Origin of the sequence: Gordonia caeni (assembly GCF_039537105.1) — a bacterium.
Taxonomy (GTDB): domain Bacteria; phylum Actinomycetota; class Actinomycetes; order Mycobacteriales; family Mycobacteriaceae; genus Gordonia; species Gordonia caeni.
Genome location: NZ_BAAAZW010000003.1, coordinates 1 through 230686 on the forward strand (window position 1 = coordinate 1; position 230686 = coordinate 230686).

The window sequence follows — 230686 nt, forward strand, 5'->3', positions numbered from 1 at the left end:
TGGTCGCCCGCGCTCGTCCCGAACCTCACCTACGCACTCTCAGAACCGAAGAGCCGCGTATCGACGTCGCCACCCGAACCCAGGCCGTTCTCTGGGGAGTCGAACACGGGTTCCTGCCCGACCGCTCACGACAGTCCGGCGACGACGTCTGACCCCGTACTCACCGGCGCGCAGGTCGTTATCGTGCCGTCCCGCCCCGATTCCGTGACCGATCCGAACACGATCAGGGCGACCACGACCGACATACGGTGGATCGAATCTATGATTTGCTGGCCCGAGCCAGTCGGCGTGAAGTCCAGGAGGACCTGCGATGGCCAACACCCCGCCCATTCCAGGCCGTGATCGCGAGCAGCAGTTGGAACAGCTGTCGCCGTTCGAGTTGCGCGAATCGCTGATCGCGCTCGGGACCGAGGAGCAGCGCCGCGCGGCGCGCCCCCTGCTGGACGCCGGACGGGGAAACCCCAACTTTCTCACCGCCGCACCGCGCGAAGCGTTCTTCCAGCTCGGACTCTTCGCGGTCGAGGATTCGCGAGCCGCGGGATCGTGGAGCACCGATCTGGTCGCGCAGCCGTCGCCGAGTGGCATCGCGGCGCGGCTGCAATCGTGGCTCGACGCCCGCCCGGAGGCGCCCGGAGTGCAGATGCTCGGCGCCACACTGGTCTGGGCGAAGGACCAGGGCTGGGATCTCGACGCCTTCGTCTACGAGTTCGTGGACGGCATCCTCGGTGCGCACTATGCGGTGCCACCGGCGATGCTCGAGTACTGCTCCAAGATCGCCGCCCGCTACCTAGGGTCGATCATGGGCGACGGATTCCCCGGTCCGGACGAGGTCGACGTCTTCGCCACCGAGGGCGGCACCGCGGCCATGTGTTACATCTTTGACACGCTCTTCACCAATGAACTGCTGTCGCCCGGCGACAGCGTCGCGATCATGGCCCCGGTGTTCACTCCGTACCTCGACATCGCCGCCTTGCCCGAATACGCACTGAACCAGGTGCTGATCCACGCGGACGCGACGTTCCCGGATGGGAAGCATTCGTGGCAGTTCTCGCCGGAGCAGGTGGACAAGCTCCGCGATCCTGCGGTGAAGCTGCTGGTGTGCATCAACCCGACCAACCCGCCGTCGGTGCGTATCGCTGACGACACCATCGCGAAGATCGCGGAGATCGTGCGCGAGGACAACCCCGGGCTCATCATCATCACCGACGACGTGTACGCCACCTTCATCGACGGTTTCCGCTCGCTGTCGGCCGTGGTCCCCGACAACACGATCCTCGTCTATTCGCTGTCGAAGTACTTCGGAGCCACCGGCTGGCGGCTCGGTCTGGTCGCCACCTCGCGCACCACCGTGCTCGACCAGGCTCTGGCGAAGCTGCCGGAGCAGACCAAACATCTTCTGGCGCAGCGCTACTCGTCGTTGACCGACGACGCCGAGGCGCTCACCTTCGCGCAACGCCTCGTCGCCGACTCACGCGATGTGGCACTGAACCACACCGCCGGCATCTCGCAGCCGCAGCAGGTGCAGCTCGCGTTGTTCGCGCTGTTCGACATGCTCGACACCGAACGCGTCTACCGCAGCGCGGCGATGAAGCTGATCGCCGACCGCCTCGCAGCCCTACTCGAGGGACTGGACATCACCCTGCATCCGGACCCGCTGCGCACCGGCTACTACATCGAGCTCGACTTCATGGCGTATGTGCACAAGCATTATCCGCCGGAGTTCGCGACGTTCCTGGACAAGACCTACGAGCCGGCCGACATCCTGTTCCGCTTGGCGGCTCAGTCGGAGATCGTCGCGCTGAACGGTTCCGGTTTCGACGGCCCGCCCTGGTCGATCCGGCTGTCGCTGGCCAACCTCGACGAGGACGACTACCGCACGATCGGTCAGGCCATCCGCCGGGTCGGCGACGACTACGCCGCCGAGTGGCGTGCCGCGTCGGGTACCGCGACGCAATAGCGAGTGTGCTGCCCCGCGTGTCGGGGAACCCGTCGGTGGTCGTGAGCGTCCAAATGCCGGACGTATTCACTTCTCACGACGGGGGATTCTGATGGGGCACAGGGACTTGGGGACACGGCTGCTCGACCGTGCCGGGGCGGAGATCAGCAGGCTCGCGGCCGACGACAGCGCCATGTCGACGGCCGAGTACGCGATCGGGACCGTCGCGGCGGCGGCCTTCGGTGCGATCCTCTACACAGTGGTCACCGGTGACAACATCGTGAGTGCGCTGACCGGGATCATCGGTCGGGCGCTGTCGACCGCGGTGGGATGAGCCGGTCGTGGTGGCGACGGCTTGCGGCGGACGAGACCGGGATGGTGACCGTCGAGGCCGCTTATGCGCTCGCGGCGCTCGCGGCGTTCATCGTGCTGGGACTGGCGGCGATCGGCGGAGTCGCGGCGCACCTGCGGTGCACCGATGCCGCCCGTGAGGTGGCACGTCTCGCTGCCGCCGGCGATCCCGGGGCCGCCGCGATCGGTACCCGGATCGCGCCGGCGGGGGCGCGGATCGAGGTGGCCGAGCGCGGAGACGAGGTGGTGGCCACCGTTGCGGCGAAGGTCCCGCTCATTCCGTTGCTCGATGTCTCCGCGCGCAGCGTCGCCGCCGTCGAGCCCGGGCGAGAGGATTCGTCGACTGTGGACCGATGACTCCGGTTTCGCCACCATCGCATCCGCCCTGGTGATCGCGGGCCTGGCGGTGTTGCTGGTGGCGGTGCTCTATCTGGGGGCGGCGGTGCTGGCTCGTCATCGGGCCCAGCATGCGGCCGACCTGGGGGCGCTCGCGGCGGCCGTCGAATCGGTGAGCGGGGCCGACGATCCGTGCGCGCGGGCCCGCGAGTTGACCGCCAGGCAGGACGGCGCGCCACGGGTGACGCGATGTGTGCTTGACGGTCAGGACGTGCTGGTGGCCGTGGTGGTACAGGTCCGGCTCGGCGGCTGGGGCGTGCGGGAGGCCTCCGCGCAGGCCCGGGCCGGACCGGTGGAGTAGCCGAGGCTTTCGAGCCAGAGGGGAGGACTCGTCGGCTGCGAACCGACGACGTTCGTTCTGCCATTCTCGCGGCGGCCCTGGTGATCGTGGGCGTGCGAGCTGATCGCCGCGCAGGGACGGTGCTCGCGGGTGACGCGGTGCGGGGTCGACGGTCGGGAGGTGCTGCTGGCTGGAGCTGTGTGGGAGGGCGCTGTTGCGGCGCGAGCTCGTCCGTTCGGACAATCCGCAGGTCACAGCGAGTGTATCGTTGACGAACCTGGACGAAGTGAGGTGCGTCATGACTGGTGGCGGCAAACCCAAGACCCACTCGGACGGGACGGAGTCCAAGGACCCTCCAGAGCCTGCACCGGTCACCCATTTCGGTGTACTTGCTGTGCAAGCGGAGAAGGTGGCCAAACGCAATGCGGAGCAGGCCGACAAGCTGAGGGCGCGGGCGGGAGCCTGGGGCAAGGCGCTGTCAGTCGCGATGACGACTGCCCTCGGCTGGGTCACTCTTTCGCAGGCCACTGATATTTTCCCAGGCACCGCCGGCGATAGCCGCGAATGGGCGATCGTGTTCCTGGTTCTCGTCGTCATCTCGATCGGTGGAACGTGGTGGTGGTTCAACCGCCAGACTCGTCCGCTCGCGATGGGTCTCGATATCCCGAGAATGACGACGAAGGGGCCGGGGGCGGAGCTGAGTTCACGGGAGGCCGACGATGTCGCTCGACTGTATGGCGAGCTCGGAGAGCTGAACACTCGGATTCAGTCCGGACCTACCGAAGACGAGATCCGGCGGGTGGTTGCCCATGCGCTCGTGAGCCGCCGGACATATAGCCACAAATCTGCTTCTAAGCTGATCAAGGGATATGCGGCGGAAGCCATCGCGAAAGAGGCTCTGGCCGAGCAGAGTGCGATCGGGGAGAACGGCGAGATCGACCACAATCTGATCGAGCGGGCCGCGCAGATCCGTGCGGAGATCTATGCGACGCAACAGCGCGCGATGGTCACGGTGATACGGCGTCGAACCGGCGGCCTGGTGTCGGGCTTCGGAAGCGCACTATGTCTCGGAGTATTCATCGTGGGTCTGGTCGGGCTGTCGTACTCGTTGGATGAGATCGAGGCGACGCGTACCGAATCGGACCGTCGACTCGCGTTGTTCAATGAATGCGCCACGACAGTGGAGAACCTTAAGAAGCAGGGCATCGTCATTGGCGGATCTGGGGCGAATCGAGCCGTACTGCCGCGAGACTGCGAACGCTGGAGTCTTGACTACACGTCCGGTCGAGCGACAATCGCTGACGTGCAGAGTCTGTCTGATGCCCTGGATAAGTGCCGTTCCAGGGACCCGGCATTCGCGGACCGGCCGGAGTGCACAGCGATCGCGGTGAAGCTCGAGTCTATGGCGAATGAGCTCACGCCGAGTTGAGTGTGATGACGCCAGTGGGGGCGGTGTGGGCTGAGCCCGGATCAGGACGGGGCGGGGGTGGCCGAAGTGCTGCCGGGCGCCTGCTCCACGGCCTCGCCGCGGGCGACCAGACCGGCCTGCGTCGACAGCGTCTTGTTGCGCAGGAACAGGGTCAGGACGAAGCCGATCGCCGCGATCGGCACCAGGTACCAGAAGGTCGGTGCCATCGCGTTCACGTAGGCGTCCACCACCTGTGTGTGCAGCGGCTCGGGCAGATTCCGGACCACATCGGGGGTCAGGTCGCCGTCGCCGAGTCCCTTCGGCAGTTCCTGCGGCGGCACCTTGGCGATGATGTCGTGCAGGTTGGTCGACAGCTTGCTGGTGAACAGGGTGCCGAAGACCGAGGTGCCCACGGCGGCACCGATCTCGCGCAAGAAGTTGTTGGTCGACGTCGCCGTGCCCACCTCTTCCGGGGAGACGGCGTTCTGGACGGCGATCACGATCGTCTGGATCACCAGGCCCATGCCGAAACCGAGGACGAAGATCATCCCGCCGAACAGGATCATCGACATCTGGCCGGTGATCATCGTGAGCCACGCGATCCCGCCGGTGGTGACGGCCATGCCGACGATCGGGAAGATCCGGTACTTGCCGGTCTTGGTGATCAGCAGGCCCGAGCCGATGGCGGTCAGCATCACGCCGGCGGTCATCGGCAGCATCAGCAGCCCCGAATCGGTGGGGCCGACGCCGCGCGCCATCTGCAGGAACGTGGGCAGGTAGCTCAGCGCCGCGAACATCGTGATACCCAGAACCAGCGCGACAGACACCGAGACGCTGAACACCGGATCGCGGAACAGCCGCAGCGGGACCAGCGGCTCGTCGACGCGGGTCTCCACCCAGATGAAGAGGAAGAACGACACGACGGTGGCCGCCAGCAGACAGCTCAGGACCGGGTTGGACCAGTCGTACTCCCCACTGGGGGCGATACTCGGCCAACTCGTCATGAACACGATGCCGCTGGTGGCCAGGGTGAGGAACAGGGTGCCGAACCAGTCGAACGGCCGCTCGGAGCGCTGCATCGGAAGTTTGAGGGTGAAGAAGGCGACCACCAGCGCCGCGATGCCGATCGGCACGTTCAGCCAGAAGCACCAGCGCCATCCGGGCCCTTCGGTGAACCAGCCGCCCAGCAGGGGACCGGCCACCGAGGCGATTCCGAAGATGGCGCCCATCGGGCCCATGTACTTGCCGCGCTCGCGGGCCGAGACGATGTCGGCGATGATCGCCTGCGACAGGATCACCAGACCGCCGGCGCCGAGCCCCTGAAAGGTGCGGGCGGCCACCAGCATCCAGAACGAGTCGGCCAGCGCCGACCCCAGCGAACCCAGCACGAAGACGGTGATGGCGAACAGGAACGGCCAGCGCCGCCCGTACAGGTCGCCGATCTTGCCGTAGATCGGCATGACGATGGCGATCGCCAGCAGATACGACGTGATGATCCAGCCCTCGTGGGAAACCGCGCCGAGGTCACCCACGATCGTCGGCAGGGCGGTGCTGACCACCGACTGGTCCAGCGAGGACAGGAACATCGCGGCCAGCAGCGCCGCGTAGATCACGTAGACCATGCGCCGCTGGAGGTGGACCGGTGCCTGCTCGTCGTCGCCGGTCGCAGCGGTGGCCGAGGATGCGGAATCACTCACAGCCGACAGATTATCCGCCCCGATACGGCCGCGAGAGCAGAGCCGATCAAATGGCACAGATCGTCCCGGGGGACGTCAGAACAGGGTGGCCGGCCGCACCAGGTTCGCCAGATCCACCAGCAGGAAGCGGTAGGCCCGATTGTCGCGGGTACGGCGGGCCAGCTCGCGCAGCGAGCGTTCGGTGCCCGCCCGCAGACCGTGTTCGGTGAACGGAAAGCCGAGGAACTGCTCGGCGTCCTCGCCGTCGGCCACCTCGGCTTCGTTCTCCTCACGGTGCATGTCGATCCAGCCGAGCGCGGTGCCCAGCACGATCAGCTGAAGCCGCCCGAGCCGCCCATCCTCGTCACGGAGCCGGTCCAGGCGTTCGGCCGCCTCGAACAGTTCGTCGCGCTGCACCTCGTCCGGTGGGCGGCCGTGCACCAGGCACAGGATGGCGCTCTCCTGCGCCACCCCGTAGTGGCGGCTGGTGGTGGGCACCTCGTCGAGCGGTTCGATGGCGTCGAGGTGGCGGCCGTCGGCGATCAGCATGCGCGCCAGCCCGAATGCGGCGGTGACGATGGAATGATCGGTCAGCCACAGATCGTGATAGTGGTGGCGGGCGATGTCGTACCAGTGCTCGATCTGGGCCACCTGCTCGTTGGAGACCTCCTCCTGCGCCGACAGCCAGTAGCCGATCAACTCGGCGGTGCCGGCCACTGCAAGCTTCGGCGCCACCTCCCCGGGCAGGGCCTCGAGCACCGCCTGGAACCGTTCGTAGGCCAGTTCGGCGTCGCTGTCCTGCAGGGCGCAGATCCCCTGGTACCACTGCACGCGCCAGGAGTCGCCATGGTTCTCGGCCACCTCCTGCAGCAGCCGCAGCGCCACCTCGAGGTTGCCCAGTTCCAGGTGGGCGCGGGCTTCGGCCAGGTCGATCTCCAGCGACGGATGACGTGGGTCGTAGGTCTCGTCGTCGCTGGGCGTCATGCCCGGGAACTCCTCGAGGCGAGCGACCTTGATGCTGTCGAGGACCTGCCTCGGGTAGCTGAGCGCCGCCGAGCTGAGCAGGCCGGCGGCCGGGTCCTCGGGGTCGACCAGGGGGACCGGCAGCGCGCGGGCGATGTCGGCGGGGTCGGCCTCGGCGGCCTGCGCCGGATCGAAGAAGCCGTCGATCGGGGCCAGGATCAGGTTGGTGCCGAACGTGGACCGCTGCGGGGTGAACACCTTCGACATGGCCGGACGCGGCACACCGGTGTGCAGGGCGACGGTCTCGCGGAGCACCGCGAACACCTGGGTCGTCATCTCCTCGGTGGAGGCGAAACGCTCGGCCGGATCGGTCGCGGTGGCTCGCTGCAACAGGTAGTAGTACGACGGGTTCTCGGCGAACAGGTCGGTGGTCTCGGGATCGGGGAGGCCGTCGACGTAGCGGCCCTGCTCGGTCGGCAGGTCCAGCGTCAGGGCCGCCAGGGTGCGGCCGATGCTGTAGATGTCGGTGACCACCTGCGGGCCGGTCTCCACGATCTCGGGCGCCTGGAAGCCGGGCGTGCCGTACAGGTGCCCGTAGCCGTTGATCGCCGACACCGCGCCGAGGTCGATCATCTTGACCTCGTCGCTGGTGATCATGATGTTGTCGGGTTTGACGTCGTTGTAGACCAGGCCCAGCGAGTGCAGATGTCCGACGGCCGAGAGCACCTCGAGGATGTAGGCCATCGCCTGCTCGATCGGCAGGTTGATCTTCTCGCCGCCGGGACCGGTGGTGAGCTGCTTGAGGGTGTGGCCGCCGACGTACTCCATCACGATGTAGCCGAGCTGGCGGTCTTCGGTGTCGGTGTACTCGACGAAGTTGTAGATCTTGACGATGCCGGGATCGTTCACCGAGGCGAGGAACTGCCGTTCGGCGATCGCGACGGCGCGGGCCGCCGAGTCCGACGAATTCAGCAGGCCCTTGAGCACCACGGGCCGATCGGAGACGTTGTGGTCCACGGCCAGATAGATCCAGCCGATGCCGCCGTGCGCGATGGCGCCGGCGATCTCGTACTGGTCGGCGACCATGGTGCCGCGAGCGAGGCCCGGGACGAACGAATAGCGGGACCCGCAGTGCGGACAGAAACCGCTCAGCGGGCCCTTGTCCTCGCCCGAGCTGCGGGCCACGGGCCGGCCGCAGTTCCAGCAGAACCGCTTGTTCTCCACGATGATCGGGTTCGACAGCACCGCGTCGGCGGGGTCGATGTCGCGCATCGCGGGCAGTTGCACCAGGTCGCTGCCGAGCCGGCGGTCGTGCACCACGGTGGCGCCGCGGCGGGCCCGGCGGCGCGTGGTCGGCGTGGACAGCTGATCGTCCAACAGTCCGGTGCCCGGGGTGGCCTGCGTACCGGCCAGCACGTCGTCGTCGGCGGTCGGGTCGGCCGCCTGCGTCTCCGGGTAATCGTCGTGCAGCGGCGGCGCCGCGGCCTGGGTGCGGACGGTGCCCACGTCGTCGGCGTGGCCGTCGGCACCGGGCTGCTGGTCGGAGTCGGTCATGTCGATCAATCCCGGTAGACGGTGGGGGGCGGATAACCGGGGCCGAGCTGGGCCAGCCACTGATCGTAGGAGCGCTGCCAGCTGCCGTCGGCGCGGCGTTCGGCCAGTACGCCGTTGACGAAGCGCACCATGTCGGTCTCGTTCATCGGGATCCCGACACCGTACGACTCGGTGCCGATCGGGTCGCCGACGATCCGCACCCACGGATCCTGCTCGGCGATCCCGGACAGGATGGGCTCGTCACCGGCGATCGCGTCGACCTGTCCCTGCTGCATCAGCACCAGGCAGTCGGCCCAGTTGTTGGTGGTCACCACTTCGGCGCTCGGCACGCGCCGCTGGATCCGGGTGATCGTCGTCGAATTGCGGGTGGCGCACACCGATTTGCGCGCCAGCCCCGCGGTGCTGTCGATCCCGGAGTTGCGGTACACCAGGATCCGTTGCGCCGCCGTGTAGTACGGGGCCGAGAAGTCGACGGACTCGCGGCGGTCGCAGGTGATGCTCATCGACTTGACCACCACGTCCACGTCGCCGTTCAGCAGGGCGTCGATCCGTTCGCCGGTGGACAGGATCCGGTACTCGACGCGGATGTCGCCGAAGATGGCCTCCGAGATCCAGTGCGCCACATCGATGTCGAAGCCCTCGATGTCACCGGAGATGGGATCGCGGAAGCTGAGGGGATTGCTGCCGATGTCGGTGCCGACCACCAGGCGCCCGCGCTCGGCGATCCGGGCCATCGTCGAGCCGGCCGGCATCTCCCGCGGTTCGGGCATCGGCGACATCGGGCGCAGGCTGGTGGTGGCATCGCAGGACTCCGCGTCGACGCCCTCGGGCGCCTGCGCGCCGAACGACGCCCCCGGCGGGGTCGGCACGGCCGCGCTGGTGGTGGGCGGTTCGTTGCTGGTGAGCGTTTCGACGGTGCAGCCGGTCAGCAGCAGCCCGGCGGCCGCGGCCAGGACGGCCGCCCGGAGCGCACGCGGCTTCATCGGTACTCCCGGATGCGCGGGATCAGGCCACCGGCGGCGGCGACACCGGCCACCACGCACAGCCAGGCGATGCCGGTGCCGGTGTAGCCCAGCAACTGCTGCGCGGTGTGGATGTTGTCGCGGAAGGTGCCGCGCGTCTGATCGATGGCGGTCAGCAGGGAACTGTTCACCTGGTCGTATCCGGTGGCCGTGCTGATGTCCCCGGTGCCGATGGTGAGCGCGCGGGCGGCGACGAAGTCACCGGCGGCCAGCCGCTGACCCACCTCCTGGTGGGCGCGCTCCCACCGGCCGATCGAGTCCTGGACCTCCCGCAGCGGCTCGGCCATGCCGGCGTCGTCGCCGTGCTCGGCCAGCAGCGCCGCGGTCTTGGTGCGGATCTGGTCGATGGCGGCGTTGAAATCACGGTCGAGGAGGCCGGGATCGGTGCGGCGTACCAGGCTCAGCGTCTCCACCGACCGCGCTTGCTGGGTGATGATCCGCATGGTGGTGAGCTCGTGCAGGGGTTCGGCGCCGGAGCTCTTCGCGGTGTTGGCGGCCGCCACCGAGGTGAGTCCGGTGATCAGCAGCCAGAGTGTGCCCAGCCCCAATGCGGTGAGGGCGGCCACCAGGCCGAGGTTGAAGTGCCGCCGGGTCCGTCGCGCCAGATAGCGGCCGCTGGCGAGCAGGATGGCGATGGTGCCGAACAGGGCCACATAGACGCCCCACGGCGGCACCGTGAGGGTGCGTTGCGGCTCGGAGATGGCGGCCGAACGCTGGTCGTAGAGGCGTTGCGCGGCCGGCAGGATGTCGTCCTGCATCATCGTCGACGCCTGCACCAGGTAGGCCGAGCCGACCGGATTGCCCAGGCGGTTGTTGGTGCGGGCCGCTTCGATCACGCCGGTGTACGAGGGGATCCGCACGGCCATCGTGTCCAGGTCCTCGCGGATCGGGATACCCGTTCCGGCGTCGGCCGACGAGCCGCCGTCGGCCGAGGCCACCAGCGCGGTGCCCGAACTCGCGATGGCATCGGAGTACACGCGGCGCAGTTCGGGGGTCTCGCGGCCGCCGGAGATGAAGGCCGAGTTCGCCGCCGCATCGGCCACCGACAGCGAGCTGTAGAGCACCTCGGCGGACTCGGCCAGCGGCTCGCTCCGGTCGATCAGCGACTCCAGCGTCTGGCTGCGCTCGTTCAGGTTCGACGACGAGTACCAGCCGGTCAGCAGGCAGGCCAGCACCATCGCGGCCATCAGGACCACGAGCTTTCCGGGCGTGGTGAGCGCATAGAACTTGAAGGCGGTGATCGGCGAACTGACGCGGTCGCGGGTCATCGCCGCGATCTCGCGGCGGTCGGCGATCACTTGCCGCAGACGCGGATTGGCCTGGGTGGATTCGGGGAGGACGCTGCGACCGGCATGCGTCAGCGCGGTGCGTACCGACGTATCCTGCCCGCTCACGACTGCACCTTCCCTGTCGTGCCCCAACCCTAGTCGGCAATCGCTTGCGACACGTGAGCACCCGGTACCGTGGTGACCGAGAGTGTCGGGAGAGAGGTCGGCGAGTGCGCGGAGATGGCGACGGGTGGGTCTTCGACCCGGACGGCGCACGCTATTGGGGCCGGCACGGCGCGGCGGGGCTGCTGCTGTGCACCCGCATGGGCGACGACGGCATCGGCGTGCTGTTGCAGCATCGCGCGGTGTGGTCGCACCAGGGCGGAACCTGGGGTCTGCCCGGCGGCGCCCGCGACTCGCACGAGTCGGCGGTGGACGCGGCGGTGCGGGAGGCACACGAGGAGGCCGGCATCGGCGATGCGGACATCGAGGTCCTCGAGACCGAGGTGACGCACGAGGCCGTCAGCGGCTGGACCTACACCACCGTGATCGCGCGGGTCGCCGAGCCGGTCGCCACCACCGCCAACGGCGAGTCCGCCGAACTGCGATGGGTGCTCGCCGCCGACGTGGACGACCTGCCCTTGCATCCGGGATTCGGCAGCGCGTGGCCCATGCTGCGCAGACGGCTGCGCTGAGCAGTCGGGGCCGGCCGGGGCCGGTTCAGGCGGCCCGGCGGCCGGTCAGCTGGTTCGCGGCCGAGATCAGCGCCCGGACGGTGGCCTCGTCGCCGCCCGCGGCCCGGCCGTACGACCAGCACCGCTGTTCGCCGCGCGCGCACTGCAGGTAGGCGGCCACCTGACCGTCGTCGTCCTGCTGGTAGAGCGCGACGATCTCGACGCCTGCGTCTAAGCCGTACAGCAGTTCGCTGATGGCACCGATGGTGCCCAAGGCGCTGACCTCCAGGTCCACCGGCTGGTGGTCGACGGTCAGGCTGACCCGGCAGCGGACGGAGTCCCCGGCCTCGGGCTCCACGTGCAGCTGCCGCAGATCGATCGCTCCCCGCGGGGAGAAGGCGGCGTCGAAACGGTCGGTACTCATGCGGTGCGCCTCGGCGGGAAACCAGCGCGGCGGTCGTGGACGGAACGTCGCGATCGGCGTCGCGGAGCGATGGTGTTCACCCCTGCAGTCTCGGGGGTGAGTCAGAACGTCAGGCATCTCGTGGCTTCTCTCCGGTCGAAATTCTGGTGACCGACGAAAAAGAGGAAGAGCAGACGACGAACCCGCAGCGGGGGGTCGGTCGAATCAGACCCCGCTGCGGCGGGTTACGAGAAGCTGCTGCCACGTCATGATGAAGCCAGGCTACCCGGATCAGTCGCCGGCGTACACCGGATTGAGACCGGCGAGCAGTTCGCGGGCCGCGCCCCGCGGATCGGGGGCGGCGGTCACCGCGCGCACCACGACGATCCGGGAGGCCCCGGCCGCCGCCGCTTCGGGGACCCGCGCGGCGTCGATGCCGCCGATCGCGAACCACGGCTTCGCGGTACCGGTCGCCGCGGCCGCGGCGACCAGATCCAGCCCGGTCGCCGCCCGTCCTGGCTTGGTCGGGGTGGTCCAGCACGGGCCGGTGCAGAAGTAGTCGACGGCGTCGTCGCCGACGGCGTCGTGCAACTGCGCCTCGTCGTGGGTGGAGCGCCCCAGCAGCATGGTCTGGCCGACCACCGCCCGGGCCGCCTCCGACGGCAGATCGCCCTGGCCCAGGTGCAGCACGTCGGCGCCGGCGAGCGCGGCGATGTCGGCGCGGTCGTTGACCGCCAGCAGGGCCCCCGCCGCAGTGGTGACCTCCCGCAGCCGGGCCAGGATCTCCAGCTCCTCCCGGGCCTCCAGCGTGCCGAAGCGTTCGGCACCCGCCGAGCCCTTGTCCCGCAGCTGCACGATGTCGACGCCGCCGCCCAGTGCGGCGGTCACGAACTCGATCAGATCGCCCCGTTCGCGCCGTGCGTCGGTGCACAGGTACAGGCGGGCGTCGGTCAAGCGGCGGCGCAGATCCATGACGCCAACGGTAGGCTAGGACCACACACGAACGACACGGGTGTCCGGAGGATCGCCGGGCTGAGATCGCGGGGCCGCCGCCGCTGACCGTCGCACCTGATCCGGGTAATGCCGGCGAAGGAAGGTCCTCACCAGTGGCACGGGAATTGACAGTGATCGGCGGCGGCGCCGTCGGGCTGATCTGCGCGCTGTCGGCCGCCGACGGCGGCTGGCGGGTGCGCGTCTATGACGACGGCCCCGGGCGGCGCGCGGCCCAGGTGGCCGGCGGCATGCTCGGCTGTCTCGGCGAGGCCCATCCCGGCGAAGAGGCACTGCTGGCGGCCTCCGCCGCGTCGGTGGCCCGCTGGCCCGCTCTGCTGCAGCGCCTCGGCGACCCGGCCGTGACCGCCGCCGAGAACACGCTGCTGGTGGCCGGATCGGCCGCCGATCGCGCCTACTTCGACGAGTCGGTCGCCTTTCTGCGCGGTGTCCTGCCCGCGCCGGACGCCGCCGAGCAGACCGCCGGGCAGTTGCGCGCCGCCGAGCCCGGCCTGGCCCGCACCCCGGCCGGCGGCTATCTGCTGACCGGTGAGGGCGCCGTCGACAATCGCCGTCTGCTCGCCGCCCTGCGCGCCGCGCTGACCGCCGCCGGCGCCGAGCTGATCGACGAGCGGGTGACAGACCCGGCCGCGGTGCCCGGCGACCAGGTCCTCGTCGCCGCCGGACTGGATTCGGCCGGCCTGGTGCCCGGCGGACTGCCCGGGCTGCGCGGGGAGAAGGGCGAGATCCTGCGGCTGGCCCGCACCGCGTGGTCGGTGCCGCCGCCGCGGCACGTGATCCGGGCGCGCTGGCATTCCCGGAACGTGTACCTGGTGCCGCGTGAGGACGGCCTGGTGCTGGGGGCCACCCAGTACGAGGCCCTCGACCACACCGACCGCGCCCCGCAGGCCGGCGGCGTCGCCGATCTGCTGTCGGACGCGTGCGAGCTGTTCCCGGGCCTGCGCACCTACGAACTCACCGAGGTGGCCGCCGGGATCCGGCCGATGTCGGCCGACGGGCTGCCGATCGTCACGCGCATCGACCGTCGTGTGCTGGTGGCCGCCGGGCACGGCCGCAACGGCATCGCGCTCGCGCCGGGCACCGCCGCGCAGGTGATGGACCTGCTGTGCACCGCAACCGAATCGGAAGAGAGGAGCTCGGCATGACCGAGTCGAAACAGCTCGTGGAGCTGACCGTCAACGGATCCCCGGTGACCCTGGATGCCGCCGCGGGCGTCACGGGTCTGCTGGCGCAACTGGGTCTGCCGGACTGCGGTGTGGCCGTCGCGGTGGACGGGGTGGTCCGGCCGCAGGGCCGGTGGGACCTGCCGATCGCCGACGGTGCGGTGGTGGACGTCCTCACGGCGGTGCAGGGTGGCTGACGCCGCACCGGCCGGCGATCGCCTCGAGATCGCCGGGCGCAGCCTGTCGTCGCGGCTCATCATGGGCACCGGCGGTGCACCCAATCTCGCCGTGCTGGCCGATGCGCTCGCCGCCTCGGGCACCGAACTGACCACCGTCGCCATGCGCCGCGTCAGCCCCGAATCGGGCACCGGTCTGCTGGATCTGCTGCGGCGCTTGAACATCGAGCTCCTGCCCAACACCGCGGGCTGCCACACCGCCGCGGAGGCGCTGCTGGTGGCGCAGCTGGCCCGCGAGGCCACCGGCACCGAACTGGTGAAGCTCGAGGTGGTGGCCGACGACCGGACGCTGCTGCCCGACCCGCTGGAACTGGTCGACGCGGCCGCCGCTCTTGTGGCCGACGGTTTCGCGGTGCTGGCCTACACCAACGACGATCCGGTGCTGGCCCGGCGCCTCGAAGACACCGGTGTGGCCGCCGTGATGCCGCTGGGTTCGCCGATCGGTACCGGCCTGGGGATCAGCAACCCGCACAACATCGAGATGATCGTGGAGCGGGCCGGGGTGCCGGTGGTGCTCGACGCCGGTATCGGCACCGCCAGCGATGCCGCGCTGGCGATGGAACTGGGCTGCGACGCGGTGCTGCTGGCCACCGCCGTCACCCGGGCGCAGGATCCGGTCGCGATGGCCGCCGCCATGCGGCACGCCGTGCAGGCCGGACGTCTGGCCGCCGGAGCCGGGCGGATCCCCAAGCGCTTCTGGGCGCAGGCCTCCTCGCCCACGATCCCGTAGCCGCTCCCCGTTCTGTACTCGCCGCTCCCTGAGCCGGGCGAGGCGCCAGCCGAGCCCGAGTCGAAGGGTGCCGCCGCCCTCCCCGAACTAGCCCGAATCGGCGCGTCCGCGCCGCCAGCCGCCCAGCTCTTCCGGTGCTTCGCCGAAATGGTCGGGGTCGCCGCTGCCGTACCAGGCCACCAGGATGGCGCCGATCACCGAGCCGACGAAGCCGGCCACGGCGAGCCAGGCGAGCCCGGATTGGGCGTGGTCGCCGAGGAACATCACGCCGATGATGCTGGGACCGGCGGTCTCGCCGACCACCAGCACCGCGGTGACGCCGTTGACCGCTCCGACCTGCAGGGCCACCGTCTGCACGTAGAAGCCGCTGGCACCGGCGACGGCAATCGCCCAGGCGGCGGGATCGGTGATCAGCGCGACGGTGTCGAAGGGCTGCACGCCTTCCAGGACGCGGACCGCGATCGCGATGATGCCGAACTGCAGACCGCCGGCGAAACCGCCGACGAAGGCCGCGTAGTTCGCGTGCCGGTACACCCCGAACAAGCCGATGGCGCCGACGGCGAAAGCCGCGGCCAGCAGGCCCCAGTGGAAGGGCATGGCGGCGTGGTCCTGGGTGTGCGGCGACGACGAGATGCCCAGCAGACACAGCGACAGCACCACCAGCCAGATGGCCACCCAGTCGCGGGTGTGCAGGGTGATGTTGAGCATGAAGGTGCCCACCAGTGCGGTGACCACCAGATTCGCCGAGACGATCGACTGCGCCAGGAACAAGGGCAGGAAGCGTGCGGCGACGGCACCACCGGCGAAACCGACCACCACCATCACGGTGCCGAGGATGAACGCCGGATCGCCCAGGGTCGCCACGGTCGACGACATGGTCGGCGGAGCCGACGACTCGCCGAGCGGAGTCTGGTCGTCGTCGCCGGATTCGGCGCGCTCTGCCACTGCCACCCGCCGTGCACCCAGCGCCCGCAGCACGGTGGACATGCCGTAGGCGACGGCAGCCATCATCGCTGCGATGATTCCGAGTGCGTACACGTCCGGATCCTTCGAGTCGCAGGGGAGGGGTGTGGGGCGCCACGCAGGCGGCATCGGCCCGCGGAGCACGCTCCGAGAATCCGGTGCATGAGAACGCTATCAGGCCCTGCGGACAAGGGAGGCTACGCTGTGCGGTGTGGAGGCAGGCGAGCGTAAGCACATTCTGATCACCTTTGGCCGATCTTTCCTGACCCTGAACCTAGCGCGGCTGCTGGCTGCCGCTGGTCACCGGGTCAGCGTCGCCGACAGTCTGCCGATCGCAGTCAGTCGCTATTCGAAGGCGGTGACCGGGTTTCACCGGGTCAGTCCGCCGAAGTACCGGCCGCAGGAGTACTGCCGCGAGATCGCGGGCATCGTGGAGTCCGAGGGCATCGACATGGTGATCCCGATCCACGAGGAGACCGACATCCTGTCGATGATGGCGGGGCTGTTCCCCCCGACCTGTGATCTGTTCCTCTCGGATTTCGAGACCGAGGACATGCTGCACAACAAGCTGTCGTTCCAGGAAGCCCTGCAGAACATGGGGATTCCGACGCTCAAGTTCGCCTCCATCGCCGGCCCCGACGACATCGCCGGGCTCGATTTCGACACCCCGTTCGCCGTCAAGCAGGCGTATTCGCGTGGCTCCCAGCGGGTCTACAAGGCTTACCCGGGTGACACTCTGGACCAGTTGACCTTCGATCCCACCAATCCGTGGATCGCCCAGGAATGGATGGAGGGCGACCGCTACTGCACCTACTCCATCTGCCGCGACGGCGAGATGTTCGCGCACGCCGCCTATCCGGTGAGCTACGCCATCGACGGTTCGTCGTGCCTCACCTTCGAGCAGGTGGAGCATCCCGGCATCGAGGCGTGGGTGCGGGACGTGGTGAAGCGGACCAAGTTCACCGGGCACATCGGCTTCGACTTTATCGACCACCCCGAGCGGGGGCTCCACACGATTGAAGCCAACCCGCGTGCCACCAGCGGCATCATGATGTTCACCCCGGAGGACCGGATCGACCGCGCCTTCTTCGGTGAGAACGAGGAACTGATCACCCCGCCCACCGGGCGCGTCCGGATGATCGGCATCGGCATGGCTCTGTACGGCTGGCGCAAGGATTCACTGCCGGGCAACAGCTTCCGCCGGTTCCTGCGTGACTTCCGCGCCGCCGACGACGTGATCGCCGAGAAGGGCGACATGGGGCCGGCGATCATGCTGATCCCCGCCTACACCAACATCCTGCGCAACAGCATCAAGTACCGCGTCGGCCTGGCCGGCGGCTTCATGCACGACCACGAATGGGACGGTCACCAGATCTGACCGCGACGGCGAAATCGATGATGCGTGCGGTCGCGGTGCGATCCGGGTCCAGCATCAACCCGCCGTGCGAAAGTCCGTTGACCTGAACGAATTCGGAGTCCGGGATCATCTCGGCGGCCGCGTACGACGTGGCCGGCGGAAAGAACAGGTCGTTCTCGTAGGCGATCACCAGCGTCGGCACGTCGATGGCGGCCAGACGCTCGCGGGTCGGTTCCCCGGCCAGCATCCAGCTCTGCGAGGCGGCGAGCTGACCGTGCTGCCCGTCCGGTGACGTCCAGGAGCTGTCACCGTCGATCAGCATGTCCCGCCAGACGCGGACGGTCTCACCTTCCTGCAGCGACGACGGCGCCAGCGTGGTCATCAGCGTCTCGAAGGCCATCACCTCGGCGGGCACCTCACCGAGCCGCTCGAACAACCCCAGCTCCATCTCGTTGACCAGCTTGCCGATCTCCGAGGAGGCCAGTCCGGCGCACATCACGACACCCTGCGCGGTGCCCGGCCGTCGTTCCAGCAGCGCCTGCGTCACATAGCAACCCATCGAATAGCCGACGAGGATCGCCTCGTCGACGCCGAAGTGATCCAGCAGCAGGGCGGCGTCGTCGGCCATGACGGGGATGTCGTACGGGGGCGGTGGCGCATCGGATCCGGCGACGCCACGCGCCGAATACGAGATGACGCGGAATCCGGCCTCGACCAGCCCCTGCGTGACTCCGGCGAACTGCCACGTGGCCTTCGGCATGCCCATCCCCGGATTGAGCAGCACGGGTGGGCCGTCGCCCTCGACGGTCACCGAGAGGCCGACGCCGTTGGGCAGGACTACGCGCTCGCTGTCGGACACGGAACCGAGTTTAGGTCCGCGTTCGATTCACCGTGCCGTGATCCCCCGCCGACGGGCATGATGGCGGAGTGATCGTTGTGGACCGCCTCACCAAGAGGTACCGGAACCTGCTCGCGGTGGACGACGTCTCGTTCTCGTGCCATCCCGGACAGGTGGTGGGTTTCCTCGGGCCGAACGGTGCGGGCAAGTCGACCACCCTGCGGATCCTGACCGGTCTCACGCCGCCCAGCGCGGGCACCGCGACCATCGGCGGCTACCTCTACCGCGACATCCCCAACCCGGCCGTGCAGGTGGGCACCCTGCTGGATGCCTCCGCCTTCCACTCCGGACGCAGCGCCCGCGAGACCTTGCGGCTCAGCGGGCAGATCATGGGGCTGCCGCCGGAGCGCGCAGACCAGTTGCTCGACCTGGTCGGCCTGACTCCAGGCGAATCCCGCCGCCGGGTGGCGAACTATTCACTCGGCATGCGTCAGCGGCTCGGGGTGGCCAACGCCCTGCTGGGCGACCCGAGCGTGCTGATCCTGGACGAGCCGGTGAACGGCCTCGACCCGGCCGGCATCCACTGGATGCGCGGCGTGCTCCGCGGCTTCGCCGATGCGGGCGGCACCGTGCTGCTGAGTTCACACCTGCTGCACGAGATCGAATTGATCGCCGACTACATCGTGGTGATCGGCCAGGGCCGGGTGATGGCGCAGGGGCCCAAGGAATCGCTGGCCGGGGTGCCGGGCAGCCAGGTGCGGTCCACCGACGACGCGGCCCTGGTCTCGGCCCTGGCCGCCGCGGGCCTGCGCTGCCGTCCGTCCACCGAGGGCGGCGTGTACGTGGAGTCCTCCACCGAGGAGGTGGGCGCGGTGGCAGCCGCCTCGGCGATCGTGCTCACCGAACTCCGCTCGGCCGGCACCGGGAACCTGGAACGGATGTATCTGCAACTGACCGCCGGGGCGCAACGCGGGCCCGCGGCGGGACCGCCCGGAGTCCCGTATCCGGCGGGACCGAACCCGCCCGGGCCGGGAATGGGCCATCCGAGAGGTGTCGCATGAGTGCCCCGCCGGCCGCCCCGCGCGGCATCGATCCGCACCTCGGGTCCATCCCGTTCTGGCGCGAGATCGCCGTCGAGCTACGCAAGCTGGTCGGCACCCGCGGACCGTGGATCCTGCTGGGCCTGCTCGCCCTGGTGTGGATCGCCATCCTGGCGGTGCTGGTGTTCGGCGAAACCGTGACGTTCTCCGGCAGTGTGCAGGCCTTCGGCAATATGACGCGCATCTTCGTCGCCATCCTGACGATCCTGCTGGTGACCTCCGAGTGGGGGCAGCGCTCGGTGCTGACCGCCTTCACCCTGGAGCCCCGCCGTGAGCGGGTGATCGCGGCCAAGCTCGCCGCCGCGCTGATCGGCGCCGCGACGCTGTTCGGGCTCGCCGTCGCCCTCTCGGCGGTGATCACCGCGATCCGCGGCGGTTCCTTCGACGGAGCGGCGGAAGTCGTGCGGTACGGCGGCGTCCGGGCATTGTTCGACGTCCTCATGGCGTTCGCGATGGCCCTCGCGGTGCTCAACACCGCCGGGGCGATCGTCGCCTATCTGGCGCTCCCCGACGTCGTCGTCCCGGCGCTGCTGTTCCTGCTCTCGTTCTCCACCTCGGGTGCGCAGCCGGGCTTCGAGGGACACTCGACGCTGTTCAACACGCTGGCGCCGTGGATCTATCCGCAGGACGCGATGTCGTCGCTCAACAGCGCCGACATCGGTGCGCAGGATTGGGCGCACGTGCTGGTGTGCGCGGTCATCTGGATCGGTGTCCCGGGGCTGCTCGGCGTATATCGGGTGATGACGTCGGAAGTGAAATGACGGCACGGCGACAGCGGCGCTGACCGCCCGATATTCGGATCGGACGAGCGCGGCAGGGAAAGATTTTTGAGCGGCTCCGGGCGCCCGGTCCATCGGCTACCGTCCTGGGTGTGACTGCCCTGACCGAACTGTTGAGTCCAGACGCCATCGCGCTGGACGTCGAAGCCGATGACTGGCAGGCGGCCATCGGCGCCGCCGGGGCTCTGCTGACCAGTACCGGGGTCGCCACGGCCGAGTACACCACCGAGATGGTCGATGCGGTGCTCGAGAAGGGCCCGTACATCGTGATCGCACCGGGCTTCGCCTTCGCGCACGCGCGGCCGTCCCCGGCCGTGCTGCGCACGGGACTGTCGTGGGTGCGGCTGGCCCGCCCGGTGGCGTTCGGGCACACCGCCAACGATCCGGTCGATCTGGTGGTCGCCCTCGCCGCCACCGACGCCAAGGCGCACACCACGGCGATGGCCGAACTGGCCAAGGTGATCGGCGACGCCGACCGCCGCGCCGCCCTCGAAGGCGCGCAGAACTCCGCCGAAGTGATGGAGATCCTCGAAGGCGTCGGCGCCGCCGCGGCGCCGGTGGCCGCGGCGAGTGCCGCCGCCACCCCGGCCGACACCGCGTCGGCGGGATCGCGGCGCACCAACAACAAGATCCTCACCGTGTGTGGCAACGGCGTCGGCACCAGCCTGTTCCTCAAGAACACGCTGGAGAAGGTCCTCGCCGAATGGGGCTGGTCGCCCTACATCGAGGTGGAGGCCACCGACACCATCTCCGCCAAGGGCAAAGCCAAGGAGGCCGATCTGATCCTCACCTCCGGTGAGATCGCCAAAGCCCTCGGCGACCTCGGTGTGCCCACCACCGTGATCGAGAACTTCACCAGCACCGCGGAGATCGACGCCGCGCTTCGCGCCAATTACGACGTCTGAGAGGCAGCGGCATGAACTGGCTTGTCACGATCGCCGAATTCATCGTCAACGAGATCCTCGCGGTCCCGGCGTACCTGATCGGCATCATCACCGCGGTCGGCCTGGCCGCGCTCCGCAAGAGCGTCGGACAGATCATCGGCGGCGCGCTCAAGGCGACCCTGGGCTTCCTGCTGATCGGTGCCGGCGCCACCCTGGTGGTCGCTTCGCTCGACCCGCTGGGCACCATGCTCAGCGGCTCCACCACCTCGCACGGTGTGGTGCCCACCAACGAGGCGATCGTCGGCATCGCCCAGAACACCTACGGCGCGCAGGTCGCGTGGCTGATGATCCTCGGCTTCGTGATCAGCCTGGTGCTCGCGCGCTTCACCCCGCTGCGTTACGTCTTCCTCACCGGTCACCACACGCTGTTCATGGCGACGCTGCTGACCATCGTGCTCGCCACCAGCGGCCTCAACGCCGTCACGGTGGTGATCGTCGGCGGTGTGCTGCTCGGCGTGGTGATGGTGTCGCTGCCGGCCATCTCCCAGCCGTGGACCAAGCGGATCACCGGCGACAACACCATCGCGATCGGCCACTTCGGCACCCTCGGCTACGTGGTGGCCGGTGTGGTCGGCCGCTGGACCGGCGGTAAGCGCAGCCGCTCCACCGAAGACCTGAAACTGCCGGAGTCGTTGCGCTTCCTGCGTGACTCGATGGTGGCGACCGCGCTGTCGATGGTGCTGATGTACCTGATCGTCTCGCTGATCTACGTCGGCCGCGTCGGCAGCACCGAGGCGTACCTGGCGTACGCCGACGCCGACGGCATGGGCGGCTCCACCGGGATGGGCAACTTCCTGATGAGCGGCGTCACCATGGGGCTGAGCTTCGGCGTCGCCGTCGCGGTGATCCTGTTCGGCGTCCGCACCATCCTCGGCGAGCTGGTCCCGGCCTTCCAGGGCATCGCCGAGCGGATCGTGCCCGGTGCGGTGCCCGCGCTGGACGCGCCGATCGTCTTCCCGTACGCGCAGAACGCCGTGCTGATCGGCTTCCTGTCCAGCTTCGTCGCCGGACTGGTGGGCCTGGCGGTGCTGGCCTCGTGGCTGGGACCGGCGTACGGCTGGGCCCTGGTGTTGCCGGGCCTGGTCCCACACTTCTTCACCGGTGGTGCGGCGGGCGTCTACGGCAACGCCACCGGTGGCCGCGTCGGCGCCATCTGCGGCGCCTTTGCCAACGGTCTGCTGATCACCTTCCTGCCCGCCCTGCTGGTGGGCGTCCTCGGCGGCTTCGGCGAGGAGAACACCACCTTCGGCGACGCCGACTTCGGCTGGTACGGCCTGCTTCTGGGCAATGCGGCCAAGATCGGCGGGGTGCCCGGCGTGATCGTCATGATCGCGATCGGCGCCGTCATTCTGGCCATCGCGATCGTCGTGCAGAAGAAGCTGGTCGAAACCGACTGGGACCCCTCGCCCGGCCGTCCACTGCCGGGAGCCGGCGACCCCGCCGGCCCGGGTAACCCGGAGATGGCTCTCGCGAGCAAGACCTTCGCGAAGATTCCGCCGCCGGCAGGCGCCCCGAAGCCGCCGCCCCCGCCGGAGGCCTGAGCCCGACGAACCGGTATTCCGTACGCAAGAAATATTGGACATGCCGTCTTTAGGGTGAGGGCACGGCGCCGGTGACTTCCGGTGCCGAGTCTTACACCTCTATGGACGGAGTACCTCCATGAAGAAGTCAGCGATCATCGCGGGAGCCTTCTCGCTGATGCTGGTGGTCGGAGCCTGCGGCAGTACCGACTCGGACACCAGTACCACCCACAGCTCACATCCGGCGTCGCATTCGGAGTCCGCCCCGAGCGAGGTGACCACCACCGTCACCGACGAAGAGTCACCTGCGGCGACGCCGGCACCCGTGGAGCCGAAGGCACAGCCCCAGCCCGAGCAGGACGACGATCCGGGCGGGCATCCGTGCACCGACCAGAGCGGCGCCCCGGGCCATCTGATCGCCGGCAGCGGCGGCGGCTGGGTTTGCGAGATCACCGGCGACGCCCCGCAGGCCGACGCCCAGCGGCACGCCGATCACGACGACGATCCGGGCGGCCATCCCTGCTCGGACCAGAGTGGTGCGCCCGGCCATCTGATCGCCACCAGTGACGGTCAGTGGGTCTGCGAGATCACCGGGGACGCCCCGCAGAACTGACCGGACCGAACGGACAGCCGACGAATAGCGGGGACAGAGGGAATCTCCCTCTGTCCCCGCTATTTCGCTGCTCTTCAGCGCACCGGCTGGGTGCAGCTCGACGGAGCGGCCACCAGGGAGCAGAAGGTGGCGGGCCGGGTCGGCCGGTACGCCGGCCCCACCCCGTTGGCGGAGATGATCTTGCGGTAGGCAGCCACCGCGGGGGTCGGTTTGCGGCGCAGCGACGGATCGGTCTTGACATCCACCGTGTACAGGCCGAAACGCGGTGTGTAGCTGCCCCACTCGTAGTTGTCGGTCAGGCTCCAGTAGTTGAAGCCCATCACGTCGATGCCGTCGGCGCGGGCCCGCTGGGTCCAGTAGACGAGGTCGCGCACGTGGTCGGCGCGGCGATAGCCGTCGGGCCGCGGCCGGGCGTTCTCGGTGGGCATGCCCGTCTCGATCACGTACAGCGGCTTGCCCGGGTAGCGCCGCGAATAGTCGCGGAAGGCGTAGTACAGGCCGTCCGCGGACACCGGCGCCTCCCAGGAGCGGTCCGCGATGATGTTCGCGGCGCCGAGTTCGGTGGGGCTCACCGAGTAGTAGTAGTCGAAGCCGACGAAGTCGAGCTTGTCGCGCACCCGATCCAGGAACACCGTGTCCAGCGCCGGCTGCACGGTGGGGATGTACGCGGTGTTCGAGGAGACCATCGCGCCGGGGTCGCGGCGGTGGATGTGGTCGTAGATCTCGCGGTGCACGTGGACCAGGCGGTCGAGCATCACCGGTGCCAGCTGCGGTGCGAGGCCGCCGAACCGCACCTCCTGCATCAGGTACGCCGCCGGCTCGTTCACCGTGATCCACAGCGGATGATGGTGGGCGTAGCGGTCGACCACGCGGCGCTGGTGCCGCAGCCACGCCGCCGGGGTCCGCGCATCGGCCCAGCCGCCGCGGTCGGCGATCCAGCCCGGATAGACCCAGTGGTCGAGGGTCAGCATGGGGCGCATGCCCGCCGCGGTGATCTCGGCGATCACATCGTCGTAGTAGGCGAACTCGTCCTGGTCGATGCGGCCGGGCGACGGCTCCAACCGCGCCCACTCGATTCCCACGCGATAGACCTTCGCGCCCAGCGCCTTCGCCAGCGCGATGTCCTCGCGATAGCGGTGCCGGAAGTCCACGGACGTGCCGATGTCGTCGTGCGTGGCGGCCGAGCGCGCATAGCGCCGCCAGTTGCTGTCCGGGGACGAGCCCTCGGTCTGGAAGCCTGAGGAGGCCACACCCCACAGGAAGTCGTCGGGCAGCCCCGGGGCGGCATCCGCTCGGGCCGGCAGCATCGCCATGAGGGTCGCGACCAGGCACAGCACTGTCGCGAACGTCGTCGTCCGCAAAGAGGTTCGCATGCCGTGAGTCTGGCCTACCCGGGGCCGGGGGATGTCCGATATTCACAGATCGGGTGCGGGGAAGTTCAGTGCCAGAACGCCAGCATCGGCCAGGCGACGGCGAACGCGGTCGCCAGGCCCACCAGGGTGATCGGGACGCCGAATTTGACGAAGACCGTCGTCGTGTAGTTGCCGGGTTCCATCACCATCAGGTTCGACTGGTGGCTGTATGGGTTCAGGAAGGTGAACGAGATGCAGGTACCGATCAAGATCAGCAGCAGCACCGGATTGAGGTCCATGCTGTGCGCGATCGAGATCGCGACCGGGGTGAGGATGCTGGCGGCGGCGGCATTGGTGACGAAATTGGTCAGCAGCGTGGTGCCGATCGCGATCACCGCGACCATCAGCGGAAGGCTGCCCGAGGAGAGCTCGATGATGCCGCCGGAGATGTAGCCGCCGAGGCCGCTCTCGATCACCATCACACCGAGCCCGATGGACCCGGCGATGATCGCGAGAATGTTCCAGTCCAGGGCGCGCACCGCCGACCTCGGCGTCAGGACGCCGCTCACCACCATGGCGGCCGCGCCCGTCCCGGCGATCAGCTCCACCGGGGCCAGCCCGAAGGATGCGGCCACCACCACCGCGGTCAGGATGCCCAGGGCGATCCAGGTCTTGCCGGGCTGCGGGGCCTTACCGGCGGCGTCCTGCCAGAGACCGACGAACGGGTGATTGTTCAGCACCTCCCGCGACGATGTCGAGACGAACACCGTCGCGCCGGGGCGCAGCGGGGTGTCGCGGAAGCGCTTGGCGGTCTCGGCGGCCACCACCAGCAAGTCCTCGTCGTCTTGCAGGTCCCGGATGCTGCCCGCATCGTTGGAGCTCACCGTGACCGCGAACAGGTGGTGCGGCGCAAGCCCGAAGCGGGGGCTGGTCCACAGCATGCGGACGCCGGCCTCGGTGGCCTGGTACACCAGGATATCGCCCTCTTCGATGGGGCTGTCGAGCACGACGGACTCGCCCCAGCGGCGGACGTCGATCAACTCGTATTCAACGGTCTTGGCGATGCCGAGTTCGGCGGCGTTGCGCCCGACGCTGACGGCTTTGCCCGAGACCGGGATCTCGGTGCGCCAGCGCAGCTCCTTCTCCTTGATCCGGGCCTTGCCGCGCAACAGGTATCGGGAACTGACGAAGATGGCGATCCAGCCGGCCAGGGCGACCGGTGCGGCGACGGGCACGAACGAGAACATGCTGAGACGGACGCCTTCCTCCTGCGCCATGCCCGCGATGATCAGGTTGGAGCTGGTGCCGATCAGCGTCATCGAACCGGCCAGCGTGGTGGCGTGGGCCACCGGCAGCAGCACCGACCGGGCCGGGATCCCGGAGCGCTGCTGGAGTTCCTTGGTCGCCGGGATCAGCATCGCGACGATCGGCGTGGTGTTGATCAGCGAGCTGATCAGGCCGACCGGTGGGATCAGGCGGATCAGGGTCTGCGCCGAGGTCCGCACTCCGGACAGCAGGCGGAAGGTGACGCGGGAGATCACACCCGTGGCGAGCACACCCTTGGCGATCACCAGCATCGCGGCGATGGTGATGACGCCGCCGTTGCTGAGGCCGGAGAACAGTTCGGCGGGAGTGGCGATGCCGGCGATCCCGGCGACCAGCAGCGCGATGATCAGCGCCAGGATGGCCGGAACCCGGCCGCTGGTCATCGCGATCAGCGTCGCGACCACGATCACCGCTGTCAGTATCGCCATCAGTTCGCCCCCCGGCGGTCTTGCTCGCTCCGACCGGCTAGAGCAGGACGCCCGGATTGAACAGGCCCTGCGGATCCAGGGCGTTCTTGATGGTGGCGGTCAGCTCCATCACGTCGTCGCCGAGCTGCGCGGGCAGCCAGCCCTTCTTGAGCCGGCCGACGCCGTGCTCGCCGGTGATGGTGCCGCCCATCTGCACGGCCAGCCCCATCACCTCGTCGAAAGCCGACTGGGCGCGGCGGGCCTCGTCGTCGTCGGTGGGATCGAAGACGATCAGCGGATGCGTGTTGCCGTCGCCGGCGTGGGCGATCACCGCGATGGTGACGTCATGTGCGGCGGCGATCGCGGCCACCCCGTCCACCAGGTCCGGCAGGGCCGGCAGCGGCACCCCGACGTCTTCGAGGAGCAGCGAACCGTGCCGCTCCACGGCGGGGATGGCGGCGCGGCGGGCGGCCGTGAAGGCCTCGCCGTCGTCGGGGTCGTCGGTGGTGAAGACCTCGTCGGCGCGATTGTCGCGGAAGGCCTGCTCGATCAGGGCGATCTCGGCCATGCCTGCCGGTCCCGGTGCGTCGGACTGGGCGATCAGCATGGCGCCGGCAGTACGGTCCAGACCCATCGCCAGCATGTCCTCCACCGCGCCGATCGTGGTCTGGTCCATGAACTCGAGCATCGCCGGGCGGGTCTGGGAGGTCACCGCGAGCACCGCCTTGCTGGCGTCGTGGACGGTGGGGAAGATCCCGACCACGGTGCAGGCCGCGTTCTGCGCCGGCAGCAGGCGGACGGTCACCTCGGTGATGATGCCGAGCAGGCCTTCGCTGCCGACGAACAACCGCGTCAGGGAGAGTCCGGCGGTGTCTTTGAGCTGTTTGCCGCCGAGGCGGACGGCGCGGCCGTCGGCCAGGACCACCTCGAGGCCGAGGACGTAGTCGACCGTGACGCCGTACTTCACGCAGCACAGGCCGCCGGCGTTGGTGGCCGCGTTGCCGCCGATGGTGCAGATCTCGAACGACGACGGATCCGGCGGATACCAGAGGCCGTGCTCGGCGGCCGCCGCCTTCACCTCGGCGTTGAACATGCCGGGGGCGCACACCGCGGTGCGGGTGGCGGTGTCGATGGTGACGCCGCGCATCTTCTCGGTGGTGATCATCAGGGCGCCGTCGACGGCCGTCGCCCCGCCGGACAGGCTGGTGCCGGCGCCGCGGGTGATGATCGGGACGGCGTGCTCGGCGCACCAGCGGACGGCGGTCTGCACGTCGGCGGTGCTCTGCGCGCGGACCAGCGCGAGCGGGGTTCCGGCGGTGGGATCGGCGGCCCGGTCCTGCCGGTAGGCGGCCAGGATGTCCGGGTCGGTCACCACCGTCTTGTCCGGCAGAGCGGCGATCAGACTACTGACGTCAACCATCTGTCCAGGGTGTCAGAAATCGTGGTGGGCGGTCCGGGAGTCGATCGAAACCCGTCGAGGCGATCACGGACGTGAATCTCGGCGCTTGAACCGACCGTGGCGGTCTCTCCGAGCGCCAAAACCTGGAGGCCGCCCGATGTTCACCGGCATGTCGCCGGCCGGTCGGCCGGCGTCACCGTGCGGTCACCGCGAATCCAGCTCCCGCTGCGACGCTGGCCTGCGTGCCGAATCCGCTCTCTGCCAACTTCTCTCGCCGCACCTTCGTCGGCGCCGCCGGTGCCGGGATGGTGGGCGTGGGCCTGGCCGCCGCTCCCCGGGCGGTGGGCCGGCCGGGCAGCGCCGCGGTCTTCGCCCACGGAGTGGCCTCGGGGGACCCGCTGCCGGACCGCGTGATCGTGTGGACACGCGTCACCCCGACGCCGGAGGCGACGGCCGGTTCCGGCCGCGGCGCCCCGGTGAACCTGCGCTGGGAGCTCTCGCCGGCGGCGGACTTCTCGGCGATCGCGGCCACCGGCACCGTCGTCACCGACGCGGCCCGCGATCACACGGTGAAGGTGGATGCGGCGGGCCTGACGCCGAAGACGCGGTACTGGTACCGGTTCCGGGTGCTCGACGGCGCGGCCGCGGGGACGGTGTCGCCGGTCGGCCGGACCCGGACCGCGCCGGCAGACGGTGACGACGTCGCTCGGGTGAAGTTCGGGGTGGCGAGCTGCTCCAACTGGGAAGCAGGCTACTTCGGCGCGTACCGGGAACTCGCCGAGCGGTCCGACCTCGACGCCGTCGTGCACCTCGGCGACTACATCTACGAGTACGGGGCCGGGGAGTACGGCGGAAAGTCGGGTTCGGTGCGCACGCATCGGCCCGCGCACGACATCGTCTCGCTCGCCGACTACCGGATCCGGCACGCGCAGTACAAGACCGACCCGGATCTGCGGGCCGCGCACGCCGCGCACCCGTTCATCTGCACCTGGGACGATCACGAGTCCGCCGACAACGCCTGGCTTCGCGGCGCCGAGAACCACGACCCCGCACGCCAGGGCTCGTGGGCCGCGCGGAAGGCCGACTCTGAGAAGGCCTACTACGAGTGGATGCCGGTACGGCCGCAGATCAGCGGCACCGGGCGGCACCTGTACCGGCGACTGCGGTACGGGCGGCTGCTGGAACTGTCCATGCTCGATCTGCGCACCTACCGCGACAAGCAGGTGTCGATGACCTCGCCGAAGGCGGATTCGGCGTCGACCTCGATCACCGGCCGCGCCCAGATGCGGTGGCTCACCGGCGGCGTGGAGACCTCACAGACCACCTGGCAGATCATCGGCAATCCGGTGATGATCTCGCCGGTGCTGTTGCCGCCGCTGGATCCCGAACGCAGCCGGATCCTGACCGAGCTGCTCGGTCTGCCGTCGGACGGGGTGCCGCTGAACACCGACGCGTGGGACGGATACACCGCCGACCGGAAGACGCTGCTGTCGGCGATCGAGCGGAGCGGGCGCAAGAACGCCGTCTTCATCACCGGCGACATCCACATGTCGTGGGCGTGCGAGGTGCCGCGCGAGCCGGCGAACTATCCGGGCGCCGGCACGGTGGCGACCGAGTTCGTGGTCACCTCGGTGTCGTCGAACAATCTGGACGACATGGTCTCGGTGCCCGAGCAGACGCTGGGGACCCCGGCGGCGGCGGCGCTGATGGCGACCAACCGGAACACGCGCTGGGTGGAGACCGACGCCCACGGCTACTCGGTGCTGACGGTGACTCCGGCTGCGACCCAGATGGATTGGTACTTCGTCGCCGACCGCACGGTGCGCCGTTCGCCGTTCCGGCACGCGCAGTCGTGGCGGGTGGCCTCCGGTTCGCGGCGGCTGACCCGGGTGTCCCGGCCGGCCTAGGAACCGGCGCGCGGCGTCAGCCGATGACGATCGGCGGCAGGCCCGGGATCGGGTTCGGCAGCGTGCGCCGGGTGTCGGGACGCGTGGTGGGCCGCGGCCGCGGGCCGAGCGGGGCCTCGGTGGTCTGGGTGGGCGCCGACGTGGCCGTGGGGCTGGGCGGCGGCGTGTAGCGCTTCATCGTCGCGCGGGCGGCGCGCAGTTCACTGGGGGGCGCGGCGGCCGGAGTGTCGCCGTCGGCCACTTCCTCGGCCGTCTCGTCGGCGGTCGCCGTGGACAGGGTGGACGGGGTGGGGTGGTCGTCGCCCAGCAGGGTCGCCGCGGCCACGCCGACTCCGCCGACGGCGATGATCGACAGCGCCGCGACGGTGAGAATCACCTTGCTGCGCCGGGGGTTCCGGGTCCGGGCGGCCGGCACCTCGGCGGCCGGGGCAGCGGCCCACGCGAGCGACGACGGTTCCGGGGCGACGGCCTCGAAGGCGTGCGTGGTGTCGTCGTCGCCGGCGAAGGTCGGGGGGAACGGATCGCCGGGTAGCAGCATCGAGAAGCCCCGGTCGGTGAGGGACTCCCAGAGCCCGGGCCAGTCGTCGGTGCCCGGGCCCAGGAAGACCGCGGCCACCGGTTCGCGGCCGGCCAGCTCGGCGATCAGGCCGTGGGCGCGATTGACCTCCGGCACCGTCGCCGCCATCACGGTGTCCAGGGTGACCGGGACCAGCCGGAGCCGGCCGGTGCCCATCAGCAGGACGCTGTCGCGCTCGATCAGGGAGTCCCGTGCGCGCCGGCAGAGATCGAGGAGCTCGGTGAAGTTCTCCGGGTCCGCGGCTCCGGAGACCGCTTCGCTGTCGCGCAGGTAGCCGGCGATGCGCATGTCGAGCACCGTCGGGGTGATCCGCGGTTCGCTCACGGTCTGAGTGACGGTCAGGTCGGGATCCAGGCGCGCCGCCCAGAGACCGTCGTCGCCGAAGTTCAGAGCCAGCACCGCTCCCGCAGCGCCGGCCGGGATCGAGAAGTTCTCGAGCCAGGCGGGGCGGTCGGGAGTCGGAACGGTCATGTCGGCAGCGAAGTCATTTCTGGAAGTTCAGGTAGGCCTTCGACGGCGTCGGGCCGCGCTGCCCCTGGTACTTGGAGCCCATCGCGGCCGAGCCGTACGGATTCTCCGCCGGAGACGACAGGCGGAACAGGCACAGCTGGCCGATCTTCATCCCGGGCCAGAGCGTGATCGGCAGGTTGGCGACGTTCGACAACTCCAGCGTGATGTGCCCGGAGAAGCCGGGGTCGATGAAGCCGGCGGTGGAGTGGGTCAGCAGGCCGAGGCGACCGAGCGACGACTTGCCCTCCAGGCGGCCCGCGAGGTCGTCGGGCAGGCTGCACACCTCCAGGGTGGAACCCAGCACGAACTCGCCGGGGTGCAGCACGAAGGGCTCGCCCGCGGTCGGCTCCACCAGGGTGGTCAGCTCGTCCTGGCGCTGCGCCGGGTCGATGTGGGTGTACCGGGTGTTGTTGAAGACGCGGAACACGCTGTCGAGCCGCACGTCGACGCTCGAGGGCTGCACGAGGTCGGCCTCGTAGGGATCGATCCCCAGACGCCCGGAGTCGATTTCGGCGCGGATGTCGCGGTCGGAGAGCAGCACAGGGTCGAGGTTATCCGACGTGGGCCTTCCGCATCCTCCTGGCCGCATCCTCCCGGCCGGGGTTTGCTACTCTAGCGAGCGCAGCCAGGTCCCCGTCGACGGTGGTCGGGCCGCGAAACGCCGATGTAGTTTAGTGGTAGAACATCAGCTTCCCAAGCTGAGAGTGCGGGTTCGATTCCCGTCATCGGCTCCACCATCGCCGCAGGTGACGACGCGGCGTTCACGGACTCCGCAGGGCATCGACCACTTCGGTCTGGGTTCCGCTCAGGTACCAGACGAGCGCGAGGAACGCCCACACCAAGCACGACATCCCCGCCCAGACGATCAGGTTCGCGCGACGGTAGTGGACGAGGCAGGCGATGAACTCGCGCAGGAACGCCGCGGGCACGTAATACCGTGCGGTCGGTGCGCCCACGACGGTCGCATCGAGGCCGAGCCGGCGGGTCAGCGAGGCAGCGCGCAGGACGTGGAAGTCGCTGGACACGACGGTCAGGGTCGGCGCGGGGAGTCCGCGCTCGGCGAGCACGGTGCGCGTGTTGACCAGGTTCTCCTCGGTGGTCGTCGACGTGTCCTCGCGGACGATCCGATCCTCGTCGACGCCGGCGCTCAGCGCGTAGCGGGCCATCGCCTCGGCTTCGGAGATCACCTCGTCGTCGCCTTTGCCGCCTGACAGGACGAGCAGCGGCTCGCGTCCGGGTCCTGCAGCGGCGGAGAGCATCTCGATCCCGTGATCGATGCGGGAGGCGAGCAGGGGCGTCACCTTGTCACCGGACAGGCCCGACCCGAGAACGACGACGGCGTCCGATCGGACCGGTCTGCCGATGCGTCCGTAGAGGACCGCGTACGCGGCGTAGCCGACCAGAGCGATCACGATCATCGCGATCGGGATCACGACGAACGTCACGAGGAGTCCGATGGCCGTGTACGAGCCTGCCGACAGCAGGGCCGCGGCGGTGGCGATCGTCGCGACGAGCACGATCAAGAGGAACAGACCGAACACGGCAGGAACCAGGGTGGCGACCCGAAGCCCCTCGCGGCGCACCACTGTCACCGCGTTCACTAGCAAGTAGACGCCTGCCGCAAGAAGCGCGAGCAGCACCAGTGCGATCGGTCCGAAGACCGCCATGTCGGTGAGATCGGACTCGGGAGACGCTATGGACGCCACGAGGACGAGGAAGATCCAGGTGGCGACGACACAGCCGATGAGCGCCATGCCGTGACCGGTTCGCCGGGGTTCGCGCGCGATCCGTATGCCGGTGATCGCCCACGACACCAGTGCGAGAATTCCGAAGCAGATCGTCGCGATCGTCATTGCGGCAATTTCGTATCGGGTGAGCTGCCGTCAGTGACCTTACCGAGACGGTGTACCGGACCGTGACGTCAGCCCTCGATGAGCACCCGATTACGGCCCGGCGGTCCAGACCGAGCCGCCACACATTATGGCCCGACCGGACGGATCGACGGCCACTTGATCCTCCGGGGAGCTACACGGGTCGCCGATGTTGTGCACCTCGCCGGAGTTGGCGGCGTGCCTGACCCACGCGTAGCCGTCGCCACCCGCATAGATGCACACCAGGCTCTGCCCGTCGGCGGAGGTGCCGAAGCTGCGGACCTCCGATTCGAAGCACGGTCCACCCTGCACCACCGCCGAGCCGGTGGGCGCCGGCGGTACGTACGCCGGCTCGGTCTCGACCGGGGGCGGGGGTGGCGGCGCAACCGATTCGACGACGGTCTCGGTGACCGGCGGTGCGGCCGCCGGTTCGTCGTCGCCGGACATGACGATGAGCGTCACGGCCACACCGACGCCCGCCAGGAGCACGGCGGCGAGGATGCCGAGCATCGCGGTCAGTACCCCGGATCTGCCGTCGCGCGCCATGGTGCCCCCTTCGGAACGTCGTCCCGATCAGTCTGTCACCGACCTACGACCGAACCCGACGTACGACCGAACGCGGGCTGCGGCCTAACCGTCGCGGAGGCCGCGGATCTCGCCGCGCAGGCGCGCCATCCGGCTGTCGAGGTCGGCGGCGGTGTCGGCGGCTTCGGCGAGCTCGCCGAGTAGACTCGGCGGCACCGCGGCGTCGTATTTGTAGTAGATCTGGTGCTCGACGCTGGCCCAGAAGTCCATGGCGATGGTGCGGATCTGCAGTTCGACGGGAATGTGCTCCGTGCGGTCGGACAGGGCCACCGGGATCTGGACCATCAGGTGCAGGCTCCGGTAGCCGTTCGGCTTGGGTGCGGCGATGTAGTCCTCCACCTCGAGCACCGTGATGTCGGGCTGCTCGGTCAGGATCTTCTTGATCCAGTAGACGTCCGAGACGAACGGGCACACCACCCGGACCCCGGCGATGTCCTGGACGGCCTCGGCGACCTGTTCCAGCGAACCGTCCGCGCCGCGCTTGCGCGCCTTGTCGACGATGCTCTGCGGAGACTTGAGGCGCGAGCGCACGTGCTCGATCGGGCTGTGATCGTGGGTCTCGGCGAACTCCTCGCGCAGGATGTCGATCTTGGTCGTCAGCTCGTCGATGGCGAACTTGTAGCGGAGGCGGAACATACTGAGTTCCCGCCAGACCTCTTGCAGCTCGCCCCGGGACTCGACGAGGGTCTCCAGAGCGGACACCAGTTCCGACGACGTCTCGCGCCCGGCGCAGGCCCTGGGCGTCACCCGCGCGGCGGAATCGTCGCTCCAGGCCGGACCATCAGCTGAATCCATGCCATCGACAGTACTGACGGCACGCGTCGATCCTTGCGGGCGGCAACGTGCCCACGACGGCACGAAAAGCTCAACCTTGGTCGTCCGGGTGATGGCACGATTCAGCGATGTTGTGCACCTCGCCCGAGTCGGCGGCGTGACCTACCCACTTGTAGCCGCCGTTCGCGCCCATGTGGGTGCACACGGTCTCTCCCCGCAGGCCCACAGGCTTCAGGCGTCGACGCGCTCGCGTTTGGCGGCCTCCCGCGCCAGGAAGCGGTCGCGCTGTTCCTCGAACCGCGTTGCCTCTTTGTCGGTCTGCTCCAGCCAGGCGGCGAGTTCCTCGCGCGACTTCTCTCCGCGGGCGCCGAAGTCGGTGCGATCGAAGATGCCCCACTTGCGCATGACGGGCCACACGACGTCGTCGAGGTGCTGGCGAATGTCGTACACGCCGTACTTGGCCATGAGCAGACTCATGCGCCGGAAGTTGGGCATTCCGATACCCGGCATGGCGAAGTTGGTGAGCACCGAGGTGATCGCCTCCATCGCCTGGTCGGGGGCCAGGTCGAGCGCCGCCGCACAGATGTTGCGGTAGAAGATCATGTGCAGGTTCTCGTCAGCGGCGATGCGCTGGAGCATCTTGTCGGCGAGGGGATCGTTGCACGCCTTGCCGGTGTTGCGATGGCTGACGCGGGTGCCGAGTTCCTGGACGGTCACGTACGCCACGCCGCGGAGCAGTCCGTTGAGATCGTCGGAGTGCGCTCCCTTGGTCATGTTCGTCATCCGGTCGTTCTCGAGCGCGACCGGATCCACACCGCGCGTCACGACGAGATAGTCCCGCATCACGATGGCGTGGCGGTTCTCCTCGGCCGTCCAGCGGCCGACCCACGTACCCCACGCGCCGTCGGGTGAGAAGTACTCGGTGATCTCCCGGTGGTACGACGGCAGATTGTCCTCAGTCAGCAGATTGAGCGTCATCGCGGCCTTGGCCACCTCGCTCAGCTGTGACTGTTCCGGATCCCAGTCCTCGCCGCCCATCGCCGCGAAGTTGCGTCCCTTATCCCAGGGGACGTAGTCGTGCGGATGCCATTCGCGCGCGAGAGACAGGTGGCGATTCAGCTCTTTCTCGGCGGTGGGTTCCAGTTCGGTGAGCAATTGGAGTTGAGTCAGATCTGCCGGCACGGGCTGGTGCCTCCTGGTCCTGATCGTGAAATGTGATTGACCGCACACTAGGCCACGTGGTGGAGGCGTCGCAACCGCTGGACCAGGATCAACCTTTCGATGGATGGGGCGCCGGGGGATCGTGGATACTGTCGAGATCATGTCTGCCACAAGTGACTTGGGCGCTGCCGAGTCGGCCGCCACAGAACCGTCTGATCTGAGGCACAACCGCTGGGCGGCACTGGTGGTGCTGGCCGTCGGACTGGCCATGATCGTGATGGACGGCACCATCGTCGCGGTCTCGCTGCCCACGATGATCAACGAGCTGAAGCTGGACCTCACCGACGCCCAGTGGGTCAACTCGCTGTACTCGGTGGTGTTCGCGGCACTGCTGCTGACCGCGGGAAGCCTCGGCGACCGGGTGGGGCGACGGCGCCTGTTCATCCTCGGCATCGTCTTCTTCGTCGCCGGCAGCATCTGGGCCGCCAGTTCGAACGACGTGACCAACCTGATCAGTGCCCGCGTGATCCAGGCGATCGGCGGCGCGGCCATTCTGCCGTCGACGCTGTCGACGGTCAGCGACACCTTCCGCGGGAAGAGTCGGGCCGCCGCGTTCGGTGTCTGGGGTGCCGTGATCTCCGGCGCCGCCGCACTCGGACCACTGCTGGGCGGCTGGCTCACCAGCAGCTTCTCCTGGCGCTGGATCTTCTGGGTGAACGTGCCCGTCGGCATCGTCCTGGTGATCGCCGCGCTGATCGTCGTCCCGGAGACCCGTGCGGCCGACAAGGGCCGCGGCTTCGACGTCGACGGTCTGTTGCTCTCGGCGATCGGCTTCGGCGCGCTGGTCTTCGCCGTCATCGAAGGCTCCACCCTCGGCTGGTGGACTCCGCTGGCCGACCTGCACCTGTTCGGCCTGACCTGGAGCAAGGACATGCCGATCTCCATCGTGCCGATCCTGCTGGTGATCGCCCTGGCGGCACTGGTCCTGTTCGTCTTCTGGGAACGCCACCGGGCACGCGTCAAACGATCGGCGCTGCTGGACCTGCACCTGTTCCGGATCCCCACTTTCAGCTGGGGCAACGTCGCCGCGATGATGATCGCCATCGGCGAGTTCGGCCTGATCTTCGTGCTGCCGCTGTACCTGGTGAACGCCGTCGGTCTGGGCACCCTCAACACCGGTTTCGTGATGGCCGGCATGGCGGCCGGCGCCTTCGTCTCCGGTGCCATGGCCCGTCACCTCGCCGCGAAGATCGGCGCCACCGGCACGGTGCTGGTCGGTCTGGTCCTGGAGGTGATCGGCGTGCTGCTGCTGGCGATCACCGTGACGATCGAATCGTCGCCGTGGTCGATCGCCGGAATCCTGCTGATCTACGGCGTGGGCCTGGGCCTGGCGTCGGCGCAGCTGACCAGCACCGTCCTGCGCGACATTCCGCTGCACGCCTCCGGCCAGGGCTCGGCCACGCAGAGCACCGTCCGCCAGGTCGGCGCGGCCTTCGGTTCGGCGGTGGCCGGGGCGGTGCTGTCGGTCGCCCTCGGACACGCCCTCGGGCGGCTCACCGGGCCGGCCGCGGAGATGGCCGATGCGACCCGGCAGTCGGCCGGCGGCGTCATCGCCGAACTGCGCACGCACGACGGCACCGACGACATGGTCCGGGAACTGTCGAACGCCTTCTCCGATGCCACCAGCTGGACCCTGTACGCGACGGTCGGGGCGCTGCTGCTCGGGCTGCTCGCGTCGACGGTGGTGTGGTTCGTCAGCCGCCGGACCGAACCGGTCGGCGGCTGAGCGCGGTCAGGACGTGCGGCACTCGCTGACGGCCGGCTTGCCCTGCAGCCGGGCGTCGAGCCAGTCCATCGCCTCCGGGTAGGCGATCACCGCCGCCGACAGGTGCTCGCCGGGCACCTCCCGGTACACCGCGTCGGCGCCGAGCTTGCACTGCTCGGCGTACAGGTTGCGGGCCCCCTGCACGGGAATCCAGATCTCCTGGGTGCCGTGGTAGATGTACAGCGGCAGCGCGGACTTGGTGTCCGGCATCTGCGTGGCCCGGTAGACCTTCTCGGCCACCTCGGAGTTGAACGGGTCCTTGTCCTTGGACAGCACCTGCGCAGGCAACTGCAGCGGGCCGGCGATGCCGTAGTCGGAGCCGCAGGCGTCCTTGAACGACGACGTCGCCAGCCATTCGCCCAGATTGTTGGTCATCTCCAGGATCTCGGGCCGCTCCCGCGCGACGCCCAGCGTCCCGGCGAGCATGACGCCGGTAGCGATGTTGGCGTTCATGGCGCCGGCCAGGATCCGGAAGTCGGCGGGCACGCCGCCGAGCGCGGCGCCCACCATGCGGTCGACCAGGTCCGGGGCGTACTCGCCGAGCACCTTCGCGGTGCCGTTGGTGGCGATGGCCCCGCCGGAGTAGCCGGTCACCGCCACGCGGCTGTCGGCGTACTTCTTCGGCGCGTACTTGGCGGCGGCGCGTACCGAATCGAGGACGACGTGCCCGGCCAGCGTCGGCTCGGCGTACGCCTGCCGCGGTCCCTCGTGGTCGGGGACGATCACGGTGTAGCCGCGGGACAGGGCCAGCTGGGTGGTCGGCGGAAACAGGTCGGTCTGGTTGGTCTTGTCCGAGAAGCCGTTGGTGAGGGTGTAACCGGCGGTGCACTCGGTGCCCAGGCCGTTGATCGGCACGTTGTTCACCAGAATCGGCCGCGGACCGTCGCCCTTCCAGGCCTCCCGCGGTTCGATCACGGTCGCGGTCCCGAAGATCGGCTGTCCCTGGACGTCGGTGGACCGGAACTTCAGCATGCGTGCACTGCGGATCGGGACGGTCACCAGGAAGCCGGTGGTGCCGGTGACGTCCCGGGTGGCCAGGACGTCGCCGTTCTCCCGCTTGTCCAGGTCGGCGGGCCAGCGATCGAACATCGGATCGCCGATCGGGTCGGGCAGCGTCGCCTCCCGCAGCTCCAGCGTGGCGTGGGAATAGCCGGGCGCCTGGGCGCGCTGGGGGATCCTCTTCAGGCGCGGAACGTCGGCGGGCGGCACCACCTCGTCGATGCCGTCGATCACCTCGCCGGGCAGCGGGCGTAGGTTCGGCGGCGTCGGACGAGCGGGTTCCGCATGGCTGGGAGCCACGACCGGTGCGGCCGCCAAGGCGATGGCGGCGACGACCACGGCAGTGCGGATGGGGGAACGACGCATTGGACAACGGTAACGGCTGCACCGCCGCGCTCCGTGCCCGGACAGGTATCGATCCCGTGAATATTCTGCCCGCTCCGGCCTTGCGTCTAGCGGGACACCGGCTCGGCGGACGGGATAAACTGAATTGTGGTTCCTGCAAATCCGGCAACGGCGCCGGGAGCAGCGAAAGGGGTTCGACATGACCGACACCTGGCTCACCAGCCTCATCACCGCGGGTCCTCAGGAAGGATTCGAGCTCGCCATCACGCTGAGCCGCCGCGGCGTCAAGTACACACAGCCCGACGGCGAGGTGCTCCATCGACTGCGCCCGGACTACGCCGAGAACGCCGATTCGTTGATCGCCGGGTCGCAGGTGGTGGCCGTGAACTTCCAGACGGTGGCCGCCGCCAACGACTACTGGCGCTGACCTCGCGGCGACGGCGGGCCGCCGCGGCCCGCCGCGGTGTGTTCGACATGAGCCGTTCTGCCGAATCGTCCGCTTTCGGGTGCCGTCCCGTGTGAGAGTGACCGGGACGAAAGGAGCACTCGGTGCAAGACTCTGCCCTGATCACCACCGGATTGCCGATTGCGCTCGCGATCATCATGTTCGGTCTGGGGCTCTCGCTCACCACCGGAGACTTCGTCCGGGTGGCCCGCTCGCCCCGCGCCGTGGTCGGTGCGCTGATCCTGCAGATCGTCGTCCTGCCGGCGGTGGCCTTCGGTCTCGTGGTGGCCTTCGACCTGCCGCCGCTGCTGGCCGTGGGCGTGATGCTGCTGGCCGCCTCGCCCGGCGGCACCACCGCCAACCTGTTCAGTCACCTGTTCCGCGGCGACGTCGCCCTGAACATCACGTTGACCGCCATCAACTCGGTGCTCGCCGCCTTCACCATCCCGCTGATCACCAACCTGGCGATCAACTACTTCGACGCAGACGGCACCCTGGGGCTGCAGTTCGGCAAGGTGGCGCAGGTGATCGCGCTGGTGCTGGTGCCGGTGCTGGTCGGCATGATCGTGCGTTCGCGCTGGGCAGACTTCGCCAAGCGCGCGGACCGGCCGGTGCGGATCTTCTCCATCGTCGTCCTGGTCGCGGTCACCATCGGCGCGATCGTCGGCGAACGCGAGAACGTCCTCGACTACGCCCGGCAGGTGGGGCTGGTGACCGGCCTGTTCTGCCTGATCAGCCTGTCCAGCGGCTACGGCGTGGCGTTCCTCCTGCGGCTCAACCAGCGGCAGGCCATCGCCACCTCGATGGAGGTGGGGATCCACAACACCACCATCGCGCTGACCATCGCGCTGAGCGTGCTCGACAACGTCATGGTCGCGATCCCGGCAGCGGTCTACTCGATCCTGATGTACATCCTGGCGCCGGCCTTCGGTGCCATCGTGAGCCGCCGGCGGCACGGCAGCGTCGACGACGAACCCGTCGACGTCACCGCCTGACCGCGCCCGCACCCCTCGGCGGTCAGTGCTGGACGTCCAGGTCCAGATCGCGCGGGGTGAGCCGGTAGACGACGGCGGCGGCGAGAGCCAGCAGCACCGCGCCGACCAGCCCCACCTGGCTCAGTGCCTCGGTGAACGATGCCTGCGCCGTGGCGGCGAGCTCGGCCGATCCGGTGGCCTCGGCGATCTCCAGGGCGGCAGCCAGCGAGTCGTCGGCGCCCGGCACCCCGGTGCCGACCTTGGCGCTGAAGATGACCGCGGCGATGGTGCCGAGCACGGCGACACCGAAGACGTTGCCGAGGTCGTAGGCGGTCTCCTCGATCGCGGCGGCGTTGCCGGCCTTGTCCTGCGGGCTGCCGGACATGATCATCGCCGAGCCGATCGCCAGCGCACCCGCTCCCGCGCCCTGCAGGAGCATCGCGGCAGCGACCCACGGGTACGACAGCGGTTCGGGACTGACGTAGAACAGCAGGAACCCGATCGCCGGGAGCAGCAGCCCCAGCCCCATCACCGCGCGCGCACCCAGCAGGTCCACCAGGTATCGCGCGAGGACGGAGGTGACGATCGCGCCGAGCGCGAACGGCATCAGGCGATAGCCGGCCTGCAGCGGCGAGAAGCCTTCCACCAGCTGGAGCCATTGCGCCAGGAGCAGCAGGCCGCCGCCGAGGGCGACCATCGAGAACAGTGCGGCCAGCACACCGGCGGTCAGCTGTCGTCGCTGGAACAGCCGGACGTCCAGCAGCGGATCGGGGCGGCGCAGGCATCGGACGACGAAGAGCGCCAGCAGGGCGATGGCGCACAGCAGTGCGATCCAGGCGGCCGGGTTGGCCAGGCCGTCGGCGACGAAGTGCTTGCCGAACTCCTTGATCGACCACACCAGGGTGGCCACTCCGCCGATCGACAGCAGCGAGCCGACGGCGTCCCAGCGGGCGGTCACGGCCACCCGCGACTCAGGGAGCAGCAGTGCGGCGGCGACGAAGGCGATCGTCATCGGCGGCACGTTCACCAGGAACGCCGCGTGCCACGAGAAGTGTTCCAGCAGAAAGCCGCCGATGATGGGGCCCACTGCGGCGCCGGCCGCCGAGACCGCCGCCCACACGCCGAGCGCCAGGGTGCGCTCGCGCGGCTGCGTGAACACCACGCGCAGCATCGACAGTGTGGTCGGCATGATCATGGCGCCGCCGAGGCCGAGCAGCGCGCGCAGGGCGATCACCGCGGCCGACGAGTCGGCCCACAGGATCAGCAGCGAGCTGAGGCCGAAGACGGCGAAGCCGAGCATCAACAGGCGCCGGCGGCCCCAGCGGTCGGCGAGGCCGCTCATCGAGATCAGCAGGCCGGCCAGCACCAGTGAGTAGGCGTCGACCATCCACAACTGTTGGGTGGCAGAGGGTCTCAGTTCGGCGCTGATCGACGGCAGGGCGACGTTGAGGACCGTCAGGTCCATCACGACGGTGAGCAGGGCCAGCGACAGGACGGTGAGCGAGGCCCACCGGCGCCACGCGGGCATCTCGTCGACGAGGGTGCCGTCGGACTTGGCGGCGGGGGCGTAGAGGAGGTTCACGACTGCCTCGCTTCGCTGTGGTCGGACGTGGGGGGACGGTGCATCAGGGTGCGGATGAGGCCCTCGAGGACGGGCAGGTCGAGCGGGCGTTCCTGCAGGGCGGCGTGCATGCAGGCGCCGTCGACGAAGACGGCCATCAGTTGCGCGGTCTCGCGGTCGGTCAGGCGCGAGAGGATGTCGACCATGCCGTCGAACCAGCGGCGACTCAGGCCGGTGAGTTCCGGTCGGGCGACTGCGGCGAAGTAGAGCGCGGTCTCGGTGCGGACCCGGTCCTGGTCGGAGAGATACTCGTGGAAGATCGCGGCGATGGTCTCCGGTGTGCCGTCGCCGGCCTCGAGGCTCTCGGCGGTTTCGGCCAGGTCGGCGTCGACCTGCGCGGCGAGGTGTTCCAGCGCCGCTGCGGTGAGGTCGTCGAGGGAGGCGAAGTAGTACGTGGTGGAGCCGAGGGGGACGCGCGCGTGCTCGGCGACCCGACGGTGCGTCAGCGTGCCGTCCCCGTCCCGCAGCAACTCCGCCGCCGCCGCCGCGATCTCGTCTCGCCGACCCATCTGGACCACCTCGTTTCGTCTTGTACAAACGTACATGTACATTTGTACACCTTCGTGGGCGTCGAGGCATCCTTGGTGGTCGAGGTCGTTTCGACACGCGCTCGGCTAGCGCCTCGCCCGGCTCAACGGGCGGGCGGTGGAGACCGTTTCGACACGGACTCGGCTAACGCCTCGTCCGGCTCAACGGGCGGTGGCGGGTGGGCTCAGTCGCTGCGGTCGGAGTCGCGGCGGGCGCGGGCGATGGCGAGGTAGTCGTCCAGCTGGCGAGTGAGTTCGCGGTCGAGGGCGCGGTTGAGGGTGTTGTGGGCGGTCACCCGGCCGGTGTGGCGCAGCTGCCGGATGAACGACACCGCCCAGTCCGACTCCTCGTCGCTTTCGGGGATCCAGCCGTCGAACCGCCCCTCGGTGACCGCCGCCCGGCCGGCCGTGATCAGGGTGCGCGCCGCCGCCTCGAGGTCTTCGTCGAGCTGTTTCTGCAGCCCGAGGATGTACCGCAGCGGGACGCCGATCGCCATCATCGAGCGGTACGCGTCCAGGGTTTCGGTGTCCTTCACCAGATACTCGGCGGGCGGGTCGTCGTCGCCGATCGGCTCGATCAGGCCGAAACCCTGAAGTCGTTGCAGCAGTTCGGGTTCGGGATCGTCGAGCTGGTCGCGGAGCTGGTCCGACGACAGCCTCTCGGACGGCGTCCGCGCGATGGGTTCGCTGAGCAGGCCCTTCAGCCCCAGCACGTCGAGCATGTCGTCGCCGCGCTGCACCCCCGACAGGAACTCGCCGATGTGGGTCATGGTGAAGCCGCGCTTGAGTAGATCGTTGATCACCTGCAGGCGCACCAGGTGCGCGTCGGTGTAGATCGCGATCCGCCCGCGCCGGACCGGCTTCGGGATCAGCCCCCGGTCCTGGTATCCGCGCACATTGCGGACCGTCGTTCCGGCAGCGCGGGCCAGGTCGTCGATCCGGTACTCGGTCATGCCGACGATTGTCGCAGAGTCGACCGGGCGTTCGTGCGCTGATCAGGCGTCGACGGCCAGTTCACCGGAATCGCACCGCGAGACGCACGGCAGAAAGTAGCCGGCCGCGCGCTCGGGTTCGGTCAGCAGATTGTCGCGATGATCCACCGCTCCTGCGGTGGTGCGCATCTTGCAGGTGCCGCAGAACCCCTGCTGACACGAGTACGGGACGGCCGGCCGGACCTTGCGGATCGCGGTCAGCGTCGACTCGTCGTCGGCGACGGTGATCTTCTCGCCGGTCGAGTTCAGCACCACGTCGAAGGCGGTGCCGTCCAGGATCGGGGGCGGCGAGAAGCGCTCGAAGTGCAGTTCGACGTCGCCGCGGCCGACCAGGTGCGCCCGCAGTCCTTCCAGCATGGGCACCGGGCCGCAGCAGTACACGGCCAGTTCGGCGTCGGAGGCCGGGCACGGTCCCACCAGCTCGTCCATGGTCGGCAGGCCGTCGACGTCGTCGGTGCGCACGGTGATCTTGTCGCCGTAGCGGGCGAGCTCGTCGATGAAGGGGATCGACTCGGGACTGCGGCCCGAGTAGATCATCGACCACTCGACGCCGTACCGGTCGGCCATGGCGAGCATCGGCAGGATCGGCGTGATCCCGATACCCGCGGCGACGAACCGCAGCCGCCGCGCGGACGACCCGAATCCGGGGAGGGCGAGCGGAAAAGCGTTGCGCGGCCCCCGGATCGACACGGAGTCGCCGACGGCGAGGGTGTCGTGCACTTCGATGGACCCGCCGCCGCCGTCGGGGATCCGGCGCACCGCGATCCGGTAGGCGCGGCGATCGCCGGGATCCCCGCACAGCGAGTACGAGCGCATGCGCCCGGACTCCAGGTGCAGGTCCAGATGGGCGCCGGGGAACCATTCGGGCAGAACGGCGCGCGAGGGCGCCGCGAAGGTGAGCGCGATGACGTTCTCGTCCTGCGCGACCACCTCGCGGTCGACGATCTCCAAGGTCTGCAGACCGTCGTCCTCCGGCAGCGGGTGCAGCCGCGTGAAGGTGTTCCAGAACGGGAACCAGGCTTTGCGGATCCCGGTGGTGACCCGCATCAGCGGGTCGCGCTGCCAGCGCCCGTAGAGGTGCGGGGGCTCGGTGGTCATCTCCGTGGTGTGCGGATGAAGGATGTGGTTCATGGTCGGTCAGGCTGCTCGGCGCGCGCCCGGGGACGAAGCGAGGTAGGCCACGGCCTGGGCGGTGTCCCCGATGTCGTGCGGGTGGAAGCTCGGCTTGAAGTAGCTGAACGTGGCCGCCAGCAGTCGCCGGATCTTCGGCAGCACACCGATGTGGCTGCCCCGGAAGTACTCGGCGAACTTGCCGATCATGCCGATCTGGACCGAGTCGTCGGAGTTCATGATGAACCGGAAGCCGCGCACCAGCAGCACCGCGAGGAACGGCAGGGCGATCGCCATCGCGCGGGCCCGCTGCAGCATGCTGTCGGTGAAGTAGGCGGCGGCGTCGTGGGCGACGGCGCGGTGCTCCACCTCCTCGGCCCCGTGCCAGGTGAACAGGTCGGTCATGTTGGGGTCGGCGCCGTTCTCGGCCCACGTGCAGTTCAGGGCGAAGTCGCCGAGGATCGCCGTGTAGTGCTCCACCGCCGCGATCAGCCACAGGCGTTCGACCAGGTGTTTCTGCCGTTGCTCGGGCGTGCCGCCCTCGCGCGGACCCAGGACGCGGCGGAAGATCCACTCCATCTGCCTCTGGTACGCCGCGGTGTCGATGCCGTGGCGGTTCAGCCACTCGTCGACGGCTTTGTCGTGCGCTTCGGCGTGCATGGCCTCCTGGCCGATGAAGCCGCGCATGTCGGCGGCCAGCTCGTCGTCCTTGATCATCGGCAGCGCCTCGTTGAAGGTCTGCACAAACCACCGCTCCCCCTCGGGGAGAAGCAGATTCAAGACGGTGATGAAGTTGGAGGCCACCGGGTTGCCCGGGATCCAGTGCAACGGCGTCTGCGACAGGTCGAACTGCACATTGCGGGCGTGGAGTTCGACCTTGCCCGGATCGGTGTCCGGGGTGGAACGCGTGGGGTGGGTAGTCATCGTCGACTCCTTCACTCTTCCGGTCTGCTTACAGATCTACTTCGTCAGCTTCTGTCGCGCGGCGATTCGGGAGGCCCAGGGGAAGAACCGGTACGACCGGTATCCGAACTTGGCTTCCGGGGTCACCGGCACCACGGCCTTGTTCGACAGGATCGCCTTGACGATGTCGCGGGCCACCTTGTCGGGGGTGAAGCCGCGCTTGGCGTAGAAGTCGTCGAGCCGGCGGCGTTGGCCGGCCTCGTCCTCGGTGCCGGCGATCTCGGTGGTCGAGGTGATGTTGGTGTGCACGATGCCGGGGCAGATGGCGGTGACGCCGATCTTGTGCTCGGCCAGCTCGGCGCGCAGCGACTCGCAGAACATCAGGACGCCGGCCTTGCTCGCGGCATACAGGCCCAGATCGCGGGACGGGGTGAACGCCGCCGCGGAAGCCAGGTTGACGATGTGGCCGCCGGCGCCGCGTTCGACCATCTGCCGGCCGAAGGCGCGGCTGCCGGAGATCACGCCGCGCAGGTTGATGTCGAGCAGGCGGTCCACCTGCTCGTCGGAGGCGGCCAGCGCCGGGCCGGCGACGGCGATGCCGGCGTTGTTGATGACGATGTCGGGGACGCCGTGGTTCTTGCGGACCGTCTCGGCGAACTCGTTCACCGCCCGGGTGTCGGCGACGTCGAGCGGGTAGACGCTGGTGAGCACCCCCGACGCCTTGCATTCGGTGGCGGTCTCCTCTGCTCCGGCCGTGTTGATGTCGGCGAGGACCACTTCGCAGCCCAATTGCGCCAGGGCGTAGGCGGTTTCGCGGCCGATGCCGCTGCCGGCGCCGGTGATGACGGCGAGCTTGCCGCCCAGCTTCTGCGGCGGTCCCAGGCGGCGGGCGCGGTCGATGGTGTTGGGGGCGCTCGACGCACCGCTCTCGATCATCGTGATGAACTCGCGCGCGGTCTCGGCCAGGTAGCGCGGATTGGTGTACGGCAGCCAGTGGCCGGTGCGGGTGTTCTTGCGCCACAGTTTGTTCGCGTGTGTGTGGGTGAGCTCGTAGATCGCCGGACGCAGCGCGATGTCCCGCTCGTTCACCACCTCGAGCACGGGCACCGCGGTGGGGCGCGGGTTGGGGCGGGCCAGCTTCTCGCGGATGTTCGCGCTGTAGAAGCGCAGCCCGGAGACCATGTCCTCGCGCAGGGTGGGGGAGAACGACACGTTCTCGCGCGGGGTGCCCTCGATGGCGTGCAGGAACTCGGTCCAGTTCTTCTCCGAGCCGAAGGTGGAGAAGAAGGCCTGCGGCAGCACCGGCAGCTGGAAGAACGCGGTGTACGCCGACGACGCGACCTGCGAGAGGGCGCGGCCGAGGTTGCCGGGGGTGGGCCGGGACAGGTTGGTGCGCGCCCACTCGCCGAGGTAGTCCAGGTTGGGGCCGGACACCGAGGTGAACGAGCCGATGCGGTCGTGCGCGCCCTCGGTGGTGACGGCCTCCCAGGTCTGCACCGAGCCCCAGTCGTGGGCGACGATGTGCACCGGCGCGTCCGGGCTCACCGCGTCGAGCACGGCGAACAGGTCCTGTGCCAGGAGGTCGAGCGTGTAGGCCTGCACCTGCTCGGGGCTGGTGCTTTCGCCGTAGCCGCGGGTGTCGTAGGAGATCACGCGCAGGTCGTCGCCGAGCAGCGGCGCCACCTGGTCCCAGAGATGATGGGTGTCCGGCCAGCCGTGGACCAGCACGACGGTCGGCCGCTTCTCAGCTGCCCCCGGCGTATCGAGTTCGAAGACGGCGAGTTCGACGTCGCCGCTGGTCACCGTCGAGCGATTCCACGACACCATGTCTGTGCACCCTTCTCGGAGAGGTTGGTGCGGTGTACGTTACCACCCGTAACAGTGAACTGCTAGCTTCTGTTAGCACCCGGTTCGGGGTGCTGCCGGGGTGTCTCCGGTGCCGGCATCACTGCCGGTACGACGAGAGGAAATTGCCGATGCGGTCGATCGCCTCGGTGAGGTCCTGCGCCCACGGCAGCGTGACGATCCGGAAGTGCGCGGTGTCCGGGAGATTGAACCCGCTGCCCTGCACCACCAGGATCTTCTCCTGCAGCAGCAGGTCCTGGACGAACTTCTCGTCGTCGTGGATCTCGTACATCTCCGGGTCGAGCTTGGGGAAGGCGTACAGAGCGCCCATCGGCTTGACGCAGCTGACGCCGGGGATCTCGTTCAGCTTGTCCCAGGTGACCGTCCGCTGCTCGTGCAGGCGCCCGCCGGGGGCGCACAGGGCGTCGATGCTCTGGTAGCCGCCGAGTGCCACCTGGATGGCGTGCTGGCCGGGGACGTTGCTGCACAAGCGGGTCGAGGCCAGCGTGTGCAGGCCCTCGATGAAGCCCGTCGCGTGCTCCTTCGGGCCGGTGATCACCACCCAGCCGGCGCGGTAGCCGCACACCCGGTAGGCCTTCGACAGGCCGTTGAAGGTGAGCACCAGCATGTCCGGGGCCAGCGACGCGATGGAGGTGTGGACGGCGTCGTCGTAGAGGATCTTGTCGTAGATCTCGTCGGCCAGAATCAGCAGCGAGTGCTTGCGGGCGATGTCGGTGATGCCCTCGAGGACCTCGCGGGAGTACACGGCGCCGGTCGGGTTGTTCGGGTTGATCACCACGATCGCCTTGGTGCGGTCGGTGATCTTGGCCTCGATGTCTTCGAGGTTGGGGTTCCAGTCGTTCTCCTCGTCGCACCGGTAGTGCACGGGAGTGCCGCCGGACAGGGTGGTCATGGCCGTCCACAGCGGGTAGTCCGGCGACGGGATGAGCACCTCGTCGCCGTCGTTCAGCAGCGCCTGCATGGTCATGGTGATGAGCTCGGAGACACCATTTCCCAGTAGGACGTCGTCGACGTCGAAGTACGGGAAGTCGATCAGCTCGTACCGGGTCACCACGGCGCGGCGGGCGGGCAGGACGCCGAGCGAATCGGAGTAGCCCTGGGAGAACGGCAGCGCGTGGATCATGTCGCGCATGATCACGTCGGGAGCCTCGAAGCCGAACAGCGCCGGGTTGCCGATGTTCAGCTTCAGGATGCGATGGCCCTCGGCCTCCATCCGCGCTGCGTGCTCGTGCACCGGTCCTCGGATCTCGTAGCAGACGTTCTTGAGCTTGTCGGACTGCTCAAGCGTGCGCAGGTTGAGGTTCTGGTGCGATACATGCGGTCGGCTCATGGGTTCGATTCTGTCAGCCCGGGGCAAATGGATTACCCGAGACCGGTACGGCAGGGTGAGGGGCATGACGCAGCTCACGACGCCGGAGGTCTCCGGCGCCTTCGACGTCGCCAGTTTCAACGTCAACGGGATCCGTGCCGCGCGGCGCCGCGGCTTCGATGCCTGGCTGGCCCGGCGCCGGCCCGAGGTGGTCGCCGTCCAGGAACTGCGCTGCGGCATCGGCGACGTCGGCGAGTTCGACGGCTATCACGCCGCCGTCGACGTGGGATCGATCCCCGGGCGCAACGGTGTCGCCGTGCTGACCAGAGCCGAACCGCTCGCGGTGCGGACTTGGAGCACCACCGGGCCCACGGCGCGCGGACTGGGCGAGTTCGCCGCCGAGGGCCGGTACGTGGAGGTGGATCTGGCCGACCGGCCCCTCACCGTCGCCAGTCTGTACCTGCCCAAGGGTGGTCTCCCGGCGGACCTGCAGCGGCCCGGGTCGATGCGGGAGAAGCCCGACGGCGGCGCCAAGCACGCCCGCAAGATGCGCTTCCTGGACAGCTTCCGGCGCGAGCTGCACCGCAACCGGCTGGCCGCGCTGCGCGCCGGGCGCGAGTTCCTGCTGGTGGGCGATCTGAACGTGGCTCACCTGGAGCACGACGTCACCAACTGGCGGCCGGCCCGCAAGATGGAGGGCTTTCTGCCCGAAGAACGCGAATGGTTCGGCACGGTGACCGGGCCGCGGACGCTGGTGGACGTGGTGCGCCGCCTGCATGGCGACCGCCCCGGCCCGCTGACGTGGTGGAGCTGGGCGGGGGAGAGCTTCACCAAGGACGTCGGCTGGCGGATCGACCACCAGCTGGCCACCCCCGGCCTCGCCCGCCGCGCCGAGTCGGTGACCGTCGACAAGGAGCCCGCCCCGGACCAGCGCCTGTCCGACCACGCCCCGCTGATCGTCCGCTACCGCTCCCTCGCCGCCGGTTGAGCGGAGTCGCCGGTTGAGCGGAGTCGCCGGTTGAGCGGAGTCGCCGGTTGAGCTCCGTCGAAACCCCACCCCAGCGCCGGTTGAGCGGAGTCGCCGGTTGAGCTCCGTCGAAACCCCCCGTCACGACCGCCGCGAAGCCTGGCCCACCGCCTCGTAGCCCCACATCGTCAGGTACGCCAGGGCGAGGAAGGCGGCCACGGCCAGCCCGACTCCCGTCGACTCCACGTACGAGAACGGGTTGCGCACCCAGTCGAGCGTCCCGGCGACGACGGCCTCGGGACGGTTCACCAGGTCCCACGAGTTCCAGCGCTGGAAGCGCCCGATCACCACGCCGATCGCGCAGAGCGCGACGGTGGCGGCAATCGCCGCCCAGCCCACGGCGCGACCGAACTCGGCAGTCAACCGCCGGTGCACCATCCGCATGGACACCACCGCGAGGATGATCCCGGTCCAGGCGGCGAAGCCGTACTGCAGCACGTGCCGCCAGAGGTCGTATCCGTGGCGCAGGTGCACCAGGTCGGTCACCAGATACGGCGCGTTGGGCAGAAAGGCCAGCCACGCGATCCCGACCGGGATCAGCCAGATCCGGCGGCGCACCTCGGCGAAGACCACCGCCAGCACCAGCGGGATCCACGCGAGGAAGAGGTTCCAGACCATGAACAGGCTCGGATAGCTCAGGGGCGCAGCGGGATCGGTGACGCCGAGGACCACGGTGAGAGCCGTGGTGCCGGCGAGTGCGGCCAACAGAACCAGGATCCGGAGGTCGGGTGAAGGGGCCGGCATGCCGCCGGGCACCGGAGCGCCAGGAGATGTCATGCCGACCACCGTACGGCCGATGCGCTGCCGCGCAGCCGATCACACCGCGGAGACGACGACGGCCCCGTCCTCGCGGACGGGGCCGTCACCGGTGCTTCGTACCGGGGCGTTACTTGCCGGGCCGCTTTTTGCCGGCCGCCATGCCGAAGCCCTTGGCCTTGCCTTCGGTGGCCTCGGTGGCCGCGGCGGCGGGTGCCTCGGTCGCCGGTGCTTCGGCTTCCGCGGGGGCTTCAGCCTCTGCCTCGACCTCGGCGGGTGCCTCGGCTTCGGCCGGTGCCTCGGCGGCGGGCTCAGCGGCCGGTGCCGGTGTGGCAGCGGCCTTGGGTGCTCCGGGCTTCTTGACGCCCGGCTTCTTCAATCCGCCGGCCATGCCGAAGCCCTTGGCCTTGCCCTCGGTCGCTTCGGTGGTGACGGCCTCCGTGGTCGCCTCCGCCGCAGGGACCTCAGCCGGAGCCTCGGCAGCCGGTGCTTCGGCCTCGGTGGCGGAAGCATCGTCGGCCGGTGCCTCCTCGGCGGCCGGTGCCGGTGCGGCGGCGGCCTTGGGAGCACCCGGCTTCTTGGCGCCGGGCTTCTTCAGTCCGCCGGCCATGCCGAAGCCCTTGGCCTTGCCTTCGGTGGCCGCGGTGGTCACCTCGGCCGGGGCCGTTTCGGTGGTCTCGGGAGCCGGGGCTTTCTCCGAAGCAGCTTCTGCCGGAGCAGATTCCGCCTTCGCGGCTGCCGGCTTCGGGGCGCCCGGCTTCTTGACGCCCGGCTTCTTCAGGCCGCCGGCCATGCCGAAGCCCTTGGCCTTGCCCTCGGTGGACGCGGTGGTGGTCTCGCCCGCCTCGGCCGGTGCGGCCTCGGTCGCCGGAGTCGCCTCAGCAGCGGGGGCGGTCTCGGCCGCGGGTGCCGCCGGTGCGGCGCCGCCGGGCTTCTTGATCCCGCCCGGCTTCTTGAGGCCACCGGGCTTCTTCAGTCCGCCCTTGACGGCCATGCCGCCTTCGGCCGGTGCCGCGGTCTCGGCCGGGGCCGCCGCAGCGGCGGGTGCGGCGCCGCCGGGCTTCTTCAGACCGCCCGGCTTCTTCAGGCCGCCCTTGGGGGCCAGACCACCGGCGGCGGGCTTCGCCGCAGCAGGGGCCGCGGCCGCCGACTTGGCGGGCTCGGCCTTCGGGGCCGGAGCGGCCTTGACCGGCTCGGGCTCGGGTTCGGGCTTGGCCTTCGGGATCGGGCCGTGGAAGTTCTCGCCACGGGTGATGCCCTCGTGCTGGCTGCGCTTGACGCCTTCCAGAATCATCTGGGCGACGTCGACCACCTCCACCTTGTCTTCCTGGTCGGTGCCCGAGGTCTGCGCGGTGACGCCGTCGGTCAGCATCACGCGGCAGAACGGGCAGCCGGTGGCGATCAGTTTGGTGTCGCCGTCCTCCGGGACCGAGCCGAGCGTGTCGAGCGCTTCGTCGACGCGGTCGACGTTGATGCGCTTACCGATCTGCTCTTCCATCCACATGCGGGCACCGCCGGCGCCACAGCACATCGAGCGGGTGCCGTGTCGCGGCATCTCGGTGAGCGTGGAACCCGAGGCCTCCATCAACTCGCGCGGGGCGTCGTAGATGTTGTTGTGCCGGCCCAGGTAGCAGGGGTCGTGGTAGGTCACTTCGCGGCCGCCGACCGGCGCCACCGGCACCAGGCGCTTCTCGCGCACCAGCCGGTTCAGCAGCTGCGTGTGGTGGACCACCTCGTACTCGCCGGCGCTGGCCTGGCCGCCGTCGAGGGAGGCGACCTGCGGGTACTCGTTGTAGATGGCGTTGAAGCAGTGCGCACAGGTCACGACGATCTTCTTGCGCTGCTGCGGCGCGGTGCCGAACAACTCGTTGAAGGTCTCGATGTTCTGCTGTGCCAGCATCTGGAACAGGAACTCGTTGCCCGCGCGGCGAGCGGAGTCACCGGTGCAGGTCTCGCCCTGACCCAGGACCATGAAGTCGACGGCGGCGATGTTGAGCAGCTCGGCGACGGCCTTGGTGGTCTTCTTGGCGCGGTCCTCGTAGGCGCCGGCGCAGCCGACCCAGAACAGGTACTCGTAGCCTTCGAACGACTCGACGTCCTGGCCGTAGACGGGGACGTGGAAGTCCAGCTCGTCGATCCAGGCGGTGCGCTGGGCCTGGTTCTGGCCCCACGGGTTGCCCTTGTTCTCCAGGTTCTTGAACAGGCCGGCCAGCTCGGACGGGAAGTCCGACTCGATCAGCACCTGGTAGCGGCGCATGTCGACGAAGTGGTCGATGTGCTCGATGTCGACGGGGCACTGCTCCACGCAGGCGCCGCAGGTGGTGCAGCTCCACAGGGCTTCGGCGTCGATGACGGCGCCGGTGAGGCCCTCGGACTCGCCGACCAGCTTGCGCTCGGCGGCCTCGCGCGCGGCCTCGGGGATGGCGGCCAGCTTGTCGTCGAGGACGTTGCCCTCGGCGTCGACCAGGCCGACCTCGTTGCCTTCCATGTCCTTGCGGCCACCGGCGATCAGGTACGGGGCGGTGTTCAGCGCTTGCTCGCGCAGCGCCATGATCATCAGCTTGGGCGAGAGGGGCTTACCGGTGTTCCAGGCCGGACACTGGCTCTGGCAGCGGCCGCACTCGGTGCAGGTGGTGAAGTCGAGCAGGCCCTTCCAGCTGAACTCCTCGATCTTGCCGGCGCCGAACGAGTCGTTGTCCGGGTCGGCGTTCTCCATGTCGAGAACCTTGCCGTTGCTCATCATCGGCTTCAGGGCGCCGAGGGCGACGGTGCCGTTGGAGTTGCGCTTGAAGAAGATGTTCGGGAACGACGAGAAGCGGTGCCAGGCGACGCCCCAGTTCAGGTTCAGTCCCACCAGCAGCAGGAAGAGGCTGCCCGACAGCAGCTTGATGATCGCGAAGACGGCCACCATCGTCGGGCTGGCCGGCAGGATCTTGGCCACCTGCATGGTGAAGAAGTCCGAGCCGACGTTGGCGTGGCCGTAGGTAGCGATCTTGCCGGCCTTGACGAAGATCATGCCCAGGCCCTCGACCAGGACGATGCCCTCGATGGTGTAGGCGGGCAGGAACTGGGAGCCGGTGAAGCGGGACAGGCGCTGCGGGACCCGCGGGTGGTTCAGCTGACGGATCACGATCAGCACCATGATGCCGATGACGGTGCCGATGCCCAGGAGTTCGTCCCACAGGTGCCAGCCGAAGGTGTCGCCGAACAGCGGCCAGTGGAACTCGGGGTTGATCGACTGCCCGTACGCCTCGAAGAAGAGGAGGAAGCCGCCGAGGAAGCCGATCATGACCAGCCAGTGCGCCCAGCCGACGGTGCGGAACTTCACCATGCGCGTATGCGCGAGGAATTCCTTGAGCATCGTCATGAGTCGCGAGACCGGGTGGGCGAAGCGTGTCTTCTCCACCTTCTCGCCCTGTGCGATGGCGCGGATGAGCCCGAAGACGCCGCGGCCGAAGATCGCCCAGCAGAAGATGCTGATGATTACGGCGATTGATCCGATCACAACCGTTGTGGTCGTCACTGGAAGTACCGGCCTTTCTCGAGGTCGTCACCACGGCCGCGCACCGATGGGGTCCTCATCGCCGCGAAGCCGGACATCTATTCCTGGTAACCGTAAAGGTTCCGTACCGGCTGGCGCTGCCAAGGTTTACCTAACTAGGCAGGTGAGACCGGTCCTACCGGATGTTACTCATCGGTAATAAGCGAGGCCAGTCCCGGCGGGACGGTGTGGCCGACGTCATCGTCGTCGTACGACGCTGCCGGACCGCGCGCGAGGCTCCTGTGGTCCCGGGCCGTCACTGGGCGAGGTGGATCGGCTCGATCTCTTCGAGTTCGGTGAGCGCGGTCTCCAGGTGGTCGAGGATCCGCTGCAGGCGCGGCAACTGGGCGCGGGCGCCGGTGATGCCGAAGTTGGCCTTGCCGCCGACGGTGGTGATGGTGATGTTCATCGCCAGCCCCTCCATCGGGATCGAGACGGGGTAGCAGCCGTCGAGTTGGGCGCCGTTCCAGTACTGCACCTCTTCGGGCCCCGGGACGCTGGAGATCATCAGGTTGAATCCGCGCGGGGTGAAGTCCACGAAACCGGGAACCGGCGCGAAGGCCAGCGGCCAGACGTTCGCCGCGCCCAGGGCCAGCGACTGCAGCGGTTTGAGGCCGCGGACGACGATCTTGGCGCTGGTGGTGGACGCGGTGATCTCGCGGAGTCGGTCTGCCGGGTCGGCGATGTCGGTCGCCATGCGCACCAGGATCGCGGTGATCGAGTTGCCGTCCCCGCTGCCCTCGCTGTGCAGGGACACCGGCAGGCAGGCGGTCAGCGAGTCGTCGGGCAGGCCGTCGTTGTCGTCCAGGTACCGGCGCAGTGCTCCCGAGCACATCGCGATCAGGACGTCGTTGAAGGTGATGTGGTGGCGGCGGGCCGCGTCGCGGAGGCGGTCGGTGGGCCAGTCCTGCGCGGCGAACCGGCGGGCCGAGCCGATCGGCACGTTCAGCAGGGTGTTTGGGGCCTGCTGCAGCGGTGCGACGAAGTCGCGGTCGAGGACTCCGGTGACGGCGACCTTGGCGGCGGCCGGTGCGATGCCGACTAGATCGTCGGCGATCCCGACGGCCGAGCCGACGGCGCCGGTCACCTTCGACAACAGGCTCTTCTGCGGCTTGGGGGCACGCGGCTTCTTCTTCCGTCGGCGCAGGATCTCGTTGTCCCAGAAGGCCGTTCCGGTGCGGTCGTCCGGGTCGGTGGTCAGGGTGCGCTGCAGCATGCGCAGCGCGGTGACGCCGTCGACCAGCGAGTGGTGGACCTTGGTGTAGAGGGCGACGCGGCCGTCGGCCAGGCCCTCGATGATGTGGACCTCCCACATCGGGCGCGAGCGGTCGAGCAGGGCGCCGTGGTTCAGGGAGACGTACTGCAGCAGGTTCTTGATCTCGCCCGGGCGGGGCAGAATGGCCCGGCGCACGTGGTAGTCGAAGTCGATGTCGTGCGCGAGCTGCCAGGCGGTGTAACCGGCCAGGTTGGCCGGGCTGGCCGGCCGTTTGAGGAAGGTCTCCTGGATGTCGGTGGCGGCGACGAAGCTTTCGTGGAGCTCTTCGGCCAGTTCCTCGGCGGTCTGCCCCTCGCGCGGGATGAACAACTGCAGGCCGCCGACGTGCATCGGCTGATCGCGGGTCTCCGCGATGAGGAACATCGACTGAGTCACCGGCATGTACTGCACAGATCCCCCTCCGTCCGTGAGGTCGCCCTACCCGTGGGTACGGCGACGCGAATGCTGACCGCCATTGTGGCACGGGACACATCTTCCCGACGCCCGGCCCGCCTTCACCGTTCGCTCGTTGAGCGGAGTCCCTCGATCGTTGATCGAAGTCGAAACGCCCCTGCCCGTTGAGCCGGGCGAGCCGATAGGCGGGTCCGTGTCGAAACGCCTCACCTGGTGAGCCAAGCCCCTTGCCTGTCGAGCGGAGTCGAAACGCCCCTGCCTGTTGAGCCAAAACCCCTCGCTCTTTGGGCGGAGTCGAACCACCTTGGCCGTTGAGCCGGGCGAGCCGATAGGCGAGTCCGTGTCGAAACGCCTCTGCCCGTTGAGCCGGGTGAGCCGATAGGCGAGTCCGTGTCGAAACGTGCCGCCTCACAGATCACCCGAACGCCACTCCGACTGTCATCCGTTCGTATGAACCGAACTCGGGGCAGATGCATATTGTCCGAATATGTGTGACCTGAGACATGCTCAGGGTACTCTCAGCCTCGGCGGGGGATGACCTGACATGTAAAGGACCACATCATGGCCACCTCAGTAACTCGCCGAAACCGACATCGCCGCCGTAAGGCGGGCGCGCTCGTAGCCACCGGTGCGGCTGCGGCACTCCTGGCGGGAAGCCTCACGGCCCCGCCGGCGAATGCCGCGCTGTTCCCGTTGAGTCTGGGAAGCATCGGTGAATTACCGCTCGCTAACGTCGCGATCGCGACGTGCGATGCCGGCGACCCTGAGGTGGATGAAGCCCTCTTAGATTCTGCCATTGCCGACTGCACCAACTCCAGCCCATGGTTGCTGACTCCGGTCGCGGACTTTGTCCTTGGGCTTGTCGCGCCGGACATCGCAGAGCTCATCTCGGTCGGAGGCTTGAACGGCGCTTTGGCGACCTGGGGGCCCGAGGCGGGCCTGAACGTATTCAATCCGAGCCTGGGGATCCCCGGGAATTCCACGATCTCCGGCAATGGATATTCGACGGCGATCACGCTGCTCGGTGGTGAGGCGACGGCGAATGCCAACTACATACTCGCTGGAGCCATTGCATTGGCGGCCACTGGCGGTATCGCCAACGCGGATTCGCTCTTCGGAGTCGCGGTGGCAAGTGCAATCGGTCGGCCTGCGACGGAGATCGGGCTCGGTCCCATCATCGAAATTGGTAGTGAACGGGTTGAGAATTCAGCTAAGGCTCGGGCGTTGCCTTTTGGGATCGCCATCGCGAACTCGAGCCTGACTCCGGCAGAACTAATTGCGGGGTTGGGGGTTCAGGTTCCAGAATATCGCGCATCGTCGGTGGCCCTCGGTGGCATCGCCGCTGCATACCGGGCGATCGACGGCTCAAAGGGGGCGGTGTGCACCGCGGTCTACGCGGAGGCGCGGGTCAGTGAGGACGGTGAGCGTCTCGAGTCGTGCACCGGCGTGCTCTTCATCTTCCAGAAGCAGCAGACCAGCGAGGGCCCCAACGCTGGGTTCGTGACCTACGCGATAAAGAATCCCTTCGACCCGGGCCTCATCTCGCCCTACGGCGATGGCCTTGCTTCGCTAATCTCGACGATCACTTCGGGGGCGGCTGATCTCGGGCCGGTGAACGATCTTCTCGCCGGGAAGTTTGTCCCGATGTTCAAGAGCGACATCATTCGCATCGTCATGACGGACGATGGACCGAAGTTCGAGACCGATTTGCCGCAGTGGATCGAGGGCCTGCTCGACTCGAACAGCACGAGCGGGATCCTGGCGACCGGTGCGTCGGAAGCTCAGACGCTCGGTGCGGACGCCCCGGACGCTGTTGCCGCGAGTGTCGAAGAATCAGTGGAGGCGGCGCCGCTGCAGGTGAACGATCCCGCCCCGATCCCCGAGGCCGTGGTTCAGGAAACGGCACCGTTGCCGGAGATGAGCTACAACCCGCCGCCGGCCGAAGAGCCGGTGGTGGAAGCTCCGGTGGTCGAAGCGCCGCAGGCAGAGGAGCAGTCGGCTCCCGAGCCTGAGGCCGATACGTCCGTTCAAGAAGCTCCGGTTGGCGGCGGAGCCGGGGCCGACAGTGCGGAGGGCGCGGACTCGGACGCTGACCTCGTGCTCAACTGACGCGCACGCGTTCCGCGGAACGCTCGGCCCGCTTCCCTGTCGGGGGAGCGGGCCGAGTGCATCCATCGAGAGACTGTTCCGCGAAAATCTGTGCCGGAATTGATGAATATGCGCGGTTCGGACGCACCTGAGAGCAGCCTGTGCATAGTCTGAGACAACTTCGTTCCACATACCTGATGGAGTCCTGCCCCATGATCTCTCGATCTCGCGTTCGGAAGTCCACTGCCGCAGCGACAGCGGTGGCGGCCAGCGCCGCTCTCCTCGCCGGCGCCACCCTCGGCCCCACTGCCGTGCAGTCCGCTCAGTCGGAGCGCACTGTCGTCGCTGACCCGACGTTGACGGCTGCGATACCGATCGCCGGCGGCACCGCCATGCTCATCCCCCTATTCGAGCAGGGCGCCACGGCGATCGCCGTACTCCCTGGTGTAGCGGTGGCAGGTGCCAGCTCTGGCAACAGTGCGATGGCGTTCTCCTTCCTTGGTCTGGCGATTGCCACGACGGACCTGAAGATTCTCGGCGTCAATATCCCCACCGGTCAGGCTTCATGCATCGGCGTCCTCGCGTTCGCGAATTCATCGACCGATGGCATGTGTGTGAATGCCCTGGGCACATTCGACGCTGACTACAACAAGAGCACCGGTGAAGTTTCTGCCGCGCTGACGAACCCGCTTGCTCTCGTGTCTCTTCTCACAGGTGACATGAATACCGGAGATCTCATCGACGACATCATCGCCGGCAAGTCAATCTCGCGGATCCTCACTGAGGACTTCGTCCGCCTCACCCTCGGCGGCCCCGGGTTCGTGAAGCTCACCTCCGACTACGCCTTCCAGGCGTACAAGAACTCCGGTGGTGGTGTCGTGATCGGATGGCTCGGTGGAAACCTTGTCCTGTTCCCGGTAGTCACCGGCGGCGGAGTCGAAGGCTCCGTCAACTACATCGGACTGCCGAAGTTGGAATTTGCTGACTTCCCGAACATCAGCAATATCATTCCGTCGCTCAGCTTCGGCGAGTTCAAGACTCCGATCTTCAACATTCCGGAATGGTCGACTAACGACTTCCTGGGCTCGAACCTGTCGGCCTCGACTCTCGCGGCGGCGACCGAGGCTGAGTCGGCTCCGCTGGCGAAGTCTTCTGCTGTGCCTACTCCGGAGACGCAGGACGAGCCAGTCGTCACCGCGCCGGCTCCGGTCGAGACCACCCCGGTTGCCCCGGAGGTGCAGCCCGAGCCTGAGGTGGAGCCCACCGTGACGCCGGAGCCGGTCGAGCCGCCGGCTGCGGTCGAGTCGACTCCGGAAGTGGAGTCGACACCTGAGGTGGAGACCCCGAGCGAGACGGAATCGGCAGGGGAGACGTCCAGCCTCGATGGAGTCGACGACGCCGCCTGACGTTCTGGACTCAGATCAGACCCCGAGCCTGTGCTCGGGGTCTGATTTCGTTTCGACTCCGCTCAACGGCCGAGGGAGCTTCGCTCAACGAGCGAGAGGGCTTACTCAACGAGCGAGGGGCTTAGCTCAACGAGCGAGGAGGCTTCGCTCAACGGCCGAGGGGCAGTCTCGCTCAATGGGTGAGGCGTTTCGATCCCGGCTCGGCTGGCGCCTCGCCGGGCTCAACGGGCATCAGTGGTTCTCGCCGGCACGGACGGCCTCGGGCATGCCCTGCCGCAGGAGAGCGTCCAGTTCCGCGTACGTCAGAGTCAGCAGTCGACCCTCCGGTTGGACGCCGCCCGCCCGCACGATCATGTGGCGGTCCGGATCGTCCACCAGCTCGTAGCGGGTCACGTGGCGCTCGAGGGGAACCGCCGCGACACGAGGGTCGAGGCCGGCCGCCCTCCAGGACGGAGTCAAGGGGACCAGACCGCACTTGATGCGCAGTCCCTCTCCCACGAGGAACAGTATGTACGTGCCGGCGTCGTCGACCGCCGCGAATGAAGCAAGCGGCACCTCCCGGGGTTCTGCTTGCCGTTCGGTGATCACCTTGAACAGGTCCACGCCGTCTTCGCGCGGTGCGATGACATACCCCGTCCAGCCTGGCTGGGGATACCCGTACCGCAACCAGAGACGTCCATCCACTGCGATCGGCTCATCCCAGACGGGTTGTCGTGCAGCCAGATAGCGACGTCGCCACAGCTGGAACTGGCGGACGAAGTCGTCGAGATCGCCGCCGTCGTCCAAGTTCGAGGACATGTGCCGCCTCTCCGTGGGCCACTGCACGGGGTAACGAGATCGGGATCCGCTACGCAGCCGTTTCGAGTGCGAGTTTACGACGCCAGGGATCAGGATCGAGGGGGTGCTGAGTGTCGTTTCGGCTTCGCTCAGAGATTGAGGGTGACGTTTCGACACCGTCTCGGCTGGCGCCTCGTCGGGCTCAACGGGCGGCGGAGCGTTTCGACTTCGCTCAACGACCGATGGCTCGATGGGGGAGGCGTTTCGACACCGGCTCGGCTGGCGCCTCGCCGGGCTCAACGGGCGGTGGGGCTTCGCTCAACGGGCGAGGGGCGGTCTTCACTCAACGATCTGGGGGCGGTTTACGGTGGGGCCGTGCGGAGACGACGGCTGGGACTGCTTGCGCTGTGGGCGATCGTCGCCGTCGAGGTGGTGGTGATCGTGAGTTCGGCGTGGTCGCTGATCGCCGCGCGGGGGCGCGTGGTCGACGCCACCGACGTCCCCTCCGGAGCCCCGACCACGCTGATCGTGCTCGGCGCCAAGGCCGCCGACGACGAGCCCGGCGTCTATCTGCGCAACCGGCTAGACGTCGCCGCCGACCTCTACCGGGACGGTCGGGTGGACCGGATCCTCAACTCCGGCAACGACCACGATGACGCCGGCAACGAGGTCCGCGTGATGCGCGCCTACCTCGAGGCCCGCGGAGTGCCCGAGTCGGCGATCATCGATGATCCGATCGGCATGAACACCGCCGCCACCTGCCGCCGCGCCGCTACCGAGTACGGCGTCGACCGCGCGCTGATCGTCACCCAGAACTTCCACATCGGCCGCGCCGTCGGCCTGTGCGACGCGGAGGGGATCGACGCGGTCGGCGTGATCGCCCCCTGCGACGACTGCTCAGCCTTGTCGCTGGTGCGGAACTATCTGCGGGAGGCGCTCGCTTCACGACCCCGGGCGATGCTGGGGGCGTTTCGACTCGGTCTCGCCTAGCGGCTCGACCGGCTCAACGGGCGGGGGGAGTGGTTTCGACTTCGCTCAACCGGCGAGAGGACGCTCGCCCGGCTCAACGGGCGGCGGAGGGGCCGACTTCGCTCAACCGGCGGGGGCGGGGAGGGTGTGGTCTAGCCAGTCGAGGACTCGCTCGTTGAGCAGACTGCGGTTGTTCATCTCGCAGTGCTCGCCCGCGCCCTCGGCGGCGGTGAAGTCGAGTCGGGTCACCTTGTCGCCCAGCGTCTCGGCGAAGGCCCCAACCCCCTTGGCCAGCATGTCGTTCTCGGCGGCCGTCACCAGCACCGGGCAGCTGATGTTCTTCCCGACCGCCTCGAGCGTGTACTCGTTGGAGGCGGCGAAGAAGGCGCGCAGATCCGACACCCCGTTCACCCAGAACCCGCGCTGCATCACCCGCCATTTCAGTTGCGGGACCGATTCGATCGCCGCGGCCATCTGGTCCACCGCCGACTGCGGGATGGTGCTCGGGTCGGCCAGCGCCTCGGGGGCCACCCCGAACGCGCCGGCCAGCCGCTGCATGCCCGCCGCGACGCTCCACAACCCGGGATCGGCGACCACCGCGGCCAGCCGGTGCTCGCCGGACGCCCCGCGCGGCGCCAGATAGCCGCCCAGACTCCAGCCGCTGAGTGCGATCGCCTTCGGGTCCACCAGCGGCGAGGTGAGGGCGAAGTCGACCACCGCGCGGATCACCACCTCCCAGTCGGGACGCATCGGCACACCCTGCTTGTAGAGGAGTTCGCCCTGCCCGGGGCCGTCGAACAGCAGGCAGTGGTAACCGCGCCGCAGGGCGGCCACCGCCGAGGCGAAGTACATGTCGGTGACGGTGGCGTCGTAGCCGTTGGTGAAGATGATCAGCGGCCGCACCTGCCCCTCGCGCCCGAACGCCGGGATCAGATAGCCGGGCAGCTCCAGCTCGCCGAACGGGATGCGCGTCGGCGTCACCGGGGACGCCCCCAAAGCCAGCCCGGCATCGAGGGCCGCCACCTGCTTGTCGAAGGCGGCGACCAGCCGCGGGTCGACGGGCGCGCCGTACAACGGGTGGTAGGCGGTGGCGTAGAGGGCGCTGGCCCGCAGGTGTTCGGCGCGCGCGGTGGCCTTGTGGCCGGCGTCCAGGGCCGCTTGCGCGGCCGCCGTCCGGGCGTCCCCGGCGGCCACCCATTGGGTGTAGAAGGCGCCGTCGTCGCCGTCGCCGACCGCCTTCGCCACCGCGGCGATCACCCCGAACTCGGGCCCGCCGGAACTGATGTAGCCCAGCGGCCACGACCCGAACTCGTCGTGCAGATCGTTCTGAAACAGCAGACCCATCGCGCACTCCTCCGGCCGGCCCGCGGCCGACGGCGTCGTGGTTCGGCGAGCTCCCGGCGCGCGGGGTGCTCACTGCATTGTCGCAGGACCGCCGCGCGCCCGGTAGATCAAATCTGCCAGCGGAAGGGAAGACGCGGCCGACCGGTCAGGTACGACGACCCGGGCAGGCGGCGGAGGATCTCCACCACTGTCAGCGAGATCGCGATGGTCAGCAGATAGGTGATGAGGGTGCCCCACGGCTGGCCCAGCGCGTGCACCAGCGTGGGCTGGCCGTCGGTCTTGGGCAGCAGCAGGAAGAACAGCACCAGCACGTGCACCAGGAACACCGGGAAGCTGCGGTTGGACGCGTACGCCACCACCTTGGCGAAACGCGGCGAGGTGGGCCGGATGTTCGCCGACCAGTGCCGGCCCATCGAGTAGATCGACAGCACCGCGAACACCAGGAACGGCAGCAGCGACAGCGAGAACGCACTGTTGAAGCTGTGCACGGTGCCGCCGATGAACGCGCCGTACAGGTAGACGCCGACGGCGAAGACGCCCGTGCCCACCAGGCCGGTGGCCAGCCAGCCGCCCCGGCCGGTGATCCACCGGTCCACCTGTTCGCGGTGCGCCGCGGCGACGGCGCCGGCGATGATGAAGAACTGGTACGGCACGAAGGTCACGTAGTGGTGCCACCACCACGACGCCCACGACTCCGGCGGAGTCCAGTAGGTGATGATCGCGAAGGCAGCGATCTGCAGCGCGAAGCTCACCGCCAGCAGCGCACCGTGGTGCCCGCGGGTCTTCTGCACCAGCCACCGGATCGCCGGGAACAGCAGGTACACCTGCAGCATCACGACCAGGAAGTACAGGTGGAACGCGGCGGTACCCCAGCGCAGCTCCGTCCAGAACTCGCCCAGGCTGGTGGGGATCTCGTGCCCGCGGCCCACCGACCACATGCCGATCACCATCCAGTACACCGCCGACCACAGGATGTACGGCAGGATCACCAGCTTCATCCGGCGGCGCCAGAACGAGACGGCGCGGAAGTCGTCGCGCCCCTGGTACTGGTACATCAGCACGAAGCCGGTGAGCGCGAAGAAGATGTTGCGCGTGGCGTGGAACAGCAGGGCCGTCGCATTGGTGCCGATGTTGTTCCACTCGTCGGTGGTCTGCGTCAGCGTGTGCGCGAAGATCACCAGCGCGAAGGTGGTCGCCCGGATCAGGTCGACCTGGAACAGATACGGGCGCTTGGCCGACCGCGTCGACGGCGGCGTCTTCTCGGGGGTAGCGCTGCTCGCCGCCCGGGTCCCCGTGGGTTCCGGCGCGGCTGCGGTGTACTGATCGGCTGTCGTCATAAATGCTGTGGAGAATGGGTACTCGTCCGGCAAACGCTAACAGGAGAACCTGGTAACAACCTGTGCCCTGTCTCCGCCAGTGGCTGGGATCACCACCAGCCGGTGGCCTCCTGAATGTCGCGTTCCAGGTAGGGGATCAGGCTCCGGACGAAGGCGGTGGTCAGGTGGTGCCTGTCGTGCCAGACCAGGATGTTTCCGACGACGGCCGGGCAGTAGTTGTCGTCGCACAACGCGTCCGAGTAGTCGATGAACGTGATGTTCGGGAACTCCTCCTCGAGCGCGTCCGTGGGGCTGACCTCCGACAACATGGCCGCACGCCGGACGCCGCACTGGTCCGGCTTGCGTCCGGAGGCGATGCAGTCCGGCGGTGACAGCGGTGCGCCGAACGCCCACGGGGTGTCGCGGACGGCGATCACCTTCTGCCCGGTCTCCCGGAACTCCTCGAAGATGTCCAGGTAGCCCGGGGGCACGTAGTCGCCGGGGCCGTCGGACACCGGTCGCGTGCTGGTGGTGAAGACCACGTCGGGCTTGTCCACGGCCAGCCGGTCCATCACGTCGCGAACCCAGTCCTGGCATTCGGTCAGGATCTCGCCCTGGAACTCCACCATGGCCTCGGTGCTCAGTGCGCAACCGGCCTTCATGTAGGTGGTCACCTTGAAGCCGCGCTGCTTGCCGAGCGCATCGATGGCGGTCATCCAGTGCTCGGAGTGCGAGCCGCCGACCACGGCGATGGTGCGGTCGGCGCTGGTGTCGCCGAACTCGCCGACCCGGATCGACATGTCGCCGAAGTTGCTGAAGTAGCCGATGTGGTTGAGCGGCCAGTCCTCCTTGGCTGCTTCCGGTGACGGCACCGGCGGCAGCTTGGGCGTCGGGAAGTCGTCCATGAAGGCCCGTGCGCCGGGGTACAGGCGCGTATCCAGGTCGGTGGTGTCGACGTTCATCGAGGCGGCGCGCTGCTGCGCGTAGACGGCGCCGGTGCCGCCGAAGACGGTGAGGACCACCAGCGCGCCCACCAGGACCTGCCGGTAGCGGCGGGAGAAGCCCTTGCTCCGGCCGGCGCGCAGCGGCGTCTCCACGTACTTGGTGCACAGCCAGGCGATCAGCACCGACAGCAGCAGGATGCCCGCGCCCTCGAAGAAGTTCACGCGGTCCTTGAACCGCCACGCCAGATAGAAGATCAGCAGCGGCCAGTGCCACAGGTACAGCGAGTAGGCGATCGATCCCAGCCAGACGATCCACGGGTGCGCCAGGATCTTGCCGCCCAGCGACAGATCGGCGCCCGGCACCGGCTGGGGTGCGGTCCGCGACGAACCGACCCAGATCAACAGCACTGTGGCGCCCACCGGCACCAGCGCCAGCACGCCGGGGTACTCCTGCACGCCCTCGATCCAGATGCCCGACGTCGCGATCAGCGCGACGCCGACCACCGTCAGGGCCGTGCGCAGCCACTGAGCCAGCGCCAGACGCGGCATCCAGATCGCCATCAGGCCGCCGATCAGCGGCTCCCACAGGCGGGCGACGGTGTCGTAGTAGTTGAACGGCTGGTTGATCCCGTGCCGGTAGTTGGCCCACGCGAACGACACCACGGTCACCGCGGCCACCGACAGCCCGACGATCCACATGATGGTGACCGGCCGGCCCACCACCGGGAAGCGCCGCGCGGCGAGCTTGATCAGACCGCCCAGCGCCAGCGCGACCAGCAGGGTGAGGAGGAAGAACTGTCCCTGCATGGACATCGACCACAGGTGCTGCAGCGGGCTCACCGCGGAGTCGGCGGCACCGTAGTCCTGGGACGAGAACGCGAGGAAGTAGTTCTGGTAGTAGAGGGCGGAGGCGACCACCTCTTCGCCGAGCGGGCCCCACCGGGTCGTGGGCATCACCCACCAGACCATCGCCACCACGAAGGCCAGGACCAGGAACAGTGCCGGCACCAGTCGCAGCAGCAGGCGCTTGAGACGCGGCCACGGGTTGACCGCCTTGTTCCACGACACCTCGCCCGGCACCGAAACGGTGACGTGCTTGAGCAGGGAGGCGACGAAGAAGTAACCCGACAGGGTCAGGAAGACGTCCACGCCGCCGGACACCCGGCCGAACCAGACGTGGAAGACGGCGACCAGAAAGATCGCGATGCCCCGCAGACCGTCCAGGTCGAGGCGATAACCGGAGGTGTTGCCGGTGGCGGCATCTTCGTTCGGAGTCGGCGGAACCGCCGATCTCCGGGCCCGGTGTTGTGCTGCCACGGTTCCCAAATGTAGCGACATTGACGCCCGGGGCGTTAACCCCACCGCGGGGCGGCCCCGCTGGTTCGGTCAAAACCGCTCGCCGAAGCCACCCCGGGGCCAGGATCGACAGTGAGCACAATCCGCCGCGAATCGAATCGACAAGGGAGTGTCATGAGGACCAAAGCAGCCGTTCTGAACGGGGTCAACGAGGAATGGGAGATCGAGGAGGTCGATCTCGGCGATCCGGTGGCCGGTGAAGTTCAGGTCAAGCTGGTCGCGTCCGGGCTGTGCCACTCCGACCATCACCTGCGCACCGGGCAGAGTCCGGCGCCGCTGCCCGTCGTCGGCGGTCACGAGGGGGCGGGCATCGTCACCAAGGTCGGCGAGGGCGTCACCCGCTTCGCCGAGGGCGACCACGTGGTCACCGCCTTCATCCCCGCCTGCGGCGTCTGCGGGCCCTGCTCGCGCGGACAGCAGAACATCTGTGACGAGGGCGCCGGACTGCTGACCGGTCTGTCGATCTCCGACAAGACCCACCGCGTCACCACTCCCGACGGCCAGGGCCTGACGCAGATGTGTCTGCTGGGCACCTTCTCGCCGTACATCACCGTCAACCAGGCCTCGCTGGTGAAGATCGAGGACGACATCCCGCTCAAGGAGGCCGCGCTGCTCGGCTGCGGCATCGCCACCGGCTGGGGATCGGCCACCGAGATCGGCGGCACCTCCGTCGGCGACACCGTGGTGGTGGTCGGCATCGGCGGCGTCGGCATCAACTCGGTGCAGGGCGCCAAGGCCGCCGGTGCGCGCCACGTCGTCGCCGTCGACCCGGTGAAGTTCAAGCGCGACATGGCCGAGAAGCTGGGTGCCACCCACACCTTCGAGAGCATGGAGGATGCGCTGCCCGCGGTCGGGGAGATGACCTGGGGCACCATGGCCAACACGGTGATCATCACCGTCGGCGAGATCAAGGGCGAGTACATCGCTCCCGCCCTCGCGCTGACCGGCAAGGGTGGTCAGGTGGTGGTGGTCGGCATGGGCGACTACGCCGCCATGGACGTGAAGCTGAACCTGTTCGAGCTGACCCTGCTGCAGAAGCGCGTGCAGGGCGCCATCTTCGGCGGCGCCGGCCCCCGCACCCAGGTCCCCAAGCTGCTCAACGAGTACCGCGCCGGCCAGCTGAACCTGTCCGACCTGGTCACTCAGACGTACCGGCTGGAGGAGATCAACCAGGCCTACGACGACATGCTCGAAGGCAACAACATTCGCGGCATGATCGTTTACGACGAGGCCGACTGGTAGGTCCGGACTCTTCCCGCCTGACTCCGGGCGCCCCCGTTCGTCGTTCGTCGAGCCGGGGCGCCCGCGTCGTCCGTGAAGCGGAGAGTCGGGGTGCGCCTCCGGTACTGATAAACACCGTCGATCAATAAGTGCAAATTAGGTATTTCACATCTATCTATTTGCCGCATACGGTCAGTGATACCAGTCACAAGCACCTGATTCCGGTGCTGATGTCACTCCCGGAGGTATCGATGAAGATCACCGCGATCGAGGCGATTCCCTTCGCCATTCCGTATCGCAAGCCGCTGCTGTTCGCCTCCGGTGAGGTGCGCGTCGCCAAGCACGTCCTGGTGCGCGTGCACACCTCCGACGGCACGGTCGGGGTCGCCGAGGCGCCGCCGCGGCCGTTCACCTACGGCGAGACCCAGACCGGGATCCGCGCGGTGATCGACGAGATCTTCGCCCCCGAGCTGGTCGGGCTGACCCTGCTCGACCGCGAACAGGTCCGGGGCCGACTCGACCGCACCATCGGCAACCCCACCGCCAAGGCTGCGATCGACATGGCGATCTGGGATGCCCTCGGCAAGACCCTCGACGTCTCGGTCAGCGAACTACTCGGCGGCTACACCGACCGCCTCCGCGTCTCGCACATGCTCGGCTTCGACACCCCCGCCGCGATGGTCGACGAGGCGCAGCGCATGCGCGACGAGTACGGCATCAGCACCTTCAAGGTGAAGGTCGGCCGCCGGCCCGTCACCCTCGACACCGCCGTCGTCCGTGCGCTGCGCGAGCACTTCGGCGGCGCCGTCGAACTCTACGTCGACGGCAACCGCGGCTGGAGCGCCACCGAATCGGCGAGCGCCATGGCCGAGATGGCCGATCTCGGCCTGCTGTTCGCCGAAGAGCTCTGCCCCGCCGACGACGTCCTCGGCCGCCGATGGCTGGTTCAGCAACTCGGCATCCCGTTCATCGCCGACGAGTCGGCGCCCACCCCGGCCGATGTGACCCGCGAGATCCTCGGCGGCTCGGCCACCGCGATCAACATCAAGACCGCGCGCACCGGCTTCACCGTCTCCCAGCGTGTCCTGGCCCTGGCCGAGGGTCTCGGCCTGGACATGGTGATGGGCAATCAGATCGACGGTCAGCTCGGCACCGCCTGCACGCTCGCCTTCGGCACCGCGTTCGAGCGGACGACGCGGCACGCCGGCGAGCTCTCCAACTTCCTGGACATGAGCGACGACCTGCTCACCGAGCCGCTCCAGATCGTCGACGGCTATCTGCACCGCCGCCCAGGAGCGGGAATCGGCGTCGACGTCGACCCGGACAAACTCGCCGCCTACCGCACGGACACGTGACCGGCAGAAAGTGAGCGACCCGATCAGCTATCAGCCCCACCAGCCCAGTTCTCACCGGCCCAGCCCAGAAACGGAGACGACATGCTCTTCCACGTTCGCATGGATGTCCTGATCCCCGACAGTCTCGACCCGGAGGTGCGCGCCGAGACCGTCGCCCGGGAGAAGGCGTACTCGCAGGATCTGCAGCGCTCCGGCAAGTGGCCGCACATCTGGCGGATCGTCGGCGAGTACTCCAACTACTCGATCTTCGACGTCGCCGACAACGACGAGCTGCACCAGATCCTGTCGGGGCTCCCGTTGTTCCCGTACATGGACATCGCAGTGACGCCGCTCGCCACGCACCCGTCCGACATCAACGCCTGACCACCGACCACACCTGAATCACCCGGGCGCAGCCCGCTTGGGGGAGAAGAACACAAGGAGAAGTCCCATGTCCGACACCAGCTTCCAGACCGAGGTCAGCGCCAAAGCCGCCGAATCCGGTGCCAACGCTTCGGCGCAGTTCGCCGAGCGCATGGCCGCCGCCGGCGGACGCCGGGGTGCCGTCGACACCGCCCGTGCCGACTACCTGGCCAGCAAGGCGATCAAGGCGCTCAACGACATCGTCATCGAAGACAAGGTCAGCTACGAGGAGTACAACGCCCTCAAAGCGTGGCTGATCAAGGTCGGCAACGACGGCGAGTGGCCGCTGTTCCTGGACGTGTGGCTCGAGCACTCCGTCGAAGAGGTCGCCAACGCTCACCACGAGGGCAGCAAGGGCACCATCGAGGGCCCGTACTACATTCCCGACTCACCGGAACTGCCGTGGAACGGCACCATCCCGATGCGCGACGGCGAGCCGGGCACCCCGCTGGTGTTCAAGGGCCAGGTCCGCGCCGTCGACGGCCGCCCGCTGTCGGGCGCCAAGGTCGAGCTGTGGCACGCCGACAACCTCGGCTTCTACTCGCAGTTCGCGCCGGGGCTGCCCGAGTGGAATCTGCGCGGCACGTTCATCGCCAACGAGGACGGCGAGTACGAGTTCACCACCATCCGTCCGGCGCCGTACATGATCCCGACCGACGGTGCCTGCGGGCAGCTGATCGAGGTGGCCGGCTGGCATGCGTGGCGTCCGGCGCACCTGCACTTCAAGATCAGCGCCCCCGGCTACGACCTGATCACCAGCCAGCTCTACTTCCCGGGCGACCCACACAACGAGGACGACATCGCCTCGGCGGTGAAGCCCGAGCTGATGCTCGACCCGCACGACAACCCGAACGGTGAGGGCGAGATCGTCGAGTACGACTTCGTCCTCGACCCGGAGAGCTGAGCGGACTCCTTCCGACGATCTCGTACCCCGCCGACCACTGGTCGGCGGGGTACGAGGCGCTGCGACACATGCTCTGTCGCCTTCCCGGAAGCGCCGCCCGAGTCGGGCGGCCCGGGTCAGCGAGCGGCGGGCGGCAGGTAGTGGATCCCGCGGAAGGCGGCGGAGCCGGCGAACACGTCGGCGGAGAGCTCCACGCCGCGATGCGCCGCCATCCGCAGCGCCAGGCGCAGCAGCATCTTGATGTCGCGGGGCGTGATCTCAGGGAAGCCGCCGACCAGGTCGTCGAGCAAGTCGTCGGCGAGCACCACGTCGTTGCCGGCGGCGAGGATGGTCCACACTTCGCGGGCGGCATCCGGACCGGGCGGGTTGTATTCGATCACCGCGGCACAGCGCGCGAGGATCGCCTCATCCACCCCGTCGATCCGGTTGGTGGTGAGGAACAGCAAGCCATCGAAGTATTCGAGGGTGCGCAGGAACTCGGCGACGATCGCGTTCTGACTCAGGTCGAAGCCGCGCTCCATGACGAAGACGTCGGCCTCGTCGAGCAGGAGCACCGCGTCCCAGCGCTTGGCGCGGTCGAAGATCACCTCGAGGTTCTTGCGGACCAGTTCCGGGGTGACGCCCAGCGATCCGGAGTGGATCGAATACAGCGGCCGGCCGGTCACCTCCGCATACACCTCGGCGGTCAGGGTCTTGCCGACGCCGGGTCGGCCTTTGGCCAGGATGACGTTGCCGGCGGACTTGCCGTCGATGATGTCTCCGGTGAAGACGCTGATGTCGGTGGTGAGGATGGACAGCAACTCGCGCTGATCGTCGGGCAGCACCAGCTTGTCCTGCAGATGCGGCTGGTAGGCGTAGTCGGTGAGGTCGCCGGTGTTGACGTCCAGGAAGTCCTGGGCGCCCAGGTCGAAGACGCGGACGGCGGTGATCACCGGCACGGGGCCGAACTCGCCGTCGGCCAGCGCCGAGGGGGCCACCATGCGCAGGGCGGCGATCTCGTCCGGCGCGACGTCGTTCACCACTTTGCGGTTCTCGCGACGATTGGGTGCACGGTAGTCGTCGGTGCCCAGGGCACTGCCGGAGAAGGTGTACTGCTTGCCGAAACCGGTGTCGATCACGTGCTGGAAGCGGTCGCGGCGCGCCTGGTACTCGGCGCGCAGCTCGGCGTTCTCCTTGTAGGCGCCGCCGGCCAGCAGTGCCTGCGCCGGGGTCTTGCCGACCGTTTCGGTCTCCTCGAAGTACAGGATCTTCGGTGCCCGCGACGGGCGCTTGACCGTCGGATTGTCGGCCTCCAGCGTGAACTTGACCCGCGGCCCGTGAGTGCGGTCGCCGTGCTCGGTCTCGATCCGCATCAGCAGATAGGGGTGCAGGCAACCGTCGGCCTCGCGGACGTACAGCCAGCCGTCGATCAGCTCGTGCTGCAGGAAGGCCTTGAAGATCTGCGCGGCGCCGTCGATGTGCGGGATCGGCGGGAAGTTCCCGGCGCGGGCCGAGCGGATGGCCGACACGGCGCGGGCGAAGGAGTCGTCGGCCACCCTCTCGGCGGTGAGCGCGAGATCGGCGAGCGCGGCATCGGTCAGCGTCTGCTCGGGCAGCCCGATCTCCGGGGATCGCCACGACGTGGCCTGCGCTCGCGCGTCGGCCAGATCGTCCGACGAAGTGGCGGCGACGAGCTCGGTGGGGGCGACCAGCACGAGGAATCCTCTCTAGAGTGCGCCGGTGGAGACGGCGGCGGGGTCGGTGAAGTCGAGGGCGGCGACGCGCTGCCGGACCGCGTCCACCAGGGGGTGCCGGTTGCCGGCATGCCAGGCCAGGGCCAACTCCACCTCGCCCGCGTCGGGCAGGTCACGGATGACGACGCCGTCGACCGGCAGCGAGCGCACCGACGCCGGCACCACGCCGACGCCCAGGCCTGCCGCGACGAGCGCCAGCAGCACCGCCGTGCCCGGAGCCTCGTGCTCGCGGTGCGGGGTGAAACCGGCGGCGTGGCAGGAGCGCAGCAGGGTGGCGGTGACCGCCGAATCGCGGTTCGAGTACATGATGAACGGCTCGGTCCGCAGGTCGCCGAGCGAGACGACGGGTTCGGTCGCCAGCCGGTGCTCGACGGGCACCGCCAGCACCAACGGCTCGGCGCCGATCGAGAGGACCTCGATGTGGTCGCCGACCACCGGGGGCCGCAGGATCCCCAGATCCAGGGCGCCGTCGCGCAGGGCGGCGCACTGCTCGGGGGTGAGCATGTCGGTGCGGATCTCCAGGGCCGCACCGGGGAGCTCGCGGCCGAGCATCCGGGCGATCGCCGGCAGGTGGGAGAAGGCGGCGGTGCCGGTCAGCCCCAGGCGGATCAGGCCGCTGCGGCCGTCGGCCAGCCGCCGGACGCCGTGGACGGCGTTGTCCACCGAGACCAGGATCCGCTCGGCCTCATCGCGCAGGTACTCACCGGCCGGGGTCAGGGAGACCTGCCGGGTGGTGCGGGTGAACAGGGTGACGTCGAGTTCGGTCTCGAGCTGCCGGATCGCGTACGACAACGCCGGCTGCGCGATGTGCAGCCGCGCGGCGGCCTGACCGAAGTGGCAGGTGTCGGCGACGGCCGCGAAGTACCGGAGATGACGCAATTCCACCGCGAACCTCCTCGTCCGGGGCCTGTGACGGGCCCCACAGCCTGAACAGTACCAACGGCTTCGATACAGCAGAAGGATCGACTGTCGGCCAATTGATAAACAGCCACGATCAATAAGTGCCTAGGTCGACCCTAGGGTTTTACCTAGTGTGAGTGAGCACACATCCGGCAACACTCACAGGGACAGCCCACTCGTATCGCCTTCCCTGGAGGTTCCCATGACTGCGACCGTTCCGAACTCGGCCACTCCGCTGCCGAGCCACCTCGAGCACCTGTCCGCGGTGCTCGCCGATGCGGTGGTCGACGACGCCGAGGCAGGCGTCTACCGGGCCAACCGCCGGATCTTCACCGACGACCAGATCTTCGACCTGGAGATGAAGCACATCTTCGAGGGCAACTGGCTCTACCTCGCGCACGAGAGCCAGGTGGCCGAACCGGGGGACTACTTCACCACCTACATGGGCCGCCAGCCCGTCGTGATCACCCGCGACAAGGACGGCGAGCTGCACCTGTTGATCAACGCCTGCGCCCACCGCGGGGCGATGCTGTGCCGCCGCAAGACCGACAACCGCCCGACGCTCACCTGCCCGTTCCACGGCTGGACCTTCCGCAACGACGGCACCCTGCTCAAGGTGAAGGACCCGGACGGCGCCGGCTACCCCGACACCTTCGACACCGACGGCAGCCACAACCTGACCCGGGTGGCGCGCTTCGGCAACTACCGCGGCTTCCTGTTCGGCAGCCTCAACCCCGACGTCGTCGATCTCGAGGAACACCTCGGAGACACGACCAAGGTGATCGACATGCTGGTCGACCAGTCGCCGGACGGGCTGGAAGTGCTGCGCGGCTCCTCCACGTACACCTACGACGGCAACTGGAAGGTGCAGGCCGAGAACGGGGCCGACGGCTACCACGTGACCGCCACCCACTGGAACTACGCGGCCACCACCTCGCGCCGCAACACCGGCGAGTCGGCCAACGAGACCAAGACCCTGGACGCCGGCAGCTGGGGCAAGTCCGGCGGCGGCTACTGGAGCTACCCGTACGGCCACCTGTGCCTGTGGACCTGGGCCGGCAATCCGCAGGACCGCCCGCTCTGGGACCGGATGGAAGAACTGAAGGCGAAGTTCGGGGATGCCAAGGGCGAGTTCATGGTTCGCGGATCACGCAACCTGTGCCTGTACCCGAACGTCTACCTGATGGACCAGTTCTCGACGCAGATCCGGCACTTCCGTCCGATCGCGCCGGACCAGACCGAGGTCACCATCTACTGCATCGCGCCCAAGGGTGAGTCGCCGGAGGCGCGCGCCTGGCGGATCCGGCAGTACGAGGACTTCTTCAACGCCTCGGGCATGGCCACCCCCGACGACCTGGAGGAGTTCCGGAGCTGCCAGCTGACCTTCCGCGCCGAGGCCGCCCCGTGGAACGACATGAGCCGCGGCGCCGAGCACTGGCTGAGCGGTCCGGACGAGGTCGCCACCTCGCTGGGCATGGACGGCGTCATCTCGGCCGGCGCCAAGAACGAGGACGAGGGCCTGTACCCGGTCCAGCACGGCTACTGGCTCGACGTGATGCAAGCCGCGCTCGGTGCCGAAGAAGCGGCCACCGCCGCGGCCCCGGCCACCGGCCGCCCGTCGACCCCCTGCTCTTGAGAGGACCGAACACCATGACCAGCCCAGCCCCCACCCGCACCGACGCCCCGACCGCCGGCGGCACGCTCATCACCCAGAACATGATCGAGCAGTTCCTCTACCGGGAGGCGCGCTACCTCGACGACCGGCAGTTCGAGAAGTGGCTCGAGTGCTACGCCGACGACGTCGTCTACTGGATGCCGTCCTGGGACGACAACGACGAGCTGGTGGAGAACCCCGAGACCGACATCTCGCTGATCTACTACCCGAACAAGGGCGGCCTGGTGGACCGGGTCTTCCGGATCCGCACCGAGCGGTCGTCGGCGACGTCGCTTCCGGAACCGCGGACCAGCCACAACATCTCCAACGTCGAGGTGATCAGCCGCGACGGCGATCTGGTGGACGTCCGGTTCAACTGGCACACCATGTACTTCCGGTACAAGACCATCGACCCGTATTACGGGACGTCGTTCTACACCATCGACTTCTCCGGCGAGCAGCCGCTGATCCGCCGCAAGACGGTGGTGCTCAAGAACGACTACATCCACCACGTCGTCGACGTGTACCACTTCTGACGCCCCTCCGCCCCCCACTGCTGCTGATCTGAAGAACCGGAGTTCCCCATGACTGCCACCACCGACCGGCCGGCCGCCGGCGCCGCTGCGGCCGGCCCCGCGGGCGCCGCCGCGGCCACCCATCAGGTGGCGCTTGCCTTCGAGGACGGCGTCACACGATTCATCAGCTGTCGTCCCGACCAGACTGTCGCCGACGCCTCGTACCGCCAGCGCATCAACATCCCGCTCGACTGCCGGGACGGCGCCTGCGGCACCTGCAAGGCGTTCTGCGAATCGGGCGACTACGACGGCGGCACCTACATCGATGACGCCCTCACCGAGGGGGAGGCCCGCGACGGCTACGCGCTGCCGTGCTGCATGAAGCCCAAGAGTGATCTGGTGCTGCAGATCGCGGCGACATCGGACGTCGCCAAGACACAGGCCGCCACCTACACCGGCACCATCGCCGACCTGGAACACCTGTCGGCGACGACGGTGAAACTCTCGGTGGAGATCCCCAACCGCGGCGAGCTGGCCTTCCTGCCCGGGCAGTACGTGAACATCGCGGTGCCCGGCAGCGACGACCCGGAAACCGGGGAACCGTCGAGCCGCTCGTACTCCTTCGCCAACGGTCCGCACGAGGAACGGCTGGTCTTCCTGATCAAGCTGACCCCCGGCGGCCTCATGTCCACCTTCCTCACCGACCGCGCATCCGTCGGGCAGGAGATCAGCTTCACCGGACCCAACGGGTCGTTCTTCCTGCGCGAATCGCACCGCCCGGTACTGCTGCTGGCCGGCGGCACCGGTCTGGCGCCGGTGCTGTCCATGCTGCGCACCCTCCGCGCCGACGGCTCCACCCGCAAATCGCACCTGATCTACGGCGTCAGCAGCGACGAGGACCTGGTGGCGATCGACGAGATCGAGCATCTGGCGCGCGAGCTGCCCGGCTTCACCTGGGACCACTGCGTGTCCTCGCCGGACAGCACCGCGGTGCACAAGGGCTACGTGACCGGCTTGATGCAGCCGCAGCACCTGTACGACGGCGACGTCGCGGTCTACCTGTGCGGTCCGCCGCCGATGGTGGAGGCGGTGCGCACGCACGTCACCGGTGCGGGCGTCGAACCGGCCGGCTTCTACTACGAGAAGTTCGCGCTGGCCGGAACCCCGCGCCCCGAACCGGCCGCCGAGACCCCGGCCGACGCCGGGGCGGCGCCCGCCGCAGTGGATCCGGTGCTCGTCGACGACCTTCTCCTCGACCCCGATGCACGGTCGATCGGCGCACAGCCGGTCCTGCACGCGGCCGCTCTCGCACCGTGGACGGGCCCCTTTCCGGAGGTGCAGCAGACCACGCGCAGCTGTATCGCCGGACAGCAGATCTGGGCGCCGCGAGGCACCCCGTCGCCGGTGAGCGATCCCGACGACGGCCGGCTGATCGCCCACGCCGACCGCACTCTCGGCGGGCAGGAGATGTTCCCGTCCGCGCCGGTCGAGCCCCTGCACCGGGCACCCGCCGTCGAACCGGCCGCAGCCGAGGCCGCCGGGACTCCGGCCGACTCGAGCCGCGTGGTGGCCAGCGTGGTCGGCGCCGACGGCTACCAGATCGGGCAGGAGCACCCGGGAGTCCACGAGTCCGATGCGCTCTTCGAAGCGCGGGCGGCACTGGAACTCGGTGCACTGGAGCTCGTCTTCGGCCGCCTCAGCACCCAGCAGCTCGCCGGCTACCGGCTCCTGGCCGACGCCACCCTCCCGTACGTGGACCCGGAGAGCTCGACGTTCATCGACGCCGCCCAATACACCGAGACCAACGCGGCCTTCCACGACTATCTGTTCACGCTGACCGGCAACGAGCACCTGCTCCAGGCCTACTCGGCGCTCGGGGTCAAGGGGCGCATGAGCGAGGTGCTGGCCAATGCCACCTGGTGCCACCGGCTGTGCGCACGCGACCACGTCGACATCGTCGACGCCCTCGAATCCGGCGACAAGTCGTCGGCGATCGCGCTGATCACCGCGCATGCCGAACGCGCCAAGCAGACCATGCGGCGCGCGATGGAGGACGAACTGACCGCACGCCGGCCGCGGTTCGTCACCCCGGGACGATTCACCGGAAAGGTGGTGGTGGTCACCGGTGCGGCGCAGGGCATCGGGGAGACCGCGGCCCGGCGGATCGCCGCCGAGGGCGGCGCCGTGGTGCTGGCCGACCGCTCCGAACTGGTGCGGGACGTCGCCACGCAGCTGTCGGCGGACGGTGCCGCGACCGCGGTCACCGCCGACCTGGAGACCTACGAGGGCGCGCAAGCGGTGGTGCAGCGCGCCGTCGCCGAGTACGGGCGGATCGACGTCCTGATCAACAACGTCGGCGGCGCGATCAACTTCAAGCCGTTCGTGGAATTCACCGACGACGAGATCCGCGCCGAACTCGACCGCTCCCTGCTCACCACCCTCTTCATGTCCCGGGCGGTGCTGCCGGGAATGGTGGACCGGCAGTCCGGCGTGATCGTCAACGTCTCCTCGGCGGCCACCCGCGGTATCCACCGGATCCCGTACTCGGCGGCCAAGGGCGGAATCAACGCGATCACCGCGTCGCTCGCGGTCGAGTACGCCGGTGACGGCATCCGTGTCGTGGCCACCGCCCCCGGTGGGACGCAGGCGCCGCCGCGCAAGATCTCGCGCGGCACCCCCGAGCCCGGCAGCGACCGGGAACAGGCGTGGTTCCAGGCGCACATCGACCAGACTCTGGACTCGTCGCTGCTACACCGCTACGGCACGCTCGACGAGCAGGCCGCGGCGATCTGCTTCCTCGCGTCCGACGAGGCCTCCTACATCACCGGCAGCGTGTTGCCGGTGGCCGGCGGAGATCTGGGCTGAGGCGGCGCGCCGGGCTGCCCGTGCCCTCTAGGCTGAGGCCGTGACCGGCTCGGGCGTGCCCACTCCGCAGGCGGCGATCCTCGCCGACCTGGCGGCGCAGTCGGCCTCGGCGCCTGACGCCGGAGCGGTGGTGGTGACCGTGGTGGGCGAGTCCGGCAGCGGCAAGAGCCACCTGCTGCGGGCCGCGTACCAGCAGCACCGGGACGCCTACGGCGCCGACCGCGCCTTCTGGGCGCAAGCGCTGCGGTGGGAGTCGCCGCAGCCCGGGGCGGTGATAGCGCAACTGCTGCAACGGGAGTCGGCCACCGACGCCGAACTGCTCGCCGCCCTCGCCGGCCCCGCGCCGACCCTGGTGGTGATCGACGACGCACACGACGGCGACGCTGATTCGCAGCAGCGACTGATCAGCCTGCTGACCCATCGCCGCGGGCTTCCCGTGGTGCTGCTGCGGGCGGTGGTATCGGCCCGGGACACACTCGGCCTGGCGGTCGAACAGGTGGTGACCCCGGCCGGGCTCACCGCGGCCGAGGCCGGTCAGCTGGCGGTGCGGCGCGGGGTCGTCATGCACCCGCTCGCCGCCGAACGCCTGGTGGAGCACACCGCCGGCAATCCGCGGGCCGTTCTCCACTTGCTCGCCGAGACCCCGGCCGGTCGCTGGTCGCGACCGGACCCGCCGCTCAGTGCCCCGCAGTCGGTGATCGACGAGGTCGCCGGGCGAATCGCCGCATGCCCTCCCGCCGGAAGGTCGCTCACGCAGGCGATCGCGGTCCTGCGGGCCGTGGGGCCGGCCACCCCGGACGAACCCGGAGTGGCCGCCCGACTGGCCGGGGTGCAGGACCTGCTGGCCGCGGTGGACGAAGCCGTGGCCGCCGGGCTGATCCGGGTGGAGCCGGGGGTGCGTCCGGACCAGGTGATGCCCGCGCTGCCGAGCCCCATGCACCGGGCGGCGGTGCTCGCCGGGGTGGGACTGGCCGAGGCGGGTGCCGCTCACCGGCGTGCGGCCGAGCTGGTGGCCGATCCGCTGCGGCGACTGCAACATCTGGTGGCGGCGACGCCGATGGCCGACGCGTTCCTGGCCGACCGGCTCGATGCCCTCGCCGCCGCGCACGCGGCGCGCGGTGAGTGGAGCGAGGCGGCCGAGTTGTTCGCCCAGTCGAGCCGGCTGACCGTCGACGGCCTGGACCGGGACAGGCGGCTGACCCGGTCGGTGGACGCGCTGCTGGCCGCCGGGGATGCGGCGGCCGCGACCGCGCTGGTGCCGACGGTGGAATCGCTGAGGGAGACGCCGCTGCGCGATGCGACGCTGGCCTACCTGGCGGTGCTGCGAGGACGGGCGGTGGAGGCCGACATGCGTCTGGACCGGGCCTGGGAGATCGTCAACGTCCACCGCGAGGCGGAGACGGCCGGCATGATCGCGCAGCGCCGGGTGCTCGACTCGTTGGTGCGCTGTCAGGGCGATGAACTGGTGACGTGGGCCGACACCGCGATCTCGCTGGCGGGTGAGGGTGCGCCGGCCGCCACCGAGGCCGCCGTGATCAAGGGGCTCGGGCTCGCCTGGTCCGGGCAGACCCAGCCGGCGCGCACGCTCTACGCCGAGCTGACCGCCGGTATCCGGCACGGCGCGAACGCGCAGCGGGTCGCGATGGGCCGGGGCTGGCTGGAGCTGGCGCTCGACGACGTCGACTCGGCCCGCAGCAGCCTGGAGACGGCGGTGTCCATGGCGCAGCTGGGCGGATCCAGCCGGATCACGCAGTGGGCGCTCGCCTGGCTGGCCCGGGTCCAGTTCGCCACCGGCGAGTGGGACTCGGCGCTGGTGAGTGTGGCGCGGGGGCGGGAGCTGGCGGCCGACTCGGGGATCGCCCTGGTGGTACCGCTCATGGAATGGACCGCGGCACAGATCTATTCACTGCGCGGCGACTGGACGTCGGCCGATCGCGCGGTGGGGCGTGCCCAGGTGTCGGAGGGCAGCTATCCGATGATGCAGGTGCCGGCGATGCTGGCGCGCGCGGCGCGCGCGGAGGCCTCGGCGGACTACGGCAAGGTGACCGAGGTCCTCACCTCAATGGTCGCGCTCGCCGAGTCGGCGCCGGGACTGGCCGAACCGGGGTTCTGGCCGTGGGTGGATCCACTGGCCAACGCGCTGGTGCTGGAGGGCCGGCTGGAGGCGGCCGATCAACTGCTGACCGGATACGAGGGCGTCGCGCGTGCCCGCGGCCACCGATCGGTGCGCGCCCGTCTGGGGTATGCCCGCGGCCGCCTGCTCGGTGCGCAGGGCGACCTGCCGGCGGCTCGCCGGGCGTTCGACGAGGCGCTGGATCTGCTCGACGGCCTGCCCCTGCGTTACGACCGCGCCCGCGTGACCTTCGCCTACGGCCAGACGCTCCGGCGGGCCGGGAAGCGCCGCGCCGCCGATTCGATGATCACCCGGTCCCGGGAACTCCACGAGTCCCTGGGGGCGACCACCTACGTCGCGCGGTGCGACCGTGAATTGCGGGCCGGCGGTGTCGCCGGGGTGCGCGGGTCGAGTGTGGGGGTCGACCTCACCCCGCAAGAAGAGGCCGTCTCCACCCTTGTCGCGCAAGGGATGTCGAACCGGGAGGTGGCGGCCGAGCTCTACATCTCGGCCAAGACCGTGCAGTATCACCTGACGCGGATCTTCGCCAAGCTCGGCCTCCGGTCCCGCACCGAGCTGGCCGCCCTGCTCAACGCCCGGTCCGGGGAAGGCGACGCCGCGCCGGACTGACGAAGCGCCGGACTGGCGGGGTCAGCGGCGGACCGGGGCGGCGGTCTTGGCGGCCACCTCGTCGAGGGTGACGCCGGGCGCCAGTTCGACGACGATGAAATGGTGACCGGCACAGTCGAAGACGCCCAGATCGGAGATGACGCGGCTGACCACGGACAGGCCGGTCAGTGGCAGCGAGCAGTCGGCGACCAGTTTGGCCGCGCCCTTCTTGGTGACGTGCTCCATCAGGGTGATCACCCGGCCGGCGCCGTTCACCAGATCCATCGCGCCGCCGATGCCCTTGACCATCGCGCCCGGGACCATCCAGTTCGCGAGGTCGCCAGCCGGGGACACCTGCATGGCGCCGAGGACGGCGACGTCGACGTGGCCGCCGCGGATCATCGAGAAGCTGGTGGCCGAATCGAAGTACGAGGCGCCCGGCAGCACCGACACGGTCTGCTTGCCCGCGTTGATCAGGTCGGGGTCCACTTCGTCGTCGTACGGGTACGGGCCCACACCCAGGATCCCGTTCTCGGCGTGCAGGACCACCGTCGAGGAATCGGGCATGTAGTCCGGGATCAGGGTCGGCAGACCGATCCCGAGGTTGACGTAGTCGCCGTCGGACAGTTCCTGTGCGGCCCGGGCGGCCATCTCAGCGCGCGACCAGCTCATGAGTTCCTCTTTCGGGTGGTGCGCTGCTCGATCGACTTACGGGCAGCCTGCTCCGGGGTCAGTTCGACGATGCGCTTGACGAAGATGCCGGGCAGATGGATGTCGTCGGGGCCCAGTTCACCCACCTCGACCACTTTCTCGGCCTCGACGACGGTGGTCCGGCCGGCCATCGCGGCCGGCGGATTGAAATTGCGTGCGGCAGCGTGGAACCGGCAGTTGCCGGCCTTGTCGGCGACGGCGGCGCGCACCAGGGCGTAGTCGGTGACGATGGATTCCTCGAGCACCATGTCGGTGCCGCCGAAGTTGCGCACCTCCTTCGGTGGGGAGGCCTCGGCGACGGTGCCGTCCGGGTTGTAGCGCCACGGCAGGCCGCCTTCGGCCACCAGGGTGCCGACCCCGGTCGGGGTGAAGAAGGCGCCGATACCGCTTCCGCCCGAACGCATCCGCTCGGCGAGGGTGCCTTGCGGAGTCAGCTCGACGGTCACCTCGCCGGCCAGGAACTGGCGGCCGAACTCCTTGTTCTCGCCGATGTACGAGGCGATCACCTTGCGGATCCGGCCGGCCTCCAGCAGGAGGCCGAGTCCGGCGCCGTCGACGCCGCAATTGTTGGACACGATCTCCAGCTCGCCGGCGCCCTGCTCCAGCAGCGCCTCGATCAGAAACCAGGGGATCCCGGCCAGGCCGAAACCGCCGACCGCGAGACTCGCGCCGTCGGGGATGTCGGCGACCGCTTCGGCGGCCGAGCCGACGACTTTATCGATACTCATGAACTCTCCAGATGTTCCAGGAGCGCCGCGGTGACGGCCTCCGGCTGTTCGACGTTGGCGAGGTGACAGGCGCCGGGGACCACGAGCAACCTGCTGTCCGGGACCGCGTCGGCGATCTCGGCCAGGCGCTTCGGTGGGGTGGCGACGTCGTCGGCGCCGGCGATGACGAGGGTCGGTGCGCTGATCCGGGGCAGGTCGGCGTCCAGATTCAGCGTCGAGAGGGCGTCGCAGCAGCCCGCGTACCCCTCCGCGGGGGTGCCGGCCACCATCGTCTCGAAGGCGGCGGTGCGCTCGGGGTGTGCGGACCGGAAGCCGTCGGTGAACCAGCGGCTCACCACGCCCTCGGCGACGCCCGCGGTGGTTCCGGCGGCACGGATGGCGGCGGCGCGCTCGGTGTAGACGCCGGCGTCGAACGACGGGGCGGTGCACAGGACGGCCAGACTGGTCACCCGGTCGGGGTGGCGAGCGGCGACGCGCATCATGGTGGTGCCGCCGAGGGACAGGCCGACGAGCGCGGCCCGGTCGACTCCGAAGCGGTCGATCAGCGCCACGACGTCGCCGGCCAGATCGTCGATCGTGTACGGGCCGGAGGGCACCGGCGAAGAGCCGTGCCCGCGGGTGTCGAAACCGATCACGCGGAACCGTTCGGCGAGTGCGGCGACCTGCGGATCCCACATCGACAGGTCGGCGCCCAGCGAGTTCGCCAGCACCACGACGGGAGCGTCCTGCGGGCCGGCGGCGACGGCGTGGACCTGCACCGCGGGGCTCATCGGAGGGCCTCGAAGATCGCGGCGAGACCCTGACCGCCACCGATGCACATGGTCTCCAGGACGTAGCGGGCATCGCGGCGGCGAGCCTCGTAGGCGGCGGTCGCGAGGATCCGCGCGCCGGTGGCGCCGACCGGATGGCCGAGGGAGATGCCCGAGCCGAGCGGATTCAGCCGCTCGTCGTCGGCGCCGATGCCCCACTCGGCGAGGACCGCCAGCACCTGTGCGGCGAAGGCCTCGTTCAGTTCGATCAGGTCGATGTCGCCCAGCGTCAGACCGGCGCGCTCCAGGGCGGCGCGGGTCGCCGGCACCGGGCCCAAGCCCATGGTCTCCGGTTCGCAGCCGGCCACCGCCCACGACCGCAGCGCCAGCAGCGGCGCCAGGCCGAGTTCGGCGGCGCGCGCGGCGGTGGTCACCACCATCATCGCGGCTCCGTCGTTCTGTCCGGACGCGTTCCCGGCGGTGACGGTGGACTCGGGATCGATCCGACCGCGCACCGCGCGCAGTGCGCCCAGCGACTCCGGGGTCACGTCGGAGCGCGGGTGCTCGTCGCGGTCGACGATCACGTCGGGCTTGCCGCGCCGTCCCGGGATGGTCACCGGGACCAGTTCGTCGGCGAACCGACCCGCCTCGTGCGCGGCGACCGCCCGCCGGTGGGAGGCGGCGGCGAGGGCGTCCTGGGCTTCGCGGGTGAGGCCGTAGCGGGCGCGCAGGTTCTCGGCGGTCTCGATCATGCCGCCGCCGACCGGATGCGAGGTGCCCCCGGCGGTCGCCCGGGCCCGGTCCAGCCGGTCCGACAGTTCCACGCCGCCCTGCTTGACGCCCGTGCGCAGGCCCAGCGCATAGTGCTCGACGTTCGACATGGACTCCACGCCGCCGGCGATCACCAGGCGCGCGCCGCCGGTCGCGACCGCCGCGGCGCCGGTGAGTACGGCCTGCAGGCCCGAGCCGCAGCGGCGGTCGACCTGCATGCCCGGGACGCCGATCCCGAGGCCGGCGTCCAGCGCGGCGTAGCGGCCGATGGCGGGTGCCTCGCCGTTGGGGGAGCCCTGGCCGAGGATCACGTCGTCCACGTCACCCTCGGTGAGGCCGGTGCGCGCCACCAGTTCCCGCAGGGTGGTCGTGGCCAGCCGGCCGGCGTCGAGGGCGGCCAGGGCGCCGCCCATGCGGCCGACCGGAGTGCGCAGCGGGGCGCAGATCACGACGTCCGACGGGTTAGGGGTGTTCTGGCTGGTCATGTCTTCACGATAGGCAGCAGGAGATATATTGAGAAGTACATAAATGACGCTGATTGAGACTTTGGAGGTTTCAATGGAGCTGCGCCATCTGCGGTACTTCCGGGCGGTCGCCGAGGAACTGCACTTCGGGCGTGCCGCGGAGCGCCTGCACATCGCGCAGCCGCCGCTGTCTCAGCAGATCCGCCGGCTCGAGGCCGAGCTCGGGGTCGAACTGCTGGTGCGCTCCACGCGCCGCGTCGAGCTCACGCCCGCGGGCGAGGACTATCTGCGCCGGGTGGTGGAGATCCTCGACGACGTGGATGCGGCCGGCCGCCACGCCCGGCGGATCGCCGAGGGCGGTGGCGGGCACCTGACCATCGGCTGCGTCGGCTCGGCCACCTACTCCCTGCTGCCACGGCTGGTGCGGGACCTGCGGGAGGAACTGCCGCACGTCGAGGTGGATCTGCGCGGCGAGATGCTGGTGCCGGCGCTGGTCGAGGGGCTGCACTCGGGGGAGCTGGACTTCGCGGTGCTGCGCCCACCCGCCGACCCCGGGGAGCTCACCGTGACGGTGTTGCGCTCGGAGTCGCTGATCGTCGCCCTCCCCGACGGGCACCGGCTGGCCGGCCACGAGGCGATCGCCCTGTCCGAGCTGGCCGGCGACGACTTCGTGATGCACGCGGGCGGCGGTCAGTCGGTGATGAATCATCTCGCCGTCTCCCTGTGTGTGGCAGCCGGTTTCACGCCGCGCACCCGGCACGAGGTGGCGGAGACCTCGACCCTGGTCACCTTCGTGGCCGCGGGGCTGGGGGTGGCGCTGGTGCCCGAACCGACCGCCGCCCTCGACATCGCCGGGGTGCGCTACGTGCCGCTGCGGGAGCAGGGCGCCGCGCTGGACCTGGCCGCCGCTTATCTCAGCGCCTCCCGGTCTCCGCTCATCGACCGGGTGCAGGGGCTGCTGCGGGCTGCGGTGGCCGAATAGCCTTCCGGCACAGCACGAAACGGCCGGCCCTCCCGAGTGGGAGGACCGGCCGTTCACGACCCCTCAGCGGTGGCTTGAAGGTGCCACCGGAACCTGGTTCGGGACCGGCACCGGAATCGGGCCGGTGGGCGGATCGTGGTCGGGCGAGTCTGCCGAGCTGAGGCTCTGTGCGTAGGCGACGCCCAGGCCGAGCAGCACCAGTCCGACCACGATGAAGGCGATGACGCGGAAGACCCCTGCCAGCGCGGACAGGTCGAACAGGAACAGCTTGGCCACCGCGACCCCGAGCACCACCAGGCCGGCGGCCAGCGTCACGGCGCGGGCCGAGCCCTGCAGCTGCCGGGCCCACATCAGCGCCGCGGCGCCGGCGGCGACGAAGCCGATGGTGGCGCACATGTGTCCGGCCCGGAAACCGGTCACCCCGCCGTCGGTGGCCAGCGCACCGGCGGCCACGCAGAGCACGTTGAACAGCGCCAGTCCGAGCACACCGGCGGCCACGACCAGCCCGTGGGCCGCGAGGTCCTGTTCGGACCGCAGCCACGCCCAGGTGAGGGCGGCGACGGCACCGAGCGCCAGAAGCGACCCGGTCAACAGCACGAGGCGGCCGGACTGATCGAGGGTGTTCGAGTGGAGCAGGGCGAGCACGGCGGGACCGGCCAGTGCCAGCAGCCCCAGTCCCAGGCTGACGGTCCCGAGGATCACCAGGGCCTGGGCCAGCTCGCGACCGTAGTACGCGGCCAGACCCAGCAGCAGGGCCGCGCCCAGCAGCGCCAGCGTGAAGCCGTCGGCCCGGCCGGCGACACCGATCGCCGCGACCCCGGCGACCACAGTCCCGGTGAGCCACACGGTCTGCACCCCGACACCGGCGCCGGGCACCACGGCACCGGCCAGCGCCATCAGGCCCAGGATCACCGCGGCGGAGCCGAGCATGATCGCCGTCGTCGTCGCACCGAGGACCGAGGCGCCCCCCAGCAGCGGGATCAGCGACACCATCGCGAACAGCGCGATGACGATCGGCGCCGAACTGGTGCGCAGCAACAGCAGCGCCGAACCGGCGGACAGCGCGAAGGTCACCGACAGCACGGCCGCGAACTGCGACGCCGGGATCGTGGCCGCGCTGGCCGCGAGAAGGGCGAGCGGCAGCACGGTGGCGATCGTGTTGACGATGTACAGGGCCAGCCAATCCCGGCCGACCTGGACCGCCAGCGTCGCCGCGGCGTACACCAGCAGGAAGATCACGAGGGTGAGGCTGATTCCGTGAGACAGGAACGGGGAGAAGACGATCAGGCCGAGCCCCACGGTGACGCCCAGCGCCTGGTTCTCCCAGCGGGCGGCGATCAGGAAACCGGCCGCGGTGATCACGCCGGTGAGCACCAGCGCGGCGATCACCGAGAGCCAGTGATAGAAGTTGGCGGCCGCCAGGACCGAGAACAACCCGGCGGCGATACCGGTGGCGACGATGGCCGAGGCCCCCACCCGTTTGCCCGGATCGCGGCCCAGCCAGACGCCGACACCGGCCAGCGCGACCGCCAGGACCACGCCGCCCGCCACGCGGAACTCCGGCCGCAGCAACCCGGCCTGCGCGGCCAGCACCAGCAGCAGCACCACACCGATCAGGGTGATCGCGACGCCGGCGAAGGCGAGGATCTTGCCGATCAGCCCGCCCTCGCTCGCGGCGGCGAGGCGCTCGCGCGTCGACGGAGCCGGAGCGGGCCGCGACGGCACCGGAAATCGGGGCCCGGAGAACTGGGCGCCGGGAACCTGCGGAGCACCCGGGAACTGGGGCGCACCCGGGAACTGGGGAGGACCGGAGAACTGGGGAGAGGCAGGGGCCTGGGGCGCATGCGCGTACTGGGGGCCGGGGGCCGTCGTCGCGTACTGCAACTGCGGCTGGGGCTGGGGCTGGGACTGCGGGGCCGAGCGGGTGTCGGGTGCCGGGGGAGTCACCGGACGATTCTTCGGGGGGACCGGCCGCGGCGGCGATGCCTGCTCGGTCGGGAGATCCAGCTGAACCGGGGTCTCGACGGGCTTCGCGCGGTCCGGGGCCGGCGCGGCGGCCGGATTCTCGGCGCGATCGACCACCAGTGCCGAAGCGAGTTCGGCGACGTCGTCGGACACTTCGTTCAGGCGCGCACTCAGGTCGGCGAGGTCGTCGCTGATCCGTGCGACGGTGATGACCGGGTCCGGTGTTCCATTCATGCCTCGAGTCTCGGCCGAAAGGCCGCCGAACAGATGCGCAGAACTACCTAGACGGGCTAGGGGAAAGCGCCCCTATCTGCGCAGACTCGGTCAGGAGAGGCCGTGCTCCATCGCATACCGGGCCAGCTCCACCCGATTGCCCAGCTGCAGTTTGCGCAGCGTCGCACCGACGTGGTTCTCCACGGTGCGGGAACTCAGGTGCAGCCGCTCGGCGATCTGCCGCGAACTCAGACCCTTGGCGACGTGACGGAGCACCTCGGTCTCACGTTCGGTGAGCGCCGGGGCATCGTCGGCCGGTTCCTTGGCCAGCCGCCGGTACTCGCCCAGCACCAGTCCGGCCAGGCCCGGGGTGAAGACGGTCTGGCCGGCCGCCGTCGACTGCACGGCGGCGACCAGTTCGGCGCGCTGGGCGCTCTTCACCAGGTATCCGGTGGCGCCGGCCTTCACCGCGTCCAGCACGTCGTCCCGTTCTTCGGACGCCGACAGCACCAGGATCCGGGCTTTCGGGGCGACGGCCAGCACGCCCGCGGTGGCCTGGGCTCCGTTCCCGTCCGGCAACTGCATGTCCATCAGCACTACGTCGGGCTGGACGGCGCGCGCCACCTCGGTGGCGCGCTGCACCCCGTCGGCGGTGGCCACCACGTCGAAGCCTTCGTCGGTCAGATCGCGCGCGACACCGTCGCGCCACATCGGATGGTCGTCCACCACCATCACGCGGATCGCCGGGGTCTCGGTCATGGTGCCTGCCCTTTCACGTCGATTCGCCGTCGTCGGCCGGGATCGTCAGTTCCCATTCTGTGCCCGCACCGGGGGCCGACACCAGCGATACCGTGCCGCCGAGCGTTTCCACCCGGTCGATGATCGACCGGCTGATGCCCATGCGGCCCTCGGCCTTCGCCTGCGCCAGTCGCCCCGGGGCGATACCGCAGCCGTCGTCGCGCAGGCTCAGCATCACCTCGTCGTCGAGGTCCTCGAGCAGGACGAAACTCTGCGCCCCTGCCCCGGCGTGCCGTTCGGTGTTGTCGAGGATGTTGGCGACGGCGGCCATCAGTTCCTCGGCGACGGCGGTGTCGAGCAGCACCGGTTCGGCCGGGGTGCTCACCGATACCGACTCCGAGGCCAGCGACCGCAGGATCGGCCCGAGGTCGACTCGACCGGTCGGCGGCGCCGGCGCATCGGCGGGTGCCTCGGCGATCAACCGGCGCAGCCGGCGTTCCTGGGTGGCGGCCAGTTCGGCCAGTTCGGTGGTGGGACCGCCGATCTCGCGGCCGCGCCGGGCGATCAGGGTCAGTGCCTGCAGCACGCCGTCGTGCACGTGGCGTGCGAGCCGTTCGCGTTCGGCAGCCTGTGCGGCCACCCGGACGGCGGCGGTCAGCTTGGCGTGGGTCAGCCGGGCGCGCGAGGCGGCCAGCCCCACCGCCATGCCCGAGACCACCAGCAGCAGGAAGGTGGCGTTGCGGCCGAAGTTGAAGAACACTTCGCCCTTGACCAGGAAGTTGGTGAAACCGAGCACCACTCCCGCCGCGGCACCGGTCCAGGCGCCGCCCATCACTGCCGCCGAGAGCAGGGCGCTGGAGCACCACAGCGTGGTCGGCCACGTTTGGTTGTTGGCGATCCAGTCCGCGTCGGCGACGTAGAAGGTCGACAGCATGGCCGCCATGAACATCGCCAATTCCACACCGACGCACCACCATCGGCGGCCGGGACCGAGTAGATAGCCGGCCGCCAGAGCGATGTTCGCGGCGGTGACCACGCTGAACAGCGCCCAGGTGACACCGGGGCGCGCCAGGTCGGAGCTGATGGCGATGTTGAAGCCGAGTGCGTACAGGAAGCCGATCAGCCGGAAGATCTGCGCGCCCCGCCACAGCGGTCCGACCGGGTCGCCGTCGTGGCGGCTGCTGCTTGTCATGGGGCCGAGTACCTGTGCCGGACCGGTCAGCGCGCGGCGATCACGGTGTTGTGGCAGGCGCCGATCCCGTCGATGGCCGCGACGATCTTCTGCCCGGGATTCAGGTGGGCGTCCTCGCCGTGGTCGTGCGCGGGGGAGGACGGGCTGCCGGTGGCGATCACGTCGCCGGGCTCCAATGCCATGAAGCGGGAGACGCGCCGCACCACGTGCACCGGATCGAAGTGCAGGTCCGCGGTGTCGCCGGACTGCACGACGGTGCCGTCGATGGTGGTCGAGAGCGTGGTGCGCGGGGCGACGCCGCCGGGCAGCTCGTCCGGGGTCACCAGGTACGGGCCCATCGGCGTGGACCGGTCCCAGATGTTGCCCAGGCCCCACTCCTCGGCCTGGAACTCCAGGCTGCGGTCGGTGACGTCGTTCATCACGGTGAAGCCGGCGATCGCGGCGGCGGCCTCGTCGTCGTCGGCATGCCGGACGGACTTGCCGATGATGATGGTCAGCTCCACGGCGCAGTCGAGGGCGTGCGCGTCGGCCGGCTTGACGATCGGATCGTTCGGGCCGATCAGGGCGCTGGAGAACTTGGTCGACAGCCGCGGATGCTGCGGCAGGTTCAGGCCGAGGCGCTTGATGTGATCGCCGTAGTTGTGCGCGACGCAGACCACCTTGTCCGGGTCCAGGACCGGCGGGGCGAAGTCGGCGGTGTCGATTGCGTAGGTGGTGCCGGTCGTCGCGGCGGCCGCGGTGGCGAGTCCGTCGGGATCGGCCAGCAGCGCGCCCAGGTCCGGGTATTCGAGTGCGAGAAGCGCCTGCGTGCCGTCGTTGTCGATGCGCTTGACCGCGGTCGTGGTGGATCCGAGGCGGATCGTGGCCAGGTACATGGGTTCTCCCTCGTCAGCTCCCCGCGCGGCGATCCGCGCTCGATGCAGTGGCTCCATCCAACCATCGAGACCGGGTATGTCCGCCGGGCAGGTGAATGTGACCGGAATCACCGTAAAACTCAGTCTCTCTGACTCAACTCTGGGAACATATGCGCGGGGAGGGGAGTTGAACCCATCGAGAAACCTGAGTGAACGACACTCAAGATCGTTTGACCGAATGACGGTTAGTGCGGAAACTTGAGTCAGAGGCACTGAGGTCTCTGGAAGTAGACGAAAGACCGAAGGCCGCAAGAGGCCGATAAGACAAGCGGTTCACCGAACATCGGGCCGCAACGAGGAGGAACACACATGTCACGTGCTGTCGGAATCGACCTCGGCACCACCAACTCCGCTCTCGCGGTGCTGGAAGGTGGCGAGCCCGTCGTCATCACGAACGCCGAAGGTGCGCGGACCACGCCGTCCGTCGTCGCCTTCGCGCGCAACGGCGAAGTCCTGGTCGGCCAGCCCGCCAAGAACCAGGCCGTCACCAACGTCGATCGCACCATCCGCTCGGTCAAGCGCCACATCGGTGAGTCCGACTGGAACGCGGAGATCGACGACAAGAAGTACACCGCGCAGGAGATCAGCGCGCGCACGCTCATGAAGCTCAAGCGCGACGCCGAGGCCTACCTGGGCGAAGACGTCACTGAGGCCGTGATCACGGTGCCGGCCTACTTCAACGACTCGCAGCGTCAGGCCACCAAGGAAGCCGGCCAGATCGCGGGCCTGGAAGTGCTGCGCATCGTCAACGAGCCGACCGCTGCCGCCCTGGCCTACGGTCTGGACAAGGGCGGCAAGGAACAGACCATCCTGGTATTCGACCTCGGTGGCGGCACCTTCGACGTCTCGCTGCTCGAGATCGGCGACGGCGTCGTCGAGGTCCGCGCCACCTCCGGTGACAACGAACTGGGTGGCGACGACTGGGACGAGCGCATCGTCGAGTGGCTCGTCGACAAGTTCAAGGCCAGCACGGGCATCGACCTGACCAAGGACAAGATGGCCATGCAGCGTCTGCGGGAGGCCGCTGAGAAGGCCAAGATCGAACTGTCGGCCGGCTCGAGCACCACCATCAACCTGCCGTACATCACCGTCGACTCGGACAAGAACCCGCTGTTCCTGGACGAGACCCTGAGCCGCAGCGAGTTCCAGAAGATCACCCAGGATCTGCTGGACCGGTGCCGCAAGCCGTTCGAGGCCGTCGTCAAGGACGCCGGCATCAAGGTCGGCGACATCGACCAGGTGGTTCTGGTCGGCGGTTCCACCCGCATGCCCGCGGTCAGCGACCTGGTCAAGGAGCTGACCGGTGGCCAGGAGCCCAACAAGGGCGTGAACCCGGACGAGGTCGTCGCCGTCGGCGCCGCCCTGCAGGCCGGTGTCCTCAAGGGTGACGTCAAGGACGTGCTGCTGCTGGACGTGACCCCGCTGAGCCTCGGTATCGAGACCAAGGGCGGCGTCATGCACAAGCTGATCGAGCGCAACACCACCATCCCGACCAAGCGGTCGGAGACCTACACCACGGCCGAAGACAACCAGCCGTCGGTGCAGATCCAGGTGTACCAGGGCGAGCGCGACATCGCGGCGCACAACAAGCTGCTCGGCAGCTTCGAGCTCGGCGGTATCGCTCCTGCTCCGCAGGGTGTCCCGCAGATCGAGGTGACCTTCGACATCGACGCCAACGGCATCGTGCACGTCACCGCGAAGGACAAGGGCACCGGCAAGGAGAACAGCATCCGGATCCAGGACGGCTCGGGCCTCTCGAAGGACGAGATCGACCGCATGGTGAAGGACGCCGAACTCCACGCCGAGGAGGATCGTCAGCGTCGCGAGGAGGCCGAGACCCGCAACCAGGCGGAGTCGCTGGTCAACCAGACCGAGAAGGTGCTCAAGGACAACGAGGACAAGATCCCCGCCGACGTCGCCGCCGACGTCAAGGGTGCGGTGGACGAGGCCAACGAGGCGCTCAAGGGCACCGACACGGCCGCGATCCGCAGCGCGATCGAGAAGCTGTCCGAGCGTTCGCAGGCCATGGGCCAGGCGATCTACGCCAACGCTCAGTCCGAGTCCGCCGGTGCGGAGGCCGCAGGTGAGGCCACGGGCGGCAGCGACGACGATGACGTCGTCGACGCCGAGGTCGTGGACGACCCCGCGGACGACAAGTGACTCAGCCGGGCGCCGAGAACGAGGGCGCTGGCCAGGAAGCCACTGAGCCGACCGCCGACGCCGCCGCGGCGGGGACCGAGCAGGTCCCCGTCGACGGGGCGGGGCAGGCCGAGAAGTCGCAGATCGCCGAACTCACCGAGGCGCTGCAGCGCGAGCGCGCACAGTTCGTGAACTTCCGCCGGCGCAGCGCCGAGGAGTTCACGCAGGCCGCGGCCAACGGCAAGCAGCGGCTCGTCGAGAAGCTGCTGCCCCTGCTCGACGACTTCGACCGTGCCCGCGAGCACGGCGATCTCGCCGAAGGCCCGCTGAAGGCGTTCGCCGACAAGCTCGGCGACATCCTCACGGGTGAGCAGCTGGTGAAGTTCGGTGCCTCCGGTGACGTGTTCGATCCGGAGCTGCACGAGGCGATCCAGAACGACGGAAGCGGTGTGGAACCGGTGATCGGAGACGTTTTCCGGCCCGGGTACCGCTTGGGAGACAAGGTGATCCGTCACGCGATGGTCACCGTCACCGATCCCGCACCCTCGGCCGGCGACGCCGAGAACGCGGGGAACCCGCAGTGAGCCGGGCGGGACCGGGAGCGCCGTGCGCCCCGGTCCCGCTCCCCGCTCGCGCGACACAGACTTCCGCCCGAAATGGGCGATGACAAGACGTTCGACCAGTAAGACTTGAGAATCAGCAAGATTCGAGAAAAAGGAGGTGACGCCGGTATGGCAGTGCAACGCGAATGGCTCGACCGCGACTTCTACGCCGACCTGGGCGTCGCTTCAGACGCATCGGCCGCCGATATCAAGAAGGCCTACCGGAAGCTTGCGGCGCAGCTGCACCCGGACCGCAACCCCGGTGACACCGCGGCTGAGGATCGCTTCAAGAAGGTCTCCGAAGCCAACAGCGTGCTGTCCGATGCCGAGAAGCGCAAAGAATACGACGAGGCCCGGGCCCTGATGGCCAGCGGCCGGTTCCGTGCCGACGGCGGCGCAGGCGCCGGCGGTTTCGGAGGCGGTTTCGGCGGTGGTGGCGGTGGCTACACCACCACCGGCGGCATGGGCGGCTTCGACCTCGGCGACCTGTTCGGCGGGGGCGGCGGCGGGGGCGGTTTCGACCTCGGTGACCTGTTCGGCGGAGGAGGCCGCTCGCGCGGCGGGTACACCCAGACCCAGCCCCAGCGCCCACGGCGCGGCAACGACCTCGAGACCGACACCACGCTCGCCTTCCGCGATGCGGTCAAAGGCAACACGGTCAGCCTGCGGGTCACCAGCCCGTCGCCGTGTACCTCGTGCCACGGCAGCGGGGCCAAAGCCGGCACCAGCCCCAAGACGTGCACGTCGTGCAACGGCTCGGGGTTCATCCATCGCGATCAGGGACACTTCGGCTTCGCCGAGCCCGACCCGGAATGCCAGGGCACCGGCACCAAGATCGACGAACCGTGCCCCGACTGCTCGGGCACCGGTGTGCAGGTGCGGCCGCGAACCATCAACGTCAAGATCCCGGTGGGCGTCGAGGACGGTCAGCGCATCCGCCTGACCGGCCAGGGCGAAGCCGGGCGACGCGGAGCACCGTCGGGAGACCTTTACGTGACCGTCCACGTGACACCGGACAAACTGTTCACCCGCAGCGGGCACGACCTGAAACTGCAACTGCCGGTGAGCATCTCGGAGCTGGTCCTCGGGGCCACGGTCTCCGTGCCCACACTGGACGGATCGGTGGGAGTCAAGATCCCGCCGAACACCGCAGACGGACGCACCCTGCGGCTCAAGGGCCGCGGTGTACCCAAGCGTGCGGGGGGAGTCGGCGATCTACTGGTGACCGTCAAGGTCGCAGTGCCGCCGAAACTGGACGACGACGCCACCGAGGCCATGAAGGCGTACGCGGAGGCGGAGAAGGCCAGTGGCTTCGATCCTCGGGCGGGCTGGGGAAGGTGATCGAGCATGCGCAGCGGAGAAGGCGAACCCACGCCCCGGGCGCAGCGGCGAACCGGTCGGACTGAGGCCAGGCCGGCAGACGACGACGCCACCTACCTGATTTCGGTGGCGGCGGAGTTGGCGGGCATGCATGCGCAGACCCTGCGCACGTACGACCGGCTCGGTCTGGTCACGCCCCAGCGGACCAGCGGCGGCGGCCGCCGGTATTCGCGCAGCGACGTCGAACGGCTGCGGGAGATTCAGCGTCTCTCGCAGGACGAGGGCGTCAATCTGGCGGGGATCAAGCGGATCATCGCGATGAGCGACGAGCTCGACGCCCTGCACCGGGAGATCGACGACCTCGCCCGCCTGATCCGCGGCCGCGGACCCCAGGGCGAGCTGGTCCACGTGGAACATTCCAACTCCGTGGTCCTCTGGCAACCACGCCGCCGGCGCCCCTCCCGCTGAGTCGGGCTCTGGTCTCGACTGCGCTCGACCCTCGGGTCGCCACTCGGGTCGTCAGTGATGGACGGGGTCGTGGCGCATCCGGTCGCTGGGAACCCCCGCTAGACGCAGGCGGAGCTTGGTGGAGGAGATCATGTCCGCCGGGCCGGCGATGAGGACCTGGCGGTCGGACCAGTCTCCGTAGCGTGCGGCGATGTCGCCGACCTTGCCGCGCGCGATCTCGAACCCCCACTGTGCGGGGGCGGGTGCGCCGTCGATCCACCACGGATCGGCGGCCTCGTCCACCACCGCGGTCACCTTCAGCCACGGATTGGTGGTGGCGAGCTCGCGGAGGACGGCCAGGTCGTACAGCTCCCCGGGGAACCGTGCACCGTAGAACAGGTGGGTGGCCGGTGAGTCGGCACGCTGCGCCATGTCCAGCAGGAGTGCGCGCAGAGGGGCCAGCCCGGAGCCGCCGGCCACCATCAGCACCGGGCGATCGGGGTCGACGTGCAGGGTGCCGTGCGCCTGCGCGAAGGTCCACACGTCGCCGGGAGCGGTCTCCTTCACGATCGCCGTGCTCACGTGCCCGCCGGGGACGGCCCGCACATGGAACTCCAGTTCACCGGCCTCGTTCGGCGGGATCGCGGGGGACAGGTTCCGCCACTGGTACGGCCACTGCGGAATGCGTGTCTCCAGGTACTGCCCGGCGTGGAAAGCCGGAACCGGGTCGACGGCGGCCAGCCGCACGACGGCCCGCTCGCGGTTGATGATGAACTTCTGCACCACCCGCGCACGCCACGTGGCGGGTCCGGGAGCGCTCTGCGCGGCCCCGCGCATCACTCCGGTGGTGAGCAGCATCGCCTGGGCGACGGTCTCGGCGGTCTCCTGCGTCCACTCGGTGCCCATGAGCGCGGCCGATTCGGTCACCAGCGCCTGGGCCATCTGGTCGTAGTGCTTGTCGGTGACCCCGTACTTGCGGTGGTCCCGGCCGAGCTGGGCCAGCAGTTCGATCAGGTCGTCGTGGCCGTCGTCGGCGGGCAGTACCTCCAGCACGTGGTCGAGCACCTGCGTGAACGCCTCGCGCAGGTGACTCAGGTGTGCCGGGAACATGTCGCGCAGCGCGGGCGAGGCGCCGAAGAGTCGGGCGAAAACCTTGCGCGCGAAGCCGTCTGGGTCGGCCTCGATCAGCTCGCGCAACCGGTGCAGAACGGGCTGTCCGGTCTCGCTCATCTCGGTCTCCCTTCCCCCGACGGCGTTGGTCGCCGGATTGGATTCCGGCGATTCACCAGAGTAGTCCTGTGGCGCAGACCTCTGTCGACGGCCGGACGATCGGCGGGTGGATATGTCACGCTTGCAGGGTGTCGAAGTTGACGGGGCGAGTGCCGGGGATCGTCGATACCCATGTGCACTTCTTCAACCCGCGACGACCACCGTGGAGCCTGCAGCAACTGGGCCGAGTCTCCGGTCCGGCCCTGCGCGCGTTGCCCGGCCCGCTGCTGCGTGTCGCCTCCCGGTTCACCGACGAACACAGCATGAGCGGGGTGGCCGGGCACGGTCTGCTCACCAGTCGCTATCTGGTCCGCGAATACGGCAAGGATCTCGCCGGGCTCGCCTCGGTCGCCGGGGTTCCGGTGACCACGGTGATGCCGGTGGATTCGCTGTGGCGACGCCGGCTGTCCCCCGCCGACACCGCTGAAGCGGTGGCGCGGGATGTGGACACCCTGGCCGCGCTGCCGTACGGCGACGGCATGCCGGCGCTGGGCGGGATGATCGTGCCGGCCGACGAACGGCTGCCCGGCCTGGGGGTGCAGCAGGCGCTCGATCGCGACGATCAGGGCCTGATCCGGGGCGTCCGGCTGCGGTGGGGGCGGCACGGCGACCGGCTGGTGCACGACTGGTCCGGCGGCTCCGGCGCGCTCCGGTCGGCGAATCTCCGCGAGGCCATCGGCCCGCTGGCTGAACGCGGCCTGGTCCTCGAATCCCTGTGCTACTCACACGAACTGGGTGATCTGGTGGCATTCGCCTCGGAGTTCCCGGAGGTGACGATCATCGTCGAGCACTTCGGTTCGCCGGTCGGCGTCTTCGGCCCGGTCGGCAGTTCGACGGGGACGACGGCCGCGGCGCGCGCGGACATCCTCGGCCTGTGGCGCGAACGCATGGCGATGCTCGCGATGCGCGAGAACGTGCTGGTGAAGATCAGCGGAATCGCCTCACCTCTTCTGGGATACGGGCAGGAGAAGTCCGGCAACATCGGCGGCCAGCACATCCTCGCCGACATGATCGGCCCGCTGGTCCTGCACGTGGTCGACCGGTTCGGTCCGGACCGGGTGATCTTCGGTTCCAATGCGCCGCTGGACAGTCACAACGCCACCATCGGGGTCACCGTCGGCGCCCTCCTGGACGTCCTCGGCGACCGCGGCGATTACCTGTTGGCGCAGTTCTTCGCCGAGAACGCGCGTCGCGTGTACCGGATCGGCGAGCCCGGACCGAATGGATCGGCCGAGTCGAATGGGGCGTCCGGGCCGGATTGACCGGCCGGATCCGAGACGGTCAATACTGATGGATGTGCCGTTGGGCGACGTGCCGAACGCGCGAGATGAGAGGTGTCGGATGGGGACGTATGCGGTGACGGGGTCGGCCTCGGGGATGGGGGCGCAGGTCGCCGAGCGCCTGCGCGGTGAAGGGCACCGGGTGATCGGCGTCGACCGCGCCGACGCCGACGTGGTGGCCGACCTGTCGACGCCGGGTGGGCGGCAGCTGGCCGTCGACGAGGTGCTGTCCCGCTGCGACGGGGTGCTCGACGGCGCGGTGCTGGCCGCCGGGCTGGGGCCCAAGCGGGGTGCCGAGCGCACCATCGTCGAGGTGAACGTCCTGGGAGTCACCGACCTGCTGACCGGCTGGCGCCCGGCGCTGGCCGCCGCGGACAAGGCCAAGGTGGTGGTGTTCGGTTCCAACTCCACCACGTCGACACCGCTGGTGCCGCGCCGCGCCGTCCGGCAGTTGCTGCGCGGCGACACCGAGGGGGCCGCGAGGGTGATCCGGCGGCGTCGGCAGCTGGCGCCACCGGTCGCCTATGCCGCCTCCAAACTGGCGGTGAGCCAGTGGTGCCGGCGGCACGCCGTCGCGGCCGAGTGGGCCGGCGAGGGGATTCGGGTCAATCTGCTGGCGCCCGGCCCGGTGCTGACGCCGCTGCTGCGTTCGCAGCTGTCCAGTTCGACGGGCAAGCAGGTGCGGTCGTTCCCGGTGCCGGCCCGCGAATACGGCACCCCCGAACAGATCGCGGACTGGGTGGCGGTGATGCTGTCGCCGGCCGCGGACTTCATGGTCGGCTCGGTGATCACCGTCGACGGCGGCACCGAAGCCCTGCTGCGGCCGGGGGACTGGCCGTCGCGCTTGCCGCTGCGGGAATTGCCGCGGATGCTGTGGACCATGGCGCGGGCTCCCAAGCGCGGCCAGGTGGCCGACTACTCGGAAGTCTGACCGGCGGGGGTCTGACCGGCGGTGTCCGGCAGCCGGTTCAGGGCGTCCTGAATCGCCGGGTCGGTATCGAGGAAGTGCCGCATGCTCCATTCGAGCTGATCCAGCGAGGTGCCGGCCGCCTCGTGTCCGATCAGCAGCAGCATCGACGTGGCGGCGATGCGCTGCGCGTGCTCGTCGTCCACGCCCATCTCTCCGATGAACCGGGCCACCGCCGCACGGCGCACCGTGTCGATCTCGGTCAGCGCGCTGTGGACCAGCGCGTCGCCGGCCGCCCAGACCCGGATGGCGCCTTCGGCGTGGTGCGGCAGAGTGAGGGCCACTTCGATCAGCGCGTCCACGCGCTCCCGCGGTGACGGGTGAGTGTCCACCCAGGCGACCAGTCGATCGGTCGCCTCGCGGCGCCAGTACTCGATCAGCGCCCCCTCGAAGTCCTTCCAGTTGCGGAAGGAGTGATAGAAGGCGCCGGTGGTCAGACCCGTCTCGGCGCAGATCGCCGCCTGTTTGAAACCCCGGTAGCCGTCGCGGGCCAGGACCAGCATGCCGGCCTGCAGAAAGCGCGAGCGCAGCGGTGACGGTGTCGGATCGGTGGTCGGTGGGGTCATCGGCCCCGATTCTGCCACGGGTTCTGAGAAACCCGTTGAACTGGTCCATAAGTTGACTTATGCTGAGTTGACGACGACGAAAGGCCCCTCCATGTTTCGTTGGGATCGCAACCGCGGACTCGACCCGCACACCGACTTCGAGCAGATCTATCGCAACCTGTCCCTGTACGACTTCCCCTGGGACTTCAATCAATCGCTGAGCTTCGCGCTGTTCCGCACCTACGCGGTGCCGAGTGTCGGACGCCTGCTGTCGGAGTCGAAGGGGTTCGACGACACGCAGAAGCGCTACGACGACACCGGCCTGCTGCTGGAGCGGCCGCTGGTGTGCGGCTTCGACTCCGTCGAGGGCAAGGCCGCGATCCGGCGCATCAATCAGATGCATCGCGCCTACGACATCACCAACGACGACATGGTCTACGTCCTGGCCACCTTCGTCGTGGTCCCCAAGCGGTGGATCGATGACTACGGCTGGCGCAAGCTGACCTACGACGAAGTGGTCGCGTCGACCAACTACTACCGCAAGCTGGGCCGGCACATGAACATCAAGGACATGCCGGAGACCTACCAGGAGTTCTCGGACTTCCTTGATACCTACGAGGCCGAGCACTTCGCCTACGACGAGGGCGGCCGCCGGGTCGCAGACATGACGCTGGACCTGCTGACCACCTTCTACCCACGCCCGTTCCGGCCGGCCGTGGAGGTGTTCTCCCGGGCGCTGATGGACCGTCCGCTGCTGGAGGCCCTCGGGTACGACGAGCCGTCCGCGCCGGTGCGCGCGCTCTCGCTCGCCGCGATGCGGGCGCGCGCCGTCTTCCTCCGAATCCTGCCACCGCGCTTGCGCGCCAAGGGGTTCGAGGACAACGGGCGGATCAGGACCTATCGGCCGGGCGAGGCGGTGACCGAACAACTCGGCACCTTCCCCGCCGGATGCCCGGTCGCGCACCTGGACACGGAGTCGGCCGACGAACCGGTGGCGGTCCGATGACCGACCTCGCAGACCTGCAGGCCGGGATCGACGTCGACCGCGCCGAAGAACTGTTCGACTCCCTGGCGTCGGTGACGGTCGAGGAGATCCTGGGCCGCTGGCACGGCAGTGAGGTCCCCACCGGACATCCGATGGACGGCTTGCTGGAGGTATCCGGTTGGTACGGAAAGGAATTCGCCGACGCCGACCACGTGCACCCACTGCTGTTCGGGACGCCGGGATCGCTGTACGCGGTGAACCCGAAGCTGATGCCCCTCGGAACGCTCAACCGGCTCGGCCCCCGCTTCCCCCGATGGATGCCGCCCGGCGGTGCCGCGGGGTTCCGGCTGGCGCGCACCCGCAAGCACCGGGCACGACTGCGTGAAGTCCGGTTCCGCGGCACCGTGAGCGCGGCGATGGTCTACGACGATCTGCCGATCATCGACCACTTCCACCGGCTGGACGAGAACACGCTGCTGGGCGCCATGGATCTGCGCGGTTCACAGCGGCCGTACTTCTTCCTGCTAGAGCGCGACTGAGTTGCCGATCCACCGGCTGGGCTGGGACTCATCCGATGGCTGAGCCGGTGAGGCGTCAGCCGAGTCGTGTCGAAGCCTCGGTATGGTGTGGCGCTTCGACTCGTTCTCGCCCTGGCGGGCTCGTCCGGCTCAGCGGGCGGGCGGTGGAGAGTGTCGACCCGCGGGCTCGTCCGGCTCAGCGGGCGGCGGTCGAGCCTTAGAGTCGAAGGAGCGAGCGAATGAGGGAGCAAACGATGACGCAGGTGCTGATCGACGCCGACCGACTGGCCGAGGCCATGCTGTCCGATCGCCCGCCGGTGGTGCTGGACGTGCGCTGGCAGCTCGGCGACCCCGACGGCTACCGGCACTACCGCGACGGGCACGTGCCCGGCGCCGTCTTCGTCGATCTGGACGAGCACCTGGCGGCGCCGCCGATCTCGGAGGACGGGCGCCATCCGCTGCCGGACGTCGGGGATCTGCAGGTCGCCGCACGCAGTTGGGGCATCGACGACGGTGTGCCGGTGGTGGTCTACGACGACGCCGGCGGCACCGCCGCCGCACGGGCCTGGTGGCTGCTGCGCTGGGGTGGTCTCGACGACGTCATGATCCTCGACGGCGCGCTGGACGGCTGGCGCGCCGCCGGATTCCGCCTGTCGTCCGGGGACGCGACCCCGCGCGCCGGGACCGTGACGCTGACGCCCGGCGGCCTGCCGACGGTGACGATCGACGACGTCGCCCGCGGCGAGGTGCTGCTGCTGGATGCCCGCGCGGCCGAACGCTTCCGCGGAGAAGTGGAGCCCGTCGACCCTCGCCCGGGCCGGATCCCGGGGGCGGTCAGTGCACCGACCGGTGAGAACCTGACCGGCACAGGGACTTTCAAGACCCCCGACGAGCTGCGTGAACGGTTCGCCGGCCTCGGTGTGCAGGGGGACGGAGCGCCGGTGGTGGTCTACTGCGGGTCGGGTATCACCGCCGCGCACCAGATCGCCGCCCTGGCGATGGCCGGGATCCCGGCCGCTCTGTTCCCCGGCTCGTACTCCCAGTGGTCGTCCGATCCGGAGCGGCCGATCCAGACCGGCTGACGGCGCCGCGCCGCCGGGCGTCCGGCGTCAGCGTTCGGTGTGGCTCGGCAGAACGCAGGCGGTGTCGAGGCCGAGCACCCGGTTGAGGCGCCCGAACGCCAGCCAGGAGCCCAGGCACATCGACAGTTCGACGATCTCCCGGTCGGTGTAGTGCGCGCGCATCCGGTCGAAGAAGTCGTCGTCGAGACCGTGGTGGTCGAGGGCGAAGCGTTCGGCGTACTCGGCGGCGAGCCGGGTGCGGTCGTCGAAGACGTCAGTGGTGCGCCACTCGGTCACGGCGGCATCGAAGTCGGCCTCCACCTTCTGTCCGTCGCGTTCGGTGCGCCAGTCCTGGCAGAAGAGGCAGCCGTTGATCTGCGCGATCCGCAGCCGCGCCGCCTCGAACTCCCGCAGGCCGAGGGTGCTGTGCTCGTAGACGCTCGTCGCCAGTCCGGCGGCGGCGGGCCCGATACCGGGGACCATCTCACCCCACACGTAGGCGATGGGGTCGCTGCCGTCGGGGATCTCGATGAACATGCTCAGGTCCTTGTCGTGTCGGTGGCCAGGTAGCTGCTGGGTAGGAGGGGGACGTCCAGGCCGTCGTACAGCCCGGGCTCGGCGGCGCGGAGCCAACCGATGGCGTTGACCAGACGGCCCGCGGCGGTGGCGTTGCCGCCGGCGGCGCGGTTGCCGTTCTCGTCGGTGGCCTCCACGCTGATCTCGATGCGGGGCCTGCCGGCCACGATCAGGCGGTGGGCACCGGCCCCGCCGTCCGGCGGCGTCGGCCAGTCGGGCGCCACCTGCGCGGTGATCCGCGTGACGTGCTCGACGACGATCACGGGGCGGTCGCCGACGAGCCCCTGGACCTCGAACCGCAGCGCCCCCTGGGTGCCCGCGGCGAAGTCGCCGAGCGCGGTGGTGACCTGCTCGTCCAGGGGCCGACGGTCGACCACCTCGCGCAGATCGTCCAGCTCCACGCCGAGCGCCCGGGCGATCATCCGGACCTGACCGCCCCACACCATCGAGGGAATCCCGGGAGCCACCATCGGCGGCTCGTAGTCCATCGGCTGGCCCATCCCGACGATGTACCGCACGGAGTCCTCGGCGTCGTACGTCGAGTAGTCGAAGATCTCCTGACAGCGGATCTGCTCGATCTCCGAGCCCAGTCCGCTGATGAGCGCCGGCAGCACGTCGTTGCCCCAGCCGGGATCGATGCCGCTGAAGAACAGGGCGGTGCCGGCGTCGCGGCAGGCGGCTTCCAGCGGTGCGCGGAGCTCGGCCGGTGCGTTGCGATAGTCGTAGAGCGCGTACACCGAGGTGCTCACCACCACCGCACCGGCCGTCAGTGCCCGGGTGATGTCGGCCAGCGCCTCGTCGGGGCGGAGTTCTCCGGACGCCGCATAGACCACGGCGCCGCAGCCACGCAGCGTCGCCAGTGCACCATCGATCTCACGCGTGGCCGTGATGCCGAGGTGGCCTCCGGAGCCGGCCAGATCGCCGGCGTCCCGGCCTTCCTTCTCCTCGCTGGAGACGATGACCCCGGTCAACCGCAGACCCGGATGGGCGGTTACCGCCGCAATGGCAGCGCGTCCGACGTTTCCGGTACCCCACACGACGACGGGGATCTGCGAGCCGGTCTCGTTCGTCGTCGCCATGGCCTGAGCCTAGACGCCGGCAGGCCGGTACGGCCGGGCGATTGTGCGGATCAGTTCGCGGGAGTCGTCGTGGTGGACGCGGATGCGGCGGTGGCAGCCCGCTGGGCCCGCCCGACGACGGGAAGCAGGAACACCAGGCTCGCCCACGTCCACTGGCCGGCGGCCGGCCCGAAGGCCAGGGCGATCGGGATCGAGATGCCGAACACCAGCGGCGTCGTCGCGGCGCCCGCCAGTTCCAGAACGCGCGCACGACCGGTCAGCGAGACGCGTTCCAGGCCGCGTGCCCGCCCGATCCAGGCGACCGCGATCTGGGCCAGGGCGGCCAGCGTGATGTTCAGGGCGTACAGCGCGGTGGGAAGCGCATAGTCGCTGGAGGCCGGGTCGCTGATGCCCTGCGTGGTGAACGGGATCAGGATCACCAGGGCCGTGGCGACCAGGTTGGCGACGACGGTGGGGCCGTCGAGCCCGGTCATCCCGCGCACCAGCTGGACGTTGGCGCGCCAGAAGAGCACGATCACCGCGAAGCTCAGGGCGAAGCCGAACAGCTGGGAGCCGATTCCCGAGTCGAGAAGGCTCGACATGTCCCGCCAGGAATCCGGGGAGGGGGCGTCGAGGTTCGCGATCAGCAGGGTCGCCGAGAAGCCGTAGATCGCATCGAAGAACGAGACCCCGCGGTCGAACTCGTTGCTGTCGTCTGCGAAGTAGCCGTCGGAGTCCCGGCGGCGCGTCCGCCCGGTCAGCGCGTTCATGGGGACGAGGATGCCACCTTCGGTGCGCCCGTCGTCGAGATTTCTGCGGTATTCGGCGAGCAGCCGGGACGCCGGAGGATCAGTGTCCGGTGCCCGCCACGTCGTCGACGGCACGCAGCAGGGCGCGGGTGCGGGCGCGGACCTCGCGGTCGCTGTCGAAGACGATGCCGACGAATTCGTCGACGCCGGCATCGGCGATCTGTTCGATCCGGGCGGTGACGGCGGCCTCGTCACCGATGATCGCGGCATCGGTGGCGGTCTCGTAGCCCTCGCGGTCGAGCATCGCCCGGTACGACGGCAGGTTGTTGTACATCGCGAACCGTTCGGCGGCCGCCGCAGTCGCTCCGGCGACGTCGTCGGTGACGCTGATCGGCAGCATGGCGACCGTGCGGACCGAGCCGTCGGGCCTCCCGGCCGCGGTCGCCGCCGCCCGCAGGCTGGGAACGATGTGGTCGTGCAGGGTCTTGGGGCCGGTCATCCAGGTGACGGTGCCGGCGGTGCGGCGCCCCGCGAGGTCGAGCATCTTGGGGCCGAGGGCCGCCAGGTACACCGGCGGCGTCGGCACCTCGGGAAAGGTGAGGGCGCCGCGGGTGGTGATGAACTCGCCTGCGGCGGAGACCTTCTCGCCGTCGATCAGAGGGAGCAGCCCGTCCAGGAACTCGTTGGTCCGCTTGATCGGATGCCGGTACGAGACACCCCACATGCCTTCGGTGACCACCTTGTGGCTCAGGCCCAGTCCCAGGCTCAGCCGGCCGTCGACGATCGAGTTGGTGGTCAGGGCGCGCTGTGCCAGCGACATCGGATGCTGGTTCTGGATCGGCAGGACGCCGGTGCCGAACTCGATGCCGGGGATCTCCCGGCCGGCGACGGCGATCATGGTCAGCAGATCGGGCTCGTTGGGCATCTGCGTCGACCAGACGCGGCGGAAACCCTCGTTGTGCAGGGCACTCAGATTCTCGATCGCCCGGCCCACGGACACGGTCCTCGCATTGATCGTCCAGACGACGCTGACCTGCATGATTTCCTCCGTTACGGCTCCTGTGGATCCCCTCGCTCGACCCTACGTGATGGCCGCAGCCGACGGTTCCGGCTGAGAACATCGTCGCAATGAGACATACTGAGACATCTGTATCTAGCTGCTGTCCGGGCGGCATAGGCGGCAAAGGGAGAACTGTGGAACTCGTGGTCAGCCCCACGCACCAGCGTCTGCGCGATCGGGTGCAGCGCATCACCGGCTTCGACCTCCTGCCGCGGCCGACGGTGGCCGCGCAGTTCGGCGTCGGTCACACGGCGGGCGATCCGGTCGCCGAACGGTTCGTCGCGCAGACCTATCATGGCGAGATGGGAGCCGAGCGCGCCCGCGAACTGCTCGACGAGGCCCTGCGCGTCGGCGTCGACAACGTGCCCGAGGCGCCCGAGTCGATGCGGGAGTTGTTCGCCGAGTTCGAGACCGTGCCCGACTGGGTGGACCCGGAACTGGTGGAGCAGGGCGCGGCGGTGTGGCGGCGCTGGGGGTACAGCCTCGGAGCGGTCGGCAACGCCGGAACCATGGACACCTACACCGAGGGGTCGCTAGCCGTACCGCTCTCGCTGTCCGGCGGCTACGCCGGGGCGAGCGCGCTGCACCGCTACCTGGAGACCAGCCGCTGGTGGCTGGAGGTGTGCCGCCCGGGGGCGGTGCTGACGCCGGGGTCGCGGGCCCGGGAAGTGTCGCTGAAGGTGCGCGTGATGCACGTGTCGGTGCGCGCCCGGGTGGCGGCACATCCGGAGTGGGACAGCGAGGTTCACGGTCTGCCGATCAGCCAGAGCGAGATGATGCTGACGCTCCTTGGCGGCAGCGTGGCACCCGCACTGGGGCTGTACTCGCTCGGGTTCATCACCAGTCCGGCCGAGATGCGCGCCGTGCTGCACTTCAACCGCTACCTGGGGTATCTGGTCGGCTGCCGGGTGGACGAGATGTATCCGGAGACCGTCGCCGACGCGGTGCGGCTGCTCTACTACTTCGACGCCACCCGCCGGAACGACTCGGGAGCGCTGGGGCCGGAACTGGTGGAGGGCTTCGTCCCGTCGTTCGAGCCCGGCCCCGGAGTCCGCGGTCTGGCCCGGATGCGGGCGCGGTACCACCTGCACCTGCAGGCCGGGTACACGCGGTTGTTCATGCTGCCGTGGAATCGACGCGGGTACCGGCTGCCCAGCGGACTGCTCGGGCTGGTGATCCTGTTCGGGCGGGCACCGCTGATCGCCGCCGTCGAACTCGCCCGCCGGTTCTCGCCACACGTCGACCGCTGGTGGCAGCGATCGTCGATGCAGCGCTGGCAGCGCTGGCACGCTTGGCACATCGGACAGCGCGAAGAGCGGTTCGACGCTGGACGGCAGTTGCGGCGCTGACGGCGGACGAATCGGCTGATTGTGTGGTGCAGTGGGTGAATCCACGTGTCTACGCCGCCGGGGCGGGGGATCATGGAGTGTGATCACGTCCCGACCCAATGGAGGACCACCTTGACCGAATACGCAACCGCCCCGTTGGGACCGGTGGAACTGATGGTGGTGTCGCTGGCTCAGGCCGGCCCCTCCCCGGCGGTGATCGAGGCGCTCTCCGCGCAGGTGCAGGCGGGCACCGTGCGGGTGCTCGATTTCGTGGTCGTGGACAAGTCCGACTCCGGCGACGTCGAGGTGACCGAAGTCGAGTTGGACGCGCTCGGCGGCGCGGCACTCGACCTGGCCGTCCCCGGCCTGACCGGTGACGAGGACATCGCGATCCTGGCCGAGACGCTGCCACCCGGCGGCACGGCCGCCATCGTCGCGCTGGAACTGGTGTGGGCCCGCGACCTCGGCGCCCGCCTGGCCGCCGAGGGGAGCGAAGTGGTTGCGTCCGAACGGATCCCGTCGTCAGTGGTGAACGAGATCGCCGCAATGGACGACTGACCGCGCACGCGCCCGAGCAGCACCAACGGTAACGATCGAGGAGAAGAAGACATGCGACGAGCCGGACGACCGGGACTCATCGGACTCGCGGCCCGCACCGCCGTGGTGGCCGGAACCGCCAACGCGGTGGGCAACCGTTCCATGAACAGGCGGCAGCAACAGCAGGAGCAGGCGCAGGCGCAGCAGGCCTGGCAGCAACAGCAGGCGCAGCAGGCCTACGAGGCGCAGATGGCGCAGATGGCGCAGCAGCAGGCTGCCCAGGCTCAACAGCAGGCGGCTCAGGCCCCCGTCGCCGGCGGCACTGACCTGACCGCGGAGCTGATGAAGCTGGCGGACCTGCACACCAAGGGTCTGCTGACCGACGACGAGTTCGCGGCCGCCAAGGCCAAACTCCTCGGCTGACCGGGTTCGACTCAACGGGTGTTGGCCGGCCGGGGGTCAGCGCAGACCACTCGTTGGTCGAGCGCAGTCGAGACCCTCACGCGGGCCGTTTCGACACGTCCTCGGCTAACGCCTCGTTCGGCTCAACGGGCGATGACCAGCCAGACCACTCGTTGGTCGAGCGCAGTCGAGACCCTCACGCGGGCCGTTTTCGACACGTCCTCGGCTAACGCCTCGTTCGGCTCAACGGGCGTTGGCCAGCCAGACCACTCGTTGGTCGAGCGCAGTCGAGACCCTCACGCGGGCCGTTTCCGACACGTCCTCGGCTAACGCCTCGTTCGGCTCAACGGGCGATGACCAGCAGACCACTCGTTGGTCGAGCGCAGTCGAGGCCCTCGTTCGGCTCAACGGGCGATGACCAGTCGAGCGCAGTCGAGGCCCTCGTCCGGCTCAACGGGCGATGGCCGGCCGGAGGTCAGCGGGTGATCGCCTCGGCGATGGGGACGTCGCCGTCGGTGAACGGGACGTCCTTGCCGATGGTGCTGTCGTCGGCGAGGACCGCGGCGACCACCTGGGCGACATTGGCGCGCGAGGTGCCGGGATTGTCGGCGGCGCGCGTCGCGCCCGGATCGATGCGCCCGGTGGGCTCGTCGAGGGTCAGCCTGCCCGGCATGACGATGGTCCAGTCCAGATCGGTGGCGCGCAGCGCGGTGTCGGCGGCGGCCTTGGCCTCGGCGTAGGGGAAGAACGAATCGTCTTCGGGAACACCATGATCGGGGCCCGCGCCCAGGTACGACACCAACACGAATCGCCGGACACCGGCGGCCTGCGCCGCGTCCATGGCGCGCAGTGCGGCATCGCGGTCGACCGCGTAGGTGCGCGCCTGGTCACCGCCCCCGGCCCCGGCGGTGAAGACCACCGCATCGGCGCCGCGCAGCACCGCCGCCAGTTCGGCCGCCGAGGCGTTCTCGACGTCGAGGAGCAGCGGGCCGGCACCGGTGGCGGCAACGTCGACCGCGTGCTCGGCGTTGCGGACCACGGAGGTGACGGAGTCGCCGCGGGCAGTCAGAATCGGGGCCAGAAGGAGGGCGACTTTGCCGTGCCCTCCGATGATCACTGTGTTCGCCATGGCATCGACCGTACCGATCGTCGCCGCGTGCGGTCGACGTTCAGTTGCTCAGGTGCCGCTGGCCTACAGGCCGTGGCGGCGGAGGAAATCGACGATCGCCGCGGCGAAGACCTGGTTGTCGTCCCCGGCGACCATGTGCCCGGCACCGTTCACGCCGGCGGCCTCGGCGTGCGGGATCAGCCGCAGCATGCTTTCGACACCGGCCTCGCTCACCACGTCGGAGTTGCCGCCGCGCACCAGCAGGGTGGGCACGTCGACGCCGGCGGCGGCCTCGGACAAGACCTCCGGGTCGTTGATCCGCGGCGCCTCGTTGCCGCCGTCCAGGAAACGCGGATCCCAATGCCAGTACCAGCGCCCGTCTTCGCGGCGGCGCACATTCTTGGTGAGGCCGTCGAGGTTGCGGGTGCGCTTGCGGTCGGGGTTGTAGGCGGAGATCGCGTCGGCGACGTCGTCGAGGGTGTCGAAGCCGTCGACGTGGGCGGCCATGAACGCCTTGATCCGTTCGATGCCCTGCGGCTCCACATCGACGACGATGTCGACCAGGACCAGTCCCGCGGCGACCCCCGGGTTGCGGCCGACGGCGTTGAGTCCGGTGATTCCGCCCAGGGAGGCGCCGACCACCACCGGCGCGATCTGCAGGGCTTCGAGGGTGCCGACCAAGTCGGCGGTGAAGGCGTCCACGCCGTAGTCGGCGTCGTCGGACCACGAGCTGTCGCCGTGTCCGCGCAGGTCCATGGTGTAGACCTGGTGGCCGAGTCCGGCGATCCCGGCTGCGGCGCGGTTCCAGGAGTGCCGGGTCTGCCCGCCGCCGTGCAGCATCAGGATGGGCGTGCGGTCGGGATCGGGGGCACCCCAGCGATCACCGGCGAGGTCCAGGCCGTTCACCGAGACGGTGAAGGGATCGCCGGTCGGGGCGCTCATGCCGGGCTCCCCGTCGTCCCGGACGCCAGCCACGATCGCACGTCGGCCAGGAAGGTCTGCACCTCGGCGAGGTCGACGTTCGGGAAGCGGTCGGCCAGTCGGTCCAGATTCTCCGGGGAGAACGGGTCGTCGATCAGGTCGGTGATGGCGTCCCGCCGGATCACCAGGAACTGGTAGGTGTCCTCGAGATACTCCTCGATCCAGTCGGTGGCGGTGCGCTTCGCGGCGGCGTCGGTGGTCCAGTTCGCGGGGACCGCGGGGACATCGCCGGGGCCGGCCAACCGCGCGTGATCGTCGCCGTCGTCGAGGATCAGTGCGGTCCCGTCCAGGGTCACCACGTGGTCGTAGCCGGTGATCCGGGTGACCGCCCCGTAGGCGGCGAGGCGGCGCACGACGGCGGAGAACTCGCCGGTGCCGGGGTGGGGCGCTGGCGCCTGGTCCGATCGCATGACTTCGACACTAGCCTTCTCCCAGGGCTTGTCGAGGTCAGGGGCGGGCGGCTGCGTTCGCCTGGTCGAGCAACTGCTGGAGCGCCTCGCGCGGCAGCATGCCGCCGGAGAAGGCGACGAGCCGACCGATCGGGATCGACCCCATCATCGCCGCCAGGTCGACGCCCATGGCTTCGCCCGAGCTCTCCTCACCGGCACCCATACCGGAGGCCATCGCTTCGATGATCGGCGCGAAGGCCTCGGCGCCCTCGGGGGAGGCGAGCACCTCGGCGATCGTCGACTCTGCGGTGAGGTCCGGCCGGCGAGGGTCACCGTCGAGGTCCACCGTCGCGGTGAGCCGGAGATCGCGGCTCGACGCACCCACCGCGACGGTGTACGTCCCGGGCTCCACGACGAAATCGCCGAAGCGGGTGTCCCAGTAGGCGAGGTCGTCGGCGGCGATGTCGAGCGTCACCTCCGTCGATTCACCCTGGGGCACTTGGACGTTGGCGAACGCCTTGAGTTCGCGAGGTGGTCGTGCGACGGCGGACGAGTCGGTGCCGACGTACACCTGCACCACCTCGCGGCCGTCGCGGTGCCCGGTGTTGGCGACCGTCACGCGCACCGTGATCCCGTCTTCAGCGGCCGTCACCGCGAGGCCGGAGTACTGGAAGTCGGTGTACGACAAGCCGTGCCCGAACGGGAAGGTCACGTCGAGCTCGCGGGCGTCGTACCACCGGTAGCCGATGAACAGACCCTCGCCGTAGGTCACGTGCCCGTGCTCGCCGGGGAAGTTCAGGTAGGCCGGGGTGTCTTGTAGGCGGACCGGCACGGTCTCGGCGAGCCGGCCCGACGGGTTCACGTCGCCGTAGAGCACGTCGGTGATCGCGCTGCCGACGGCCTGTCCGAGCAGAGCGGCGTCGAGCAGTGCCGGGGCGTCGATTCCGCTCAGGTCCACCACGCCGCCGTGGCACAGCACTACGGCGGTGCGCGGATTGGCCTCGAGCACCCGGGCCGCCAGCGACAGCTGGTCCGCGGGCAGATCGAGAGAAGTGCGATCGAAGCCCTCCGACTCCTGTCGGGCGGCCAGACCGAGGAACAGCACCACCGTGCCCGTCGACCGGGCGGCCGCCACGGCGGCGTCGGCCAGCGCCGGATCGGGCTCGCCGGTCGTGTAGCCGGGGTGGTAGTCGACCCGGCCGTCCGAACGGCGGCGCAGCTCATCGAGCGGGACGTCGACGCGCGTCGCGTTCACGTGCGACGACCCGCCGCCCTGGTATCGCGGGGTCGCGGCCAGCTCGCCGATCACCACGAGGTCGTCGCCGGGGTCCAGGGGCAGGAGCGGCGAAGCGGCCGGGTCGCCGGGCCGGGCGACGGCCTGGTTGCGCAGCAAGACGATCGCCTGGCCGGCGGCCTCCCGGGCGAGCCGGTGGTGTTCGTCGGCATCGAACTCGGCCGCCGGGTCCGGGTCGCCGGCCCGCTCGGCCAGCGCGCGCACCCGGTCGGCACAGGTGCGCAGTGCGGCCGGGTCGAGCCTGTGCTCGCGCACCGCGGCGGCGAGGGCCGCGTCGTCGGCGTCGCCCGGAAAGGGCATGGTCAGATCGAGTCCGGCGGCCACCGCGGCCACGCGGTCGGCCACCGCGCCCCAGTCGCTCACCACCAGGCCGCCGAAGCCCCACCGCTCGCGCAGCAGCCCGGTCAGCAGCGTCCGATCGGCGAAGGCGTGGACCCCGTTGATGCGGTTGTACGAGCACATCACCGTCCACGGTTCGCTCCGGCGAACCACGGAGCGAAAAGCCCTCAGGTAGAGCTCGTGCAGGGTGCGCTGATCGATGTCGGCGCTGACCCGCATGCGGTCGGTCTCCTGATTGTTCGCGGCGAAGTGCTTGAGCGAGGCGCCCACCCCGCCGTCCTGCAGGCCCCGTACCCAGGCCGCCGCCAGCTGCGCCGTGAGCACCGGATCCTCGGAGAAGTACTCGAAGTTGCGGCCGCCGAGCGGCGAGCGCTTGAGATTGATGCCCGGCCCCAGAACCACCGCGACCTGGGCCGCCCGCGCCTCGGCGGCGATGGCGGCGCCGAGGCGGCCGGCGAGCGCGGCGTTCCACGTCTGCGCCAGTCCGACGGCAGGCGGGAAGCACGTCGCGGGGATCGATCCGGCCAGCCCCAGATTGTCGGTCGCACCGTCCTGCTTGCGCAGGCCGTGCGGCCCGTCGGTCAGCATGATCGAGCGGGCGCCGCCTTCGGCTTCGGTGGTCCAGAAATCCCGTCCGCTGGTGAGTCGGGCCTGTTGCTCGACGGTGAGTGCGGTGCTGTGGTCGGTGGCCACGGACGTCTCCTCGGTCGGTGGAGCAGGGTGTGTCCTCGAGGGTAGGTGGCCGTGCGGCGGAGAACCGTGACTCGTGACATCGCGGACAGCGCTGTCGGGGTTGATAGTATTGCCGGGTATCGCCAGATCGCCGATCCAGGAGCGCAGCCGAATCGTGGGGCCCGAGCATCGACGAGCGGTCCCGGCGAATACCGGGGCGTTGAGGCGGTGAAGCCCGCGTGTTCTCCGCGACTCTGACACTGATCGCCGGGATCGTGCTCATCGTCGGCATCATCGCGGTGGGCGGGTACTTCGTCGCCCAGGAGTTCGCGTACATGTCGGTGGACCGAGCCCGGCTCGCGGCGGGCGCGGCCGCCGGGGATCCGGCTGCCGAACGCGCACTCGCGGTGACCGGACGGACGTCGTTCATGCTGTCCGGTGCCCAACTGGGGATCACCGTGACCGGCCTGCTCGTCGGTTATGTCGCCGAACCGCTCGTAGGCGCCTCGCTCGGCGTTCTGCTGGGCGGGCTGTCGGTACCCGCAGCCGTCAGTGTCTCGGTGGGCACCGTCGGGGCGCTGGTGGTGGCGACAGTGGTGCAGATGATCTTCGGTGAGCTGTATCCGAAGAACCTCGCGATCGCGGCGCCCGAACCGCTGGCGCTGCGGTTGTCGCGGTCCACCTTGATCTACCTGGCGGTGTTCGGCTGGCTGATAGCGATCTTCGACTTCTCCGCGAACCTGCTGCTGAAGCTGCTGCGGGTGACCCCGGTGCACGACGTCGATTCCAGTGTTTCCCCCGAGGATCTGAAGCGTGCTGTCGCCGATTCGCGGGAGAGCGGCGATCTGCCCGACGACCTCTCCCTGCTGATCGACCGCGTCCTGGACTTTCCCGACGACGACGTGGAGCACGCGATGATGCCCCGCGCACAGGTCGCCACCGTGCGGCCGGACGCCACGCTGGCCGACCTGCGCGCTCGGATGGCGCACGCGCACAGCAGGTATCCGGTGGTCGACGCCGCGGGTGAGCCGGTCGGCGTGGTGGAACTGGTCGATCTGCTGCGCAGCAGTGATCCCGAGGACGCGCCGGTCGCGACCATCATGCGCCCGCCGGTGCTGGTGCCGGCGCTGATGCCGCTGCCGGACGCGCTGGCCGAGATGGGGCGCGCCCACGCGCAGATGGTCTGTGCCATCGACGAGTACGGCGGCTTCGCCGGAATCCTGACCACCGAGGACATCGCCGAGGAACTGATCGGCGAGATCACCGACGAGCACGACGCCGATACGGACGACGCGATGGTGGCCGACGGTGACCGCGCCTGGCGGGCCGACGGGGGAGTCCACCTCGACGAGGTCCGGCGCACCGTCGGCCACGACCTGCCCGACGGTGACTACGAGACGCTGGCCGGACTGACCATCGCCGTCGCGGGCGACTTCCCGGCCGTCGGGCAGACGGTCCGGGTGCGGCTGCCCGACGATCCCGCCGATCTGGTGAACGATCGCCCGGTGCGCCGGTTCCTCGACGTGGAGACCCTGACGATCGCCAGACACGTGCCGCACGCGGTACGCGTGGTTCTTCGGGAGTTCGACGACACCGGACCGTCGGGGGCGGGACGATGAGCGACTCGCCGGTGCTCCTGGTCACCGTGACCGTCGCGCTGATCGCCCTCAGTGCGTTCTTCGTGATCATCGAGTTCTCACTGCTCGCGGCACGGCCGCACCGTCTGGAACAGCAGGCGCGCACCAGGCGGTCGGCGCGCGCGGCGCTGCGCGGGGTCAACGAGCTGACGATCATGCTGGCCGTGGCCCAATTGGGCATCACCGCCTGCACCTTCGCCCTCGGCGCCGTCACGAAACCCGCGGTCGACGCCTGGCTCGGGCCGCTGCTGGCCGGCTGGGGGCTGCCCGCGTGGCTCACCGATGCCGCCGCTTTCGGGCTGGCGCTGCTGGTGGTCACCTTTCTGCATCTGGTGGTCGGGGAGATGGCCCCGAAGTCGTGGGCCATCGCCCACCCGGAGCTCGCCGCGAACATCATCGGCGTTCCCGCACGCGCGCTGGCCTGGCTGCTGCGGCCCCTGCTGTCGTGGATCAACCGCATCGCGAATCGTCTCGTCTCGGCGAGCGGCTACGTCCCCGCCGACCGCCGAGCGCTCGGCGGGCAGGACATCGACACCATCGTTCAGCTGGTAGAGCACTCCGCCGCCGTCGGCACTCTCGACGACCGGTTCCGGAGTCAACTGGCGCACGTCCTCGAGCTGGAACGGATTCGTGTCGCCGACCTGCTGCCGGCCGATCGGTCGGCCCCGACGGCGGTTCCGGAGAGTGCGGTGGTGGGCGATGTGCGCGCCGCCGCCGCGACCTCGGGACATCTGCGCGTCCTGGTCGAGCGGGCCGGCCGGACCCCCGGCGTGGTGCACGTGCGCGACGTTCTGCTCGAGCCCGACATGCGTGCGGTCGCCGAACTGGTACGCGAGCCTCTCGCCGTGGACGCCGGGACCCCGGTGTACGAGGTGCTCACCCGCATGCGCGCCGACGGGGAGCCGTTCGCGATCGCCACCCGTCACGGGGATTTCGCCGGGGTGATCACCATCGCCGACGTGCTGGCGCGGATCCTTCCGAACGGGGCGGAACTGCGGCTGTAGCCACACCCGTCCCCGGCCCGTAGAGGAACCGGTCAGAACACCGCGACCATGGTCTGCGCCAGCAGCACCTTGACGATCATGCTGACCGGGAACAGCACCGCGTAGCCGAGGGCCAGCCGCTGGTCGGGGACCTTGCCCATCGCGAACGCGTACGGAGCGGGGTTCAGCTGCGAACCGGTGAGGCCGCCGAGTGCCCGTGCGGTGCCGTAGTGCAGCACCATGCGCAGCCCGATGATGCAGATCAGCGCATGGGCCAGGGAGATGGTCAGGCCCAGCGTCACCAGACCGACGGCGTCGTTCGACAGCGCGGTCACCAGGCCGCCGCCGGCACCGAGGCCCACCGCGGACAGGAAGACCAGCAGGGTGAACTGGTTGAGGGTGTTGGCGACGTTGCCGGGCAGCGTCCACACCACCGGCCCGGTGCGCCCGACCGCACCGAGGATCACACCCACGATCAGCGGGGCGGTGGCGGTGCCCAGCGTCAGCGCGTTGCCGCCGGGAAGCGGGATCTCCAGGAAGGCCAGGCAGAGACCGAGAGCCAGGCCCAGTCCCAGGCCGATGGGGTTGATGTCGCCGGCGGTCCGCTCGGAGTCGCCCAGGGCGGCCGAGATCTCGGCGAGGCGGTCCCGGGGGGCCGTCACCCGCAGCCGGTCGCCGCTCTGCAGCACCAGGTCCGGCGTGGCGATGATGTCGACGTCGCCGCGGCGCACGCGGCTCACCACCGCGTCGAAGCGCTCTTCCATCCGCAGTTCGTGAAGCTGGTGACCCACCGACTTCGGGTCCGACAGCGTCACCCGGCGGAAGTCGATGGCGCTGCGATCGAGCCACGGCTCGGTGATGGCCGCCCGCCCGAGTTCGGCGACGATGCGGTCGGCCTCGTCCTGGCGGGCGGTGATGGTGATCAGGTCGCCGGCCGCGAGCGCCTCGGCGTCGTGGGCGACCACGGTGGTCCCGTCGCGGGTGAGACGCGAGATCACCGCGGGGTAGCGGGTGTCGAAGTCGCGCACGGTCATGCCGGGTTCGTCGAGCAGTTCCAGCGTTCGCACCACGATCGGGGGTGTGGGCTCACGATCCTCCGGGGTGGGCTTACGTTTTCCCAAGCCGATCAGATAAGTGCAGGCCAGGATGGTGAGGAACACGGTGATCGGGTACGCGACGGCGTAGCCGATGGCCGGTTCGGTCGGGATCTGCCCGTCCACCGCCAGCTGCTGCTGCACCGCGCCGAGCGCGGCGGTCGCCGTGCCGGCACCGGCGAACGAGCCGGCGATGGTGCCGATGTCGAAGTCGAAGGCCCGTCCGACCCCGAGGGCGACGCCCGCCATCGCGAGGATCGCCAGGACGGAGACGACGACCGGCTTCCACTGGGTCCGGATCGCGCTGAGGAACGCCGGGCCGGCGGCGATGCCCACCACGTAACAGAAGACGCACAGCGACAGGCTGGTGACGATCGGCGGCAACTCGACGTCGGGATTGATGGCCGAAAGGGCCAGCGCCACGAACAGGGCGCCCGCCGGACCGAAGCTGACCGGGCCGAACGGGATGCGTCCGACGATGCAGCCGACGCCGATGCAGAAGAACAGAGCGAGTAGCGGACTATCGACGAACCACTGCACGGCGCCTCCAGGGTCGGTGCCCGGGATGTCCTATCCCGACTGGTATGCGCTGATCCTAAATCGTCAGCGGCACCGGCGCCGGGGTTCTGTCGTCACCCCTGCCGTGCCTTGAAACGCGGATTCTTCTTGTTGATGACGAACACCCGGCCGCGTCGCCGGACCACCTGGGCTCCCGGCTGATTCTTGATGGACTTGAGCGAGTTGCGAACCTTCACGCTTCCTCCTAATGAGAATGATTGTCATTAGACTACAGCACGGTCCGCCTGTAGAGACGACTCGACCGCCCCGGCGGGGCCGGGGCGGTCGAGGTGTTCGGGTTCCAGGGAGCGGTCAGTGCTCGTCGTAGTGATCGTCGTGCGGGTGGTGGCGATGGCCGTCGTGCACGTAGTCCACGTGACCGTCGTGCTCCACCTTCTCGTGGCCGCAGTCGTCGCCGTGGGTGTGGTCGGGGTGCTCGTGAATCTTGTGATCGCTCATGGATCACACCGTAAGGCAACTCATGCATATATTGCAATATGTGCATGGGTGAGGATCGGCGCCCGCCGGCGGTGAGCGCGCCCGCAGGTGCGACTACTCGCTGGGGGCGGGCTCCAGAACGAACACCGGGATCTGCCGGGAGGTCTTGGTCTGGTATTCGGCGTACGGGGGGTAGGCGGCCACGGCCAGTTCCCACCAGTGTTCGCGTTCGGCGCCGTCCACCTCGCGGGCGACCAGCTCGGTGACGGTGTCCCCGTCCTGGGCGGTGACTCGCGGGTGGGCCTTGACGTTGAAGTACCAGGACGGGTGCTTCGGGTCGCCGCCCTTGGAGGCCACCATCGCGTACTTGCCGTCCTCCTCGACCCGCATCAGCGGCACGTACCGCTTCTTGCCCGACTTGGCGCCGGTGGTGGTGAACAGCACGATAGGGCGGTCGTAGACCTGCACGCCGTCGGTGCTGCCGTCGGCGAGGATGCGCTGGGTCTGATCGCGGACCCAGTCGGTGGGGCTCAGTTCCGGGGTTTCACTCATGGTCTGGTCAACGCATCCGCGCCCGGGCTGATTCCCGCAGGGGGGGGCTACTCGCAGATCGCTCCGCGGGAGGCCGAGGTGACCAGTTTGGAGTATTTGGCCAGTACACCGCGGGTGTAGCGGGGCGGCAGCGGCTCGAAGCCGTCGGCCCGTGCGGCGAGCTCGTCGGCGTCGACGAGGATGTCGAGGGTGCCGGCGGCCACGTCGAGTCGGATCCGGTCGCCGTCGCGGACCACGGAGACGGGGCCGCCGTCGACCGCTTCGGGCGCCACGTGGCCCACGCACAGGCCGGTGGTGCCGCCGGAGAAACGGCCGTCGGTCAGCAGGAGGACGTCCTTGCCCAGCCCGGCGCCTTTGATCGCGCCGGTGATGGCCAGCATCTCGCGCATCCCGGGACCGCCCTTGGGGCCTTCGTAACGGATCACCACTACGTCGCCGGCACGGATGGTGCCGTCCTCGAGGGCGTCCATGGCGGCGCGTTCGCGGTCGAAGACGCGGGCGACGCCTTCGAAGACGTCGGAGTCGAAGCCGGCGGACTTCACCACGGCGCCCTCGGGCGCCAGGGTGCCGTGCAGGATCGTGATGCCGCCGGTGGGGTGGATGGGGTCGTTCAGGGCCCGCAAGACCAGCCCGTCGGGGTCGGGCGGGGCGATTCCGGCGAGGTTCTCGGCCACCGTCGCGCCGGTCACCGTCAGGCAGTCGCCGTGCAGTAGTCCGGCGTCGAGGAGAGCCTTCATGACGACGGGGACGCCGCCGATCCGGTCGACGTCGGTCATCACGTGCGCGCCGAACGGTTTGACGTCGGCCAGGTGGGGGACGCGTGCGCCGACGCGGGCGAAGTCGTCCAGGGAGAGTTCGACGTCGGCCTCGTGGGCGATGGCGAGCAGATGCAGGACGGCGTTGGTGGACCCGCCGAAGGCCATGACCACCGCGATCGCGTTCTCGAAGGCCTCCTTGGTCATGATGTCGCGCGCGGTGATGCCGCGGCGCAGGAGTTCGACGACGGCGGCGCCGGACTCGCGGGCGTAGCGATCACGCCGGCGGTCCGGGGCGGGCGGCGCCGCACTGCCCGGAAGCGACATGCCCATCGCCTCGGCGGCGCTGGCCATCGTGTTCGCGGTGTACATCCCGCCGCAGGCGCCTTCGCCCGGGCAGATCGACCGTTCGATCGTGTCCACGTCGGCGCGGCTCATCAGGCCGCGGGCGCAGGCGCCGACGGCCTCGAAGGCGTCGATGATCGTCACCTGGCGTTCGGCCCCGTCGGAGAGGGTGGCGTAGCCGGGCAGGGTGGATCCGGCGTAGAGGAAGACCGAGGCCAGGTCGAGGCGGGCGGCGGCCATGAGCATGCCGGGCAGGGACTTGTCGCAGCCGGCCAGCAGGACCGAACCGTCCAGGCGTTCGGCGCTCATCACCGTCTCCACGCTGTCGGCGATCACCTCGCGCGAGACCAGCGAGAAGTGCATGCCCTCGTGGCCCATCGAGATGCCGTCGGAGACGGAGATGGTGCCGAACTCGAGCGGGAAGCCGCCGGCCTCGTGCACGCCGTCCTTGACGGCTTTGGCGAGGCGGTCGAGGGAGAGGTTGCAGGGGGTGATCTCGTTCCACGACGAGCCGACACCGATCTGCGGTTTCACCCAGTCGTCGTCGCCCATGCCGACGGCGCGGAGCATGCCGCGCGCGGCGGCACGTTCCAGGCCGTCGGTGACGTCTCGGCTCCTGGGCTTGATGTCGGGGTGCGTGTCATCGTGAGTGCCCATGGCCTCAACGATAGCCAGGTCTCCTGTCCGGCGTCGGCGGTCCGGTGACCGGCTGGGCGGCGCTCAGCGATTCGCCGCGCGCAGGATCTCGCCGGCCGTGTGGCGGCCCGAGCGCACCGCGCCCTCCATGTAGCCGCTCCACTCGACGGCGTACTCGGCACCGGCCCAGTGAATCCGTCCGATCGGCTCACGCAGCGCGGGGCCGTAGCTGGTCCAGGTACCGGGGGCGAAGTGGGCTCCGTAGCAGCCGCGAGTGAATTCCTCTGCGCTCCAGTCCTTCTCCAGATACGTCATAGGAGTGGCCGCGGCGGGGCCGAAGTAGCCGGTGAAGCAATCGAGCACCTGGCGCCTGCGCTCCCCGTCGGGCAGCCGCTGCCAGCGGCGGGCATCGCCGCCTTCCACGAATCCGAGGAGGACGCCGATCTCGGCGCCGGGAGGGGAGACGTCGAAGGTCACCTTGACCGGGCCGGTGTCGGAGACGGCTTGCCCGTTGAGGTCCTCCTCGCGCCAGAACGGCGTGGGGTAGGAGGCGAAGCACTTGACCACGGTGCCGGCCGGAGCGCGCTGGGTCAGCTGGTCGCGCCAGGCGGGGAGCAGGGGGTCGTAGTCCAGGCGCCCGGCGAGCGTCGGGGGCACGGCGACGATGACGTGCCGGCCGGTGAAAGCCGTTCCGTCGCCGGCGGTCACGGTGATCCCGTCTGCGTCCTGAGCGATGCGACGGACCGGCGTGTTCAGGCGGACGTCGAGGCCGGTGGCGAGGCCTTCGGCCACCTGGACCGAGCCGCCGGCCACCCGGTCCTTCTGGGCGCCGCGATCGGTGGACGCGAGCGTCTCCAGGTCGCCGTTGCTCGCGGTGTAGAAGAGCGTGTGCAGGAGGGACAGGTCCGCCGGATCGGCCGCGTAGACCGCTTCGGCGAGCACCCGGAAGTAGGCGCGGCCGGTGGGGGTCCGCAGGTTCCGGCGCACCCAGGTCTCGTAGGTCTGGCCGTCCAGGGTCTCCGCTTTCGGATGTGTCCAGGGGGCGCGCGGATTCACGCTGCGGGCGAGCCGGCCGTAGCGGGCCAGTCCCTGGGCGAGGTCGGCGAGGGCGATCGGGTTCAGTTTCGGCGTGGCGCCCTTCGTGGGGGCGAGGCGTGAGCGTTTGCCGCTCAGGTCGAGCAGGAGTGAACCGGCGTCGTTCCAGGTCGGGAAGGTCTCGAGGCCCAGGTCCGCCACGAGGCGGTACATCTCGCTGTGGCCCTCGCCGATCCACGTGCCGCCCAGCTCCACCGGGTGGCCGTCGATGACGTCGCCCTCGGTCCGGCCGCCGACGCGGTCGCGCGCTTCGAGCACGATCGCCGACCGTCCGGCGTCGAGGAGCGTTCGGGCCGCACTCAGGCCGGCCAGCCCGGCTCCCACCACGACGACATCGGCATCTCGCACGGCGGATCCCTCCTACAGGCTCCCACCAGGATAGGTGCGCGGCCACGTCCGTCGCGCCGTTCGGTGCACGCGTGGGGGTGTTACGCGAAGGACGAACCCAGCTTCCGGCTCCGAACCCAGCGCTCGCGACCGCTGGGTTTGCGGACGGGAGCTGGGTCTTTAGTGGACGGCGCAGTCGGTGCCGCAGGCGTCGAGGTTCCGGATTGGTCGTCTGCAGAAACGTGAAAGCCTGGACTGGGATTCGACTGAAACTCTGGACTCGCTGCTGATATGTCGTTGAACTGCGCGTATGCAGGAGGTGTGCGGCCACGCTTGTCGGCGGCGGTCGAAACCTGAACGGTTTCGGCGGTCCAAAAGTGAACCGTCTCTAGTTTAGGTTTCTTGTTCGGCTTTATGATCGTCTTCCCCCAGCAGGGGCATCCGCAGAATCCCCTGACAGCCGAACGCGGGCGCGAAGACGTAGCCGCGCAGCCGCCAGGACGTCTTCGCGAAGTCCCGATCGGCGAACCGTCGGCCGGCTTCTAGTACCGCCCACCCGAAAGCCCTTCTCGGTGAGCCGGAGCGCGGCGACGTTCCCACCGAAGTCGGAACCGATCACCAGAACGCCGAAGTCGGTGCTGGTCACCGCGTCAACGACCCAATTCCCGACGCAATCTCCGCGCAGTGGCCAGCGCGCGCGGGGTAGCGCGGGCGACCCGACTTGCGGTGCCGTACAGCCCGGTCACCGCGGCCAGCAGCAACGGCGAGACCTTCTCGTTGGCGGGATAGAAGTGGATGTCCGCGTTCGGGAATGACGGCGCGACGAGGACGGCCTTAGTGGCACAGAACTTCCGGATCCCGGCCGCGCCGTGCCGGGTTCCGATCCCGGAGGTCTTCACCCCGCCCATCGGCAGCCCGAGGGCGAAGCAGTGGGTGAGCATGTCGTTGACGGACACGGTGCCGGCGTCGATGCGGCCGGCCAGCTCGGCCCCGCGCGCCCGGTCCCGGGTCACGATGGTGGCCGCGAGACCGTAGCGGGTGTCATTGGCCAGGCGCACTGCCTCGTCCGCGTCCGCGACCTTCATGATCGGCAGCAGCGGACCGAACGTCTCGTCCGTCATGCACGCCATGGTGTGGTCGACGTCGACGAGGACGGTGGGCTCGTAGAAACGGCCGGTGACGCCGCGCACCGGCTGACCGCCTACCAGCACCCGCGCACCCTTGGCGACGGCGTCCCGCACCTGCGCGTCGATCACCTCCAGTTGGTCGGCGGTGATGATGGCGCCGACGTCCACCGAGCCGGGAGCGACGGGCACCCCCTGCCGCAGTGCCGACACCTTGGCTACTACGCGGGAGACGAACTCGTCGTACACTGCCTCTTCGACGTAGAACCGCTCGGTGGACAGGCACACCTGGCCGCTGTTGACGGTGGCGCCGAACACGGCGAGATTGGCGGCGCGCTCGAGGTTGGCGTCGGCCAGCACGATCATAGGGTCCTTGCCGCCGAGTTCCAGCGAGGCCGGGATCAGCCGCTGCGCGGCCTGCGCGCCCACCTTGCGGCCGGTGGCCGTAGACCCGGTGAACATAACCATGTCGACGACGTCGACCACGGCGGCTCCGGTGGCCCCGGCACCGGTCGCGATCTGGAACACACCTTCGGGCATGCCGCACTCTTCCAGTCCGCGGCGGATCACCTCGATCGACAGCGGGGTGATCTCCGACGGCTTGAGGATGACCGCGTTCCCGGCGGCCAGCGCTGGGATCGAGTCGCCGAAACCAATGGTGATCGGGAAGTTCCAGGGCGCGATGATCCCCACCAACCCGTACGGCCGGTAGTAGCTGCGCAGCCGCCTACTCAGCACGAAGGGCGAGCTCGCGGCCGCCTTCTGGGGCCGCAGGTACTTCTCGGCGTTACGTGCCCAGTGACCCAGGGCGGTCAACGGGTAGGCCAGCTCCAGGACGCTGTCCTCGAAGACCCGCCCCGTTTCGGCCTGCAGGATCTCCAGGAGTTCGTCGGCGTGGTCGCTCATCCACTGCTGCATGCGGCGCAGCACCAGCGCGCGACCGTCGAAGCCCATCGCCTCCCACCCCGGCTGGGCGGCGCGGCCGCGCGCGGCGAGTTCGGCGACGGCCGCGGCGTCGAAGACCGGCGCCGAACCGATCTGGAGGCCGGTGGCCGGATTGACGACGGCGATCCGCTCGTCGGTCGACGCCGCTGCGCCGGGAGCGGGGGTGCTGGAGTCGGTGGTGCTGGTAGTCATCGGACAAGGCCTCCGGGAAGAGTGGTGACGGGGGTCGCGGCCGCCGCGGGTGCGGCCGTCTGGTCGGTGAGGTAGCGGTCGGCGATCTGCCGTTTGACGAGCTTGCCGGTCTCGGTCCGGGGCAGGGTCCGCACGAAGTCGACTCGGCGCGGGGCCTTGTAGTGGGCGATGTGCCCGCGGGTGTAATCGATCAGCTCCGCCGCGAGCTCGGGGCCGGCCGCGTCGAAGTCCACCGGCTGCACCACCGCGGTGACCGATTGGCCCATCTCCGGGTCGGGGGTGCCGATCACGGCGACGTCGTGCACCGCGGGATGCATGGTGAGGACGTTCTCGGTCTCCTGCGGGTAGATGTTGACCCCGCCGGAGATGATCATGAACGAGGTGCGGTCGGTGAGGTACAGGTAGCCGTCCTCGTCGACGTGGCCGATGTCCCCGGTGGCCAGCCACGTCGGATGCTGCGGATGCTGCACCGAGCGGGTCTTGGTGTCGTCGTTGCGGTAGGTGAACGAGACGCGCTTGCGCTCGAAGTACACCTGCCCGTCGACGCCGGCGGGCACCTCGGTGCCGTCGTCGTCGCAGATGTGGAGGGTGCCGACGATGGCACGCCCCACCGATCCGGGCTTGGTGAGCCATTCGTCTGGGCCGATGAACGTGGCGCCGTGGCCTTCGGTCGACGAGTAGCCCTCGTACAGAACCGGCCCCCACCACTCGAGCATGGCCTGCTTGACGTCGACGGGGCACGGCGCGGCCGAATGCATGGCAATCGTCATGCTGGAGACGTCGTAGCCGGCCCGCGTGGCCGCGGGGAGCTTGAGCATCCGGACGAAGTGCGTCGGCACCCACTGGCTGTGGGTGACCCTGTAGGTTTCGATGCAGCGCAGTGCGATCTCCGCGTCGAACTTGCGCATCACCACCACCGTGCCGCCCACGCCGTGCACGGCACCGATGAAGCGCAGCGGCGAGGCGTGGTAGATCGGTGCCGGGGAGAGGTAGATGGTGTCGGCGTTCAGCCGGTAGGGGCCGGCGAGGGAGCGGACGAACGAGTTGCCCACCTCGGCGACCGGCCTACCCGGCAGCGGCGCCTCGATGCCCTTCGGGCGGCCCGTGGTGCCGGACGAGTAGAGCATGTCGTATCCGGCGGGCTCGTCCTCGAGGGGCTCCGCCGACACACCGTCGAGGACGTCCTCGTAGTTCTCGTGCCCGGCGACGGGCCCGCCGTAGGCGAGCCGGAGCTCGACGGCAGGCGTGGCGTCGACGATGCCCGCGGCGACATCCGTGCAGGCCACCGAGGTCACGAAGGCGCGCGCCCCGCAGTCGTCGACGATGTAGGCCACTTCTTCGGCGCTGAGATGGTTGTTCACCACCGTGATGTAGAGCCCGGAGCGCATGGCGGCCCAGTACACCTCGAAGGCCCGCGGCGCGTTGTCGGTCAGAAGCGCCAGATGATCCCCGGGACGCAGTCCGCGCTCCCGGAGCACCCGGGCCAGCCGCGCCGAGTTCACATCGAGGTCGCCGTAGGTGAGCGTCTCCCCGGAGTCGGCCATCACCACGGCGGCCTTCCCGGGAGTCGTTCGGGCATGGAATCCGGGATACATCGCGTCCTCCGAGTCGGGATGGTCTGGCCGGGGGCCATCTCTGGGTGGCACCGCCCCGAACCTATTGACTGTACGTGCGGTCAATACGTATTGTGGTGTGCACCACGCTCGGTGTCAAGTGGACGTAGGGTCGGAATTCAACCTTCGTATCCCCGCTACACCTCACCGCTCGCAGCCGCGTGGCCCCTCTTGTCAGACCCCACACCGACCCCCGGTGACGAAGGAGCAAACGATGTCCCGACCACAGACCCTGTGCGAGGCCTTCCAGCAGACGGCGGCGGCCCGCGGCGAGGCCCTCGCCCTGCGCGGCTTCGACTCCGGCCAGGAGTTCACCTGGCACCAGTACGCGGCCGAGGTCGAGCGGATCGCCGGCGGGCTCGCCGCGCTCGGAGTCGGCCACGGCGACACCGTCGCGACCATGCTGACCAACCGCCCCGAGTTCAACCTCGTCGAGACCGCGGCCTCCCACCTCGGGGCCACCACCTTCTCGATCTACAACACCAGCTCCGTCGATCAGGTCGCCTACCTGCTCGAACACGCCGGGACCTCCGTCGTGGTGACCGAACGGGCCTTCCTCGAGCGGATTCATTCGGCATCCACACCCGGTCTGACGGTGCTCACCGTGGACGACGGCGACCTGGACGCGCTGACCCCCGCCGCCGACTTCGACTTCGAGTCGACGTGGCGCGGCGTGCGCCCCGGCGACGTCGCCTGCCTCATCTACACCTCCGGGACCACCGGTTCACCCAAAGGCGTGGAGATGACCCACGCCAACCTGCTGGCCCTGGCCGACTCGGTGTCCGCCGTCTTCCCCATGTCCGCCGCCGACCGCGGCGTGTCGTACCTGCCGTCGTCGCACATCGCCGACCGGTGCATGGGCCACTACTTCCACCTGCTCTACGGCAGCGAGCTCACCTGCGTCGCCGATGCCGCCCGCATGGTGGAGGCACTGCCGCAGATCACGCCCACCTACATCGTCGCCGTCCCGCGGTTCTGGGAGAAGATCAAGCTAGGCGTCGAACTGCAGCTGCGCGCCGCACCCGAGATGGCCGAGGCACTGGCAGCCGGAAGCCCGCAGGTCGCGGTCGCGCTGCGCGCCAAGCTGGGCCTGGACAGCCTCCGCTGGGCCATGTCCGGCTCGGCCGCCATCCCGCCCGAGGTGTACCGCTTCCTCACCACCCTCGGCCTCCCGGTCTCGGAGGTGTGGGGCATGTCCGAATGCGGCCTCGCCTCCGGCGCTGATCCGTCTGTGGCCAAGAACGGCACCATCGGGCCCCTGCTGCCGGGCATCGAGGGCAAGCTACTCGACGACGGCGAGCTGCTCATCCGGGGCGCGACGGTGATGAAGGGCTACCGCAACGAGCCGGCGAAGACCGCCGAGACCGTCGACGCCGACGGCTGGTTGCACACAGGCGACATCGCCACGATCGACGACGACGGCTTCCTGGCCATCGTCGACCGCAAGAAGGAGCTGATCATCGGTGCCGGCGGCAAGAACATGTCCCCGGCGAACATCGAGAACGCCATTTCCTCAGCCTCCCCATTGATCGCCCATGTCGCGGTCATCGGCGACGCTCGCCCATACAACGTCGGCCTCATCGTCCTCGACCCGGAGGCGACGGCCGCCTTTGGCTTCGACCTCGACCCGAACGTCCTCGCCGCCGACGCCAAGGTCCGGGAACTGGTCCGCCAGAGCGTCGAGGAGGGCAACGCCCAGCTCTCCCGGGTCGAACAGCTCAAGAAGTTCACCATCCTCCCGACCTTCTGGGAGCCGGGCAGCGACGAGATGACCCCCACATCCAAGCTTCGCCGGAAGCAGATCACCACGAAGTACGCTGAGGAGATCGACGAACTGTACGCGTAACCGAGGAGCGAACGCGCGACCCACCCGGACGGCGGTACGACCGCGTGTCACGAGTCATCCGGTCGCGCGAAGGAGTGAGGCATGGCAGGTCGGCCCGGCCGCAAGGACGAGATCCTGGCGACGTTCATCAGGCATGTCGCCGAGCGCGGCTATGACCAGACCAACCTCGGCGACATTGCCGCGGAGTTGCAGATGTCCAAGGGTACGATCGTGCACCACTTCGGCACCAAGGCCCAGATCCTGCGGGATCTGGAAGAGAGCTACATGAACCGGCGTCGGGGCGAGGTCGACCTCCTCTGGGAGAAGTTGACCTCCCCCGCCGACCGGGTGGCCGCCATCATCTATGCGACGGCGTTGTACCAGGTCACCGACCGCGACGCGACGATCGCCACGCAGCGTGAGGTGATCCAGCTGGCCGACGATCCGGAGATGCGCAAGATCCGGGGCCTGCGGGCGCAGATCCAGCAGCTGGTGAGTGACGAGATCGCCGCCGGCGTCGAATCGGGCGTGTTCCGCCGCATCGACCCCGACGTCGCCACGATGCTGGTATTCGGCGCCGGCCAGTGGATGTGGACCTGGTTCAGGCCCGGCGCCCCGAACACGCCCCAGTCTGTCGGCGCCACGATGGTCGACATCGTGCTGGGCGGGCTGCTCGCCGATCGTTACGGACTCGCTGAGCTCGCCGATCCGGACGGCCGGGTGGCCGGCTTCGTCCGCGACGTGCTCGAAGCGACGCCCCAGTAAAAACCCGCCTCGCCCGTCGTCGCTCACCTCCCGCGGAGTCGCGGCGAGGATCTGCGACCACTTGACTGACCGTTCGTACGGTCAGTAGAGTGGGCCGTATCGCGGATCACGAAATGATTGACACCTACCGGCGTTTCCCTCCGCGTCATTCCCGCCGCACCCAAGGCGGTTTCAGCCTCTGCGCCGCGAGACAGAAGGAGACATCATGACCATGCCGGACCTGGGCAACCCCGACACCTACGCCGCGGGATTCCCCTACGACGAGGTCGCCCGTCTGCGGCGCGACCACCCCGTCGCCTGGATCCCCGAGCCCGCCACCGACGACTTCCCGGGCGGCCCCGGCTTCTGGTACCTCACCCGTCACGCCCACGTGATGGAGGCCAGCAAGCAACCCGAGATCTTCAGCTCCGCGGCCGGCGGGACCTGGATCCGTGACGTACCGCCCGCCGAGCTCGCGATTCAGCGGCAGGCCATGCTCAACATCGATCCGCCCGAGCACGGCAGCATGCGCAAGATCGTCAGCAAGGCCTTCACTCCCCGCTCCGTCGGCCAGATGGCCGACTCCATCACCGCCCACGCGGAGCAACTGGTGGACTCGCTCGGCGACGGCGGCACCATGGACTGGGTGGACCGGGTCTCCTCCGAACTGCCCGTCCTGGTCCTGGCCGACATCCTGGGCGTCCCCACCGAGGAACGCCACAAGCTGTTCGACTGGACCAACCGCATGGTGGGCTTCGACGATCCGGAGGCGGTGGACAAGAAGTCCTACGTGTCCGCCTTCCTCGAGCTGTTCGCCTACGCGCGCGAGAAGACCGCTGAGAAGCGCGCCAACCCGACCAACGACGTGTGGAGCACCGTCGTCAACGCCGAGGTCGACGGCGAGCGCCTGACCGACGAACAGCTCGACCGGTTCTTCCAGCTGCTGGTGATCGCCGGCAACGAGACCACGCGCAACCTGCTCAACGGCGCCCTCGTCCTGCTCGACAAGCATCCGGACCAGTGGGCCGCGCTGCGCGCCGACCCCGACCTGATGCCGCAGGCCGTCGAGGAGATCCTCCGGATGTTCCCGCCGATCATGGCGTTCCGACGCACCTGCGTGCAGGACATCGAACTGCACGGCCAGAAGATCTCGGCCGGCGACAAAGTGGTGCTCTCGTACGCGGCCGCCAATCGGGACGAGGCCGTCTTCGAGAACCCGGACACCTTCGACATCACCCGCACGGAGAACCCCCACCTGTCCTTCGGCTTCGGCACCCACTTCTGCCTGGGCAACGGCGTCGCCCGCCTGGAGGCGCGCACCCTGCTGAACGCGATCTTCGCCCGCTTCCCCACGATCGAGCTGGCCGGCGAACCGGAGTACCTGCGCTCCAACTTCGTCAACGGCATCACCTCCCTGCCCGTCCGTCTCACCCGCTGACAGGAACTTCCTCGTGACCATCACCACCGGTTCCTGGGACACCCCCGAGCGTCGGGCCCTTCGTTCCCTCGCCGCGGACTTCACCCGCCGCGAGATCACCCCGCACATGGACGAATGGGAACGCGACGGCGCGGTGCCGCGGTCCCTGCACATGGGCGCAGGCGAGCTCGGGCTCCTGGGTCTGTCCTTTCCCGAGACCGTCGGCGGGGGCGGCGACCTCATCGACCTGTTCATCCTGGTCGAGGAGATCATCGGCAACGGCGGCAGCCCCGGCGTGTGCGCCGCCCTGCTCACCCACACCATCGCCACCCCGCACATCGCGGCCGCCGGCGACGCCGCGCAGATCGACGCCTTCGTGCGGCCGACCCTGGCCGGGCGGGCCATCGGGTCCCTCGGCATCACCGAACCCGGGGCGGGGTCCGACGTCTCGTCGATCTCCACCCGCGCGCGGCGCGACGGCGACGACTTCCTGGTGACCGGGGCCAAGACCTACATCACCTCCGGGGTGCGGGCCGACTACGTGACCACCGTCGTGCGGACCGGCGGCGCCGGCCACTCCGGACTGTCTCTGCTGGTCATCGACACCGACAGCCCGGGGTTCACCGTGACCCGCACGCTCGACAAGATGGGGTGCCGCTGCTCGGACACCGCCGAACTGAGCCTGGTGGACGTGCGCGTGCCCGCCGCCAACCTGGTCGGGGCCGAGGGCAGCGCCTTCGCCCAAGTCATGCCACGCCTGGACGGCGAACGTCTCCAACTCGCCGTCCAGGCGTACTCCACCGCCCAGCGCGCCCTGGACCTGACCATCCCGTGGGCCCGCGAGCGCACCACCTTCGGTCTTCCGCTGGCCCAACGCCAGGTGATCCGGCATCGGCTGGCCGAGATGGCCCGGCAGGTGACGGTCGCGCGGGTCTTCGTCCGGGACGTCACCAGCCGGTACGTCGCCGGCGGGGTAACCAGCGCCGAGGTGGCAATGGCCAAGAACACCGCCGTCGCCGCCTGCGAGTCGGTGGTCAACGACGCCGTCCAGATCTTCGGCGGCATGGGCTACATCCGCGAGAACGAGGTGGAGCGGCTCTACCGGGACGCCCGGATCCTTGGGATCGGCGGCGGCTCCACCGAGATCATGAACGAGATCATCGGCAAGAACCTCGGCCTGGACTGACCCGTCACCTGCCACAGCGAATCCCCCGGCGGCCCGAAGGCACCGGGGGATCCGCTGTTGAGAAAAGCTATTGACTGTACGTGTGGTCAGTCACTACGATTGCATGGACGTGATCGACACCACGAACCCATCCGCGAAACTCATTCCAGGAGAACCCATGTCTGAACCATCGACCCTGCCCCAAGCATTCCAACGTCAGGTCGAGCTGCAACCGGATGCGGTCGCCCTCCGGAGTCATGACGGAGCGATCTCCTTGACGTGGCGCGAATACAACGGAGAGGTTCGCCGGATCGCCGGCGGTCTGGCGAACCTGGGCCTCGAGCGCGGCGACGTTTTCGCGACCCTGCTGACGAATCGTCCTGAGTTCAACCTCACCGAGATGGCCGCGAATCACCTCGGCGCAACAACATTCTCGATCTACAACACATGTTCACCGGAACAGATCAAGTATCTGCTCACGCACTCGGGCGCACGCATCGTCGTCACCGAGGAGCAGTACGTGGACAAGATCAAGGCGTCAGGCGTCCAGATCGATCACCTGCTCGTCGTTGACGACGGTGACGTCGACCGCCTGGCACCCGAGCCCGACTTCGACTTCGAGGCGGCATGGCAGTCGGTCTCGCCGGACGATGTCCTGTGCATCATCTATACCTCCGGAACGACCGGTGACCCGAAGGGAGTCGAACACACTCACGCCGGCGTGCTGGGAATGTCGAAAGCCTTCGGCGCCGCGTACCCGACGGATGACACCGACTCAGCGATCTCGTACCTCCCGTCGGCCCATGCCGCGGACCGGTGTTGCTGCTACTACTTCGGCACGATCAGCGGCGCGCAGATCACGACCGTCAGTGATCTCAAGCAGCTCCCCGAAGCACTCGTGGACGTCCAGCCGACCGTTTTCGCTGCCGTCCCGAGAGTGTGGGAGAAGATCAAGATCGGCGTCGAGCTCCAACTCGGCGCGAACGAGCAGGCGAAAGCGGGCTTCGACGCCGGAGTTCCGGAAGTCGTCGATGCGATCCGCGCCAAGCTCGGCCTCCGCCGGCTGAAGTGGGCGATCTCCGGAGCGGCTCCGTGCCCACAGGGTGTCTACACGTTCCTGCAGAATCTCGGTGTTCCGGTGAGCGACGGGTGGGGAATGTCGGAAGTCGGATTCGCTACCGGCGCCACGCCGGAAGAGGCGCGGCACGGCACGGTCGGCCGCCCGTTGCCCGGCTACGAGTGGAAGCTGCTCGACGACGGTGAACTGCTGATCCGTGCACCATTTCTCATGCGGGGATATCGCAACGATCGGGCGAAGACCGCAGACGCCATCGACGCGGAGAACTGGTTCCATACCGGCGACGTCGTGACCGTCGATGACGATGGCTATTTCCGCGTCGTCGACCGGAAGAAGGAACTCATCATCAGCGCCGGCGGCAAGAACATCTCGCCGATCAACGTCGAGAACGCGATCTCGACGTCCTCGCCGCTGATCGGCACCGTTGTCGCGATCGGTGATGCGCGACCGTACAACGTCGCGTTGATCACTCTGGACCCGGAGGCGGCACCGGTATTCGCCGCCCAGCTGGGGCTGGAGGCGGACCCCGCACTTCTCGCAAGCGATCCGAAGGTGCGGGCGCTCGTACAACAAGGCGTGGACGCAGGTAACGAGCAGCTCGCTCGCGTCGAACAGGTCAAGAAGTTCGAGCTGCTTCCGGTCTTCTGGCCGTTGGGTGGCGACGAACTGACGCCGACCGGAAAGCTCATGCGCAAGCCGATCAATGCCAAATACGCAGCAGAGATCGAGTCGATGTACGCCGAGAACGGTTCGATGTGATGCGCCGCCGAGATCCGCTGCGGGACGGGTCGGCGCCCGGAGAGTTCGACTACGACTGGATCGTGATCGGATCCGGCTTCGGGGGAAGCGTGGCGTCCTTGCGCCTCGCCGAGCGCGGGTACGCGGTGGGCGTCCTCGAATGCGGTCGGCGCTATCACACTGAGGATCTCCCGAAGTCGACGTGGAACCTCCGCAAGTACTTCTGGATGCCCAAGTTCGGCATGCGCGGAATTCTGCGGCTGACGTTCTTCAAGGACGTGTCGATCATTTCCGGCTCGGGGGTTGGCGGTGGAAGCCTCGTGTACGGCCAGACGCTGTACCGAGGCACCGATCGCTTCCGCGACTCGGTGAACCAGGCGATCGGCGAGGAGACCGACCTCGACCCTTTCTACGATGTCGCCGAGCGGATGCTGGGCGTGGTTCAGACGCCCCGAGAATCATCCCGCGACCGGATGATGATCGCCACCGCCGAGGATCTCGGCATCAGCGCGAGCAGCTTTCATCCGACGCGCGTCGGCGTGTTCTTCGGTGAACCCGGCAAGACGGTTCCGGATCCCTATTTCGGAGGCGAGGGGCCGGACCGAGCCGGTTGCACGTTCTGCGGCCGCTGCATGGTCGGATGTCGAGAGAACGCCAAGAATTCTCTGGACAAGAACTACCTCCACCTGGCGAAGCGCCGCGGTGTGGAGATCCAAGCGGACAGAATGGTCGTTGATGTGCGGCCGATCGGGGCATCGGACGGCTCCGACGGCTACGAGATCATCTCCCGCGATCCCGGCGCGTGGGTGCGCCGACGTACCACGGCGCTCCGTGCGCGCGGCGTCGTGTTCGCGGCGGGACCGGTCGGCACCAATCAACTCCTGGCCAGCTGCAAGATCCGCGGTTCGCTGCCCGGTCTGTCCGATCATCTGGGCAGGGACGTGCGAACGAACGCCGAATCCATCGGCGCGATCACCTTGCGGGATGGCACGGCCGACATCTCCGAAGGGCTGTCGATCAGTGGAAGTCTCTGGCTCAACGAGGATATGCACTTCGAGCACGTCACCTACGGCGGTGCAGCCGACTCGATGGGCGGTCTGTTCCTCCCGATGACCGGTGACGGCACACGCGTGACCCGCCCGCTCCAGCTCATCGCTCGAATCGTCCGGCATCCGATCGACTTCGGCCGTTCGGCACGGATGAAACGGTGGTCGACTCGCTCGATGGCTATCGGCGCGATGTGGAATCGCGACGGGGCGCTGGAGCTGCGGCCGAAGAAGAAGCTCTTCGGCCGTGGCGTCCGCCTGCAGACACATCAGGACCCGAACAACCCGAACCCGACGTTCATCCCGCAAGTCAACGAGTTTCTGACGAAGATGGCCGAGAAGTACAACGGTATCGCCCAGCTGTGGGCGACCGAAGCATTCAACATGCCGTTCACGGCGCACATCCTCGGCGGGGCCGTCGTGGGAACCAGCCCGACGACGGGCGTCATCGACTCGCAGCACCGGGTGTACGGCTACCAGAAAATGCTTGTCACCGACGGCTCCGCGATGCCGGCGAACGCCGGCGTCAATCCCAGCCTCAGTATCACCGCACTCGCCGAACGTGCGATGTCGACGGTTCCGGCCAAGGACGGCAGTTCGGTATCCGGCGGTATCGGCTACCGCTGAGGCGGATTGTGGCGCGGCTACCGCGCCACGATCCGCCCAGGTCGCTGAGCGGCCGACAGCGGATCCTTGACAGCCCGGATGAAGGCTGCCCACACCAGATTTGACCGCACGAACAGTCGATGAGTGTTGCGACTGGGAACGGAGTTGACCGATGACAGCCATACCGGCCGTCCAACTCGGCACCGAGATGATCGGCGGCAGAAAGCCGGAAGCCGTCCTCCCGGCTGACAAGCCTCATCCCCGGCGACGGCACCTCGACACCGCAGCGCGCGATGTCTGAGCGAAACCGGCCTGCGAGCGAGCACATTCGCCTCGAGTTCACAGGCCGCCTTGCCCACATCACCTTCGCTCGGCCTCGGCGACGGAACAGCATGACGCTCGACATGATCGAGTGGCTGCGCGACTGTGCTCGCACCGTCGCGGCGAGAACCGAGCTCGGAGCTGTGCTGATCGACGCGGAGGGCCACGACTTCTGCGCCGGCGTGGACCTTGCCGAGTTCGATGCGATCCCCGATGCCGCGGAGCATGCGCGCAGAGGTGTGACGCTGGCGCAGCAGGCGATCGCGGCCTTCCATTCGATTCCCGTGCCGGTGATCACCGCTGTCCAAGGTTCAGCGGCTGGTGGGGGTTTGGGAATCGCGCTGTCGGGCGACATCGTTCTCGCCGCGAGCGATGCCCGGTTCATCGCGCCCTATAGCCAGCTGGGCCTGTCTCCGGACGGCGGAGTCTCGTGGCAACTCGTGAGGTTGCTCGGGTCAGCTCGAGCCACGGACGCCCTGCTCACCGGTCGTCCGATCGTCGCGGACGAAATCTTCGCCTTGGGGCTCGTCAGTCGCCTGTACCCGCGAGACGAGCTTCGATTCGAAGCCGAACAGATCGCGACCGATCTGGCCAACGGGCCGACCGCGGCGTTGATCGCGACCAAGCGGCTGGCCAGGTCCGCCTCAGCACAGGGGTTCGAAGACCAGCTGCGCGACGAACTGGAGTCATTCGCTCGGCTGGGCGGGCAACCGGACCAGATCGAAGGCGTTGCCGCGTTTGTCGAGCGCCGTCCACCCGCCTTCAACGAGGCGGAATCGGACGAGGGAACACGTTGAGCGCCTGAAGCGCTGCCGTCGCCGATGATCACCAGCAGGCACAGCTTTCCTGCACCACGCGGACGCTGAGCGCGTGGCGTCGACCTGCCGGTGCAGTCCCCCGAGACCGCGCCGGCAGGCCACCCGCTCCCGCGGCAGCCCCCGCCGTCAGGGCAGGTAGATGGACTGAAGCCGGCGGTAGGCGGCCAGGCCCTCGGGACCGAGCTCGCGGCCCAGCCCGCTGGCCTTGACCCCGCCGAACGGCGAGCCCAGATCCATCGTGAAGCCGTTGACCCCGATGCTGCCGGTGACGACCCGCGACGCCAGCGCGCGGCCCCGCTCGACGTCGGCGGTCCACACCGTGCCGCCGAGACCGTAGTCGGAGGCGTTCGCGAGGGCGACCGCCTCGGCGTCGTCGGTGTAGGGGATCAGCGACACCACCGGGCCGAAGATCTCCTCGTGGGAGACCGTGGCGTCGTTGTCGACGTCGGCGATGACGGACGGTTCGACGTACCAGCCCCGGTCGAGTCCGGCGGGGCGCCCGCCGCCGGTGGTGATCCGGCCGCCTTCGGCACGTCCCTTCTCGATGTAGCCCTCGACGCTCGCGCGCTGACCGGCACTGACCAGCGGTCCGATCAGCGTCGCCGGGTCGAACGGATCGCCGATCCGGTAGGACCGCACGGTGTCGGTGATCGCGTCGACGAGCTCGGTGTAGCGGCTGCGCGGCAGGAGGATCCGGGTGCTGATGAAGCAGCTCTGCCCGCTGTTGATGAAGCTGGTCTCGAACAGGGAGCGGGTGAACTGGTCCACGTCGACGTCGTCGAGCACCACGGCCGCCGATTTGCCGCCGAGCTCCAGCGTGATCGGCCGGATGAGCCGACCGCACTCGGCCGCGAGGTGGCGGCCCACCTCGGTGGATCCCGTGAAGCCGACCTTGTCGACGCCCGGGTGGGTGACCAACTGCTGGCCGGCGCCGCGGCCGGTGCCGGCGATGATGTTGAGGACGCCCGGCGGCAGCTCGGCCGCGGCGGTGGCCTCGCCGATGAGGAACGCGTCCAGCACCGTCTCCGACGCTGGCTTGAGCACCACCGTGCACCCGGCCGCGAGGGCGGGGGCGATCTTGAAGAAGCTCAGGATCTGCGGGAAGTTCCACGGCACGACGGCCGCGACCACACCGATCGGCCGGTTGCCGATCACGGTGGAGCCGCGCACGAGCGACGTGCGGATCTCCTCGCCGTCCTGCGCCTGCGCCAACCCGGCGTAGTAGCGGACGATGGCCGCCGGAACGGCGCCCTCGGTGCGCCGCCCCACCTTGACCGGCATTCCGTTCTGGCCGGAGACCCGCGCGACGAACTCGGCGGACCGGGCCTCCAGCTCGTCGGCGAACCGCTCCAGCGCGGCGCGCCGGCGCGCCGGGTCCCAGGTGGACCAGCCGGTCGGGTCGTCGAAGGCCCGACGGGCGGCGCTCACCGCGGCGTCCACGTCGGCGCCGTCGGACGACGGGACACTGCCGAGAACCTCTTCGGTGCTCGCCGAGGTGACCGTGATCCGGTCGGTCGAGGAGGTCGGGATCCACTGACCGCCCACATAGTTCTTGTCGTAATCGATCGTCATGCAGCTATACTAACCGTACGGTCGGTCAATAGAAAGGACTTGTGATGCGCACCCAGGCCGCACTGCTCAGAAGTACCGACGGGCGCTTTTCGCTCGAGGACATCGACCTCGACGAGCCGGGCCCCGGCGAGGTCGCCGTCCGGATTGTCGCGGTCGGCGTGTGCCACACCGACGTCCTGCCCCGTGTGGTTCCGCTCGCTCCCCTTCCCCTCATCCCCGGCCACGAGGGCGCCGGAGTGGTCGCGAGCATCGGCCCCGGCGTCGTCGACGTCGCGGTGGGCGACCACGTGGTGCTGTCGTTCTCCTCCTGCGGCCACTGCGAGTCGTGCCTGTCCGCGCACCCCGCCTACTGCGACGAGTTCGGTCCGCGGAACATGTCCGGGCGTCGCCCGGACGGGAGCGGCGGCGCCACCGACGCCGCCGGCGACCCGGTCGGCGCCCGCTGGTTCGGCCAGTCGTCCTTCGCCCGCCACGCCGTCGTCGCCGCCCGCGACGTGGTCGTGGTCCCCGACGACCTCCCGCTGGAGGCCCTCGGCCCCCTCGGCTGCGGCGTCCTGACCGGCGCCGGAGCGGTTTTCACCGCCCTAGAGGTGACGCCGGGCACCTCCCTGGTGGTCAGCGGGGCCGGGGCCGTCGGGCTCTCCGCGATCATGGCCGCCGCGGCGGCCGGCGCCACCACCATCGTGGCCGTCGACCTCAACGCCGACCGGCTGGCACTGGCCCGGGAGCTCGGGGCCACGCACGTCGTCGACGGCGCCGCCGACGACGTGGCCAAGCAGCTGCGTGCCATCCGACCGGGCGGGCTGCGCTACGCCCTGGACACCACCGGCGTGCCGTCGGTGATCTCCACCGCCCTCGACTCCCTCCGGGTGAATGGCGTCTGCGGGATCGTCGGCATTCAGCGCGGCCCGTTGTCGATCGGTCCCGCGCAGTTGACCGTCGGCCGCACGCTCAAGGGCATCATCGAGGGCGACGCGGTGCCCCGCCAGCTGATCCCCCGACTGCTCGACCTGTGGGCCCAGGGCCGCTTCCCGTTCGACCGGCTCGTGCGGACCTACCCGCTCGCGCGCATCGACGACGCCGAGCGGGCCATGCGCTCCGGCGAGGTCGTCAAGCCCGTCCTCGTCATGGACTGACCGCCCCACCCGACGACTTCGGCCCCGGCATCCCCCGCGAGGAGGATGCCGGGGCCGAATCTCGCTGTGCGCCCGGCGACCGGCTCAGCACCGAGCGGCGGCCGCTTCGGCGCGGGCGGCCGCGAACTCCAGGGCCTCGGCCCAGTCGGCGCGGCGCGCGATGAGGGCGCGGTACTTCATGATCTCGGTCGGACGAGCCAGCGTCAGCGCGCCGACCAGCCGGTCACCGCGCCGATAGAGCGCGACGAACCGATGCGCGTCCACGTCCCCGTCCACCACGACCACCTCGTCGGCGCGGGCCACCCCGGCGAACTGGATGCGGACGCCGTACCAGTCGGACCAGAAGTAGGGAACGGTGGAGTACGGGGTCGCCGCCGCCGGGTCCAGCGCGTTGCGGGCGGCCAAGGCGCCCTGCTCCGCGGCGCTGGTCCAGTTCTCCAGGCGCATGGTCTCGTCGAACAGGTCGTTGTGCCACCGGACGGCATCGCCGGCCGCGTAGACCCCGGGTACCCCGGTGGCCAGCGTCGCGTCGGCCAGCACGCCGTCGTCGGCCGTCACGCCGGAATCGGCCAGCCAGTCGGTGTCGGGCACCGCGCCCACGCCGACCACCACGAGGTCGGCGTCCACCGTGCTCCCGTCGGAGAGCACGACGCGCTCGACCCGACCGTCGCCCTCGGCTCCTACCGCGGTCACGCCGGTCCGCAACGCAGTGCCGTGGGCCGGGTGCAGTCGCGCGCACACCGCCCCCATCTCCTCGCCGATCGCCCGGGCCAGGGGGGTGTCGGAGGCCTCGACCACCGTGGTCGCCAGGCCGCGGCCGCGGGCCGAGGACGCCACCTCCGACCCGATGAAACCGGCGCCGATGACCACTGCGTGCGCTCCGTCGGACACCGCCGATCGCACCGCGACGGCGTCGTCCAGGGTGCGTAGAGTGTGCACCCCGGCGTGGCCCTCGAGTGCGGGCAGCGATCGGGCGCGGGCGCCGGTCGCGATCACGAGCGCGTCGTACGGAATCTCCCGGACGCCCACCTGAACGCTTCGCACCTCGGTGTCGAGGCCGGTCGCAGGCTCGCCCAGGACGAGGTCGATGCCGAGCTCGGCCAGCGACTCGCGGTCGCGGTAGACCGGCGTCGGGCGGTCGTCGGCGTCCAGGAACGCCTTGGACAGGGGCGGCTTGTCGTACGGCAGGTGGTCCTCGGCGCCGATCATCGTGACCGTGCCGGTGAAGCCGTTCCGTCGCGCTGCTTCGGCGGCCCGCAGTCCGGCGAGCGAGGAGCCCACCACCACCAGTCGGGACGGAGTCATCAGGACTCCACCAGTCGGAGTGCGTTGGTCGGGCAGCCGTCGACGGCCTGCATCAGTGCGCCTCGACGTTCCTCGGTCACGGCTTCCCCGTGGATGATCAGGGCGCCGTCGTCACCGATCTCGAAGACCTCGGCGGCGAACGATTCGCACAGGCCGATCCCGGTGCACTTGTCCTGGTCGAAGATGATCTGCATCAGAGGCTTCCTTCGGTGAGAGTGAAGATCGGGTAGTGCTCGCCACCCGAGGCTTGCAGGTAGACGGCCCGCACCGGGGCTCCGGCCCGGTCGGGCACGCCATCGGCCAGGCGGGTGTACAGCCACGGCCCTTCGGTCAGTTCGACCACCGCGACGGTGTAGGGCACCAGGGCGGCGAACGCCGGACTGGGGGCGCGGTGCACGACGGTCCAGGTGACGACCGTGCCGGTGCCGGCCGCGGTGATCCACTCCAGCTCGGTGCTGTAGCACTCGAGGCAGGTGGTCGACTCCGGTGCCAGCAGGGCCGCGCAGTCGGTGCACCGACGGATCCGGAGCTCGCCCGCTTCCGCGGCGGCGAAGAACTCCTGACTCTTGGCGTCGGAGCGGACGTCCGGCCAGGTGGCCGTTGTCTCGTCGGTACTCATCCCACAACCCCCTCGGGTGCGTTCGGACTCAGGACCAGGGTCGAGTGGTGTTCGAGGACACCGCCGCTCCCGCTGACGACGATGACGTCCCGGTCGGCGACCTGCCGCTCACCGGCGTGTCCGCGGCCCTGGACCACGGCCTCGATGATCGGGGTGAATGCGGTGAGGTAGTAGGAGGACAACTGCCCGCCGCCGGTGTTGCAGGGCAGGGAGCCGCCGGGGGCGAGACGGCCGTCGGCCACGAAGTCGCCGCCCTCGCCCTTCGCGCAGAACCCGTAGTCCTCGAGGGTGACCAGCACGGTGTAGGTGTACGAGTCGTAGAGCTCGAGGAGGTCGACGTCGCCCGGGGTGATCCCGGCGCGCCGCATCGCCTCCGGGCCCGACTGGGCCGCACCCGTGACGAGCCCGAACTGCGAGCCCCGAGCCATCACCTGCCCGGGGTGGGCCTGCGCCGAAGCGAGAATGTGGATGGCGGGCTGGGCCAGGTCGCGGGCGCGTTCGGCGCTGGTGACGATCACGGCCGCGCCCCCGTTGGAGACCACGCAGCAGTCGAGCAGGTGGAAGGGATCGGCCACCATCGGGGAGGCCTGGTGGTCGGCGAGGGTGATGGGTGCGGTGAACTGGGCGTCGGGGTTCATCCCCGCCCAGGCGCGTTGGCCCACGGCGATCGCGCCGAGCTGCTCGCTCGTGGTGCCGTAGGTCTCCATGTGCCGACGGGCGGCCATCGCGTAGAAGACGTTCGGGGTGATGGCGCCGTTCGCCACGTGCAGTCCGGCGAATCCGGCGGGGATCCGACGGTTGCCGCCGCCGAACGCGTCCCGGGCGGAGCCCTTCGGCTTCAGCGGCGCGTCCGCGAAGACGCAGGCCACGGCCGACGCGGCGCCCGATTCCACGGCCCGGGCGGCCATCGAGAGCATCGCCGCCGGGCTCGCCCCCAGGGCGTGAACCTCGCTGAGCAGCGAGAGGTCACGCAGACCCAGTTGCTTCTGCAGGCTCAGCGTCGGGCGGCCCTGGGTTCCGGGGGTCACCAGCAGGCCGTCGATCTGGTTCAGGGTCAGGCCCGCGTCGGCGGCCGCCAGGCGCACCGCCTCGGCCGCGAAGTCACTGGCGCTTTGGCCGTAGACCTTGCCGACGTCGGTGCATCCCAGTCCTGCGATCGCGGCCGTCATCGTCCCTCCCAACGGGGAACGCGCTTCTCGATGAAGGCCCGGGGGCCTTCCTTGGCGTCGGCCGTGCGCATGACCTTCTTGATGCGCGCGTCGCTGTAGGCCCACACCTCCGGAGCCCAGTCCGAACCCAACGCGTACGAGTGATGGATGACCTCCTTGCTGGCCGCGACCGCGAGGGGCGCGTTGGCGGCGATCTCGTCAGCGAGCGCGACGGCCTCGTCGAGCACCTGCTCGGCCGGGACCACGCGGTTCACCAGCCCCCACCGCAGTGCGGTCTCGGGGTCGATGGGCCGGCCGGTCATCGCGTACTCGAGGGCGATGGCCAGCGGGATGCGCCGGGGCAACCGAATGAGACCTCCGCCAGCGGCGATGATGCCGCGCTTGACCTCGGGCAGGCCCAGGGTCGCGGACTCGCTCATGACCGCCAGGTCGCAGCACAGCATCAACTCGGTACCACCGCCGAGGGCGTAGCCATTGACCGCCGCGATGAGCGGCTTGTCTGTGAAGGCTCGCATGAACCCGCCGAACCCGCGCTCGCGCTGACTGGGGTCCACCAGCGGTCGCCCCGCCGCGACTTCCTTCAGGTCCGCCCCCGCGCAGAACGCCTTCCCGGCGCCGGTGAGGACGCCGACCCGCAGCTCGGGATCGGCGACGAACTCGTCGACCACGCGTTGCACGGCGAGCGACATCTCGGCGTTGATCGCGTTCATCACCTCGGGTCTGTTCAGGGTGATCACGGCGACGAGCCCGCGCCTGGCGAGCGTAACCGTGTCGGCAGCTTCCATGATGTGTGTCCTTACGTCTCGACGAATCTCTCCACACCATAGTACTAACCGTACGCTCGGTCAGTCAATCGGGTCAGCGGGTTTCCCTGTAAGGATCGTTTTAGGGGGTTCACTGACTGGCTATGGGCGCAGATAGTGTCGGGGCAGCAGGCGCGTAGGGCGCTCGCATCAGACTCCAGTACCGCTGGAGGCTCAGGCTGGAACGTCTCCAAACTTGCGGCGGCGGTTCAAGTCTTCGGTGTACAAACACGTCCTTGACCGCGCACAGATACAACTTGCCCTCATCCGTGCGGTGCTCTGTGATGTCGGTCAGCCACAACTGGTTGACGTCATCAGTGGAGAACTTGCGTTGGACCAAGTCGTCATGGATCGGCGGACCGGGGCGTTTACCGTTGTTACCGCGCTTCTTGCCGAACACCTACCACCAGGTGTTATCGCGACTGATCCGCCAGGCGGTGCGCTCACACATCACCTCGCCGGCCGCGGCAGCCTCCTCCGTTAGGAACCGGTAGCCGAATTCGGGGTCGTCTCGGTGTCCTAGTCTTCTGCCGTTTCCGCTCGATCTGCGCGAGACTTGCCCGGTCCAGACTATGTGACGGCTGTGACCAGAGTGGCTCTACCGTCCAGTAGTCCAGGATTTCGGTCCGCCAGTCCAGGCTCCGGGCGTCTGCGGCAACATTGGATGTGACGCACGTCATCGTCGATTCCCAAACTTAAGCGGAACAGACTCAACTCTGGGAGTGTTGGAAACCAGTGAGAGGCCGACTCGGCCTCCTAGACTTGAGCCCGAAGATCCGCTTTCGGGGAGGGACATCGACCGAATGACGAAAGGCGAATGCTAGTGGACAGCTTCACTCCGACCACCAAGACGCAGGCTGCACTGCAGGCTGCCGTACAGGACGCGGCCGCGGCGGGTAATCCCGACGTGCGCCCGGCCCACATCCTCGTCGCCCTGCTGGAGCAGGCCGACGGAATCGCCACCCCGCTGCTCAAGGCGGTCGGGGTGGACCCCAAGCAGATCCTCACCGAGGCCAAGAACCTGGTGAGCCGCGCACCCGTCGTCTCCAGCTCGAGCGCGCAGCCGCAGCTGAGTCGTGAGTCGATCGCCGCGATCACCGCGGCGCAGAACCTCGCGACCGAGCTGAACGACGAGTACGTCTCGACCGAGCACTCGATGGTCGGCATCGCGACCGGTGACTCGGACGCCGCCAAGCTCCTGCAGAATGCCGGTGCGGGTCCGCAGGCACTGCGCGAGGCCTTCCAGGCCGTGCGCGGTACCGCCCGTGTGACCAGCGAGAACCCGGAAGACACCTACCAGTCGCTGGAGAAGTACTCCACCGATCTGACCAAGCGTGCCCGCGAGGGCGAGCTGGACCCGGTGATCGGCCGCGACAGCGAGATCCGGCGGGTGGTGCAGGTGCTGTCCCGCCGCACCAAGAACAACCCGGTGCTGATCGGCGAGCCGGGCGTCGGCAAGACCGCGATCGTGGAGGGCCTGGCCCAGCGCGTCGTGGAAGGCGACGTCCCGGAATCGCTGCGCAACAAGACCGTCGTCTCCCTGGACCTGGGTGCGATGGTGGCCGGCGCCAAGTACCGCGGCGAGTTCGAGGAACGGCTCAAGGCCGTCCTGGACGAGATCAAGGCCGCCGACGGCCAGATCATCACCTTCATCGACGAGCTGCACACCATCGTGGGTGCCGGTGCCACCGGCGACTCGGCGATGGACGCCGGCAACATGATCAAGCCGTTGCTCGCCCGCGGTGAGCTGCGACTGGTCGGCGCCACCACGCTCGAGGAGTACCGCCAGTACATCGAGAAGGACGCCGCGCTGGAGCGCCGCTTCCAGCAGGTCTACGTCGGCGAGCCCTCGGTGGAGGACACCATCGGCATCCTGCGCGGCCTCAAGGATCGTTACGAAGTGCACCACGGCGTGCGCATCACCGACTCCGCGCTGGTCGCCGCCGCGACCCTGTCCGACCGCTACATCACCTCCCGGTTCCTGCCGGACAAGGCGATCGACTTGGTCGACGAGGCCGCCTCACGCCTGCGCATGGAGATCGACTCCCGGCCGATCGAGATCGACGAGATCGAACGCGTCGTCCGCCGCCTCGAGGTGGAAGAGCTCGCCCTGGAGAAGGAGAGCGACGCCGCCTCCAAGGATCGCCTGGACAAGCTGCGCGGCGAACTGGCCGATCACCGCGAGAAGCTCAGCGAGCTGACCGCCCGCTGGCAGGCGGAGAAGAACACCCTCGACGCCGTCCGCGACGTCAAGGTGGAGCTGGAGAACCTGCGCGGCGAGGCCGATCGTGCCGAGCGCGACGGTGATCTGGGACGCGCCGCCGAGCTGCGCTACGGTCGCGTCCCGGCGCTGGAGAAGGAACTGGCCGCCGCGATCGAGAAGACCGGCGGCGACGCCACCGGAGACGTGATGCTCAAGGAGGAGGTCGGACCCGACGACGTCGCCGAGGTGGTGTCGGCGTGGACCGGCGTCCCCGCGGGCAAGATGCTGGAGGGCGAGACCGAGAAGCTGCTCCGCATGGAATCGCACATCGGCCAGCGCGTCATCGGTCAGGAAGAGGCCATCGTGGCCGTGTCCGACGCGGTCCGCCGCGCCCGGGCCGGCGTCGCCGACCCGAACCGGCCCACCGGATCGTTCCTGTTCCTGGGGCCCACCGGTACCGGTAAGACCGAGCTGGCCAAGGCGCTCGCCGAGTTCCTGTTCGACGACGAGCACGCGATCATCCGGATCGACATGAGCGAGTACGGCGAGAAGCACAGCGTCGCCCGCCTGGTCGGTGCGCCTCCCGGCTACGTCGGCTACGAGGCCGGCGGTCAGCTGACCGAGGCCGTGCGGCGCCGCCCGTACTCGGTGGTGCTGTTCGACGAGGTGGAGAAGGCGCACCCGGACGTCTTCGACGTGCTGCTGCAGGTTCTCGACGAAGGACGCCTGACCGACGGTCAGGGCCGGACGGTGGACTTCCGCAACACCATCTTGATCCTGACGTCCAACCTGGGCGCCGGCGGCGACCGCGATCAGGTGATGGCCGCGGTGCGGGCGGCGTTCAAGCCCGAGTTCATCAACCGGCTCGACGACGTGCTGATCTTCGAGGCGCTGAGCCCGGATCAGCTGGTGGCGATCGTCGACATCCAGCTGAAGAACCTGGCCGACCGGCTGGCGCAGCGCCGGCTGACGCTCGACGTCACCACCGAGGCCAAGCAGTGGCTCGGCGAGCGCGGCTACGACCCGCTGTACGGGGCACGGCCGCTGCGCCGCCTGGTGCAGCAGGCCATCGGCGACAAGCTCGCCAAGGCCCTGCTGGCCGGCGACATCCGCGACGGCGACACCGTGCACGTGGACGTCGACGACGCCACCGACTCGCTGAAGATCAGCTGAGCCGACAAGCTCTGCAGCCCGCGGACCCGACGGCCCCGCACCGGACACCGGTGCGGGGTCGTCGCCGTGCGGGATGTCGCGGAGCCGATTAGGGTCACGGGCGACACCCCGATACGGCCATGGGAGGCCCTACAGATGCACATGACGCGCAAGTCGGCACTTGTCGCCGGAGCGGTCGCCGCGGCGCTCGCGCTCGCGGGCTGCGGGGACGACGGCGACTCAGGGCCGGATACCGTCACCGTCACCTCGACACCGCAGGCCGCGCAATCGCCGACCCACGCCGACTCGATGGCGGGCGGCGACAGCGGCCAGCGCTCCGGCGGCGACTACACCGCAGCCGACGACCAGACCGTGCGCATCACGCAGACCCCGGCCAGCGTCCGCTGCACCGGCGGCGAGGTGATCGTCGCCGTGCCGTCGGCGCAGGTGGCGATCACCGGAAACTGCGACGACCTGAAGATCGAGTCGTCCGGCGGCACGATCACCGCCGAGAACGTCGACGATCTCGACATCACCGGCTCGGGCAATACGGTGACCGCCGGCGTCGTCGACGATCTGGACATCGACGGCGACGACAACTCGGTGACCGCCCAGCGCATCGACGACGTCGACCTGAACGGCAACGCCAACACCGTCGCCTACCGGGAGGGCTCGCCGGAGATCGACGACGAGGGCAGCGGCAACACGGTGGGCGCCGGCGGCTGATCGCCGACAATCGTTCGCGCAGACTATAGACGGCTGTCCTCGCGCTGACTACGCTCGGGCGAATGCCTGCAAAGCGCACAATCGTCATCACCGGCGCGAGCGACGGAATCGGGGCGGTGGCCGCACGCGCGCTGGCCGGACCCGACGTCCAGCTGGTCCTGGTCGGCCGATCGGCGGAGAAGGTCGCGGCCGTCGCCGCCGACACCGGCGGGATCGGGCTGACCGCCGACTACGCCAGCCTGGACCAGGTTCGCGGGCTCGCCGATCAGATCACCGCCCAGGTCGGCGGCATCGACGTCCTGCTCAACAATGCGGGCGGCACGTTCGAGCCGGAGATGCGCACGGTCGACGGCCACGAACCCAACTTCCAGATCAACCATCTGGCCGGATTCCTGCTCGCCAACCTGCTCCGCGAGCGTCTGGCCGCCGCGGCCGAGGGCGCGCTGGTGCTGAACACGGCCAGCGTCGGCAATCTGTTCGGGCGGGTCGATCTGGCCGACCTGGATTGGGAGAGGCGCCGCGCCTTCCAATCACGGTGCTACGGCACCAGCAAACTGATGAACATCATGTTCACCCGAGGTATCGAGGCTCGCTGGGCCGACGACGGAATCGTCTCGGCCGCAGTGCATCCCGGTGTGGTGGCCAGCCAGTTCGGCCGGGATTCGGCGGCAGTCGGGCTGATCTACCGCACGCCCCTGAGTAAGGTGGCCGCGATCTCTCCGGAGAAGGGCGCCGAGCCGCTGATCACGCTCGCGCAGCGAGGCGCAGATCCCGATGTCAACGGCGTGTACTTCAACCGGTTCCGCGCGCGCGGCCGGGAGAATCGGCAGGCGCACGACCCCGAATTGATCGACGGACTGTGGGCGGCCTCGGACCGCCTCGCCGGTCTCGGCTGACCGGTCGACCCGGCGGGCGGCGGCGCCGCCGGTGGCTGGGCACATGATCTCGTCTGCACTCGATCGGCGACGGCAGCGGATTACCCTGAGGGCCATGACCTTCCCGAGTGTCGCCGAGATCGCCCAGGCCAAATACGTCATGTTCACGACCTACAAGAAGGACGGCACACCGGTGGCCTCACCGCTCTGGGCCGCGCCCGACGGAGACGACCTGGTTGTGTGGACCGTGGCCGACTCGTGGAAGGTCAAACGCCTCCGGCGCAACAACAACGTGCTGGTGCAGGCCTGCGATGCGCGCGGCACCAAGACCCGCGGCCCCGTCGTCGCCGGGGTCGGCGAGGTGATCGACGGATCTCTCGCGGCCCGGCGGATCGAGCGCAAGTACGGCATCTTCGGTCGGCTGACGGTCCTCGGCTCCCGGCTGCGGCGCGGTGCCGCCGGCACCGTCGGGATCCGCGTGCGCGACGTCGTCTGACCCGCGCCGGATCTCCACCCCTCCCAGCCCTTGCGGTCATGCCGCATCGGCCATATTGTGAACCTCGTTCAGAATTGGATTAGGTGAGCCTAATAATCGCCGATGGCTTCGGCGGGAGGTCACCTCAGGAGAGGAGGGCACCGTGACGACGACCGTGTCCACGTCCGACGCCCGGCCTGCCTCATCGCGGGAGGTGAAGGTGCAGCAGAAGGCCGGTGCCCGCGCGCTGAAAGACGTGATGGCCCCGGTCGCGGGCCGACTCGCTCTCGGGCGCGTGCTGGCGGTGATCTCGGCGGTACTGGCGGTGGTGCCGTACGTGGCGCTGGTGCACATCGGCGATCTGCTGCTCGACGCCGCCCGCGCCGGTTCGGCGGTGGACGGGGAGGCGGTGGATCGCTGGCTGCGCATCCTGATCGGTGCTTTCGCGTTGCGGTTGCTGATCTACTTCGTCGCACTGCTGATCACTCACCTCGCGGATATCACGCTGGGCAACGTGATCCGGCTGCGGCTGGTGCGGCGGCTGTCCCGCGTGCACCTGGTCTGGTTCACCTCCACCAACTCCGGCCGGGTCCGCAAGGCCCTGCAAGACGACATCGGGACCATCCACCACCTGATCGCCCACCAGCCGGTCGACGGCACCAACGCGATGGTGATGCCGATCGCGCTGATGGCCTACGCCTTCGTCATCGACTGGCGACTCGGCCTGCTCGCCGTCGCCACCCTGCCGCTCTACGTCGCGGCGATGGCGCTGTCCATGCGCGGCATGGGCGAGAAGACGGTGCAGATGGACACCCGGCTGTCGGCCGTGTCAGCCCGCATGGTGGAGTTCGTCACCGGTATCACGGTGGTCAAGGCGTTCGGCCGCGTCGGCCGCGCCCACCGCAGCTACCAGGAGTCCGCCGACGAGTTCCAGGAGTTCTACTACAACTGGGTGCGACCGCTGATCCGGGTCAGTTCCTTGGGCAACTCGCTGCTCGCGGTGCCGCTGATCCTGCTGATCAACATCGGCGGCGGCGCCTGGCTGGTCCACCGCGGACTGGTGACCACCGCCGACGTCCTGGCCACCTCGCTGATCGCCCTGCTGATCCCGTACGCGATCGAGACCCTGATGAACTCGACGTGGGCGCAGCAGATGGCCGGGGCCTCGGCGTTGCGCATCGTCGACCTGCTGGCCACACCGGTGCTCGACGACGCCGGGCCGGCGCGCACGCCGGCCTCGCACGGCGTCGTCTTCGACGGCGTCAGCTACTCGTACGGTTCGGGCGATGACGCCGTCCTGGCCCTGGACGGCGTCTCGCTCGAGTTGACACCCGGCACGGTCACCGCGCTGGTGGGGCCGTCCGGGTCCGGGAAGTCGACCATCGCGACCCTGCTCGCGCGGTTCGACGACCCGCGCGCCGGCACCATCACGATCGGCGGGGTCCCGGTTCCAGAGGTCGCCGACCTGTATTCGCGCGTCGGCTTCGTGCTGCAGGATCCGCAGCTGCTGAACATCAGCCTCCGCGACAACATCGCGCTCGGCCGACCCGGTGCCACCGACGACGAGGTGCGCGCAGCGGCCCGGGCCGCGCAGGTGCTCGACGAGATCGAGGAGCTACCAGACGGATTCGACACCGTCTACGGCGCGGACACCGGACTGTCCGGGGGCCAGGCGCAGCGCATCGCCATCGCCCGCGCGATCCTGGTCGACGCCCCGATCCTGATCCTGGACGAGGCCACCGCGCTGACCGATCCGGAGTCCCAGCACCAGATCCAGCGGGCGCTGTCGGATCTGGCGCGCGGCCGCACCGTACTGCTGATCGCCCATCGGCCCGAAGTGATTCGAGGCGCCGACCAGATCGTCCTGGTCGACGGCGGCCGCGTGATCGCCACCGGTACTCACGAGCAGTTGGTGACGCACCCCGGCTACGCGCACCTGTGGCGCAACGCGCACGCCCACCCCGACACCGAAACCGAAGGAGTCCGGTGATGACCACGACGGACAACGCCGGCGCACGCCGCAGCCTGCCGCTGATCGACATCATCCCGCGGCTGCGCCGCATGATCAGCCGCCCCGAGGCGATGACCCCCGCGCTCGGGCTGGCGGTGCTCACCGGACTGATCGAGGGGCTCGCCCTGGCCGCGCTGCTGCCGGCGATCAGCTCGCTCGCCGAGGAGGCCCCCGTCTGGGGTCTCGGCGTCGGCGGCTGGCTCTGGGTCTTCGCGGTACTCGCCGTCGCCGGATTCGGCCTCAACTATCTGCAGAACCAGAAGTCGTATGCGGTGGCGCTGGACTTTCTGCACAGCATTCACCGGCTGATCGGCGACCAGGTGGCCAAACAGCCGCTGGGCTGGTTCGCGCGCCCACTGGCCGGACGGCTCTCGCGGATGGTCTCCACCGAGTTGATGTCGGCGGGCGAGATCTTCGCGCACATGATGGGGCCGCTGGTCTCGCGGATCTCCGCGGCGGCGGTGATCGTCGTGGCCGCCTGGTTCTGGAATCCGCTGCTGGGGCTGATCCTGACCGTCGCCATTCCGGTCTTCGCCGCCATCACCCTGCTGTCGACGGTGCTGTTGCGCAAAGGTCAGGCGATCCACGAGCCGCACGAAGTCGATCTCGCCGACCGGATCGTCGAGTACGCGCAGTGCCAGGGCGCGCTGCGGTCGTGCGGCCGCTCGGCCGACTTCGGCCCGCTGTCGAACGCACTCGAGCAGACCCGGGCGGCCAAGACGCGTGCGCAGTGGATCGAGACCGCCGGACTCCTGCTCAGCGGCATGGTGACCCAGGGCGTGATCGTCGCGCTCATCAGCGTCACCGGCTCGCTGGCCGTGTCCGGATCGCTGGAACCGATCCCCGCACTGGCCTTCATCGGCCTGGCGTTGCGGTTCACCACCACGCTGTCGAACATCACCGAGAGCGCGATGGCGCTCGAGTCGCGCAGACAGCTCCTCGACTCGCTCGACGAGGTGCTCACCGCTGAGGCGCTGGGTGAGCCGGCGAGTCCGGCGACCCTGACCGCGCCCGGCAGCATCGAGCTGTCGGACGTGACCTTCGGCTACCACGAGGGCGGCGAACCGGTGCTGCGTGAAGTCTCGCTGAGCGTCCCGGCCGGATCGATGGTGGCCCTGGTGGGGCCGTCCGGCAGCGGCAAGACCACCGTCGCCCGGCTGGTGAGCCGGTTCTACGATGTGGATTCCGGTCGGGTGCGGGTGGGCGGCGTCGACGTCACCGAGCAGACCGGTGAGCAACTGATGGCGCAGCTGTCGATGGTCTTCCAGGACGTCTACCTGTTCGACGACACCCTGGTGGCCAACGTCGCCGTCGGACGCGAGGACGCGACGCAGGAGCAGATCCGGGAAGCCGCCGACCTGGCCGGCGTCACCGAGATCGCCGAACGCCTGCCCGACGGCTGGGCCACCCGCGTCGGCGAGGGCGGGCGTGCGCTGTCCGGGGGCGAACGCCAGCGCGTCGCCATCGCGCGGGCGCTGCTGAAACGGGCGCCGATCGTGCTGCTCGACGAGGCCACCTCCGCTCTCGACATCGAGAACGAGGCGAACGTCGTCGCGGCGGTGGAGAAGCTCCGCGAGCAGGCGACCATCCTGATCATCGCTCATCGGCTCGACACCATCGCCGCCGCGGACCTGATCGTCGCCCTCGACGACGAGGGACGCGTGGAGGGCGAAGGGACGCACGACGACTTGATCGCCGCCGGCGGGACGTATGCCCGTTTCTGGCACCGCCTGCAGAGCGCCCGGGGGTGGCAGCTCACCGACTAAGCTGGGCCCGTGTACACAGCGGTGGGCGACGGGGGGACTGGGCCGGGCAGGAAGGTCGGGCGCAAGCCGGCGTTCGACGCCGAGGACGTGGTGGCTGCGGCGATCGCCGAGGGGCTCGACCGCTTCACCATGGCCGCGGTGGCCGCCCGGGTCGGCGTGGTGACCGCCGCGATCTATCGCCTCTTTCCGTCCCGTGATCAGCTGGTGCTGGCCTGCCTGGACACCGCGGCCGCGACCATCGCCACCCCGCCCGAGGGCGCCGGCTGGCGCGAGGCCCTGCACCTGTGGGCCGACGAATGCTGGCGCGTCTGCGAGGACTTCCCCGGGCTGAGCCGCCTGGTCTACAGCTTTCCGCCCGCGTTCACCCGGATCGAGGACGTCCTCGCCGCCTATTCGGCCACCCTGATGGCGCACGGGCGCACCCCGAGGCAGGCGATGTTCGCCCTGGACTTCATCGGCGACACCGTGTTCGCCTCGCACCTCGGTGTCGAGGCGATGCGGATGGTCGACGACGAGGGGGCGCGCGGTCTGGACCGGGTGCGCGAGGTACTCGGCGACGGGCCGACGGTGCTGCAGCCGGACGAGTCGTGGACCGGCCGTGCCGCCCTCGACACCAAGATCGACTTCATCGTCGCCGGTCTGGACCGCAGCTGGCCGGAACTGTGAGCCCGGCAGCACCGGATCGGTGCCGACGGCAGCACGCGGTGCGGCCGCCGGTTCTCGCGGTGGCAGTATCGAACCATGCCGGTGAACATCCCGCGAGATCTTCCCGCCCGCGCCACCCTTGAGGGCGAAGGCATCTTCGTGATGTCCGATGAACGCGCGCGTTCGCAGGACATCCGGCCGATGCGCATCGCCATCCTCAATCTGATGCCGACGAAGGAAGCGACCGAAACCCAGTTGCTTCGTGTCCTCGGAGGCACACCGCTGCAGGTGGAGGTGTCGCTGTTGCACATGGCGAGTCACTCGTCGCGCAACACTCCGCCCGAGCATCTCGAGGCGTTCTATGCGACATTCGCCGACGTCGCCGATCAGTACTTCGACGGCATGATCGTCACCGGGGCGCCCATCGAGCGGCTCGAGTTCGAAGACGTCGACTACTGGCCGGAGATGGCCCAGATCCTGGACTGGAGCCGCGAGCACGTCTATTCCACGATCCACATCTGCTGGGGAGCCCAGGCCGCGCTGTACCGGCACTACGGCGTACCGAAGTACGAACTGCCACAGAAGCTGTCCGGGGTCTTCGACCATCGCGTGCGCCGACCGGAATCGCCGCTGCTGCGAGGATTCGACGATGTCCTGGTCGCACCGCAGTCACGGCACACCGATGTGCACGCCGCAGACATCGAGGCGACGGGCGCGGTCGACGTGCTCGCCATCGGCGACGACTCCGGTGTACTGCTCGCGGCGACCCCCGATCTGCGGCAGGTGTTCATCACCGGGCATCCGGAGTACGACCGCGACACCCTCGGCCGCGAGTACCAGCGGGACGCCGAGGCCGGTATGGACCCGGCGCTGCCCGCCAACTACTACCCGGAAGACGACCCGTCCCGGGAGCCCGCACTGACGTGGCGCAGTCACGGCGTACTGCTGTACGCCAACTGGCTCAATCACTGCGTGTATCAGCGGGTGCCGTTCGAGTAGGCCGAGAATTCGGCTGCCCTCTAGGCGGGCGTGGGAGCGGCGCTCACCCCAGCAGGGCCACGGCGGCGCGGACGTAGGCGCGGGCCGCGGTCACCAGTTCGGACAGCGACACCGACTCGTCGGGTTGGTGCGCCTGGCCGTTGATGTCGCCGGGGCCCATCACCACGGTCGGGACCCCGAGGTCGCGGCTGATGAACCCGCCGTCGCACGCCGCGGTCCAGCCGCCGATCGACGTCGGGGCGCCGCTGTCGGCGACCGCCCGGGCCACCGCGGACACCAGCGGGGCGTCGGCGGGTGTGGCGAAGCCCGGCATCTCCATGGTCGGACGCACGGCGACGGCGATACCGTCGCCCTCGATGCCGGCCTCGGCGATGGCGTCGGCCAGATCCTCGGCGATCACCGCGACGGACTCGCCGGGCATCAGACGGCGGTCGACGCCGAGGCGGCAGTTCGGTGCCACCACGGAGATGCCCTGCCCGCCCTCGATCAGCCCGACGTTCCAGGTGCCGAAGCCCAGGAGGGGATCGGGGTTGGCGGCCATCGCGGCCTGGTCCTCCCGGATCAGGCCGATCACTCCGGCGGCGGCCTCGATGGCGCTGCGGCCGTCGGTGGGGCGACCCGAGTGCGCGGCCCGGCCGGTCACGACGATGTCCAGGTACGACGCCCCGCGACAACCGCGCACCACCTGCAGGCCGGTGGGCTCGGCGACGATGCAGCCCGCGAACTCCAGCGGGGGCGGGTCGGCGACGAAGGTGCGCACACCGATGCCGTGCTCCTCCTCGTCGACGGTCGCCAGTAGATGCACGGGTCCGGAGAGTTCGATGCCGAAGTCGCCGGCGCGGTCCAGCGCGGCCATCGCCGCGACCGCCGCGGCCAGCCCGCCCTTCATGTCCGCCGCACCGCGCCCGATGATCCGGTCGCCGTCGCGGCGCACGGTGAACGGATCGCCGGTCCAGTCCGGACCGGCCGGCACCACGTCGGAATGACCGAGCAGCAGCAGCCCCGGTCCGGTTCCGGTGCGCGAGGTGGTCGCGAGCAGATTCGGGCGGTCGTCAGCTGCCTCGGTGAGGGTCACGGTGAACCCGGCGTCGCTGCACGCTCGCGCCAGGACGCCCGCCGCCGCCCCCTCGGTGCCCCCGGGATTCACGCTCGGCGTCTCCACTAAAGAGCAGGTCAGAGCCTCGATCAGGGCCGCGTCGATCGACTCGGTGAGGGCCGCGATCGCGGCCTCGGGCACGGCGTTCATCGTCGTCCTCTCCCTCGGTCGGGTCGGCGACCTACGAGTCGTCCTCCGGTGTGTGAGCGTTCGATAGTAGGCTAAGCCCGATGACCATCGTCTATTTCGTGATTGCGGCCCTCGCGCTGATCGGTGCCGGCGTTCTGCTCTGGCTGGACCGTACCCGGTCCGACCAGGTGCACCACCAGCGCGCGGTGTGGGGACAGACGCACTCCTTCCAGTTCCGTGACTCCGACAGCAAGCTGCGCACGGCGTTCCACCGCGCAGCGATGGACGTTCCCGACCACGTGCAGGTGCGCGATGTCGCCTACGGCGTCTACGAAGGTGCCGAAGCCGTCGTCTTCGACCTGGACGAGACCGCGACCGTGGTCGCCGTCCGTCGCCCGGCCGCCTCATCGGTGACCGTCGACCTGCGGTACGAGGATGTGCTGGCGCCGGCGGAAGAGGACGTCGACCTGCTCGGCGCCATGGGCTCGCGGGTGATGTTCGCGTCCAACCTGGACGCCGCACGCCGGGTCTGCGACCGCCGCATGGTCGCACTGGCCACCGAGGTGCCCGCGTACGTGGAGATCCTCTGGAACGAGGGCAACTGGGCGCTCGGCTCCATGCCGCTGACGGCCGACCCGGAGCACCTCGACGTCGCCTTGGACACGGTGCGCCGCTTCGCCGACCTGCTGCGCGTCCTGCCGCCGGCGGTCGACCCGCAGGATGCGCCCGATCCGCGCGACCCGCACGGTCCGATCAGCGACGAGCTGGCCGACGAGAAGACCGAGAGCCTGCGCGACAAGGCCCGCCGCGGCCGCCGCCAGCTCGACCAGGACGAGATCGACGAGTCGCTCCCCGAGCCGGGACAGGCTCCGGCGCCCCGGGGGCCTGCGCCCGCATACGGACCGCCGCAGGGATATGTGCCGCGGTCCTCGCCGCTCGACGCGACCCCGCGGCCCGCGGCCGATCGTCCGGGGCCCGCATACCCCGAGCCGGACTACCCCGCTCGTGAGGACTACCCGGAGCGGCCGCCGCGTCCGGCACCGATGCGCCAGCGCCGGGACCGGCCAGGCCCGCCGGACCTGCCGCCGCTGAACAACCCGCGCGACCTCGACTGACCAGGAGACCCCGCCCGATGGCCGCATCCGACACTCCTGCCCTGGACCAGACCGCCCGCCGACGGCTCGCCGAACTGGTCGCCGAACTCTCGGTGGTCCACGGGCGCGTGACGCTTTCCTCCGGCAAGGAGGCCGACTACTACGTCGACCTGCGCCGCGCCACTCTGCAGCACGAAGCGAGCCGCCTGATCGGCTCCCTGATGCGCGAGCTGACCGCGGACTGGGAGTACGACGCCGTGGGCGGCCTGACGCTCGGCGCCGACCCGGTCGCGACGTCGATCATGCACGCTGACGGCAGGGCGATCGACGCCTTCGTGGTCCGCAAGGGCGCCAAGCAGCACGGCATGCAGCAGCAGATCGAGGGACCGGCCATCGCGGGCAAGCGGGTGCTGATCGTGGAAGACACCTCCACCACGGGGGCCTCCCCGGCCAAGGCCGTCGCCGCCGCGCGCGCCGCAGGAGCCGAAGTGGTGGGTGTGGCGACCGTCGTCGACCGCGATACCGGCGCCGACGAGGTGATCCGCGCCGAGCGGGTCCCCTATCGCTCCCTCCTCGGGCTGGCCGACATCGGCCTGTCCTGACTGGACCGTCGAACACCTTGTCCGGCAAGGACATCGGGTCCCCCGAATCAGGCGGGCCCACCGAATGGCACAGCGGTATCGGCGAGCCCGTGGGCGTGGGCCCGTGGCGCGAAGAGCACCCGGATACCGCCGAGCCCAGTGGAGATCCCCGCTACGACCCGGAACTGCTGGCCGACGGTGATCGCCGCAACGTGGTGGACGCCTACCGCTATCAGACGCGCGAGGCGATCGTCGAGGACCTCGACACCCGGCGGCACCGGTTCCACGTGGCGATCGAGAACTGGGGGCACGACGCCAACATCGGCACCGTGGTGCGCACCGCGAACGCCTTCCTCGCCGAAGGCGTGCACATCGTCGGGCGGCGCCGCTGGAATCGGCGCGGGGCGATGGTGACCGACCGCTATCAGCACATTCACCACCACGCGAGCGTGGACGAGCTGACCGATTGGGCGCACGGGCACGGGCTGGTGGTGGTGGCCGTCGACAACACCCCCGGCTCGGTCCGGCTCGAAGAGACCGCGCTGCCGGAGAACTGTCTGCTGCTGTTCGGTCAGGAGGGGCCGGGGGTCACCGCCGAGGCGAGCGAAGCCGCCGAGCTCACGGTGTCCATCGCCCAGTTCGGCTCCACTCGCAGCATCAACGCCGGCGTGGCCGCCGGCATCGTCATGCACACCTGGGTCACCCAGCACGCCGACCTGGACCAGGCCTGGTAGCCGGTCAGATCCCGCCGCGTTCGGTGAGCAGCACCCCGATCAATCCGGTCTCCTTGCTCTGGCTGTTCACCATGCTGGTGGCGAGCCGGGCGACGACGCCGTCGGGGACCTGAGCGGTCAGGTCCTGCGCCATGGCGATGCCGCCGTAATGGTGGCGCTGCATCAGTTGCAGGAATCTGTTCTCTGCGTCCTGCGGCGGCAGCGCTCCCAGTTCGGCCACCTCGTCGGCGGTCGCCATTCCCGGCATGTCGTGCGAACCGAGGTCCTGGTCGTGGACGTGTGGGCTCTCGCCGGCACCGGGGTACCGCTGCATCCAGGACATCGGCGCCGGATTGTCCAGCGGCTCACCGGCCAGTTGCAGCCACCCGGCCATGGTGCCCATCTCGAACTGCTGGGCCTGCGCGATCTGCCTCCCCAGGCTCCGGACGGTGTCGTCGATACCGGGACGGTCGATCAGCTTGCCCATCTCCACCGCCTGGCGATGATGGCCCAGCATGTCCTGCACGAAGCCGGTCTCCACCACGCTGAGTGCGGGGTCCTGCGCTGGACGATCGTCGATCAGAAACGGCCGCAACATGATCCCACCCAGGACGGCGAACACCACGACGGTGCCGACGGCGATCGCCGCGACGATCCCACGACCGCGTGGGTCGCTCATGAGCCCACGTGGGACAGCTGATCGGCAGGAGGCGTGTAGACGTCGTTGGTCAACTGCAGCACCTGGAATCCGTTGTCCGAGCATCCGACGTAGAGCTTGTCGCCGCGCCATTCCGGCGGCGAGAAGCACCAGTCGGTGGACAGATCCGTGAATGCCCGGCCCGACCGTCGGCCCAGCGCCTGGCCGGGATCGAACTTCCCGTCGGCGAGGGAGGCGAGGATCCCGCCGGTCGAGATGAACGGGGCGCCGATCACCGACGAGAGGGCGTGCGGCGAGTTCCAGAGATCCAAGTGTCGTCCGGTCTGGGCGGGCGGGTTGAAGTAGGCGATCTCCTTGACCTGCTTGGGATTGCGCACATCGAAGACGCGGACACCCGACGAGATCCAGCCGCAGGCGAGGGCGGTGGGGTTCACCGGCCGGTCGGCCGCACAGTAGTGGGACTCGTAGGCGAAGACGCCGCCGCCCATGCTCGAGGCAAGGGCGCGGTCCTGATGCTGCGGGAAGTTGACCTCCAGCTTGAGCTCATTGACCACCTTCGGGGAGCGCGGATCGTTCACGTCGACCAGTTTGACGCCGCCGGAACCGCCTTCGAGGACGGTGAACAGGTACTCGTCGTCGCCGTAGGTGACCGGGACGCTGTGCTGGGTGAAGGCGCCGCTGGTCCAGTCGAGCTGAGAGAGCTTGCGCATGTGCGGGTTCGCGTCTCGTCGTTGAATGGAGCTGACGTCCCAGATGCTCATCCCGCCGAAGTTGTGCGACAGGTAGAGGGTGTTGCCGTCGGCGCTGACGCCGACGCCGTGATTCTCCAGGGCGGTCAAATTGTGGGCGATCACTTTCGGCCGCGCCGGATCGCTCAGGTCTACCGCACTGATCAGGCCGGGGCCGACGCCCGACGCCCAGTACGTCTTGCCGTCGGGGGAGAAGCCGCCCTCGTGCGCCGTGATCGGCAATGGCGCCGCTGGTGTGCCGACCACGTCGTTCAGCAGGCGGGGACGGGCGCAGTCACTGATGTCGTAGACCGCCAGTAGTCCGGCGCCGGTGAGCAGGGGAACCCCCGTGCCCACCAGTAGTTCGCTCTTGCGGTTGGCCTTGAGACTCTCCCAGGTTCCGGCGGTGAGTGCGGGGGCGCGCAGGGTGGTCGTCCGCCTCGGCGCCGACGGATCGCTCGCATCGATCACCGCGACGCCGGTGTCCGATCCCACCATGGAGCCCGGGAACATGCTCCCCATGTAGGCGCAGTGGTCGTGACTGCTGGAGGTGATCCCGCCGCCGTGGCCCTGGTATCGGCCGAGTCGGACGACGTTGCAGGAGTAGCCGCGCGTACTGCGGCCGGATTCCCGATCGGCGGCCGGGACCTCGCCCTGCAATGCCGGTTCGGGAGCAGATCCCGGGCCGCATTCGGCCGTCGCGATCGGCAACGGCGGCGCCGCTCCCGCCGGCAGTGCCGGCGCCACCGCGGCGGCGATGGCGACGGCGATCACGACGGCCTGCACGCGCAGCCGCCTCCTCTTCGAAAGTGCAAGCAGCATGGACGGTCCCGACCGTTGATGAACAGAGACGATCGCCTCGGTGCCGGGCCGCCGGTAACGGCGTCCGGGTGAGTCAGATCACAAAGACCCTGACATGCCTTCCATATCTCAGTCAAGTGACTCATTATCGACGTGCAGGCCGCACGCGTCGGGGTGAAAGGAGGTGGTCTGTCGGGGGCGGTGTCCGCTGCTCAGGTCGCGGGTGCCAGCCACAAGCCCAGCAGGCCGTCGACCATGGCCTCGGAGAACATCTGCCACGACCGCATGTCGAGGGCGTCGGCTTCGTTGCGGGATCGTTCGAAGTCGGCGAAGGTCGAGATGAGAATGTTCTGCGTCATCAGGTTGCGCACCGTGATCGCTTCCTGGGGCAGTGGAGGCAGCGCCTGATAGAGGCCGTCCAGGATCCGCAGTAGCGACGGTGAGCGACTCGCCTCCTGGTACAGGAGTGCGGTGTTCGCCGGGTCGACGGCGAGCTGCGTGCACAGAGCCGCGAAATGCGTGCGCCGCGTGGCGGTGCCGATGTACTCCAGCTGCGGCTGAACCAGGCAGCGGAGCCAGTCGCGGAGCTGGGTGATGTAGCCGAGATCGTCGACCAAGCGCTGGCGGATTCGCTCGATCGGTTCGTTGTGGGTCTTCAGGAGTGCCTGCAGCAGGCCCTCGCGGGAACCGAAGTGGTACCCGACGGCGTAGTTGTTGCCCTGGCCGGCCGCCTCGCAGATCTGCCGGTTGGAGACCGCGGTGACCCCGTGCTCGGCGAAGAGGTCTTCGGCGGCGGCGAGTAGCAGCTGTCGCGTCTGCGTCGCCTGCACGCCGGGTTCGCCGCTCATGTCGCCATGATCCCTCATGCGGTCGGCCGTGGAGGCGGGCGCGGTCGGACCGGGGGATCAAACCCGCCGTCGAATAAGTCATATGACTTACACATTTGAAGGAGTGCACCACATGACCACAGCAACTCGGACCGGACTGAATCGGCGGAGCTTCCTCGCCGGCTCCGCGGCGGCCGGTGCCGCAGCCCTGGCGATGCCCGCGGCCGCGGCGAGTGGGCGCCCCGCCCGCGTACGGCTCACCCGAGAGACGCACCGCGCCGTGGTCATCGGGTCCGGCTTCGGCGGTGGCGTCGCTGCGCTGCGGCTGACACGGGCCGGCGTTCCGATCCTCCTCCTGGAGCGCGGCCGGGAATGGTGCACCGGGCCGAACGCCTCCACATTCCCCAGTGTCGCGAGCCCGGACAAACGTGCGCTCTGGCATCGCAGCGCCCCACAGTTGTTCGGCCGGCCGCTGTCGGTGGATCCGTACGTGGGCCTGGTCGACGCGGTGGTGGGCGAGAACATGACGGCTCTCGCGCCGGCCGGTCTCGGTGGCGGCTCGCTGATCTACCAGGGGATGTCGTTGCAGCCCAGCCAGGCGGTCTTCGAGGAGCACTTGCCCGCCGCGCTGGATTGGCCGACGCTCGACCGCGTCCACTATCCGCGCGTGGCTCGCATGCTCGGGCTCGCCGTGGCCCCGGACAGCCTGGTCCGGCGGCCGGAGTACCAGGCGGCGCGCACCTTCGCCGCCCGCGCCCGCCGCGCCGGCAAACCGGTCTCGAAGATCCCGATGCCGATCGACTGGAACTACGCACTCGCCGAACTGCGCGGTGAGATGCGCCCGGCCTACACCGACGGATCGGGCGCCCTCGGGGTGAACAACGGCGGCAAGCACTCCGTGGACGTCACCTATCTCAAGCAGGCGCGGGCCACCGGGCGGCTGACCGTCGCCACCCAGCACGAGGTGACCGACGTGGGCCGCGGCCCGGACGGTCGCTGGGTGGTGCACGTGAACAGAACCGACCTCCACGGCCGCATCCTCGAGCGCAAGGTCTTGACCACGCCGACACTGATCATGTCCGCCGGTAGCGTTCACACCACGCGACTACTGGTGCGCGCCAAGGCATCCGGTGCGATCGCCGACCTTCCGGACGGCATCGGCAGCGGCTGGGGAACCAACGCCGACCGGATCTACACGTGGACCGCGCCGGACGCGGACTTCGGCGAGAAGCAAGGCGGCCCGGTGGTGTACGGAAGCCTGAACTGGGCGGACCCGCGGTCTGCACACACCGTCATTCAGGCGTCGATTCCGCCGCTCGGCCCGGACCTGCACACCACGATGATGGTTGGCTTCGGGGTGAGTGGTGACCGCGGGCGCTTCGTCTACGACTCAGCGCGGCAAGAGGCCGTGCTGCGTTGGCCGGCCGGCGGCGATCGCGGCGTGCAGTGGCGGCACATTCACCCGACGGCCACTGCGATCGCCGGTCCGGGAAGCGTGCTGGGCGACTCGAACGCGGTCCTCAACACCACGTGGCATTCGCTGGGCGGGGCGTGCATGAAGACGGTCTGCGATCTGAGTGGCCGGGTGCACGGGCAGCGCGGTCTGTACGTGATCGACGGTGCGCTGATCCCCGGGACCACTGCGGCGTGTAATCCGTCGATGACGGTTGCGGCCGTGGCCGAACGCGCGCTGGACGACCTGGTCGCCAACGACGTCGGCACCGTCATCTGAGTCGCGGCGGTGGCGGATCACCGCGGTCACCGGGCCGAGGCGCGACTGGATGCGCGCCACCGCGTCGGCGAACTGCTCCGGATCGTCGACATCGGCCACCAGGGCGACGACGCGGTGGTGGCGCGTCGGGGCGGCCAGGAATCCGATCACATCGGTGTGCCGGGCGCCGATCACACCGACGGGCAGGCTCGCGGCAGCAAGGGCTTCCGCATAGCGCCGGGCGGCCGGCGAGTCGAGCACCACGAGCTGAACCGCGGTGGGGGAGTAGGGCGTCGGGGTCGTATCCGTTGTGGTCATGGGTCCCACCGTGCGGCTCAATGCTCACCGCGCGCTCGCCAAGAGCCTGCGAGTCGGCTGCCAGTCCGTGAATTGTCCACTTTCGCGGACTGTCAAGACAGGAGCGCACCTCATACCGTGGCATTCAATGTCATCTGCGTCACAGGAGGTACTCATGACAGTCTCGCCGGCCTCGCCGATGCTCCACGTCGACGACCGGGACCGGATCGGGCAGGAGTTCCGCACCGTTCTCGGACACTTCTGCACCGGCGTCGTGATCGTGACCGCGCTGGACGCCGAGGGCGGGCCGGTCGGCATGACCGTCGGGTCCTTCACCTCGGTGTCGCTGGACCCTCCTCTGGTCGGCTTCTTCGCCGGGCAGTCCTCGACCACTCTGCCGCACATCACCGCTGCGGGCAGCTTCTGCGTCAACGTGCTCGCCGAGCACCAGAACGAGCTCGCGCGCAGCTTCGCCAGGAGTGGGGCGGACAAGTTCGGCGACGTCGACTGGCATCGGGCCCGCGGTGGCAGTCCGCGACTGAGCGAAGCGCACGCGTGGATCGACTGCACCCTGCACGACGGCAGACCGTACGGCGATCACGACCTGATCGTCGGCGAGGTGGTCGGACTATCGCTGCCGGTGAGCAATCCTCCGTTGGTCTTCCACCAGGCGAAGTTCCACGGACTGCGCGAACTGTGACCACCTCCGTCGGCCCGCCGCCTACTGTCGACAGTGAAGAAGGAGTCGCTGGAAGATGTTGCGTGCACTGCCGACTCGCCGGAACGGCGATGGACTGACCGTCCTCGACGGTCTGCCCGAAAAGCACATTCGCGCCATTCTCAACGTGCTGGCGCGGTGTAGCGGAATCACCGACCCGGAGGAATTCCGGACAAACGTGGTGGACGGAATATCGACGAATTTCGGTATTCGTGACGTCACATTCTTTTCCGGACGATCATTCGACGATGCGTTTTCCGACCCCGACCCAATTCTGACGGGAGCGGCGAGCCACCTGCTCGACGAATACCAGTCCCGATGGCGCGATAAAGATATCTTCGCCACCTCGGCGGCGCGGCAGGTGCTCATGCGCAACGGCTATGTGCAACTCGCTGATTTCACAACGCTGCCCGCACCGCAGCATTCCTACGTGGTGGACTACCTGCTGCCGCACGGGATGACCGTCGCCTCCGCGATTCACCTGAAGACCAAAACCGGTGATGCGCTCGTCGGTCTGTTCGACTCCGACCGCGAGCTCGACCGGGACGAGACCATCGCGGTCCGCTTCCTCGGTGCGCAACTGCAGGCGCATGCTGCGGCGGTCCCCTTCGGCGAGGAGGACACCACCCTCTCGGCGCTTCTCTCGCCGCGTCAGCTGGAGGTGGCCAAGCTGGTGGTCGAGGGGCTGAGCAATGCCGAGATCGCCCGGGTGATGTCACTGACCGAGCAGTCGGTGAAGAAGTACATGAGCCGGATCTTCGCGGCCACCGGCTGCGCCAACCGGGCCGCCCTCACCACGCGCGTGCTCATCGAGTTCGGCCGGCACTGACCGGTTCCGGGGTCAGCCGGTCAGGTGCTGGAAGCGGAGCCGCTTGGTCTCCAGGTAGGCGGTGTTGAACTGATTCCGTGGTGCCGGAATCGGCAGCGCGCGAGTGACGGAGAATCCCGTTTCTCCGATCGCCCGCAGCTTGTCGGGATTGTTGGTCAGCAACTGCATCGAGTGCACGCCGAGTGCGCGGAGCACGGCGCCCGCGGCCTGATAGTCGCGGGCGTCCGCCGGAAGCCCGAGTGCCAGATTCGCATCGACGGTGTCGTGCCCGCGGTCCTGCAACTGGTAGGCGGAGATCTTGGCCTTGAGGCCGATGCCGCGGCCCTCGTGTCCGCGGAGGTAGATCAGCGCGCCGCCCTGCGTCTGGGCGATCTGCTCGAGCGCGGTGTCGAGCTGGTGGCCGCAGTCGCAGCGCAGCGAGTGCAGCGCCTCGCCGGTCAGGCATTCACTGTGGATCCGCACCAGGGCGTCGCTGCGGGTGGGGTCGCCCCAAGTCAAGGCCAGATGGTCGACGCCCGTGGGATCGCTGAAGACGGTGGCATCGAAGACGCCCCAGGGGGTCGGCAGCAGCGCGGTGCTCCCGCGGGTGACGGCGGGCGACGGTGCCGGGGCCGCAGGTGCGGCGGGATCGAAGACGTCGGCGAGTTCGGCGATGGTGACCGCGATCAGCTGATGGTCGTCGGCGAACCGCTGGGCGTCGGCGCCGCGGAGCATGTCGGTCTTGTCGGCGCTGGTCATCTCGCACAGCAGTCCGGCCGGCTGTAGGCCAGCTTGCCGGCACAGCTCCAGGGCGGCCTCGGTGTGTCCGCGGCGGGCCCACAGTGAGCCGGGATGCGCCCGCAGCGGCAGCACGTGGCCGGGCCGCGCGAAGTCGCCGGCCTCGGCGGCGGTGTCGGCCAGCGCCCGGATCGTCGTGGCCCGGGCCTCGGCGCTGATCCCGGTGCCGGTGCCCTTCGCGTCCACGCTCACCGTGAACGCCGTGCCGAGCGGGTCGGTGTTATCGCTCACCATCGGGTTCAGGTGCAGGTCGCGGGCGCGGTCGGCCGGCAGCGCCACGCACAAGAAGCCGGACGTGTGCCGCAGGAAGAAGGCGATCTGGTCGCGATCGGCGAACTCGGCCGGCAGGATCAGATCGGCCTCGTTCTCTCTGTCGGCGTCGTCGAGCACCACCACCGGGCGGCCGCGGCGCAGCTCGTCGAGCGCGGCGTGGACCCGCTGCCGGGCCGACGTGGAGCTGGAGGAGGCGAGTCGCATTCTGCGGCCTTTCTTTTCGGGTCGGAGAGATTCGGCGACAAGCCATTACTCCGATTGACGAGAAACGCTAACAGGAGCCGAAGGTGGCCGTCGAGTCCTCGAAAGGGGACGCAGAGATTGTCCACTTCTGAGGACTATGCACAGGTGTGATGCGCGCCATAGTGTCGAATTCGATGTAATTCACCGCCACTGGAGGAACACATGGCAAACCTGAAATTCGGCACCTTTCTCGCGCCCATCCATAAGCCGGGAATGAACCCGACCCTGCTGCTTCAGCGGGACCTGGAACTGGTGGAGTATCTGGACCGGCTCGGCTACGACGAGGCGTGGTTCGGTGAGCACCACTCGGCCGGCGCGGAGATCTACGCGTCCCCGGAGATCATGATCGCCGCGGCCGGCGAGCGCACCAGCCGGATCAAGTTGGGCACCGGCGTCACGTCGGTGTCGTATCACAATCCACTGTGGGCGGCCGAGCGCATGGTGATGCTCGACCACCTCACCCGCGGCCGCGTCCTGTTCGGTCTCGGCCCGGGCTCGCTCCCGACCGACGCCATGATGCTGGGGCTTTCCCAGATCGACACTCGCGAGCTGCTCGCCGAGAACACCGACATCATCATGCGTCTGCTGCGTGGCGAGACGGTGAGCGCCAAGACGCGAACGCACGAGCTGTTCGACGCCCGGATCCAGATGGCGCCGTACTCCGATCCGCTGTTCGACGTCGTCGTCGCCGCCATCGCATCGCCCACCGGCGCGCGACTGGCCGGCAAGCACGGCATCGGCCTGCTGTCGATCGCCGCCACTCTCACCGCGGACGGCTTCAGTGCCCTCCAGCACCACTGGGGCATGCTCGAGGAGTTCGCCGCTCAGGCCGGCCGTGCCGACGAGGTGGATCGATCCACCTGGCGTCTGGTGGGGCCGTTCCACATCGCCGAGACCAAGGAGCAGGCTTACAAGGACGTCGAGCACGGGATCGAATACTGGTTCAACTACCTGCAACACGTCGCGGCCTTCCCGCAGATGGACGTCCGGGGCGAGAACAAGCGCGAGATGATCGACTTCATCAACACGTCCGGCATCGGCGTCATCGGCACCGCCGACGAGGCCCGCGCCCAGGTGCAGCGTCTGGTGGACCAGTCCGGCGGCTTCGGCACCCTGCTGATCCAGGGCCACGACTGGGCCAACCCGCAGGCCACCAAGCGGTCGTTCGAACTCTTCGCGCAGGACGTGATGCCCTACTTCCAGGGGCAGGCGCAGCCGATGCTCGACGCTGCCGAACGGGCTGAGGCGGTGCGCGAAGGTCAGGCCGCCGCGCACGTCGAAGCGGTTGCGCACATGACCAAGAAGTACGAGAAGGAACTGGGGAGGGTCTGACATGGCGACGGTATCGGTGGAGAAGGACTTCCCGGCCGCCGCCGAGGTGGTCTGGAGTGCGCTCGAACGGACCGGAGACGTGGCCGACTGGATTCCGTCACTGCGCAAGTCGTGGATGGAGGGCGATGTGCGGCACGTGGAGTTCGCGGACGGCTCGCCGGCGCGCGAGCGGATCGTCGCCCTCGACGGAGACCGGCGCACGTACACCTACACCTACGTCGACGGACCGCTGCCGCTGGAGCGCTACGAGTCCACCGTCCGGGTTCACCCCGCCGGCGAGGGGGCCTGCCGGGTCACCTGGAGCGCCGATTTCGCGGCGGGGTCACCGGCGGTGGAACAGGAGCTGGCCGTCTCGATCGAGGGGATGTACGGCGACGCTCTCGCCGGACTGGCGGCCCAGCTGACCGACTGAGCTCACCCGAGGTCGGTGATCCGCACCGGCGGCACGGCTACTACTTGCTGATGCCGGCGGTGAGGATCACCGCCAGCTCGCGGTAGGCGTGGGCGTCGTCGAGGCCGGTGGCCTCCCGGACGCCGCGCTGCTGGATCCGCTCCATCATGGTGGCCGCGATGTCGGCGGCGAGGGCGGCGTGCACGGCGCGGAACTCCCCGGCGGCCACACCCTCGTCGATCAGCTGGTGCACGCGTTCGGCGGCCAGCCGGGTGTTCTGCGCGTAGACCTCGCGGGCCGGGGGAAACGCGTCGAGGTCGGCCATGAAGCGATCGGATGCCGGGGCGAGCGCGGCCCCGACCGCCTCGAGGTAGCCGATGATCCGTTCGCGGGCGCCGGGGATGTCGGCGATGCGGGTCTCCACCTCGTCGGTGGCGCCGCGAAAGAAGTGCACCGTCGCCGACCGGACCAGCTGCTCCTTGCTGCCGGCCAGGGTGTAGAGCGTCGACTTGGAGCAGTGCAGCCGTGCCGCGATCTCGTCGAGCGTCAGATGGGAGAAGCCCTCGGCGAGGAACAAGCCGACCAGGGCGTCGAACAACTCCAGACGCCGCTTGGTGGCGAACTCGGGCGGCGTGGTCATACCCCGAATAGTACTGGCAAGGGTCTTGCAGTACTACCGACCCGACAGTACTGTGAGTGGCAGCAGAGTACTGTTTCCATGCCGAGGAGAACCGATGCCGGTCGACCGTTTGCTGCCCACCGACGAGGCCCGCGAGTTGATCGCGCTGACCCGGGACATCGCCGACAAGGCGCTCGACCCGATCGTCGACCAGCACGAGAAGAACGAGACTTACCCCGACGGTGTCTTCGCGACGCTCGGCGAGGCCGGGTTGCTCGGCCTGCCGTACCCCGAAGAGTGGGGCGGGGGAGGTCAGCCGTACGAGGTCTACCTGCAGGTGCTCGAGGAGATCGCCGCGCGCTGGGCGGCGATCGGCGTCGCGGTGAGCGTGCACGGCCTGGCGTGCTTCCCACTGGCCACCTACGGGACGCAAGAACAGAAGAAGCGCTGGCTGCCCGAGATGCTCGGCGGTACCACCATCGGCGCCTACAGCCTGTCCGAGCCGGACGCCGGCTCCGACGCCGCCGCCCTCAAATGCCGCGCCACTGCAGTCGGGGCGGGGCCGGACGAGTACCGGGTCACCGGCACCAAGTCGTGGATCACCCACGGCGGCATCGCCGACTTCTACAATCTCTTCGCCCGCACCGGTGAAGGCTCCAAGGGCATCTCGTGCTTCCTGGTGGACAAGGACACCGAGGGCCTCTCCTTCGGCAAGCCGGAGGAGAAGATGGGGCTGGCGGCGGTACCGACCACCTCGGCCAGCTACGACGACGCGCTGATCCCGGCCGACCGTCGTCTCGGCGACGAGGGGCAGGGCCTGCAGATCGCCTTCAGCGCACTGGATTCCGGCCGGTTGGGGATCGCCGCGGTCGCCACCGGCATCGCGCAGGCGGCATTGGACGAAGCCGTCGCCTACGCCAAGGAGCGCCAGACCTTCGGCAAGGCCATCATCGACCACCAGGGGCTCGGCTTCCTGCTCGCCGACATGGCCGCGGCGGTCGATTCCGCTCGCGCCACCTACCTGGATGCGGCCCGCCGCCGCGACCGCGGTCTGCCCTATTCCCGACAGGCCTCCGTCGCCAAGCTGATCGCCACCGACACCGCGATGAAGGTGACCACCGACGCCGTGCAGGTGTTCGGCGGCAACGGGTACACCCGCGACTTCCGCGTCGAGCGCTTCATGCGCGAAGCCAAGATCACCCAGATCTTCGAGGGCACCAACCAGATTCAGCGACTCGTCATCGCCCGCGGACTCGCCGCGAACTGACCGTCACCGACACCAGCAGCATCACCGACAGAGGAGAACCATGAAACTGAACGACACCGTCGCCTTGGTCACCGGCGCGGCCTCCGGCCTCGGCAACGCCACCGCCCGCGCCCTCCACGAACGCGGCGCCGCCGTGGTGCTGGTGGACCTGCCGGGCTCGGACGGCGAAGCCGCCGCCACCGCGCTCGGCGAGCGCGCCGTCTTCGTCCCGGCCGACGTCACCTCCCCGGACCAGGTCGCCGCGGTCGTCGCCGCCGCCGCCGACCTGGGCCCCCTGCGCACGGCGGTCAACTGCGCGGGCGTCGCCACCCCGGGCAAGGTGCTCGGCCGCGACGGCGCACTCCCGCTGGACGTCTTCGAGCGCGTGATCCGCATCAACCTGGTCGGTACGTTCAACGTGATCCGGCTGGCAGCCGAGCAGATGGCCACCACCGAGCCGGTCGACGGCGAACGCGGCGTCATCGTCAACACCGCCTCGGTGGCCGCCTTCGACGGCCAGATCGGTCAGCCCGCCTACGCGGCCTCCAAGGGTGCCGTCGCCGCCATGACCCTGCCCATCGCGCGGGAGTTGGCACGACAGCTCATCCGCGTCGTCACCATCGCCCCCGGCATCTTCGAGACGCCCATGCTCGCCGGCCTGCCCGAAGCGGCGCAGCGCTCCCTCGGCGAGCAGGTGCCGCACCCGTCCCGTCTGGGTCGCGCCGACGAGTACGCCGCCCTGGCCATGCACATCGTCGACAACGCCATGCTCAACGGCGAGACCATCCGCCTCGACGGTGCGATCCGGATGGGCCCGAAGTAGCGCGACCGTCACCTGAGTCTCCCACCCGAGAAGAGAGGATCGTCACCGATGACGACCGAAAACAACCGTCCGCTCGCCGGACGCACGCTGATCATGTCCGGCGGCAGCCGCGGCATCGGCGAGGCCATCGCGCTCAAGGCGGCGCGCGCCGGGGCGAACATCGCCCTGCTGGCCAAGACCGCCGAGCCGCACCCGAAGCTCCCCGGCACCGTCTTCACCGCGGCGAAGGCCGTCGAAGAGGCCGGCGGGCAGGCGCTGCCGATCGTCGGTGACGTTCGCGACGACGAGCAGGTGGCCGATGCGGTCGCGCAGACCGTCGAGCGCTTCGGCGGCATCGACATTGTCGTCAACAACGCGAGCGCCCTCGACATCACGCGCACCGAAGACCTCGCCATGAAGAAGTACGACCTGATGCAGGACATCAACGCGCGCGGCGCCTTCCTGCTGTCGAAGACGGCGATCCCGCACCTGCGGGCCTCGTCGAACGCGCACATCCTGACGCTGTCGCCGCCGATCACCCTGGATCCGAAGTGGTTCGCCGAGATCGGTACCGGCTACACCATCTCCAAGTTCGCGATGACGCTGGTCACGATCGGCCTCGCCGCCGAACTGAAGGCCGACGACGTCGCGGTGAACTCGCTGTGGCCGCACACCACCATCGACACCGCGGCGGTGCGCAACATCCTGGGCGCGGACATGGTCTCGGCCAGCCGCACCCCGCAGATCATGGCCGACGCGGCGATGGCGATCCTCTCCCGCCCGGCCGGCGGCCCCACGGGCGAGTGCTACGTCGACGACGAGGTCCTCGCCGCCGAGGGGGTCACCGACTTCAGCGAGTACCTGGTGACTCCGGGGGCCGAGGCCGACCTGGAACTGGACTTCTGGATGGACCCCTGGACCTAGGGGGTGTAGGCGCTCCAGGCGCCGATGTCGTAGCCGGGCGCTTCCCGCCAGCGGCGCAGCGCCGGCGACGATTCCGGCAGCGCCAGGGGACGGCGAGGTCCACGCGCCGGCCGCCGATCAGCCGCGCCTGGTCCATCCACCAGCCGGGATCGCCCAGGGTGGTGAAGTCGGCGGTCACCGCCTCGGCGGAGTCGGCCGAACCGACGACCGGCGGCTCGGAGTCCACCGGGTTGATCGTGTAGATCCCGCTGGACCCGGCGAAGCCGGGGCCGACGGGATTGGCGGCCACCGTGTACGCCTGCGCCGTCTTGGCCACCGCGTACCAGAACGTCATCGTCCCGTCCGGATAGCCGGCGACGAACAGGTCGCGGTTCTCCTGCAGCCGGCCGCCGTCCCACGCGCTCGGCACGGCGATGATGTCAGCGCGCCGGACCGACAGCACGCCGCCGGCTTCGGGGAAGCGCACGTCGTCGCACAGCAGCAGGCCGATCCGGCCGATGGCGGTGTCGAACACCGGCAGATCGTCCCCGGCCGCCGCCCACGCGGCATCCCGCCCCAGATGCGTCTGCCGGTACCGGCCGATCACGGTGCCGTCCGGTCCGACGAGGATGGCGGTGTGGAAGAACTCGCCGCCCTCGGCGACGATGTGGCTGCCGACCCACGTGGCAGCCGAAGCGGGCCGCGAAGTCCGACAGCGCCTGGACGGTGCGGCCGACCGGGTTCTCGGCGAGGTCCGCCGCCGACGCGGCGCCGGGCCGCCCCGGGCCCCCGGTGAAGGAGAACGCCGGCAGGACGACGAGGCCGGTGCCCGGTGCGGCCGGGGCGGAGGCGTGCAACTGCGCCTCGACGATGCGCACGTTCGCGCCGAAGTCGCCGGGGACGATCGGGTACTGCAGCGCCGTGGCCCGCACTCGGTGCGACCGGACCGATGCCACCGGATCGGTCGGCGACCGGAATGCGAGCAGGTCGGCGTACAGCTCGGGACGCCGGTCGGCGAGGGTGTGCTTCTGCTCGTTGCGGTACCGGCCCGGATCGATCGTGCCGTACAGGATCCGGCCGCTCGGCGGCGGTCGTGTCCGGGGTGGTGGCGGGCAGATGTCCGGTCCGCTCGCCGGTGGCCTGCCAGATCGAAGCCGCCCCGCCGAAAGTGACGCTGAGCCCGGTGGTCGGATTGGTTTCGGCGTTGTTGCGGTCGGTGGCGACCATCGCCAGACCGTTCCAGGCGCAGAACTGCTCGACGGCGGCGATCGTGGAGTGGTTGTTGCGGGCCGCCTCGGTGAGCTGCGGCAGCACGCGGTCGCTGGCGCAGATGTAGGCGATCAGGTCGGCGCCCTTGAGTGCCGCCAGCCGCGCCGGCTCCCAGTAGGTGTCGTCGTAGCAGATGAGCATGCAGATGCGGCCGAGTTCGGTCTCGAACACGGGGTACCCGGTGTCGCCCGGCACGAACCAGAGGTTGTCGCTGGGATTGAGGCCGTTCTTGCGGTACTTGCCGATGTAGCCGTCCGGGCCGATGAGCGCGCCGGTGTTGTAGGTGAGCCCGGTGTCGGGGTCCGCCTCGGCGATGCCGATCGCCACGTAGCAGGAGAAGCGGCGGGTCAGCTCGGCGATCCGGTCGGTGGCCCGGCCCGGGACCGCATCCATATAGGGCAGGAACTGGTCGCGGTCGCGATAGATGTAGCCGGACAGGGCGCACTCGGGCAGCACGATCAAGCGGGCGCCGGCGCCGGCGGCCTCGCTGATCACCTCGAGGGCGCGTGTGAGGTTCCGGTCGAACTCGAAGAGCTCTGGATTGAACTCGATCGCAGCGACCCGAAACGGTCGATCGACGGTCATGGCAGCGCCGTCAGGAATCCTTCTTGGGATCGGAGTCCGCGGAATCGAGGTCCGAGGGGTCCAGTTCGGCGGCCGACGTGGAGGAGTCGTCGAGGTCGACGGGGGTCTCGTCGATCTCGGCACTGCGGTTGCGCCACCGCTTGAAGATCTCGGTGAGGATGGGGATCACCGAGAGCAGCACGATGAGGATGAAGATCAGGTCGACGTTGTCGGCGATGAACTGGATCTGGCCCAGGAAATAGCCGAGCAGGGTGACACCGCAGCCCCAGAGGACCGCGCCGACGATGTTGTAGGTGACGAACACCGAATAGCGCATCCGCGCGGCGCCGGCGACCAGCGGCGCGTACGTGCGGACGATCGGCACGAAGCGAGCCAGCACGATGGTGATCGGCCCGTGCTTCTCGAAGAACTGGTGGGCTTCGACGATGTAGGCCTCTTTGAGGACCTTGTTGTTGGGTTTGAACAGTGTGTAGCCGAGTCGATTACCGATGAAATACCCCACCTGATCACCCAGGAATGCGGCGATCGGGATGGTCACCAGCAGCACCCACAGCGGGGCGAAGGGCTCCACCTCGGTCGACTTGGCGGCGACGATCAGCCCCGCGGTGAACAGCAGCGAGTCGCCGGGCAGCAGCGGGAACAGCAGCCCGGACTCGATGAAGACGACCAGCAGCAGGCCGGCCAGAACCCAGGTGCCGAACGAGTTCAGCAGGTTGACGGGGTCCAGGAAGCCGGGCATCAGTGCCACCTGAACGGTGGTCTGAGCGAGGAGGGATTCGGTCACGGACTCCGAGGATACCGGTCAGAACCTTGTAGAACGCTGAGCGACCCCGGTTACCGGCTGATCGACCGGGCGGGCTCACCGCTCTGCGCGTCGTGGACCTCGATGGCGGCGTCGGCCGAATACTGCCGCCGCTGTATTACCGCGACCACGGCCACCACGGCGGCTCCGGCGACGAACAGGCCCAACGCCAGCGGCCAGTCGTCGCCTATCGGCTGCAGGCCGCCCTGCTCGGTCTGCCACGGCCACAGGGCACGCAGGGAGCCGAACATCATCCCGGCCGCGAGCACCATCGCGGTCGTATGGTGATTGGCCAGCACCCACTCGAGGATCCGGACGAAGGAGACGAGTCCGAAGATCGCGCCGGCGGCGAAGACCGCCAAGTAACCGACGTCGAGCGAGTCGACGGCATTCATGGTGGCCGCGTACAGCCCCACCACCAGCAGGAAGAACGACCCGGAGATACCGGGCAGCACCAGTGCGCACACGGCGACGGCAGCGGCGCCGAAGACCAGCAGGAGCGATGGATCGGTGATCTCGGAGCGGGGCAGCGAGGTGAGCGTGAAGACGACGGCCGCACCCGCGACGAAGAGTCCGGCCGCCCTCATCCGTGCGCGTCCGCTGCGCAGCGACCCGGGCTCGATCTCCAGGAAGGGGATCAGTACCGACATGGCGATCATGCCCATGAACAGGGCCTTGGAGGCCACCGGCTGCTCGGTGACGAACGATTCCATCAGCCCGGCGATGGCGAAGACGACCACGACCACGCCGATCCCGATCGGTGCCAGCAGCCACCAGTCGACTCGGCGGACGGCGGCCTTCCAGTCGCCCCGGGTGAGGCACGCCTTGCCGACGTCGGTGAGATTCTTGGCCGCGGCGATCAGCCGGCTGTAGATGCTGGTGACCAGAGCGATGGTGCCCCCGGACACGCTGGGGATGGTCTCGGCGACCCCGATGAAGGCGCCGCGCACCAGGTTGCCGGCGAACTCGCCGGGAGTGGGGCGGGGCGCGGGCGGCGCGTCCGGCGCCGCGGGGGTCGCAGATGTATCGATCACGGGGACTCAGCGTACCGGTGAATCCTGGCAATTCGCCGAGAGCGTCCGTGCCCGGAGGGGTGATCTTGCCCCCGTCTATGGGGGCCGGGCCCGCCGCCAGGCGGTAACCGGCATACTGGGGACGACAAGAAAACGCCTGAGTGCGGACCATATCGCTGGAGGACTCTATGCCTATCGCAACCCCCGAGAAGTACGCTGAGATGCTCGCCAAGGCCAAGGAAGGCGGCTACGCCTTCCCGGCCATCAACTGCACCTCGTCGGAGACCATCAACGCCGCGATCAAGGGGTTCGCCGATGCCGGCAGTGACGGCATCATCCAGTTCTCGACCGGTGGCGCCGAGTTCGGCTCCGGCCTGGGCATCAAGGAGATGGTCACCGGGGCCGTCGCGCTCGCCGAGTTCGCGCACGTGATCGCCGACAAGTACGACGTCACCGTCGCGCTGCACACCGACCACTGCCCCAAGGACAAGCTGGACACCTACGTCCGCCCGCTGATCGCGATCTCGCAGGAGCGCGTCGACAACGGGCAGAATCCGCTGTTCCAGTCGCACATGTGGGACGGCTCGGCGGTCCCGATCGACGAGAACCTGGAGATCGCCCAGGAACTGCTCACCCTGGCTTCCAACGCCAAGATCATCCTCGAGGTGGAGATCGGCGTCGTCGGCGGCGAAGAGGACGGCGTCGAAGCCGAAATCAACGACAAGCTGTACACCTCGGTCGAGGACTTCGAGAAGACCGTCGACGCGCTGGGCGTGGGCGAGAAGGGCAAGTACCTGCTCGCCGCCACCTTCGGCAATGTCCACGGCGTCTACAAGCCGGGCAACGTGAAGCTGAAGCCCGCCGTCCTCGATGAGGGCCAGCGCGCCGCGATCGCCAAGCTGGGTCTGGACGCCGGCAGCAAGCCCTTCGACTTCGTCTTCCACGGCGGCTCGGGCTCGGCCAAGAGCGAGATCGAAGAGGCGCTCGGCTACGGCGTGATCAAGATGAACGTCGACACCGACACCCAGTACGCGTTCACCCGTCCGGTCGCCGGACACATGCTGAGCAAGTACGACGGCGTGCTGAAGATCGACGGCGAGGTCGGCAACAAGAAGGACTACGACCCGCGCAGCTACTTGAAGAAGGCCGAGGCCGCGATGAGCGAGCGCGTCGTGGAAGCCTGCAACGATTTGAAGTCGGCCGGCAAGTCCATCAGCGCCTGACGACCGCAGGGCCCCGGCCCGAACGCAGAACGCCCCCGCCGACGGCGGGGGCGTTCTGCTGTGTCGGGGAGGTCAGGGCTGCGTGCAGACCTTCCACTCGCCGTCGATCTTGTGCAGGGTCACCTGCGCCGAGGTGGTGGCACTCGGATCGCCGGTGCTGTAGATGTCGACACCCACGCGCGCGGTGTCACCGTCGACCGCTACCCCGTTGACGTCCTTGAAGGACATCATCTGGTTGCGTTCCTTCTGTGACTGGTAGGCCGCGGAGAAGTCGGTGGGCGACACCGAGGAGTAGTAGGCGTACTGCTCACCGCAGGTGATGTTCTTCAGGGTGTCCAGGTCGCCTTCCTCCATCGCCTTCTGGTAGCTCTCGGCGGCGTCGGCGGCCTTGGCCTGATCGGAGGAGGCGAAGACGAAGAACCAGATCAGCAGCGCGGCCACCACGACGGCGACCGCCAGCAGCGCGCCCCACAGCAGTTTGCGGCGGCTCTTGCGCTCGGGGGGCGACTGCGTCGCCGGCGGAATCACCTCGGGCTGGTGCGGAGTGGACGACCATTCCTGGCCGGTGCCACCCGCACCGGGCCCCTGGGGGCCGGGCCCCTGGGACCCGGGACGCTTGGCTCCGGCGGCGGCAGCGCCGGCGGCCCCGGCTGCTGCAGCCGCACCGGCCGCCGCGGCGGCTCCCTGAGCGGGCAGCTCGGTGGTCGGGACCTCGATCTGTTCGGTCGGCGTCACATCGGCCGTGGAGTCGACTCCGCCCTCGGTGGAGTCCTCGGCACCGACGGCCTCGAACGCCGCGGTCTCCGCGTCGGCGGCGGCCGCCTCGTCGCCGGTCAGTTCCAGGGGGTGTTCGACGATCGCCGGGCGTTCGGTCTGGTCGGGGTCGACAGCGTCCACCGCGCGGCGGGCCGGGGCCTGGGCACGCTCACCCGAGCCGGCGATCTCCACGACGGTCTCGTGAGGGACACGACCGGTGCCGGCCGCGCCTTCCTCGGAGGCCGGGGCGGCGTCGCCGGTCTCGGCGGCTTCGGTGTCCTCGGCTTCAATGTCTTCGGACTCGGTTGCTTCGGACTCGGTGGCGTCGGCCTCGTCGTCGCTCTCGTCGGTCTCGGCCGCGTCGTCCCCGGCCTCGTCCTCGGCGGTGGCGCCGTCGGACTCGGACTCGGTGGCGCCGGTCTCGGTGTCGCTGTCATCGCTCTCGGCGGCAGAGTCTTCGCCGGTCACGCCATCCAGGGACACCTCTTCGGTGTCTGCTCCGGCGGCGGCAGCGGCGGTGGGCACGGCGAAAGCTTTAGTCGGGGAGTCGGAATCGCCGCCGCCGGGGGCCTGCCCCGGCTCGATCTTGATGACGGTGGTCTCGTCCCCGGTCTGGTCAGAATCGGCCTGTCCGGCGTCGGTCCGCCCGCTGTCGGTCTGCGCGGCGGGGTCGGTCGGGGCCGGCTCGGCATCGCCCTCGCGGCGTGCGCGGAAGGCGTCGACCACCTTTTTGACGGCGCTGGTCTTATCGTTGTCCGGGCTCGGCATACTGCGCAGTTCCTACGGTCGAGGGGGCATTCCGATGCCGGGGATACACGGCACAACGAAGAGACTATCGAATCTCCGGTCCTCCGGGTCGGGGCGGGCGGGCGCTCGGGAGTGATTGAATGGCGGGGTGACCTCATTCGGAGACCTGCTTGGACCCCCGCCGACGCTGCTGACCGGAGACGACGACGCCGAGTCCGATCTTCTCAACGGCGCTGATCCCGCGGCGGTGGCCGCGGAGTACCCGTCCGCGTCCATCGCCTGGGCGTATCTGGCCGAGGCCGCGCTCGAAGGCGCCGACGGCGTCGAGCCGGACCGTGGCCGGCAGGTCGCGGGCTACGCCTTCGCGCGCACCGGCTACCACCGCGGGCTCGATCAGCTGCGCCGCCACGGCTGGAAGGGCTACGGCCCGGTGCCGTGGAGCCATGAACCCAACCGCGGCTTCTTGCGCTGCGTCGGAGCGCTGGCACGGGCCGCGCAGATGGTGGGCGAGGAAGACGAGTACCTGCGCTGCCTGGACCTGCTGAACGACAGCGATCCGCGCGCCATCGGTGAGCTCGGCCTGGACTAGAAGCCCGCAGTCGTGACGACCGATCGGATCCGGGCGACGCGCTCGCGTCTGATCGACCGGCTGCCCGGGCCCGTCGCCAAGCGGGTGCGGCGGCTGGGGCTGTCCGCCGTCCCGATCCTCCAGTGCGCCATCGCCGGCGGTCTGGCCTGGTTCATCGCCTTCGACCTGCTGCACCACGCGCGCCCCTTCTTCGCGCCGATCGCCGCGGTCGCTTCGCTCGGGCTGGTGCTGGCCAAACGCTGGCGCCGATCGATCGAGCTGATCGGCGGCGTGCTGATCGGCATCGTCGTCGGCGATCTGATCATCTCGGTGATCGGTTCGGGTCCCTGGCAGATCAGCGTGGTGGTGGCGCTGGCGATGATGGCCGCGGTGGTGATCGACGGTGCCCCGATGGTGACCAACCAGGCCGGGGCCTCCGCGGTGCTGGTGGCCACCCTGCTGCCGCCTGGCGATGCCGCTGGCTACGAGCGGGCGATCGACGCGATGATCGGCGGCGGCGTCGCCCTGCTGATCGGTGCACTGGTGCCGTTCAACCCGGCGCATCGCGCGCGGCGGGACGCGGCGGGGGTGCTGGAGACCCTGCGCGACCTGTCCGGCGACCTCGAGACGGCGCTGCGCGCCCAGAAGGAGGACGGGGTGTACCGCGTGCTGGCGCAGGCGCGTAACACCCAGTCGCAGATCGAGGCCATGCACTCGGACATGAACGCCGGCCGGGAAGTGGGATGGATCTCACCGCTGTACTGGTTCGAGCGGCCGCGGATCCACCGGATCGCGGCCACCGGTGAACCCATCGACAACGCGATGCGCAACTTCCGGATCTGCGCGCGGCGCGCCCTCGGACTCACGCAACGCGGAGTCCGGGTGGAACCGGCCGTCCTGGACCTGATCGCCGCGCTGCCCGAGGGCTTCGAGATCCTGCGCCAGATGATGCTGTCGCCGCCGAAGGGCTCGCCCGACGGCGCCGATGCCGCACGCGTGCTGCGGACCATCGTGCGGCGGGCGCGGCCGGCGATCCGCGACACCGAGGCGCTGATCGAAGACGGCGGCGGTGACTTCTCCGAGATCGCGCTGCTGGTGGAGTTGCGTTCGCTGCTGGTCGACATGCTGATGGTGACCGGACTCAAACGCGAGTCCGCCATCGCCCAGCTGCGCCTGGACTGAGCCCCGCCGGCTCGCGTTCGCGCATTGACTTCGCCTTCGGGCACACTCGCTTCGGATATGCGCACTCGGCAGTGTGTGGAAATCCGAAGTCAATGCGCGGACCGCTCGGGGGCGGTGCGGCAGCTGCCTGTGACCGCCGGCCTTGCAATATATGCGTGAGTACGCATACATTCGGGTCATGGGCACATCACACGGACACGAGGGGCATTCACACGGCCCCAGCGCCGCTGAGCTCGCCGTCGACGGCCAGCGGCGGCGGATCTGGCCGATGGCACTCGGTGTGGTGCTCATCGGCGGCTACTTCATCGTCGAACTGACCGTCGGCATCGCCATCAACTCGCTCGCGCTGATCGCCGACGCCGGGCACATGCTGACCGATGTGGTCGCGGTTTCGATGGGCTTGTCGGCGCTGCTGCTCGCCCGGCACGGGAAGATCACCGACTCGCGCAGCTTCGGCTGGTTCCGGGCCGAGGTCTTCACCGCGGTGCTCAATGCGGCGCTGCTGATCGGCGTGGGCGTCTTCGTCCTGTACGAGGCGGTCAAGCGGATCGGCGGTGAGGCCCCGGAGGTGCCGGGCGCGACCCTGGTGATCGTGGCCGTGATCGGCCTGGCGGTGAACGTGGTGGTGATGCTGCTGCTGCGCGCCGATGCGAAGGGCTCGATCGCCGTGCGCGGGGCCTACCTGGAGGTGCTCGCCGATGCGGTCGGCAGCGTCGGGGTGCTGGTGGCCGGCGTGGTCACCATGACGACCGGCTGGCGCTACGCCGATGTGGTGGTGGCCGTGGCCATCGCCGTCTGGGTGGTGCCGCGTGCGGTGCGACTGGCGAGCGACGCACTGAAGATCCTCAATCAGCAGGCGCCGGACCACGTCGACGTCCCGGCCCTGCGTGACGAGCTGGCGCAGGTCCCCGGGGTGACCGACGTGCACGACCTGCACGTGTGGTCGGTCACCACCGGAATGGACGTGGCCACCGTGCACGTGGCCAGCCGCGGCGACTATGCGCGCGTCCTGGCCGACACCCGCGCCGTGCTCACCGCGCACGGACTGGAGCACGCCACCGTGCAGGTGGATCCGGGAGCCGGCGACGGGGAGTGCTGCGAGAAGCTCACCTGGTGACGGCCCGCCGCGTGGCGCACCCGGCTCACCTGCGCGGGAGGATAAACTCCTGCCGGTGGAGAGAAGGACATTCCTGGCATTACTGGCCGTGGGCGGGGCGCAATTGGTCACCGCCTGCGCCGCACCGGTAGAGGGCGAGCCCCGGTCGGCGACGTCCCCGCCGGGATCGCCGCAGCCGGGATCGCTTCGGCCGCGTCCGGACGCCGAGCCGGGGCGCCGGCTCGACGGGCCGCTGCCCGACCGCAAAGTGGCACTGCCCGATCAGCCGATCACCGACCTGCCCGGCAAGGGCCGCGCACTGGCCCTCACCGTGGACGACGGGGCCAGCTCGGCCGTGGTCGGCGCGTACGCGAAGTGGGCGGTGGACTCCGGCGCCCGCTTCACCTTCTTCGTCACCGGCCAGTTCGATGCGTGGCGGGAGAACCGCGCCGTCCTGCGCCCGCTGGTGGAGTCCGGGCAGGTGCAACTGGGCAATCACAGCTGGACGCACGCCGACCTGACGTCGCTGACCGCGCGCGGTGTGGCCGACGAACTGCGCCGCACCAAACGTTTCCTGCGCAACGAGTACGGCGTGGACGGCACCCCGTACTACCGGCCGCCGTTCGGCTACCGGAACGCGCTGGTCGACAAGGTCGCCGCCGACCTCGGCTACACCATGCCCACCCTCTGGGACGGCTCGCTCTCCGACTCCGGGCTGGTGACCCAGAAGTTCCTGATCGGTGCCGCCCGCAAATACTTCCGGCCGCAGCGGCTGGTCATCGGTCACGCCAACCACGAGCCCGTCACGCACGTCTACGGCCGCTTCACCGAGATCATCGCCCACCGCCGCCTGCAGATGGTGACCCTGAACGACTACTTCCAGGCGTGAGGAGCGCCCGGCGGCGCCGGGCGGGCTACAGGCCCAGGCCGTTCCAGAACAGGAACAGCCGCCATCCCTCGGTCACCAGTCCCGCCGGCACGCCGAAGACCTCGATGATCGAGTAGATGAGGTCGAAGAAGGCCCGGTTGAGCACCGGGATGAACAGCAGTGCGAAGACCAGCAGGAAGCCGTAGGGCGCCACCTTCGCGGCACTGGCGCGCGTCTGGTGCGACAGGTACGGCTCGATCGCGCCGTACCCGTCGAAGCCGGGCATCGGAATCAGGTTCAGCACGGTGGCCGTGATCTGCAGGAAGGCCAGCATGGTGAGCCCGGCCAGCAGGTTGCCGTTCTGGGTGGTCAGCGGGATCAGGCCGACGATCACCAGCAGCACCACACCGAGCACCAGGTTGGTCGCCGGACCGGCGAGGCTGACCCGGGTGCGCTGGCCGCGGGTCATCCCGGAGGTGTTCAGGTAGACCGCGCCGCCGGGAAAGCCGATACCGCCGAGCACGATGATCAGCATCGGCAGCCCGATCGACAGGGCCGGATGGGTGTACTTGCGTGGATCCAGCGTGAGATAGCCGCGCATCTCGGTGGAGCGGTCGCCGTAGCGGAAGGCGGTGAAGGCGTGCGCGAACTCGTGCAGGCAGAGGGAGATCATCCAGCCGCCCAGGATGAGCAGCCACATGCCGATGATCGCCGTCGTCGATCGGCCGAAATCGCTCTGCCACAGCAGAACCCCGCCGGCCGCCGCGGCGACGACCAGTCCGAGGAAGACCAGGCCCGGCCGCACCGAGCGCAGTGCCGTCGTGGTGGGGGTGGGGTTCACGGGCGGACCAGTCTCCAGTCGATGTGATGCCGGTAGAAGGTGGACCGTTTCACCACGCGCGGGGTGAGGACGCCTTCGCGTTCCACGACCAGGTTGGTGCCGCCGGTCTGGACCGCGCGGCCGCTGAGCCAGCCGCCCGGGCGCAGGCGCTGCACCCGCGCGCGGACCCCCGGCGCTTCGGTCAGCGGCTCGATCAGGACACCGCGGACGTCGCCGTCCATCAGCCGCTCGGAGTCGACATAGGTCTCGCCGTGCAGTTTGGCGCCGTCGGTCCCGAGGTGCCGTGCGCTGCCGACCAGGACGGTGGCGGCGTCGTCGCGGATGAGTGGAATCTCCTGTGCCGCACCGTGGTCGGCGAGGTCGCGGGCGGCCGCCCCGTGCGGCAGCCCGTACGCCCGGGTGGCCGGGGTCGCCACCGGCGCCACGTAGGCGATCTCCACGTCGAGGCGTTCGTGGCGCATCAGCACGCCGGCCACATTCGACAGGGCGACGTCCGGGTGAGCACCCCCGGCGGGCGGGACGACGATGAGCCGGGTGATCGCCGGGTCGGCGAGCGCAGCGGTGACCGCCCGGGACAGGGCGGCGGCTTCGGCGCCCGGAGGCGGCGGGACGATCTCGGTCGATACCACGCCAATAGCGTATCTGCGTGGCGCACCCAGTAGGGTTGTGCGCGAACAGGAGGAGCACCTGACATGGCTGCGATTGTGCTGATCGGTGCCCAGTGGGGCGACGAAGGCAAGGGCAAGGCGACCGATCTACTGGGCGGAAAGCTGCAGTGGGTGGTCCGGTACCAGGGCGGCAACAACGCCGGACACACCGTCGTCCTGCCGAACGGGGAGTCCTTCGCTCTCCATCTGATCCCGTCGGGCATCCTCACCCCGGGGGTCAACAACGTGATCGGCAACGGCGTGGTGATCGACCCGTCGGTGCTGCTGTCCGAACTCAAGGGCCTCGAAGAACGCGGCGTGGACACCTCGGGTCTGCTGATCTCGGCCGACGCCCACCTGCTGATGCCGTACCACGTGGCCATCGACAAGGTGACCGAACGGTTCCTGGGCAACAGCAAGATCGGCACCACCGGCCGCGGCATCGGGCCCTGCTACCAGGACAAGATCGCGCGCGTCGGCGTGCGCGTCGCCGACGTGCTCGACGAGAAGATCCTGACCCAGAAGGTCGAAGCGGCCCTGGAGATCAAGAATCAGATCCTCACCAAGATCTACAACCGCAAGGGCCTGGACCCGCAGCAGGTGGTCGACGAGACCCTGGAGCTGGCCGAAGGCTTCAAGCACCGCATCGCCGACAGCCGTCTGCTGCTGAACCAGGCGCTCGAGCGGGGCGAGACCGTTCTGCTCGAAGGCAGCCAGGGCACCCTGCTCGACGTCGACCACGGCACCTACCCGTACGTGACGTCGTCCAATCCGACGGCCGGCGGGGCAGCGGTGGGCGCGGGCATCGGCCCGAACAAGATCACCACCGTGCTCGGCATCCTGAAGGCCTACACCACCCGTGTCGGCGAGGGACCGTTCCCGACCGAGCTCTTCGACGAGTGGGGCGAATACCTGGCCGTCACCGGCGGCGAGGTGGGCGTCACCACCGGACGCGCCCGCCGCTGCGGCTGGTTCGACGCCGTCATCGCCCGCTACGCCACCCGCGTCAACGGCATTACCGACTACTTCCTCACCAAGCTGGACGTGCTGTCCTCGCTGGAGGAGATTCCGATCTGCGTGGCCTACGAGGTCGACGGCGAGCGGCTGGACGACATGCCGATGACGCAGACCGGGTTCCACCACGCGAAGCCGATCTACGAGAGCATGCCCGGCTGGTCGGAGGACATCTCCGGCTGCCGCACCTTCGAGGAGCTGCCCAAGAACGCGCAGGACTACATCCTGCGGCTCGAAGACCTGTCCGGCGCGTACATCTCGTGCATCGGCGTCGGACCGGGGCGCGATCAGACGATCGTGCGCCGCGAGCTCGTCTAAGGATCTCGTGTCACCGCGGATCAGCCGGGACTACGGCTCGATCCTGCTCGGCTCCGCGGACGAGAGCGGCCGCCGGCTGCGCGTCCGCGTCCAGGTGCTGCTGACCGGGGCGATCGTCGTCGCGAACATCATCGGCATTCTGATCGCGGCCACGCTGGGCGTGATCGGTATCCCCGAGCCGACGTTCCTGCGGAGCGACCTGGCACTCGTCAACTTCGTGGCGGCTCCGGTGTACGCGGTCGTCGCGCTCATCGTCGGGGTGAGCGTCGGTACCGTCCTGATGACCCGTGGTCTCAAATGGTCGATCAACGAGCAGATCCCCACCCGTGCCGACGTGAAGCGGACGTTGCGCGCCCGCCGGCGCCTCGTGCTTCTGCAGTTCGTCCTGTGGCTCGGCGCCGCAGCGCTGCTGGGCACCCTGTACGGAGTGGTCGACGCGGACCTGGTGGCCAAGGCCGTGCTGATCCTGGTGATGAGCGGCCTGGTGGTGGTCGCCATCTCGAACCTGCTCGCCGACATCATGCTGCGCCCGGTCTCGGCACGGATCCTGCAGGCCGGGCTGGGCTGGCGGGGCTCGTCGGTGCGCTCGCGATCGATCTCCGCCTGGCTGGTGGGCACCGGCGTTCCGCTGGTCGGCATCTTCCTGGTGGTGTTCTTCAGTACGTTCTCCCCGGACACCTCCAAGATGAACGTCTTCGTCGCGGTCACGGTGCTGACGGCCGTCGCGACCGGTGTCGGTCTGCTGTCGGTGATCCTGTTCGCATGGAGCGTCACCGGCCCCATCCAGAGCGTTCGGTCGGGCATGTCGCGCGTGCGTGCCGGAGACGTCGGCGCCGACACCGATCTGGTGGTGTACGACGCCTCCGAACTGGGCGAGCTGCAGCTCGGCTTCAACAACATGGTCTCGGGCCTGCGCGAGCAGGAACGCCTGCGCGACATCTTCAGCCGGCATGTCGGCCGCGACGTGGCCGCCGCCGCGATGCTGGGCGATCCAGAACTCGGCGGCGCCGAACGCGTGGTGGCGGTGGTCTTCGTCGACGTCGTCGGTTCCACGGAACTGGCCACCCGCCGGACGCCGACCGAGGTGGTGGACCTGCTCAACCGGTTCTTCGGCGTCGTCGTGGAGGCCACCGAACGCCACGAGGGCCTGGTGAACAAGTTCGAGGGCGACGCCGTGCTGTCGATCTTCGGTGCGCCGCTGGCCATCGCCGACCCGGCAGGTTCGGCGCTGCGCGCCGCGCGGGAGATCACCCAGCGGCTGCGGGCGGACGTGCCCGACCTGCAGGCCGGGCTCGGGGTGAGCTACGGGCCCGTGGTGGCCGGCAACGTCGGCGCGATCCAGCGCTTCGAGTACACGGTGATCGGCGACCCGGTGAACGAGAGTGCCCGGATCTCCGAGATCGCCAAGCAGGACCTGCAGGTGCCGTGGGCGTCGCAGCGGGTGGTCGAGGCCGCCGATGCGTCCGAACGCACCCGGTGGAAGCCGGTGGAGTCGGTGGTGCTGCGCGGACGCAGCGAGCCGACCGAACTGTACGTGCCGCGGCTCCGGCCGAACGTCCCGTCGCCGCGGACCGGCGGCTGAGTCCCCGTAGACTGCGGGTATGACGTCGCCCCACGATTCCGACGCCCCGTCGCAGGCCGCCCCGTCGGCCGACCGACCAGCCGCCGAGCCCCCGGCCGCAGGCGCCCCCGCGCCCGGTGGGCCCGTCCGGGTGTTCGGCACACCGTTGTCGCCGACCGCGGTGAAGGTGCTGCTGCTCGGTTCCGGTGAGCTCGGCAAAGAGGTCACCATCGCGCTGCAGCGGCTCGGGGTGGAGGTGATCGCGGTCGACCGGTACGCCGACGCCCCCGCCCACCAGGTGGCGCACAAGGCCGAGGTGATCGACATGATGGACCCGGCCGCGGTCCGGGCCGTGATCGACGAGCACCGCCCGCACTTCGTGCTGCCGGAGATCGAGGCCATCGCCACCGACGCACTGGTCCAGGTGGAGAACGAGGGCCTCGCCGAGGTGATCCCCAGCGCCAAGGGCGTCTCGCTGACGCTCGACCGGGAGGGAATCCGCCGGATGGCGGACGAGGAGCTGGGGCTGCCGACCTCGGCGTACCTGTTCGCCGACTCGGAGTCCGAGCTGCGCGCCGCCGCCTACCGCGTCGGCTATCCGTGCGTGGTGAAGCCGGTGATGTCGTCGTCGGGCAAGGGCCAGTCGGTGATGCGCAGCGATGCCGACGTCGCGGCGTCGTGGGAGACCGCGATGACCGGTGGCCGGGTGAGTTCGACCCGGGTGATCGTGGAACGGTTCGTCGACTTCGACTACGAGGTGACGCTGCTGACCGTGCGCGCCGTGGACCCGGCGACCGGTGAACTGGCCACCTACTTCTGTGAACCGATCGGGCACCGGCAGTCCGGCGGCGACTACGTGGAGAGCTGGCAGCCGCAGCCGATGAGCGAGATTGCTTACGGCACGGCGTGTTCCATCGCCGCCCGGATCGCCGGCGCGATGGCCGCCGACGGGCGGCCGTTCAGCGGCCGGGGGATCTTCGGCGTCGAACTGTTCGTCAAGGGCGACGAGGTGTTCTTCTCCGAGGTGAGCCCGCGGCCGCACGACACCGGGCTGGTCACGCTGGCCACCCAGCGACTCTCGGAATTCGAGTTGCACGCCCGCGCGGTCCTGGGGCTGCCGGTCGACACCGAACTGGTGTCCCCGGGGGCCTCCGCGGTGATCTACGGACGGCACGAGGAGCCGGCCATCCGGTTCGCCGGGGTCGCGCAGGCGCTGGCCGATCCGCAGGTGGATCTGCGACTGTTCGGCAAGCCGGAGAGTTTCGCCAAGCGCCGCATGGGCGTCGCGGTGGCCACCGGCGCAGACACCGACCAGGCGCGCCGGCGGGCGAGCACGGCCGCCGAGCGAGTGATACCGCTGGCCGCCGGCGAGGACGTTCCGGAGACTCCGGCAGGAGCCGTCGAGGACTCCGCCGCAGCGGGATCGGGTACCGAAGGATCCGCCGCCGAGGCGGCGACCGAACGCTACCCGGCCCAGCCGCCGCGCGGACCGGCCGGCGGTGTCCCGGGCCGTCCGCACGGGGCCCATGCCCCGGGGGCTCGTTCGGGCGCCCCCGTGCCGCCCGGCGCCCCGCGGCCGCCGCAACGCGGTCCGGGGCCGATGGCCCCCGCCGCACCCGGACCGGGAGCTCCGCGCCCGCCGATGCCGCCCGGTGCGCCGCGGCCGCCGCAGGGCCCGCCGCCGAACGTGCCGCCGCGTGGTCCCGCGGGGCCGTCGGGGCCGGGCGGTCAGCGGCCGGCCGGGCCGCCGCCCCCGCAGCCCTGACCGGTTCTGCTCGGCGTCGATGCGTGCTGAATCGAGCATCGACCTTCAATCTGTGCCTGAAAGCGTGTCGAGAGAGACGCCGTTCGCCGTTCCGTCCGGGCGGTGCCGTTCTCGGCATACGGTGACCGCTGGCTGACTGCAGTTCCGCAGCAGCGTGGACCGATGGTGAACGACGTGACCGGGAAGGCATGTCGGTTCGCAGAGGAGCAGCAGATGACCGACGATTCGACCGCCCCGAAGATCCTGGATCTGCCGATCGGCCTCGATACGACCGGAGAGCGCGAGGAGTTCGACAGCCTGGGCAAGGTGCAGGTGCCGGCCGACAGGTACTGGGGCGCGCAGACGCAGCGCAGCCTCGAGCACTTCAACATCGGCGACGACCGGATGCCCAAGGAGGTGTACCACGCCTACGGCTACGTGAAGAAGGCCGCGGCGATCGTGAACGCCAAGGCCGGCCGGCTGCCGGAGTGGAAGGGCAAGCTCATCGAGCAGGTCTGCGACGAGGTCATCGGCGGCGAACTCGACGAGGATTTCCCGCTGTACGTGTGGCAGACCGGTTCGGGCACCCAATCGAACATGAACGTCAACGAGGTGATCTCGAACCGCTGCATCCAACTGGTCGGCGGGACGCTCGGATCGCAGACGCCGATCCACCCCAACGACCACGTCAACATGAGCCAGTCGAGCAACGACACGTTCCCGTCCGCCATGCACATCGCGGCCTACATGATGGCGATCGGCAAGACGGTGCCGGCGATGCGGAAGCTGCGTGATGCCCTCGAGCAGAAGTCACGCGACTGGGACCACATCGTCAAGATCGGCCGCACCCATCTCGAGGACGCGACGCCGCTGACGGTCGGCCAGGAGTGGTCCGGTTACGTCGGCGCGCTCGACGACGCCATCGCCGAGGTCGAGCACGCCACGCACGGCCTGCTGAAGCTGGCGATGGGCGGCACCGCGGTCGGCACCGGGCTGAACTCTCCGCTGGGCTTCGGCGACGAGGTCGCCGCGACGGTCGCCGCGCTCACCGGGCTGCCCTTCGAGACCGCGGACAACAAGTTCACCGCTCAGGGCACCCTCGACCGGCTGGTGCGCGCACACGGCGGACTGAAGGCCGCGGCCGTCACGCTGTACAAGATCGCCAACGACTTCCGGTGGCTCGGATCGGGTCCGCGCACCGGGCTCGGGGAGCTCACCTTCCCGGCCAACGAGCCCGGCTCGTCGATCATGCCGGGCAAGATCAACCCCACGCAGGCCGAAGCCATGCTGATGGTCTGCATCCAGGTGATCTCGTCCGACGTGGCGGTGACGATCGGCGGTGCCGAAGGCAACTTCGAGCTCAACGCCTTCCGGCCGGTGCTGATCAACAACTACCTGCATTCGGCCCGGATCCTGGGCGACATGTGCGACCACTTCCGCGAGTTCATGGTGGTCGGCACCAAGGTGAACGAGGACAAGCTGAACGAGAACATCGAGCGCTCGGTGATGATGGTGACCGCGCTCTCGCCCGTCATCGGCTACGACAAGTCCGCGGCGATCGCGTACTACGCCATCGCGCACGACAAGACGCTCAAGGAAGCTGCCCTGGCGAACGGCGTCACCGAGGAACTGTTCGATCGTGTCGTGAACCCCCTGGCTCTGACCAAGCCGGGGATGGCGTCGGCCTGACCAGAAGGAGCGAAGAACGTGTCGACGGACAACGCACAGAATGCCGCTGACGATCCTGCTGACGGCTCACCGGGCGTCGGCAGCCGGATGCTGACGGGAGAATCGGCGCTGATCGCCTCCGTCGGAGGTCAGCGCGCGTTCGCAGACTGGACCAATCCGGACCATCGGGCCCGGCGCCTCCTCGCCGAGTTCATCGGCATGTTCGGGCTCACCTTCATCCTGTCGGGCGGAGCCGGGATCCTGGCTCAGTACGGCGGCGAGCACCTGCACGCCTGGCAGGCGGCGTTCGTGCTGTCCACGGTGTCGGCGCTGTGGCTGGTGGTGGCCGTCTACATGCTCGGTGACATCTCCGCCCACTTCAATCCGGCGATGACCTTCGCGTTCACCCTGCGCGGGGACATGGGCTGGGTGATGATGCTGTGCTACTGGGCGGTGCAGTTCACCGCTGCGGCCAGCGGCTCGCTGATCGCGCGTGCCTTCTTCGGGGCCGACAGCAATCTGGCGGCCACCATTCCGCCGCCCGGCCAGGAATGGCAGTCCATGGTCTTCGAGGCGATGATCGGCGGCGGGCTGGTCCTGATGATCCTGCTCATGGCGGACGGTCCGAAGCTCAACGGCGCGTACGTGCCGCTCGCCGTCGGCGCCTACGTCATGGCCTGGGGCACGATGGGCGGTCCGTTCGAAGGGGCGGCGATGAACCCGGCCCGTGCGTTCGGTCCCGACGTCGCGCGCGGCGACCTGTCCACCTGGTGGGTGTACCTGGTCGGTGGCGTGATCGGCGCCCTGGTCGCCGTCGCGATCGGCTACGTGCTGCGCGGACCGGCGAAGGCCCAGGAGGCCAACGCCGCGATGGGAACACCGCGCACGCGCACCTAGCCCGCGGCGTCGGTCCGCAGAGCCCGCCGGCGAAGGACGGCCGGCGGGCGGGTGGGCCTCGCTAACCGAGGCCGGCGCCGACCGGCACCACCATCGGGCCGCCGGAGACGGGGTCGGTCACGATGACCGACTTCAGGCCGAAGGCCTCTTCGAGCAGTTCGGCGGTGAGGATGTCGCCGGGGACGCCCTGCGCGATCACCGCGCCGTCGGCCATGACGACGATCCAGTCGCTGTAACGTGCCGCCAGGTTCAGGTCGTGCAGCACCATGACGACGGTCTTGTCGTGCCGGGTCTTGAGGTGGTGCACCAGGTCGAGCACCTCGATCGAATGCGCGAGGTCGAGATAGGTGGTCGGCTCGTCCAGCAAGAGCAGATCCGTCTCCTGCGCCAGCGTCAGGGCGATCCACACCCGCTGACGCTGCCCGCCCGACAGCGCCTCGATCGCGCGGTCGGCCAGCTCTGCGGTCTGCGTCAACTCCAGCGCCCGGTCGATGGCCGCCGAGTCCTGCTCGCTCCACTGCCGGTACCAGGACTGGTGCGGGTGCCGACCGCGGGCGACCAGGTCGGCCACGCGCAGCCCTTCCGGGGCGATCGGCTGCTGCGGCAGGAGTCCGAGGGTCTGGGCGACCTTCTTGGGGGCCAGGGACCGGATGTCTGCACCGTCGAGTCGCACCACGCCCGTCTGGGCGGGGAGCAGCCGGGCCAGGGCACGCAGCATCGTCGACTTGCCGCAGCCGTTCGGCCCGATGATCGTGGTGATGGCGCCGTCGGGAATCGCCAGATCCTGGTGTTCGATGACGAGCCGGCCGTCGTAGCCGACCGAGAGGTCTTCAGCGAGCAAGCGAGTCATGCGGTCGCCTTTCTGGCGGCTTGGATCATCAAGTAGATCAGGAACGGTCCGCCGAGGGCGGCGGTCACCACCCCGACGGGCAGACCGCCGGGCAGTGCGGTGCGGGTCAAGACGTCGGCGAACAGGACCAGCGCCGCACCGGTAAGGCCCGCGGTGACCGGGGTGGGTTGCGGCGTCGCCGCGAGCCGCATGGCGATCTGCGGGGCGAGCAGGCCGACGAAGGCGATGGGGCCGGCCGCCGACACCGACAGCGAGGCGACGATCACCGCGACCACCAGGGTGCCGGTGACCACCGGCCCCACCCGCAGGCCGAGGCTCCGGGAGGTGTCCAGGCCGAGGCCGAGGGCCCGCAGGTCGCGCGCCGAGATCATCGCCCACACGATGCCGACGACCACCGCGATCAGCGCCGCGGGCACCACCTGCCAGGTGGCGTACGAGATGGAACCGACGATCCAGCGCTGGGCGCGAGAGGCGTCCCACTCCTGGGCCCGGGCGAGCAGATACGCGGTCACCGCCTGCAGCGTCCACGTCAGCCCCACACCGATCAGGATCAGCCGCAGAGTGTTCATGCCGATGTCGCTGCCGCGGCGGTACGACAAGGCCGCCATCAGGGCGGCCGCCACCAGACCGCCGAGCAGCGCGGCGATCGGGGTGCCGAGTTCCGCCAGCCAGGCGCCCCAGGTGGTGCCCATCGTGATCGCCAGGACGGCGCCGACGCTGGCGCCGGCGGTGATCCCGAGGAGGTCGGGGGTGGCCAGCGGGTTCCGGGTGATGATCTGGGTCAGCGAGCCCGCCAGTCCCAGCCCGAAGCCGACGAGGGCGGCGACCAGCGCGCGGGGGAGGGCGTCGTCGAACACCACCACGTTCTCGCCGCGGGTGCCCCCGCCCAGGAGGATGCGGGCGACGTCGACCGGCGTGGTGAAGCCGATCGAGATGCTGATCAGGAACAGGACGATCACCAGGATCGTCGCGCCGGCGCCGACGAGCAGCAGTCTCGGGTCCAGGGGCCACGTGGCGGGCCCGACCGAGAGGACCGATCGGCCGCCGTGGATGCGGCGATGCGGGAATTTGCGCTGCGGGCTCTGCTGACGGTGAGTCATACGTTCGGCAACCTCCTGCGGCGCACCATGAGCATCAGGGCCGGGCCGCCGACCACGGCGAGCATGACCCCGGCGGGCACTTCGCCCGGGCGGGCGAGGACCCGGCCGAGGACGTCGCAGGCCACCAGCAGCACCGCACCGATCAGCGCGGAGTAGGGCACCACCCAGCGGTAGTCGGGGCCGGTGATCGGCCGAGCCAGGTGCGGCACCACCAGCCCGAGGAAGACGATCGGGCCGCAGGCCGCGGTCGCCGCGCCGGCGAGGAGGGTGATGGTGCCGATCCCGGTGAGCCGGATCAGCCAGATGCGGCCGCCGAGAGCGGTGGCCATGTCGTCGCCCAGGCTGAGCAGGTTCAGGAACCAGCCGCCGGCCAGGGCCAGTATCAGCCCGGCGACGATGAACGGCAGTGCCGTCCACAGCACCTCGGTGCCGCGACCGGCCAGTGCGCCGACGTTCCAGGTGCGCCAGACGTCCAGGGAGGCGCCATCGCTCAGGACGATCGCCGAGGTGATCGCCATGAGGAAGGCGGACAGACCGGTGCCCGCGAGGACCAGGGTGAGCGGCGTGCCGCCGGAGAGGTTGGCGAGGGCGAAGACCGCGAGCGAGGCCAGGCCCGCGCCGATGAGGGCGGAGACGGTGTTCATCAGCGGGCCGGCGCTGCCGAACACGAAGACGCCGATCACCACCGCGCACGCCGCGCCCGCGTTGATGCCGAGGAGCCCGGGATCGGCGAGCGGGTTGCGGGTGTGGCCCTGAGTCAGCGCCCCGGCCGCCCCCAGGGCGAGACCGACGATCAGACCGAGCACGGTGCGGGTGACCCGGTTGTCGACGAGCTTCACCAGTTCGCCGTCGACCGTGTCGCGATTCAGGAGGGCGTCGATGACGGTGGAGTAGGAGAGGTCGTGCGGCCCCAGCCCGGAGCCGACGGCGATCGAGGCCACGCAGAGCGCGACCAGCACCACCCCCAGCGCCAGCGCCCCGGCCATCCTTTTCACGAAGGGTAACCTTACTTAAATTGGCCTGTTGACCCGCATCCGCGCACCTCATGTGTGACGCGAGTAACATTCAGTACCGTTATGCGCGATAATCCTGGTGAGTCGAGTTCGTGGTCGAATCCGACTCGGGTGTGCCGTCACCTGCACTGATGTCCATGTCGGGCGGTCGGTCAGGTCATGAAAGCTGAACGGTTCCGTAACGCTTCGTGTGAATCGGTCGATACCCTCAACGAGACTGCGCACCCTGGGAGTGATCGTTATCAAACAATCCCGCGGTGGCCTCCATGGCCGGAGCGTGCTCCGTGTGACGCTGGAAACGTAAGAAACGAAAGGTAAGACCATGAAGAAGATCCTGACTCGAGCCGCCGTGGGCGTAGCGACCGCGAGTGTGGTCGCCTCCGGCGCCCTGTTCGCGGCAGCGCCCGCCCAGGCCGCACCCCCGAACCTCCGCCTCAACGGCGGCGTGCACTGCAACTTCGGTCTGCAGCCCGGCCAGCCCTGGACCGCCGGCATCTGGAACATGACCCGCTGGATGACCGTCACCGCCGACGGCGGCACGTTCCACAACGTGACGCTGCAGGAGATCAACGGCCAGCACAAGTTCGCCCGGACCCTGTCGTCGACCAACGCCTCCGTGCCGCGGTCGCTGACCATCCGGACGGTCTGGAGCGGCTGCTTCCCGTCGTCCATCGCCGGCTACACCATCGGTGCCGAGCAGGAGAACCTGCTCGACAACTTCGGTTTCTGGATGAACGTCCGCCAGCAGGAGAACCCGTCGTCCACTGCTGCGGCAGGCCGGGCGGAGGCCAAGGCTGCGCTGGAGAAGGCAGCCGGCTGACGCGCCGAACGTAAGACACATCGAGCTCAGGGCGGTGACCGATCGGTCACCGCCCTGACGCATCCGGTCAAGACGGCGACTCCGACGTCCGGCCCGAGGAGAATGACCGGTGCAGGGGCGGTTCTGTACGCCCCGGAGGGCACAGGTCGTCCGGCGCAGCAACGCCGTCCGTGAATCGAGCGGAAGGTAAGACCATGGGGAACAAGAATCCGGGTCACAAGAATCTGGGCAAGCACACGATCCGTGCGGCGGGGGCCGCCGCGTGTGCGGGGGTCATGGCGGCCGGGGCCCTGGCCGGCGCCGGGGCGGCAGCGGCGGCGCCCCCGGGTGACCTGAAGGTGAGCACCTTCGTCGTCTGCCAGGACGGCAAGACGGTGCGGCTGGTGCTCGCTGAGAACGTCGGCGGAACCAGGATCACCGGGGTGCGCGTGGGATCGGTGCTCGGCCCCGAAGTCCGCGTCGTGGAGATCAAGGAGCCCAACTTCGCCAGCGGGCCGGAAGTGAAGGTCGGCAACGTCCCGGTCGCCACCGGCACTGGCACCGGACCGAACGGGACGCTCGGACCCGGCCAGAACTTCATCGTCGGCGAGGTGCTGCCGGGTTGCGGCGGGCCGTACGCGATCGTCGGCTACGCCATCGGCAACGAGATCGACAACGTCTTCAACGCGCCGAACTTCTCGATCGACTTCGCACTGGCCGGCCCCGTCGCGAAACGGCTGGCCGGCTGAAGGGAAGGTCCTCAGCCTTTGGCGGCGCGGTCCGGTTCGGACGCGGCGAGCATCTCCTCGCGTTCGACGACCTTCTTGCGCGCGCGGCCCTCGGCTTCGCCGAGACCGCGCTCGTACTCGTCGAGCCGGTACCAGCCGTCCCAGGTGGTGTAGGGGATCTTCCGCTCTTCGAGCAGCGCGAGGATCGCTTCCTCGCCCGGCTCGGCGGGGCGGTTGAGGGTGTCGTTGACCATGTCTTCCACCAGGCACTCGACCGTCTCGTTGGCGTCGCCCTTGGTGTGACCGATCAGGCCGACGGGACCGCGCTTGATCCAGCCGGTGGTGTACAGGCCGGTGACGTGGGCGCCCTCGTCGAAGACGCGGCCGGCCTCGTTCGGGATCACTCCGGCGGCCGAGTCGAACGGGATCTCCGGCAGGTTGTCGGACAGGTAGCCGACCGCGCGGTAGACGGCGCCGAGCTCCCAGTCCGTGTGCCGGCCGGTGCCGCGCACGTTGCCGGTGCCGTCGAGCTCGGTGCGCTCGGTCCGCAGGCCGACCACCTTGCCGTCCTCGCCGAGGATCTCCACGGGGCTCTCGAAGAAGTGCAGGAAGAGCTTGTGGATGGCGTTCTGCTTGGGCTCGTGGATGGCGTAGTTCTCGATGATCGAGGCCACCTGGTCGGTGATCTTGGAGGTGCGGCGCGCGACGGCCGAGCCCTCGTCGTACTCGATGTCCTCGGGGTTCACCACCACCTCGATGTTCGGGGAGTGGTCGAGTTCCTTGAGTTCGAGCGGCGTGAACTTGGCCTGCGCCGGGCCGCGGCGCCCGAAGACGTGCACCTCGACGGCCTTGTTGTTCTTCAGGCCCTGGTAGACGTTGTCGGGGATCTCGGTGGGCAGCAGCTCGTCACCGGTCTTGGCCAGGACGCGGGCGACGTCGAGCGCGACGTTGCCGACACCGATCACGGCGACCTTCTCGGCCTCCAGCGGCCAGGTGCGCGGGAAGTCCGGGTGGCCGTCGTACCAGGCGACGAACTCGGCGGCGCCGTAGCTGCCGTCCAGGTCGACGCCCGGGATCTGCAGGGCGCGGTCGTCGGTGGCGCCGGTGGAGAAGACGACGGCGTCGTAGTGGTTCTTGAGGTCGGCCAGCGTGATGTCGGTGCCGTAGTCGATGTTGCCGAGGAGGCGGACCTGCGGCTTGTCGAGCACCTTGTGCAGGGCGGTGATGATGCCCTTGATCCGCGGATGGTCGGGCGCGACGCCGTATCGGATCAGGCCGAACGGGGCCGGCATGCGCTCGTAGAGGTCGATGCTGACTCCGCGCGCGGCGGCGGTCTCCGACTTCATCAGGGCATCGGCGCAGTAGATCCCGGCGGGACCGGCACCGACGATCGCTACGCGCAGCGGGCGGCTGTTCTCACTCATTTAGGCAGTCGCTTCCTCAGCTGGATGAAACGTGTTGTGCATCCACGGTATGCGCTGGTCGGCGTCGGCCAAAATCTGCGACTGAGGCTCCCCTCACTCCGCGGCATCTGCTCCAAACCCTTGACGGCGCCGCGGGGGCCTGTGTAGGAGCCGTCGCGGGCGCCTGGCGCCGTGGACGCGGTGCACTGATCTCCGGTCCGGTCGATAGAATCGACGATCATGAGCGATCAGACGCCCGGCGGCGCCGACTACCCCGATGACCCGCAGTCTCCCAAGCGGACACCGGACGGCTATCCGGAGAAGTTCGCCGAGGAGTTCGGCGACCCGGACCCCGGTCGCAGCCGCTGGCCGTTCCTGGCGGCCGTCGGAGTGGTGCTGACACTGGTCGCGGTCGTCGTCGTCATCGCGCTGGTGAATCCGCCGGAGGACCGGGTGAACGACTCGACCCGCGTGCAGTACGTCGTCAACGACGCCTATTCGGCCCGCAATTCACTCAACTACGAGCAGTACCGCAATGCGCACTGCGAGCAGGAGGTGCAGTCGGCGGATTTCCCGACCGCCGCACAGTTCGCCGACGAGAATCGTGTCGCCCGGGACGAGAACGGGCTGCTGGTGATCCCGACGATGGACGTCGACGTCGAGGGCGACACCGCGACGGTGACGGTGCACTGGCATCGGGAGGACACTCCGGACGACGAGCAGACGACCACCCTGACCGTGGTGCGGCAGGGCGACGAATGGAAGGTGTGCAACCCGTGAGCTATGCCGGTGACATGACCCCCCAGCAGGCGTGGGCCGCCCTGGAAGAGAACCCGAAGGCCGTCCTGGTCGACTGCCGGACGCAGGCCGAGTGGGCCTTCGTCGGCGTACCCGACGTCTCGTCGCTCGGCAAGAAGGCCGCCCTGGTCGAGTGGATCACCTTCCCGGGCGGAGAGGAGAACACCTCCTTCGTCGATCACCTGCGCCAGGTGGGTGTCGAGGACGATTCTCAGGTGCTCTTCCTGTGCCGGTCCGGGGCCAGGTCGATCGCTGCGGCGGAGGCCGCCACGGCGGCGGGCATTGCGGAGGCGTACAACATTCTTGACGGGTTCGAAGGTGCCCTCGACGCGCAGGGCCATCGAGGAGCTGCGGGTTGGCGCGCCGAAGGCCTGCCGTGGAGGCAACAGTAGAAGGAGTAGTCCCATGAGCCGTGACCTGCCCGAATGGGTATCGCCGGAGACCATCGCGGTCCGCGGCGGCCTGATGCGGTCGGGGTTCTTCGAGACCTCTGAGGCGCTGTACCTCAACAGCGGCTACGTCTACGACACGGCCGAAGCCGCCGAACGCGCCTTCACCGGCGAGGACAAGCGGTTCGTCTACTCTCGCTACGGCAACCCCACCGTCGAGATGTTCACCGAGCGTCTCCGGCAGATCGAGGGCACCGAAGCGGCGTTCGCGACGGCCAGCGGCATGGCCGCGGTCTTCGTCGCACTCGGCGCGCTGCTGAAGCAGGGCGGCCGGCTGGTGGCGGCCCGCAGTCTGTTCGGCTCGTGCTTCGTGATCTGCAACGAGATCCTCCCGGCGTGGGGCGTCGAGACCGTCTTCGTCGACGGCGAGGACCTCGCGCAGTGGGAGGAAGCGCTGTCGGTGCCCACCGACGCCGTCTTCTTCGAGACGCCGTCGAACCCGATGCAGACGCTGGTCGACGTGCGCAAGGTGGCCGAGATGGCGCATGCGGCGGGCGCGCAGGTGGTGCTCGACAACGTCTTCGCCACCCCGCTGCTGCAGCGCGGGCTGGAGATGGGGGCCGACGTGATCGTCTACTCCGGCACCAAGCACATCGACGGCCAGGGCCGGGTGATGGGCGGCGCCGTGATGGGCACCGAGGAGTACATCGAGGGCCCGGTGCGCGAACTGATGCGCCACACCGGTCCGGCCCTCAGCCCGTTCAACGCCTGGGTGATGCTCAAGGGGCTGGAGACGATGAAGCTGCGCGTGGACGCCTCGGTCGCCAGTGCGCTCACGATCGCCGAGTTCCTCGACGCGGACCCGCGCGTGGCGACGGCGATCTACCCGTTCCTGCCCTCGCACCCGCAGTACGAGCTGGCGCGCGAGCAGATGTCCGGGGGCGGCACCGTCATCACCGTCGAGCTGGCCGACTTGCCCGGCAGCGCGGGGACCTCGACAGGGAAAGAGCGGGCGTTCGCCATGCTCAACAAGCTGCAGGTGGTCGACATCTCGAACAATCTCGGCGACGCCAAGAGCCTGATCACCCACCCGGCCACCACCACCCACCGCGCGATGGGGCCGGAGGGCCGCGCCGCGATCGGCCTCACCGACTCGATGGTGCGCCTGTCGGTGGGCCTGGAGAACGTCGACGACCTCATCCGGGACCTGGACCAGGCCCTGGGCTGACCGACCCGCCCCTGCGACACGCGTGGCGCTCAGGTGGGGGTCAGGCGGGGGCGTCCAGGCCCAGCGCGCGCCGCACGGTGCGGAACTTGGCGGCCGTCTCGGCCACCTCGGCATCCGGATCGGAACCGGCGACGATGCCGCCCCCGGCCCAGGCCCGCACGTCGCGGTGATCGGCCGCCAGCTCCAGGCAGCGGATGGACACCAGCCATTCGCCGTCGCCGCGCGCATCGCACCAGCCGACGGTGCCGGCGTAGAAGTCGCGTGGCTCCTCCAGATCGGCGATCAGCCGGGCCGCCGTCGGCCGCGGCGTCCCGCACACGGCCGGGGTGGGGGACAGCAGTGCGGCCAGGTCGAGGGCGGTCACCGTGTCGTCGGCCAACACGCCGCGAATGGGGGTGGCCAGATGCCAGAGCTCGCCGGTCGACATCAGCGCGGGTTCACCGGGCACCGACAGCTCGGTGCACAGCGGGGCCAGCCGTGTCCGCAGGTCGTCGACGACGAAGGCGTGCTCGGCGCGGTCCTTGGCCGAGGCGAGCAGTCCCCGGGCGGCCGCGGTGTCGGCGGCGCCGTCGCGGGAGCGGGCGGCCGATCCGGCATACGGGTGGCAGGTGACCACCCGGCCCGCGCGCCGCACCAGCAGTTCCGGGCTCGCCCCGATCAGCCAGTGCCCGGCCCGGCCGGGTGCGGGATCGAGGGCGGCGGCGAAGACCGCGGCACCCGGGCCGACGTGCGCGAACGCCGAGAGCAGGTCGGCGGGGTCGGCGGGCCGATCCAGCCGCCACTGCGCGTGCCGTGCCAGCACCACCTTCTCCACGGTGCCCGCCGCGATCGCGTCGAGGGCCGCGCACACCCGGGTGCGGTGCTCGCCGGCCCCGGTGAGGGATTCGGCGACGGCCCGCCGCCGTTCGGGTACCTGCGACGTCACCGCACTGCCTGAAGACCACCGGTGCGGTGCGGTGAGCGCGGCCGGGCCGGCGGGGTCGAAGCCTAGGGCGCCGGTCACCACGTCGACGGTGCCGGCGGCCAGGGCCGCGCGCGCCGCGGCCACCGTGTCGAAGCCCGCCGCGCGTCCGTCGCCGCGGTAGCCGGAGCCGTTGCGGGCGAGGACGAAAGTGGTGGTCGGCACGCACTCACGCTACAAGCCCCTTCGACTGCGCTCAGGACAAGCCCTTCGGCTGCGCTCAGGACAAGCCCGCGACTCCGCGACCGGTGGTAAAACCCGCGCTGCGCCTAATTCTCGCTTCCGCGCCCCGCGCCCGGCAGAGTGATCGGCGGGTCACGAGTACCAGCGACAAGCCCCGGCTCGCTGGTCGGCAACCCTCCGCCGCGGTGGGGTGCTCCGGGTGACGACCCGGCCGCCGGCCGACCGGCCGCGGCAAGCGCGGATTCACCGAGGAGCTCTAGCCATGACCGCTGTCCTGGACCACCCCGTCCACCACGCCACCTTCTCCGCCCTGGCGCCCGTCGTCGGTGCCGAGCAGACGGTGCCCACCGCGGCCGGCGAGGTCCGGTACGCCAACTTCGACTACGCGGCCAGCGCCCCGGCGCTGACCGAGGTGGCCTCGGTCTTCACCGAGGCGCTGTCGCAGTACGCCAGCGTGCACCGGGGCGCCGGCCACCTGTCGCAGGTGACCACCGCCCGCTACGAGCAGGCCCGCGAGACGGTGCGCCGCTTCGTCGGCGGCCGCGCCGACGACACCGTGGTCTTCACCCGCAACACCACCGACGCGATCAACCTGGCCGCCCACGCGGTACCCGGGGACGTGGTGGTCCTCGACATCGAGCACCACGCCAACCTGCTGCCCTGGCAGCGCACCGGACGTGCCCGGGTGGTCGCGGTGCAGCCCACGTTCGCCGCGACGCTGGACGCACTGGAGGCCGAACTCGCACGCAAGCCCGCGGCGCTGCTGGCGATCACCGCCGCCTCCAATGTCACCGGGGAGGTGCTGCCGATCCGCGCCCTCGCCGCGGCCGCGCACCGGCACGGTGCCCGGATCCTGGTGGACGGGGCCCAGCTGGTGGCGCACCGTCCGGTCTCGCTCGCCGGGTACGGCGTCGACTACCTGGTGTTCTCCGGCCACAAGATCTACGCCCCGTTCGGTGCCGGAGTGCTGATCGGCCGGCCGGACTGGCTCGACGCCGCCGAGCCGTACCTCGCCGGCGGCGGCGCCTCCGCGCAGGTGGACCTGTCCGGCGGCACGTCCTGGCACGCGGGTCCGGCCCGGCACGAGGCCGGCAGCCCGAACGTCCTCGGGGCCGTCGCCGTGGCTGCGGCCACCGACGCCATCCGGGGGGTCGGCTTCGAGCTGATCGGCTACCACGAGCGGGACCTGCTGGCCCGGCTGGACGAGGGGCTCGCCCGCCTCGACCACGTCACCGCTCTCCGGATCTTCGACGCACCGGCCGAAGAAGGCCGGCCCGCGGTGACCGACCGCGTCGGCATCGCGGCGTTCACCGTCGCCGGTCACACCGCGCGCGAGGTGGCCGAATACCTGAGCGACCGGCACGGCATCGGCGTCCGCGACGGCAAGTTCTGCGCGCATCCGCTGTTGCGCCACCTCGGGCACCCGGACGGGGCCGTCCGGGCCAGCTTCGGGCTGGGCACCAGCTCCGACGACGTCGACCGGCTTCTCGCCGCGCTGGCGGAGCTGGGCACCGACTGATCCCCGCACAGACCGACGCGCTGCACCGGCGAGCCCGCGATGCGCGGCGCCCCGCTCCCTCCAGGGGGAGCGGGGCGCACCGGCTGTTCCGTCGATCAGGCCTTGTAGCGGTCCACCGCGGCCTCGGCGACCTTGATGGCCTCGGCCTTGCCGACCCATCCGCCGGGCGTGACCTCCTTGCCCGGCTCGAGGTCCTTGTAGTGCTCGAAGAAGTGCGAGATGGCCTTGAGCTCGTAGTCCGCGACGTCCCCGATGTCCTGGACGTGATCCCAGCGGGGATCACCGGCCGGCACGGCGAGGAGCTTGTCGTCGCCGCCGGCCTCGTCGGTCATGGTGTACATGCCGATCACCCGGGATTTGACGATGACGCCCGGGAAGACGGACTCGGTCAGCAGCACCATCGCGTCCAGCGGGTCGCCGTCCTCGCCGAGGGTGTGATCGATGTAGCCGTAGTCGGCGGGGTAGCCCATCGACGTGTAGAGGTAGCGATCCAGGTAGACCTTGCCGGTCTCGTGGTCGACCTCGTATTTGTTGCGGCCGCCCTTGGGGATCTCGACGGTGACCTCGAACTCCATGCGTTCGTCTCCTGTGTCTTCGGGGGTGTCTCGGGGGTCAACGATACTGTGGGGGGAGTCAGGACAGCGCGGGCAGCCCGAACTCATGGTGCGTGCCGGTGCGAGAGTCCGCACAGGCGGCGAATCCGAAGGGAACCAGGTGGCGACGACGAGGCCCGGCCGGCGCCGGTGGCGTGCTGTGCTCATCACCGTGCTGAGCCTGTTGCTGGTGGCAGCCCTGGCCCTCGGCGGGGTCCTCGGCTACGACTGGTACGTCAATCGTCCGGAGCCGATTCCTGCCGGCACGCCGGCTCAGCCGGCTGCGGCCACCGTGGACCCCAGCATCGTGCCGGTGGCCGGCACCGCCCCCGAGCCCACCCGGCGCGGAGTGACCGCCCAGTTGCGCGCCGGACTGCGGGACCCGGCACTGGGCAAGTTGACCGGCATGATCTCCGATCCGCTGACCGGCGAGACCCTCTGGACGCAGAATCCGGACGACCCGCGCACCCCGGCGTCGAACGCCAAGATCCTCACCGCGGCGGCCGTGCTGGAGCAGCTCGATCACGACGACCGCCTCACCACCGAGGTGGTGATGGGCGCCGACGGCCAGGTGATCCTGGTCGGTGCCGGGGATCCGACGCTCACCGTGCAGGCGGCCGACGACGACACCTTCTACACCGACGCCCCGCGGATCATCGATCTGGCCGACCAGATCAAGCGCAGCGGGGTGCCGGTCACCTCGGTGGCGGTGGCGCCCAGCTCGATCGACGGCCCGGACATGGAGCGGACCTGGGACACCGACGACATCGAGGGCGGCGACATCGCGCCGATCACCTCGCTGATGGTCGACGGCGCCCGCACCGACCCGCTCGACGAGTACTCCCCGCGGTCCGACAGTTCGCCGGAGGATGCCGGCCGCGCCCTCGCCTCGGCGCTCGGTCTGAACGGCCCGGTGACCGAGGCCGCGCCCGCGTCCGGCGCCCGCGTGTTGGCATCGGTGGAGTCGGCCCCGCTGAGCACCCGGGTCGGCGACATGATGCGGCTGAGCGACAACATCCTGGCCGAGACCCTGGCCATCGAGCTGTCGGTGGCGATCGGCGGTCCCGCCACCATCAACGGCGGCGCAGAAGCGGTGGTGAAGGTGTTGCGGGAGAAGGGATTCAACGTCAGCGGCGTGGTCCTGCGGGATTCCTCGGGACTCTCCGGTGCCGATCGCGTGCCCGCCCGGCTGCTGGACCAGCTGGTGTCGGCCGCTGCCGGCGACAGCCGTCCGCAGCTGCGCCCGATGCTCGACACCTTCCCCGTCGCCGGCGGCACGGGCACCCTGGCCGAGCGCTTCCCGCCGGGGAAGAACCCCGGCGCCGGATGGGTGCGCGCCAAGACCGGCACGCTGACCGGTGTCAGCTCGCTGACCGGCATCGTGCAGACCGTCGAGGGTCGCGTCCTGACCTTCGCCTTCATGTCGGGCGGTACCTCGCCGGCCGATGCGCGCCCGGCCCTCGACGAGCTGGCCGGGGCGCTGCGGGAATGCGGCTGCCGTGGATGACGCTGCCGTGGAGGACACCGACGACGCCACTTCAGGAGCAGACACCGTGACCACTGCCGACCACACCTCAGCCGACCAGACAGCCGGCGGCCACCCAGCCCCCGATCAGGCCGCCGAGACGGCGGACCACGACAGCGGGCCGGCCACCAACATCGACTGGGGACTGGCCGCCTCGCTCGGCCGGAAGATCGCCCGGCCCGGCCCCCGCGTCACGCGGTACACGATGGCGCAGGCCCGCGCCGAACTCGCCGACGCCGCGGTGCGCGCCGAAGCGCCGGTCCGGGAGGTGACCGGGCTGGCCGACGGGCTGCCGGTGCCGACCGCGCGGATCCTGGACCGGTCCGGGTGGATCGATGCCGCGGCCACCTCGATGCCCGCGATGCTCGGCGAGAACGCCGCAAGCAGCGGCGGCGGTGTGGTCGGAAAGGTCGCCGGGGCGCAGGCCGCCGGTCTGCTGGCCTTCCTGTCCAGCGCGATACTCGGCCAGTACGACCCGTTCTCGCCGGACCCGGAGACCGGTGAGCCCGGCGTCCTGATGCTGGTGGCGCCCAACATCATCGCCGTCGAACGGCAGCTTCGCGCCGTGCCCGCGGACTTCCGCCTGTGGGTATGCCTCCACGAGGTGACGCACCGGGTGCAGTTCTCGGCCAACCCGTGGCTGGCCGGGTACATGCAGTCCAATGTGGGGGTGCTCTCCGGCGACGCCGGTGAATCGATGAACGACCTGGTGAGCCGGCTGACCGAATCGCTGCGCAGCGGACGGCCGCGGGAGAAGGGCATGCTCGGCGTGATGCAGCTGCTGCAGACCCCCGAGCAGTACGACGCCTTCGAGCGCGTCATGGTGCTTGGCACTCTTCTGGAGGGCCACGCCGATCACGTGATGGATGCGGTCGGACCGGCGCAGGTACCGACCGTCGCCGCGATCCGCCAAGCCTTCGACGCCCGCCGCCAGCGCCCGCAGAACCCGATCCAGCGGCTGATCCGGGCGCTCATCGGGATGGACGCCAAGTTGGCGCAGTACGTGCGGGGCAAGGCCTTCGTCGACGCCGTGGTCGGGCAGGTGGGGATGGCCGCTTTCAACACCGTGTGGACCTCGCCGGAGACGATGCCGACGATGGCCGAGATCGGCGAACCGGACCAGTGGATCGCCCGGGTGCTCTGAGCGGACGATCCCGCGCCCAGCAGGAACTGATCGGCGCGGTGCGCGGATTCGCGAGCACCCGGCTGTCCGGTCCGGCGGTGTGCGTTGGCCTGTCCGGCGGCGCGGACTCGCTGGCCCTGACCGCGGCCGCGGTGCGCGCCGGACTGCAGGTGACCGCGCTGGTGGTCGACCACCGCCTGCAGGCCGGGTCCGCCGACGTGGCCGAGCGCGCCGCGGCCACCGCGCGCGAACTCGGCGCGCAGGCGCAGCTCCTCCCGGTCGACGTCACCGGCGGCGGCGGTCCGGAAGCCGCCGCCCGCACCGCCCGCCGGGCGGCGCTGCGCGCGGCGGCGGGAAACCGGCCGGTGCTGCTCGGCCACACGCTCGACGACCAGGCCGAGACGGTGCTGCTCGGTCTGGGCCGCGGCTCCGGTGCGCGCTCACTGGCCGCGATGGCGGCCTGGACGCCGCCGTGGGGGCGCCCGCTTCTGCGGGTGCGCCGCGCACAGACCCGTCAGGCCTGCATCGATTGGGGGCTGACCTGGTGGGATGACCCGCACAACGACGACCCCCGCTTCACTCGGGTCCGGCTGCGGCACGAGGCGCTGCCCCTGCTCGACGACATCCTCGGCGGCGCCGCCGAGGCCCTCGCCCGGACCGCGGACCAGATCCGGGCCGACGCCGACGCGCTGGACGCGATGTCCGCCGAACTGGCGGAGACCGCGACCGTGCCCGACGGGCTGGCCGTGGTACCGCTGGCCGCGGCCCCCGCCGCGCTGCGCACCCGGGTCCTGCGCCGCTGGCTCGTCGCCGCGGGGGCGCCGGCGCCTGCCTCCCGGGTGATCGGCGCCGTCGACGCCCTGGTCACCGACTGGCGGGGGCAGGGGCCGGTCGCCGTCGGCGGCGACACCGACGACCGGCTGGCCGTGGTGCGCGAGGCGGCCGGGATCCTCGTCCTGCGGCGACTGGCCCGGTAACCCGGGGCCCATCGCGCAGGCACCGGCGCTTGTGCGATGCTGGAAGACGTGGCGCACGGTTACGCGGAAGACGACATCGAAACGATTCTGATCACCGAAGATCAGATCGCCGAACGCACGGCCGAGATGGCGCAGGCGATCGCCGAGCGTTACCGGGATGCGCCGGACGACCTGCTGCTGGTGGGGGTGCTCAAAGGTGCGGTCATGTTCATGACCGACCTGGCGCGCGCCCTGCCGGTCCCCAATCAGATGGAGTTCATGGCGGTCAGCAGCTACGGCTCGTCGACGTCGTCGTCGGGTGTGGTGCGGATCCTCAAAGACCTCGATCGCGACATCGCCGGCCGGGACGTGCTGATCGTCGAGGACATCATCGACTCCGGCCTCACCCTGTCGTGGTTGATGAAGAACCTGGCCACACGCTCGCCGCGGTCGCTTGAGGTGGTGACCCTGCTGCGCAAGCCGAAGGCGGTGAAGCTGCCGGTGAAGGTCTACGACGTGGGCTTCGACATCGAGAACGAGTTCGTGGTGGGTTACGGCCTGGACTGCAACGAGCGCTACCGGGATCTGCCGTTCATCGGCCGCCTGGACCCGTCCGTCTACTCCGACTGAACCGTCGGCGCGGGCGCGGCGTTACGCCCTGCGGGAACAAAGTCAAGGTCCCGGGGCGTTGAAAGGTAGCCTCGTATAGCGAGTAAGACGGGAAGGACAAGGGTCCGCGCACGCCCCGCCCGGGTGCGGGGCGCGCAGACCCACGCGTACCAGTATGGACCGAAAGAAGCTCTACCGGAATCTGGCCATCGTGGCCGTGATCATCTTCGCCCTGTGGGGCTTTTCAGCGCTGCGCTCCGACGACAGCGAGTACACCGGCGTCGACACCTCGGTCGCGATGACTCAGCTGAACATCAAGAACACCGAGTCGATCCAGATCGACGACAAAGAGCAGCGCCTGCGGATCACGCTGAAGGATCCGATTCCGGTCGACGGCGAGGACGTCACCAAGATCGAGTCGCAGTACCCGTCCGGGGTGTCCGCGCGCGTCTTCCAGGCCGCCACCACCACCGGTGCGCCGTACCAGACCAACATCACCAAGGACTCGGGGATCTGGCAGTCGCTGCTGATCTTCGTGCTGCCGATGGTGATCCTGTTCGGTCTGTTCTTCTTCGTCATGAGCCGCATGCAGGGCGGCGGCCGCGGCGGTGTCATGGGCTTCGGCAAGTCGAAGGCCAAGCAGCTCACCAAGGACATGCCCAAGACCACGTTCGCCGATGTGGCCGGTGCGGACGAGGCCGTCGAGGAACTCGACGAGATCCGCGACTTCCTGCAGAACCCGGCCCGCTACCAAGCACTGGGCGCCAAGATCCCCAAGGGTGTGCTGCTGTACGGCCCGCCCGGCACCGGTAAGACGCTGCTGGCGCGGGCGGTGGCCGGTGAGGCCGGCGTGCCGTTCTACACCATCTCCGGGTCGGACTTCGTCGAGATGTTCGTCGGCGTCGGCGCCTCCCGGGTGCGCGATCTGTTCGAGCAGGCCAAAGAGAACAGCCCCTGCATCATCTTCGTCGACGAGATCGACGCGGTCGGCCGCCAGCGCGGCGCCGGCATGGGCGGCGGTCACGACGAGCGCGAGCAGACGCTGAACCAGCTGCTGGTGGAGATGGACGGCTTCGGCGAGCGCTCCGGCGTGATCGTGATGGCGGCGACCAACCGCCCCGACATCCTGGACCCGGCACTGCTGCGCCCGGGCCGTTTCGACCGGCAGATCCCGGTCGGCAACCCCGACATCGCCGGCCGGCGCGCCATTCTGGCCGTCCACGCCAAGGGCAAGCCGATCGCCGACGGCGCCGACCTGGACGGTCTTGCCAAGCGCACCCCCGGCATGTCCGGCGCCGACCTGGCCAACGTCATCAACGAGGCGGCGCTGCTCACCGCGCGCGAGAACAAGCACGTCATCACCGACGAGACCCTCGAAGAGGCGGTCGACCGCGTCGTGGGCGGCCCGCGCCGCAAGAGCCGCGTGATCAGCGAGCACGAGAAGAAGGTCGTGGCCTATCACGAGGCCGGTCACACGCTGGCCGCGTGGGCGATGCCCGACCTGGATCCGATCTACAAGGTCACCATCCTGGCGCGCGGCCGCACCGGCGGTCATGCGCTGGCGGTCCCCGAGCAGGACAAGGACCTGATGACCCGGTCGGAGATGGTCGCGCGCCTGGTGATGGCGATGGGGGGCCGGGCGGCCGAGGAACTGGTCTTCCATGAGCCCACCACCGGTGCCAGCTCCGACATCGACCAGGCCACCAAGATCGCGCGCGCCATGGTCACCGAATACGGCATGAGCGGCCGCCTGGGAGCGGTCCGCTACGGCCACGAGCAGGGCGACCCCTTCATGGGACGCGGCATGGGCGGCGGCACCCCCGAATACTCGGCGGGCGTCGCGGCCGAGATCGACGAGGAGGTCCGCCGCCTGATCGAGGTCTCGCACACCGAGGCCTGGGCGATCCTGGACCACTACCGCGACAAGCTCGACGATCTGGCCGGTGCGCTGCTGGAGAAGGAGACGCTGGTCCGCAAGGACCTGGAGCAGATCCTGGACGGCGTGCAGAAGCGGTCGCGGATGACCGAGTTCAGCGAATTCGGCCAGCGGACCCCCAGCACCAAGCCGCCGATCAAGACACCGGCCGAGCTCGCCGCCGAGCGCGGCGAGCCGTGGCCCCCGGAGCCGCAGCCGGAGCCGGTCACCGTGCCGCCGCAGCAGCCTCCGTTCCCGTCGCAGTACGGCCAGCCGGCCCCGGCGCCGGGCCCGACCACCGGGCACCGGCCGGCGCAGCAGTACCCGGACCTGAGCGGCCGGGCACCGGGACAGCCGGCCCCGTACCCGGGGACCAACGGTCAGCCGCAACCGGACCGGCCGTACGGCGCCCAGCCGAACGGGCACCCCGGACAGTCGTATCCCGGACAGCCCCAGCCCGGACAGGCCCAGCCGGGTCAGCCCCAGCCCGGACAGCATCCCGGGGGCACGTGGCCGGACTACGGTGCCCCGCGCGACTGGCAGGCCCCGGGCTGGCCGCCGGCCGACGATCCCCGCAACAACTGACGTTCGCTGCATCTGCTGCACCCCGGGAAGGAAACGCATCACCATGAGCGACGACGAGCCGCTGGTCACCGCGGACGGCCGGAAGTTCGACCAAACGCGCGCCGAAGCCGCCGTACGTGAACTGCTCCTCGCCGTCGGCGAGGATCCCGACCGGGAGGGGCTGCGCCGCACCCCCGAACGCGTCGCCCGGGCCTACCGGGAGATGTTCGGCGGTCTGTACACCGACCCCAGTGACGTCCTGGCGACCGTCTTCGACGAAGACCACGGCGAGCTGGTCCTGGTCAAGGACATCCCGCTGTACTCCACGTGCGAGCACCACCTGGTCTCGTTCCACGGCGTCGCGCACGTGGGCTACATCCCCGGCGACAGCGGCCAGGTCACCGGCCTGAGCAAGCTGGCGCGACTGGTGGACTTGTACGCCCGCCGCCCGCAGGTGCAGGAACGTCTCACCACCCAGATCGCGGACGCCCTGATGCGGCGCCTGCAACCGCGCGGCGTGATCGTGGTGATCGAGGCCGAGCACCTGTGCATGGCCATGCGGGGGATCCGGAAGCCGGGTGCCAGCACCACCACGTCGGCGGTGCGGGGAATCTTCCAGACCAGTGCGGTCTCGCGCGGTGAAGCTCTCGACCTGATCACCCGCTGATGACCGACCGCCCGGACCCCGGCTCGGCCACCCGGGTCATGGGAGTCCTCAACGTCACCGCGGACTCCTTCTCCGACGGCGGCCGCTACCTCGATCCCAGCGCGGCGATCGCGCACGGCCGTCTGCTCGCCGAGCAGGGAGCCGACATCGTCGACGTCGGCGGTGAATCCACCCGGCCGGGCGCCGATCGCGTCGACCCGGAGGTCGAAGCCGCTCGCGTGGTGCCGGTGGTGCAGGCGCTGACCGCCGACGGGGTGGTGGTGTCGGTGGACACCATGCGCGCCGCGGTCGCCGCCGCGGCCATCGAGGCCGGCGCCTCCTACGTCAACGACGTCTCCGGCGGCCGCGCCGACCCCGACATGGGCCGGGTGGTGGCCGAGGCGAGCCTGCCGTGGATCCTCATGCATTGGCGGCCGTCGAACGGTGCGGCCGAGGGCGACCGCCACTTCACCCACCGGCGGGAGGAGGCCGGCGGCTACCGCGATGTGGTGGCCGAGGTCTCCGGCGAGTTGCTGGGCCAGGTGGACGCGGCGGTGGCCGCCGGAGTGGATCCGGACCGGATCATCCTGGATCCGGGCCTGGGGTTCGCCAAGACCGCCGGCCACAACTGGACTCTGCTGCACGCGTTGCCGACGCTGGTCGGACTGGGATTCCCGGTGCTGATCGGGGCCTCCCGCAAACGGTTCCTGGGTGCACTGCTGGCCCGGGACGGCGCCGACCGGTCGCCGGCGGGCCGCGACGTCGCGACCTCCGCCATCTCGGCGCTGGCCGCGGCGGGCGGGGCGTGGGGTGTGCGGGTGCACGACGTCGCCGCGAACCGCGACGCCGTGGCCGTGGCCGCGGCCTGGCGCGCGGGCGGACCGAGAGGGGCACGACATGGCTGACCGGATCGAACTGCGCGGCCTGCGGGTGCGGGGCCGGCACGGCGTCTTCGATCACGAGCGCCGCGACGGTCAGGACTTCCTGATCGACGTCACTCTCTGGCTGGATCTGCGGCCGGCGGCGGTCAGCGACGAACTGACCGACACCGTCGACTACGGCGCTCTCGCGCAGCTGGCGCACGACATCGTCGCCGGCGAGCCGCGGAACCTGATCGAGACGGTGGGGGCGCAGATCGCCGACGAGATCATGGCCGACGAGCGCATCGCCGCCTGCGAGGTGACCGTGCACAAGCCGTCGGCACCGATCCCGCTGGCCTTCGACGACGTCGCCGTCGTCACCCGGCGGTCGGCGACGACCATGCCCGGCAGGCCGGGACGATGACCAGCCGCGCCGTCCTGTCCGCCGGCTCCAATCTGGGCGACAGCCGGGCCCGACTGGCCGAGGTGGTCGAGGCCCTGGGCGACCGCGTGGTCGCCGTCTCCGGCGTGTACGTGACCGCCCCCTGGGGCGGAGTGGAGCAGGACGACTTCGTCAACCGGACGATCATCGCCGACAGCGAGTGGTCGCCCCGCGAGTGGCTGGCGTTCTGCCGGGAGTGCGAGCGTGCCGCCGACCGGGTGCGCCAGGTGCGCTGGGGGCCGCGGACGCTGGACGTCGACGTGATCTCGGTCGAGGTCGACGGCGCCGCGGTGCGTTCGGACGACCCCGAGTTGACGTTGCCCCATCCCCGGGCCGCCGAGCGGGCGTTCGTGCTGGCGCCGTGGCTGGAAGCCGATCCGGACGCCCGCCTGTGGACGCCGGGTGGTGAGCGGCCCGTCGCCGAGCTGCTCGAGGCGCTGCCCGCCACCGAACGCGCCGGGGTGCGGCGTGACGCGGAGCAGACCCGATGACCGCCGAGCCGCGCGGGGAGCGCCCACCGAGTCCGTCCGGCGACGACGACCACAAGCTCGGTCCCACCCGGGTCCGGGACATGGCGGCGGTCGCCCTGGTCGCGGGGGTGCTGCTGTGGGTGCTGGCACGCTACTACTACGGGATGTTCCCCTCTCTGCCGTGGCCGGCGAGCTTGACGCTGTACCTGCTGGCCGCGCTCGAGGTGCTGATCGGCTTCCTGGTGCGCGCCCGGGTGACCGGCGGCCACGTGGGACCGGCGCACGGGCAGCTGCATCCGATCAACGTCGCCCGATCGCTGGCCCTGGCCAAGGCCTCGGCCATTCTGGGGGCGATCGCCTTCGGCGGGTGGATCGGGCTGCTGATCTTCCTGGTCAGCCGCCGGCACGTGGACGTGGCGGCGGCAGACATGCCGGCCGCGGTGGTCGGGGTGATCGGCGGGCTGCTGCTGGTCGCCGCCGCACTGTGGCTGGAGTACTGCTGCCGTGCCCCCGACGACCCCACGGGGGACTCCCCGGACACCACTCCGCACCCCGTCTGAGGCGACTCTCCGCAGCCGCTGCCCGGTGCGGGACACCCCGGCAGGTAAGTTGGCCGATATGGCCAGCACAGACAGCGCACCCCGGGCCGCCCGTCGACCTCCGCGACGCGGCGCCACCCAGCCGGCCGCAACGCCGGGCGGCGACGCCGCGCAGGCGGCACAGCCGGATTCCGCCGCCAAGGCCGCCGCCGGCACCCCGGGCGGGGTCGCGCAATGGCTGCTCGGCCTGTTCATCGTGCTCGCGCTGATCGCGAGCCTGCTGATGGTGTTCGGCAACGACATCTCGATCACCGCCTCCCTCGCGGTGATCGCGGCACTGTGGGCCGCGGTGATCGGGGCGGTGCTGGTGACCAAGTACCGGCGCCAGGCCGATGTGGCCGAGAACCGCAGCCGTGACCTGCGCCTGGTGTACGAGCTGCAGTTGGAGCGGGAGATCGCCGCCCGGCGCCAGTACGAGTCGGACGTGGAGACCGCGATCCGGCACGAACTGGCCGAAGAGACCAACGAAGAGTTCGAAGAACTCAAAGCACAGGTGCTCGCCCTGCGGGCCAGCCTGGAGCAGGTGCTCGGCAATCCGCTGCCCGAGGTGCCGCTGGCGCTGCGTCCGGAACGCCGCCGCGAGCTCGGTTCGGGGCTGACCGGCCGCAGTTTCGCCGACGCGACCGACGATCGCGTCGCCGCCAACCTGGACTTCGCTTCCACGGCACCGCCCGCCGACCCGGGTCGGCACGCCCCCGATCCCGTCGACTCCGTTCCCGTCGAGTCGGCTCCGTACGAGTCGGCCGCCTACGAGTCTGCTGCCGCCGCACCGTCCGACGTGGAGATGACCGAGATCATTCCGGTGGTCACCGACGAGGAGACGGTCGACTACGACGACGCCGAGCCGGCGGACAGCGGCGACCAGTACGAGTACGCCCAGCACGAGTACGCCCGGCACGAGTACGCCCGGCAGGATTACGCCCAGCCCCAGTACCAGCAGGCCGACTACCAGCAGGCCGACTACCAGCAGGCCGAGTACACCAGCGTCATTCCCGCGCAGCCGCACGCCGACTACACCGCCTCGCGGTACGAATACACCTCGACCGAGTACACCGCGGTCGAGTACGCCGAGGAGGTCCCGCCCCAGCAGGCGTACGACGCGGCCGCCTATCAGCCGCCCGTGCCCCCGGTGCCCGAGGTGCCGGCGATGCCGCAGCGGGGCCGCCGTGCCGCGGCCAACGACGAGCCCGGTGCCCACACTGCCGGCCAGCCGGCCTCGGAGCTGCTGGACCGGCTGCGGCAGAGCCGCGGCGAAGACACCGGCGGTCGCCGGCGCCGCGACTGACCGGTCGCGACTGACCGGCCTCATCGGGGAGTTCACCCGGTGTCCATTCCGGACCGGAATATCCGGAACAGATCGTGATCTCGACAGTCGCCGATGCTCTGCGGCGGCGGTCTGCCGATCCCGCGCAGCGCGCGCAGCGTGCAGAGTCGTCGTGCCCGGAGCAGGTGGCGCGGGCCACCGCCGTGCCTCTGCCGCCGCCAGGGCCGCCAGAGCCGTCAGAGGCGTCCTGTGGAGGGCGCGACGGCCCTGTCTCGAGGGCCGAGGCCGGATGGACCGGTCCGAAAATTCCGGACCGGAATTCTCCTTCATCGCTCTGACCTGCGTATTCATCGCGGGAAGGCATTTGGGCAGGCGCGCTTGTCCATAGCGTGATCGACGGGCACAACAATCCCGGGCACAGCGAGGTGCCGCACATACTGCACGTATCACCGACTTCCAGGAGCTCATCGTGAAGCACCGTCTCACCGTTCTGGCCGCCGTCCTCGGCGTGCTGTCCCTGTCCGGCCTCTTCGCCGGCACCGCCGCGGCGGCCACCCACCAGACCCGCGAAGGTCTGGCGATCGAACTGTCGGCGGCGCAGCAGTCGGTCCGCAAGATCGCACCGCTGGACTCATCGCTCACCTCGGGTGAGGCCCTGTTGTCGTCCAACGTGCGCGCCGCCATCACCGGAATCGGCGACAAGAAGGTGAAGGCCACCCTGGAGCTGGGCTACCAAATCGGCTACCCCGTGTCGGTGGCGCCGGGCGGGGTCAAAGTGACCGCCCACACCCCGGACCTGAAGCTGTCGAGCGGCCTGAACGCCAAGTTCGCGCCGGATGCGAGCATCTCCGGCACCGGCGGTGGACTGTCCCTGGGGGAGGTCGGCGCCGACGTGGGCGCCGCGGCCACCGTCATTCCGGCCGCGGACCTGGAGTTCGAGGTCGGCGCGGGCAAGATCACCACGGTGGAGCTGGCCGAGATCGCGCTGACCAAGCCGGTCGCCGACATCGTGCTGTCGGGCGTCAACCTGCACGTGACGAATGCGGTGGGCCCGATCTCGGTGCGCCCCTTCGCGAAGATCTCCGTGCGCACCGACACCGGTGTGTACGTGTACTACGCCTACGGCAAGACCACCAAGATCTGACGCTTCGGCGTCACCGGTCCTCTCCGGCGATGGGCGCCCCGCGGTCGGGGCGGGGCACCCGTCGCCGGGAGGTTCACCCCCGGCAGCGCCGTGGGTGAGTCGACGTGATCTGCGACTCTCCCACGGCCTGAGCCGTAGGCGCGGGCACAGACTGCGCCGTAGGCTGACGCCGTGCGAGCCCGACCGTCGGGGGACGGGCTCTCGGCGCGGCAGGCTAGGCGATGACGTTCTCCACTCAGCTCCGGCGGCTCTGGGCCGCCGCGGGCGATCCGACCCTCAAATCGGTCAGCGAGGCCGTCGCCGCCCGCGGCCGCCCCGCCGGGCTCACCGTCAAACGCAGTCTCGTCGCGCGCCTGAGCGATTGGCGCAACGGCAAACACCTGCCCCGGGAGTTCGAGGGGGTGCTGCTGTTCACCGTCGCCGAACTGCTGGACCGGGCCCGGAGCCGGGACGCCCTCGACGGCATCCCCACCCACTTGGAGCAGTGGGAGGCGCTGTGGCGCCAGGCCCGCCTCGACGAGGCCGCCGGCGACGTGGCCAACCCCTATCCGGGACTCGCCTCGTACGGCCCGGACACTGCCGCCTGCTTCTTCGGCCGAGACGCTGAGATCGCCGCCATCACCGCGATGATCGACGACGCCGTCGCCGCTGGTGGCGGGCTGGTGGCGCTGGTCGGAGTGTCCGGCTCCGGCAAGTCCTCGCTGCTGGCCGCCGGGGTTCGGCCCACGCTGGTCCGCAGCGGCATCGCGGTCGAGTCCATGACGCCGGGACCGGATCCGGAGAACGAACTCGAGCGCGTCCTGGCGCGCACCGCCGACGAGCAGGGTGGGCCGCAGGTGATCATCGTCGACCAGGCCGAGGAACTGTTCACCGTCGCCGAGGACGCGGTGACGGCGGCGTTCCTCGACGCGCTCACTGCGCTGACCACGCAGCGGTCCCGATCGCCGATCGTGATCCTGATGGGGCTGCGCGCGGACTTCATCGGCGAATGGGTCGCCTATCCGCAGCTGCTGGACGCGATGAACGAACGGACCCACCTGCTGGGCCCCATGCGGCGCGCCGCACTGGAGGAGGTCATCACCCGCCCGGCGGCCGCCGTCGGGGTCAAGCTCGACCCCGGTCTCGCCGAGCGGGTGCTCGGCGAATTCTGCGGCCCGCGCATGGAGGACTACGACGCCGGGGCGCTGCCGCTGCTGAACCACTCCCTCGCGACGCTCTGGGGGCATCGCACCGGCAACCGGCTGACGCTGCGCGCCTACACCGAGTCGGGCGGGGTCTTCGGCGGTCTCGGCGACACGGCCGAGCAGATGTGGGCCGGTCTCGCCCCGGACGTGCGGGACGAGACCAAACGCCTGCTGCTGCGCCTGGTCCATCTGGACGACACCGGCCGCGACACCCGCATGGTGCGGTCCCGGGCCGCTCTGCTGGCCGGCGACGCCCGCGGTGCCCGCGCCCGCGGCGCCGCCCTGCAGGCGTTGCTGGGTGCGCGGCTGGTGGTGGTCGACGGCGACGAGCGGGTGTCGTTCACCCACGAGATCGTCATGCGGTCCTGGGGCCGGCTGCGCGGGTGGATCGACGAGAACCGCGGCGACCTGCTGGCCCGGCAGCGTCTGGAGACCTCCGCGGAGGCGTGGTCTCGGTCCGGCCGGGACCGCAGCTTGCTGCTGCGCGGATCGACGCTGGAACGGGCCCGCCACGCCGCACGCACCGGGGAGGTCTCCGCGGATGCGGCCGCGTTCGTGGCCGCCGCCGAGCAGACCGAGCGCCGCGCGAGCCGCCTGCGGCGGGCCTCCGTGCTGGCGCTGGTGCTCACCACCGTCCTCGGGCTGGCCCTTGCGGTGATCGCCTACCAGGCGCGCAGCGAGGCCGTGGGCCAGCGCACGGCCGCCGAGTTGGGTCGCCTCAACGCCGACGCCGATCGGCTGCGGGACTCCGATCCGACCATGTCTGCGCGGCTCACCCAGCTCGCGGAGGAACTCGACCCCTCGGACGTCAACCGGTCGCGGCTGGTGGCGACCGGCAATCTGCCGCTCGCGATTCCGCTCGAGACCGGCACCGGCGCCGTGTACACCGTCGATGTGAGTCCGAACGGGCGGCGGGTGGCCGGGACCGGTTCGGACGGTGCCGCCCGGATCTGGAACATCGACCTGCCCGGCGACGCGCCCGTGGTGCTGCGCGGGCACGACAGCTTCGTCACCGCGGTCGCGTGGTCGCCCGACGGCACCCGGCTGGCCACCACCTCCGACGACGGGACCGCCCGCATCTGGCGAGATCCCGGCGCGGGCGGCGAGCCGGTGGTGCTGCGGGGGCACCGTGGCCGGGTGGTCTACGCGGCCTGGGGGCGCGGCGACCGCGTCGCCACCGCGGGAATGGACGGCACAGTCCGGATCTGGGATGCGGCGAACGGGGTTCAGCTGGCCGAACTGGCCGGCCACACCAAGGATGTGCGGACCGTCGCCTGGAGCCCGGACGGCGCCCTGATCGCCTCCGGCGGCGGCGATCGCGTCACCCGGCTGTGGGACGGAACCACGTACGCCCCGCGCGGGGTGATCACCGGCTACCGCGACACCGTGCACGCCCTCGACTTCCGCGCCGACAGCCGCGTGCTCGCAACCGGCTCCGACGACACCACCGTCGCGCTCTGGGACGTCGGCGATCCGGCCGCTCCGGTGCCGCTCGGCATTCCGATGACCGCCCACACCGCGCCGGTGTGGTCGGTCGGCTTCAGTCCGGACGGGCGCCGGTTGATCTCGGCCTCGCTGGACGGCACCGCGCGCGTGTGGAGCATCGCCCAGCCCGCGGTGCCGGTGCAGCTGGGGCCCACGCTCGACGGCGCGGCCAGTTCCCTCTTCTCGGCCACGTTCACCCCGGACGGGCGCCGGGCGGTCACCTCCGGTGCCGACGGCCGCCTGCGGATCTGGACGCTGCCCGGGACGGTGCTGGCCGGGCACACCGGCCGGGTGATCGCCCCGGCGATCAGCGGGAACCGGATGCTGACCGGTGGTTCCGGCGGAACCCTGATGCTCTGGGATCTGACGCAGCCGGCCGAACCGCGTCTGCTGGCCTCGGCCGGCACCGCCGGCGGCGCCCGCATCGACCAGGTGTCGTTGTCGGGGGACGGGCGCCTCGCCGCGGCGGCGACCGGCGAACGCACGGTCGCGGTCTGGCCGCTGGGGGACGACGGGCGATTCGGTGCGCCGTCCACGCTCGCCGTCGACACTCTCGATCAGCAACGGGCGGTCTTCGCCCCGGCCGGCGACCTGCTGCTGACCGGTGCCCGTGACGACTCCTTCCAGCTGTGGCGGGTGGCGCCGTCGGGGACGGCCACCCGGGTGGGCCCGGAGCTCAAACACGGTGACGCGGGCACCTGGGCCACCTCGGCCGCCTGGAGCCCGGACGGCCGCCGCCTGGTGACCGCGGGCGTCGACGGCGTCCTGAATCTGTGGGACGTCTCGCAGCCGGAGCGGCCGCGCGCGCTCGGCGTCTCGGCGGCGGCGCCCGCCGGCGGGGTGAACGCGGTCGCCTGGGCCGGCGACGTGGTCGCCTCCGGCGGCGACGGCGGCCGGGTGCGGTTGTGGCGTGCGGGGGCCGGCGGGCTGGAACTCCTGGCGGACCGGCAGCAGGACCGCGGCGGTACCGTCCGCACCCTCGACTTCGTCGCCGGCGGGGATCGGCTGATCGCCGCCGGCGACGGCGAGACCCTGGTGGTGTGGGACACGGCCGACCCGGCCGGGGCGAGGCAGTGGGGCAGGCCGATCGGCCCGGCCGGCGCAGGCCGCTGGTACGGCAGCGCCACCGGCGACGGGGCCGCGGTGGTGCTGGGCGGCGACCACGGTTCCCTGACGGCGGTCCTGCTGGATCCGGAGTACGCCGACCGGCGGATCGATGCGGCGACACTCCCGCTCACCGCCGCCGAACGCGCCCGTTTCGGCATCGGGTGAAGCCGCTCACAGTTTTCAGCGATCGGGCGGCGACGCGCCTATCGTGGCGGTGTACGTCTGGTACCCGGCGGAGCCGGGACTGGAACTGCTTTGGAGGACGATGGTGAACGCACCCACCCCCGCCCCGCGCCTGGACGTCGGCATCGTGTCGGCCGGCCGCGTGGGCACCGCGCTCGGCGAGGCTCTCGCCGCCGCAGGTCACCGAGTGGTCGCTGCACACGCCCCGTCCGAAGCCTCCCGCGAGCGCGCCGAGCGCCGCCTTCCTTCCGCCCGTCTGGGCACCGTCGACGACGTGGTCGCCGCGAGCGAATTGATCGTGCTGGCCGTCCCCGACACCGAATTGCCCACCGTGATCGACCGGGTGGCCGCCGCTGGGCGGCCCGGCCAGATCGTGGCGCACACCGCCGGTGCGCACGGCGTCGGCATCCTCGATCCGATCGCCCGGGGCGGCGGGATGGTGCTGGCGGTGCATCCGGCGATGACCTTCGTCGACGGCGACCAGGACGCGGCGCGCCTGGCGTCGTCGTGCTTCGGGATCACCACCGCCGACCCGTTCGGCGACGCGGTCGCCGCCGCCCTGGTCCTGGAGATCGGCGGCACCCCGGTGCGGATCGACGAATCCCAGCGCACCCTGTACCACGCGGCCCTCGCACACGGCGCCAACAATCTGATCGCCCTGATCACCGATGCGGTCAGCGCGCTGACCGCGGCGATCGACGGCCCGCATCACCTCGCCGAACAGGCGACCGTCGACGGGGGAGCGGCCGGTCTGCCCGAGCAGATCCTGGCCCCGCTGGTGCGCGCCTCGCTGGAGAACGTCCTGGCCCTCGGCCCGTCGGCCCTGACCGGCCCGGTGGCCCGCGGCGACCGCGCCACCGTCGAACGCCACCGCCGCGCCCTGGAGACGCTGCCCGATCCCGGCGTGGCCCTGGGCTACCGTGTGCTGTCGGCGCGGGCGGCAGCCGCCGCCGGCGCGCCGGCCGACCTTCTCGACTCGACAGAGGTGCAGCCGTGACCACCATCCTCGACGGCGCGACGACCCCGTACACCCCGGGCGCGCTGACCGTGCATCGCGACCCGGCCGGCCTCCACCGGGTGGCCAAGGCGCTGCGGGCGACCGGCAAACGGGTCGCCCTGGTGCCCACCATGGGGGCGCTGCACGACGGCCACCTGCAACTGGTGCGCAGTGCCAAGGGCCGCGGCGACACCGTCGTCATCGTGTCGATCTTCGTCAACCCGCTGCAGTTCGGCGCCGGCGAAGACCTCGACGCCTACCCGCGCACCTTCGACGAGGACTGCGCCGCGCTGGCCGAGCTCGGAGTGCCGCTGGTCTTCGCGCCGACCGTGTCGGCGATGTACCCGAACGGTCCGCGGACCACCATCCACCCCGGCCCGGCCGGCCGGGACCTGGAGGCGGCGCAGCGACCCACCCACTTCTCGGGCATGCTGACCGTCGTCGCCAAGCTGCTCAACATCGCGGCCCCGAACGCCGCCTACTTCGGCGAGAAGGACTACCAGCAGCTGGTCCTGATCAACCAGATGGTGGCCGACCTGAACATGGACGTCGAGATCATCGGCGTGCCGACGGTACGCGAGGCCGACGGCCTGGCGATGAGCTCGCGCAACCGCTACCTGACCGCCGAGCAGCGGGAACTGGCGACCACCCTGTCGGCGGCGCTGCTAGCCGGCGCGCACGCCGCCGACCGGGGCGCCCAACCCGCGCTCGCCGCCGCGCAGGGCGTGCTGGCGACCGCACCGCAGATCGACGTGGACTATCTGGAGCTGCGCGACCGCCAGCTGGGGCAGGCTCCGGAACAGGGAGACGGGCGGCTGCTGGTGGCCGCCCGGATGGGCGATACGCGCCTGATCGACAACGTCGGCGTCGACATCGGCGGGGTCCGCCGCGCGTTCGACGACGACGTACAAGACGAGTTCTTCGCACAGGGTGCGGCCGAGGGAGAAGAGGGTTAACCAATGTTCCGAACCATGATGACGTCCAAGATCCATCGCGCGACGGTGACGCAGGCCGACCTGCACTACGTCGGCTCGGTCACCATCGACGCCGACCTCCTCGACGCCGCCGGGCTGATCGAAGGTGAACAGGTCGCGATCGTCGACATCGACAACGGCAACCGGCTGGAGACCTACGTGATCGCCGGTGAACGCGGCAGCGGGGTGATCGGCATCAACGGCGCCGCCGCCCATCTGGTGCATCCGGGCGACCTGGTGATCATCATCGCCTACGGCATCCTGAACGAGCAGGAAGTGAACGAGTACGCGCCCAAGGTGGTCTTCGTCGACGAGACCAACCGCCCGGTGACCCTGACCGCCGACCCCGCCGACGTGCCCGTGGGCTCGGGCCTGAAGGATCCGCGGCAGCTGGCCGACTCCGTGCGCTGATGCTGCTCACCGTCGACGTCGGGAACACCAACATCCACCTCGGGGTGTTCGCGGGTTCCGGCGACCACGCGGCGCTGGTGCGCGACTGGCGCATCCACACGCAGCCGCACCTGACCGCCGACGAGTTCGCGCTGACCCTGCGCGGACTGCTCAGCGACGACATCGAGCGGGTGACGGCGGTGGCGGCCCTCTCCACCGTCCCGTCCCTGCTGCGCGAGATGCGCGTGATGGCGCCCCGGTATTTCGGTGCCGGACCGCACGTGCTGCTGGAACCCGGAGTCCGCACCGGCATCCCGCTGCTGGTCGACAACCCGAAAGAGGTCGGCACCGACCGGGTGGCCAACGCTCTGGCCGCGCACGCGATGTTCCCGGACCGGCCCGTGGTCGTCGTCGCCTTCGGCACCGCGACCGTGGTGGATGCCGTCTCCGCCGCCGGCGAGTTCCTGGGCGGCGCCATCGCGCCCGGGGTGAATCTGGCCGTGGAGGCGCTCAGCGACCACACGGTCACCGTGCGGAAGGTGGAACTGGCGCCGCCGCGCAGCGTGATCGGCAAGAACACCGTCGAAGCCCTGCAGTCGGGCATCCTGTTCGGCTTCGCCGGTCAGGTGGACGGTCTGGTGCAACGGATCCGCGACGAGGTACCGGGATTCGACGCACCCGACGTCGCCGTCGTCGCCACCGGGTTCCTGGCTCCGCTGATGTTCGGCGAGTGCGCCACCCTCACCGACCATGCGCCGCACCTGGCGCTCGACGGTCTGCGGCGCGTCTACGAGCGCAGCCGGAAGCCGCGCCGATGACCGGCCGGATCGGCGCGGCCGATCTGCGGGCGGGGACGGTGTACCCGTTCGGCGAGTACCGGCTGACGCTCGAGGAAGTCCTGGACTTCGCCGGCCAGTGGGATCCGCAGGACTTCCACACCGACGTGGCGGCCGCCGACGCCGGCGCCTACGGCGGCATCATCGCCAGCGGTATCCAGACGCTGGCGGTCCTGCAGCGGCTCACCGTGCTCGGCGTGTATCGGGACTGGCAGGTGGTCGCCGGGCGCAGTATGCGCGACGTGCAGTTCCTGCGCCCGGTCCGGCCCGGGGACGTGCTCACCGGCTGGGCCCGGATCGACGACGTGATCGCCGACGACCGCGGTCGTGCGGACGTCGTCGTAAGTACCGAACTGACCGTCGGCGACCGCCCGGTACTGCGAGCGGTCACCGACGTGGTTGTCCGCTACTGAGCGGCACCCCGCGTGCCGCTCAGCGCAGCGGATGGGTCAGCAGCAGCTCGCAGTTGCGATCCGTCGCCTTGCCGAGCAGTTCGGCGTCGTAGTGCAGGTCGTTGTACGACAGTTCGCGGTACAGGCTGGCCAGACCGGCGGCCGACAGGTCGTCCTCGTCGGCGGTGTAGGCGCTGTCGGCTTCGATCAGCGGGGTGAAGATGCTCAGCGTGCCGTCGCCGTTATCGGTGATCTCCAGGATGCGGGCCAGCTGCGGAAAGTCGATGTGGCTGGCCGTGTTGATCTCCCAGAAGCTGTGCTTGGGGTCGGCGCCGCGGTGGGCGATCATCTGGTTCTTGTGAGTGTGCCCGTTGACCCAGGCGATCAGGTTCGGGTGCCGCTTGAGGGCGGCGACCAGATCGTCGCCCAGATACTGGCGTTCGCCCGGGGTCTCCGGATTGGGCAACGCGGCAGTCATGGTCCCGGAGGTGTGGTGACTGAACACCAGCACCAACTCGTCGCGGTAGCGGACCAGCTGGCGCTCGATCCACCGCAGCTGCTTCTCACCCATCGAGCCGTCGGCGATGCCGAGGCTGTTGCAGGTGTTCATCGCGATCCCGCGCACTCCGGGGGCGATGGTGAAGGTGTACCAGGTGGGGCCGTTCGGGTCGGAGAAGCCGTGGCCGACCGGACCGGGCCCGGTGATCGCCGGGTCGAAGTGGCGCCGCACGAACTCTTGCGGCGAGAACGGGCGGCGCCGCGCATCGGGGGTCACCGGAAACGACGGGCCGGTGACGCGTAACTGCCCGAGCAGCGGTCCCAGCGCGGACGGATTCGAGGCCATGGCGCCGGCGATCTGGGAGATCGCCGGATCGGTGCCGGGCAGATCGAACTTGACCCCCGACAGGTACATCCAGTCCAGGACGCCGTTGGGAACGGTGCCGAGGAACTGGTCGTCGTGGTTGCCGAAGACGGCGTACCAGGGCGTGTTCAGTCCGGGGCTGCGATGGGTGCGCATGGCCGCGCGCAGATAACCGGGGATCTGCACGAAGCCGCGGTCCTTGTAGATGTCCCGCGACGCAAGTTCGGGCCGCCAGTACAGGTCCGAGCCCTGCGCCTGCACACCCTCGAAACGGTCGCGCGCACCGGTGTTCGGGGTGATCTCGCCGCCGGACAGCAGGCGCTGAAACCAGGTGAGCTCGATGAGCTCGTGATTGTCGGTGTTGTCGCCGGTGCTGACCACGCAGTCGAAGCGGCGGCCGGTGAACGGGCCGACGGCCAGCGCGTTGATCCGCTTGACCAGGGCGACGGCGCCCTGCGTGCCCAGCGCCTCCTGCGGGCGGTAGGCAGGTCCCTGGATCGGGTGCACGTACTCGAAGCGTGCCGGGCTCTGCACATCGGTGACGTGGATGTCGGTCAGCTGTACGAACGACGCCAGCGCGGTGCGTTTGGCGTCCCGGCCGGAATGGGCGGGCGCCAGTTCCTGCCGTACGTAGAGTGGCCAACCGCGGCCCTGCGTCAGCTTGCGGTAGCCGCCCTTGCGTGCCCGCCCCGGTACCGCGACCTGCGCCAGGGTGGTACCCGCCGCGTTCGCGCTCTGCAGGGCGCCCGGCTCGGCGCGCACCAGGCCGCTCGCCGAGGCGCCGGCGGCCATCGCCCCGGCGGCGGCGCCGGCGGCGAGGAAGGTGCGGCGGGAGAATCCGGCGCGCGAACGATGATCATGAGGTGAACCCGACATGACGGTCACTGTAACTGGTGTCACATGGAACATGGATTAAACCCGGCGCTGCGCAAAAGGCCTGGGACCTGCGCGGGGTCTGTGGCACAATCGACGACGTGATCAAGAGCTGTCAGGAGTGTTGTCAGAGCTGAACCGCTGTCGCGGTCGGCTCCCTCACCCAACCCTCCCGCTCTTTCACCACCCGAGGACTCTTTTCCGATGACACTCGCCATCGACGTTCCCGTCACCACCACCTCCGCCACGACCTCCGCTGCCGTCGTGACCACCGTCGTTTCCGACCGTCCGGCTCCGCTGTCGGTGCAGCCCACCGAGTACCGCGCGGCGCAGGCCGCCGGCGTCCGGGTGGTCGACCTGCGCGGCGACGCCGGCCGCCGCGAGCACGGCGCCCTGCTCGGCGCGCTCGCGCTCGACCTCGACGAGGCCCTCGAGGCACTCACCCCGCACGCGCCGGGCGCGCTGCGTGCGGCCGCCCACGACGCCCGGTGGCTGTTGGTCACCGAGGACGGCTACGACGCCGAATGGCTGGCGTGGCATCTGCAGGCCCGCGGCGTCGCCGGCACCAGGTTCCTGGTCGGCGGCCACCGCGCACTGCGGTCGGCCGGCATCGGCACCGCCGACACCTCCGACGCGCACCGCTACTTCGCCTGAGCCCGCACCCGGGGGCCTGTCCCGGGCGCGGCGGGATTGGCGGGAGTACCGGCGACGCGCCTAACCTGATACCTCGTGAGTGATCAGGCGCCTGAAATCGACGACCAGACCCCCGAGCAGCTGCGTATCCGCCGCGAGAAGCGCGACCGCATCCTGGATGCGGGACGCGAGGCCTACCCGGTCGGCGTCGCTCGCACGCACACCCTCGCCGAGCTCCGAGCGCAGTTCCCCGACCTGGAGGCCGGCACCGAGACCGGTGTGCAGGCCGGCGTCGCCGGACGCGTCATCTTTCTGCGCAACAAGGGCAAACTGTGCTTCGCCACCCTGCAGGAGGGCGACGGCACCCAGCTGCAGGCCATGATCAGTTTCAACGGTGTCGGCGAAGAGTCGCTGGCGCTGTGGAAGTCCGACGTCGACCTGGGCGACATCGTCTTCGTCCACGGCGAGGTGATCAGCTCGCGCACCGGGGAACTGTCGGTGATGGCGGACGCGTGGGAGATGGCCGCCAAGGCGCTGCGCCCGCTGCCCGTCGCCCACAAGGAGATGAACGAGGAGTCGCGGGTCCGGCAGCGCTACGTCGACCTGATCGTGCGCCCGGAGGCCCGGGAGACGGCCCGTCTGCGCGTGCAGGTGATGGCCGAGCTGCGCCGCTTCATGACCGAGCGCGGCTTCCTCGAAGTGGAGACGCCGATGCTGCAGACCCTGCACGGCGGGGCGGCGGCCAGGCCGTTCGTCACCCACTCCAACGCCTTCGACCTGGACTTGTATCTGCGTATCGCGCCGGAGCTGTTCCTCAAGCGCTGCGTGGTCGGCGGCATCGACCGGGTCTTCGAGGTGAACCGCAACTTCCGTAACGAGGGCGCCGACTCCACCCATTCGCCCGAGTTCGCGATGATGGAGACCTACCAGGCCTACGGCGACTACAACGACTCCGCGACGATGACCCGGGAGCTGGTCCAGTCGGTGGCGATGGGCGCGCTTGGCACGCTCACCCCGACCATGCCCGACGGCAGCACCTACGACCTGTCCGGCGAGTGGATGAGCGTCGAGATGTACCCGTCGCTGTCGGAGGCGCTGGGGCGCGAGATCGTGCCGGCCCAGACCACCGTCGACGAGTTGCTGGCCATCGCCGACGAGGTGGGCCTGTCGGTCCCCGAGGACAAGGGCTACGGCCACGGCAAGCTGGTCGAGGAACTGTGGGAGCACCTGGTGGGGGAGAAGCTGACCCAGCCGGTGTTCGTGCGCGACTTCCCGGTGGAGACCTCGCCGCTGGTGCGCGCGCACCGCAGCGTGCCCGGGGTGGTGGAGAAGTGGGACCTGTACGTCCGCGGCTTCGAACTGGCCACCGGCTACTCCGAACTGGTGGACCCGATCATCCAGCGCGAGCGGTTCGTCGACCAGGCCCGCCTGGCCGCCGCCGGCGACGACGAGGCCATGGTGCTCGACGAGGACTTCCTCACCGCCATGGAGTACGCGATGCCGCCGACCACCGGCACCGGCATGGGCATCGACCGACTGCTGATGGCGCTGACCGGCCTGGGCATCCGCGAGACGGTGCTCTTCCCGCTGGTCAAGCCCCGCGTCGACTAGGACTGCTCCGCCGGGCCGCAGCGCTCGCGCAGACGCTCCCGGATCTCCGCGAGGGGATCGCCGGCGGCGTCGACGGCGATCCAGTCCTCGCCCGGATCGTCCAGGGCACGGGTCTGCGCCCGCGCGACACGGGCGTCGGCGTCGGACGCATCCGGCCCGCGGCCGGCGATGCGGGCGATCCGCTCCTCCTGCGAAAGGTGGAGCCAGAACCCGGTGAACGTGGCGTTCGCGGCGTCGGCGACGCGGCGCAGTCCGGCGCGTTCGGCGGCCCGCCCGTAGACGGCGTCGCCGATCACGCTCATCCCGCCGGCCAGATTCTGTGCGGCCAGGCGCTCGAGTTCGGCGTACACCCGTGCGCTCGCCGCCCGGGTGTAGCCCGCAGCGGGCAGTGACTGCAGGACGGGCACCCCGGCCAGGCGTTTGCGGAGCACATCCGAGCGCAGCACCCGGGCGCCCGGGGCGGCGCCGACCCGGTCGGCCACCGCCCGCGCGACGGTCGACTTGCCGGTCCCCGAGGCCCCGCCGATCGCGACGGTGTGCGGGCCGGCCGGATCGATCACCGCCAGCGCCAGGTCCAGGTGTCCGCGAGCCCGATCCACCTGCCCGGCCGCGGCGGACACGTGGGCCCGGACGGTCGCCCGGACGCTGAGCATGAGGGGCAGCAGCGGGTAGCCGTCCTCGTCGTCCGGCGAGGCATCGAGGTAGGCGTTCACGATCTGGTTCGCCTCGCAGGTGCGCCCCCGCTGCCACAGATCCATCACCAGGAAGGCGAGGTCGTAGAGGACGTCGGTGGTGGCCAGCTCGGGATCGAACTCCAGGCAGTCGAACGGGACCGGGACGTCGTCCAGCACCACGATGTTCTGCAGGTGCAGATCGCCGTGCCCGCGGCGGACGCGGCCGGCGCGGGCCCGGGCGTCCAGCCGGTCGGCGTGCCGGGCGATCAGCGCCCGAAGACGTTCGGTGAGATCGGCGGCCCGGACAGGATCCAGGATCTTCGGGTAGCGCGACATGCTGCCCAGATTGCCGTCGATCACGTCGAGGAGCCGCGCCGCGCCGGCGGTGTCGGCGCTGACCTCGGCCTGCGCGTGCAACTGCACCACCTGATCGGCGAGGGCGGACAGCAGTGCGTCGTCGAGCAGGCCGTCGTCGGCGTAGCGGGCGCAGAGGGCGTCCGCCGGGAACCGGGCCATCTCCAGCACGTAGTCGACCGTTTCGCCGGGGCCGTCGAGTTCCACCCCGTCCGCGGTCCGGGTGATCGCGTGCACTCCGCGATACAGGTCCGGTGCGGTGCGGCGGTTCAGCCGGTACTCGGCGGTGAGCGCGTTGCGGCGCTGATCGACGCCGGCGAAGTCGAGATAGCGGTAGGTGACCGGACGCTTCATCTTCCACGCGCGGTCACCGCTCAGGACGATCACCGCCGCGTGCGTGACGATGTGCTCGGAGGGTGCGGCCGACTCGAGGGCGCCGGCGCGGGCGAGTAGTTCGACGAGGGGCGTGCCGGGATCGCCGCTCGGGGCTTCGTCCGTCATCGCGTCAGCCTATCGGCCGGCCGGGCAGCAGTTCCCCGGCGCGGGCGCTCACCTCGGCCCGCACCGCGGCCCGGATCGCCTGGACGGCGGGGCTGGTGAGGCGCGCGCGGCGCGCGGCGAGCGCGAAGCCCAGCCGCACGTCTACGGCGCCGGGCAGAAGCCTGCGCAGTTCCCGGTGGCGGTCGGCGACGAAGGCGGGCAGCAGCCCGATCCCGCCGCCGCTGCGGGTGGCTTCGAGCTGAGCGAAGACGTTGGTGGACATCAGCCGGGGGACGGCGCCGGGCAGGTGCTTGTCCAGGTCGAGGTCGCCCACCTGCAGCAGCGAGTCGACATACCAGATCAGCGGGTGGGCGGAGACGTCGTCGACGGTGGCCGGTTCGCCGTGGGCCGCCAGGTACTCCTCGGTGGCGTACAGCCCCAGGGTGTACTCGCTGATCGGTTCGGAGACCAGACGGCCACCGGCCGGGGCGCCCACCGTGACGGCGACGTCGAAGCCCGACTGATGCAGGTTCGGCTCGCGGGTCGCGGTGAGCAGTTCGACGGTCAGGTCCGGGTGCCGATCGCGCAAGCGCACCAGGGCCGGGGCGACGAAGTAGGCGCCGAAGGCATCGGGGGCGGTGACGCGGACGTTGCCGCGCAACGTGCGTCCGGTGTCTCCGGCGACGGCGCCGATCGCCCGGGAGACGGCGGCGTCGATCGGTCCGGCGGTCTCGGCCACCGCCCGGCCGGCTTCGGTCAGCTCCCAGCCGGCGGTGCCGGTGCGCACCAGCGCGGTGCCCAGCGCGTGTTCCAGGGCCCGGATGCGGCGGGTCACGGTGCTCGAGTCCACGCCGAGCTCGGCGGCCGCGGAACTGCGGTTGCGGGTCCGGGCCACGGCCAGCAGGTATCGCAGGTCGTCGGCGCGGACGTCGCGCGGATCGACCGACGGTGCGGGGCGGTTGGACACGATAGTTGATTGTAGGCAGCTTCGCCTCCGCTGCGGGGGCATCGGGGTGCAGAACTGCACGGGCCGGGGTGCGGCATTGCCCGTTGACCGGGCGCATCCGGCGCGGCGACGATGGGCAGCAGACCCGGCCCGAACGACCGGACCCCCGAGCAAGGAGCGCCTCGCATGTCACGACCGAACGAGGTGGAGCCACCGGTGCTCGCCGCAGTCCGCGGCGGTCTCGGCACGCTCACGCTGAATCGGCCCGCGTCGATCAACGCGCTCGACCACGAGATGGTCGCCCTGATGACCGCGGCCCTGCACGAATGGGCCGTCGACCCCGGCGTGCGCGCCGTGGTGGTCGACGGTGCGGGCGACCGCGGTCTGTGCGCCGGCGGGGACATCGTCGCCATCCACCGGGATGCGGCGGCGCTGCAGGGCGCCGACGACGAGGCGGTGACCGACAGTGCGTCGGCGGCCTTCTGGCGCGACGAGTACCGGATGAACGCGGACATCGCCGAGTACCCCAAGCCCTACGTGGCGATCATGGACGGCATCGTGATGGGCGGCGGAGTGGGCATCTCCGGGCACGCGAACACCCGGATCGTCACCGACCGCACCCGCCTGGCGATGCCCGAAGTGGGCATCGGGCTGGTGCCCGACGTCGGCGGCACCCGACTGCTGTCGCAGGTCCCCGACCAGCTCGGCACCTATGCGGCGCTCACCTCGGTACACCTGCGCGGTGCCGACGCCATGGCGCTGGGGCTGGCCGACCATTACGTGCCCGCCGACCGGCTCGACGAGTTCCGGGCCGCCCTCGCCGAACGCCCGGTCGACGAGGCACTCGCCGAGCACGCGGTGACCCCGCCGCCGTCGGCCCTTGCGGCACAACGGGACTGGATCGCCGAGGTGTTCGCCGCCGACACGGTGGCCGAGATCGTCGAGAACTGCCGCGCGACGGGCCGGCCGGAGGCCGTGAAGGCCGCCGAGACCATCGCCGGCAAATCCCCGACGGCCCTCACGGTGACGCTGGCCGCGCTGCGCGCGGCCGCGACCGAGCGGTCGCTGCGCGAGGCGCTGCGCCGCGAGTACCGCACGTCGATCCGCTGCGTGGCGCACCCCGACCTGGCCGAAGGGATCCGCGCCCAGGTGATCGACAAGGACCGCAACCCGGCCTGGCAGCCGGGCCGGCTCGACCAGCTGACCGGCGACGAGGCGGCCGCCTTCCTGGCGCCGCTGCCCGCCGGCCTGGAATTGACCTACCCCCAGCGCTGACCTACCCCCAGCACTGACCTACCCGAAACAGATCTGCCCAGTGAGGAGACCACCGGTGTCTGAGAACGAGTACTCGACCATCGCTGTCGACCGGCGCGACCGGGTCGGCGTGATCACCCTGAACCGCCCGGAGGCGCTGAACGCGCTGAACACCGAGCTGATGGGTGAGGTGGTCGCCGCCGCACAGGCCTTCGACGCCGACCCGGGGATCGGCGCGATCGTGCTGACCGGGTCCGACCGCGCCTTCGCGGCGGGCGCCGACATCAAGGAGATGGCGGACAAGACCTTCAGCGACGTGGTGGCCGAACAGTTCTTCGGCGCCTGGGACGCGCTCGCCGGTCTGCGCACTCCGACCGTCGCCGCGGTCAACGGCTACGCTCTCGGTGGCGGCTGCGAGCTGGCCATGCTGTGCGACCTGATCATCGCCGGCGACACCGCCGTCTTCGGCCAGCCGGAGATCAACCTCGGGGTGATCCCCGGTATCGGCGGCTCGCAGCGGCTGACCCGGGCGGTCGGCAAGGCCAAGGCCATGGACCTGATCCTCACCGGGCGGCAGATGAAGTCCGACGAGGCCGACCGGCTCGGTCTGGTCTCCCGCGTGGTCCCCGCCGAGAACACCGTGCAGACCGCGCTCGAGATCGCCGCCGACATCGCCGGCAAGTCCCTGATCGCCGCCGGGCTGGCCAAGGAGGCGGTCAACCGGGCTTTCGAATCCGGTCTCACCGAGGGGGTTCGCGTCGAACGCAATCTCTTCTACTCCACCTTCGCCACCGACGACCAGACCGAGGGCATGGCCGCCTTCGTCGCCAAGCGCCGCCCCGACTTCCAGCACCGCTGATCCGGCCCTGCTGAACCATCACGATCGAGAGATGAACCCATGACCACCCTCAGCTCCCCAGCGGTCACGCAGATCCCGCACCACATCGCCGGACGCCGCGCCGAACTCATCGGCGACGTGCTGCCGTCCGGGCGCACCGCCGACGTCTACGACCCGAGCACCGGCAGAGTCCAGGCGCAGGTCCCGCTGGCGACCGCCGCCGAGGTCGACGCCGCCGTCGAGATCGCGTCGGCGGCCCAGAAGGAGTGGGCGGCATGGAATCCGCAGCGCCGCGCCCGCGTCCTGATGCGTTTCGTGGAGCTGGTGAACCAGAACATGGACGCCCTCGCGACCCGGCTGTCCCTGGAACACGGCAAGACCTTCCCGGATGCGAAGGGCGACATCGCGCGCGGCCTGGACGTCATCGAGTTCTCGATCGGCATCCCGCACCTGGGCAAGGGTGAGTTCACCGAGGGCGCCGGCACCGGCATCGACGTCCATTCGATGCGCCAGCCGCTGGGGGTGGTCGCCGGGATCACGCCGTTCAACTTCCCGGCGATGATTCCGCTGTGGAAGATCGGGCCGGCGCTGGCCTGCGGTAACGCCTTCATCCTGAAGCCCTCCGAGCGGGACCCGTCGGTGCCGCTGATGCTGGCCGAGCTGTTCACCGAGGCGGGCCTGCCCGACGGCGTGCTGCAGGTGCTGCACGGCGACAAGGAGTCGGTGGATGCACTGCTCGCCCACCCGGACGTGAAAGCACTCGGCTTCGTCGGGAGCTCCGACATCGCCCAGTACATCTACGCCACCGCCGCGGCGAACGGAAAGCGTTCCCAGTGCTTCGGCGGCGCCAAGAACCACATGATCATCCTTCCCGACGCCGACATGGACCTGGTGGTCGACGCGTTGATCGGCGCCGGCTACGGCAGCGCCGGCGAGCGTTGCATGGCCATCAGCGTGGCGGTGCCGGTCGGTGAGGAGACCGCGAACGCCTTGCGCGAGAAGCTGACCGAGCGGGTCCGTGCCCTGCGTGTGGGCCACTCGCTCGATCCGCAGTCCGACTACGGCCCCTTGGTCAGCGCCGCCGCCCGCGATCGGGTGATCGACTACATCGACCAGGGCGTGCAGCAGGGCGCCGAGCTGGTGATCGACGGCCGCGACCGCGGCAGCGACGACGCCTCCTTCGACGGGGAAGACCTCGCCGGCGGCTTCTACCTGGGACCGACCCTGTTCGACCACGTCGGCACCGACATGTCGATCTACACCGACGAGATCTTCGGCCCGGTGGTGTGCATCGTGCGGGCGAAGGACTACGAGGAGGCCCTCGCGCTGCCGTCGGAGCACGAGTACGGCAACGGCGTCGCGATCTTCACCCGCGACGGTGACGCCGCCCGCGACTTCACCGCGCGCGTGGACGTGGGCATGGTGGGCGTCAACGTGCCGATCCCGGTGCCGGTGGCCTATCACACCTTCGGCGGCTGGAAGCGGTCCGGATTCGGCGACCTCAACCAGCACGGCCCGGCGGCGATCGCGTTCTACACCAAGACCAAGACGGTCACCACGCGCTGGCCCTCCGGGGTGCGCGCGGGCGCCGACTTCGCGATGCCCACGATGCAGTGACCTTCGTGGGGGACTGACTGTGCGAGGGCCGGGCGGCGGTGCATGATTGACACGTCTCCGCCGGAACGCCCGGACGGGCGTAGCGAGTAGGGACATCACGTGTGGGGTGCATTGGGCGATACGTTCGCCGTCGCAATGGCTTTGGCCCTGAGTCCGATCGCGCTGACCACGGCGCTGGTACTGCTGCTCGGTGAACGCGGTCGGCGGCGGGCGCTGCTGTTCGCCGGCGGCTGGTACCTCTGCGTCTTCGTGGTCACCGCCGTGGCGATGTGGGTCACCGACACCGCCGACGAGGAGGACCCGGCCGCGACCGCGGACGGGATCGACATCCTGCACCTGGTGTTCGCGGTGGTCTTCTTCGTGCTGGCCCTGGTGACGTGGATCAAGCGTCCCTCAGCGCGCGCCTCTGCGAAGGGCGCCGACGGTCTGCCGCCGGGCACACAACTCCTCGAAACCGAGGTGCTCGGGGAGGACGAGCCCGGCAAACCCGGTCTGTTCGAACGCGTCGACCATCTGGGGTCGGCCGCCTGCTTCGCCCTGGGGTTCGCCCAGGGGATCCTCATCATCAAGAACATCCCGCTGGCCATCAGTGCCGGCATGCGGTTCGGCGCCGCGGAGCTTCCGCAGGCCGAGGCGCTGGTCCTGGTGGCGATCTTCGCGGGTCTGGCCAGCCTGGGGACACTGATCCCGCTCGTGGCCTACGTGGTCGGCGGTGAGCGCGTGGACCACTCTCTGCGCGACGCGCGCCGGTGGATCGAGGCCCACATGACGGCGATCACCCTGGTGATCCTGGTGGTGGTCGGTGGAGTCTTCCTCGGCGAGGGCCTCGGGCTCGCCGACTGACCCTCCCGGCCCTCGCCGGTCAGGCGTTGACGGACTCGCGTTCGGCACCCGGTTCGGCGGCGGTGCGTTCGGCGGCGGTCACCGATGCCAGGGCCAGCCGGCCCGGTCCGAGGAAGACCAGCAGCAGCAGCGACCAGCAGAGCAGGACCACGGTGTCCCCGTCGTTCTGGATGGGCAGCAGTCCGTCGCCCTGGTGCTTCCAGAAGTACGCCACGGCCATGGTGCCGGCGCCCAGGAAGGCGGCGAACCGGGTGCCGAAACCGATCATGATCGCCAGGCCGGCGACGAACTCGATGATCCCGGCCCACCAGGACGGCCACGCGCCGATCTCGGCGGTCTGCCCGCCGTACGGGGCGATGAACCAGCCGAAGAGCGTGGACGCCCCGTGACTGAAGAACAGGAAGCCGACGACGATCCGGAAGGCCGCGATCATCCACGGCTGCGCACGCTGAAGGTTGGTTAGCATTACCTAATAGTTGCGTTCGCAAGGCCGGGCTGGCGAGGCTTTGTGACCGGCCTCACGCAATTTCGTGTCAGCGCAGTTCGCGCTTGAGGATCTTTCCGGAGGGGTTCCGCGGGAAGGTGTCGACGAACTCGACGGCGCGCGGGACCTTGAAGTTCGCGAGGTGGGCCTTCGCGTACTCGAGGACCTGCTCCTCGGTGACGGCGACGCCGTCCCGCCTGGTCAGATAGGCCTTGCCGACTTCCCCGAGGCGCTCGTCGGCGACACCGATCACCGCGGCCTCGGTGATCCCGGGGACGCGGGTGAGCACCTGCTCCACCTCGGCGGGATAGACATTGAAGCCGCCGCAGATGTACATGTCCTTGAGGCGGTCGGTGATCGTCAGGTTGCCGTCGCCGTCGAGACTTCCCACGTCGCCGGTGTGCAGCCAGCCGTCCTCGTCGATGGTGGCCGCGGTCGCCTCGGGATCGTCGAGGTAGCCGCGCATCACCATCGCCCCGCGGGTCAGGACTTCGTCGTTGTCGCCGAGGCGGACCTCCATGCCCTCGTAGGCGCGCCCGCACGTGGTGGCGACGGTCAGGGCGTCGTCGTCGGGGCGGCAGGTGGTGATGAAACCGCTGGTCTCGGTCTGGCCGTAGGCGGTGATCACCGTTTCGACGCCCAGCTCGGACTGCAGCCGCTCGATCAGCACGACGGGAACGATGGTCGCACCGGTGACGATCAGCCGCAGGCTGGACAGGTCGTATCCGGTGCGTTCGGGATCGTCCAGGATGGTCTGGAAGATGGTCGGCGCTCCCGGGAAGACCGTGATCGCTTCGGCCGCCACGGCTTTCATCGCCTCAGTCGGGGAGTAGACGGCGAGCGGCAGCATCGTGGCGCCGAACAGCAGGCTCGGCAGGATCCCGGCCTTGTAGCCGAAAGTGTGGAAGAACGGGTTCACCATCAGGTAGCGATCGCCGAGTCCGAGCCCGCCGTTGGCGCCCCAGCCGTGCGCACCGGCGACGGTGTGCCGGTGCTCGGCGAGGACCCCTTTCGGGGCGCCGGTGGTGCCGGAGGTGAACAGGATGTCGCTCAGGTCGTCGGGGCGCACTGCTTGCGCGCGCCGGTGGGCGGCGGCGATCCCGGCGTCGGTCGCGCCGCCGACGAAGTCGTCCCAGGCGATGACGTGGTGATCTCGACTGCGCTCGATCGGCGACGGGGCGTCGGGCTCGATCGGCGACGGGGTGTCGCGCTCGATCGACGACGGGGCGTCGCGCTCGATCGGCGCGGAGGCGAGGGGGATGCCGATCACCGTGCGGTTCTCGGCGATCGGGGAGGCGAGGACCTCCGAGAGCCGGTCGACCCCGGCGAACTCGCCGGCCGCGACCACCACCAGCGCGCCGGAGCGGTCGATGATGTCCTGCGCTTCGCTCACCGTGTACCGGGTGTTCAGCGGCACCAGGATCGCGCCGGCGCAGTGCGTGCCCAAAGCGGCGATCGGCCAGTGGTAGCTGTTGGGCGCCCACACGGCGACCCGGTCGCCGGGCTCCACCCCGAGGTCGACCAGTGCGCCGGCGAAGGTCGCGACCTCGTCGGCGAGCTCACTCCAGGTGAGGTCGACGGCGTCGCCCCACTGGTGGTCGCGCACCGCGGGGCGGTCCGGCCACTGCGTGCGGGCGCGCTCCAGGGCGGCGGGCGTGGTCTGTGGGGTCGGCGACATGGTCAAAACCTAGCAAATGCTTGGTAGGTTAAGCTAGCGGTCATGACCCAGCGAACGCACTCGCCCGCCCCGGCGATCGACCTCGCCGATCGCAGCGTCGACCTCGGCGAATGGGCCGCCGCCACGCCGGACGCCGCCGCCGTGTTCACCGCGGCCGTCCGCGACTGGCTGGCGGAGAATCTGACCGGGGACTTCGCCGACCTGCGCGGCCGCGGCGGACCGGGCAGCGAACACGAGTTCTTCGCCGAGCGGCTGGAGTGGGATCGCCATCTCGCGGCCGCCGGCTGGACGTGTCTGGGCTGGCCGGTCGCCCACGGCGGGCGGGGCGCCACTCTCGAGCAGCGGATCATCTTCCATCAGGAGTATGCGCGGGCCGACGCCCCCGCGCGGGTGAATCACCTCGGTGAGGAACTTCTCGGGCCGACCCTGATCGAGTACGGCACCCCCGAGCAGCAGGAGCGGTTCCTGCCCGGCATCGTGAGCGTCACCGAACTCTGGGCGCAGGGGTACTCCGAACCGGGGGCGGGCAGCGACCTGGCGGGGGTGAGCACCTCGGCCGTGCTCGACGGCGACCACTGGGTGATCAACGGCCAGAAGATCTGGACGTCGCTGGCGCACCTGTCGCAGTGGGTCTTCGTGATCGCCCGGACCGAGAAGGGGTCGTCCCGCCATCACGGGCTCAGCTTCCTGCTGGTCCCGCTCGACCAGCCCGGCGTCACCATCCGGCCGATCCAGCAGATCACCGGCA

General features: G+C 69.6%; 204 protein-coding genes, 1 tRNA gene, 2 pseudogenes and 1 riboswitch (1 of these 208 cut by a window edge). Of the genes and pseudogenes, 115 read left to right on the forward strand and 92 right to left on the reverse strand.

All coding sequences use genetic code 11. The features are described from left to right. Positions 1-310: 310 nt before the first annotated feature. The 5 genes from ABD732_RS05135 to ABD732_RS05155 all read left to right on the forward strand — a co-directional run bounded on the left by ABD732_RS05135 (position 311) and on the right by ABD732_RS05155 (position 4392). Positions 311-1957 (forward strand): bifunctional aspartate transaminase/aspartate 4-decarboxylase, encoded by a 1647-nt coding sequence (locus ABD732_RS05135; protein ID WP_344781296.1) that lies wholly within the window; start codon positions 311-313, stop codon positions 1955-1957. Positions 1958-2048: 91 nt separating this feature from the next. Further along, positions 2049-2270, forward strand: a complete 222-nt coding sequence (locus ABD732_RS05140) for a DUF4244 domain-containing protein (protein WP_344781298.1) — start codon at positions 2049-2051, stop codon at positions 2268-2270. Positions 2271-2311: 41 nt separating this feature from the next. Further along, complete coding sequence (locus ABD732_RS05145; protein WP_344781300.1) at positions 2312-2644, forward strand: TadE family type IV pilus minor pilin; 333 nt, start codon at positions 2312-2314, stop codon at positions 2642-2644. Further along, positions 2577-2984, forward strand: a complete 408-nt coding sequence (locus ABD732_RS05150) for an Rv3654c family TadE-like protein (protein WP_344781302.1) — start codon at positions 2577-2579, stop codon at positions 2982-2984. Before ABD732_RS05145 ends, ABD732_RS05150 begins: the two co-directional genes overlap by 68 nt. 388 nt (positions 2985-3372) lie before the next feature. Next, positions 3373-4392, forward strand: coding sequence for a hypothetical protein (locus ABD732_RS05155; RefSeq protein ID WP_344781304.1), 1020 nt, complete (start codon positions 3373-3375; stop codon positions 4390-4392). A 41-nt stretch (positions 4393-4433) separates the two neighbouring features. Here ABD732_RS05155 and ABD732_RS05160 read toward each other — a convergent pair whose 3' ends face one another. The 4 genes from ABD732_RS05160 to ABD732_RS05175 all read right to left on the reverse strand — a co-directional run bounded on the left by ABD732_RS05160 (position 4434) and on the right by ABD732_RS05175 (position 10980). Beyond that, positions 4434-6068, reverse strand: coding sequence for an MDR family MFS transporter (locus ABD732_RS05160; protein ID WP_344781306.1), 1635 nt, complete (start codon positions 6066-6068; stop codon positions 4434-4436). 75 nt (positions 6069-6143) lie between these two features. Beyond that, on the reverse strand, positions 6144-8564 hold the full coding sequence (locus ABD732_RS05165) for a serine/threonine-protein kinase (RefSeq protein ID WP_344781308.1): 2421 nt from the start codon (positions 8562-8564) through the stop codon (positions 6144-6146). A 5-nt stretch (positions 8565-8569) separates the two neighbouring features. Continuing rightward, positions 8570-9547, reverse strand: coding sequence for a glutamate ABC transporter substrate-binding protein (locus ABD732_RS05170; protein ID WP_344781310.1), 978 nt, complete (start codon positions 9545-9547; stop codon positions 8570-8572). Then, positions 9544-10980 (reverse strand): hypothetical protein, encoded by a 1437-nt coding sequence (locus ABD732_RS05175; protein ID WP_344781312.1) that lies wholly within the window; start codon positions 10978-10980, stop codon positions 9544-9546. The genes ABD732_RS05170 and ABD732_RS05175 overlap by 4 nt, the downstream gene beginning before the upstream one ends. 104 nt (positions 10981-11084) lie before the next feature. Between ABD732_RS05175 and ABD732_RS05180 the strand changes: the two genes are divergently transcribed. Next, positions 11085-11549, forward strand: coding sequence for an NUDIX hydrolase (locus ABD732_RS05180; RefSeq protein ID WP_344781314.1), 465 nt, complete (start codon positions 11085-11087; stop codon positions 11547-11549). 25 nt (positions 11550-11574) lie between these two features. Here ABD732_RS05180 and ABD732_RS05185 read toward each other — a convergent pair whose 3' ends face one another. Beyond that, positions 11575-11952, reverse strand: coding sequence for a hypothetical protein (locus ABD732_RS05185; RefSeq protein ID WP_344781316.1), 378 nt, complete (start codon positions 11950-11952; stop codon positions 11575-11577). 270 nt (positions 11953-12222) lie between these two features. Then, a complete protein-coding gene (gene thiE / locus ABD732_RS05190) occupies positions 12223-12903 on the reverse strand; it encodes a thiamine phosphate synthase (protein WP_344781318.1) in 681 nt (226 codons plus the stop codon). A 134-nt stretch (positions 12904-13037) separates the two neighbouring features. Between thiE and ABD732_RS05195 the strand changes: the two genes are divergently transcribed. From ABD732_RS05195 to thiG, 3 genes are read left to right on the forward strand one after another with little or no spacing between them, the layout of a single operon-like run. Next, positions 13038-14087, forward strand: coding sequence for an FAD-dependent oxidoreductase (locus ABD732_RS05195; protein ID WP_344781320.1), 1050 nt, complete (start codon positions 13038-13040; stop codon positions 14085-14087). A 17-nt stretch (positions 14088-14104) separates the two neighbouring features. After that, positions 14105-14302: a sulfur carrier protein ThiS gene (gene thiS / locus ABD732_RS05200; protein ID WP_425552997.1), complete on the forward strand. Its 198-nt coding sequence runs from the start codon at positions 14105-14107 to the stop codon at positions 14300-14302. Then, positions 14295-15071 carry a thiazole synthase gene (gene thiG, locus ABD732_RS05205; RefSeq protein WP_344781324.1) on the forward strand — a complete coding sequence of 259 codons (777 nt, stop codon included), beginning with the start codon at positions 14295-14297 and terminating at the stop codon, positions 15069-15071. The genes thiS and thiG overlap by 8 nt, the downstream gene beginning before the upstream one ends. A gap of 87 nt (positions 15072-15158) precedes the next feature. On the opposite strand, the gene ABD732_RS05210 is transcribed toward thiG, so the two are convergent. Further along, on the reverse strand, positions 15159-16109 hold the full coding sequence (locus tag ABD732_RS05210) for an EamA/RhaT family transporter (RefSeq protein WP_344781326.1): 951 nt from the start codon (positions 16107-16109) through the stop codon (positions 15159-15161). A 136-nt stretch (positions 16110-16245) separates the two neighbouring features. Here ABD732_RS05210 and ABD732_RS05215 point away from each other — a divergent pair, with 136 nt between their 5' ends. After that, positions 16246-17412, forward strand: a complete 1167-nt coding sequence (locus ABD732_RS05215; RefSeq protein ID WP_344781328.1) for an ATP-grasp domain-containing protein — start codon at positions 16246-16248, stop codon at positions 17410-17412. Here the strand turns inward: ABD732_RS05215 and ABD732_RS05220 are convergent. Then, positions 17375-18250: an alpha/beta fold hydrolase gene (locus ABD732_RS05220; protein WP_344781330.1), complete on the reverse strand. Its 876-nt coding sequence runs from the start codon at positions 18248-18250 to the stop codon at positions 17375-17377. The two genes, ABD732_RS05215 and ABD732_RS05220, sit on opposite strands and share 38 nt — an antisense overlap. Positions 18251-18318: 68 nt before the next feature. Here ABD732_RS05220 and ABD732_RS05225 point away from each other — a divergent pair, with 68 nt between their 5' ends. The 5 genes from ABD732_RS05225 to ABD732_RS05245 all read left to right on the forward strand — a co-directional run bounded on the left by ABD732_RS05225 (position 18319) and on the right by ABD732_RS05245 (position 23185). Then, positions 18319-19290 (forward strand): ABC transporter ATP-binding protein, encoded by a 972-nt coding sequence (locus ABD732_RS05225; protein ID WP_344781332.1) that lies wholly within the window; start codon positions 18319-18321, stop codon positions 19288-19290. Then, on the forward strand, positions 19287-20090 hold the full coding sequence (locus ABD732_RS05230; RefSeq protein WP_344781334.1) for a hypothetical protein: 804 nt from the start codon (positions 19287-19289) through the stop codon (positions 20088-20090). Before ABD732_RS05225 ends, ABD732_RS05230 begins: the two co-directional genes overlap by 4 nt. A 110-nt stretch (positions 20091-20200) precedes the next feature. Continuing rightward, positions 20201-21013: a PTS sugar transporter subunit IIAB gene (locus ABD732_RS05235; protein ID WP_344781336.1), complete on the forward strand. Its 813-nt coding sequence runs from the start codon at positions 20201-20203 to the stop codon at positions 21011-21013. Between the two features lie 11 nt (positions 21014-21024). After that, the gene (gene ulaA, locus ABD732_RS05240; protein ID WP_344781338.1) at positions 21025-22593 is read left to right on the forward strand and encodes a PTS ascorbate transporter subunit IIC; all 1569 of its coding nucleotides are present in this window, start codon (positions 21025-21027) and stop codon (positions 22591-22593) included. A gap of 118 nt (positions 22594-22711) precedes the next feature. After that, positions 22712-23185, forward strand: a complete 474-nt coding sequence (locus ABD732_RS05245) for a hypothetical protein (protein WP_344781340.1) — start codon at positions 22712-22714, stop codon at positions 23183-23185. 74 nt (positions 23186-23259) lie between these two features. Here ABD732_RS05245 and ABD732_RS05250 read toward each other — a convergent pair whose 3' ends face one another. The 3 genes from ABD732_RS05250 to ABD732_RS05260 form a co-directional block, all read right to left on the reverse strand. Then, complete coding sequence (locus tag ABD732_RS05250) at positions 23260-24558, reverse strand: family 1 glycosylhydrolase (RefSeq protein WP_344781342.1); 1299 nt, start codon at positions 24556-24558, stop codon at positions 23260-23262. Between the two features lie 65 nt (positions 24559-24623). Then, on the reverse strand, positions 24624-26291 hold the full coding sequence (locus ABD732_RS05255; protein WP_344781344.1) for an SLC13 family permease: 1668 nt from the start codon (positions 26289-26291) through the stop codon (positions 24624-24626). A 37-nt stretch (positions 26292-26328) separates the two neighbouring features. After that, positions 26329-27690: an FAD-binding oxidoreductase gene (locus ABD732_RS05260; protein WP_344781346.1), complete on the reverse strand. Its 1362-nt coding sequence runs from the start codon at positions 27688-27690 to the stop codon at positions 26329-26331. A 284-nt stretch (positions 27691-27974) separates the two neighbouring features. On the opposite strand from ABD732_RS05260, the gene ABD732_RS05265 reads away from it, so the two are divergent. Beyond that, positions 27975-29576, forward strand: coding sequence for an alkaline phosphatase D family protein (locus ABD732_RS05265; protein ID WP_344782002.1), 1602 nt, complete (start codon positions 27975-27977; stop codon positions 29574-29576). A 16-nt stretch (positions 29577-29592) separates the two neighbouring features. Here ABD732_RS05265 and ABD732_RS05270 read toward each other — a convergent pair whose 3' ends face one another. Together ABD732_RS05270 and dcd are read right to left on the reverse strand one after the other, a co-directional pair. Further along, on the reverse strand, positions 29593-30624 hold the full coding sequence (locus ABD732_RS05270) for a superantigen-like protein SSL4 (protein ID WP_344781348.1): 1032 nt from the start codon (positions 30622-30624) through the stop codon (positions 29593-29595). Positions 30625-30637: 13 nt separating this feature from the next. Further along, positions 30638-31204: a dCTP deaminase gene (dcd, locus tag ABD732_RS05275; protein ID WP_344781350.1), complete on the reverse strand. Its 567-nt coding sequence runs from the start codon at positions 31202-31204 to the stop codon at positions 30638-30640. A gap of 119 nt (positions 31205-31323) precedes the next feature. Here dcd and ABD732_RS05280 point away from each other — a divergent pair. Beyond that, a tRNA-Gly gene (locus ABD732_RS05280) sits at positions 31324-31397 on the forward strand. Between the two features lie 27 nt (positions 31398-31424). Here the strand turns inward: ABD732_RS05280 and ABD732_RS05285 are convergent. The 4 genes from ABD732_RS05285 to ABD732_RS05300 all read right to left on the reverse strand — a co-directional run bounded on the left by ABD732_RS05285 (position 31425) and on the right by ABD732_RS05300 (position 35075). Beyond that, positions 31425-32516 (reverse strand): YdcF family protein, encoded by a 1092-nt coding sequence (locus ABD732_RS05285; RefSeq protein WP_344781352.1) that lies wholly within the window; start codon positions 32514-32516, stop codon positions 31425-31427. 90 nt (positions 32517-32606) lie between these two features. Continuing rightward, the gene (locus tag ABD732_RS05290) at positions 32607-33080 is read right to left on the reverse strand and encodes a flagellar basal body-associated FliL family protein (protein WP_344781353.1); all 474 of its coding nucleotides are present in this window, start codon (positions 33078-33080) and stop codon (positions 32607-32609) included. An 84-nt stretch (positions 33081-33164) separates the two neighbouring features. Beyond that, the gene (locus ABD732_RS05295; RefSeq protein ID WP_344781355.1) at positions 33165-33914 is read right to left on the reverse strand and encodes a GTP pyrophosphokinase; all 750 of its coding nucleotides are present in this window, start codon (positions 33912-33914) and stop codon (positions 33165-33167) included. Positions 33915-34124: 210 nt separating this feature from the next. Further along, entirely contained in the window at positions 34125-35075 is a 951-nt protein-coding gene (locus ABD732_RS05300) for an acyl-ACP desaturase (RefSeq protein WP_344781357.1), read from the reverse strand. 139 nt (positions 35076-35214) lie between these two features. Here ABD732_RS05300 and ABD732_RS05305 point away from each other — a divergent pair, with 139 nt between their 5' ends. After that, on the forward strand, positions 35215-36840 hold the full coding sequence (locus ABD732_RS05305) for a DHA2 family efflux MFS transporter permease subunit (RefSeq protein ID WP_344781359.1): 1626 nt from the start codon (positions 35215-35217) through the stop codon (positions 36838-36840). Positions 36841-36846: 6 nt separating this feature from the next. Here ABD732_RS05305 and ABD732_RS05310 read toward each other — a convergent pair whose 3' ends face one another. After that, entirely contained in the window at positions 36847-38244 is a 1398-nt protein-coding gene (locus ABD732_RS05310) for a lipase family protein (protein WP_344781361.1), read from the reverse strand. A gap of 178 nt (positions 38245-38422) precedes the next feature. Between ABD732_RS05310 and ABD732_RS05315 the strand changes: the two genes are divergently transcribed. Both ABD732_RS05315 and ABD732_RS05320 read left to right on the forward strand, forming a co-directional pair. Next, on the forward strand, positions 38423-38650 hold the full coding sequence (locus ABD732_RS05315; protein ID WP_344781363.1) for a hexameric tyrosine-coordinated heme protein: 228 nt from the start codon (positions 38423-38425) through the stop codon (positions 38648-38650). A 176-nt stretch (positions 38651-38826) separates the two neighbouring features. Next, a complete protein-coding gene (locus ABD732_RS05320) occupies positions 38827-39663 on the forward strand; it encodes a bile acid:sodium symporter family protein (protein WP_425552998.1) in 837 nt (278 codons plus the stop codon). 22 nt (positions 39664-39685) lie between these two features. Here the strand turns inward: ABD732_RS05320 and ABD732_RS05325 are convergent, their stop codons facing one another. The 7 genes from ABD732_RS05325 to ABD732_RS05355 all read right to left on the reverse strand — a co-directional run bounded on the left by ABD732_RS05325 (position 39686) and on the right by ABD732_RS05355 (position 47991). Next, on the reverse strand, positions 39686-41170 hold the full coding sequence (locus ABD732_RS05325; RefSeq protein ID WP_425552999.1) for an MFS transporter: 1485 nt from the start codon (positions 41168-41170) through the stop codon (positions 39686-39688). Between the two features lie 50 nt (positions 41171-41220). After that, the gene (locus ABD732_RS05330) at positions 41221-41772 is read right to left on the reverse strand and encodes a TetR/AcrR family transcriptional regulator (protein WP_344781368.1); all 552 of its coding nucleotides are present in this window, start codon (positions 41770-41772) and stop codon (positions 41221-41223) included. A gap of 203 nt (positions 41773-41975) precedes the next feature. Further along, positions 41976-42743, reverse strand: a complete 768-nt coding sequence (locus ABD732_RS05335; protein WP_344781370.1) for a MerR family transcriptional regulator — start codon at positions 42741-42743, stop codon at positions 41976-41978. Positions 42744-42785: 42 nt separating this feature from the next. Further along, a complete protein-coding gene (locus ABD732_RS05340) occupies positions 42786-43913 on the reverse strand; it encodes a PDR/VanB family oxidoreductase (RefSeq protein WP_344781372.1) in 1128 nt (375 codons plus the stop codon). A 6-nt stretch (positions 43914-43919) separates the two neighbouring features. Beyond that, the gene (locus ABD732_RS05345; RefSeq protein ID WP_344781374.1) at positions 43920-44816 is read right to left on the reverse strand and encodes a metal-dependent hydrolase; all 897 of its coding nucleotides are present in this window, start codon (positions 44814-44816) and stop codon (positions 43920-43922) included. Positions 44817-44852: 36 nt separating this feature from the next. Beyond that, the gene (locus ABD732_RS05350) at positions 44853-46622 is read right to left on the reverse strand and encodes an SDR family oxidoreductase (protein ID WP_344781376.1); all 1770 of its coding nucleotides are present in this window, start codon (positions 46620-46622) and stop codon (positions 44853-44855) included. Positions 46623-46740: 118 nt separating this feature from the next. Then, positions 46741-47991: a pyridoxal phosphate-dependent aminotransferase gene (locus tag ABD732_RS05355; RefSeq protein WP_344781378.1), complete on the reverse strand. Its 1251-nt coding sequence runs from the start codon at positions 47989-47991 to the stop codon at positions 46741-46743. Positions 47992-48055: 64 nt separating this feature from the next. Here ABD732_RS05355 and ABD732_RS05360 point away from each other — a divergent pair, with 64 nt between their 5' ends. Further along, the gene (locus ABD732_RS05360; protein WP_344781380.1) at positions 48056-48958 is read left to right on the forward strand and encodes an exodeoxyribonuclease III; all 903 of its coding nucleotides are present in this window, start codon (positions 48056-48058) and stop codon (positions 48956-48958) included. Positions 48959-49078: 120 nt separating this feature from the next. Here the strand turns inward: ABD732_RS05360 and ABD732_RS05365 are convergent, their stop codons facing one another. The 3 genes from ABD732_RS05365 to ABD732_RS05375 all read right to left on the reverse strand — a co-directional run bounded on the left by ABD732_RS05365 (position 49079) and on the right by ABD732_RS05375 (position 54951). Continuing rightward, on the reverse strand, positions 49079-49774 hold the full coding sequence (locus tag ABD732_RS05365) for a DUF1361 domain-containing protein (RefSeq protein WP_425552985.1): 696 nt from the start codon (positions 49772-49774) through the stop codon (positions 49079-49081). A gap of 109 nt (positions 49775-49883) precedes the next feature. Continuing rightward, on the reverse strand, positions 49884-53276 hold the full coding sequence (locus ABD732_RS05370) for a (Fe-S)-binding protein (protein WP_344781382.1): 3393 nt from the start codon (positions 53274-53276) through the stop codon (positions 49884-49886). A gap of 274 nt (positions 53277-53550) precedes the next feature. Next, a complete protein-coding gene (locus ABD732_RS05375; protein WP_425553000.1) occupies positions 53551-54951 on the reverse strand; it encodes a WS/DGAT/MGAT family O-acyltransferase in 1401 nt (466 codons plus the stop codon). A 573-nt stretch (positions 54952-55524) separates the two neighbouring features. On the opposite strand from ABD732_RS05375, the gene ABD732_RS05380 reads away from it, so the two are divergent. Continuing rightward, complete coding sequence (locus ABD732_RS05380; protein ID WP_344781386.1) at positions 55525-57072, forward strand: hypothetical protein; 1548 nt, start codon at positions 55525-55527, stop codon at positions 57070-57072. A gap of 239 nt (positions 57073-57311) precedes the next feature. After that, positions 57312-58457: a hypothetical protein gene (locus ABD732_RS05385; RefSeq protein ID WP_344781388.1), complete on the forward strand. Its 1146-nt coding sequence runs from the start codon at positions 57312-57314 to the stop codon at positions 58455-58457. A gap of 231 nt (positions 58458-58688) precedes the next feature. Here ABD732_RS05385 and ABD732_RS05390 read toward each other — a convergent pair whose 3' ends face one another. Beyond that, positions 58689-59255, reverse strand: a complete 567-nt coding sequence (locus ABD732_RS05390) for a hypothetical protein (RefSeq protein WP_344781390.1) — start codon at positions 59253-59255, stop codon at positions 58689-58691. Between the two features lie 354 nt (positions 59256-59609). Between ABD732_RS05390 and ABD732_RS05395 the strand changes: the two genes are divergently transcribed. Beyond that, positions 59610-60224, forward strand: coding sequence for a SanA/YdcF family protein (locus ABD732_RS05395; protein WP_344781392.1), 615 nt, complete (start codon positions 59610-59612; stop codon positions 60222-60224). Between the two features lie 102 nt (positions 60225-60326). Here ABD732_RS05395 and ABD732_RS05400 read toward each other — a convergent pair whose 3' ends face one another. The 3 genes from ABD732_RS05400 to ABD732_RS05410 all read right to left on the reverse strand — a co-directional run bounded on the left by ABD732_RS05400 (position 60327) and on the right by ABD732_RS05410 (position 65145). Next, complete coding sequence (locus ABD732_RS05400; RefSeq protein ID WP_344781394.1) at positions 60327-61547, reverse strand: alpha/beta hydrolase family protein; 1221 nt, start codon at positions 61545-61547, stop codon at positions 60327-60329. 107 nt (positions 61548-61654) lie between these two features. After that, positions 61655-62884, reverse strand: coding sequence for an acyltransferase (locus tag ABD732_RS05405; RefSeq protein WP_344781396.1), 1230 nt, complete (start codon positions 62882-62884; stop codon positions 61655-61657). 89 nt (positions 62885-62973) lie between these two features. After that, entirely contained in the window at positions 62974-65145 is a 2172-nt protein-coding gene (locus ABD732_RS05410) for an acyltransferase family protein (protein ID WP_425552986.1), read from the reverse strand. Between the two features lie 132 nt (positions 65146-65277). Between ABD732_RS05410 and ABD732_RS05415 the strand changes: the two genes are divergently transcribed. The 4 genes from ABD732_RS05415 to catA all read left to right on the forward strand — a co-directional run bounded on the left by ABD732_RS05415 (position 65278) and on the right by catA (position 69045). Then, positions 65278-66405 (forward strand): NDMA-dependent alcohol dehydrogenase, encoded by a 1128-nt coding sequence (locus ABD732_RS05415; RefSeq protein ID WP_344781400.1) that lies wholly within the window; start codon positions 65278-65280, stop codon positions 66403-66405. Positions 66406-66635: 230 nt separating this feature from the next. Next, on the forward strand, positions 66636-67739 hold the full coding sequence (locus ABD732_RS05420) for a mandelate racemase/muconate lactonizing enzyme family protein (protein WP_344781402.1): 1104 nt from the start codon (positions 66636-66638) through the stop codon (positions 67737-67739). Between the two features lie 81 nt (positions 67740-67820). Further along, the gene (gene catC, locus ABD732_RS05425; RefSeq protein WP_344781404.1) at positions 67821-68102 is read left to right on the forward strand and encodes a muconolactone Delta-isomerase; all 282 of its coding nucleotides are present in this window, start codon (positions 67821-67823) and stop codon (positions 68100-68102) included. A 67-nt stretch (positions 68103-68169) separates the two neighbouring features. Beyond that, positions 68170-69045, forward strand: a complete 876-nt coding sequence (gene catA / locus ABD732_RS05430) for a catechol 1,2-dioxygenase (RefSeq protein WP_344781406.1) — start codon at positions 68170-68172, stop codon at positions 69043-69045. 116 nt (positions 69046-69161) lie between these two features. Here catA and ABD732_RS05435 read toward each other — a convergent pair whose 3' ends face one another. Together ABD732_RS05435 and ABD732_RS05440 are read right to left on the reverse strand one after the other, a co-directional pair. Next, on the reverse strand, positions 69162-70739 hold the full coding sequence (locus ABD732_RS05435; RefSeq protein ID WP_344781408.1) for an AAA family ATPase: 1578 nt from the start codon (positions 70737-70739) through the stop codon (positions 69162-69164). A gap of 12 nt (positions 70740-70751) precedes the next feature. Further along, positions 70752-71663, reverse strand: coding sequence for a LysR substrate-binding domain-containing protein (locus ABD732_RS05440; protein ID WP_344781410.1), 912 nt, complete (start codon positions 71661-71663; stop codon positions 70752-70754). 217 nt (positions 71664-71880) lie between these two features. On the opposite strand from ABD732_RS05440, the gene benA reads away from it, so the two are divergent. From benA to ABD732_RS05460, 4 genes are read left to right on the forward strand one after another with little or no spacing between them, the layout of a single operon-like run. After that, positions 71881-73314: a benzoate 1,2-dioxygenase large subunit gene (gene benA / locus ABD732_RS05445; protein WP_344781412.1), complete on the forward strand. Its 1434-nt coding sequence runs from the start codon at positions 71881-71883 to the stop codon at positions 73312-73314. Positions 73315-73328: 14 nt separating this feature from the next. Continuing rightward, the gene (benB, locus tag ABD732_RS05450) at positions 73329-73868 is read left to right on the forward strand and encodes a benzoate 1,2-dioxygenase small subunit (protein ID WP_344781414.1); all 540 of its coding nucleotides are present in this window, start codon (positions 73329-73331) and stop codon (positions 73866-73868) included. Positions 73869-73916: 48 nt separating this feature from the next. Continuing rightward, a complete protein-coding gene (gene benC / locus ABD732_RS05455; RefSeq protein ID WP_344781416.1) occupies positions 73917-76712 on the forward strand; it encodes a benzoate 1,2-dioxygenase electron transfer component BenC in 2796 nt (931 codons plus the stop codon). A gap of 40 nt (positions 76713-76752) precedes the next feature. Continuing rightward, entirely contained in the window at positions 76753-79455 is a 2703-nt protein-coding gene (locus ABD732_RS05460) for a helix-turn-helix transcriptional regulator (protein ID WP_344781418.1), read from the forward strand. A 21-nt stretch (positions 79456-79476) separates the two neighbouring features. On the opposite strand, the gene ABD732_RS05465 is transcribed toward ABD732_RS05460, so the two are convergent. The 4 genes from ABD732_RS05465 to ABD732_RS05480 are packed head-to-tail and all read right to left on the reverse strand — an operon-like array spanning position 79477 to position 82878. Further along, positions 79477-80106 carry a 3-oxoacid CoA-transferase subunit B gene (locus ABD732_RS05465; protein ID WP_344781420.1) on the reverse strand — a complete coding sequence of 210 codons (630 nt, stop codon included), beginning with the start codon at positions 80104-80106 and terminating at the stop codon, positions 79477-79479. After that, on the reverse strand, positions 80103-80873 hold the full coding sequence (locus ABD732_RS05470; RefSeq protein ID WP_344781422.1) for a CoA transferase subunit A: 771 nt from the start codon (positions 80871-80873) through the stop codon (positions 80103-80105). Before ABD732_RS05470 ends, ABD732_RS05465 begins: the two co-directional genes overlap by 4 nt. Then, positions 80870-81643, reverse strand: a complete 774-nt coding sequence (pcaD, locus tag ABD732_RS05475) for a 3-oxoadipate enol-lactonase (RefSeq protein ID WP_344781423.1) — start codon at positions 81641-81643, stop codon at positions 80870-80872. The genes ABD732_RS05470 and pcaD overlap by 4 nt, the downstream gene beginning before the upstream one ends. Next, on the reverse strand, positions 81640-82878 hold the full coding sequence (locus tag ABD732_RS05480; RefSeq protein ID WP_344781425.1) for an acetyl-CoA C-acetyltransferase: 1239 nt from the start codon (positions 82876-82878) through the stop codon (positions 81640-81642). The genes pcaD and ABD732_RS05480 overlap by 4 nt, the downstream gene beginning before the upstream one ends. 73 nt (positions 82879-82951) lie before the next feature. Between ABD732_RS05480 and ABD732_RS05485 the strand changes: the two genes are divergently transcribed. Further along, on the forward strand, positions 82952-83839 hold the full coding sequence (locus tag ABD732_RS05485) for a LysR substrate-binding domain-containing protein (RefSeq protein WP_344782006.1): 888 nt from the start codon (positions 82952-82954) through the stop codon (positions 83837-83839). A gap of 63 nt (positions 83840-83902) precedes the next feature. Here ABD732_RS05485 and ABD732_RS05490 read toward each other — a convergent pair whose 3' ends face one another. The 4 genes from ABD732_RS05490 to ABD732_RS05505 form a co-directional block, all read right to left on the reverse strand. Next, entirely contained in the window at positions 83903-86038 is a 2136-nt protein-coding gene (locus tag ABD732_RS05490) for a DUF2339 domain-containing protein (RefSeq protein WP_344781427.1), read from the reverse strand. A 90-nt stretch (positions 86039-86128) separates the two neighbouring features. After that, positions 86129-86776, reverse strand: a complete 648-nt coding sequence (locus tag ABD732_RS05495) for a response regulator (RefSeq protein WP_344781429.1) — start codon at positions 86774-86776, stop codon at positions 86129-86131. Between the two features lie 13 nt (positions 86777-86789). After that, complete coding sequence (gene macS / locus ABD732_RS05500) at positions 86790-87947, reverse strand: MacS family sensor histidine kinase (protein WP_344781431.1); 1158 nt, start codon at positions 87945-87947, stop codon at positions 86790-86792. A gap of 26 nt (positions 87948-87973) precedes the next feature. After that, entirely contained in the window at positions 87974-88822 is an 849-nt protein-coding gene (locus ABD732_RS05505; RefSeq protein WP_344781433.1) for a fumarylacetoacetate hydrolase family protein, read from the reverse strand. 348 nt (positions 88823-89170) lie between these two features. On the opposite strand from ABD732_RS05505, the gene dnaK reads away from it, so the two are divergent. The 4 genes from dnaK to ABD732_RS05525 all read left to right on the forward strand — a co-directional run bounded on the left by dnaK (position 89171) and on the right by ABD732_RS05525 (position 93390). Then, complete coding sequence (dnaK, locus tag ABD732_RS05510) at positions 89171-91021, forward strand: molecular chaperone DnaK (protein WP_344781435.1); 1851 nt, start codon at positions 89171-89173, stop codon at positions 91019-91021. Then, positions 91018-91584, forward strand: coding sequence for a nucleotide exchange factor GrpE (grpE, locus tag ABD732_RS05515; protein WP_344781437.1), 567 nt, complete (start codon positions 91018-91020; stop codon positions 91582-91584). Before dnaK ends, grpE begins: the two co-directional genes overlap by 4 nt. 147 nt (positions 91585-91731) lie before the next feature. Continuing rightward, positions 91732-92943 carry a molecular chaperone DnaJ gene (dnaJ, locus tag ABD732_RS05520; RefSeq protein WP_344781439.1) on the forward strand — a complete coding sequence of 404 codons (1212 nt, stop codon included), beginning with the start codon at positions 91732-91734 and terminating at the stop codon, positions 92941-92943. Positions 92944-92949: 6 nt separating this feature from the next. After that, a complete protein-coding gene (locus tag ABD732_RS05525; protein ID WP_344781441.1) occupies positions 92950-93390 on the forward strand; it encodes a heat shock protein transcriptional repressor HspR in 441 nt (146 codons plus the stop codon). Between the two features lie 51 nt (positions 93391-93441). Here ABD732_RS05525 and ABD732_RS05530 read toward each other — a convergent pair whose 3' ends face one another. Beyond that, positions 93442-94599 (reverse strand): globin domain-containing protein, encoded by a 1158-nt coding sequence (locus ABD732_RS05530; protein ID WP_344781443.1) that lies wholly within the window; start codon positions 94597-94599, stop codon positions 93442-93444. A 128-nt stretch (positions 94600-94727) separates the two neighbouring features. Here ABD732_RS05530 and ABD732_RS05535 point away from each other — a divergent pair, with 128 nt between their 5' ends. Both ABD732_RS05535 and ABD732_RS05540 read left to right on the forward strand, forming a co-directional pair. After that, a complete protein-coding gene (locus tag ABD732_RS05535) occupies positions 94728-95900 on the forward strand; it encodes an amidohydrolase family protein (protein WP_344781445.1) in 1173 nt (390 codons plus the stop codon). A gap of 79 nt (positions 95901-95979) precedes the next feature. Next, positions 95980-96849, forward strand: a complete 870-nt coding sequence (locus tag ABD732_RS05540) for an SDR family oxidoreductase (RefSeq protein ID WP_344781447.1) — start codon at positions 95980-95982, stop codon at positions 96847-96849. Here ABD732_RS05540 and ABD732_RS05545 read toward each other — a convergent pair. Then, the gene (locus ABD732_RS05545) at positions 96834-97451 is read right to left on the reverse strand and encodes a TetR/AcrR family transcriptional regulator (protein WP_344781449.1); all 618 of its coding nucleotides are present in this window, start codon (positions 97449-97451) and stop codon (positions 96834-96836) included. The two genes, ABD732_RS05540 and ABD732_RS05545, sit on opposite strands and share 16 nt — an antisense overlap. A gap of 91 nt (positions 97452-97542) precedes the next feature. On the opposite strand from ABD732_RS05545, the gene ABD732_RS05550 reads away from it, so the two are divergent. From ABD732_RS05550 to ABD732_RS05560, 3 genes are all read left to right on the forward strand, one after another. After that, on the forward strand, positions 97543-98436 hold the full coding sequence (locus ABD732_RS05550) for an oxygenase MpaB family protein (RefSeq protein ID WP_344781451.1): 894 nt from the start codon (positions 97543-97545) through the stop codon (positions 98434-98436). Next, positions 98433-98954, forward strand: a complete 522-nt coding sequence (locus ABD732_RS05555) for a DUF4334 domain-containing protein (protein WP_344781453.1) — start codon at positions 98433-98435, stop codon at positions 98952-98954. Before ABD732_RS05550 ends, ABD732_RS05555 begins: the two co-directional genes overlap by 4 nt. Before the next feature lie 233 nt (positions 98955-99187). Continuing rightward, positions 99188-100015, forward strand: coding sequence for a sulfurtransferase (locus ABD732_RS05560; RefSeq protein WP_425553001.1), 828 nt, complete (start codon positions 99188-99190; stop codon positions 100013-100015). Positions 100016-100042: 27 nt separating this feature from the next. On the opposite strand, the gene ABD732_RS05565 is transcribed toward ABD732_RS05560, so the two are convergent. The 4 genes from ABD732_RS05565 to ABD732_RS05580 form a co-directional block, all read right to left on the reverse strand. Then, a complete protein-coding gene (locus ABD732_RS05565) occupies positions 100043-100531 on the reverse strand; it encodes a carboxymuconolactone decarboxylase family protein (protein WP_344781457.1) in 489 nt (162 codons plus the stop codon). 2 nt (positions 100532-100533) lie between these two features. Then, positions 100534-101649, reverse strand: a complete 1116-nt coding sequence (locus ABD732_RS05570) for an NAD(P)H-dependent amine dehydrogenase family protein (protein WP_344781459.1) — start codon at positions 101647-101649, stop codon at positions 100534-100536. A gap of 50 nt (positions 101650-101699) precedes the next feature. Then, complete coding sequence (locus ABD732_RS05575; protein ID WP_344781461.1) at positions 101700-102398, reverse strand: TMEM175 family protein; 699 nt, start codon at positions 102396-102398, stop codon at positions 101700-101702. A gap of 79 nt (positions 102399-102477) precedes the next feature. After that, positions 102478-103416: a TIGR03564 family F420-dependent LLM class oxidoreductase gene (locus ABD732_RS05580; RefSeq protein WP_344781463.1), complete on the reverse strand. Its 939-nt coding sequence runs from the start codon at positions 103414-103416 to the stop codon at positions 102478-102480. 155 nt (positions 103417-103571) lie between these two features. Between ABD732_RS05580 and ABD732_RS05585 the strand changes: the two genes are divergently transcribed. From ABD732_RS05585 to ABD732_RS05595, 3 genes are all read left to right on the forward strand, one after another. After that, positions 103572-104786, forward strand: a complete 1215-nt coding sequence (locus ABD732_RS05585) for an oxygenase MpaB family protein (RefSeq protein WP_344781465.1) — start codon at positions 103572-103574, stop codon at positions 104784-104786. A gap of 111 nt (positions 104787-104897) precedes the next feature. Further along, positions 104898-105323 (forward strand): DUF6325 family protein, encoded by a 426-nt coding sequence (locus ABD732_RS05590; RefSeq protein WP_344781467.1) that lies wholly within the window; start codon positions 104898-104900, stop codon positions 105321-105323. A 51-nt stretch (positions 105324-105374) separates the two neighbouring features. Further along, positions 105375-105725 (forward strand): SHOCT domain-containing protein, encoded by a 351-nt coding sequence (locus ABD732_RS05595; protein WP_344781469.1) that lies wholly within the window; start codon positions 105375-105377, stop codon positions 105723-105725. Between the two features lie 454 nt (positions 105726-106179). On the opposite strand, the gene ABD732_RS05600 is transcribed toward ABD732_RS05595, so the two are convergent. The 4 genes from ABD732_RS05600 to ABD732_RS05615 all read right to left on the reverse strand — a co-directional run bounded on the left by ABD732_RS05600 (position 106180) and on the right by ABD732_RS05615 (position 110508). Further along, positions 106180-106833 carry an NAD(P)H-binding protein gene (locus ABD732_RS05600; RefSeq protein ID WP_344781471.1) on the reverse strand — a complete coding sequence of 218 codons (654 nt, stop codon included), beginning with the start codon at positions 106831-106833 and terminating at the stop codon, positions 106180-106182. 63 nt (positions 106834-106896) lie between these two features. Next, the gene (locus tag ABD732_RS05605) at positions 106897-107754 is read right to left on the reverse strand and encodes an alpha/beta fold hydrolase (RefSeq protein WP_344781473.1); all 858 of its coding nucleotides are present in this window, start codon (positions 107752-107754) and stop codon (positions 106897-106899) included. Beyond that, positions 107751-108203 (reverse strand): TenA family protein, encoded by a 453-nt coding sequence (locus tag ABD732_RS05610; RefSeq protein ID WP_344781475.1) that lies wholly within the window; start codon positions 108201-108203, stop codon positions 107751-107753. Before ABD732_RS05610 ends, ABD732_RS05605 begins: the two co-directional genes overlap by 4 nt. 37 nt (positions 108204-108240) lie before the next feature. Beyond that, positions 108241-110508 (reverse strand): glycoside hydrolase family 3 C-terminal domain-containing protein, encoded by a 2268-nt coding sequence (locus ABD732_RS05615; protein ID WP_344781477.1) that lies wholly within the window; start codon positions 110506-110508, stop codon positions 108241-108243. Between the two features lie 218 nt (positions 110509-110726). Here ABD732_RS05615 and ABD732_RS05620 point away from each other — a divergent pair, with 218 nt between their 5' ends. Further along, positions 110727-112106, forward strand: a complete 1380-nt coding sequence (locus ABD732_RS05620; RefSeq protein ID WP_344781479.1) for a hemolysin family protein — start codon at positions 110727-110729, stop codon at positions 112104-112106. Further along, positions 112103-113128, forward strand: a complete 1026-nt coding sequence (locus ABD732_RS05625) for a CNNM domain-containing protein (RefSeq protein ID WP_344781481.1) — start codon at positions 112103-112105, stop codon at positions 113126-113128. Before ABD732_RS05620 ends, ABD732_RS05625 begins: the two co-directional genes overlap by 4 nt. A gap of 32 nt (positions 113129-113160) precedes the next feature. Here the strand turns inward: ABD732_RS05625 and ABD732_RS05630 are convergent, their stop codons facing one another. The 9 genes and pseudogenes from ABD732_RS05630 to ABD732_RS05670 all read right to left on the reverse strand — a co-directional run bounded on the left by ABD732_RS05630 (position 113161) and on the right by ABD732_RS05670 (position 122763). Then, positions 113161-114741 (reverse strand): aspartate-alanine antiporter-like transporter, encoded by a 1581-nt coding sequence (locus ABD732_RS05630; protein WP_344781483.1) that lies wholly within the window; start codon positions 114739-114741, stop codon positions 113161-113163. Between the two features lie 92 nt (positions 114742-114833). Continuing rightward, a complete protein-coding gene (gene ykgO / locus ABD732_RS05635) occupies positions 114834-114956 on the reverse strand; it encodes a type B 50S ribosomal protein L36 (RefSeq protein ID WP_344781485.1) in 123 nt (40 codons plus the stop codon). Positions 114957-115071: 115 nt separating this feature from the next. Then, on the reverse strand, positions 115072-115218 hold the full coding sequence (locus ABD732_RS05640; protein WP_344781487.1) for a zinc transporter permease: 147 nt from the start codon (positions 115216-115218) through the stop codon (positions 115072-115074). Positions 115219-115311: 93 nt separating this feature from the next. Next, positions 115312-115749 carry a nitroreductase family deazaflavin-dependent oxidoreductase gene (locus ABD732_RS05645; protein WP_344781489.1) on the reverse strand — a complete coding sequence of 146 codons (438 nt, stop codon included), beginning with the start codon at positions 115747-115749 and terminating at the stop codon, positions 115312-115314. A gap of 47 nt (positions 115750-115796) precedes the next feature. Next, positions 115797-117506 carry a dihydroxy-acid dehydratase gene (ilvD, locus tag ABD732_RS05650; protein WP_344781491.1) on the reverse strand — a complete coding sequence of 570 codons (1710 nt, stop codon included), beginning with the start codon at positions 117504-117506 and terminating at the stop codon, positions 115797-115799. A 63-nt stretch (positions 117507-117569) separates the two neighbouring features. Further along, positions 117570-118928: a flavin monoamine oxidase family protein gene (locus tag ABD732_RS05655; RefSeq protein ID WP_344781493.1), complete on the reverse strand. Its 1359-nt coding sequence runs from the start codon at positions 118926-118928 to the stop codon at positions 117570-117572. Between the two features lie 408 nt (positions 118929-119336). After that, a pseudogene (locus tag ABD732_RS05660) lies at positions 119337-119553 on the reverse strand (NAD(P)-binding protein); the annotation flags it as partial. A 4-nt stretch (positions 119554-119557) separates the two neighbouring features. After that, a complete protein-coding gene (locus ABD732_RS05665; RefSeq protein WP_344781495.1) occupies positions 119558-121168 on the reverse strand; it encodes an aldehyde dehydrogenase family protein in 1611 nt (536 codons plus the stop codon). Continuing rightward, the gene (locus ABD732_RS05670; RefSeq protein ID WP_344781497.1) at positions 121165-122763 is read right to left on the reverse strand and encodes an acyl-CoA synthetase; all 1599 of its coding nucleotides are present in this window, start codon (positions 122761-122763) and stop codon (positions 121165-121167) included. Before ABD732_RS05670 ends, ABD732_RS05665 begins: the two co-directional genes overlap by 4 nt. Positions 122764-122995: 232 nt before the next feature. On the opposite strand from ABD732_RS05670, the gene ABD732_RS05675 reads away from it, so the two are divergent. The 7 genes from ABD732_RS05675 (at position 122996) to ABD732_RS05705 (ending at position 132518) form a co-directional block, all read left to right on the forward strand. Then, positions 122996-124627 carry an AMP-binding protein gene (locus ABD732_RS05675; protein ID WP_344781499.1) on the forward strand — a complete coding sequence of 544 codons (1632 nt, stop codon included), beginning with the start codon at positions 122996-122998 and terminating at the stop codon, positions 124625-124627. An 81-nt stretch (positions 124628-124708) separates the two neighbouring features. Continuing rightward, positions 124709-125371: a TetR/AcrR family transcriptional regulator gene (locus tag ABD732_RS05680; protein WP_344781501.1), complete on the forward strand. Its 663-nt coding sequence runs from the start codon at positions 124709-124711 to the stop codon at positions 125369-125371. A 205-nt stretch (positions 125372-125576) separates the two neighbouring features. Then, positions 125577-126788, forward strand: a complete 1212-nt coding sequence (locus tag ABD732_RS05685; protein WP_344781503.1) for a cytochrome P450 — start codon at positions 125577-125579, stop codon at positions 126786-126788. A gap of 13 nt (positions 126789-126801) precedes the next feature. Next, a complete protein-coding gene (locus ABD732_RS05690) occupies positions 126802-127953 on the forward strand; it encodes an acyl-CoA dehydrogenase family protein (RefSeq protein ID WP_344781505.1) in 1152 nt (383 codons plus the stop codon). Positions 127954-128110: 157 nt separating this feature from the next. Continuing rightward, positions 128111-129769: an AMP-dependent synthetase/ligase gene (locus tag ABD732_RS05695; protein WP_344782008.1), complete on the forward strand. Its 1659-nt coding sequence runs from the start codon at positions 128111-128113 to the stop codon at positions 129767-129769. 62 nt (positions 129770-129831) lie between these two features. Next, positions 129832-131421: a GMC family oxidoreductase N-terminal domain-containing protein gene (locus ABD732_RS05700; protein WP_344781507.1), complete on the forward strand. Its 1590-nt coding sequence runs from the start codon at positions 129832-129834 to the stop codon at positions 131419-131421. A gap of 272 nt (positions 131422-131693) precedes the next feature. Further along, a complete protein-coding gene (locus tag ABD732_RS05705) occupies positions 131694-132518 on the forward strand; it encodes an enoyl-CoA hydratase/isomerase family protein (protein WP_344781509.1) in 825 nt (274 codons plus the stop codon). A 147-nt stretch (positions 132519-132665) separates the two neighbouring features. Here ABD732_RS05705 and ABD732_RS05710 read toward each other — a convergent pair whose 3' ends face one another. Beyond that, positions 132666-134111 carry an aldehyde dehydrogenase gene (locus tag ABD732_RS05710; protein WP_344781511.1) on the reverse strand — a complete coding sequence of 482 codons (1446 nt, stop codon included), beginning with the start codon at positions 134109-134111 and terminating at the stop codon, positions 132666-132668. Positions 134112-134155: 44 nt separating this feature from the next. Between ABD732_RS05710 and ABD732_RS05715 the strand changes: the two genes are divergently transcribed. Continuing rightward, the gene (locus ABD732_RS05715; protein ID WP_344781513.1) at positions 134156-135247 is read left to right on the forward strand and encodes an NAD(P)-dependent alcohol dehydrogenase; all 1092 of its coding nucleotides are present in this window, start codon (positions 134156-134158) and stop codon (positions 135245-135247) included. An 84-nt stretch (positions 135248-135331) separates the two neighbouring features. Here the strand turns inward: ABD732_RS05715 and ABD732_RS05720 are convergent, their stop codons facing one another. The 6 genes and pseudogenes from ABD732_RS05720 to ABD732_RS18745 all read right to left on the reverse strand — a co-directional run. Beyond that, a complete protein-coding gene (locus ABD732_RS05720) occupies positions 135332-136552 on the reverse strand; it encodes an NAD(P)/FAD-dependent oxidoreductase (RefSeq protein WP_344781515.1) in 1221 nt (406 codons plus the stop codon). Next, a complete protein-coding gene (locus ABD732_RS05725; protein ID WP_344781517.1) occupies positions 136552-136746 on the reverse strand; it encodes a ferredoxin in 195 nt (64 codons plus the stop codon). Before ABD732_RS05725 ends, ABD732_RS05720 begins: the two co-directional genes overlap by 1 nt. Next, positions 136746-137171: a Zn-ribbon domain-containing OB-fold protein gene (locus ABD732_RS05730; protein WP_344781520.1), complete on the reverse strand. Its 426-nt coding sequence runs from the start codon at positions 137169-137171 to the stop codon at positions 136746-136748. The genes ABD732_RS05725 and ABD732_RS05730 overlap by 1 nt, the downstream gene beginning before the upstream one ends. Beyond that, positions 137168-138340: a thiolase family protein gene (locus ABD732_RS05735; protein ID WP_344781522.1), complete on the reverse strand. Its 1173-nt coding sequence runs from the start codon at positions 138338-138340 to the stop codon at positions 137168-137170. Before ABD732_RS05735 ends, ABD732_RS05730 begins: the two co-directional genes overlap by 4 nt. Beyond that, the gene (locus ABD732_RS05740) at positions 138337-139125 is read right to left on the reverse strand and encodes a crotonase/enoyl-CoA hydratase family protein (RefSeq protein ID WP_344781524.1); all 789 of its coding nucleotides are present in this window, start codon (positions 139123-139125) and stop codon (positions 138337-138339) included. The genes ABD732_RS05735 and ABD732_RS05740 overlap by 4 nt, the downstream gene beginning before the upstream one ends. 235 nt (positions 139126-139360) lie before the next feature. Beyond that, a pseudogene (locus tag ABD732_RS18745) lies at positions 139361-139543 on the reverse strand (IS3 family transposase); the annotation flags it as partial. Positions 139544-139966: 423 nt separating this feature from the next. Here ABD732_RS18745 and clpB point away from each other — a divergent pair. From clpB to metA, 8 genes are all read left to right on the forward strand, one after another. Next, complete coding sequence (clpB, locus tag ABD732_RS05750) at positions 139967-142519, forward strand: ATP-dependent chaperone ClpB (RefSeq protein WP_344781526.1); 2553 nt, start codon at positions 139967-139969, stop codon at positions 142517-142519. A 141-nt stretch (positions 142520-142660) separates the two neighbouring features. Next, positions 142661-143224, forward strand: coding sequence for a DUF3060 domain-containing protein (locus ABD732_RS05755; protein ID WP_344781528.1), 564 nt, complete (start codon positions 142661-142663; stop codon positions 143222-143224). A gap of 62 nt (positions 143225-143286) precedes the next feature. Next, the gene (locus ABD732_RS05760) at positions 143287-144120 is read left to right on the forward strand and encodes an SDR family NAD(P)-dependent oxidoreductase (protein ID WP_344781529.1); all 834 of its coding nucleotides are present in this window, start codon (positions 143287-143289) and stop codon (positions 144118-144120) included. Between the two features lie 94 nt (positions 144121-144214). After that, entirely contained in the window at positions 144215-144595 is a 381-nt protein-coding gene (locus tag ABD732_RS05765; protein ID WP_344781530.1) for a PPOX class F420-dependent oxidoreductase, read from the forward strand. 142 nt (positions 144596-144737) lie between these two features. Next, positions 144738-146564 carry an ABC transporter ATP-binding protein gene (locus ABD732_RS05770; protein WP_344781533.1) on the forward strand — a complete coding sequence of 609 codons (1827 nt, stop codon included), beginning with the start codon at positions 144738-144740 and terminating at the stop codon, positions 146562-146564. Beyond that, on the forward strand, positions 146564-148351 hold the full coding sequence (locus ABD732_RS05775) for an ABC transporter ATP-binding protein (protein WP_344781535.1): 1788 nt from the start codon (positions 146564-146566) through the stop codon (positions 148349-148351). Before ABD732_RS05770 ends, ABD732_RS05775 begins: the two co-directional genes overlap by 1 nt. A gap of 9 nt (positions 148352-148360) precedes the next feature. Beyond that, entirely contained in the window at positions 148361-149017 is a 657-nt protein-coding gene (locus tag ABD732_RS05780; RefSeq protein WP_344781537.1) for a TetR/AcrR family transcriptional regulator, read from the forward strand. Between the two features lie 75 nt (positions 149018-149092). Then, a complete protein-coding gene (gene metA, locus ABD732_RS05785; RefSeq protein ID WP_344781539.1) occupies positions 149093-149995 on the forward strand; it encodes a homoserine O-acetyltransferase MetA in 903 nt (300 codons plus the stop codon). A 43-nt stretch (positions 149996-150038) separates the two neighbouring features. Here the strand turns inward: metA and ABD732_RS05790 are convergent, their stop codons facing one another. Then, complete coding sequence (locus ABD732_RS05790) at positions 150039-151241, reverse strand: M20 family metallopeptidase (RefSeq protein ID WP_344781541.1); 1203 nt, start codon at positions 151239-151241, stop codon at positions 150039-150041. An 80-nt stretch (positions 151242-151321) separates the two neighbouring features. Between ABD732_RS05790 and ABD732_RS05795 the strand changes: the two genes are divergently transcribed. From ABD732_RS05795 to ABD732_RS05805, 3 genes are read left to right on the forward strand one after another with little or no spacing between them, the layout of a single operon-like run. Further along, positions 151322-152335, forward strand: a complete 1014-nt coding sequence (locus tag ABD732_RS05795) for a hypothetical protein (RefSeq protein WP_344781543.1) — start codon at positions 151322-151324, stop codon at positions 152333-152335. 17 nt (positions 152336-152352) lie between these two features. Further along, positions 152353-152916, forward strand: coding sequence for an orotate phosphoribosyltransferase (gene pyrE, locus ABD732_RS05800; protein WP_344781545.1), 564 nt, complete (start codon positions 152353-152355; stop codon positions 152914-152916). 17 nt (positions 152917-152933) lie between these two features. After that, positions 152934-153629, forward strand: coding sequence for a TrmH family RNA methyltransferase (locus ABD732_RS05805; RefSeq protein ID WP_425552988.1), 696 nt, complete (start codon positions 152934-152936; stop codon positions 153627-153629). Between the two features lie 4 nt (positions 153630-153633). Here ABD732_RS05805 and ABD732_RS05810 read toward each other — a convergent pair whose 3' ends face one another. The 3 genes from ABD732_RS05810 to ABD732_RS05820 all read right to left on the reverse strand — a co-directional run bounded on the left by ABD732_RS05810 (position 153634) and on the right by ABD732_RS05820 (position 156643). Further along, on the reverse strand, positions 153634-154287 hold the full coding sequence (locus tag ABD732_RS05810; RefSeq protein ID WP_344781547.1) for a DUF305 domain-containing protein: 654 nt from the start codon (positions 154285-154287) through the stop codon (positions 153634-153636). Beyond that, on the reverse strand, positions 154284-155816 hold the full coding sequence (locus tag ABD732_RS05815; protein ID WP_344781549.1) for an LVIVD repeat-containing protein: 1533 nt from the start codon (positions 155814-155816) through the stop codon (positions 154284-154286). Before ABD732_RS05815 ends, ABD732_RS05810 begins: the two co-directional genes overlap by 4 nt. Positions 155817-156007: 191 nt before the next feature. Next, a complete protein-coding gene (locus ABD732_RS05820; RefSeq protein WP_344781551.1) occupies positions 156008-156643 on the reverse strand; it encodes a TetR/AcrR family transcriptional regulator in 636 nt (211 codons plus the stop codon). Positions 156644-156755: 112 nt separating this feature from the next. On the opposite strand from ABD732_RS05820, the gene ABD732_RS05825 reads away from it, so the two are divergent. From ABD732_RS05825 to ABD732_RS05835, 3 genes are all read left to right on the forward strand, one after another. Then, positions 156756-158354 carry a GMC oxidoreductase gene (locus ABD732_RS05825; RefSeq protein ID WP_344781553.1) on the forward strand — a complete coding sequence of 533 codons (1599 nt, stop codon included), beginning with the start codon at positions 156756-156758 and terminating at the stop codon, positions 158352-158354. 451 nt (positions 158355-158805) lie between these two features. Beyond that, the gene (locus tag ABD732_RS05830; RefSeq protein WP_344781555.1) at positions 158806-159330 is read left to right on the forward strand and encodes a flavin reductase family protein; all 525 of its coding nucleotides are present in this window, start codon (positions 158806-158808) and stop codon (positions 159328-159330) included. Positions 159331-159385: 55 nt separating this feature from the next. Beyond that, positions 159386-160177 (forward strand): response regulator transcription factor, encoded by a 792-nt coding sequence (locus tag ABD732_RS05835; RefSeq protein WP_344781557.1) that lies wholly within the window; start codon positions 159386-159388, stop codon positions 160175-160177. 12 nt (positions 160178-160189) lie between these two features. Here ABD732_RS05835 and ribA read toward each other — a convergent pair whose 3' ends face one another. Then, positions 160190-161431 carry a GTP cyclohydrolase II gene (ribA, locus tag ABD732_RS05840; RefSeq protein WP_344781559.1) on the reverse strand — a complete coding sequence of 414 codons (1242 nt, stop codon included), beginning with the start codon at positions 161429-161431 and terminating at the stop codon, positions 160190-160192. Positions 161432-161632: 201 nt separating this feature from the next. On the opposite strand from ribA, the gene ABD732_RS05845 reads away from it, so the two are divergent. Together ABD732_RS05845 and ABD732_RS05850 are read left to right on the forward strand one after the other, a co-directional pair. Next, on the forward strand, positions 161633-162802 hold the full coding sequence (locus ABD732_RS05845) for an LLM class flavin-dependent oxidoreductase (RefSeq protein WP_344781561.1): 1170 nt from the start codon (positions 161633-161635) through the stop codon (positions 162800-162802). 1 nt (position 162803) lies between these two features. Further along, positions 162804-163214, forward strand: a complete 411-nt coding sequence (locus tag ABD732_RS05850) for an SRPBCC family protein (protein ID WP_344781563.1) — start codon at positions 162804-162806, stop codon at positions 163212-163214. 40 nt (positions 163215-163254) lie between these two features. Here ABD732_RS05850 and ABD732_RS05855 read toward each other — a convergent pair whose 3' ends face one another. After that, positions 163255-163833 carry a TetR/AcrR family transcriptional regulator gene (locus ABD732_RS05855; RefSeq protein WP_344781565.1) on the reverse strand — a complete coding sequence of 193 codons (579 nt, stop codon included), beginning with the start codon at positions 163831-163833 and terminating at the stop codon, positions 163255-163257. Positions 163834-163927: 94 nt separating this feature from the next. Between ABD732_RS05855 and ABD732_RS05860 the strand changes: the two genes are divergently transcribed. The 3 genes from ABD732_RS05860 to ABD732_RS05870 are packed head-to-tail and all read left to right on the forward strand — an operon-like array spanning position 163928 to position 166784. Beyond that, positions 163928-165079 (forward strand): acyl-CoA dehydrogenase family protein, encoded by a 1152-nt coding sequence (locus tag ABD732_RS05860; protein WP_344781567.1) that lies wholly within the window; start codon positions 163928-163930, stop codon positions 165077-165079. Between the two features lie 40 nt (positions 165080-165119). Next, positions 165120-165881 (forward strand): SDR family NAD(P)-dependent oxidoreductase, encoded by a 762-nt coding sequence (locus ABD732_RS05865; protein ID WP_344781569.1) that lies wholly within the window; start codon positions 165120-165122, stop codon positions 165879-165881. A gap of 48 nt (positions 165882-165929) precedes the next feature. After that, positions 165930-166784 carry an SDR family oxidoreductase gene (locus ABD732_RS05870; protein ID WP_344781572.1) on the forward strand — a complete coding sequence of 285 codons (855 nt, stop codon included), beginning with the start codon at positions 165930-165932 and terminating at the stop codon, positions 166782-166784. Here ABD732_RS05870 and ABD732_RS05875 read toward each other — a convergent pair. From ABD732_RS05875 to ABD732_RS05890, 4 genes are read right to left on the reverse strand one after another with little or no spacing between them, the layout of a single operon-like run. Beyond that, positions 166711-167370 carry a carbon-nitrogen hydrolase family protein gene (locus tag ABD732_RS05875; protein WP_344781574.1) on the reverse strand — a complete coding sequence of 220 codons (660 nt, stop codon included), beginning with the start codon at positions 167368-167370 and terminating at the stop codon, positions 166711-166713. The genes ABD732_RS05870 and ABD732_RS05875 overlap by 74 nt on opposite strands. Beyond that, positions 167367-168617 (reverse strand): nitrilase-related carbon-nitrogen hydrolase, encoded by a 1251-nt coding sequence (locus ABD732_RS05880; RefSeq protein WP_344781576.1) that lies wholly within the window; start codon positions 168615-168617, stop codon positions 167367-167369. Before ABD732_RS05880 ends, ABD732_RS05875 begins: the two co-directional genes overlap by 4 nt. Before the next feature lie 10 nt (positions 168618-168627). Further along, a complete protein-coding gene (locus tag ABD732_RS05885) occupies positions 168628-169401 on the reverse strand; it encodes a DedA family protein (RefSeq protein ID WP_344781578.1) in 774 nt (257 codons plus the stop codon). Positions 169402-169451: 50 nt separating this feature from the next. Continuing rightward, positions 169452-170453 carry a DUF368 domain-containing protein gene (locus ABD732_RS05890; protein ID WP_344781580.1) on the reverse strand — a complete coding sequence of 334 codons (1002 nt, stop codon included), beginning with the start codon at positions 170451-170453 and terminating at the stop codon, positions 169452-169454. Positions 170454-170620: 167 nt separating this feature from the next. Here ABD732_RS05890 and fbaA point away from each other — a divergent pair, with 167 nt between their 5' ends. Further along, positions 170621-171655 (forward strand): class II fructose-bisphosphate aldolase, encoded by a 1035-nt coding sequence (gene fbaA, locus ABD732_RS05895; RefSeq protein WP_344781582.1) that lies wholly within the window; start codon positions 170621-170623, stop codon positions 171653-171655. Between the two features lie 72 nt (positions 171656-171727). Here the strand turns inward: fbaA and ABD732_RS05900 are convergent, their stop codons facing one another. Further along, entirely contained in the window at positions 171728-173179 is a 1452-nt protein-coding gene (locus tag ABD732_RS05900; RefSeq protein ID WP_344781583.1) for an Rv0361 family membrane protein, read from the reverse strand. Positions 173180-173306: 127 nt separating this feature from the next. Between ABD732_RS05900 and ABD732_RS05905 the strand changes: the two genes are divergently transcribed. The 4 genes from ABD732_RS05905 (at position 173307) to ABD732_RS05920 (ending at position 176893) form a co-directional block, all read left to right on the forward strand. After that, positions 173307-173747, forward strand: coding sequence for a DUF3151 domain-containing protein (locus tag ABD732_RS05905; RefSeq protein WP_344781585.1), 441 nt, complete (start codon positions 173307-173309; stop codon positions 173745-173747). Between the two features lie 12 nt (positions 173748-173759). After that, positions 173760-174908 carry an FUSC family protein gene (locus ABD732_RS05910; RefSeq protein ID WP_344781587.1) on the forward strand — a complete coding sequence of 383 codons (1149 nt, stop codon included), beginning with the start codon at positions 173760-173762 and terminating at the stop codon, positions 174906-174908. A gap of 178 nt (positions 174909-175086) precedes the next feature. Further along, positions 175087-176025 (forward strand): cation diffusion facilitator family transporter, encoded by a 939-nt coding sequence (locus ABD732_RS05915; RefSeq protein ID WP_344781589.1) that lies wholly within the window; start codon positions 175087-175089, stop codon positions 176023-176025. A 55-nt stretch (positions 176026-176080) separates the two neighbouring features. Then, positions 176081-176893, forward strand: coding sequence for a polysaccharide deacetylase family protein (locus ABD732_RS05920; protein WP_344781591.1), 813 nt, complete (start codon positions 176081-176083; stop codon positions 176891-176893). Between the two features lie 25 nt (positions 176894-176918). Here ABD732_RS05920 and ABD732_RS05925 read toward each other — a convergent pair whose 3' ends face one another. Then, entirely contained in the window at positions 176919-177713 is a 795-nt protein-coding gene (locus ABD732_RS05925) for a site-2 protease family protein (RefSeq protein ID WP_344781594.1), read from the reverse strand. After that, positions 177710-178342 carry a hypothetical protein gene (locus tag ABD732_RS05930; RefSeq protein ID WP_344781596.1) on the reverse strand — a complete coding sequence of 211 codons (633 nt, stop codon included), beginning with the start codon at positions 178340-178342 and terminating at the stop codon, positions 177710-177712. Before ABD732_RS05930 ends, ABD732_RS05925 begins: the two co-directional genes overlap by 4 nt. Before the next feature lie 63 nt (positions 178343-178405). Between ABD732_RS05930 and ABD732_RS05935 the strand changes: the two genes are divergently transcribed. The 5 genes from ABD732_RS05935 (at position 178406) to ABD732_RS05955 (ending at position 185562) form a co-directional block, all read left to right on the forward strand. Further along, positions 178406-179692: an adenylosuccinate synthase gene (locus ABD732_RS05935; RefSeq protein WP_344781598.1), complete on the forward strand. Its 1287-nt coding sequence runs from the start codon at positions 178406-178408 to the stop codon at positions 179690-179692. A 7-nt stretch (positions 179693-179699) separates the two neighbouring features. Then, complete coding sequence (locus ABD732_RS05940) at positions 179700-181274, forward strand: adenylate/guanylate cyclase domain-containing protein (protein ID WP_344781600.1); 1575 nt, start codon at positions 179700-179702, stop codon at positions 181272-181274. Positions 181275-181293: 19 nt separating this feature from the next. After that, a complete protein-coding gene (purT, locus tag ABD732_RS05945) occupies positions 181294-183018 on the forward strand; it encodes a formate-dependent phosphoribosylglycinamide formyltransferase (RefSeq protein ID WP_344781602.1) in 1725 nt (574 codons plus the stop codon). A 213-nt stretch (positions 183019-183231) separates the two neighbouring features. Then, a complete protein-coding gene (locus tag ABD732_RS05950) occupies positions 183232-184686 on the forward strand; it encodes a class II fumarate hydratase (protein WP_344781604.1) in 1455 nt (484 codons plus the stop codon). Positions 184687-184704: 18 nt separating this feature from the next. Continuing rightward, positions 184705-185562 carry an MIP/aquaporin family protein gene (locus ABD732_RS05955; RefSeq protein ID WP_344781606.1) on the forward strand — a complete coding sequence of 286 codons (858 nt, stop codon included), beginning with the start codon at positions 184705-184707 and terminating at the stop codon, positions 185560-185562. A 61-nt stretch (positions 185563-185623) separates the two neighbouring features. Here ABD732_RS05955 and ABD732_RS05960 read toward each other — a convergent pair whose 3' ends face one another. The 3 genes from ABD732_RS05960 to ABD732_RS05970 are packed head-to-tail and all read right to left on the reverse strand — an operon-like array spanning position 185624 to position 188507. After that, positions 185624-186412: an ABC transporter ATP-binding protein gene (locus tag ABD732_RS05960; RefSeq protein ID WP_344781608.1), complete on the reverse strand. Its 789-nt coding sequence runs from the start codon at positions 186410-186412 to the stop codon at positions 185624-185626. Then, positions 186409-187512: a FecCD family ABC transporter permease gene (locus ABD732_RS05965; protein WP_344781610.1), complete on the reverse strand. Its 1104-nt coding sequence runs from the start codon at positions 187510-187512 to the stop codon at positions 186409-186411. The genes ABD732_RS05960 and ABD732_RS05965 overlap by 4 nt, the downstream gene beginning before the upstream one ends. Further along, the gene (locus tag ABD732_RS05970) at positions 187509-188507 is read right to left on the reverse strand and encodes a FecCD family ABC transporter permease (protein WP_344781612.1); all 999 of its coding nucleotides are present in this window, start codon (positions 188505-188507) and stop codon (positions 187509-187511) included. The genes ABD732_RS05965 and ABD732_RS05970 overlap by 4 nt, the downstream gene beginning before the upstream one ends. Positions 188508-188847: 340 nt before the next feature. Between ABD732_RS05970 and ABD732_RS05975 the strand changes: the two genes are divergently transcribed. Together ABD732_RS05975 and ABD732_RS05980 are read left to right on the forward strand one after the other, a co-directional pair. Continuing rightward, entirely contained in the window at positions 188848-189345 is a 498-nt protein-coding gene (locus tag ABD732_RS05975; protein ID WP_344781614.1) for a hypothetical protein, read from the forward strand. A 194-nt stretch (positions 189346-189539) separates the two neighbouring features. Beyond that, positions 189540-190073, forward strand: coding sequence for a hypothetical protein (locus ABD732_RS05980; RefSeq protein WP_344781616.1), 534 nt, complete (start codon positions 189540-189542; stop codon positions 190071-190073). Between the two features lie 11 nt (positions 190074-190084). On the opposite strand, the gene ABD732_RS05985 is transcribed toward ABD732_RS05980, so the two are convergent. Further along, complete coding sequence (locus ABD732_RS05985) at positions 190085-191476, reverse strand: FAD-dependent oxidoreductase (protein ID WP_344781618.1); 1392 nt, start codon at positions 191474-191476, stop codon at positions 190085-190087. Between the two features lie 219 nt (positions 191477-191695). On the opposite strand from ABD732_RS05985, the gene ABD732_RS05990 reads away from it, so the two are divergent. The 3 genes from ABD732_RS05990 to ABD732_RS06000 are packed head-to-tail and all read left to right on the forward strand — an operon-like array spanning position 191696 to position 193870. Beyond that, positions 191696-192235 carry an Rv0361 family membrane protein gene (locus ABD732_RS05990; RefSeq protein ID WP_344781620.1) on the forward strand — a complete coding sequence of 180 codons (540 nt, stop codon included), beginning with the start codon at positions 191696-191698 and terminating at the stop codon, positions 192233-192235. Next, a complete protein-coding gene (locus tag ABD732_RS05995; RefSeq protein ID WP_344781622.1) occupies positions 192232-192645 on the forward strand; it encodes a rhodanese-like domain-containing protein in 414 nt (137 codons plus the stop codon). Before ABD732_RS05990 ends, ABD732_RS05995 begins: the two co-directional genes overlap by 4 nt. Positions 192646-192658: 13 nt before the next feature. Further along, a complete protein-coding gene (locus ABD732_RS06000; protein ID WP_344781624.1) occupies positions 192659-193870 on the forward strand; it encodes an O-succinylhomoserine sulfhydrylase in 1212 nt (403 codons plus the stop codon). A 40-nt stretch (positions 193871-193910) separates the two neighbouring features. Here ABD732_RS06000 and ABD732_RS06005 read toward each other — a convergent pair whose 3' ends face one another. Continuing rightward, on the reverse strand, positions 193911-194996 hold the full coding sequence (locus ABD732_RS06005) for an isochorismate synthase (protein ID WP_344781626.1): 1086 nt from the start codon (positions 194994-194996) through the stop codon (positions 193911-193913). Between the two features lie 148 nt (positions 194997-195144). After that, a riboswitch (SAM riboswitch) is annotated at positions 195145-195258 on the forward strand. 18 nt (positions 195259-195276) lie between these two features. On the opposite strand from ABD732_RS06005, the gene ABD732_RS06010 reads away from it, so the two are divergent. Continuing rightward, positions 195277-196533 (forward strand): aminotransferase class V-fold PLP-dependent enzyme, encoded by a 1257-nt coding sequence (locus ABD732_RS06010; protein WP_344781628.1) that lies wholly within the window; start codon positions 195277-195279, stop codon positions 196531-196533. Positions 196534-196628: 95 nt separating this feature from the next. On the opposite strand, the gene ABD732_RS06015 is transcribed toward ABD732_RS06010, so the two are convergent. Continuing rightward, positions 196629-197108: an inorganic diphosphatase gene (locus ABD732_RS06015; RefSeq protein WP_344781630.1), complete on the reverse strand. Its 480-nt coding sequence runs from the start codon at positions 197106-197108 to the stop codon at positions 196629-196631. An 85-nt stretch (positions 197109-197193) separates the two neighbouring features. Here ABD732_RS06015 and dacB point away from each other — a divergent pair, with 85 nt between their 5' ends. The 18 genes from dacB (at position 197194) to ABD732_RS06105 (ending at position 216812) form a co-directional block, all read left to right on the forward strand. Further along, complete coding sequence (gene dacB / locus ABD732_RS06020) at positions 197194-198633, forward strand: D-alanyl-D-alanine carboxypeptidase/D-alanyl-D-alanine endopeptidase (protein WP_425552989.1); 1440 nt, start codon at positions 197194-197196, stop codon at positions 198631-198633. A 151-nt stretch (positions 198634-198784) separates the two neighbouring features. Then, positions 198785-199795, forward strand: coding sequence for a zinc-dependent metalloprotease (locus ABD732_RS06025; protein WP_344782012.1), 1011 nt, complete (start codon positions 198785-198787; stop codon positions 199793-199795). After that, positions 199774-200751 (forward strand): tRNA lysidine(34) synthetase TilS, encoded by a 978-nt coding sequence (tilS, locus tag ABD732_RS06030; RefSeq protein ID WP_425552990.1) that lies wholly within the window; start codon positions 199774-199776, stop codon positions 200749-200751. Before ABD732_RS06025 ends, tilS begins: the two co-directional genes overlap by 22 nt. Before the next feature lie 36 nt (positions 200752-200787). Next, complete coding sequence (hpt, locus tag ABD732_RS06035; RefSeq protein ID WP_344781634.1) at positions 200788-201360, forward strand: hypoxanthine phosphoribosyltransferase; 573 nt, start codon at positions 200788-200790, stop codon at positions 201358-201360. 154 nt (positions 201361-201514) lie between these two features. Next, positions 201515-203839, forward strand: coding sequence for an ATP-dependent zinc metalloprotease FtsH (gene ftsH / locus ABD732_RS06040; RefSeq protein ID WP_344781636.1), 2325 nt, complete (start codon positions 201515-201517; stop codon positions 203837-203839). Between the two features lie 43 nt (positions 203840-203882). Then, a complete protein-coding gene (gene folE / locus ABD732_RS06045) occupies positions 203883-204485 on the forward strand; it encodes a GTP cyclohydrolase I FolE (RefSeq protein WP_344781638.1) in 603 nt (200 codons plus the stop codon). Further along, the gene (folP, locus tag ABD732_RS06050; RefSeq protein WP_344781640.1) at positions 204485-205369 is read left to right on the forward strand and encodes a dihydropteroate synthase; all 885 of its coding nucleotides are present in this window, start codon (positions 204485-204487) and stop codon (positions 205367-205369) included. The genes folE and folP overlap by 1 nt, the downstream gene beginning before the upstream one ends. Continuing rightward, positions 205362-205748 carry a dihydroneopterin aldolase gene (gene folB / locus ABD732_RS06055; RefSeq protein WP_344781642.1) on the forward strand — a complete coding sequence of 129 codons (387 nt, stop codon included), beginning with the start codon at positions 205362-205364 and terminating at the stop codon, positions 205746-205748. Before folP ends, folB begins: the two co-directional genes overlap by 8 nt. After that, positions 205745-206257 (forward strand): 2-amino-4-hydroxy-6-hydroxymethyldihydropteridine diphosphokinase, encoded by a 513-nt coding sequence (gene folK, locus ABD732_RS06060; protein ID WP_344781644.1) that lies wholly within the window; start codon positions 205745-205747, stop codon positions 206255-206257. Before folB ends, folK begins: the two co-directional genes overlap by 4 nt. After that, positions 206254-206796: a DUF3180 domain-containing protein gene (locus ABD732_RS06065; RefSeq protein WP_344781646.1), complete on the forward strand. Its 543-nt coding sequence runs from the start codon at positions 206254-206256 to the stop codon at positions 206794-206796. The genes folK and ABD732_RS06065 overlap by 4 nt, the downstream gene beginning before the upstream one ends. 58 nt (positions 206797-206854) lie before the next feature. Further along, complete coding sequence (locus ABD732_RS06070; RefSeq protein WP_344781648.1) at positions 206855-208120, forward strand: DUF6779 domain-containing protein; 1266 nt, start codon at positions 206855-206857, stop codon at positions 208118-208120. A 448-nt stretch (positions 208121-208568) separates the two neighbouring features. Next, positions 208569-209243: an MspA family porin gene (locus tag ABD732_RS06075; protein ID WP_344781650.1), complete on the forward strand. Its 675-nt coding sequence runs from the start codon at positions 208569-208571 to the stop codon at positions 209241-209243. Positions 209244-209464: 221 nt separating this feature from the next. Further along, positions 209465-213184, forward strand: coding sequence for an nSTAND1 domain-containing NTPase (locus tag ABD732_RS06080; RefSeq protein WP_344781652.1), 3720 nt, complete (start codon positions 209465-209467; stop codon positions 213182-213184). Between the two features lie 100 nt (positions 213185-213284). Then, on the forward strand, positions 213285-214199 hold the full coding sequence (locus ABD732_RS06085; RefSeq protein ID WP_425552991.1) for a Rossmann-like and DUF2520 domain-containing protein: 915 nt from the start codon (positions 213285-213287) through the stop codon (positions 214197-214199). Beyond that, on the forward strand, positions 214196-215155 hold the full coding sequence (panC, locus tag ABD732_RS06090) for a pantoate--beta-alanine ligase (protein WP_344781656.1): 960 nt from the start codon (positions 214196-214198) through the stop codon (positions 215153-215155). Before ABD732_RS06085 ends, panC begins: the two co-directional genes overlap by 4 nt. 3 nt (positions 215156-215158) lie before the next feature. Then, the gene (gene panD, locus ABD732_RS06095; protein ID WP_344781658.1) at positions 215159-215584 is read left to right on the forward strand and encodes an aspartate 1-decarboxylase; all 426 of its coding nucleotides are present in this window, start codon (positions 215159-215161) and stop codon (positions 215582-215584) included. Next, positions 215584-216381: a type III pantothenate kinase gene (locus ABD732_RS06100; protein WP_344781660.1), complete on the forward strand. Its 798-nt coding sequence runs from the start codon at positions 215584-215586 to the stop codon at positions 216379-216381. The genes panD and ABD732_RS06100 overlap by 1 nt, the downstream gene beginning before the upstream one ends. Continuing rightward, complete coding sequence (locus tag ABD732_RS06105) at positions 216378-216812, forward strand: MaoC/PaaZ C-terminal domain-containing protein (protein ID WP_344781662.1); 435 nt, start codon at positions 216378-216380, stop codon at positions 216810-216812. The genes ABD732_RS06100 and ABD732_RS06105 overlap by 4 nt, the downstream gene beginning before the upstream one ends. 19 nt (positions 216813-216831) lie before the next feature. On the opposite strand, the gene ABD732_RS06110 is transcribed toward ABD732_RS06105, so the two are convergent. Then, entirely contained in the window at positions 216832-218529 is a 1698-nt protein-coding gene (locus ABD732_RS06110; RefSeq protein ID WP_344781664.1) for a TIGR03767 family metallophosphoesterase, read from the reverse strand. 201 nt (positions 218530-218730) lie between these two features. Here ABD732_RS06110 and ABD732_RS06115 point away from each other — a divergent pair, with 201 nt between their 5' ends. Then, complete coding sequence (locus ABD732_RS06115; RefSeq protein ID WP_344781667.1) at positions 218731-219180, forward strand: rhodanese-like domain-containing protein; 450 nt, start codon at positions 218731-218733, stop codon at positions 219178-219180. Positions 219181-219255: 75 nt separating this feature from the next. Continuing rightward, positions 219256-220770, forward strand: a complete 1515-nt coding sequence (gene lysS / locus ABD732_RS06120; protein ID WP_344781669.1) for a lysine--tRNA ligase — start codon at positions 219256-219258, stop codon at positions 220768-220770. Here lysS and ABD732_RS06125 read toward each other — a convergent pair. Beyond that, a complete protein-coding gene (locus ABD732_RS06125; RefSeq protein ID WP_344781671.1) occupies positions 220767-222299 on the reverse strand; it encodes a bifunctional aminoglycoside phosphotransferase/ATP-binding protein in 1533 nt (510 codons plus the stop codon). The two genes, lysS and ABD732_RS06125, sit on opposite strands and share 4 nt — an antisense overlap. A gap of 4 nt (positions 222300-222303) precedes the next feature. Continuing rightward, the gene (locus tag ABD732_RS06130) at positions 222304-223245 is read right to left on the reverse strand and encodes a LysR family transcriptional regulator (protein ID WP_344781673.1); all 942 of its coding nucleotides are present in this window, start codon (positions 223243-223245) and stop codon (positions 222304-222306) included. 165 nt (positions 223246-223410) lie between these two features. On the opposite strand from ABD732_RS06130, the gene ABD732_RS06135 reads away from it, so the two are divergent. The 4 genes from ABD732_RS06135 to ABD732_RS06150 all read left to right on the forward strand — a co-directional run bounded on the left by ABD732_RS06135 (position 223411) and on the right by ABD732_RS06150 (position 227776). Beyond that, on the forward strand, positions 223411-224499 hold the full coding sequence (locus tag ABD732_RS06135; protein ID WP_344781675.1) for an enoyl-CoA hydratase/isomerase family protein: 1089 nt from the start codon (positions 223411-223413) through the stop codon (positions 224497-224499). 55 nt (positions 224500-224554) lie between these two features. Beyond that, positions 224555-225337 carry an enoyl-CoA hydratase gene (locus tag ABD732_RS06140; RefSeq protein WP_344781677.1) on the forward strand — a complete coding sequence of 261 codons (783 nt, stop codon included), beginning with the start codon at positions 224555-224557 and terminating at the stop codon, positions 225335-225337. A gap of 39 nt (positions 225338-225376) precedes the next feature. Beyond that, positions 225377-226933 (forward strand): CoA-acylating methylmalonate-semialdehyde dehydrogenase, encoded by a 1557-nt coding sequence (locus ABD732_RS06145; protein WP_344781679.1) that lies wholly within the window; start codon positions 225377-225379, stop codon positions 226931-226933. 135 nt (positions 226934-227068) lie between these two features. After that, positions 227069-227776 (forward strand): GAP family protein, encoded by a 708-nt coding sequence (locus ABD732_RS06150; protein ID WP_344781681.1) that lies wholly within the window; start codon positions 227069-227071, stop codon positions 227774-227776. Positions 227777-227795: 19 nt separating this feature from the next. Here ABD732_RS06150 and ABD732_RS06155 read toward each other — a convergent pair whose 3' ends face one another. Both ABD732_RS06155 and ABD732_RS06160 read right to left on the reverse strand, forming a co-directional pair. After that, positions 227796-228242: a DoxX family protein gene (locus tag ABD732_RS06155; protein ID WP_344781683.1), complete on the reverse strand. Its 447-nt coding sequence runs from the start codon at positions 228240-228242 to the stop codon at positions 227796-227798. A 67-nt stretch (positions 228243-228309) separates the two neighbouring features. Next, the gene (locus ABD732_RS06160) at positions 228310-229938 is read right to left on the reverse strand and encodes a FadD3 family acyl-CoA ligase (protein WP_344781685.1); all 1629 of its coding nucleotides are present in this window, start codon (positions 229936-229938) and stop codon (positions 228310-228312) included. A gap of 42 nt (positions 229939-229980) precedes the next feature. On the opposite strand from ABD732_RS06160, the gene ABD732_RS06165 reads away from it, so the two are divergent. Further along, a protein-coding gene (locus ABD732_RS06165; RefSeq protein ID WP_344781687.1) for an acyl-CoA dehydrogenase family protein crosses the window boundary here: on the forward strand, positions 229981-230686 show its 5' portion. 581 nt of this gene lie beyond the right edge of the window; 706 of the gene's 1287 nt are visible here — the first part of the coding sequence; the start codon lies at positions 229981-229983; its stop codon lies off the right edge, out of view.

Bases quoted from the DNA above. Each gene is read 5' to 3' on its own strand.
- ABD732_RS05185 (WP_344781316.1), bottom strand. From the start codon at position 11,952: ATGAGTACCGACCGTTTCGACGCCGCCTTCTCCCCGCGGGGAGCGATC.
- ABD732_RS05415 (WP_344781400.1), top strand. From the start codon at position 65,278: ATGAGGACCAAAGCAGCCGTTCTGAACGGGGTCAACGAGGAATGGGAG.
- ABD732_RS05555 (WP_344781453.1), top strand. From the start codon at position 98,433: ATGACCGACCTCGCAGACCTGCAGGCCGGGATCGACGTCGACCGCGCC.
- ABD732_RS06160 (WP_344781685.1), bottom strand. From the start codon at position 229,938: ATGTCGCCGACCCCACAGACCACGCCCGCCGCCCTGGAGCGCGCCCGC.
- folK (WP_344781644.1), top strand. From the start codon at position 205,745: ATGACCAGCCGCGCCGTCCTGTCCGCCGGCTCCAATCTGGGCGACAGC.
- ABD732_RS05695 (WP_344782008.1), top strand. From the start codon at position 128,111: ATGTCTGAACCATCGACCCTGCCCCAAGCATTCCAACGTCAGGTCGAG.
- ABD732_RS05795 (WP_344781543.1), top strand. From the start codon at position 151,322: ATGACCATCGTCTATTTCGTGATTGCGGCCCTCGCGCTGATCGGTGCC.
- ABD732_RS06065 (WP_344781646.1), top strand. From the start codon at position 206,254: ATGACCGCCGAGCCGCGCGGGGAGCGCCCACCGAGTCCGTCCGGCGAC.
- ABD732_RS05835 (WP_344781557.1), top strand. From the start codon at position 159,386: ATGTTGCGTGCACTGCCGACTCGCCGGAACGGCGATGGACTGACCGTC.
- ABD732_RS05480 (WP_344781425.1), bottom strand. From the start codon at position 82,878: ATGACCAGCCAGAACACCCCTAACCCGTCGGACGTCGTGATCTGCGCC.
- ABD732_RS05340 (WP_344781372.1), bottom strand. From the start codon at position 43,913: ATGAACCACATCCTTCATCCGCACACCACGGAGATGACCACCGAGCCC.
- ABD732_RS06010 (WP_344781628.1), top strand. From the start codon at position 195,277: ATGACCGCTGTCCTGGACCACCCCGTCCACCACGCCACCTTCTCCGCC.
- ABD732_RS05975 (WP_344781614.1), top strand. From the start codon at position 188,848: ATGAAGAAGATCCTGACTCGAGCCGCCGTGGGCGTAGCGACCGCGAGT.
- ABD732_RS05850 (WP_344781563.1), top strand. From the start codon at position 162,804: ATGGCGACGGTATCGGTGGAGAAGGACTTCCCGGCCGCCGCCGAGGTG.
- ABD732_RS06145 (WP_344781679.1), top strand. From the start codon at position 225,377: ATGACCACCCTCAGCTCCCCAGCGGTCACGCAGATCCCGCACCACATC.
- ABD732_RS05665 (WP_344781495.1), bottom strand. From the start codon at position 121,168: ATGACTACCAGCACCACCGACTCCAGCACCCCCGCTCCCGGCGCAGCG.
- thiE (WP_344781318.1), bottom strand. From the start codon at position 12,903: ATGGATCTGCGCCGCCGCTTGACCGACGCCCGCCTGTACCTGTGCACC.
- ABD732_RS05825 (WP_344781553.1), top strand. From the start codon at position 156,756: ATGACCACAGCAACTCGGACCGGACTGAATCGGCGGAGCTTCCTCGCC.
- ABD732_RS05310 (WP_344781361.1), bottom strand. From the start codon at position 38,244: ATGCGTCGTTCCCCCATCCGCACTGCCGTGGTCGTCGCCGCCATCGCC.
- benA (WP_344781412.1), top strand. From the start codon at position 71,881: ATGACTGCGACCGTTCCGAACTCGGCCACTCCGCTGCCGAGCCACCTC.
- ABD732_RS05145 (WP_344781300.1), top strand. From the start codon at position 2,312: ATGGTGACCGTCGAGGCCGCTTATGCGCTCGCGGCGCTCGCGGCGTTC.
- catA (WP_344781406.1), top strand. From the start codon at position 68,170: ATGTCCGACACCAGCTTCCAGACCGAGGTCAGCGCCAAAGCCGCCGAA.
- ABD732_RS05865 (WP_344781569.1), top strand. From the start codon at position 165,120: ATGAAACTGAACGACACCGTCGCCTTGGTCACCGGCGCGGCCTCCGGC.
- ABD732_RS05255 (WP_344781344.1), bottom strand. From the start codon at position 26,291: ATGGCGATACTGACAGCGGTGATCGTGGTCGCGACGCTGATCGCGATG.
- catC (WP_344781404.1), top strand. From the start codon at position 67,821: ATGCTCTTCCACGTTCGCATGGATGTCCTGATCCCCGACAGTCTCGAC.
- ABD732_RS05380 (WP_344781386.1), top strand. From the start codon at position 55,525: ATGGCCACCTCAGTAACTCGCCGAAACCGACATCGCCGCCGTAAGGCG.
- ABD732_RS05135 (WP_344781296.1), top strand. From the start codon at position 311: ATGGCCAACACCCCGCCCATTCCAGGCCGTGATCGCGAGCAGCAGTTG.
- pcaD (WP_344781423.1), bottom strand. From the start codon at position 81,643: ATGAGCCCCGCGGTGCAGGTCCACGCCGTCGCCGCCGGCCCGCAGGAC.
- ABD732_RS05350 (WP_344781376.1), bottom strand. From the start codon at position 46,622: ATGGTGTCGTGGAATCGCTCGACGGTGACCAGCGGCGACGTCGAACTC.
- ABD732_RS05575 (WP_344781461.1), bottom strand. From the start codon at position 102,398: ATGAACGCGCTGACCGGGCGGACGCGCCGCCGGGACTCCGACGGCTAC.
- ABD732_RS05845 (WP_344781561.1), top strand. From the start codon at position 161,633: ATGGCAAACCTGAAATTCGGCACCTTTCTCGCGCCCATCCATAAGCCG.
- ABD732_RS05990 (WP_344781620.1), top strand. From the start codon at position 191,696: ATGAGCGATCAGACGCCCGGCGGCGCCGACTACCCCGATGACCCGCAG.
- ABD732_RS06015 (WP_344781630.1), bottom strand. From the start codon at position 197,108: ATGGAGTTCGAGGTCACCGTCGAGATCCCCAAGGGCGGCCGCAACAAA.
- ABD732_RS06105 (WP_344781662.1), top strand. From the start codon at position 216,378: ATGACCGGCCGGATCGGCGCGGCCGATCTGCGGGCGGGGACGGTGTAC.
- ABD732_RS05560 (WP_425553001.1), top strand. From the start codon at position 99,188: ATGACGCAGGTGCTGATCGACGCCGACCGACTGGCCGAGGCCATGCTG.
- benC (WP_344781416.1), top strand. From the start codon at position 73,917: ATGACTGCCACCACCGACCGGCCGGCCGCCGGCGCCGCTGCGGCCGGC.
- ABD732_RS05505 (WP_344781433.1), bottom strand. From the start codon at position 88,822: ATGTACCTGGCCACGATCCGCCTCGGATCCACCACGACCGCGGTCAAG.
- ABD732_RS05680 (WP_344781501.1), top strand. From the start codon at position 124,709: ATGGCAGGTCGGCCCGGCCGCAAGGACGAGATCCTGGCGACGTTCATC.
- purT (WP_344781602.1), top strand. From the start codon at position 181,294: ATGACGTCGCCCCACGATTCCGACGCCCCGTCGCAGGCCGCCCCGTCG.
- ABD732_RS05965 (WP_344781610.1), bottom strand. From the start codon at position 187,512: ATGACTCACCGTCAGCAGAGCCCGCAGCGCAAATTCCCGCATCGCCGC.
- benB (WP_344781414.1), top strand. From the start codon at position 73,329: ATGACCAGCCCAGCCCCCACCCGCACCGACGCCCCGACCGCCGGCGGC.
- ABD732_RS05165 (WP_344781308.1), bottom strand. From the start codon at position 8,564: ATGACCGACTCCGACCAGCAGCCCGGTGCCGACGGCCACGCCGACGAC.
- ABD732_RS06110 (WP_344781664.1), bottom strand. From the start codon at position 218,529: ATGTCGGGTTCACCTCATGATCATCGTTCGCGCGCCGGATTCTCCCGC.
- ABD732_RS05525 (WP_344781441.1), top strand. From the start codon at position 92,950: ATGCGCAGCGGAGAAGGCGAACCCACGCCCCGGGCGCAGCGGCGAACC.
- ABD732_RS05530 (WP_344781443.1), bottom strand. From the start codon at position 94,599: ATGAGCGAGACCGGACAGCCCGTTCTGCACCGGTTGCGCGAGCTGATC.
- ABD732_RS06000 (WP_344781624.1), top strand. From the start codon at position 192,659: ATGAGCCGTGACCTGCCCGAATGGGTATCGCCGGAGACCATCGCGGTC.
- dnaJ (WP_344781439.1), top strand. From the start codon at position 91,732: ATGGCAGTGCAACGCGAATGGCTCGACCGCGACTTCTACGCCGACCTG.
- ABD732_RS06150 (WP_344781681.1), top strand. From the start codon at position 227,069: ATGGCTTTGGCCCTGAGTCCGATCGCGCTGACCACGGCGCTGGTACTG.
- ABD732_RS05815 (WP_344781549.1), bottom strand. From the start codon at position 155,816: ATGCTGCTTGCACTTTCGAAGAGGAGGCGGCTGCGCGTGCAGGCCGTC.
- ABD732_RS05345 (WP_344781374.1), bottom strand. From the start codon at position 44,816: ATGACTACCCACCCCACGCGTTCCACCCCGGACACCGATCCGGGCAAG.
- ABD732_RS05495 (WP_344781429.1), bottom strand. From the start codon at position 86,776: ATGACCGAGACCCCGGCGATCCGCGTGATGGTGGTGGACGACCATCCG.
- ABD732_RS05900 (WP_344781583.1), bottom strand. From the start codon at position 173,179: ATGCCGAGCCCGGACAACGATAAGACCAGCGCCGTCAAAAAGGTGGTC.
- ABD732_RS05820 (WP_344781551.1), bottom strand. From the start codon at position 156,643: ATGAGCGGCGAACCCGGCGTGCAGGCGACGCAGACGCGACAGCTGCTA.
- ABD732_RS05365 (WP_425552985.1), bottom strand. From the start codon at position 49,774: ATGACATCTCCTGGCGCTCCGGTGCCCGGCGGCATGCCGGCCCCTTCA.
- folE (WP_344781638.1), top strand. From the start codon at position 203,883: ATGAGCGACGACGAGCCGCTGGTCACCGCGGACGGCCGGAAGTTCGAC.
- ABD732_RS05295 (WP_344781355.1), bottom strand. From the start codon at position 33,914: ATGGATTCAGCTGATGGTCCGGCCTGGAGCGACGATTCCGCCGCGCGG.
- ABD732_RS05490 (WP_344781427.1), bottom strand. From the start codon at position 86,038: ATGAATGGAACACCGGACCCGGTCATCACCGTCGCACGGATCAGCGAC.
- ABD732_RS05570 (WP_344781459.1), bottom strand. From the start codon at position 101,649: ATGGCGACGACGAACGAGACCGGCTCGCAGATCCCCGTCGTCGTGTGG.
- ABD732_RS05675 (WP_344781499.1), top strand. From the start codon at position 122,996: ATGTCCCGACCACAGACCCTGTGCGAGGCCTTCCAGCAGACGGCGGCG.
- ABD732_RS05375 (WP_425553000.1), bottom strand. From the start codon at position 54,951: ATGCCGGTGACTCAGTCGATGTTCCTCATCGCGGAGACCCGCGATCAG.
- ABD732_RS05600 (WP_344781471.1), bottom strand. From the start codon at position 106,833: ATGGCGAACACAGTGATCATCGGAGGGCACGGCAAAGTCGCCCTCCTT.
- ABD732_RS05735 (WP_344781522.1), bottom strand. From the start codon at position 138,340: ATGACGGCCGCGATCGCAGGACTGGGATGCACCGACGTCGGCAAGGTC.
- ABD732_RS05565 (WP_344781457.1), bottom strand. From the start codon at position 100,531: ATGTTCATCGAGATCCCCGACGGCAGCGACCCCATCGCCTACGTGTGG.
- ABD732_RS05545 (WP_344781449.1), bottom strand. From the start codon at position 97,451: ATGACCCCACCGACCACCGATCCGACACCGTCACCGCTGCGCTCGCGC.
- ABD732_RS05485 (WP_344782006.1), top strand. From the start codon at position 82,952: ATGGAGCTGCGCCATCTGCGGTACTTCCGGGCGGTCGCCGAGGAACTG.
- ftsH (WP_344781636.1), top strand. From the start codon at position 201,515: ATGGACCGAAAGAAGCTCTACCGGAATCTGGCCATCGTGGCCGTGATC.
- ABD732_RS05325 (WP_425552999.1), bottom strand. From the start codon at position 41,170: ATGCCCGCGTGGCGCCGGTGGGCCTCGCTCACCGTCCTGTCGCTGGCC.
- ABD732_RS05725 (WP_344781517.1), bottom strand. From the start codon at position 136,746: ATGCAGATCATCTTCGACCAGGACAAGTGCACCGGGATCGGCCTGTGC.
- ulaA (WP_344781338.1), top strand. From the start codon at position 21,025: ATGAACTGGCTTGTCACGATCGCCGAATTCATCGTCAACGAGATCCTC.
- ABD732_RS05685 (WP_344781503.1), top strand. From the start codon at position 125,577: ATGACCATGCCGGACCTGGGCAACCCCGACACCTACGCCGCGGGATTC.
- ABD732_RS05605 (WP_344781473.1), bottom strand. From the start codon at position 107,754: ATGAGCGCCCCGACCGGCGATCCCTTCACCGTCTCGGTGAACGGCCTG.
- macS (WP_344781431.1), bottom strand. From the start codon at position 87,947: ATGACAAGCAGCAGCCGCCACGACGGCGACCCGGTCGGACCGCTGTGG.
- ABD732_RS05775 (WP_344781535.1), top strand. From the start codon at position 146,564: ATGACCACGACGGACAACGCCGGCGCACGCCGCAGCCTGCCGCTGATC.
- ABD732_RS05400 (WP_344781394.1), bottom strand. From the start codon at position 61,547: ATGGGTCTGCTGTTTCAGAACGATCTGCACGACGAGTTCGGGTCGTGG.
- ABD732_RS06125 (WP_344781671.1), bottom strand. From the start codon at position 222,299: ATGACGGACGAAGCCCCGAGCGGCGATCCCGGCACGCCCCTCGTCGAA.
- ABD732_RS05985 (WP_344781618.1), bottom strand. From the start codon at position 191,476: ATGAGTGAGAACAGCCGCCCGCTGCGCGTAGCGATCGTCGGTGCCGGT.
- ABD732_RS05720 (WP_344781515.1), bottom strand. From the start codon at position 136,552: ATGACTCCGTCCCGACTGGTGGTGGTGGGCTCCTCGCTCGCCGGACTG.
- ABD732_RS05740 (WP_344781524.1), bottom strand. From the start codon at position 139,125: ATGGAAGCTGCCGACACGGTTACGCTCGCCAGGCGCGGGCTCGTCGCC.
- ABD732_RS05170 (WP_344781310.1), bottom strand. From the start codon at position 9,547: ATGAAGCCGCGTGCGCTCCGGGCGGCCGTCCTGGCCGCGGCCGCCGGG.
- ABD732_RS05950 (WP_344781604.1), top strand. From the start codon at position 183,232: ATGACCGACGATTCGACCGCCCCGAAGATCCTGGATCTGCCGATCGGC.
- ABD732_RS05760 (WP_344781529.1), top strand. From the start codon at position 143,287: ATGCCTGCAAAGCGCACAATCGTCATCACCGGCGCGAGCGACGGAATC.
- ABD732_RS05335 (WP_344781370.1), bottom strand. From the start codon at position 42,743: ATGACCGAGTACCGGATCGACGACCTGGCCCGCGCTGCCGGAACGACG.
- ABD732_RS06080 (WP_344781652.1), top strand. From the start codon at position 209,465: ATGACGTTCTCCACTCAGCTCCGGCGGCTCTGGGCCGCCGCGGGCGAT.
- ABD732_RS05260 (WP_344781346.1), bottom strand. From the start codon at position 27,690: ATGGTTGACGTCAGTAGTCTGATCGCCGCTCTGCCGGACAAGACGGTG.
- ABD732_RS06135 (WP_344781675.1), top strand. From the start codon at position 223,411: ATGTCACGACCGAACGAGGTGGAGCCACCGGTGCTCGCCGCAGTCCGC.
- ABD732_RS05710 (WP_344781511.1), bottom strand. From the start codon at position 134,111: ATGACGATCGATTACGACAAGAACTATGTGGGCGGTCAGTGGATCCCG.
- ABD732_RS05550 (WP_344781451.1), top strand. From the start codon at position 97,543: ATGTTTCGTTGGGATCGCAACCGCGGACTCGACCCGCACACCGACTTC.
- ABD732_RS05980 (WP_344781616.1), top strand. From the start codon at position 189,540: ATGGGGAACAAGAATCCGGGTCACAAGAATCTGGGCAAGCACACGATC.
- ABD732_RS05410 (WP_425552986.1), bottom strand. From the start codon at position 65,145: ATGTCGCTACATTTGGGAACCGTGGCAGCACAACACCGGGCCCGGAGA.
- ABD732_RS05790 (WP_344781541.1), bottom strand. From the start codon at position 151,241: ATGAACGCCGTGCCCGAGGCCGCGATCGCGGCCCTCACCGAGTCGATC.
- ABD732_RS05860 (WP_344781567.1), top strand. From the start codon at position 163,928: ATGCCGGTCGACCGTTTGCTGCCCACCGACGAGGCCCGCGAGTTGATC.
- ABD732_RS05420 (WP_344781402.1), top strand. From the start codon at position 66,636: ATGAAGATCACCGCGATCGAGGCGATTCCCTTCGCCATTCCGTATCGC.
- ABD732_RS05755 (WP_344781528.1), top strand. From the start codon at position 142,661: ATGACGCGCAAGTCGGCACTTGTCGCCGGAGCGGTCGCCGCGGCGCTC.
- ABD732_RS06100 (WP_344781660.1), top strand. From the start codon at position 215,584: ATGCTGCTCACCGTCGACGTCGGGAACACCAACATCCACCTCGGGGTG.
- ABD732_RS05285 (WP_344781352.1), bottom strand. From the start codon at position 32,516: ATGACGATCGCGACGATCTGCTTCGGAATTCTCGCACTGGTGTCGTGG.
- ABD732_RS06155 (WP_344781683.1), bottom strand. From the start codon at position 228,242: ATGCTAACCAACCTTCAGCGTGCGCAGCCGTGGATGATCGCGGCCTTC.
- ABD732_RS05390 (WP_344781390.1), bottom strand. From the start codon at position 59,255: ATGTCCTCGAACTTGGACGACGGCGGCGATCTCGACGACTTCGTCCGC.
- ABD732_RS06070 (WP_344781648.1), top strand. From the start codon at position 206,855: ATGGCCAGCACAGACAGCGCACCCCGGGCCGCCCGTCGACCTCCGCGA.
- ABD732_RS05245 (WP_344781340.1), top strand. From the start codon at position 22,712: ATGAAGAAGTCAGCGATCATCGCGGGAGCCTTCTCGCTGATGCTGGTG.
- ABD732_RS05810 (WP_344781547.1), bottom strand. From the start codon at position 154,287: ATGAGCGACCCACGCGGTCGTGGGATCGTCGCGGCGATCGCCGTCGGC.
- ABD732_RS05405 (WP_344781396.1), bottom strand. From the start codon at position 62,884: ATGACGACAGCCGATCAGTACACCGCAGCCGCGCCGGAACCCACGGGG.
- dnaK (WP_344781435.1), top strand. From the start codon at position 89,171: ATGTCACGTGCTGTCGGAATCGACCTCGGCACCACCAACTCCGCTCTC.
- ABD732_RS05265 (WP_344782002.1), top strand. From the start codon at position 27,975: ATGGTGGGCGTGGGCCTGGCCGCCGCTCCCCGGGCGGTGGGCCGGCCG.
- ABD732_RS05470 (WP_344781422.1), bottom strand. From the start codon at position 80,873: ATGAGTATCGATAAAGTCGTCGGCTCGGCCGCCGAAGCGGTCGCCGAC.
- ABD732_RS05645 (WP_344781489.1), bottom strand. From the start codon at position 115,749: ATGAGTGAAACCCCGGAACTGAGCCCCACCGACTGGGTCCGCGATCAG.
- ABD732_RS05290 (WP_344781353.1), bottom strand. From the start codon at position 33,080: ATGGCGCGCGACGGCAGATCCGGGGTACTGACCGCGATGCTCGGCATC.
- ABD732_RS05935 (WP_344781598.1), top strand. From the start codon at position 178,406: ATGGCTGCGATTGTGCTGATCGGTGCCCAGTGGGGCGACGAAGGCAAG.
- ABD732_RS05855 (WP_344781565.1), bottom strand. From the start codon at position 163,833: ATGACCACGCCGCCCGAGTTCGCCACCAAGCGGCGTCTGGAGTTGTTC.
- ABD732_RS05670 (WP_344781497.1), bottom strand. From the start codon at position 122,763: ATGTATCCCGGATTCCATGCCCGAACGACTCCCGGGAAGGCCGCCGTG.
- ABD732_RS06115 (WP_344781667.1), top strand. From the start codon at position 218,731: ATGACACTCGCCATCGACGTTCCCGTCACCACCACCTCCGCCACGACC.
- ABD732_RS06085 (WP_425552991.1), top strand. From the start codon at position 213,285: ATGGTGAACGCACCCACCCCCGCCCCGCGCCTGGACGTCGGCATCGTG.
- folP (WP_344781640.1), top strand. From the start codon at position 204,485: ATGACCGACCGCCCGGACCCCGGCTCGGCCACCCGGGTCATGGGAGTC.
- hpt (WP_344781634.1), top strand. From the start codon at position 200,788: ATGCTGGAAGACGTGGCGCACGGTTACGCGGAAGACGACATCGAAACG.
- ABD732_RS05315 (WP_344781363.1), top strand. From the start codon at position 38,423: ATGACCGACACCTGGCTCACCAGCCTCATCACCGCGGGTCCTCAGGAA.
- ABD732_RS05270 (WP_344781348.1), bottom strand. From the start codon at position 30,624: ATGACCGTTCCGACTCCCGACCGCCCCGCCTGGCTCGAGAACTTCTCG.
- ABD732_RS05330 (WP_344781368.1), bottom strand. From the start codon at position 41,772: ATGGGTCGGCGAGACGAGATCGCGGCGGCGGCGGCGGAGTTGCTGCGG.
- ABD732_RS05540 (WP_344781447.1), top strand. From the start codon at position 95,980: ATGGGGACGTATGCGGTGACGGGGTCGGCCTCGGGGATGGGGGCGCAG.
- ABD732_RS05305 (WP_344781359.1), top strand. From the start codon at position 35,215: ATGTCTGCCACAAGTGACTTGGGCGCTGCCGAGTCGGCCGCCACAGAA.
- ABD732_RS05595 (WP_344781469.1), top strand. From the start codon at position 105,375: ATGCGACGAGCCGGACGACCGGGACTCATCGGACTCGCGGCCCGCACC.
- ABD732_RS05915 (WP_344781589.1), top strand. From the start codon at position 175,087: ATGGGCACATCACACGGACACGAGGGGCATTCACACGGCCCCAGCGCC.
- ABD732_RS05705 (WP_344781509.1), top strand. From the start codon at position 131,694: ATGTCTGAGCGAAACCGGCCTGCGAGCGAGCACATTCGCCTCGAGTTC.
- fbaA (WP_344781582.1), top strand. From the start codon at position 170,621: ATGCCTATCGCAACCCCCGAGAAGTACGCTGAGATGCTCGCCAAGGCC.
- ABD732_RS05610 (WP_344781475.1), bottom strand. From the start codon at position 108,203: ATGCGATCGGACCAGGCGCCAGCGCCCCACCCCGGCACCGGCGAGTTC.
- panD (WP_344781658.1), top strand. From the start codon at position 215,159: ATGTTCCGAACCATGATGACGTCCAAGATCCATCGCGCGACGGTGACG.
- ABD732_RS05640 (WP_344781487.1), bottom strand. From the start codon at position 115,218: ATGAGCGATCACAAGATTCACGAGCACCCCGACCACACCCACGGCGAC.
- folB (WP_344781642.1), top strand. From the start codon at position 205,362: ATGGCTGACCGGATCGAACTGCGCGGCCTGCGGGTGCGGGGCCGGCAC.
- pyrE (WP_344781545.1), top strand. From the start codon at position 152,353: ATGGCCGCATCCGACACTCCTGCCCTGGACCAGACCGCCCGCCGACGG.
- ABD732_RS05960 (WP_344781608.1), bottom strand. From the start codon at position 186,412: ATGACTCGCTTGCTCGCTGAAGACCTCTCGGTCGGCTACGACGGCCGG.
- ABD732_RS05730 (WP_344781520.1), bottom strand. From the start codon at position 137,171: ATGAGTACCGACGAGACAACGGCCACCTGGCCGGACGTCCGCTCCGAC.
- ABD732_RS05870 (WP_344781572.1), top strand. From the start codon at position 165,930: ATGACGACCGAAAACAACCGTCCGCTCGCCGGACGCACGCTGATCATG.
- ilvD (WP_344781491.1), bottom strand. From the start codon at position 117,506: ATGGGCACTCACGATGACACGCACCCCGACATCAAGCCCAGGAGCCGA.
- ABD732_RS05150 (WP_344781302.1), top strand. From the start codon at position 2,577: ATGTCTCCGCGCGCAGCGTCGCCGCCGTCGAGCCCGGGCGAGAGGATT.
- ABD732_RS05715 (WP_344781513.1), top strand. From the start codon at position 134,156: ATGCGCACCCAGGCCGCACTGCTCAGAAGTACCGACGGGCGCTTTTCG.
- metA (WP_344781539.1), top strand. From the start codon at position 149,093: ATGCCGGTGAACATCCCGCGAGATCTTCCCGCCCGCGCCACCCTTGAG.
- ABD732_RS05355 (WP_344781378.1), bottom strand. From the start codon at position 47,991: ATGAGCCGACCGCATGTATCGCACCAGAACCTCAACCTGCGCACGCTT.
- ABD732_RS05320 (WP_425552998.1), top strand. From the start codon at position 38,827: ATGTTCGGTCTGGGGCTCTCGCTCACCACCGGAGACTTCGTCCGGGTG.
- ABD732_RS05880 (WP_344781576.1), bottom strand. From the start codon at position 168,617: ATGACCGTCGATCGACCGTTTCGGGTCGCTGCGATCGAGTTCAATCCA.
- dacB (WP_425552989.1), top strand. From the start codon at position 197,194: ATGGTGCGTGCCGGTGCGAGAGTCCGCACAGGCGGCGAATCCGAAGGG.
- ABD732_RS05625 (WP_344781481.1), top strand. From the start codon at position 112,103: ATGAGCGACTCGCCGGTGCTCCTGGTCACCGTGACCGTCGCGCTGATC.
- ABD732_RS05360 (WP_344781380.1), top strand. From the start codon at position 48,056: ATGACGCAGCTCACGACGCCGGAGGTCTCCGGCGCCTTCGACGTCGCC.
- ABD732_RS05465 (WP_344781420.1), bottom strand. From the start codon at position 80,106: ATGAGCTGGTCGCGCGCTGAGATGGCCGCCCGGGCCGCACAGGAACTG.
- ABD732_RS05580 (WP_344781463.1), bottom strand. From the start codon at position 103,416: ATGCAGGTCAGCGTCGTCTGGACGATCAATGCGAGGACCGTGTCCGTG.
- ABD732_RS05140 (WP_344781298.1), top strand. From the start codon at position 2,049: ATGGGGCACAGGGACTTGGGGACACGGCTGCTCGACCGTGCCGGGGCG.
- ABD732_RS05250 (WP_344781342.1), bottom strand. From the start codon at position 24,558: ATGCGAACCTCTTTGCGGACGACGACGTTCGCGACAGTGCTGTGCCTG.
- ABD732_RS05230 (WP_344781334.1), top strand. From the start codon at position 19,287: ATGAGTGCCCCGCCGGCCGCCCCGCGCGGCATCGATCCGCACCTCGGG.
- ABD732_RS05830 (WP_344781555.1), top strand. From the start codon at position 158,806: ATGACAGTCTCGCCGGCCTCGCCGATGCTCCACGTCGACGACCGGGAC.
- ABD732_RS05765 (WP_344781530.1), top strand. From the start codon at position 144,215: ATGACCTTCCCGAGTGTCGCCGAGATCGCCCAGGCCAAATACGTCATG.
- ribA (WP_344781559.1), bottom strand. From the start codon at position 161,431: ATGCGACTCGCCTCCTCCAGCTCCACGTCGGCCCGGCAGCGGGTCCAC.